Source organism: Paraburkholderia phymatum, from assembly GCF_038900715.1.
In the GTDB taxonomy this organism is placed as follows: Bacteria; Pseudomonadota; Gammaproteobacteria; order Burkholderiales; family Burkholderiaceae; genus Paraburkholderia; species Paraburkholderia phymatum_A.
Genome location: NZ_JAYMRZ010000011.1, coordinates 1 through 230,686, shown reverse-complemented (window position 1 = coordinate 230,686; position 230,686 = coordinate 1). Strand labels below are relative to the sequence as shown.

Genomic DNA, 230,686 nt, shown 5'->3' with positions numbered 1-230,686 from the left:
GCACCACGGCGTCGACATCACCGACCCGGCAATCGTCGCGGCGGCGGAACTGTCGCATCGCTACATCACGGATCGCTTCCTGCCGGACAAGGCCATCGATCTGATCGACGAAGCGGCGTCGAAGATCAAGATGGAAATCGACTCGAAGCCCGAGGAGATGGACAGGCTCGACCGCCGGCGCATCCAGCTGAAGATCGAGCGCGAAGCCGTCAAGAAGGAGAAGGACGAAGCGTCGCAGAAGCGCCTGCAACTGATCGAGGAAGAAATCGAGCGGCTCGACCGCGAATATTCGGATCTCGAAGAAATCTGGACGGCGGAAAAAGCGGCTGTGCAGGGCAGCGCGCAACTGAAAGAAGAGATCGAGAAGACGCGCGCGGAAATCACGCGTCTGCAACGCGAAGGCAAGCTGGAAAAGGTCGCTGAACTGCAGTACGGCAAGCTGCCGCAGCTCGAGGCGCAACTGAAGCAGGTCACGCAGGCCGAGGCGCAGGAGCAGAACAATCCGACGCGTCCGCGCCTCTTGCGCACGCAGGTCGGCGCCGAGGAAATCGCGGAAGTCGTGTCGCGCGCGACGGGCATTCCCGTGTCGCGCATGATGCAGGGCGAGCGCGAGAAGCTGCTGCAGATCGAATCGAAGCTGCATGAGCGCGTGGTCGGCCAGAACGAGGCGATCAGCGCGGTTGCGGATGCGATCCGCCGTTCGCGTGCCGGGCTTTCGGACCCGAACCGTCCGTATGGGTCGTTCCTGTTCCTCGGGCCGACGGGCGTCGGCAAGACCGAGTTGTGCAAGGCGCTCGCGGCCTTCCTGTTCGACGCGGAAGATCATCTGATCCGCATTGACATGAGCGAGTTCATGGAGAAGCACAGCGTCGCGCGTTTGATCGGCGCGCCGCCCGGTTATGTCGGCTACGAAGAAGGCGGCTATCTGACGGAAGCGGTGCGCCGCAAGCCGTACAGCGTGATCCTGCTCGACGAGATCGAGAAGGCGCACCCGGACGTCTTCAACGTGCTGCTGCAGGTGCTCGACGACGGCCGGATGACGGATGGCCAAGGCCGCACCGTGGACTTCAAGAACACGGTGATCGTGATGACGTCGAACCTCGGCTCGCAGGTGATCCAGGCGATGGTCGGCGAGTCACAGGAAGCCGTGAAGGATGCTGTCTGGGAAGAAGTGAAGCTGCACTTCCGGCCGGAGTTCCTGAACCGGATCGACGACGTCGTCGTGTTCCATGCGCTCGGCCGCGACAACATCCAGTCGATCGCGAAGATCCAGCTCGAACGCGTGCACGACCGGCTCGCGAAGCTCGACATGCAACTGGTCGTCTCGGATGCGGCGCTGGAGTTGATCGGCAAGGTCGGCTACGACCCGCTGTTCGGGGCGCGGCCTTTGAAGCGCGCGATCCAGCAGGAGATCGAGAACCCGGTCGCGAAGCTGATTCTGGCCGGCAAGTTCGGGCCGAAGGACGTGATCCCCGTCGAGGTGGAGAACGGCAAGCTCGTATTCGAGCGGGTAGTGCACTAAACCGCACGGGAACGGATGCGCTGACAACGGGCGCATCCGCTTCCGATCGAAAGCAAGAAAACAAAAAAGCAAAGAGGCAACGAAGCGATTCGTTGCCTTTTTGTTTTTTGCGCGCGGCGCTTCAGGCGCTACGCATGTCGAAGCAATGCAAAAGCGACGCAAAAGCGGCGCAGAACTGGTGCAAAAGTGATGCGTTCACGCGTTCTTGTTGCCGCCGAACAGGCCGGCCAGCGCGCCCAGCGAGCCGAGCGCACCCGCGAGGCCGCCCGTGTCGATCTTGCCGTCGGCGGGCACTTCGCCGTTCGGCGTCGCGGCGTTGACGACGTGCGGCAGAACTTGCGACAGCAGGCCCGTCACCGCCGACGGTTCGACGCCGGCCTTCGACGCGATGTTCGTCACGGCTTCCGAGCCGAGCACGTTATGCAGCGCGTCGGCGGCGATCGGCTGGTTCTCGCCGTTGCTGACCCACGAGTTGATGATGTCGCCCGCGCCGTTTTGCTGGAAGCGCTGGATCAGCCCGTTCAGGCCGCCCGGCTGGTTGTTGATGAATTCGAGTGCAGCGGCGATCAGCGCCTGCTGGCCGCCGCCTTCTGGCGAATTGCCGCCGCCGAGCATAGAACCGAGGGTGTCGAGTAGGCTCATGACAATCTCTCTGTAGAGGCCGGCGCGACGCTCGTGAAAGCGTGCGCCGACGGGTAATGAAACGCCGGAAACGCCACGCGAGCGCGGCACCGACAGTCTTGACAGACGCGGGACCTGAAGCAGTGAGGCCATCGGACGCGTAGCGAAGTGCGTCCCGATTCGAGTCCTTATACGCCCGACGCAGCGGACGCGGCCTTGCTTTTCTTCGATTTCTTCGACTTCGAGGCGGGCATATCCGACGCCATCGCAGGCGCGGATGCCGCCGTAGCAGCAGGCGCCGATGCCGCGGCGGCGTCCGCCTTGCTCTTCTTCTTCGACTTCGAGGCCTTCGTGCCCGATGCGGCTTCGGCCGGCGCGGAAGGCGGGGTTTGCGCAGTCGTTGCGGGCGCAGCCGTCGGCTTCGACGTCGTCGCGGCAGGCGTGGAGGTTGCGCCCGTCGGCGGCGTGGAAGAGCCGTTGATCGTCAGGCCCGCAGCTTCGAGATTCTTCACCGACTTCTCGCCGATGCCCTTGACGCGATTCGCGAGGTCGTCGGCATTCTTGAACGGGCCATTCTTCGTGCGTTCATCGATAATCGCTTTCGCATGGACGGGGCCGATGCCCTTGACCGATTCGAGCGCCGCCTGGTCGGCGGTATTGACTTCGACGGCGGACGCGAATCCCGCCGACAACGACAGCATCAGCACGGCGCAAAGCATCAACAGCTTTTTCAACATGGCAATCACTCCATTGAGGGCAAACAGGTAGCCGGAACGGACGACGCATTCACGTTAGCGAGCACTGCGTTCAAGCATAGAACATTTACTGTTCTCTTTCGCCGAACGGCGCGCGACGTTGCGCGAAACGGCCGATTTATACCGGTGCGTCCGTGACAACACAATCGGCCCGCACCAAATTTAAAGCTTTTGCCCACTCGCGGGGCTGACGTCGTGTACGGATGTCAGGGGAGTTTGACGGAGGATAGGGCGGGGCCGGGACTCGCTGTTCGTTGCGCCGTCGTGCTTGCTCCAGTCGTGTTTGCTCCAGTCGAGTTCGCTTCAGTCGTGCCCGTCTTGCTTGTGCCCGGTTTCGCAGGGCCACGCGCCGTCGCGCCGCGTACTTCGAAACGCACCGAATCTGCGCTCGATCCGTCCGCGCCGACGAGTTCCAGCACGTGACGGCCGGGCCAGGGCAGCCACAGCACGCGTTCGTCCCGCCCGAGCGACCGGCCGTCGAGACGCCAGGTGCTGCTCGCGGACGAACCGCTCGCGCGCTCGAACACGATGCGCTGACGCGCGGCGGGAATGTCGGGATCGAGCGCGAAGAGCGTGCCGTCTGTCGGCGAGCCGATGCGCGGCGCTCCGTTCGATGACGACCTGTCCGAACCGCTCGACGCCCGCACCAGCGCCGTTGAACGCGGCGTCCGCGAGACGGCTCGCGCGTCGTTCGTATTGCTGGCATTCGCGGCGAGTCCGATCACGGACGATTCCGTGCCGCTCACGAACCATTCGTTGCGCGCGGGCTCGATGTTCCGGTCGAAGGTCACGCGCGTCTGCACGACGCCGGCGGGCGCGCGCGGCGCGACGCTCGGCACGCGCCGATGCAGATAGCCGACGATGGCCGCCCAGACGGGCGCCGCGCCCGTTACGCCGGATACGTCCCACATCGGCTGTCCGTCGGCATTGCCGACCCACACGCCGACCGTATAGCGCGACGTGTAGCCGATCGTCCAGTTGTCGCGCATGTCCTTGCTGGTGCCCGTCTTGACGGCGGAAAAGAAGCGCGTCGCCAGTGGACTGTCGAAGCCGAACGTGCGCGTGCGCGCGTTGTTGTCCGACAGCACGGTCGTGATGACGTAGCTCGCATCGGCGGTGAAGACGCGTTGCTTCGCGGCAGGCTCACGTGGGTTCGATGCAGGCGGATGACGTGGCGCATCGAAAGTCGGCGTGGCGAAGCCGCCGTTGGCGAGCGCGCGATACGCATTGGTCAGCGACAGCAGTGTCACGTCCGCGCTGCCGAGCGCGAGCGAATAGCCGTAGTAGTCGCCGCTTTGCGAAAGCGGCAGGCCGAGCGCGGTGAGCGTTTTCGCGAAGCGATGCGGCGTGACCATCACGAGCGTGCGCACAGCGGGCACGTTCAGCGACGAGCCGAGCGCCGTGCGCACGCTCACCCAGCCCTTGAAGTCCTTGTCGTAGTTTTGCGGAATATAGAGGCCGCCGCCCGCCGCGAGATCGAGCGGCGCATCGTCGAGCAGCGAAGCGGTGGTAAGCCGCCGCTCGTCGATGGCCTGCGCGTAGAGAAACGGCTTGAGCGTCGAGCCGGCCTGGCGGCGCGCGAGCACGGCATCGACATCGCGCGCACCCGACAGTCCACCCGACGATCCGACCCACGCGAGCACGTCGCCCGTCGCGTTGTCGAGCACGACGACGGCGCCATCGTGCACGTTGCGCGGATGCGCAGGCGCGTTGAGTTCGATGAGCGTGCGCGTGAGCGTGTCACCGGCGAAGCGCTGCAATTTTGCGTCGAGTGTGCTCGTGACGCGCGCGCCCGCCGCCGGATGCGCTTCGCTCGCGATGCGCCGCGCGAAATGCGGCGCGAGCACGGGCGCGTCGGGCGACACCGACAGCAGCGCGGGAGCCGGGCGCGCGAACGCGAGCTGCACGAAGCTCGCGAGATTCGCGCAGCGCTCGGGCGCCTTCATGTCGCGCAGAATCCGGCACGCGCGATCGCTGACCTTCATGTACGACGCATTCGGCGAGCGAATCAGCGCGGCGGCAACGGCGGCTTCGCGTTCGTCGAGGCCGGACGGCGCTTTGCCGAACAACGTGATCGACAGCGCGGACAGCCCGATCGTCTCGCCGCGAAACGGCACGAGATTCAGATACGCCTCGAGAATCTGGTCCTTGCGCCACGTGCGTTCGAGCCATAGCGCGCTCACGGCCTGGCTCGCCTTCTGCGTGATCGAGCGTTGCCCCGAGCGTTGCGGATCGTCGTTGAGCAGCCCTGTGAGTTGCATCGTGACCGTCGATGCACCGCGCGTGCGCGTGTTCCATAGATTCGCCCATGCGGCCGCCGCCGCACCGCGCCAGTCGATGCCGCTGTGCTCGTAAAAGCGCTTGTCCTCCGACACGACGATCGCTTCGCGCAGTGCCGGCGACACATCCGGGAGCGCGACCCAGTCGCCGCGCCGCTCGGTGTTGTCGATGCGCGTGCGCTGCAACGGCACGCCGTCGCGGGACAGCAGCAGCCAGTCGGAGCTGCGCCATTGCGTGTGGACGTCGTCGAAGGTCGGCAGCGCATGCGCGGCGAGCGGCGTGGCGATCAGCAGCGCGCACAGCACGACGCGCGCGCACGCGCTGCGCCACCGCCCGTTCAGCGGGCGAGTGCGGCTCATCGCGTTCGTGCGGTCCATCGTCATGCGCTCCTCGTTACTTCGCCGCCGCCGCGGGCTTCACGATGACGGGCGCATTCGGCAGCACGCCGAGCGTCGACGGCGCATAGAGCGCTTCGACGCGCGTCGGCGGCAGGCCGAACGTGCCGACGTTGTTCAGCCGGATCGTGTACTCGACCGAAAATTTGCCCTTCGGCACATAGTCGTAGTACGCGCGATACCCATCGAAGCCGCGCTCGACGAACGACGGCCACGCATAGCCCTTCGACTTTTCGCCTTCCGTCGCCGCTTCCGAATCGCGGCCCAGACCCGAGCCGAGGATTGTCGCGCCGGCGGGCACGGGGTCGTTGATGACCACCCACGTCATGTCCGTCTGCGCGTCGATGTCGAGATGCACACGCACGATGTCGCCGCGTGTGTTCACGCCCTTGACGGCGGGGTCGATCGGCGTGACCGTCTTCGTGATCCTGTAGCCCGCGGCGAACGGCGCTTTCAGCGCGACGGCGGCGAGACTTTCGATCGTGGCCCACGGCTTGCCGGTGCCGTCGTGCGCGAGCGTCAGCGGGACGGGTGCGCTGCGTGCGCCTGCCGGCCACGGCAGCAACTGGCTGCGCACGTCGGCTGTTTTCGTGACGGGCGTCGCGGCCGCGTCGTTCGTTGCGGCGGACGCGGGCTGGCTCCACGAAATCGCGCTGTCCGTCGTGCCGAGTTGCAGCTTCGTCTGTCCCGTCACAGGCGCGCTCTCGAAGACCTGCGAGAAACGCTGCACGGCAATCGAGCCCCACAGGTTCGCCGTCGTCGTCTGCCATGCGCCGTTCTTCTGCAATGCGAGCAGACCCGCGACGAGACGCGGCATCTCGTCCTTCCAGCCGGGCGTCTCGACGAACATCAGCGCGGTGCGCGCGGCGTTCGTTTCGGTGCCTGTCATCAGCCACCAGAGGTCGTCGTTATCGGCTGTCGAGAAGGTGAGGCGCGTGCCCTGGTACGTGAGCCGCGAACGGATGATCTGCTCGGCTTGCGCGAGCTTTTCTGCGCGTTGGGGAATGTCCTTCACGCGCGACAGCACCGCGTAGTAGTCGAGGACCGCCGACGTCGGCCACTGGTTCGGCGCGATCTCGATCGAGCCGAGCATGCTGGCGCGCGCCGCGCCATGACGCGACAACGCTTCGAGCGCGGCGAGCTTGCGCAGGTCGAGATCCTTGCGCGGCGCCCAGACGTCGCGGGCCACCCGGCCTTCGACGAAATTCGCGAGGCCGCCTTCGAGCTTCGCGCGAAGCTCGTCGGGCAACGCGAAACGCGGATCGAGCTTCGCGGCTTCGTCGGTGACGGAGAGCAGATACGCGGTGAGCGCCGTGCTGCCCGTGTTGCCGCTGTCGTCGGCGGGCGGGAAGTAGTTCGCGAGGCCGTCCTTGTCGAGATAGACGGGCATGCGCGCGACGACGGCCTGCCAGCGCGCCGGATCGCGCAAGCCGAGCGCAACAGACGTCTGCTGTTCGAGGCAGCTATACGGATAGCGCTCGAACCAGCGGCGCACGCCGGGCATGCCGTCGGCGAGCTTCGATTGCAGCGACACCGCGATGCCGCCGCGCAGCGCGCCCGCTTGCGTCATGGTCGCGTCGGGCGGCGCGGCGACGGGCAGCGAGAACGAGCCGTCGATCTGCGTGAGCGTGGCCTGCTGAACGGTGACGGGAATCGCGGCCGTCACGCGCTGCGTGACTTTCAGCCCGTCTGCCGCGTGCGGCCCGCCTTGCTCCGTCGCGCCGACGCTCCACGCGAGCGCAGCGGGCGATGCTTCGGACAGGCCGTCGGGCGGCGTCACCGTCCATGCGACTTCGCGCGCCGAATCCGCTGGAATGTCGACCGTTTGCGGCTGCAACGACAACCCCGGCACGTTCGGCGTCACGACGACTTTCATTGCGCGCGTCGTCGTGTTGCGCACCGTGAATTGCGCGCGGAACTGATCGCCTTCGCGCACGAGCGGCGGCAGGCCGGAGATCAGTTGCAGATCCTGCGTGCTGCGAATCGACGTGCTGCCCGTGCCGAACGTCCCGTCGCCGACAGCCGCAATCGCGACGATGCAAAAGCTCGTCAGCGAATCGTTGAGCGGCACGTCGACGAAGGCTTCACCGTTGGCGTCGAGCGTCACGCGCGGCTTCCACAGCAGCAGCGTATCGAACAGCTCGCGCTGCGCGCTGTGTCCACCGCCGCCGCCCGCGGGCACCGCCTTGCGCCCGAAGTGACGGCGGCCCACGATCTCCATCTGCGCGGTCGCCGTTTCGACGCCATAAGCGCGCCGTTGCAGCATCGCATCGAGCACGTCCCAGCTGTTGTTCGGCATCAGTTCGAGCAGCGCTTCGTCGACGGCGGCGACCGCGATCTGCGTGCCGGCCGGCGCGGGCTTGCCGCCCGGCATCTGCACGCGCAGCTTCACATGCGCCTTGCCGCGTACCGTGTACGACTTCGCGTCGGGTGTCACCGTGACGGCCAGCCTGTGTGCCGCCGTGCCGACCTTGATTTCGGCGAGGCCATAACGGAACGCGGGCTTCGACAGATCGACGAGCGGCGTCGGCGCTTCGTAGTAGCGGCCTTCGTACCAGAACGCGCGCGCCCATTCGAGCGGCGCTTTCCAGCCCCACGTGAAGAACGAGTACCACGGCACTTCTCGAATGCGCCCGCGCAGCGCGAGCACTGACACATACACGTTGGGCCCCCACGTTTCGTTCACTTTCAGCTCGACGGTCGGGTCCTTGCCGTCCAGCTTCACGACATGCGTTTCGACGATGCCTTCGCGCTCGACAGCAACGAGCGCGGTCGCGAAGCGGAAGGGCATGCGCACCTGGAAGCGCGCCGTCTCGCCCGGCTCGTAAGCCGTCTTTTCGGGCAGTACGTCGATGCGATCGGTGTTTTCGCCGCCGAACCACAGGTCTTCTTCGCGCGTGACCCAGACGGAGGTCGCGGCCGTCGACAGATTGCCGTCGCCGTCCTTCGCCGTCACGACGAGATCGACGTTGCCCGCTTCCTTGAGCTTCGCGTCGCAGCTCATCAGGCCGTGGTCGTCGCTCTTGCCGCTGCACAGCGTGCCGAGGTCTTTTGTTTCGGTGTGGTTGTCGTATGCGTAGAAGCCGCCGACCATGCGCTTTCTCGACGTGATCGTGATGCGCGCGACGCCGCGCACGTCGAGCGGCACGCCCGCGCGCGGCTTGCCTTGCAGATCGACGGCGAGCGCCTTCACGGGCACCGTGCTGCCCACCGATACCCATCGCCCCGACTTCACGCCCGCGACGACGGCGGCGGGCCACAACGTCGCGTCGCCGCCGATCGTCTGCACTTCGCCGTTCGGATCGGCGAACGTGGCTTCGAGCGCGAGACGCTTCGGCGCATCGACGTGCGGCAGGTTCTTCAGCGTCAGGCTGCCCGCACCGTTGCGGTCGAGCGTGACGGGTTCCTTGTCGGCGATCAGCTTCGATGTGTCGTCGTCGGATTGCGGCTCGCTTTCTTCGTCATCCGAAGCGGACGATTCGCTGCTCTCGTTGTGCTTCCTGTACGGCGCGAAGCTGAATTCCGGATACGTGCCAGCGAAGGCGGGCGTCGTGTTCTTCATCAGCGCCGATACCTGCACGGGCAAGCCCGATGCGCCGCCGCCCGACATATAGTCGATCTGCAACGCGAGCGGCGCTTCCTTCGCGGCGACGAGCGGATGGGTCTTCGCGTCGCGCGCGGCGATCGTGCCTTTGAACACGGGCAGGCGGAATTCCTCGACGCGGAAGCTGCCGGATGCATAGCTGTGGTGCGGTGAACCGGTGTCGTTGGCGTCGCTGTCGTCGTTGTTTTCAGTCGTGCTTTCGGCGGAGGTCGCAGAGGCGTCGCCGTCGTCGAGCGACACGCTGTACTCGCCGAGCTTCGCCGATGTGGGAATCGCAAACGTCGAGTCGGCCGTGTGATCGGCGGCCCATTTGAGCGGCATGTGCCACGTCTGTCCGCTGCCGAGATGACGGATCGTCACGCGCATCGGATACGCGTTGGGGAACGCGAGGCCGTGCATCGTCTCGACGCGGATCATGTGTTTCATCGATACCGTTTCGCCCGCGCGCAGCAGCGTCCGGTCGAACACGGTATGCGCGCGCACGGTCTGTTCGACGCTCGTATCCGTCGGCACGTTGAAACGCCACGCTTCGATGCCCTGGTTCCAGTCGGAGCGCACGAACGCCATGTCGTGACCCGTCTTCGCGTCGTCGATGCGCGCGGACACGAAAAAGCCTTCGAAACTCTCTTCGTCGCACGCGCGGCGCGCAGCCAGCGACTGGTTGATCGTCAGCACGCCGTGCGCGTCGGTCTTGCCGGACGCGACTTCATCGCCGTTGCAATCGCTCACGTGCACGTCGGCGTTCGGCACGGGCTGGCCCTTGTCGAGCGTCGTCACCCACACGACGCTGTTCTCGCGGCCTTGCTTGAAGTGCACGCCGAGGTTCGTGACGAGCACAGCCGTGCGCACGTACATCGGCGCGTGCTTGCCGAGCAGCGATGCGCCGAGCGCGGGCGACGCGAGTTCGATCACATAGAAGCCGGGCTTCGTCACCGGCACGCCGACCACTTCGAACGGACGCAGCGTTTTCGGATCGGCCTTCGGCAGCGCGAGCGTCTCGACCTTCGGCTGGCCGGCGAGCAGCGACAGCGAGCGCACGTCGATCAGCGGATTCTTGCGGTCCTCGGCCGAGCTGGCGTCTTCGGCATTGCGCGGCACGATCACGGGATGTGGATTGTGCGCGAGCAGTCGCGGCATCTGCTCATTGATCGACTGACGATCCATCATGAAGCCGTCGAAGCGGTCGACGTTGCGCATCCAGCGGCGGATGTCGCCATCGGCATCGACGCGCAGCTTCGTGAACTGCGCGTTGCCCGCGTTGAGCCCGGCGATATGCAGATCGGCCTCGACGTTGCGCAGCGTGACGGGCACGAGCGCGGGCATGTCGGGTTCCGCGAAACGCTCGATGATGCCGAACGTGCCCGACGAAAACTTCGCGAGCGGCGGCAGCGGGCCGGTATTCGTCTTGAGCGGAAACAGATCCGCGTTGGTCAGCGCGCGGCCGCTTGCGTCCTTCAGATTCGACGGAATGTCGATGGTCAGCTCGGCGCGCTCGGGCAGCGGCGCGGCGAATTCGACAGCGGTGGTCTGCGGGTCTTTGTCGTCGGCGGAGAACGACGGCTTGATCTCGCCGTCTGGCCCCTTGATGCGGATCTTCTCGGCATCTGCGCGCAGGATCGGAGCATTGAACTGCACGCGCAGCGGACGCAACGGCGTGCAGGGCGCCTTCGCGTTTTCGCGCTCGCAGCTGAAGCTCGCGGCGAACGGCGCGCGCACGGTGAAGTCGAAGCGGCGCTCGACGTCGTTGACGATGCCGCTCGGACTCGCGACGCCCTTGCCATAGACGAGCTGCGCCTTCGTGCCCGACGGCAGCGCCTGCTGGCATTGCAGCGTGAGCACGCGCGTCGCTTCCTTTTGCAGCCTGAAGCGTTTGATCAACGCCGTGCGCGTGGCGGCATCGACGTTCCTGACGGGAATGCGGTTGCCGAGTCCGCTCGATTCGCACCACACGTTTCGACTGACGGAGGCCTCCGTTGCCGGTCCGTTCAGACGGACCACAAACGCCTGGTCCTCTTCGATTTCGCCGCCGTATGGCTCGATGCTCTGCACGAACGGGCCGCCCGTTTCGAACGCATAGTGACGCGGGCCCGTCAACGCATGGCCCGCCGACGATTTCAGCCCGTCGTTCAGATCGACGGAACACGCGACGCCTGGCGGCAGATCGGCGGTGAAATCCCAGGCCCAGGTCTTGTCGTCGATCCAGCGCGGCTGGCCGGCGCTCGCGGACGCATCGCTGCACTTGATGCGCGCGGGCGCGGGCAGATTCGGCGCGCCGAACGCGACCATCGATTCGTCGAACTTGACGACGACCTGGCGCACCTGCGTGACCTTGCCTTGCGGCGAGACCTGTGTGATGCGGGCTGCATCGGCGCGCCATGCAAGCGTGGCGAGAAGGCCGAGCGCCACAGCCGTCGCGGCTGCCCCTATCCATTGACGTTTGATGGTGCCGCTTTGCATCGACTGCGCTCCCGGTTTCATTTTTCTTTCGGATCGCCGCCGATTCTAGCCGATGCACCCGGCGTTTCAGCCCGGTTGCGCTGTAGGATTTCGTTGAATTTTGTCGATCAACAGATCGTGCTTGACTTAGAGTTCACTCGAAGTCCTAACCTGAGTTCCGTCATGTCGAAAGCTCTCACCATCGGTCAGGTCGCCGCGACGAGCGGCGTCTCCACACATACGCTGCGCTACTACGAGCAGGCGGGATTGCTGCGCCCGGTCGGCCGCACGGACGCGGGCCATCGTCTTTATTCGCCCGCCGATCTCGACTGGTTGCGCTTCGTGATGCGGCTGAAAGCGACGGGGATGCCGATTGCCGGCATGCAGGCGTTCGCCGCGCTGCGCGCGGAGGGCGATGCGACGATCGGCGCGCGGCGCGAGATGCTGATCGAGCATCGAGAGGCCGTGCTGGCGCGCATCGCGGAGCTGCAGACCAATCTCGACGCGATCACCGACAAGATCGCGGTCTATGAGGCGGCCGAGCGTGAGGCGGCATCGGCAGGACATATCGGAAACGCACGACTTGAATGAGGACTCGCAATGAATGACGCATATGCAAAGGCACAAGAACGGACGCGGGAAGAGGCACGCGGCGATCGCTACGCGCGCGGCTGGGACAAGCTGAAGGAAATCGACGGAACGGCGGGAGAGAAAGTGATCGCGTCGCTGGCGCCGATTGCGCCCGATTTCGCGCGGATGCTGATCGAGTTTCCGTTCGGCGATGTGTACAGCCGTCCGCAACTGGACCTGCGCGCACGAGAGATCGCGACGATCGCCGCATTGGCCGCGCTCGGCAATGCGCAGCCACAACTGAAGGTGCACGTCGAGGCGGCGCTCAATGTCGGATGCACGCGCGACGAGATCGTCGAGGTGTTCATGCAGATGGCCGTGTATGCAGGCTTTCCGGCGGCGTTGAATGCGTTGTTCGCGGCGCGTGAAGTGTTCGCGCAGCGCGATGAGGAAGAGGCGGCCGCGTAGACGGTATCCGCGGCGATTGCGGGTTTAGGGAAAAACTAAGGCGCAACTAACGGTCTGTTTTTCCCACTCACTGTCACGGGGCGTGAGCGGCACGCACCTGATGCTTCGTCTTTAGAGAGGATGTCGCTTTCGGGAAATGCGTTTACCGCTTTGCCGAAACGGAGGTGAGCGCGCGAGCAGGCGGATCGCGCCAGCACCCGATCGAACATCGAGGCACGTGCCGCCCGCATGAAAAGCGCCTATGCGTTCAGGCCGCGCTATCCGCCTGCATCTGCGCGCCGATCCGCACCGACCGCCTGCTGATCCAGCGCAGATAGAACGCGAGACCGACGCCTGCTATCGCCAGGCTTGCCGTGTTCGCGAGCCAGAAGCCGCGTGCGCCCGTGAACGATGCGGGCACCCATCCGCCGACGTCGAAGCCGAGCGCATAGCCGCCGCCGAGTCCGACGCCCCACAACGCGACCGCGTAGATCACGGTCGGCACGACGGCAACGCGATACGCGCGCAGCACGAATGCCGACGTGATCTGCAACGCGTCGCAGAGATGGTAGAAGACGACGATCAGCACCAGCGGCATCGCCGCTGCCGCGACCCGCGCATCCGGCGTATAGCCTGCGATGATCAGCGGCCGCAGCGCGAGCACGATCACGCCGTAGCAGCACGCGATCGCGACGGCCATCGCGATGCCGTGCCTGGCGAGCGTGCGCGCTGCTTCGTAGCGATGAGCGCCGAGCGCCTGGGCGACGAGCGTCGACGTCGCGATGCCGATCGACAGCGGCGTCATGTACAGCACGGCGCCGATGTTGCCCGCGATCTGATGCCCGGCCAGCGTCGTCGTGCCGAAACGGGCGATGAAGAGCGCCATGAACGTATACGACGTGACTTCGATCAGATACGAGAGTCCCATCGGAATGCCAAGCTTCAACTGCGCGGCCTGACGGCGCCAGACGGGCCAGCAGAAATGCGCGAAGATCGCGAACGGCCGGAACACGTCGAGCTTCGTCATCGCCAGCATGCCGACGACGGCGAGCGCCCAGTTGATCAGCGTGCTGGCGAGCGCGCAGCCCGGGCCGCCGAGCGCCGTCACGCCGAGTCCACCGAAGATCAGCCATGTGTTGAGCGGCAGCTTCAGCATCAGTGCGCCGATCTGCAGGATCATCACGAGCCGCGGCTGGCCGACGGCGTTCGTCAGCGAACTGTAGACGCGAAACGCAAGGCTCGCCGGCAAGCCGAACGCGACGATCTGCAGGTACGACACCGTGCGCTCGCGCAGTGCTTCGGGGGCGCGCGCAAGCTGGAGCAGCGGGTGAGGGAAGTAGAGAATCAGAAAGCCGATGACGGCGAGCGCGAACGCTAGCCACAGCGCCTGGCGCACTTCCTCGCCGATCTCGTTATAGCGGGCGGCGCCGTACAACTGGCCTGCGATCGGCTGCAACGCGGTCAGAATGCCCGTCAAACCGATATACACGGAGATGTAGATCGACGCGCCGAGGCCGAGTGCGGCCAGATCCGTCGCCGAGTAGCGGCCGACCATCGCCGTGTCGATCACGCCGAATGCGATGATCGCCAGCTGGCCGATCAGCACGGGCCATGCGAGCCCGGCGATTTTCCGCACATCGGCGAACATCGTCAGCCGTGTTTCTTCGGGCGCCACGGGTGGCGTTTGACGGGCGGCTGCGGGCGGTCGATGCGCACGTACAGCCGGAAGCGTTCGTCGCGGTCGGCGGCGCGGCGGCCTTCCCATACGAGCTTCCACACGAAGTTCGACATCGAGCTCGGCTCGCCGAAGTCCTGCGTGTCCTGGCGCAGGATCACGTCGCAGTCTTCGTTGAACGAAAAATGCATGTCGCCGAAATACGCGAACGTCGCGATCTGCGCGTCACCGAGACGCACGGGCGCAATGCAGTTGTAGTCGGGCGGCAGATGCGCGGAGATCTGTTCGGCCACGTCCTTGTACGTCCGGCTGTAGTTGACGACGGGCAGCCAGAGCGTCATCAGCAGCACCCACATCAGCGTCGTGCCGGCGCTCGACAGCACGACGCTGCGCCACAGCACCTTCGGATGGCGCGCGACGCGCCACTGCACGAGCGCGAACCAGCAGAGCGTCACGGCCACCGCGCACAGGAACGACAGGATCTTGAACTGCGGCGTGAAGCCCGGCGCGAGCCGCGCGAGATTGCGCGCAAGCTGATGCGGAAAGCCCGTCATGCCTGCGAGCCACACGAGCCAGACGAACGTGCCGAGCACCGTGAAGCTCAGCACCGCGAACCAGTCGATTGCGTTGATCGCGCCGCGCTTGAGGGTCGGCAGCGCGAACGCGGCGATCACCGAGAGCGCGGGCATCAGCAGCGTGAAAAGGCGGTTCGTTCCCTGGCTTTGCAGCACGACGAGAACCAGCAGCGGCGCGATCACCGACAGCGGAATCGCGATGTGCGGCGCGCGCCGCAGCCCCGCCCAGCTGAACCACGCCCAGATCGCGAGCGGCCACGCGGGCCATGCGAAGAGCGGCAGGTTCTTGACGGCATACCGCAGCGTCGAGCCGTACGGGCCGGCGAACGCGTGCAGGCTGGTGCGCATCCACTGGTGAAGGAACCAGACGGCGTCGTCGGGGAAGAGCGCGATCGCCGTGAGCGGCCAAACGACCGAGAGCGCCAGCGCGACGGGCAGACCCGCGAGCATCAGTGTGCGCCAGTGCGTTTCGTGCACGATGATCAGCATCGCGAACGTGCCGACGAGCAGCGCGCCGACGAGCACGGGATTGCTCGTCAGCGCGACGAGGCCGATCGCGCAGCCCCAGATCAGCGCGCCCTGGACGGGCTTGTCGATCATCCGCACGAGGCCGTAGACGAGCATCGCGATGCAGACGAATTGCGCGATCTGCGGCGTCGTTTCGTGGCCGCGCTCGGCGAGGCCGAAGATCGCGAGCAGGATCAGCAGCGCGCCGTCGCCGAGCGTGCGACCGTAGTCGCGCGGCTCGGGCTCGCCGCCGAATGCGTACTTGAACGGCTGCACCTCGGGCCGGCGGCCGAGCAGATAGGCCGCGTACCAGACGAACGCGCAAGCCGCGCAGAACAGCAGGCCCGTGAACACACGCGATGCGTTGCTTGCGTCGACGAGCGGGTCCAGCAAGCGGATCGCGCTCGCGCCGAGCCAGTAGCCAAGCGGCGCATCCGACGTGATGTACTTGCCGACGAGATTGGGCAGCATCCAGTCGTGCAGCGTGCCGTTGGCCATCGTCCACATGACGCCGAAGCCGGCTGCGTCCTCCGTCTTCCACGGGTCGCGGCCAAACAGGCCAAACGACGCGTACACGACGCAGATGGTGAGCAGCAGCCAGCGCGGCAGCGCGCTGGTGGCGGAAGCAGTGAGGCGAACGACAGATCTCATGCGGTGTTCGTGTGAGGCCGACCGAACGGCAGCCGGGAGTTATTGATGGAGCGCAGGAGGCGTCTCTGAATCAGCATGCGGCATTGTAGACGCGCGGCACGGTGCCCGTCACAAACGCGCGCCGCTGCGGCCGATGGAAGCAGGGCAGCGAAAGAACTGCGAAGCGGGCATTCGGGGCGGCGTTCGACGTGGACGAAGCGGGTCGTGCGGCGGGCGTCAGGCGGACTTTGCTTCGAAGCCGGCCGTCGCGCCGACGGCTGTTGTCGCGCAGGCATATCGCAATAGCAACAGCAGTGGAAATAGATGCAGCCCGCATGCAACGCGGCGCAATGCCGTATCGGGCGAAGCGAAGCAACGCAGCCAGCGAGCCCGACCCAGCCCGACAAACCTTTCGCCGACAAAAAAGGGCAGCTTGCGCTGCCCTTCTTGCATCGTGGCGGCCCGGACGGGAGTCGGGGCCTGCAACGTGTACTGCCGGTTACTTCGCGGCCTTGCCCGAAGCGCGGGCGCCGAACTTCTTGTTGAACTTCTCGACGCGGCCTGCCGTGTCCATGATCTTTTGCTGGCCCGTGTAGAACGGGTGCGATTCCGACGAGACTTCGATCTTCGCCAGCGGGTACGTCTTGCCGTTGAATTCGGCCGTTTCACGCGTCTGGATGGTCGAGCGCGTCACGAACCTGAAGTCGTTCGACATATCGACGAACAGGACTTCGCGGTAATTCGGGTGGATGCCTTCTTTCATGGTCTTTCCTTTAATCTGGCGGTAGCCAACCCGGGAGCCGGAGAATTCCGCAACCGCGAGCCACTTGCCTAAGGTCGAAAAACGGCGATTATGCCAGAAAATCAGTCGTTTGACGAGGTTCGTGGAGGTTTTTTCGCAAGCTTCGGCGGCTGCGCGCTTGCCCGCTTCTTGCCATGCGCTACGCGTCCGTTTGTTCGAGCGCGCCTGTATGCGCCGGGTCTTGCCGGTAGTAGCGCGCGAGCAGCCGGTAAAGCTCCGGATACTCCGCCTCGAACTCGCGCGGCTTCACGAACAGCGCCTCGCTGCACACGGCAAAAAATTCCGACGGATGGTCGGTGGCGTAAGGGTCGATCAGCGATTCGCGTTCGAAGCGCGCCCAGCGCCGCTCCGGTACGGCATCCACTTTTGCGCAGAACTGGTCGTATGCATGGTCGAACACATCCGCCCACTGCGCGGAATCGAGCGGCGCGTGCAGCTTGCGAAAAAGGGGCGGGTGGCCGTCGGCCTCTCCCGTCACCATGTCGATCTTGTGCGCGAACTCGTGAATCACGACGTTGTACGCATCCGAGCCGTCCGTCATCTGCGCGTCTTCCCATGACAGGATCACGGGCCCGCCTTCCCACGCTTCGCCGCTCGCATCGTGCTCGACTTCATGGACGACGCCGTCCTCGTCCTCGACGGTCTTGCGGATCACGAACTCGCCCGGATAGACGATCACGCCGACCCAGCCGCGATACAGTTCGAGCCCGAGATTCAGCACGGGCAAGCAAGCCTGCACGGCGATCGCGACGGTGATCTGATCCGTCAGCTCGAGATCGTGCGCGGTCGAAAACTCCTTTTGCGCGATGAAGAGACTCGTCATGTCGCGCAGGCGCGCGAGATCGGCGGCGCCGAGACGCGTGAGGAACGGCAGGCCGTCGAGCGTCGCCTGCCAGAGCGCGTCGTCGATCGCGTGGGTGCGCAGCGCGCGGTCGCGGCGGCGCGTGCCGAGCCATTGGGTGAATTTCGAAAGCATCGCGCGGTTGCCTCGCAGTTGCCCGTTTTCGTTAGCGTTACCGATACGAATCTAGTCGATCTGCTTTTGCCATGCCGCGAAAATGCCGCCGCATACGGCCACGCCGATCAGAAAGTAAAACCCGTCGAGCGACGCGAGGAAGCTCGCCTGTTGCGCGACTATCCGGCTCACCTCGACGACGGCCAGCGCATGCGCGTCGGCGGCGGAGCGGCCCGCCGCAGCGAAGCCGTGCATGAGCGCCGAAATCGTGTTTTCGAAAGCCGGATTGTACGGACTCGCGAACTCGGCGAGCCGCGACTGATGCAGCGCCTGACGATGCTGCTCGACGATGATCACCGACGCCGTCGCGAATGAAATCGTCAGTTGCCTGACGATGTTCTTCAGCCGGTAGCCGTGCGAGAACTCCTCGATAGCGAAGATTCTAAACGTCAGGTTCGCGACGGGCAGCACGATGAAGAGCAGCAGCAAGCCGCGCAGCAGAAGCGGCACGATCAACGCGGCTTCTCCGACGGCGGGCGACATGCGCGTCATCCACGCGGCCGCGAACGCCGCGACCGCGAAACCGGGCACGATGATCCATTTCTTGCGCGGCAGCAGTTTCGCGTAGCGCAGATACGCGAAGAGGGCTGTCGCCGAAATCAACGACGTGACGCCGACCAGCTGGCCCGTGTTCTCGACGGGATAGCCGAGGCCGGCTTCGAGAAAGCGCGAGATCAGATAGCTGAACGCCGTCGATTCGTAGTAGTAGAACATGTATAGCACGAGCCCGACCTGGAAGGTCTTTTCGCGCAGCGCATGCAGCCGCACGAGCGGTGACGGATGATGCCATTGATGCCAGACGAACCACGCAAGCGCCGCGATGCCCGCCGCCGTCAGAATGAGCAGATTCGGCGATGTGCTGAAGAGCTGAAAGCGCACCTGCTGCATCACGATCTGCAGCGCGCCTTGCGCGAACGCGAAGATGATGTATGGCCAGAAGTGGGCCGCGCCGCGCTCTTCAGGCGCGCGGCCGCCGGAGTCGGGCAGCGCGAGCATCGCGAGTACGGCGAACAGCACGCCGAGCGGCGCGGTGCAGGCAAAGAGCGCGCGCCACGTGAAATGCGCGACCAGCTGTCCGCCGACGAGCGGCGCGAGCGCGCTGCTCAGCACGATCAGGATCAGAAAGGCGCGCGTTGCAGCCGGCCGCCGCTGCGGCGTGAAGCTCAACTGGATGAGGATGCGGCACGTGCCCATCATCGGGCCGATGAAATAGCCCTGAAAGCCGCGCGCGAACAGCAGGCCGAACGACGTGTCGCACAGCGCGGCCGCGACGGCGCCCGCCGCATAGAGCAGCATGCAGCCCGCCACGTAGCGACGGTAGCCGACGCGGTCGACCCACCATTGCTGCTGCAGGATGCCGAGCACGGCCGCGACGGCATACGCGCTCGACGACCACACCAGTTCGTCCGGCGATGCATTGACGCCGCCTGCGATGTAGCTGGCGAAGAACGAAAAGATCGCGTTGTCGAAGTAGTCGAGGCCGGTGACGACGGCCAGCACCCACGGGAAAAAATCGCCGCGCAGTTTCTCCGCGCTGAATATCTGCGCGTGCGGCACACCTGCGTTCATGCTTTCGTGCCCTTGCTCCCGGCACGTTTGCTGGCGGCTGCGGCGCGACGCTGCTGGATCAGTTCATCGGCGCTTTCGCCGGCGAGACGCCGCTCGACGTAATTCAGATCGTCGGCGAGCTCGGACTTGAGCTTCTGCACTTCTTTCAGCTCGCGCCGCACGGATTCGATGCGCGCGTCGAGCGATTCGATCTGTTGCGCCAGGCCGTCGCGAATCTGCTGCAGCGAGTTCATCGAGTAGCGGTTGCGTCCGCCTTCCGCCGTTTCGAGCGGGCGTTTCAGCATTTCCGTGATGCCCGCCAGCGAGAAGCCCAGCGCGCGCAGACGCAGGATGCGCGAAAACCGTTCGAGGTCGTCCTCGTCGTACAGGCGATAGCGGCCTTCGCTGCGGCTGGGCGTGACGAGGCCGCGTTCCTCGTAGTACTTGAGCGTGCGCGGCGTGACGTTCAGACGATCGGCGGCGTCGCGCACGGTCAGCAGAGTGAGGGAGTCGTCATTCGGCATGGCGATGCTTCACATGTCGGTCGTGATGCGGGCATTATAGATCAACGTGTACGTTCACGTACATGATTGCGCGCGATCACGGGACATATGGACGAAAAAAAACGCCTGCGCGATGGCAGGCGTTTTCTTGTTCGAAAGTTCGAAGCGCTGGGCGGCGATCAGCCGCCGCGGCGCATCATGTCGAAGAACTCGGCGTTGTTCTTCGTCTGGCGGATCTTGTCGAGCAGGAATTCCATCGCTTCGACTTCGTCCATGTCGTGGATGAACTTGCGCAGCACCCAGATCTTTTGCAGGATCTCGGGCTTGATCAGCAGTTCTTCGCGACGCGTGCCGGACTTGTTCAGGTTGATCGACGGATAGACGCGCTTTTCCGCGAGACGGCGCTCGAGGTGCACTTCCATGTTGCCCGTGCCCTTGAACTCTTCGTAGATCACGTCGTCCATGCGGCTGCCCGTTTCGATCAGCGCGGTGCCGATGATGGTCAGCGAGCCGCCTTCCTCGATGTTGCGCGCCGCGCCGAAGAAGCGCTTCGGACGCTGCAACGCATTCGCATCGACACCGCCCGTCAGCACCTTGCCCGAAGCGGGGACGACCGTGTTGTACGCGCGCGCGAGACGCGTGATCGAGTCGAGCAGGATCACGACGTCGTTCTTCATTTCGACGAGGCGCTTCGCTTTTTCGATCACCATTTCGGCGACCTGCACGTGACGCGCGGCCGGTTCGTCGAACGTCGACGCGATCACTTCGCCCGCGACCGAGCGCTGCATTTCCGTCACTTCTTCCGGGCGCTCGTCGATGAGCAGCACGAACAGGATGACGTCGGGGTGGTTCTGCTTGATCGCGTGCGCGATGTGCTGAAGCATCACCGTCTTGCCCGACTTCGGCGACGCGACGAGCAGGCCGCGCTGGCCCTTGCCGATGGGCGCGATCATGTCGATGATGCGGCCCGTGACGTTTTCTTCGCCGCGCATCTCACGTTCGAGCAGCAACACCTTGTTCGGGTGCAGCGGCGTCAGGTTCTCGAACATGATCTTGTGCTTCGAGGCCTCGGGCGGCTGGCCGTTGACCTTGTCGACCTTCACCAGCGCGAAATACCGCTCGCCGTCCTTCGGCGTGCGGACTTCGCCTTCGATGGTGTCGCCCGTATGCAGGTTGAAGCGGCGGATCTGCGACGGGCTGATGTAGATGTCATCCGTGCTTGCGAGATACGAGGTTTCCGGCGAGCGCAGGAAGCCAAAGCCGTCAGGCAGCACTTCGAGCGTGCCGTCACCGAAGATCGTTTCGCCTGTTTTGGCGCGTTTTTTTAGAATGGCGAACATCAGTTCCTGCTTGCGCAGGCGGTTCGCACTTTCGATCTCGAGACCATTGGCCATCTCGATCAATTGGGACACGTGTAGCGTCTTAAGCTCGGATAAATGCATACGGAGAACCCGCAGAGAAGGTGCGACCTGAAATGAAATCTGGGAGGAGAAGTGAGCGGAACCGCTCAAGGACTTACTCGTCTTTTAGACGTTTTATGGATTCTAGCATAGCACACGCCAATTCCAGCCTGCGCGGCTGGTTAGACTTGACGCATGATTCTTGTTGTCGCTGGACAACAAGAATCATGCGGCTCGCTCGATGCATCAACTCACTGCAAGTTTTGCGAGCCGGGTGGCGCGCATGCAATGCATGCGTGCCGTGTCCGCGTGTAGCCGATTAAAGATTGCCGTCGAGGAACGCGGTAAGTTGCGACTTCGACAATGCGCCGACCTTCTGCGCGGCAACTGCGCCGTTCTTGAACAGGATCAGCGTGGGGATGCCGCGCACGCCGAACTTGACGGGCGTGGACTGATGCTCGTCGACGTTGATCTTGGCGATCTGCAGGCGATCAGCGTAGTCCTTCGCAACTTCGTCGAGGATCGGCGCGATCATCTTGCACGGACCGCACCATTCCGCCCAGAAGTCGAGCAGCACGGGTTTATCGGATTTGACGACGTCCTGTTCGAACGATGCGTCGCTGATATGCTTGATGTGTTCGCTCATTGTGTGAATACCTCTTTCGGTTCGAGGCCTGCTTTGATTGCCCGCCACGATACAACAAAACCAGAAAACTTTCCGTTCGCTTTGCCACAGGACAAACCATGAAAGCCGACGCGCGAAGCACTGTGGGGACAGTTTCGGGAAGGCGACCTGGCTTGGCTTTGCGGGTCACTTGAACGTCAGTTTAGCCTAAATTGCTATGCGTTGCCCGCCGTGATAGTGCGCGTTCCGACAATAGGGTTTCGTACCGCGCGCGTCAGCACCGGCGAGGCTTCGGCGTATATCCCGAATGCCTCGCGCGCGCGTCGTGCACGCTGCAACCCGTCGTGACAAACCCTGGCTGGAGATCGTGCGCGCGAACACAAGAGGCGTGGCGCGCCGAAGTCGCCGTCCCGTTGCGGCGGCTTTTGTCCCGATGCCTCTCGCGCAGCGCAGCAAGCGATGTTAGAATACGACGTGACGGGCCTCCTCGCATGGAGGGGCGGTCAACCTGGTCAGGTCGGGAACGAAGCAGCCACAGCCGTTTTCCGCCAGTGCCGAGGGTCGGGCTCGTCACCTTCCTTTCTTCCCTTCTGTTTCATTTTCCCCCGGTAATTCTCGTCATCTGCGTTGGTCGAAGCGCGGCATGTTCTGGCGCTTGCATCGTGAAATTCGATGAACCGTCAGAGCGTTGTCACGCCTTGCGTGAGCGCGCGATCGATTCGTCTTTTCGCGTCAGCGTTGCTGATACAATTTCCGGATGACCTATCAAGTTCTCGCACGCAAATGGCGGCCGAAGGATTTCGCTTCGCTCGTCGGACAGGAGCACGTGGTGCGCGCGCTCACGCACGCGCTCGACGGTGGCCGTCTGCACCACGCCTATCTGTTTACGGGCACGCGCGGCGTCGGCAAGACGACGCTCTCGCGTATCTTCGCGAAGGCGCTCAATTGTGAAACGGGCGTGACGGCCACGCCGTGCGGCGTCTGCCGTGCGTGCCGCGAGATCGACGAAGGGCGCTTCGTCGATTACGTCGAGATGGATGCGGCGAGCAACCGTGGCGTCGACGAAATGGCCGCGCTGCTGGAACGCGCCGTGTATGCGCCCGTCGATGCGCGCTTCAAGGTCTACATGATCGACGAAGTGCACATGCTCACGAACCACGCGTTCAACGCGATGTTGAAGACGCTGGAAGAGCCGCCGCCGCACGTCAAATTCATTCTCGCGACGACCGACCCGCAGAAGATTCCCGTCACGGTGCTCTCGCGCTGTCTTCAGTTCAACCTGAAGCAGATGCCGGCGGGACATATCGTGTCGCATCTCGAGCGCATCCTCGGCGAGGAGAACATTGCACACGAAGCGCAGGCGTTGCGGCTGCTCGCGAGAGCCGCAGATGGCTCGATGCGCGATGCGCTGTCGCTGACCGATCAGGCGATCGCGTACTCGGCCAACCAGGTCACTGAGGAAGCCGTGCGCGGCATGCTCGGCGCGCTCGATCAGAGCTATCTGATTCGTCTCCTCGATGCGCTCGTCGCGGGCGACGGCGCCGCGGTTCTGTCCGTCGCCGACGAGATGGCGTTGCGCAGCCTGTCGTTCTCGACCGCGCTGCAAGACCTCGCGGGCCTTTTGCACAAGATCGCGTGGGCGCAGTTCGCGCCGTCGTCGGTGCTGGAAGAGTGGCCGGAGGCCGCCGACCTGCGCCGTTTCGCCGATGCGCTGAGTCCCGAGCAGGTTCAACTGTTCTATCAGATCGCGACGATCGGCCGAAGCGAGCTGGGCCTCGCGCCCGATGAATACGCCGGCTTCACGATGACGCTGCTGCGAATGCTCGCGTTCGAGCCGGCGCCGAATGGCGGCGGCGGTGGCGTGACGCCGGCGGGACGCTCGACGGTTCCGGCTGCGGCCGGATCGAAGCGCGCGGGCGCGCCTGTCGCGGCGGCTCCGGTGCGCGCGGCACAGGCTCATCCAATCGAGACGCCGGCCGCTGCGCCGAAGCCCGAATCCGTGCCCGCTCAGCCGAAAGCAGTCAGCGAAGCACCTGAAATCGCGGCAACCGTAACAGTCGATGACGGCGCGACACCGAAGGTGTCCGACGCCGGTCCTAAGGCCGTTGACGAAGCATCTGCCGGATCGAACGCTCCGGAAGCTTTGCCAACTGACCCCGCCGCATCGGACGACAACCCGCCCGCACAAACCGCAGCCGCAGCCGCCCCGCAACGGCAGCCCGAAGCCGCGACGCGCCGCGCGGGCGGCGCGAGCGCCGCACTCGACGTGCTGCGCAACGCGGGCATGAAAGTACCGACCGATCGCGGCGCTTCGGCCCGTTCGGCGTCGGCTGCGCCCGCCGCGGCCGCGTCTCCCGCGCCGACCGCGAAGCCCGCCGCGCCGCGCGTCGCCGTTCGCGTGCCGACGCCCGATCCGGCCCGCCGCGCCGCCGCCGCAGCCGCCGCGCAGCAGGAGGCCCCCGCGCGCGCGCAGCCGTCGCGTGGCGCGCAGCAGCAGGGCGGCGCGTCCGTTCCGCCGTGGGAAGACATTCCCCCTGACGACTACATTCCCGCTTCGTCGGACGATGCGTTCTTCGCGCCCTCCGACGACAACTTCATTCCCGTGTTCGACAGCGGCCCCGACGACGTGGTCGTCGCGCGAGGCAGTGCGTCTGCCGCGGCGCCCGCAGCCGCGCTTGTCGTCGACATTCGCACGCTGCCGCCTGCCGTGCCGCTCGGCGCGATCGGTTTCGACGGCGACTGGCCGGCGCTCGCCGTCACGCTGCCGCTCAAGGGCATCTCGTATCAGCTCGCGTTCAACAGCGAGCTGATGGCCGTCGAGGGCAAGACGCTGAAGCTCAACGTCGCCGTCCAGCTCTACGCCGAGCCCGCGCAGATCGCAAAGCTGAAAGCGGCGCTCGCCGAACGGCTCGGCAGCGAGATCGACGTGCAGGTGGAAGTCGGTCCCGTGCAGCGCACGGCCGCGGTGCTCGATGCGATCGAACGCGCGCAGCGTCAACGGGACGCCGAGCGCGAAATCGGCGCCGATCCGTTCGTGCAATCTCTGATCCGCGAGTTCGGCGCGAGCATCGTGCCGGGCTCGGTGCGTCCCCTCACGCCGGGCGCCGACGGCGGCCACAACGCCGCCAGCCACTGATTCCCGCGCGCGCCGGATGAACGCGCGTCAACCGGAATTCACCATTACGAAGGAGCAAGTCCATGATGAAAGGTCAACTCGCCGGGCTGATGAAGCAAGCCCAGCAGATGCAAGAGAACATGAAGAAGATGCAGGAGCAACTCGCGCAAATCGAAGTCGAGGGGCAGTCGGGCGCGGGCCTCGTCAAGGTGACGATGACCTGCAAGAACGACGTGCGCCGCGTGTCGATCGATCCGAGCCTGCTCGCCGACGACAAGGACATGCTCGAAGATCTCGTGGCGGCTGCGTTCAACGACGCCGTGCGCAAGGCGGAAGCCACCGCGCAGGAGAAGATGGGCGGCATGACCTCGGGCCTGCCGTTGCCGCCGGGCTTCAAGCTGCCGTTCTGATCGCACGGGGAGTTCGCACGCGGGCATCGGGCGCTCCGCCCGCAGCCCGTGCGCGACTCGCCGAACCCACCATCGACGCCGCCGTTCCAGCATGAAACAACCTTCCGCCTTGTCGGCGCTCGTCGAAGCGCTGCGCGTTCTGCCCGGCGTCGGGCCGAAGTCTGCGCAACGCATGGCGTATCACCTGATGCAGCACGATCGCGACGGCGCCGAAAAGCTTGGCCGCTCGCTACTGTTCGCGACTGAGCATCTGCAGCACTGCGAGAAGTGCAACACGTTCACGGAAGCGCAGATCTGCGAAGTCTGCAGCGATACCGAACGCGACCCGACGCTGCTGTGCGTCGTCGAAACACCCGCCGATCAGATCATGCTCGAACAGACGATGACCTGGCGCGGGCTCTATTTCGTGCTGATGGGACGCCTGAGTCCGCTCGACGGCATCGGTCCGAAGGAAATCCATTTCGACCGGCTCGTCAAGCGCGCGACGGATGGCGTCGTCAAGGAAGTGGTGCTCGCAACCAACTTCACCAACGAAGGCGAGGCGACCGCGCATTACCTCGGGCAAACGCTGAAGGCGCGGGGCCTGTCGGTGACGCGTCTCGCGCGCGGTGTCCCCGTCGGCGGCGAGCTCGAGTATGTCGATGCGGGCACCATCGCGCGCGCGATGCTCGACAGGCGATCGATGTAGCAGCTAATCAGCCAACGCGCATCGAACGCGTCGTGCACGGATGCATCGGCCGCGTCTGGCAAGTACAAGAAGATCGGGAGACACATGAGCACATCGACTGCAACGCCAGAGCAACAACACAAAGGACCATCCCAGGGCCCGCTCGCGGGCGTCAAGGTGCTCGAACTCGGCACGCTGATCGCCGGGCCGTTCGCCGCGCGCTTTCTCGGCGAGTTCGGCGCGGACGTGATCAAGATCGAAGACCCGAAGGGCGGCGATCCGCTGCGCAAATGGCGCAAGCTCTATCCCGAAGTGGGCGGCACGTCGCTGTGGTGGGCCGTGCAGGCGCGCAACAAGAAGTCGGTGACGATCAATCTCAAGTCCGACGAAGGCAAGGAAATCGTCCGCAAGCTCGCGAAAGAAGCGGATATCGTCGTCGAGAATTTCCGGCCGGGGCTGCTCGAAAAACTCGGGCTCGGCTATGACGTGCTGTCGAAGGACAACCCCGGTCTCGTGATGGTGCGCCTGTCCGGCTACGGGCAGACGGGGCCGTATCGCGACCGTCCGGGCTTCGGCGCGATCGCGGAATCGATGGGTGGCCTGCGTCATATCACCGGGTATCCGGATCTGCCGCCGCCGCGCATCGGCATTTCGATCGGCGATTCGATCGCGGCGCTGCATGGCGTGATCGGCGCGCTGATGGCGCTGCATCACCGCCAGGTGAACGGTGGCAAAGGGCAGGTCGTCGATGTCGCGCTGTACGAAGCCGTCTTCAACATGATGGAAAGCGTCGTGCCCGAATACGGCGTCTATGGCATGGTGCGCGAGCGCACGGGCGCTTCGCTGCCGGGCATCGTGCCGTCGAACACCTATCCGTGCCGCGACGGCAGCATCGTGATCGGCGGCAACAGCGATCCGATTTTCAGGCGGCTGATGATCGCGATCGGCCGCGACGACCTCGCGAACGATCCCGCGCTCGCGCACAACGACGGCCGGGTGCCGCGCACGCAGGAGATCGACGGCGCGATCGCGGCGTGGCTCGCGAATCGCACGATCGACGAGGCGCTCGACGTGCTGAACGCGGCCGACGTGCCCGTGGGCCGCATCTACAGCGTCGCGGATATGTTCACCGATCCGCAATACGCAGCGCGCCAGATGATCCAGAGCTTCAAATGGCAGGACGGCCGCGACATCACGCTGCCAAACGTTACGCCCAAACTCTCCGAAACGCCCGGCGAAACGCGCTGGCTCGGGCCCGAACTGGGTGAACATACGGATGAAGTTCTGCAATCGCTGGGTTATGATGCGGACCACATCGCAAGGTTGCACGCGCAACAGATCGTGTGAGCGGGGAACAGGCCAGCGCGTGAAAGCGTGCGCGAAGTGCGCACAAGGCGCGCAGAAAACGCGCCGACCGACCGGCCAGCCGGCGACAGAACAACGACAGAAGAAACGGAGACAGGACCATGCAACGAAGAAGCTTTCTCGCAGGCACCGCAGCGCTCGCGGGCGCATCGCTCGTCGGCTCGCCGCTCGCATTCGGGCAAGGCAAGCTGGAGACGTCGAAAGTCGCGATCGCCGTCGGCGGCAAGAATCTTTTCTACTATCTGCCCCTGACGATTGCCGAGCGTCGTAATTTCTTCAAGGACGAAGGGCTCGAAGTCGAGATCTCCGACTTCGCGGGCGGCTCGCAAGCGTTGAAGGCGGCCGTCGGCGGCAGCGCCGATGTCGTCTCCGGCGCGTTCGAGCACACGCTGCTGCTGCAGGCGAAAAACCAGTACTTCCGCGAATTCGTGCTGCAAGGGCGCGCGCCGCAGATCGTGCTCGCCGTGTCGAAGAAGACGATGGCGAACTACAAGTCGATCGCGGACCTGAACGGCAAGAAGATCGGCGTGACGGCGCCGGGTTCGTCGACGTCGATCATGGCGGGCTTCGTGCTCGCGAAAGCCGGGCTGACCGCGAAAGACGTGTCGTTCATCGGCGTCGGCGCGGGCGCGGGTGCAATCGCCGCGCTGCAATCGGGGCAGATCGACGCGCTCGCCAATCTCGATCCGGTGATGACGAAGCTCGAACGCTCGGGCGAGATTCGCGTCGTGTCCGACACGCGCACGCTCAACGATACGCATACGGTGTTCGGCGGCAACATGCCCGCCGGTTGCCTCTACGCGTCGCAAGCGTTCATCAGCAAGAATCCGAACACGACACAGGCGCTCGCCAACGCGATGGTCCGCGCGCTGAAGTGGCTGCAGACGGCGACGGGCACCGAGCTGATCAACACAGTGCCCGAGTCGTACCTGCTCGGCGACCGCGCGCTGTATCTCGATTCGTGGCAGCACGTGAAAGAGGCGATATCGCCCGACGGCCTGATGCCCGCCGACGGCCCCGCGACGTCGCTCAAGACGTTGCAGGCTTTCGACGACACCGTGAAGGGCAAGCCGATCGATCTGTCGAAGGCCTGGACGAACGACTTCGTGAAGAAGGCCCTCACGACGGTCAAGGCGTAACGAACCAACGCAAGGACAAGGGCAAGGGCAACGCAAGGACAACGACGAGCGCTTGCGTCGCGCTCGCCTTCACGCCGTCACATCCTTGTCCAAAACCTCGAACCATCAAAGCATCGAAGAAGCGAGCCGAACGATGACCGTTGCCGCCTTGGCGCTCGAAAACATCACCTGCACGTTTGCGTCGCGCGAGAATCGCGCCCAGCGATATACCGCTGTCAGGGACACGACCTTGCGCATCGCGCCGGGCGAATTCGTATCGGTCGTCGGGCCGACGGGCTGCGGCAAGTCGACGTTGCTGAACGTCGGCGCGGGGCTGCTGGAGCCGTCGTCGGGCGCGGTGACGGTGTTCGGCGAGAAGCTATCGGGCATCAACCGGCGCGCGGGCTACATGTTCCAGGCCGATGCGCTGATGCCGTGGCGCTCGGCGCTCGACAACGTGACGGCAGGCCTGTCGTTCCATGACGTGCCGCGCGCGGAAGCCCGCGCGCGTGCCGACGAGTGGCTCAAGCGCGTCGGCCTCGGCGGCTTCGGGGACCGTTATCCGCATCAGTTGTCGGGCGGCATGCGAAAGCGGGTTGCGATGGCGCAGACGCTGATCCTCGATCCCGACATCATCCTGATGGACGAGCCGTTCTCCGCGCTCGACATCCAGACGCGCCAGCTGATGGAAAACGAGCTGCTCGATCTGTGGGCCGCGAAGCGCAAGGCCGTGCTGTTCATCACGCACGATCTCGACGAAGCGATCGCGATGTCGGATCGCGTCGTCGTGCTGTCGGCGGGACCGGGCACGCGTCCCATCGGCGAATTCACGATCGATCTGCCGCGTCCGCGCGACGTCGCCGAAGTGCGCTCGCACCCGCGATTCGTCGAACTGCACGCGCAGATCTGGAGCGTGCTGCGCGATGAAGTACTGAAGGGTTATCAGCAGCAGCTGACGGCTGTGCAGGAGAGCAACTGAGATGTGGAAAGTCTTGCGCCCGAACCGCGCGAACCTCGTGATCTGGCAGTGGCTGCTGCTCGTGCTGTCCTTCGTGCTCTGGTACGTGCTGACGAGCCCGACGCTGTTGCCCGCGTTCTATTTCGACGACCCGAACAAGGCCGCGTTCTTCTTTGGCGAGCCGCAGAAAGTGCTCGTGCGGATCTGGGAGTGGTTCGCGTCCGGCGAGATCTATCTGCATCTGTGGATCACGCTGATCGAGACAGTGCTCGCGTTTGCGCTCGGCACCGTGCTGGGGCTCGGCGTCGGCCTGTGGCTCGCGCTGTCGCCGCTCGCGAGCGCGCTGTTCGATCCGTACATCAAGGCAGCGAACTCGATGCCGCGCGTGATTCTCGCGCCGATCTTCGGCGTGTGGTTCGGCCTCGGCATCTGGTCGAAGGTCGCGCTCGGCGTGACGCTGGTGTTCTTCATCGTGTTCTTCAACGTGTATCAGGGCGTGAAGGAAGTGAGCCCCGTCGTGCTCGCGAACGCGCGCATGCTCGGCGCGAACCGCAAGCAGCTATTGCGCGCCGTCTATCTGCCGAGCGCGATGAGCTGGGTGTTTTCGAGCCTGCATACATCGGTCGGGCTCGCGTTCGTCGGCTCGGTGGTCGGCGAGTACCTGGGCTCGGCGCGCGGCGTCGGCTATCTGATTCTCCAAGCCGAGGGCACGTTCGATATCAACACCGTGTTCGCCGGCATTCTCGTGCTGACGGCCTTCGCGCTGATACTCGATGCGATCGTCGGCATGCTGGAGCGGCGCCTGATGAAATGGCAGCCGAAGAGCGGCGAGACGGAGAAGATCTGATCGCCGGTGTATCGAAAGAAGAACGGCGCGTGGCCTGCAAGGGTCACGCGCCGTTTGTCGTTTTGTCGCTCGGCAGCCCGTTCGTGCTTACGGCGTGATCACGATCTTGCCGAGCACGCGCCGCTGCGCCATGTCGTTGAGCGCGCGCGGCGTGTCTTCGAGCGGATAGCGCGCCGACACGAGCGGCTTGAGCTTTCCCTCGCGAATCCAGCCGATCATCTCCTGGAACGCGGCTGCGTTGCGCTGCGGTTCGCGGCGCGCGAAATCGCCCCAGAACACACCGACGATGCTCGCGCCTTTCAGCAAAGCGAGATTGAGCGGCAGCTTCGGAATCTCGCCGTTCGCAAAGCCGACGACGAGATAGCGCCCACGCCAGCCGATGCTGCGAAATGCCGGTTCCGCATAACTGCCGCCGACAGGGTCATAGATCACGTCGGGACCTTTGCCGTCCGTAAGCGCATTGATGCGCTCGCGCAGGTCTTCCGTCGCGTAGTTGATGGTCGCGTCCGCGCCGTGCGTGACACAGGTCGCGAGCTTCTCGTCGCTGGATGCTGCCGCGATCACGCGCGCGCCGAGCACCTTGCCGATCTCGACGGCCGCGAGTCCGACGCCGCCCGCTGCACCCAGCACGAGCATCGTTTCGCCCGCTTTCAACGCCGCGCGATCGACGACGGCATGATGCGACGTGCCGTATGCGAGCGTGAAGACGGCGGCCGTCTCCATGTCGGCGTCGTCGGGCAGCGGCACGCATGCGCTGGCATCGGCGAGCGCCTGCTCGGCGAAGCCGCCTTGCTGCGTATAAGCGACCACCCGCATGCCCGGCTTGAACTGCGCGACGCCTTCGCCGACTACGCGCACGATGCCCGCGACTTCCGCGCCGGGCGTGAAGGGCAGGGGCGGCTTGAACTGATACTTGTTCTGGATGATCAGCACGTCGGGAAAATTGACGCTCGCGGCTTTCACGTCGATCACGATCTGGCCGGCTTGCGGCTGAAGATCGGGCAATTCCTCGATGCTGAGTGTCTCGGGCGGACCATAGTGGTTGCAGCGGATTGCGCGCATCGTGTCTCCAGTCGATAAGTGTTCATTGCAAGCTTGACGGGTTCATGAGCGTGCTGTCGATCAGCATGCTCGCGGCGATCTTCACGCCTGTTCAGGCAGCAGGCGTCGACAGCAAAACGTCGGCAGCAAAAACGAACCCTCGCAGCGAAGCAGTGTAAATCAAGCGCGAACGACCGTGCGCTTCCATCGTGTCGCGAAGCCCATGAAGCCATGTGTTCAGACATAGGCATGCGGCGGGCCAGCGTGTCGTTCGCGTGCCTTGTTTCCTCGGTTACAATCGGCGCATGCGAATCCTACTCAGCAATGACGACGGTTATCTGGCGCCCGGCCTTGCCGCGCTTTACGAAGCGCTGAAGCCGCTCGCCGATGTCACCGTGATGGCACCCGAACAGAATTGCAGCGGCGCGTCGAACTCGCTGACGCTCTCGCGCCCGCTGTCGGTGCTGCGCTCGTCCAACGGCTTTTACTACGTGAACGGCACGCCGACGGATTCCGTCCACATCGCGCTGACGGGCATGCTCGACCATACGCCGGACCTCGTCGTATCGGGCATCAACAACGGCCAGAACATGGGCGAGGACACGCTGTATTCGGGCACGGTCGCGGCCGCGACGGAAGGCATCATGTTCGGCGTGCCCGCGATCGCGTTTTCGCTCGTCGACAAAGACTGGGTTCACCTCGAAGACGCGACGCGCGTCGCCGCTGAAATCGTCGCGCACTATCTCGAACGTCCGCTGCCGGGCCATCCGTTGCTGAACGTCAACATACCGAACCTGCCTTACGAGCAGTTGCGCGACTGGCGCATCACGCGTCTCGGCAAGCGACATCCGTCGCAGCCGGTGATCCGGCAGACCAATCCGCGCGGCGAGCCCATCTACTGGATCGGTCCGTCGGGCGGCGCGCGCGATGCCAGCGAAGGCACCGACTTCCATGCAGTCGCGAACGGCCTCGTGTCGATTACGCCGCTGCAACTCGATCTGACCGATACGGCCATGCTGCCCGCGGCGTGCGACTGGGTACGCGACGGGAGCGGCACTTCATGACCGGCGAGCGCGCAAAGCGCTTCCCGCTTGGACTCGAAGACCTGGTGCGCGAGCCGCGCCGGGCCGACGTGCGCGCGGGCGACGCACGCGGCGCGAAGACACCCGTCAAGCCGCCGGCATCGAACGCGAACTCGCAGGCGGGACGCGCGCGCAGCGGCGTGAGCGGCACGGCGGGCGTGAAGTCGCCGGCGGGGGCGAAGGGCGTTGCCGGCGTGCTCAATCCGGCCGCGAAGAACGCGAACGCCGGCGCATCCGCGCGCACGTCTTCGATTGCAAAAAACGCGGCGGGAATCGTCAATACAAAGAGCGCGAAGAGCATAACCGGCACGACCGGCACGACCGCGATCCGCAACGACGGCGCGCGCAACCAGTTGCCGCGTCCAGTGACGACATCGTCCGATCGCACGGGCGCGCCGAACGTCGCGCTCAGCAGCGCGCTGACGCTGACCTCCGAACGCGTGCGCGAGCGGATGGTCGAACGGCTGCGTGCAAACGGCGTGTCGGACTCGCGCGTGCTCAATGCAATGGCGATGGTGCCGCGCCACATGTTCGTGGACCCGGGCCTTGCCACGCAGGCGTATGAAGATGCGGCGCTGCCCATTGGCCATCACCAGACGATCTCGAAGCCATCCGTGGTCGCGCGGATGATCGAGCTGGCCGCGCAGGGCCGCACGCTCGCGAACGTGCTCGAAATAGGCACCGGCTGCGGCTACCAGGCAGCCGTGCTGAGCCAGGTCGCGCGCGACGTGTATTCGATTGAACGCATCAAACCGCTTTACGAGCGCGCGAAGACGAACCTGCGCCCGCTGCGCATCCCGAACATCCGTTTGCATTACGGCGACGGACGCGTCGGTTTGCCGTCGGCGGCGCCGTTCGATGCGATCGTGATCGCGGCGGCGGGACTCGATGTGCCGCAGGCGCTGCTCGAGCAGCTCGCCATCGGCGCGCGGCTCGTGGCGCCAGTCGGATCGCAGGACGGACAGTCGCAGGTGCTCACGCTCGTCGAGCGCACGGGGCCCGCGCAATGGCGCGAATCGCGGCTTGATCGCGTTTTCTTTGTCCCCTTAAAATCCGGAGTGATTTGAACCTGATGAGTATGTTTCGCGCGATGCAAAGAACCAGCCAGAATGTCCCGTTGACCATCGCTCAGCGCAGCGTTTGCGTGGCCATGCTTTCCGTGTTGGCGGCATGTGCCACGCGCCTCGATCAGGCGCCCGTCGTCGATCGCTCCGGCACCCTCGGCACCGTCACGCAAGCGGGCGGTGCGCCCGGCGCGCAGCCCGCCGCGCCGGTCGGTCCGCCGCCTCCGGGCTATTACCGAGTGAAGCCGGGCGACACGTTGTATAGGATCGCGCTCGAAAACGGTCAAAACTATCGCGATATCGCCACGTGGAACAACCTGACGAACCCGAACCAGATCGAGGTCGACCAGTTGCTGCGCGTGGCGCCGCCGGGCGCGAACGGTGCGCCTGTCGTGCCGGGTGTCGCGACGGCGCCGATCGGCGGTGGTGCAGTGCAGAGCGCGCCGCTGAACGGCGCGCCGCAGGCCGCGCAGCCGAACCAGCCGCCGCTCTTCGGTGCGACGCCGGGCGCATCGGGCACGCAGGCGACGACGATCCCGCCGCAGGCTGGCAGCGATACGACGGCGTCGAATGGAAACGTGGCGTTTGCGTGGCCGGTTCGCGGGCCGCTGCTCAACGGCTTTGATGATTCGAAGAACAAAGGCGTGAACATCGGGGGCTCGGCGGGCGAACCGGTAAAGGCTTCCGCTGATGGACGGGTGGTTTATGCAGGAAATGGGCTGCGCGGTTACGGCAATCTCATTATCATCAAACATGACGCAACGTATCTCACAGCGTATGCACATAATCGTGCTTTGATGGTAAAAGAGGGTGACGCGGTAACCAAAGGTCAGAAGATCGCCGAAATGGGCAATAGTGATTCGGACCGCGTGATGTTGCATTTCGAAGTTCGCCGCCAGGGTAAGCCTGTTGACCCATTGAAGTATTTGCCGCCGCAATAAGCCAAGCGAAGCGATACGACCATGCCGAAATCGAAGCGCCGCACACCGCAAGCAGAGACTGAGTCACTCAGCCGTGCCACGCATGTTTCGGTGGACGACGCTGGCGCTTCCGAAGTCGACGACGAAGCGGTCGACGATCTCGAAAGCGCCAATGATCCCGACGAGCGCGCATCGGGTTCCGACGAAGAATCCGAGTCGCGCGAAGGCGCAAACGATTCCCCTCCCGACGCCGACGATTTCCGCGCGCTGCTGCAAGCCGAGCTTACGGCCGACACGATCCAGCATTACCTGAACCGGATCAGCGTGAAGCCGCTGCTCACCGTCGAGGAAGAGCAGCGTTACTCGCGTCTTGCGAAAGCGGGGGAGTTCGAAGCGCGTCAGGTGATGATCGAGCGCAATCTCCGGCTGGTGGTCAGCATCGCGAAGGGTTATCTGAATCGCGGTGTGCCGCTGCTCGATCTGATCGAAGAGGGCAACCTCGGCCTGATGCATGCAATCGAAAAGTTCGATCCGACGCGCGGCTTTCGCTTCTCGACTTACGCGACGTGGTGGATCCGCCAGAGCATCGAGCGCGCGATCATGAATCAGGCGCGCACGGTGCGGCTGCCCGTGCACGTGATCCGCGAACTGAATCAGGTGCTGCGCGCGAAGCGCCACCTCGAAAAGAATTCGATGAACTCGGGCGAAGCGGCCGACCGCCGCGACGCGAGCATCGACGATATCGCGTACCTGACGGGCAAGACGACGGACGAAGTGACCGACATCCTCGCGCTGAACGAGCATACGGCGTCGCTCGACGCGCCGCTCGATCTCGATCCCGCGAGCAGCCTGCTCGATCTGCTGTCGGACGATCAGAGCCAGTCGCCGGACGCGGAAGTGCAGCATCGCGAGCTCGAAACGCTGACACGTGCGTGGCTCGCGCGACTGTCGGACAAGCATCGACATGTGATCGAGCGCCGCTTCGGCCTCAATCACATCGAGCCGGCCACACTCGAAGAACTCGCCGACGAGATGGGCCTCACGCGGGAGCGTGTGCGCCAGATCCAGCAAGAGGCGCTCGTGCGGCTGAAGCGCTTCTTCGCCTCCAATGGCGTGCGTAAGGACGCCGTTCTTTAGGGCGCGCTTGCAGATGAAACGTACATGCGTTGCCCCGTAAAGGGCCGCTCGCAAGGATGTATTCGCAAGGAGCGTGATGCTGCGAGCGGCCCTTTACGGGGCAACCCTAGCCTATAAATTCATTCCAGGGGAACACCCGAAACCGGCGGCATGGCGGCGTCGCGCGTCGGTTGTTTGGCCCGGCCAAACGGCGGTCCTTGCTTCTTGCACTGCGCCCCGAAGGAAGTCCCCTTGGGGGCCGCCGGTTTCGGGCGTCCGTATGCACGTCTCACCTGCAAACAATACCCTCAACAAATGACTCCAATTCTGGTTTTCGACATCGAGACGATTCCCGATGTCACCGGCATTCGCCGGCTTGAAAGTCTTCCCGCCACGATGTCCGACGAAGAAGTCGCCGAGCATGCTTTCGCGGCGCGGCGCGAGAAAACGGGCGGCGATTTCCTGCCGCATCATCTGCAGCGCGTCGCGGCGATTTCATGCGTGTTCCGCGACAACAACGGCTTTCGCGTGCGCTCGCTCGGCACGCCCGAAGACGGCGAAGCCGCGCTCGTGCAGTCGTTCTTCCGGACCATCGAGAAGTACACGCCGCAGCTCGTGTCGTGGAACGGCGGCGGCTTCGATCTGCCCGTGCTGCACTACCGCGCGCTCGTCAACGGCATTCGTGCGAACCGCTACTGGGATCTCGGCGAAGACGACCGCGACTTCAAGTGGAACAACTACATCAGCCGCTATCACTCGCGTCACACCGATCTGATGGATGTGCTCGCGATGTATCAGGCGCGCGCGAACGCGCCGCTCGATGCGCTCGCGAAGCTGTGCGGCTTTCCCGGCAAGCTGGGGATGGACGGCGGCCAGGTGTGGCACGCGTTCCGCGCGGGCCGCATCGATGAGATCCGCAACTACTGTGAGACGGACGTCGTCAACACGTATCTGCTGTACTGCCGTTTCCAGTTGATGCGCGGCGGCTTCTCGCCCGAAGAGTACGCGGATGAAATCGCGTTCGTAAAAAACGCGCTCGCGCAGGAGGCCGCGCCGCATTGGGCCGAGTATCTGGCTGCGTTCGAGAACTGATCGCTGCATGCGCTCGCGCACGCGCCGCGGATGAGGCGCGCGCGCCGCGTGCATGCAGGGCAGGTCAATCCATCTCTAGCACGATCGGCTGATGATCGGATGCGCGGGTCGCGCCGTCGATCTCGCAACTGCGCAGCCGCGTGCGCAGGTCTTCCGTGACGAACACGAAATCGCACGTGAGCGGCCCGTCCGACCACTGCGCCTTGTCGTAGACGCCCGCCGTCATCGGCGGAGTCTGGTTGGGGTGCAGCGCAGTCCATGCGTCGACGAACGACGGGCTGCCGTCGAGCGGCTCCAGCATGCGCCTGTACGCTTCGCTGTCGTAGGCGCTGTTGAAATCACCGCAGACGATCGCGCTGACAGGCCGCCCCGTATCGGCGAAAGGCCCGATCGCGTTTTCGGCGGGCGCGGGGTGCCTGGCATGCCCGGCCGCTTCCTGCTGCATCGCGCGCAGACGGTTCACCTGCGCGAGCCGTTGCTTGAGCGAATAGAACTCCAGATGCGTGACGATCACGCGCAGCGGCCCGTTGGGCGCGCGCAAGACGGCTTCGAGCGCGACGCGCTGCATCGACGGCGCTTCCGGGTCGGCGGGCCACGGCAGCGAATGACGGATCACGCGCTCGACGGGCAGACGCGTCGCGAGCGCGTTGCCGAACTGCCGGCGCGGCGCGGCGGGCGCGTCGAGCTTGAGCGGCGCCAGATCGGCGCCGATCGCGCCGAGCACCGTGTAGCCGGGCAGCAGGTCGGCCAGCTCGGCGAACTGGTCGTCGCCCGGATGGCCCGCCAGCACCGAAAAGCCGCGCGTGACTTCCTGCATGCACAGCACGTCGAAATCGGCGAGCCGCCGTGCTTCGTCGATCGTGCGCGACAGGTTCACGTCCCCGTGCGCACTGCGTCCCCACTGGACGTTCCAGCTGATCAGTCGCATCGTCAAATCTCCGTCGGTGTTTGTCGTTCGTCTACAATCTCATGTTTGGTCCCGCCGATTTTTCATTTCGGGTCCCACTTTTACACAGTCTGTCAGGAAGTCGCAGGTGTCTGAAACTGTCCCCCACATTGGTCGAACGCGCTCGCCTCGCAAGAGCAAGCAGGCGCGCGACGAGGCTGCCGCTGGCCCGTTCAAGGCCCCCGAACTCGATATCGACTCGCTCGACATGGAAGCGCGCGGCGTCGGCCGCACCGTCACCGAAGACGGCTCGCCCGGCAAGGTCATCTTCGTCGAGGGCGCGCTGCCCGGCGAACGTGTCACCTATTCGAGCTACCGGAAGAAGCCGAGTTTCGAACAGGCGCAAGTCGTCGATGTTCTTAAAGAGAGCGTGATCCGTACCCGCCCGCAGTGCAAGTTTTTTGGCACGTGCGGCGGTTGTTCGATGCAGCATCTCGACGTGCGCGCGCAGATCGCCGTCAAGCAGCGCGTGCTCGAAGACAATCTGATGCATCTGGCGAAGCTGCGCGCCGAAACCGTCTTCCGGCCGATACAAGGCCCGTCGTGGGGCTACCGCTATCGCGCCCGGCTGACGGTGCGCAACGTCGTGAAGAAGGGCGGCGTGCTGGTGGGCTTCCACGAGAAGAAGAGCAGCTACGTCGCCGACATGACGAGCTGCGAAGTGCTGCCGCCGCATGTGTCGGAGATGCTGGTGCCGCTGCGCCATCTGGTCGAGGGGCTGTCGATTCGCGAGCGCATGCCGCAAATCGAACTGGCCGTCGGCTCGTCGGTGACGGCGCTCGTGCTGCGCATCCTGGAGCCGATCAACGCCGCCGACGAACAGCTGCTGCGCGATTTCGCCGACCAGCACAACGTCCAGTTCTGGCTGCAGCCGAAGGGGCCGGATACCGTCTATCCGTTCTATCCGCTCGACCGGCAGCTCGACTACACATTGCCCGAGTACGGCATTCGCATGCCATTCCGTCCGACCGATTTCACGCAGGTCAATCACCAGATCAACCGCGTGCTGGTCGGCCGCGCGCTGCGGCTGCTCGCGCCCGCAAAGACCGATCGCGTACTCGATCTGTTCTGTGGCATCGGCAACTTTACGCTGCCGCTCGCACGGGTTTCGCGCGAAGTGGTGGGCATCGAAGGCAGCGACGTGCTGACCACGCGCGCACTCGAAAACGCGAAGGAAAACGGCGTCGACGGGCATACGTCGTTTGCGTGCCGCAATCTGTTCGAAGTCACCGCCGACGATATTCGCGCGCTCGGCCACTTCGACAAGTACCTGATCGATCCGCCGCGCGAAGGGGCGCTGGCCGTATCGAAGGCGCTCGCGGATATTGCGCAAAGCGGCGAAGGGCCGCTGCCGAAGCGCATCGTCTATGTGTCGTGCAACCCGGCGACGCTCGCCCGCGACGCCGGCCTGCTCGTGCATGAAGCCGGCTATCGGCTGAAGGGCGCGGGCGTCGTGAACATGTTCCCGCATACGTCGCATGTCGAGTCGATCGCGCTCTTCGAGCGTGACTGACCGGGCGTGACCGGCGCGAACGGAACGCGCGCGTCGTGAAGCGCGTCCGCGTAATGCGGGCGGCGCCACGATGCGCACCGAAGCGCGCACCGAAGCGCTCCGCCACAAACAAAAACGCCACGGTATCGAACCGTGGCGTTTTTATATCGGCTGACGATCAGCGGGTCAGAACTGCCACCACGCCTTTTCCTTGCCCGGACGCTGATGGCCCGTGATATATGGGCTGTCAGGGAACGTGCCGGCCAGCACGCGCTTCGTATCGTCGGCGAGCTGCGGCTGGTCCAGCTTCTGATACGACAGCATCATGATGTGCAGTGCGTCTTCGATGGCGGGCGCGTTCTTGTATTCCCTGATCGCGAGCTGCGCGCGATTGATCGCGGCCACGTACGCGCCTCGGCGATAGTAGTAGTCGGCCGCGTGCACTTCGTGCGAAGCCAGCGCGTTCACGATGTAGCGCATGCGCTGGGCCGCGTCGGGCGCGTACTTGCTTTGCGGATACTTGTCGACGACCACCTTGAACGCGTCATACGACTCGCGCAGCGACTTCGGATCGCGCTCGCTCATGTCCTGGCCCGAGAATCGGCCGAACAGACCGAGGTCGTCGTTGAAGTGGATCATGCCCTTCAGGTAATACGCGTATGCGATGTCCGGATGGTCCGGGTGTAGCTGGATGAAGCGGTTGACGGCCTGGTCGGCGGCATCCGTTTCGCTGTCCTTCCAGTTGCAGTACGCGACGTTGATCTGCGCCTGCTGCGCGAAGTGGCCGAACGGGTCACGGCCTTCGAGCGCTTCGAAGTATTTCGCGCACTTGCCGTAGTCGCTGCCGTTCAGGGCGTCTTGCGCCTCCGTATATAATTTATTGTTGGTCCACGTCGCCGTTTCGTCCGTCTTCTGAGGCAGGCCATGACAGGCCGCCACCAGCGTCACGGCTGCCGCGCAAGCGACATAGCTGGCCACCTTCCTGGCCATCTGTTGGGCCACCGTCTTTCGAACAGTTTGAGTAATGATGTTCAAGGCTCGCATTTTCCAGTCTAGCTTTACGTCCAGGTGACCCAGTCTCGATGACCCGTTCCAATACTCCGCGCCCCGCACAGGGCGCGCGGAAGAGCAACAAGGATTATAGCCCAAGCGCCAACCCCGCCGACGCATTGCCGGACGATAGCGCAAGCGCTGCGCTCGACGACGATTTCGGCGGCGACGCGCTCGCGTCCGAAGCCCCGAACACCGATGCCGAAAGCGCCGAGCCGCGCGCGGACGAAGCGCCGCGCGTCGTTACGGTGCCGTCCGAGCTTGCGGGCGACCGGCTCGACAAGGTGCTCGCGAAGGTCTTTCCCGAGTTTTCACGCAGCCGTCTGCAAAGCTGGATCGAGGCGCAGCGCGTGCGCGTCGACGGACAGCCGGCGAAGATTCGCCAGCCGGTGCCGCTCGGCGCGACGATCGAGCTCGTGCCCGATCTTTTGCCCGAGCAGCTCGCGTTCACGCCGGAACCCGTGCCGCTCGATATCGTCTATGAAGACGAGACGCTCGTCGTGATCAACAAGCCTGCCGGGCTCGTCGTGCATCCCGCAGCCGGCAACTGGAGCGGCACGGTGCTGAACGGCCTGCTGCACCGCTATGGCGACGCCGCCGCGGGCTTGCCGCGCGCGGGCATCGTGCATCGGCTGGACAAGGAGACGTCGGGGCTGATGGTGGTCGCGCGCACGCTCGAAGCGCAAACCGACCTCGTGCGCCAGTTGCAGGCGCGCACGGTGAAGCGCCGCTATCTCGCGCTCGTGTGGGGCAGCATGCCGGAAGAAGGCACGATCGACGCGCCCATCGGCCGCGATCCGCGCGAGCGCACGCGCATGGCCGTCGTGACGGGCGCGGCGGGCAAGCCCGCCCGCACCCACTTCAGGCGCATCGATTCGACGCTGTGGGAGCGGCAGCCCGTGTCGGCGATCCATTGCGATCTGGAGACGGGGCGCACGCATCAGATCCGCGTGCATTGCGCGCATGTCGGCCATCCGCTGCTCGGCGACCCGGTGTACGGCCGCGCGCGCGGCAAGCGCTCGGTGACGCCGCTGCCGGGCGGCTTCGCGCGACAGGCGCTGCATGCGTGGCGCCTCGCGCTGGTTCATCCGCGGACGGGCCGCACGATGCAATGGCGCGCCGACGTGCCCGACGATATTGCCGCCTTGTCCGAAGCGCTGGGGCTGGGCCGCGAGCACGAGGACGAGTACTACGACGAAGACGAAGCGTTCTACGATGACGAAACCGATGCATCGCCCGATGCGGAAGATGACGTCGGCGAAGACGAAGCGGACGAAGCAGACGGATCACACGACGAGGACGATCGCGCATGACGCTGCCTGACCTGACGATGAACGACGTGCTGCGGCCCGACTGGCGTGTATCGCCGCGCGTGCATGCGTTGGTCACGACGCGTAACGGCGGCGTGAGCCTGCCGCCGTTCGGCACGTGGCGCGATGGCGTCGACGGGCCGGGCGGACTGAATCTCGGCAAGAAGTCGGGCGACGATCTCGCACATGTCGAAGAGAACCGTGCGCGCGTGCTGCGGCTAACCGGGCTCACGGGGCTCGACGAAGCGGCATGGCTGTCGCAGGTCCACGGCGCGACCGTCGTGAACGCCGACGACGCGCTCGCCGCCGCGAAGCGCGGCGAGCCGCCCGTTCAGGCCGACGCGAGCGTGACCGGCAAAACGGGCACGCTGTGCGTCGTGATGATCGCGGACTGCATGCCCGTCCTGCTGTGCGATCCGCAAGGCCGCGCGGTCGGCGCAGCGCATGCGGGCTGGCGAGGTCTTGCGTCGGGTGTCGTCGAAAACACGGCGCAGCGTGTCGCGTCGCTCGCGGGCACTGACATGTCAGCGCTGCATGCTTACCTGGGTCCGTGCATCGGCCCGGAGGCTTTCGAGGTCGGACCAGACGTGCGTGACGCCTTCATGAAAGCTGTCGGTGGCGCACAACGCGACGAGGTCGCAAACGCCTTCGCCGATCACCCTGTGAACGCGGGCAAATACCTCGCCGATCTCCCGAGGCTCGCACGTCTGCGACTCGCGCAACTCGGCGTGACGCAAGTGACGGGTGGCGATCAATGCACGTTCACCCGGCGCGATCGCTTTTACTCATATCGACGCGATCGCGAGACGGGCCGAATGGCCGCGATGATCTGGCTCGCGGACGATAACGGGCCGCTCTAAGTCCCGCTGCGCAAAGGCCTTTTTGCTGCACCCGACACATCGCGAAGACGCTTCGCGAGCGTTCTTATGCTGCACTGCGCGAACGTAAGAAGACCTACGCGGTTGCGCAGCGCATAAGCGTTCCGCGCCCGCGCGCATCAGGACGAGAGCCCGTCATGGCAGGCTCTTTTTGCATTGCACAGCACGACCGTGCGCGAGATCGCGAAACGCCTTGCTGCACATCGGGAAAACGATAATGAAAAAAATCCCGCACTGCGGCAAAATCGGGAGCAAGCATTGACATGCCTTGCGATGGGGCGCAAGAATGTTCTTCACAGGGCAAGGGCGCCACGTGGTCGCGATCCGATCGCGGTCTGTGCGCCAGTGCCTGCCTCTCAACCCGTCCGCGAGGACTCTTCGGTCAAAAGCAGGCATGGTTGCATCTCAAACTTCCTCGAATTCTTCTCGCAAGGACACCTCGTCAGACCGCGCTCAGCAAGATGCGAATGCGGCAGGGGTTCAGCAATGGTTCGACGCATGGATGAACGCATGGCGTTCGCTAGGCGCGTCGGCCGCAGCAAATGGCAATCCGTTCAGCGTTCCTTCCATGCCGGATTTCGCGAAAGCGGCGACGGCCCAGGCGGGTTCGCTGCCATTTTCCAATCCGTTCGTCGAGCAGATCGCCCGGCAGTTTGCCCAGGCGCAGGGCCAACCGGACGGTCAGGCTTCGGGCCAGCCGTTCAACGCACTCTTCGGACAGGCGTTCAATCCGCAGCTTGCTCAACAGTTCGCGCCGCAGTTTGCGCAACAGCTCACGCAGCAGCTCGCGGGGCTGAAGGTGCCGAGCGCGTCGATCCCGCCCGCGCGGCTTCAGCAGTTGCAGTCCGACTATTCGCGTGACGCGATGCAGTTGCTGCAGCAGGCGACGCAGGCGGCGTCGGCTGGCATCGAGCTCAAGGACCGCCGCTTCAGTTCGGAAGCCTGGAAGACGACGCCCGTCTATACATACACGGCCGCGTGGTATCTGCTGAATGCGCGCTATCTGCAGGAACTCGTCGACGCGATCGAAACCGACCAGAAGACGCGCGAGCGCATCCGCTTCGCCGTGCAGCAATGGACGGCCGCGGCATCGCCGAGCAACTTCTTCGCGCTGAATCCCGAAGCGCAGAAGACACTGCTCGAAAGCAACGGCGAGAGCCTGCGCCAGGGCGTGATGAACCTGCTCGGCGACATGCAGCGCGGCAAGATTTCGCAGACGGACGAAACGCGTTTCGGCGTCGGCAAGAATCTCGCGATGACGGAAGGCTCCGTCGTGTTCGAGAACGAGCTGATGCAGCTGATCCAGTACAAGCCGCGCACGGCGACGGTCCACGAACGGCCGCTGCTGATCGTGCCGCCGTGCATCAACAAGTACTACATCCTCGACCTGCAACCCGACAACTCGCTCGTCGCGCATGCGATCGAGTCCGGTCATCAGGTCTTTCTGATTTCGTGGCGCAACGCGGACCAGTCGATCGCGCAAAAGACGTGGGACGACTACGTGTCCGACGGCGTGCTGAAGGCCCTCGATACCGCGCGCCACATCAGCGGCCGCGAGCAGATCAATACGCTCGGCTTCTGCATCGGCGGCACACTGCTGGCAGCGGCGCTGGCGGTCGCGGCGGCGCGCGGCGAACATCCCGCCGCGTCGATGACGCTGCTCACGTCGTTGCTCGACTTCAGCGACACGGGCGTGCTCGACATCTTCGTCGACGAAGCACACGTGCAGATGCGCGAGCAGACGATCGGCGGCAAGAACGGCATGCCTCCGGGCCTGATGCGCGGCATCGAGCTCGCGAACACGTTCTCGTTCCTGCGTCCGAACGACCTCGTGTGGAACTACGTCGTCGACAATTACCTGAAGGGCCGCACGCCGATGCCGTTCGACCTGCTGTACTGGAACAGCGATTCGACGAGCCTGCCGGGTCCGATGTATGTCTGGTATCTGCGCAATACGTATCTCGAGAACCGGCTGCGCGAGCCCGGCGCGTTGACGACGTGCGGCGAAAAGGTGGACCTGTCGCGCATCGACGTGCCGACGTTCGTCTACGGCTCGCGCGAAGACCACATCGTGCCGTGGAAATCGGCGTATGCGTCGGTGCCGCTGTTGACGGGGCCGCGCAAGTTCGTGCTCGGCGCATCGGGCCACATCGCCGGCGTGATCAACCCGCCGTCGAAGAAGAAGCGCAGCTACTGGTCCGTGGCCGGCGACGACAAGACGCTGCCCGCGAAGCCGGACGACTGGTTCGAAGGCGCGACGGAAACGCCGGGCAGCTGGTGGCCCGAATGGACGAACTGGCTCGACCAGTTCGGCGGCAAGAAGGTGAAGGCGCCGACGGAACCGGGCTCGGCCGACTTTCCCGTGATCGAACCCGCGCCCGGACGCTACGTGCAGGTGCGCGAGTAATCGTCCGGATGTCGAAGCAATTCAGGAGCGGTCGCCGTCGAAGTCAGTGAGCGATCGCCGCAAACGGATAACGAGTGACGACGGAGTGAGACAGACGCTGTATCGCAGTAACGCTGACTGACCGGATTAACAACTTGACGGGCTACTGTGGAGTGACACGCCGCAGCCCCAAAGGAAATCGAAATGACTGACGTAGTGATCGTATCGGCGGCCCGCACGGCTGTCGGCAAATTCGGTGGGTCGCTGGCGAAGATCGCGGCGCCGGAACTGGGCGCCACGGTGATCCGCGCCGTGCTGGAGCGCGCGGGCGTGAAGCCCGAGCAGGTGAGCGAAGTCATCATGGGTCAGGTCCTGGCGGCGGGTTCGGGCCAGAACCCGGCGCGCCAGTCGCTGATCAAGGCCGGCCTGCCGATGGCCGTGCCCGGCATGACTATCAACAAGGTGTGCGGTTCGGGCCTGAAGGCCGTGATGCTGGCCGCCAACGCGATCATCGCGGGCGACGCGGACATCGTCGTCGCGGGCGGCCAGGAAAACATGAGCGCCGCGCCGCACGTGCTGCCGGGCTCGCGCGACGGCTTCCGCATGGGCGACGCGAAGCTGATCGACAGCATGATCGTCGACGGCCTGTGGGACGTGTATAACCAGTACCACATGGGCGTGACGGCCGAGAACGTCGCGAAGGAATACGGCATCTCGCGCGAAGACCAGGACAAGTTCGCAGCACTTTCGCAAAATAAGGCGGAAGCCGCACAGAAGGCCGGCCGCTTCGATGATGAAATCGTGCCGATCCAGATTCCGCAGAGGAAGGGCGACCCGCTGTCGTTCACGACTGACGAATTCGTGCGCCACGGCGTCACGGCCGAATCGCTCGCGGGCCTGAAGCCGGCGTTCTCGAAGGAAGGCACGGTGACGGCCGCGAACGCGTCGGGCATCAACGACGGCGCAGCCGCTGTCGTCGTGATGTCGGCGAAGAAGGCCGAGGCGCTGGGCCTCACGCCGATCGCGCGCATCAAGGCATACGCGAACGCGGCTGTCGATCCGAAGGTGATGGGCATGGGCCCTGTGCCGGCGTCGCGACGCTGTCTGGAGCGCGCGGGCTGGAGCGTGAACGATCTCGACCTGATGGAAATCAACGAGGCGTTCGCCGCGCAGGCGCTGGCCGTGCACAAGCAGATGGGCTGGGATACGTCGAAGATCAACGTGAACGGCGGTGCAATCGCGATCGGCCATCCGATCGGCGCGTCCGGCTGCCGTATTCTCGTCACGCTGCTGCACGAAATGCAGAAGCGCGATGCGAAGAGGGGTCTTGCCTCGCTGTGTATCGGCGGCGGCATGGGCGTGGCGCTGGCTGTCGAGCGTCCGTAAGCAGGACCGTTTCACCAGGAGGCCGCCACGCAGGCCGGCGTTCGCCAGAGGGCGGCCGGTGCGTGGCGCGGTCCAATGGCCTTGCGGGCGGCGCAAACCGCCGATGGCCGTGGGATATCGCGAAGGGCGAAGCACGAGGCGGCTGGCGTCTCGTAAAACGATAATGGAGTGTGTTTTATGTCACAACGAATTGCGTACGTAACGGGCGGCATGGGTGGCATCGGCACGAGCATTTGCCAGCGTCTGCACAAGGATGGCTTCAGGGTGATCGCGGGCTGCGGCCCGAACTCGCCGCGCCGCGTGAAGTGGCTCGAAGATCAGAAAGCTTTGGGCTTCGACTTCGTTGCTTCGGAAGGCAACGTGGGTGACTGGGAATCCACCAAGGCCGCGTTCGACAAGGTGAAGGCTGAAATCGGCGAAATCGACGTGCTGGTCAACAATGCGGGCATCACGCGCGACGTCGTGTTCCGCAAGATGACGCACGAAGACTGGACGGCCGTGATCGACACCAACCTGACGAGTCTCTTCAACGTGACGAAGCAGGTGATCGACGGCATGGTCGAGCGAGGCTGGGGCCGCGTCATCAATATTTCGTCGGTGAACGGCCAGAAGGGGCAGTTCGGGCAGACGAACTACTCGACCGCGAAGGCGGGCATCCACGGTTTTACGATGGCCCTCGCGCAAGAAGTGGCCACCAAGGGCGTGACCGTCAACACCGTTTCGCCGGGCTACATCGGCACGGACATGGTGAAATCGATCCGCCCCGATGTGCTGGAAAAGATCGTCGCGACGATTCCGGTGCGCCGTCTCGGCACGCCGGATGAAATCGGGTCGATCGTTGCATGGCTGGCGTCGGAGGAATCGGGCTTCTCGACGGGGGCCGATTTCTCGCTGAACGGCGGCCTGCATATGGGCTGATCCGTGGGCGTTCCGCTTTGTCGTAGCAAGGACGAAGCAGGGCGTTGCATGGTTCAGATGTTTCTGGCGGCGTCTTGTACGCGCAGTGCGAAACTGCGCGTGCAACAGGACGCCGTTTCTGCGCTTCATTCGCGCTCAAAGGCTTTACATGACCACTACTACAAAGAAAACAGCCGAACGACTCATTAAGAAATATCCGAACCGTCGACTGTACGATACAGAGACCAGCACTTACATCACGTTGACTGATGTGAAGCAGCTCGTGCTGGATCAGGAGGATTTCAAGGTCATCGATGCCAAGAGCAACGAAGACCTGACGCGCAGCATCCTGCTGCAGATCATTCTCGAAGAGGAGAGCGGTGGTCTGCCGATGTTCTCTTCGCTGATGCTGTCGCAGATCATCCGTTTTTACGGGCATGCGATGCAGGGCATGATGGGAACGTACCTGGAAAAGAACATCCAGGCGTTCATCGATATTCAGAACAAGCTCGCGGATCAGTCGAAGGGTCTGTACGAAGGCAAGACGATGAATCCGGAGGTCTGGTCGCAGTTCATGAACATGCAGGCCCCGATGATGCAGGGGATGATGACGAGCTATATCGAGCAGTCGAAGAACATGTTCGTGCAGATGCAGGAGCAGATGCAGAACCAGGCGAAGACGATGTTCAGCTCGTTCCCGTTCACGCAGCCTGCGTCGCAAGGGAATCCGGAGCCGGAGAAGAAGTAGCCGGCGCAAGCGGTTCTTCAGGCGGGAAAGTTCTTCCTGGTTTTTTCCGGCCAGAACGCCTCGATGAGTCCGCCCGGCGGCGCGCCGGGCGGTGCGGCGTCGTGTAGCGGCGGGTCTCGTCGGCGTTCGCCCGCCCAATTCCCCATCCCCCGCCCACGGTATAATATGCGGTTGCTTGCGCGGGGCCATTTCGATCAAGCGTCGACGCGCATCGCGCTACAAATCCGATCCACATGGCCCCAATTCGCGGCGGCCCGCAGTCGCTCTTTCAGCCGCCGCACGGTGCGCCCACGTTTGCCGCGGTTTGGCGCTCCGGCTGCACGCCCAGGCCTTCATCTATCGCGCCACTCATCGCTTCTCGCCGGACCATTCTCTATGTCGCAGACTTCAACCCCCGCCGCGCCGACCGCTTCGACTCCGAAGGTCGGATTCGTTTCACTCGGATGCCCGAAAGCCCTCGTCGACTCCGAACAGATCATCACGCAGTTGCGCGCGGAGGGTTACGAGATCTCCGGCACGTATGACGGCGCGGACCTCGTCGTCGTGAACACGTGCGGCTTCATCGACGAAGCCGTCCAGGAAAGTCTCGACGCGATCGGCGAAGCGCTGAACGAGAACGGCAAGGTGATCGTCACCGGCTGTCTGGGCGCGAAGCAGAGCGCAAGCGGCTCGAATCTGATCGAAGAAGTGCATCCGAAGGTGCTCGCCGTGACGGGCCCGCATGCCGTCGGCGAAGTGATGCAGGCCGTGCACAGCCATCTGCCGAAGCCGCATGATCCGTTCGTCGACCTCGTGCCCGCCGCGGGCATCAAGCTCACGCCGCGTCACTACGCGTATCTGAAGATTTCCGAAGGCTGCAATCACCGCTGCACGTTCTGCATCATTCCGTCGATGCGCGGCGATCTCGTCTCGCGACCCGTCGCCGAAGTCATGCTCGAAGCCGAGAACCTGTTCAAGTCGGGCGTGAAAGAGCTGCTCGTCATTTCGCAGGACACGAGCGCATATGGCGTCGACGTCAAATACCGTACGGGCTTCTGGAACGGCAAGCCGATCAAGACGCGCATGACGGATCTCGTCGGCGCGCTCGGCGAACTGGCCGCGCAATACGGCGCGTGGGTGCGTCTGCACTACGTGTACCCGTATCCGAGCGTCGACGAAGTGATTCCGATGATGGCCGACGGTCCGCTGAAGGGCCACGTGCTGCCGTATCTCGACGTGCCGTTCCAGCACGCGCATCCGGAAGTGCTCAAGCGCATGAAGCGTCCCGCGAACGCCGAGAAGGTGCTCGAGCGCGTGCGCGCATGGCGCGAGATCTGCCCGGACCTGACGATCCGCAGCACGTTCATCGCTGGCTTCCCCGGCGAAACGGAAGAGCAGTTCGAAACGCTGCTGGACTTCATCCGCGAGGCTGAACTCGATCGCGTCGGCTGCTTCGCGTACTCGCCCGTCGAAGGGGCGACGGCCAACGAGCTCGACGGCGCGCTGCCCGACGAAGTCCGCGAGGAGCGCCGCGCGCGCTTCATGGAAGTCGCGGAAGAAGTGTCGGCGAAGCGCATTGCGCGCAAGGTCGGCAAGACGCTGAAAGTGCTCGTCGACGAAATCAACGCCGACGGCGGCATCGGCCGCACGGCGGCGGATGCGCCGGAGATCGACGGCGTCGTGTATATCGCGCCCGCGACGAAGGCGTCGAAGCGCTACAAGGTCGGCGATTTCGTGTCGGTGAAGATCACGGGCGCCGACGGCCACGACCTGTGGGGCGAGGTCTAGGCGATGGCGTCGAGCGCGCTCGCCGGCACGCCGTCCGTCCTCGCGCTCGGCGAGGCGATGGTCGAGTTCAACCAGTCGGAGAAAGACCAGCCGACGTATCTGCAAGGCTTCGGCGGCGACACGTCGAACTTCTGCATCGCGGCCGCGCGTCAGGGCGCGTCGACGGGTTTCGTGTCGGCTGTCGGCGGCGATCAGTTCGGGCGTCTGCTGCTCGATCTGTGGCAACGCGAGCACGTCGATACGTCGTTCGTGCGTATCGACGATCAGGCGTCGACGGGCGTGTATTTCGTGTCGCACGGCCCGTCTGGCCATCAGTTCGACTATCTGCGCGCCGGTTCGGCCGCGAGCCGCTACGCGCCGCGCGATCTGCCGCTCGACGCGATTGCTGCCGCGAAGGTCATCCATCTGTCGGGCATCAGCCTCGCGATCAGCGTGAGCGCCTGCGATGCCGCGCTCGCCGCCATCGAACATGCGCGCGCGAACCGGGTGCTCGTCAGCTTCGACACGAATCTGCGCCTCAAGCTCTGGCCGCTCGCGCGGGCGCGCGCGGTGATGCTCGATGCGATCCGCCAGACGGACATCTGCCTGCCGAGCTGGGATGACGTCACCGAGCTGACAGGACTCACGAAGCGCGACGACATCGTCGATTTCGTGCTGGCTCAAGGTCCGCGTATCGTCGCGTTGAAGCTCGGCAAGGAAGGGGCGTATGTCGCGACGCCCGACGAGCGCCGCGTCGTGCCTGGCCACGCCGTGAACGCCGTCGATGCGACGGGCGCGGGCGACTGTTTCGGCGGCGCATTCATTGCGCGCATCGTCGCGGGCGACGACCCGTTCGAGGCCGCGCGCTACGCGAATGTCGCGGCGGCGCTGTCGACGCAAGGCTTCGGCGCCGTCGCGCCGATTCCGGATCGCGCGACTGTCGAAAAACGCCTGGGCGCTTGAGCGCATCGCACGGCGGCCGCTGCACAATAGCGTCAGGGCGCGATGCGCCAATCCGGCAACTCGGACAGATTCAGCGGCACATCGTCGCGTGCTGTCTCCACGAAGCACGCGGCATTCATCTGAGACACAAGAGAGAGGAGCAAGCGATGCAACGTGAAGTGGTAGTGGTAAGCGGTGTACGGACCGCAATCGGCGATTTCGGCGGCAGCCTGAAGGACTTCGCGCCTACGGAGCTGGGCGCGCGTGTCGTGCGCGAAGCACTGTCGCGCGCGAACGTCGACGGCGACGAAGTCGGTCACGTCGTGTTCGGCAGCGTGATCCACACGGAGCCGAAGGACATGTATCTCGCGCGCGTCGCGGCGTTGAACGGCGGCGTCGCGCAGCACGCGCCCGCGCTGACCGTGAACCGGCTGTGCGGCTCGGGGCTGCAGGCGATCGTTTCCGCGGCGCAGAGCGTGCTGCTCGGCGATGCCGACGTCGCGATCGGCGGCGGCGCGGAAAGCATGAGCCGCGCGCCGTACATGATGCCGGCTGCGCGTTTCGGCCAGCGCATGGGCAACGCGAGCATGGTCGACATGATGCTCGGCGCGCTGCACGATCCGTTTCAGCCGATCCACATGGGCGTGACGGCCGAAAATATCGCGAAGAAATACGACATCACGCGCGAAGCGCAGGACGCGCTGGCGCTCGAGTCGCATCGCCGCGCCGCGAAAGCCATCGAAGGCGGCTATTTCAACGAACAGATTCTGCCGATCACGATTGCGTCGAAGAAGGGCGACACCGTCTTCGATACGGACGAGCACGTCCGCATGAACGCAACCGCCGACGACTTCGCGAAGCTCAAGCCCGTGTTCGCGAAGGAGAACGGCACGGTCACGGCGGGCAACGCGTCGGGCCTCAACGACGCGGCGGCGGCTGTCGTGCTGATGGAGCGCAGCGTCGCCGAAAAGCGCGGCGCGAAACCGCTCGCGCGGCTCGTCGCGTACGCGCATGCGGGCGTCGATCCGAACTACATGGGCATCGGCCCCGTGCCCGCGACGCAGAAAGTGCTGGAGCGCGCGGGCCTGAAGGTCGGCGATCTCGACGTGATCGAGGCGAACGAGGCATTTGCCGCGCAGGCGTGCGCCGTGACGCGGGAACTGGGCCTCGACCCCGCGAAGGTGAACCCGAACGGCTCGGGCATTTCGCTCGGTCATCCGATCGGCGCGACGGGCGCACTGATCACGGTGAAGGCGCTGTACGAGCTGCAGCGCATCGGCGGGCGTTACGCGCTCGTGACGATGTGCATCGGCGGCGGCCAGGGCATCGCCGCGATCTTCGAGCGCATCTGACGCGCAGATGCCGCGTGAAAAGGGGGCGGCGATAGTCGTTCTCGGCGCCCCCTCGCTGAACGAACTTGCGGTATAACCGGTCGAAGCCGAGGCCCGCGGCGCTTGACGTTAAAACATGATGTCAATGCGTGACGTCGAAGGCGGGACATCACAGGCCGGTTGAAAGGAAACAACGGATGCAGAAGATGAGGTCGAAACAGAGGGCGTCGTGGCACGCGACGATCGCAGCCGCGGCATTGGCCGTCACGATGGCGCTGCCCGCCGCGACGCACGCGCAAAGCGACGCTGTGAAGCAACTCGCGGCACCGCCGCCGATCCAGTTGCCGTTGAAGCCGAGCCCCGAATTCGCGAAGTTTCCGCAATATGCGGGGACGCTCGGCAAGCGGCAGATCGTGCTGCGTCTGGGCGCGAAGACTGACGACCCATCCGGCGTGCACGGCGAGTATCAGTTCGCCGATTCCGGCGAGGTGATCCTGATCGCAGGCGATCGCGACGGCGATACGCTCGAAGTCGAAGAGTCGAACGACGGCACGCACATCACGGGCAACTGGGTCGGCAAGTTCGCCGCCGACGGCTTGCTCGAAGGCGAGCGGATGAACGTCGACGATTCCGACCCGCAAGCGTTTTCGCTGCGGCCGCTCGCGGCGGGACAGGCAGCGACTGGCGCAGCCGGCAAGAACGCCGCGGCTCAGTCGCCCGCTCAGGCACCCGCTCAAACGCAGAAGCCGGCGCAACAGCCCCCGCAACCGCCCGCTCAGGCGAAGAAGGGCGGCCAGCCCGTCAACGGCGTGAGCAATCTGACGACGGGCGAATAGGCGCGCCCCGCGCATCACTGACGTACTACCTCACGTCCTTCGAATCCAACACAAACTGACCATGACTCAAAAGACTCCGAAGCACGGCTTGCAAACACGCATCGTCCAGCCCGCCGACCAGCTGACGCCCGGTTTCGAATCGTTCTCGGTGCCCGTTGCGCGCGCATCGACGGTTGTTTTTCCGGATCTCGCGGCGATGCGCACGCTCGACTGGCGCAACGACGCGCAGTGGCGCTACGGCCTGCACGCAACGCCGACGTCGATCACGCTCGCGCAGCGCCTCGCCGCGCTCGAAGGCGGCAATCACGCGCTGTTGCAGCCGTCCGGCCTGTCGTCGATTTCCAACGTGTACTTCGGCCTCGTGAAATCGGGCGACGACGTGCTGATTCCCGACAACGTCTATTCGCCGAACCGTGACCACGCCGAGTGGCTCGCGAAGGACTTCGGCATCACCGCGCGCTACTACGATCCGCTGATCGGCGCGGGCATCGCCGACCTGATCCAGCCGAACACGAAGCTGATCTGGCTCGAAGCGCCGGGTTCCGTGACGATGGAAGTGTCCGACATTCCCGCGATCACGGCCGTCGCCCGCGCGCGCGGCGTCATCACCGCGATCGACAACACGTGGTCGGCGGGCCTCTCGTTCCGTCCGTTCGATCACGGCGTCGATATTTCGATGCAGGCGCTCACGAAGTACCAGTCGGGTGGCAGCGACGTGCTGATGGGCGCGACGATCACCGTCGACCGTGACCTGCATCTGAGGCTGAAGCTCGCGCGCATGCGCATGGGCATCGGCGTGTCGTCGGACGACTGCTCGCTGATCCTGCGCAGCCTGCCGTCGATGAAAGTGCGCTTCGAGCAGCATGACAAGAGCGCGCTCGAACTCGCGAAGTGGCTGAAGACGCGGCGCGAAATCGCGGCCGTGCTGCATCCGGCGCTGCCCGACTGCCCGGGCCACGAGTTTTACAAGCGCGACTTCACGGGCGCGGGCGGGCTGTTCTCGGTCGTGTTCAACGAGCGCTATACGCCCGCGCAGATCGACACGTTCTGCGAATCGCTCGAACTGTTCTCGCTGGGCTGGAGCTGGGGCGGCGCACAGAGTCTCGCGATGCCGTACGACGTCGCGTCGATGCGCACCAAGTCGAAGTGGCCGCATCGCGGCACGCTGGTGCGCTTCTACGTCGGCCTCGAAGACGAATCGGATCTGCGCGCGGATATCGAGCGCTGCCTCGCGGCGTTGGGCGCTTGACGGCTGCATTCGCCGCCTGGTTTTAATCTAAACGGCGACGCAAACAGAAAGGCCCGCTCGGAAACGAGCGGGCCTTTCGCGTTTCACACCATCCGGCGATGCAAGCGCGCCGGCTCAGAACAGCCGCAACAGTCCATCGAGTCCGACGTGATTGAACGCGACGCTCGCGGCCTCGCGCACGACGGGCTTCGCGCGGAACGCGACCGACAGGCCCGCGGTCGCCATCATCTTCAGGTCGTTCGAGCCGTCGCCCATCGCGATCGCGCGTGACGGTTCGATGCCGAGCTTGTCGCACGCTTCGCGCAGCGTGCGCGCCTTCACATCGGCGTTGACGATTTCGCCGAGCACGCGGCCCGTCAGCTTGCCGTCGACGATCTCCAGCGTATTCGCGCGCGTGAAATCGAGGTTCAGACGCGCCTGCAGCTTCTCGGTGAAGAATGTGAAGCCGCCCGACACCAGCAGCGTTTTCAGACCCGCTGCTTTCGCGCCTGCCAGCATCTTTTCGGCGCCCGGCGACAGACGCAGGCGCTCTTCGTAGACCTTTTCGAGTGCGCTCGCGTCGAGGCCCTTGAGCAGCGCGACGCGGCGCGTGAGGCTCTCGTTGAAATCCTTGATCTCGCCGCGCATCGCCGCTTCCGTGATGGCCGCCACTTCCGCCTTCAGGCCGCAGAAATCCGCGATTTCGTCGACGCACTCGATCGTGATCAGCGTCGAGTCCATGTCCATCGCGACGAGGCCGAAGTCGGTCAGGCGGCGGTCCGCTTCGACGAACGCGTAGTCGAGCGAATGCGTCGCGCAGTACACGTCGAGGTCCGCGCGTTGCGCGACGTCGGCGTTGTCGATGCGCACCGCGTGCGGATCGATCACGGTGAGGTTCGAACCGCGCGACAACGCGGTGAGCGGCTTGTGGTGTTCGGCGGCAAGAGGCGCGAGGCTTTGGATGACGAGATTCATGTCGACGCGGAAAATAAGCGCGCAATGCATGGCATGCGCACGTGAAATATGTGGCGGGACAGCACGGGAAATCCGGCTATTGTAACGGTTCCGCGTGCGACGGCCGGTCGCGCGGATGGACGGCGATGCTCGTGAAGACGGCATGGTTCATACTGACGACTCGCAGCATTCAGCCGCTACGCGCGGCAAAAAGAACAAACATGGAGACACCGATGAACCCGCTTCACGGAACGGCAACGGATGCCGACATCGCCCGCGATTTCGACTTGCGGCATCTCGATGCGTCGTTTCACGCCGACCCGTATCCCGTTTATCGCGCGCTGCGCACGCATGAGCCCGTCAAGCGCATGCCCGATGGTTCGCTCCTTCTCACGCGCTATCGCGATGTGCAGGCCGTCTATCGCGATCCGAAGACCTTCAGCTCCGACAAGAAAATCGAGTTCGCGCCCAAGTACGGCGCGACGCCGCTTTTCGAGCATCACACGACGAGCCTCGTGTTCAACGATCCGCCGCTGCACACGCGCGTGCGCAAGCTGATCGCCGGCGCGTTGACGGCGCGCGCGATCGCCGCGATGGAAGACGGCCTGGTCCGTCTCGTCGATGGTCTGCTCGATCGCGCGACGGCTCGCGGCGAGATCGATCTGATCGGCGACTTCGCGGCCGCGATTCCCGTCGAAGTGATTGGCAATCTGCTCGACGTGCCGCACGACGAACGCGAGCCGTTGCGCGACTGGTCGCTGGCGATTCTCGGCGCGCTCGAGCCGACGCTCACGCCCGCGCAGCACGAACGCGGCAACCGCGCGGTGACGGAGTTCGTCGCGTATCTGAAGGATCTTGTCGCGCGACGCCGCGCGAAGCCCGGCGATCCGCAGCACGACGTGCTCACGCGCCTGATCCAGGGCGAGGAGGGCGGCGAGCAACTGTCCGAAGTCGAGCTGCTGCAAAACTGCATCTTCATTCTCAACGCCGGCCACGAAACGACGACGAATTTGATCGGCAACGGTCTCGTCACGTTGAGCGCATGGGCGAGCGAACGGGATGCGTTGCTGCGCGAGCCGGATCTGATCGAAAGTGCCGTCGAGGAATGCCTGCGCTTCGAGAGTTCGAACCAGCTCGGCAACCGGATGACGATGCTCGACACGGAGATCGGCGGCGTTCGCGTGACGGCGGGCACGCCCGTCACGTTGTGCATCGGCGCGGCGAATCGCGACCCCGAGCAGTTTTCCGAGCCCGACCGCTTCGACATCCGGCGCACGCCGAACCGCCATCTCGCGTTCGGCTTCGGCATTCATCAGTGTGCGGGACTGTCGCTTGCGCGCCTCGAAGCACGCATCGCGATCGGGCGATTCGTGCGGCGCTTTCCGTCGTACAGAATCAGCGGCGAGCCGACGCGCGGCGGACGCGTGCGCTTTCGCGGCTATGCAGCGGTGCCATGCGCCGTCGGTTGAAGCCGTCGCGTGAAGCGGCTGGAGCAGAAGCGAGCTGAAGACCCGAAGGCCCGCAAGCAAGCCGGCGTCAGGCGCGCGCCCGTAGCTTTTTCCGCGCGCACGCAAGACTTACAGCGCCGCGGGTCAGCGTCACGGCGATGCGTGGAAGCACGCGCGAGCGGGCTTGTGGAACGCCTGGGCACGCTTGCTGCTTGGCATGAAGTTCAACTTCGGGGAGCGCGCTATGCCTCATATGATCTGGAAAGGCGCGATCAGCTTCGGCCTCGTGCATGTGCCCGTGCAACTTTATCCCGCGACGAGGTCCGAGAAGGTCGGCTTCAATCTGCTCGACAAGCGCACGATCGATCCCATCGGCTATCGGCAGATCAACAAACGCACGGGGAAGGAAGTGACGCGCGACAACATCGTGCGCGGCTACGAGTACGAGAAGGACCGGTACGTCGTGCTGACCGATGAAGAGATTCGCGCGGCGAACCCCGAGTCGACGCAGACGGTCGACATACTCGCGTTCGTCGAGGCGCCCGACATCTCGTTCCTCTATCTCGACACGCCGTATTACCTCGCGCCCGATCGCAAGGGCGAAAAGGTCTACGCGCTGCTCCGCGACGCGATGAAGGCGTCGGGCAAAGTCGGTGTGGCGAGCGTCGTGCTGCACAACAGGCAGCACCTGGCCGCGCTGATACCCGTCGGGCCCGTGCTCGCGCTCAATACGCTGCGCTGGTCCGAAGAAGTGCGTTCCCTCGACGAATTCAAATTGCCCGACGAAAGCGCGAAGAAATCGGGCGTGACGACGCGCGAACTCGACATGGCGAAAAAGCTGATCGACGACATGAGCGATGCGTGGGACCCGTCCGAGTACAAGGACACGTTTCGCGACGACATCCTCGCGCTAGTCGACAAGAAAGTGCGCGCGGGCAAGATCGAAGAAGTCATGGACATCGAGACGCCGCGCGAATCGCGGCCGTCGGCGGATATCCTCGACCTGTCCGATCTGTTGAAGCGCAGCCTTGGACGCGGCAAAGGCAAGCCGGCGGCACGCGCCGCGCGCAATGCGGAGGACGCCGAACAGGCAGAAGCGGCGGACAGCGACGAAGCGGCGCAAGAAGCCGAACAAGCGCCCAGAAAATCGCGCGCGCCCGCGAAGAAATCCGCGCGCCGCGCGACGGGCTCGACCGCGCGCAAGAGCACGTCGTCCACGGCGCGCAAGCGTCGCGCGGCGTGACATCGCAGCGCGAGGCGAACGCAACGCAAACAACGCACAGCGCAACATACAGCGCAAACAGTCACCATGACGGACAAGCTCGAGACCTATCATCGCAAGCGCCGTTTCGACAGGACGCCTGAACCGTCGGGGATCGCCGCGCGCACGACGAGCGCAAAAAGCGCGAAGGGCACCAAGAGCGCGGAGAGCACGCCAAAAACGAAGCGCGCCGTGAATACGCCGGCAACAGCCGCCTCGAAGCACGCGCTGTCATTCGTGATCCAGGAGCATGACGCGCGTCGTTTGCATTACGACTTCCGTCTCGAACTCGACGGCACATTGAAGTCGTGGGCCGTGCCGAAAGGGCCGAGTCTCGATCCGTCGGTGAAGCGGCTCGCCGTGCACGTCGAGGATCATCCGTTGGAGTACGGATCATTCGAAGGCGACATTCCCGAAGGCAACTACGGCGCGGGCTCGGTGATCGTCTGGGACCGCGGCACGTGGGAGCCCGTCGGCGGCGAAGCGGGCGCGCGCGAAGCGTATGCGGCGGGCAAGCTCAAGTTCCATCTGGACGGCGACAAACTGCACGGCGGCTGGACGCTCGTGCGCAGCCACATGCAAGGCAGCGGCGGCAAGGAGCAATGGCTGCTCATCAAGGAGCGCGACGACGAAGCGCGCAGCGAAGCCGAGTTCGACGTGCTCGAAGCGATGCAGGGCAGCGTGATATCCGACGCGCCAGGCGCGCGCGGCGGTGCTGACGGTAGCGATCAGTCCGCCGCTGGCAAGTGGAAAACCAGAGCCCAACGCGCAAACGTATCGGACAGACCAGCGAAGGCCGCCACATCGCGCAGCGTCAAAGGTTCGCTCCACGGACATCCCGACATCGTCGCGACGCGCAGTGCGGAGTCGTTGCGCGAGCTGGCCGGTCATCCGTCGATAGAAGGCGCGGTCGAGGCGAAGATGCCCGCGACGCTCAAGCCGCAGCTCGCGACGCTCGTCGATACCGCGCCTGCGGGCGACGACTGGCTCTACGAGATCAAGTTCGACGGCTATCGGATGCTCGCCCGCATCGATCATCGCGCGAAGGAGCCGGTGAAAGTCTTCACGCGCGCGGGCAACGACTGGACCGCGAAGTTTCGCAAGCAGGCGCAGGCGCTCGCGCGCATCGGGCTCGACTGCGCGTGGCTCGACGGCGAGGCCGTGGTGCTCGACAGCAACGGCGTGCCGAGCTTCCAGCTATTGCAAAACGCCTTCGACGCAAACCGTCCGCAGGACATCACGCTCTATCTGTTCGATCTGCCGTATCTGAACGGCTACGATCTGCGCGGCGTGCCGCTCGTGCAGCGGCGCGCGATTCTGCACGCGCTGATGGAAACCGTCGACGACGACACGCTGCGTTTCTCCGACGACTTCGGCTATGACGCCGGCGAGCTGCTGAAGAGCGCGTGCGCGATGAACCTCGAAGGGATCATCGGCAAGCGGCGCGACAGTCACTACACGTCGGGCCGCACGCCGTCGTGGATCAAGCTCAAGTGCCGGCGGCGCCAGGAGTTCGTGATCGGCGGCTATACGGAGCCCGCGGGCAGCCGCGAAGCGTTCGGCGCGCTGCTGCTCGGCGTGTACGACAAGAAGGGCAAGCTGCAATACGCGGGGCGCGTCGGCACGGGCTTCAACGCGGCCTTGCTGCGCTCGATGAAGCAGCAACTCGATGCGCGCGAAACCGCGAAGATGCCGTTCGCGAGCGAGCCGCGCGAACGCAGCCGCACGCCTGTGCATTGGGTGAAGCCCGAACTCGTCGCCGAATGCAATTTCGCGGAATGGACGAGCGATGGCGTCGTGCGGCAGGCGTCGTTCGTCAGCTTGCGCAGCGACAAGCCTGCGAAGCAGATCGTTCACGAAACGCCGCAAAAGGGAGCCGACGTGGAGCAGATGAACGAAGAGCCGGACGCGGATAACGCGGAAACGCCGACGGCGAAAACGTCGACGGCAAGTAAATCGACTGCAACGAAATCGACGGCGAAGAAGCGGGACGCGCGAGCCGCGAGCGCAACGACCACGAAGCGCTCGGGCGCGACGACGACGGTCGCGGGTGTGCGCATCTCGCACCCCGAGCGCGTGATCGACAAGAGTACCGGTGTGCGCAAGATCGAGCTCGTCGAATACTACGAGTCGGTTGCGTCGTGGATGCTGCCGCATCTGAAGGACCGGCCCGTCGCGCTCGTGCGCGCGCCCGAGGATATCGGCGGCGAGCTGTTCTTCCAGAAGCACAGCCAGAAGCTGTCGATTCCGAACATCACGCAGCATCCAGGGCTGGACCCGGATCATCCGCCGCTGCTGACGATCGAGAGCGAGGCGGCGCTCGTCGGCGCGGCGCAGATGGGCACGATCGAGCTGCATACGTGGAACGCGGTCGCCGCGAACATCGAAAAGCCCGACCGCATGGTGCTCGATCTCGATCCGGACCCGGCGCTCGGCTGGAAGCGGATGATCGAGGCGGCACAGCTCACGCGCGAGCTGCTCGAAGAACTCGGCCTCGCATCGTTCTGCAAGACGAGCGGCGGCAAGGGACTGCATGTCGTCGTGCCGATCGCGAAGCAGCTCGGCTGGGACGACGTGAAGGCATTTTCGCAAGCCGTCGCGCAGCACATGGCGAACGCGCTGCCGAAGCACTTCGCCGCGAAGATGGGCGCGCAGAATCGCAAGGGCAAGATCTTCGTCGACTATCTGCGTAACAACCGTGGGTCGAGCACCGTGTGCGCGTATTCGTTGCGCGCGCGTCCGGGGCTGGGCGTATCGGTGCCGCTCGCGTGGGACGAAGTGCCCGATACGACGGCAGGCGATCAGTGGAATATCGCCAACGTGCATGAACGGCTCGACGCGTTGAAGAGCGATCCGTGGGCCGCCTACGCGAAGACGAAGCAGCGCATCACCACGGAGATGCGGCGCAGGCTCGATACGGCTGAGCATGAATGAGCGCTGTGTTTCTTCGAGCGATTTCATTGGAGCGAACGACTTCATTGGAGGCGGGACGACAGCGAGACGCGCAATGTGCTCATGCATGCCCGTGCACGCTCATGCACGAAGAGGCACCAGGAGGCACCGCGCCATGAATCATGGAGAGGATCATGAAGACATCGCAGCAACACGCGACAGGCGACGATCATCAACAGCAGACGGAGCGCCCGGAAGGCAACGACAACTCGAACGTGCCGAACCGTCCATTCGGGGAGAAGGCTGCGCCATTGCCGCATGAGAACGATCAGAGCGCCGGATCGCAGGAAGAGCACGAGCCGCGCAGCGTCGGCAAGCAGGCGCATAGCGATCTCGAGCACGGTCTCGAGGACACGGACCTGCGCGGCGGCGGCGACTATCAGGCGCGCACGCAGAACGACGCGCACGCGAACAGGAACTCCGCGACGCGAAGCAAGCAGGACAAGTCCGCGACGCCAGGCAAGCGCCGTTGATCGAGCGGCATGCGATGCGCGCGCCGCGAAGTAACGTGATGTGACGTCACGCGACATCGGCGCGTGCCGCATCGCGTTTCACTGAGGATCGACGTCCCAGTACGGCGGATCGCCGAAATGCGCGGCGAGAAAATCGATGAACGCGACCGTCTTCGGCGGCACGAATGCGCGCGACGGATACACCGCCCAGATCGCGACCGTCTCAGCCAGCGGATACGTGTCGAGCACCGTCACCAGTTCGCCGCTGCGCAGATACGGCGCGACGTCCCATGTCGATTTCAGCGCGATGCCGAAGCCCGCCAGCAGCGCGTCGCGGATCACTTCGCCGTTGTCGGTCGCGAGCCGGCCGCCGACGCGCACGGTCAGCGGGCCCGTCGGCGTGACGAACGACCAGTCGCGCTGATCGGAGAGGATCACGCATTCGTGCTGCGCGAGATCGGACGGATGGCGCGGCGTGCCGCGTTCGGCGAGATACGACGGCGCGCAGCAGATCACGCGCCGGTTCGCCGCGAGTCGCCGCGCGACCAGCGACGAATCCTTCAGCGCGCCCAGACGGATGCCGACGTCGACGCCGGCATCGACGAGATCGACGATCGTGTCCGTGAGCCGCAAGTCGACGCTCACGCCCGGATAGCGGCGCAAGAACCGCGCGATGACGGGCGACACGTGCTGCCGCCCGAACGACGACGGCATCGACACGCGCAGCCGTCCCTGCGGCTCGGCCTGCCCGCGGCCCACCGACGCGCGCGCGGCCGACGCCGCGTCGAGCAGCGCCTCGGCGCGCGCCATGAAGACTTCGCCATCCTGCGTGAGGCTGACGCGGCGCGTCGTCCGGTGCAGCAGACGCGCGCCCAGCAGCCGCTCGAGACTGGCGATGCGCGCGCTCGCGACGGCGGGCGACAGCCCGAACTCGCGCCCCGCCGCCGACACGTTCGCGAGCAGCGCGGCGCGCACGAAGAGCGCGACGTCGAGCAGATCGAGGCGGTCGCGCTCGTCGACGGAAGACGCAACGGGGAACGCGGCGGCTTCGGGCTTCATCGATTATTCGGAAAATCCAGAAAATGTTTCAGTCATTACGATGGTTTTCGTAGGGTAAAGAATTTTCTACGATTCAGTCAATGCGAGCGGCGCCCCGCGCCTGCCGCCGAAGCTCAATCCCGTCAAAGACTTCACACGAATCAAGGAGCCGTTATGAAAGCCGTAGGCCTCACCCGTTACTTGCCCATCGACAATCCCGAGTCGCTCGTCGATATCGAAATCGACGAGCCGCAACCGACGGGGCACGACATCCTCGTGAAGGTCGAAGCGATTTCCGTGAACCCGGTCGACTACAAGGTGCGCGCGCCGAAGGACACGGTCGAGAAGACGCCGCGCGTGCTCGGCTGGGACGCGGCGGGCATCGTCGAGGCCGTCGGTCCGGACGTCACGTTGTTCAAGGCGGGCGACCCCGTGTTCTACGCGGGCAGCATCACGCGGCCGGGCGCGAACAGCGAGTTCCATCTCGTCGATGAGCGCATCGTCGGCCGCAAGCCCGCGTCGCTCGATTTCACGCAGGCGGCCGCGCTGCCGCTCACGGCGATCACCGCATGGGAGGCGCTGTTCGATCGGCTCGGCGTGTCGCCGCAGGGCTCGGACGCGGGCAAGTCGGTGCTGATCATCGGCGGCGCGGGCGGCGTCGGCTCGATCGGCATTCAGCTCGCGAAGCAGCTGGCGAAGCTCACCGTGATCGCGACGGCGTCGCGCCCCGAGTCGGCGAAATGGGCAAGGGGGCTCGGCGCGGATCACATCGTCGATCACTTCGGCGACATGCCCGCGCAGTTGAAGCAACTCGGCTTCGAACAGGTCGATTACGTGCTGATGTTCAACGACACCGACCGCCACTTTCCGGCCGCGGCCGCCGTCATCAAGCCGCAGGGCGGCATCGCGACGATCGTCGAGAATGCGAAGCCCGTTCCCGTCGAACTGCTGAAGGCGAAGAGCGCCGCGTTTCACTGGGAGTTCATGTTCACGCGCTCGATGTTCGGCACGCCGGACATGATCGAGCAGCACAAGCTGCTGACGGAAGTCGCGCGCCTGATCGACGCGGGCACGCTGCGCACGACGGTCGGCGAGCACCTCGGCAAGATCGACGCGCAGAATCTGCGCCGCGCGCACAAGCTGCTCGAGGAAGGGCGCGCGATCGGCAAGCTGGTGCTGAGCGGCTTCTGATGCCGCGCGCCTGACGCTGTTGTCACGCTGCCGCTGCAAGTGAAGGGCGCATGAACCGTCATGCGCCCTTCATGCGCTGGACATGCCTCGGACATGTCTCGCGATTCAACCGTCATCCCGATGCCGCATCGAATCCCTGCGCGCCGCGACTGTCAAATGGACAGATCACGGACAGATCGCGGACGGATCGCGCATGCAAAAACGCGCGCTTGCGCAAGCGGGGGAAATACCCGAGTCCCGCAAAGCCCGCGCCCGTCCGCTTGGCGTTAGACTGCTTCTGCATCATGCAAACCTGCCGCGCGCCTTCGGCGCGTCCGCAACGCATGGCCGCGCGGCAGCACAACAACGAGGTGACAGTATGAGCATCAGCGTCAAACTTCCCGCCGTTTCTGTTGTGACTTCTCTCGCATGCGCCGCTTTCGTGCTCGCCGCGATGCCGGCGCCCGCGCGCGCGGCGACGCCGATCACCGTGACGTCGCAGGCGCCCACGGACGGTCCCATCCGCTACACGGTCAAGGTCACGTCGAAGCAGTTCGGCAACTCGCAGGAAACGCGCACGATCCGCTCCGGGGAATCCGACGACTTCACGTGGAAAACGGTGCCGCCCGGCGGCCCCGTCGCAGCCGATGGCGATTGTCCCAACATGTCGTCGCTGCCCGTCGATACGAATGGCGCGATGATCCGGCAGACGCAGATCCGCTTCGCGCCTGTCGTCGCGAAGGACGGCACCGCGACCGTGCAAATGAACTTCCAGGCGCAGACGCCTAAGGGCACGAAGACGGTGACGAACAACGGCAAGTCGCTCAAGTGTCCGAACTACACGAGCGTGAGCCAGGTGCTGCGCTTCACGATGCCGACCAACGGCAGCACGAAGACGCTGACGCTGAGCGACGGCTCGCAGGTGTCCGTCACGGCGAAGCGTTGACGTAGCGGCGGCAGCAGTGCCCCGACGGTTCGCGCGCCGCATGAATCGCTTGCGTTGAATGATTGCATGCGGCGTGGATGTATCGACGATCATTGCTCGCGACGGGTTGCGCGACCACGCGCGTAGATCCGCCTGACGCTAGCTTCGCCCCGAACCGCGCTCGACGAGCCGCGATGCGAGAAAGCGGTGCTCGGGAGAAAAGAGCCGCCGATAAGTGAGCAGCACCGCGCCCACCGTGCCGAGCGCCGACGCCGCCGCGATCAGGAACATGATGACGATCTGATAGCGCACGGCTTGCAACGGCGATTGTCCGGCGAGCACCTGGCCCGTCATCATCCCCGGCAGGCTTACGACGCCGACCACGGTCATCGCGTTGAGCGTCGGGATCATGCCCGCGCGCACAGCCTGGCGCGCCGGTCCCTGCGCCGCTTCCCAGCGCGTCGCGCCGAGCGCGAGCGCCATGTCCACGCGGTCTCTGCGCGCCGTCAGTTCTTCCGTCATCCGTTCGATGCCGAGCGACACGCCCGTCAGCGTGTTGCCGAGAATCATCCCGAGAATCGGTATCGCGTATTGCGGCTCGTACCACGGGCGAATGCGGATCACCGCGAACAGGCCGATCGCCGCGACGAGCCATGCGCTCGCCCAGATCGACATGATGCTGTCGGCGCGCTGTCCGGCGTAGGTGCGCGAGCCGCGTCCCGCGCCCGCGAAGCCCGCGATCAGCGTCATCACGATCATCAGCGGCAGCACGACGTACCAGCGGCCGTAGGCGAATACCCAGGCGAGCACATAGCCGATCGCGAGCAACTGGACGACGGTGCGCACGGCCGCCCACGCGAGCTTGCGTTCGAGATCGAGCTTCAGCGCCACCGACACCGCGCCGTTCACGACGATCAAAAGCGCCGCGAGCCCGACGTCCCACAGACTGAGGTTTTGCAGAGTCATCGCTTGATTCCGGGCTTGATTCCCGGCTTGATTCCCGTTGCGGTGTCGGCGGACGCGTTCGCGTGAATGGCCGCTTGCGCATCGGATTGTGCATCGGATTGCGCTTCGCCGAGCACGCCTGCGCGCATCGTCAGATGACGGTTGCTCACGCGCGCGGCCTGTGCGAGATCGTGCGATACCCACAGCCACGCGCGCGCATCCGGCGCGGCGTCGAACCATGCGCGCAACAGCGCTTCAATCGCGCGCGCCGATTCGGGATCGAGGGATGCCGTCGGCTCGTCGAGCAGCAGCACGTCGGGCGCGAGCTGCAACACGCGGATCAGTGCCGCGATCTGCGCTTCGCCGCCCGACAGCTCGCTTGCGCGACGGTCGAGAAAATCGTTCGCGCGCCCGGCCTGCGACGCGAGCTTCGCGGCCTGCTCGCGATCGAAGCGCACGTCGCGATAGACGTGCAGCGTGTACGGATAGCGCAGATTGTCCTCGACGGTGCCGTCGAGCAGCGCGGGCCGCTGCCGGATATACGCGACATGCCGCCGGTAGTGCGGAATCGACGCGCGCACGATGCGCTTGCCTTGCCACAGCACGTCGCCGCCGTCGAGCGGATCGAGCAGCGCCAGCGCGCGCATGAACACGCTCTTGCCCGAGCCCGATGGGCCCGTGATCGAGATGCGCGCGCCGGCATCGATCGCGATGTTCGTCGCATGCAGCAGCGTCTCGCCGCGCGTCGCATCGCGCCGCACGATGTCTTTCGCATGGACGAGCGGCGCGTGCGTGGGGTGGATGTTGTGGGGCATGGGCAAATGGAATCTGTCGCAGCGCATCATCATAGCGGGCGCGCGGGGCGGGCACACCTCGTGCTGCGCTCACTATCGATGGTCGTGTTCCCTACGGAGCCCTCATGGCTGTGCTGCACCCGACTGGATTATCCATCGGCAAAACGATAGTCAAGACCCTTGCGTGGCTCATCGCCGTGCTGATCATTCTGATCGCCGCGCTCGCGCTGTTCATCCTTACATTCGACTGGAATCGCGCGCGTCCCTATGTCAACGACAAGGTAAGCGAAGCCATCCGCCGGCCGTTCGCGATCGAGGGCGATCTGAAGGTCGGGTGGCGGCATCCCGTCGGCGAAAACGGCTGGCGCTCATGGGTGCCCTGGCCGCGCTTTTCCGCGCAGAACATCACGGTCGCCAATCCCGACTGGACGAAGCAACAGCACTTCGCGACGCTCGACGAAATCGACTTCCAGGTGAAAGTGCTGCCGCTGCTCACGCACGACATCGTGATCCCGGCCATCAATCTCGTGAATCCGTCCGTCGATCTCGAACGGCTCGTCGATGGACGCAACAACTGGACCTTCAAGCTGAAGTCGTCGGCGGGACCGTCGGAGTGGAAGCTCGATCTGCACGACATCCAGCTGAACAAAGGCACTATCGCGCTCAACGACCAGCAGAAGAAGATCGACATGCAGGCCGTCGTCGATACGCTCGGCCAGCCGATTCCGATCGGCGAAGCGCTCAAGCAGCAGGAACAGACGTCGCGCAACGCTTCCGCCGACGTGGTCGGCAAGCAGGGTGCGAAGCGGCTGAATACGCAGGTGCAGCAGGAGGCCGCTTCCGAGGCGGCGGCTGCGTCTGCTGCATCGGCCGCGCCTCGCGCCGCGCCTGCTCTGCCGGGGGCATCGGGTGCATCGGCTGCGCCGGGCGCTTCGACGCCTGCCGCGCCGGCTGGCGTCGGCGCATCGAGTCTCGCGGGCACGGGCGCCAGCGCTAGCGGGTCAACGGCAGTCGCCGCATCAGCCGTTGCCGCATCAGGCAGCAGGCCCGCCAGCGCAACGGGCACGGCCGTCGCGCAACATCCGGGTGCGCCGCAATATGGAATCGGCTGGACCGTGAAGGGCACGTACAACCGCTCGCCGGTATCGGGCAGCGGCAAGTTCGGCGGCGTGCTCGCGTTGCAGGACGCGTCACGCCCGTTCCCGGTGCAGGCCGATGTGAAAGCAGGCGACTTGCGCATCGCGATGGTCGGCACCCTCACCGATCCCGCGCATCTTGCGGCCGTCGATCTGCGTCTGTGGCTGCAAGGCACGAGCGCTGACCAGCTGTATCAGCTGACGGGTATCACGCTGCCCCAGACGCCGCCGTATGCGACGGAAGGCCATCTGATCGGTAACTTCAAGCAGGGCGCGAGCGTGTTCAGGTATGAAAATTTTACAGGCCGTGTCGGCGGCAGCGATGTGAACGGCACGGTCGTCTATACGCAGCGCGCGACGCGGCCGCTGCTCCAGGGCACGCTAGTGTCGAACCTGCTGCAGTTCAAGGATCTCGCGCCCGTCATCGGCGCGGACACCAACGCGAGCAAGAAGAAGCGCGGCGAGACGGCACGCCAGCCTTCAAACAAGGCGCTGCCGACCGAGGAGTTCAAGACCGACCGCTGGAAGGCCATCGATGCCGACGTCAGGTTCACGGGCCGGCGCATCGTCAAGGACCCGGCGCTGCCCATCACCGATCTCGACACGCATGTCGTGTTGACGGACGGCGTGCTGTCGCTCGAGCCGCTGAAGTTCGGCGTGGCGGGCGGCTCGCTTGCGTCGAACATTCATCTCGACGGCAGCGCGACGCCGCTCAAGGGCCGCTTCTCGACGGAAGCGCGTCACCTGAAGCTCAAGCAGCTGCTGCCAACGGTGAAGACGATGCAGAACGCGCTCGGCGAAATCAACGGCGACGCCGCATTGTCGGCGACGGGCAATTCGCCGGCGGCGCTCGCGGGCACGTCGAATGGCGAAGTGAAGCTGCTCGTCACCGACGGCACGATCAGCCGCCTGCTGATGGAAGCCGCGGGGCTCAACGTCGCGAACGTGGTCTACGAAAAACTGTTCGGTTCGCGCGACGTGCAGATCAATTGCGCAGCCGGCGATTTCGTCGTGACGAACGGTGTGCTCGATTCACGCGTGTTCGCGCTCGATACGCAGGACGCGGTGATCAATATCGACGGCACGGTGGACATGAAGGACGAGTCGATGGATCTCGGCGTGCATCCGCACACGAAGGGCTTTCGCGTGTTCACGCTGCGCTCGCCGCTGTACGTGAAGGGGTCGTTCAAGAACCCAAGCGTGGGCGTGAACGCGGCGGCGCTCGCGCTGCGCGGCGGCGCGATGGTCGGGCTCGGCCTGATCAATCCGTTTGCCGCGCTGATCCCGTTGATCGCGCCGAGCAACAACAAGCCGCTGCCGTGTCAGCAGCTGCTGACGGCGATGCAGGCGCAGCCTCCGACCGCGCCGCCGCCGGGACAGCGCGAAAAAGCGAAGGGCCCTGTATTGCCGCCGGGCACGCCGGGTGCATCGGCCGTCGAGCCGTCGGCACCCGCGACATCGGGATCGAAGAAGTCTTCTGGGTCATCGAAGAAGCCCGCCGCGCCCGCTAGCGGCGCGTCGCTGCCGGGACCCGGGCATGCCGCCGATTACAAGGGAAGCTGAGAGGGAAGCTGAGCGCCCGATTCAGTGCGTGATGTCGCGGCGAAAAACGGCCCGCATGTTTCGATGCGGCGAAAGCGATTGAGCGCTATGCGATAAAGCAATAGAGCTTCACAGCAACAGCCGAAAACACCACGGCCGCGAATTTCGCGGCCGTGTGTCGTGGATTATGCGGATCTAGCGCAGCGAGCGAGGTGTCGCGTCGCCGGCGGCATCCTGACGCCGCACGCCGCGCCGCGTGCCCGCAGCCGTGGCGCGCGTCGCGCCGAATTCCGGCAGGATGCGCGCTCGCGCGCGGCTCGCGAACACGAGAAAACCGAAACCGTCGGCCTCGTACCAGTAGCCGCCGTTCTCGAGTCCGTCCAGCGGCTGTTCGAGCGCATTCGCAATGGATTCGATGCAGCGTCGGCGCAACTCGGCGACAGCCGGATAGGGCGGCTGCGCGCCGCGCACGCTGCACAGCAGGACATCGAGTCCTGGCAGCACATGTGCGTAGAGCACCGGCTCGTCTTGCGCGCGAGCACGCGCAATCTTGGTATCGAGTTGACCGAAGGGCTTGAAGTGCCGCAGCACAGCGAGGAACGACTCGTCGCCGTCCACCTTCGCGCGCCTGCGCTTTTTCGGGAAGGACATAAAAACTCGCCTGAAAAAGAATTGCAAGAAACGCAGCGTCCTCATGCGACCACTCCCGGCTTCGCGCGCCGCACGTCGATCTTTTATAGCATACGAAAATGCCGGATACACGGTGATTCGTCTGTCTCACTCCATCGTCCCGTGCGAACCAGGCCGAATCGCGTCGCCGTGCGCTTTCGCATCCCCTGTGCATCTGGTCTCAATAATAGACTCACCCACGCGCGACGTGTTTCCGGCACCTTAAAAAAAGACATTTTTGTGTGCGCCAGCCCCTTCTGTGCGCACGTTGAAATATCTTTTGTGCCCGTCGATAATGGCCCGGTCCCAGTCGCGGCGCGGCTTCGGACGCAGCGCACGGCACTGTGTCGAATCGATGAGCGGCGCGCATGAGTGAAATCATCAATGGCGCATGGTGCGTGTCGACGTTCCACGCTTCACATGCTGTGATGATGCATGCGAACGTTTCATGATTCGGGCCGGTTCTGCATGCGGGACGCGTGTCCGTCGACGTGCGTGCCTGCACGCGCAGTCGCTGCGAGGCAACAGCCGCGCCGACAGTTCGATGCGCGAAACGTATCGCTGCTGCTTGTGCGCCACGCTCGCTGCTATCCGCCGTTCTCGCTGTTTCCGCCGCCATCGCACGATGCGTAGATGAAACTGTTCACAAAGGGCCTGTTGCTGATCGCATTGCCGAGCGCCGTCGAGCTGGCGCTGCTAGGCATCGTGTCCGATATGCAGGCACGAACCGCTCAGGCCGTCGAACGCTCGTCGGACAGCAGGCAGATCCTGTATCAGGCTGCATCCCTCGAAAACCCGATGCTGCGGCAAGTGGCTCGCGTGCGCGCGGGCATCGTCGCGGACGATCCGTCGTTCGTGGATCGTCATGCAGCGTGGGTCGATCTCACCGATCGCCTGACGCGGCTCGAAGAGGCCGTTGCGGACACACCCGAGCAGGCCGCGCGTGTGCGGCAGATGCGCGAAGCCGTCGACAGCTATCGCGAGCAGGCGATGTCGGTTGCGCAATCGCTGCGCACGGGCGCGACAATGAAGCCCTTCGCGACGCTCGAAGGCGGTGCATTGCCCGCGCAAGCCGTGCGCTTTCGCGACACGCTGCACGCGTTCATCGACGAAGCGACGCGACTCGAAGCCGAACGCAATGCGACGCTCGCGCAAACGCGCACTCGCCAGCAAATCGCGCTGGTGGGCGCCGTGCTCGGCTCGATGCTGATCTGGGCCGCGACGGCGTTCGCGTTCGCGCGCGGCATCGGCCGGCGGCTGGATGTGCTCGCGTCGAATGCGCGACGGCTCGGCAGCGGACAGCCGTTGCCCGCGCCGCTCGCGGGCAACGACGAAATCGCCGCGCTCGATGTCGCGCTGCACCGCACGAGCGCGCTGCTGCGTGCCGCCGATCTGAATCAGGCGGCGCTCCAGGCGTCGCTGCAGACGCGCGCGGCGGAACTCGCGAGCGTCAACGAAACATTGCGCCAGGAGACGCAGGACAACGAGATGTTCATCTACAGCGTGTCGCACGATCTGCGTTCGCCGCTCGTGAACATGCAGGGTTTCTCGAAGGAACTGCAGGTTTCGTGCGACGAACTGCGCGCTACCATTGTCGATGCCCGCCTGCCCGCCGACGAACACAAGCGGCTCGCCGATGTGCTCGACGGCGATGTGCAGGAATCGCTGCGCTTCGTGCGCTTATCGGTGACACGTGCGGCCGCTATCATCGATGCGCTGCTGCGCATCTCGCGCGCCGGGCGGCTCGAATATCACTGGCAGCGCGTGAGCGTGGGGCGTGCGGTCGAGCGCGCGCTCGACGCGCTGCAAAAGCGTATCGACGAGCGCGAGGCCGTGGTCGTCGTGCGCGAACTGCCGGCGGCATGGGGCGATCCTGCTGCGATCGAACAGGTGTTCGGCCAGTTGATCGGCAACGCGATCAGTTTTCTCGATCCCGCGCGGCCGGGACATATCGAAGTGGGCGCACTCGATGTGGCCGATGCCGCGCATGAAAACAGTGCGACGGCGCCGCCGGAAAGAACGCGCACCTACTTTGTGCGCGACAATGGCATGGGGATTCCAGCCGCGTACATGTCGAAAGTGTTTCGCGCGTTCCAGCGGCTGCATGGCGATGTCGCGCAGGGCGAGGGCGTGGGACTCGCGTTGGTGCGCCGCATGGTCGAGCGGCATGGCGGACGCGTGTGGGTCGAATCGGCGGAGGGCGCGGGCTCGACGTTCTTCGTCACGCTGCCCGATCAGCCGTTGCGGACCTGATGGAGATGCATGTGCGCTACCTGGCATCGCTGCATGGCGCAGTGCAAGAAGTCGTAAGGTGAGCAACGCATAATGGCGTGCATCGAGTCGTATTGCATCGACTCGTACTGGTTGACGCGGAATCGGCGAAGGTCGTGACAAACGCGCGATGCGCAACGCAAGCGCGCCGGAGGGAACAATGTCACACGGGGAAGCAGTCGATAACTCGGTTGGCATCGTGCTGATCGAAGACGATGACGGGCACGCGACGCTCGTCGAGCGCAATCTTCGGCGTGCCGGCATATCGAACGGATTCATCCGCTTCGCGGACGGGCAGGAGGCGCTCGACTATTTCTTCGGCAAGCCGACGCCTGGCGAGCACGCGAGCGGCCGTCCCTCGCGCGACGATCTCGCCAGCTACGTCGTGCTGCTGGACCTTAAGATGCCTCGCGTGGATGGCTTTGAAGTGCTGCGGCGCCTGAAGGAAACGCCGTCGACGGCGTCGATGCCCGTCATCGTGCTCACGACCACCGACGATCCGCGCGAAATCGAACGTTGCTACGAATTGGGGTGCAACGTCTACATCACGAAGCCGGTCGAATACGATGCTTTCATCGAAGCCGTGCGGCGGCTCGGCTTCTTCCTGCAGGTCGTGAAGCTGCCGCCGGGGCAACGCTACGCGTCTGCATGAATGCACGAAGGGGCACGCAGTGCTCGCTCATCACGGGCAGTCCGTGCCGCAAGCAGTTCAATTGACGATTGACCATCTGGGATGACTGAAGACGGATCCACGCCGCTCGCCGCGCATGTGCTCGTCGTCGACGACGACGAGGGCATCTTGCGGCTTGCGCGTAAATCTCTGGAGCGCGCCGGCTGCCGCGTCGAGCTCTGCAATAGCGTCGAAAGCGCGCATCGCGCGATCGCCGCGAACGCGCCCGATCTGATCGTGCTCGACTATCAGCTCGACGGCGCGGAGACGGGGCTCGATTTTTTCAGGCGTCTGCGCAACGAGGGCGTGCGCATTCCCGCGATACTCGTCACCGGTTTCACCGATGAATCACGCGTGATCGAAGCGTTGCGTTCCGGCGTGTCCGACGTCGTGCCCAAGGCGGGCGATTACCTCGACTATCTGCCCGAAGCCGTCGAACGCGTGTTGTCGCAAGTGCGGCTGCAACGGGCGTCCGCGGATGCGCTGCTGCTGCGCGAGCGCGAGGCGCACTACCGCACGCTGTCGGAAGCGCTGCCGCATCTCGTGCTCACCTGCAACGCGAATGGCGACTGCGATTTTCTGTCGAAGCAGTGGATCGACTACACGGGCCTCGACGGCGCGAGTGCGCTCGGGCTGGCGTGGCTCGACGCCGTGCATCCCGACGACCGCGAAGACGTGCGCCGCACCTGGCTCAAGACAGTGCGCAGCGAAGCCACCTTTTACCGCCACGAATTGCGCATTCGCCGCCACGACGGCGCGTATCGCTGGTTCGACGCGCGCATTGCCGCCGTGCGCGACGCGAGCGGCACGGTCAGCAAGTGGTTCGGCAGTTGCACGGACATCCATTCGCAGCGCGAAGCCATCGAGGAGCGCGAGCGGCTGCTCGCGTCCGAGCAGGCCGCGCGCCAGGCGGCGGAAGAAGCGAACCGCTCGAAGGACCGTTTTCTTGCGATGCTGTCGCATGAATTGCGCACGCCGTTGACGCCCGTGCTCGCGGGCGCGCGCATGCTCGAGATGATGCCGGACCTGCCCGAAGCGGTGCGCTCGGGCGTCGTGATGATTCGCCGCAATGTCGAACTGGAAGCGCGCCTGATCGACGATCTGCTCGATCTCACGCGCGTGGCGAACGGCAAGCTGCGGCTGTCGCTGGAAACGGTCGATGTGCACGAGGTGATCGACAGCGTGCTCGATCTGTTTCGCAGCGAAATCCAGACCAAGCAGCAGGACGTGCACGTCAGCAAGACGGCGCAAAATCACTATGTGCTGGCTGATCGCGCGCGCTTGCAGCAGATGCTGTGGAACCTGATCCGCAATGCCGCGAAGTTCACACCGGACGGCGGGCATATTTTCGTGCGCACGCGCGACGAAAGAATGCATGTGCAGATATCGGTCGAGGATACGGGCGTCGGCATCGAGCCCGAGCAGATCGGCAAGCTCTTCAACGCGTTCGAGCAGGGCAGCCAGAACATGTCGCGGCAGTTCGGCGGGCTGGGACTCGGGCTCGCGATCACGAAGGCGCTCACCGATGCGCACGATGGCACCGTCACCGCGCAAAGTCCGGGCGCGCATTGCGGCGCGACGTTCACGATCACGCTGCCGACAGCCGAAGAGCGGCTCGCCGAGCCCGCCGCGCCCGTCGCCGCGAGCGTGCAGCCGGCAGGCGGGCTCACGATTCTGCTGATCGAAGATCACGCGGACACGGCGGAAGTGATGGCGCAACTGATGCGCACGCTGGGCCATGAAGTGACCGTCGTCGGGCGTGTCGCCGATGCGCTCGCCGCGACGCAGAGCGCGCCGTTCGATCTGATCGTCAGCGACGTCGGCTTGCCGGATGGCACGGGCCTCGATTTCATCAAGGCGTTCCGCGAGCGCGACGATGCGCCTGCCGTCGCGCTGACGGGCTTCGGCAGCGACGAGGACATCCGCCGATGCCTCGAAGCGGGCTTCACGTCGCATCTGACGAAGCCCGTCAACTTCTCGCAGCTCGAACAGGTGATCGAAGGCGCGGCGGCAGCGAAAGCGCAGAGGAATGTAGGGCAGGCGAGAACGGACTAGGGGCGTGTGTCGAACACGCAGTCGATATAAAGCCTTCGACAGAAGGCGTTCGATAAAAAGCGAAGGGCCTGTTGCGCACTAACGTACGCAACAGGCCCTTCGCGTGAATGTGCCGTTTGCACGCGGCACCGAAGCGGCGCCGCGTTGCTCGCACGCGCTCAGGTACGCGGCGAATTCTTCAGCGAGTCGCGGATCTCGCGGAGCAGCAGCACGTCTTCCGGCGTGGGCGGCGGTGCTTCGGGCGCGGCGGGCGCCGGGGCGCGTAGCTTGTTGATGAACTTGACCATCATGAAGATGATGAAGGCGAGAATCACGAAGTTGATCGCGACCGTGATGAACGAGCCATAGCCGAATGCAGCGACGCCCGCCGTTTGCAGATCCTTGTACGAATCGGGATTGCCCTTGAAATTGGGCGGTATGTGGCCGAGCAGAACGAATTTGTTCGAGAAGTCCAAGCCGCCCGTCGCAACGCCGACGACAGGCATGATCAGGTCTTTCACGACGGAATTGACGATCGTCGAGAACGCTCCGCCGATGATCACACCGACCGCGAGGTCCATTACGTTGCCCTTGAGGGCAAATTCCTTGAATTCCGTGACTAGGCTCATCGGGCGGTTCTCCTTGAAGTCGATGGCGACATGATAGCCAACGTTCGGCGCAGCGTGAAATCATTTGGGATTAATCGCAATGCGCCACGGCACGACGCAGGAAGCGATTGTCGTGCCCGTGCAGAATGAATCACGCTGATGGCCGATGTCCTTGCATTCGATGGCCTATGGCAAGCCGCGTGACATTTCGATTCGACAAGAGCACGGGCAACGGGACGCGAAGAATCGGGCTCAGAAATCAGGCCCAAGGAATGCGCATTGAAGCGCTAACGAAAGAAAGCGCGCAGCAGGAACGCGCGATCGCAGCGCGCGCAACGAGGCGGCTATTTCGGCAGGCTCGTCAAACTTCCGCGGCTCGCGCCTGTTCGATATGCGCGGCGAACGTCACGGGATCGGTATTCGTCCCACATAGCAGCACGCCCACGCGCTTGCCTTGCAGTTGCTCGCGCAACGGGCCGAGCAGGGCGGCTGTCGCGGCCGCGCATGCGGGCTCGACGGCCAGCTTCAGTTGCATGAAGAGGGTGAGCATCGCGGCACGCAGCGCGTCGTCGGTGACGGTGACGAGACGGTCGACATGCCGGCGGCACAACTCGTAGCTGTACTGTTCGGTATGCGGCGCCATCAGCGAATCGGCGATCGAATGCATGTGGCTCATGTGTACCGTGTGATTCGCTGCGAAGCTGCGGTTCATCACGTCGGCGCCTTCCGGTTCGACGCCGTACACGTGCACGCGCGGATTGGCGAGCCGCAGCGCCGTCGAGATGCCCGCCGCGAGCCCGCCGCCGCCGATGGGCACGATCACCGCGTCGAGGTCCGGCGTTTGCGTCGCCCATTCGTAGCCGAGCGTCGCAGTGCCGAGCACCGTGCGATAGCCGTTGAACGGATGCACGAAGTAGCGGCCTTCCTCGGCCTCGATGCGCCGCACGATCTCGAACGCTTCCGTCACGTTCTCTGCGACGACGACTTCCGCGCGATATTTGCGGCACAGCGCGATGCGCGCAGGGTTGGCCGCGTGCATCACGACGACCTTCGCGCTGATGCCCATGCGCATCGCCGCATACGCGACGGCCACGGCATGATTGCCGCCCGACACGCAGGTGACGCCCGCGCTGCGCTGCGCCGGGTCGAGCGCGAGCAGATTCGTGAACGCGCCGCGCGCCTTGAAGCTGCCGCCCGCTTGCAGCAGTTCGAACTTGAAGTTCAGCAGCGTGCCTTCGAGCGTCGGAAAATCCATCCGGTCGAACACGGGCGTTCGCACGACCCACGGTGTCAACGCGAAATGCTGCGAGGCGATGTCGTCGAGCGTCGGTATCGGCTCGCCGTCGATCGTGCGGTCGGAGTGCTGCGTGGCAGTGGACATGGCGTGCGTTACTCGTCTGTGGGGGAGGTCCGCGTTCGATGTCTTGTCGTCGGTTGTCGTCGCTTGTTGTTATGTGCTGCTTGCGTCAATGCGCGTGCGCGTGCGCGTCGACCGACATGCTATGGATGAACTTGCCCAGAAAGCGTTCGCACTGCGCGAGCTGGTCGAGCGTGACGAACTCGTTGGCCTTGTGCGCCTGCTGGATGTCGCCCGGTCCGCACACGATGCTCGGAATGCCCGCCCGCGAAAACAGGCCTGCTTCCGTGCCGTAGGCGACCTTGCGCTTGTCCTGATCGGCCGTGAGCGCGCGCACGAGTTGCGTGATGGCTGCCTGCTCCGTGGCGTCGAGACCGGGCGCCGCGGCGATCTTCGTGAACTCGATCGCGGCCGCTTCGTGCTCGCGCTTCATTTTCGGCAGCAGCGTCTCGCGCGCGTACTGGTCGATGCGCGCGAAGATCGGGTCGGGGTCGAGCGTCGGCAGATTGCGGAACTCGAATTCGAAGCTGCATTCGGCGGGCACCGTGTTGATCGCATTGCCGCCTTTGATCGTGCTGGTCTGCGCCGTCGTGAACGGCACGTCGTAGAGTTCGTCGAACGGGCCTTGCTCGCGGAACTGATCGGCCATGTCGCGGATGAAGCAGATGAGCCGCGCCGCGTATTCGATCGCGTTCAAGCCCTTCGGCGTGAGCGACGAGTGCGCCGCCTGGCCGCGCACGCAGCACTGATACGCGTTGATGCCCTTGTGCGCGATGATGGGCCGCATGCTGGTCGGCTCACCGACGATGCAGCCGTCCGGCTTGACGCCGCGCTTCATCAGGTCGGCGATCATCAACGGCGCGCCCACGCAGCCCACTTCTTCGTCGAACGAGAAGGCGAGATGGATCGGCTTCGCGAGCTTTGTCTGCTGCATTTGCGGGACCAGCGTCAGCACCGCGCCAATAAAACCCTTCATATCGCAGGTGCCGCGCCCGTAGAGCTTGTCGCCGCGCACCTCGGGCCGGAACGGATCGCTGTCCCATTGCTGGCCGTCGACGGGCACCACGTCCGTATGACCCGACAGCACGATTCCGCCATTCGTCTCGCCGTCGTGCGCCGGAATCGTCGCGAAGAGATTCGCCCATTTGCCGCTTTCGTCGTGCGTGAGCGTCGCGTCGATGCCGCGCTCGCGAAGCGAGTCGCGCACGGTTTCGATCAGGCCGAGATTCGGATTGCGGCTGACCGTGTCCATCGACACGAGGCGTTCAACCCAGGGAAGCGAAGCAGGAGACGAAGCGTTGGAGGCAACAGCGGAAGAGGAAGACGTTTGTGCGGACAGCGCTTTATCAGCGACCTGTGACATGACCTTGGCTCCAGCTTGTGTGTCATTCGATGATACCCAAAAAGCACTTAATAATCCAAAGCTCGATGCGCCAGGTGCTTGCGGGGCTTGGCTTTGCGCGATGCAGCAATCGTTCGACGGGTGATGGAAGCGCTTCCGCCGGCGCCTTGGGCTTCGATCGGTTTCGACGTCTTTCGGTGCGTCGACGGTCAGGCCAGCAGTGCGAGCAACGCGCGTTCGTAGACGCGATAGACGGGTGCGATGCTCGAAAGTTCGATGCGTTCGTCGGCCGCGTGAATGCCCTCGCAGCGCACGCCGAACCCGCACAACGCGGGCACGCGCAGCGACGCCAGATAGTTGCCGATGTTCGACGGCCCCGCGACAACGCACGGCAATTCCGTGCCGAACTCGTCTCGTGCCACGCGATATAGCGCCATGACGATCGGATGCGATGCGTCCACGCGATACGCGGGCCAGCCCGCGATCCATTCGATCGTCGTCGCAAGCGATGGGTCGTAGCCCGCATCGTGAGCGCGGACGATCCCCGCAATACAGCATTGCGCTTCGCGTTGATCGAAGCGCGGCGTGAGCCGGCAATCGATGGTCAGCTCGCAGCGGTCCGGCACGCTCGTGAACGTGCCGTCGCCTGCGCGGATGCCTGTCACGGTGAGTTGCGCGGGTCGCTCGAAAGCGTGATCGTTGGGCAGCTTCGCGTCGTTGAACGCGGCGGCGAGACGGGCGCCGCGTATCGCCGCGTTGAGGCCGCGCGCGCTGCTGCCGCCCGAATGCGCAGCGATGCCGCGCACGACGAGCCGTGCCCGGATGAAGCCGCGCGCGCCCACGACGATGCGATCGATGCCCGGATAGCCGATGAATACGCCGTCGGGGCGGGGCGCGTCGGCGGCATCGAAGAAGGCGCGCGCGCCGCCGAAACGGCCCGTGTGCTCGTCGAGGTCGAAGAGCACGCCGAGCGTGCCGGCGAATTCATCGGTGCGCCGCGCGAGCGCGGCGGCCAGATGCGCGTAGATCGCGACCGCGGCCTTGCTGTCCGCGCTGCCGCGGCCGTGCAGCCAGCCGTTCGCGATCCGCGCGCTGAGGGGCGGGTACGTCCACGCGGATTCGTCGCCGAAGCTCGCGGTGTCGAGCGTCGCGTTCAGCAGATAGTACGGACGTCGCTCTGCGTTCGCCGTGCCTCGTATCTCCGCGTAAAGACCGAGCGGTTCGCCGTCATCGCCTGTGAGCCGGCGCGTGGCGACCTGATGCGTGCTGCACCACGCTTCGATGCAGCCGAGCACAGCCGCGCACGCATCGATACCGCCGCGGCTCGGAATGCGCACGAGCGCCGTCAGCAGATCGACGATCGATGCCGTGTCGCTCGCGACTGTCATGCGATGCGTCCGCTCAGGACACGACGCGCTGATCCGCCGCGCCCTTCGCCGGCGCGCCGAGTGCGCGCAGCGTTTCCTTGACCGTCGAGACGCGCACCGAGAAGTCCGGGCTGCGCGTCTCGATGCGCAGCTTGTCCTGGCCCGCGAGCTTGATGTGCTTGTGCTTCTGAACCATCTCGATGATCCGCATCGCGTCGATGGGCGGATTCGGAACGAACTGCAAGCCGATCACCGCTTCGCCCGCATCGATCTTCGAAATGCCGAGCGGCTTCGCGGCGAGACGCAGACGGTGCGTTTCGACGAGCGCATGCGCTTGCGGCGGCATCTTGCCGAAGCGGTCGATCAGCTCTTCCTGAATGCCGTCGATCGAATCGCTGTGTTCGCAGTTCGCGAGGCGCTTGTATAGCGACAGGCGCTCCTGCACGTCGCCGCAATAGTCGGCGGGCAGGATCGCGGGCGTGTGCAGATTGATTTCCGTCGTCGCGGCCAAAGGCGACGTGAGGTCCGGCTCCTTGCCGTTCTTCAGCGCCTTGACGGCGTCGTTCAGCATGTCGGTGTAGAGCTGGAAGCCGATCTCGTGAATCTCGCCCGACTGCTTGTCGCCGAGCACTTCGCCCGTGCCGCGAATCTCGAGATCGTGCATCGCGAGGTAGAAGCCCGCGCCCAGTTCTTCCATTTGCTGGATCGCTTCGAGCCGCCGTTGCGCCTGCTTCGTCAAACCCTGCGGATCATGCACGAGCAAATACGAATACGCCTGGTGATGCGAACGGCCGACGCGTCCGCGCAACTGGTGCAGCTGCGCGAGACCGAACTTGTCCGAACGATGGATCAGGATCGTGTTCGCAGTCGGCACGTCGATGCCCGTTTCGATGATCGTCGTGCACAGCAGCACGTTCGCGCGCTGCGCAACGAAATCGCGCATCACGCGTTCGAGCTCGCGCTCGTGCATCTGGCCGTGAGCGACGGCAATGCGCGCTTCGGGCACGAGCGCTTCGAGCATCTGGCGGCGGTTCTCGATGGTTTCGACTTCGTTGTGAAGGAAGTACACCTGGCCGCCGCGCTTCAGTTCGCGCAGCATCGCTTCGCGGATCACGCCGTCTTCTTCGCGGCGCACGAAGGTCTTGATCGCGAGGCGCTTCTGCGGCGCCGTCGCGATCACCGAGAAGTCGCGCAGTCCTTCGAGCGCCATGCCGAGCGTGCGCGGGATCGGCGTCGCGGTGAGCGTCAGCACGTCGACTTCGGCGCGCAGCGCCTTCAGCGCTTCCTTCTGGCGCACGCCGAAGCGGTGCTCTTCGTCGATGATCACGAGCCCGAGCCGCTTGAACTGCACATCCGACGACAACAGCTTGTGCGTGCCGATCACGATGTCGACGCTGCCTTCGTTGATCTGCTGAATAGCGGTGCTGACTTCCTTGCCCGTCTTGAAGCGCGACAGCTCGGCGATGCGCACGGGCCAGTCGGAGAAGCGGTCGGTGAACGTCTGCGTGTGCTGCTCGGCGAGCAGCGTGGTGGGCGAGAGCAGCGCGACCTGCTTGCCGCCCATCACCGCGATGAAGGCCGCGCGCAACGCGACTTCCGTCTTGCCGAAGCCGACGTCGCCGCACACGAGGCGGTCCATCGGCTTGCCGCTCGTCATGTCGCCGATCACGGCGGCGATCGCGGCCGCCTGGTCGGGCGTTTCCTCGAAGCCGAAGCTCTCCGCGAACTTCACATAGTCGCGCGGATCGAGCTTGAACGCGTGGCCTTCGCGCGCCGCGCGGCGGGCGTACAGGTTCAGCAGCTCGGCGGCCGTGTCGCGGATCTGCTGCGCGGCCTTGCGCTTCGCCTTCTCCCACTGGCCCGAGCCGAGCGCGTGCAGCGGAGCGCTTTCCGGGTCGGCGCCGCTGTAGCGCGAGATCACGTGCAGCTGCGCGACGGGCACGTAGAGCTTGCTGTCGCCCTGGTATTCGAGGTGCAGGAACTCGGTTTCGCCTTCGCCGAGATCCATCGTCACGAGGCCCATGTAGCGGCCGATGCCGTGCTGCGAGTGCACGACCGGGTCGCCGACCTTCAGCTCGGACAGGTCGCGCACCATCGAATCGACGTTGCTCGCCTGCTCCTGGCGGCGGCGTCCCGCGCGGCGCGCGAGCGGCCCGTAGAGCTCCGTTTCGGTGATGATCGCCGCGCCTTCGCCGGGAATCGCGAAGCCGTTCGCGAGCGGCGCGACGCCGAGCGTGAAGCGCGCGTCGGCGGTCAGCCAGTCTTCGAAGCTGTCGGCGGAAGCGGGGCGCAGTTCGTTTTCCGCGAGCAGTTGCGCGATCGTCTCGCGGCGGCCCGCCGATTCGGCCGCGAACAGCACGCGGTTCGGCGTCGTGTCGAGATACGCGCGCAGCGCCGACACGGGGTCTTCGGCGTGACGGTCGATGGCCAGATTGGGCAGCGGCACGGCCCAGCCGCCGCCCGCGTTGCCGGGCAGCGCGAGGCGCGCGAAAGGCTTCGCGAACGCGAAGAAATCTTCATCCGACAGGAATAGCCGCTGCGGTTCGAGAATCGGCCGGTCGCGGTCATGCGACAGGAAGCTGTAGCGTTGCTTCGTATCGGCGGTGAAGCGCCGTATCGCGGCGTCGAGGTCGCCGACGAACGCGAGCTGCGCGCCTTCGGGCAAGTAGTGAAAGAGCGTCGCCGTCTCTTCGAAGAACAGTGGCAGGTAGTATTCGATGCCCGCCGACGGCACGCCGTTGCCGATGTCCTTGTAGATCGACGCGCGGCTCGGATCGCCTTCGAACACTTCGCGCCAGCGGCTGCGAAATGCGGTGCGCGCGGCTTCGTCGAACGGAAACTCGCGGCCGGGCAACAGGCGCACGTCCTTCACGGGATAGAGGCTGCGCTGGGAGTCGGGATCGAACGCGCGGATCGAGTCGACCTGATCGTCGAACAGGTCGATCCGGTACGGCAGCGGCGAGCCCATCGGGAACAGGTCGATCAGCGAGCCGCGCACGCAGTATTCGCCTGGCCGCACGACCTGGCTCACGTGCTCGTAGCCGGCGAGCGTCAGTTGCGCCTTGAGCTTCGCCTCGTCGAGCCGCTCGCCCTGCGAGAACGAAAACGTGTACGCGGCCATGAACGACGCGGGCGGCATCCGGTAGAGCGCGGTCGTCGCGGGGACGAGCAGGATGTCGCAACGGCCTTCGCCGAGATCGTGCAGCGTCGCGAGGCGCTCAGACACCAGATCCTGGTGCGGCGAGAACGAGTCGTAAGGCAGCGTTTCCCAGTCGGGCAGCAGACGGACGCGCGCATTCGGCGCAAAGAACGCGAGTTCCTGCGACAGCCGTTGTGCATCCACGGCGCTCGCGCAGACGACGGCGAGCAGCGGCATCTGCTGCCGATAGGCGAGGTGATAGCGGGCGATCAGCAGCGCATCGGACGAGCCGTGCGTGCCGTCGAAAACGAAACGCTGGCCGGCCTTGACCAGCGCGACGGGCGGTTCAGCGGAGGACTGCGTGGATGCGGCGATGTCGGGCATAAAAGGAAAACGGCCTTTGGGGTGACGCGAAGGGTGACGCGAATGAGCAACCTGTCGATTACCAGCGTGAGACCATCGGCTCGCGACGCGCCCGGCCAATGGATTGCGCCAGCGGACGCCTCGAAGGCGTGTCGCCGGCGGAACACGAGCGGCAAGTTTACGCGTGTCAGGGCATGCGTGCCGAGGACCTATTATAAAATCCGTCCTTCACTTTGACCTGCACCGCGTCCTTTCCGTGACTTCCCGCCTGTTTGCCCTGATTCCGTGCGCCGGCACCGGCAGCCGCTCCGGCGCGCCGATGCCCAAGCAATATCGAACCGTCGCGGGCCGCGACATGCTGTATTACTCGCTTGCCGCGTTCGACGCATGCAGCGAGTTCGCGCAGACGCTCGTCGTCCTCGCGCCCGACGACCAGCATTTCGACGCGCGCCGCTTCGGCGGGCTGCGCTTTGCCGTGCAGCGCTGCGGCGGGGCTTCGCGGCAGGCGTCCGTGCTCAACGGGCTGCATGCGCTCGCACAGTTCGGCGCGCGCGACGACGACTGGGTGCTGGTGCACGACGCCGCGCGTCCCGGCATCACGCCCGCGCTGATCCGTGCGCTCGTGAGCGTGCTGAAGGACGACGCCGTGGGCGGCATCATGGCGCTGCCCGTCGCGGATACGCTCAAGCGCGTCGCGCGCGGCACCGACAATCGCATCGATCGCACGGAGCCGCGCGACGGCCTGTGGCAGGCGCAGACGCCGCAGATGTTCCGCATCGGCATGCTGCGCGAGGCGATCCTCCGCGCGCAAAGCGACGGCCACGATCTCACCGACGAAGCGAGCGCAATCGAATGGTCCGGCCATGCGCCGAAACTGGTGCAGGGCAGCTTGCGCAATTTCAAGGTCACATATCCGGAAGACTTCGATCTGGCCGAGGCGATTCTTGGTCGCGGCACCGCGGGCTGAGCGGCGCGTACCGTCGCACAATTGGAGCTTCATCGCAGTAACGCTTTCACGACATCACGGAACCCCACGCATATGGATTTGAGAATCGGACAAGGCTATGACGTTCACGCACTGGTGCCGGGGCGGCCGCTCATCATCGGCGGAGTGACGATTCCGTACGAGCGCGGGCTGCTCGGCCACTCGGACGCGGACGTGCTGCTGCATGCGATCACCGATGCGCTCTTCGGCGCTGCCGCGCTCGGCGATATCGGCCGTCACTTTCCCGATACCGCGACCGAGTTCAAAGGCGCGAACAGCCGCGTGCTGCTGCGCGAGTGTGCGGCGCGCATCGCGAAGGCGGGCTTCGCGATCCAGAACGTCGACAGCACGGTGATCGCGCAGGCGCCGAAGCTCGCGCCGCATATCGACGGGATGCGCGCGAATATCGCGGAAGACCTGAGCCTGCCCATCGAGCGTGTCAACGTGAAGGCGAAGACGAACGAGAAGCTCGGCTATCTCGGGCGAGGCGAGGGGATCGAAGCGCAAGCCGCTGTGCTGCTGCTGCGCGGCTGAGCCTGGGCTCGTCGCGCGCACGTCGAAGAGCCGTGCGCATCCGCATGTAGAAGCCACACGTCGAAACGCAAAACGCCATGCATCGCGTGGCGTTTTTTTCTTGCGCAAGCGCCTACGGCTCGTTCGCCCTTACCTGCCTTCGGCGACGATCACTTGCGCAGCCGCGTTGATCACCGACGCAATACGGCCGACGTCGCGCAGTTGCGTCGAGCTCATGCCTTCGTTGATCAGCGTATCGAAGTGCGACTTCACGCAGAAATGGCACTTGCCGATGATCGACGCGGCGAGCGCGTACATCTCGAAGCGCCGCTTGTCGACGCCGCCGTGCGACGCGTAAGCGTTCATTCGCAAGCCGGCCGGCTGCGATTTCAGATCGGCGTTGCCCGTCATCTCGACATACGGATACCAGGCGTTGTTCATGCCCATCAACGCGGCAGCCGTCAGTGCGCCGTTGACTTCTTCCGGCGACAGCACGCCTGCTTCGCGGATCGCGGCGATGATCTTCGGGCTCTTCGCAGCGAACGCGGCGGCCAGCGCGACGCCGACAGCGTCGTTGCCTTCCAGCGACGAGCGCGCAATCGTGCCATCGAGATTCAGGCGAATGTCTTTAGCGTAGTCGGGAATGTGTTCCTTAATCGCTGCGATGAATTCCATTGATATCTCCTATCATTTTGCCGATAAAAAAGCCCGCTGGCCTTTTCAAGCGTAGCGGGCTTTCGACTGCTCGTCCTTACAGCGTTGCGCCGCCGACGACGCGGTTGCACGGGCACAGCTCGTCCGTTTGCAGACCGTCCAGAATACGCAGGACTTCTTCCGGATTACGGCCGACGTTCAGGTTGTTCACCGAAACGTGCTGGATCGTGTTGTCCGGATCGACGATGAACGTCGCGCGCAGTGCAACGCCTGCTTCCTTGTCGCGCACGCCGAGCTGATCGATCAGTTCGCCCTTCACGTCGCCGAACGCGTAGTGGTTCAGCTTGTTCAGGTCCTTGTGCTCGCGGCGCCATGCGAGCTTGACGAATTCGTTGTCCACGCTGCCGCCCAGCAGAACGGCGTCGCGCTCTGCGAAGTCCTTCTGCAGCTTGCCGAACTCGACGATTTCCGTCGGGCAAACGAACGTGAAGTCCTTCGGGTAGAAATAGATGATCTTCCACTTGCCCGGGAACGACGATTCGGTGATTTCTTCGAACGCCGACACGCCGTTTTCTTCGTGGTTATTGAAACCCGGCTTTGCAGCGGTGACGGTGAAAGCTTCGAGTTTATCGCCGACAGTTTTCATGCGCTTGCTCCTTGTGAATTGGCAAATGAGATTCGAAGACAACCTGCTCAAACTACCTGCTGGCTGTAACGAACGCGTTACACAGTCTAAACTATAACTCTATTGAGCAATGGAATCAATAGTTTTTATCTAACGATTCGGATAGATTTTCTCGAAGACGCTGATAGCCCATATTGGAACGAGCGTTTTGCACCGGTTTCGGGAAGAGGTTTTGCCCGAAAAAGCGGCAGCGGGAAACGGCGTTCAAGCCCCGTCCGACTGCCGCCTTCCGGAGACGGGCTGGAAGTGCGTCAGACGCTCTTGGCGAGCGGAAACTCGATCGTCACTTCGAGGCCGGGCAGCGGGGTGCGGTTGCGCAGCCGCAATGCGCCGCGATACCGGCCCACGAGGCGCTGCACGATCGCCATGCCGAGACCCGTGCCGTTGGCCTGCGTTCGCGCCGAATTGACGCGGTAGAAGGGCCGTGTGACGAGCGCGAGCTGGTCCTCGGGAATGCCCGGACCTTCGTCGACAACCGACAGTTCGACCCGCGAATGCGAGACCCGCGTCTCGAGAATCACCCGCGGAATGCCGTCATCCTCGGAAAGGCCGTATTTGCGCGCGTTCTCGATCAGATTGCCCACGACTCGCCGGATGTCCGTCTCGTCCGCCTCGATCACAGCAGAAGGAGCAAGACGAGTGACCAGTCGCATGCCGTCTTCGCTCGACATGCGCGCGGCCAGTTCTCCCGCGATCACGGAAAGATCGACGGGTTCCGGATTTCTCTGCACCGGGCGCGCGTAATCGAGGAAGCGTCCGATGATCATGTCCATCTGCTCGATGTCGTCGATCATCGCGTCCTTGGTCGCCTGGTCCGAAGGACTCATTTCGGTTTCCAGACGCAGACGCGCAAGCGGCGTGCGCAGGTCGTGCGAAATGCCGGCGAGCATCAGCGCGCGGTCGGCTTCGAGCTGCTCAAGGTCCTGCACCATCTGGTTGAAGCTTCGGTTCGTTTCCGCAGCGACGCCCATGCCGCGCTCAGGCAGCTTCTCGGGCGCCTGGCCCGAGCCGACTTTGCGCGCAGCTAGCGCCAGCCGCGCGAACGGCCTGTTCACCAGACTCGTGATGAACGCCGCGCCGAACAGCGATAGCGCGAGCGCAAAGATACCCCAGCCGGCCCATTGCAGGCCCGTCACGTTATCCAGCTGATCGCGGTCGAGCGCGACCCAGTAATCGTCGTCGTCGATCTTGAAGCTGATCCACACGCCGGGAATGTCGTTGACGGACTGCGCGATGATCGTGTCGTCGCCGAGCCGCCCGCGTATGTCATGCTCGATCAGCCGATTGAGCGATTCGTCGGGCTGCAGCTTGTACTTGTCCGTGGTTTCGCGCGGATACACGCGCACGCCCTCATTGCTTTCCAGGTCTTGCAGCAGCGCGCGCCGCAGATCGGGATCGGAATAGAGGAGCGCGGTGCGCGTGAGCTTCACGATCGCGACGAGCTGCAGCGCGACGCGCTGTGCGCGCGGCTCGCGCTCGATCACGCGAAAGCTCTGGAACCATGCGGCGAGACTGACCGCGATCAGCAGCGCGATCAGCAGGAACGTACGCCAGAAAAGGCCGCCGAACGCGAGCGTCAGGAGGCGCCGGTCGATCCGCATGCGACCTTCTTGTCGACGAGGAGGAGGAACTGCAACGGCAGGCTTAGGCTGCGCCGTCGGGGATGAAGACATAGCCCAGACCCCAGACTGTCTGGATGAAACGCGGGCTGCCCGGATCGGGCTCGATCAGCTTGCGCAGACGCGAAATCTGCACGTCGAGGCTGCGGTCGAACACTTCGTACTCGCGGCCGCGCGCAAGCTCCATCAGCTTTTCGCGCGACAGCGGCTGACGCGGATGGCGCGCGAACACCTTGAGCACCGAGAATTCGCCCGTGGTGAGCGGGATTTCCTGGCCGGCCTTGGTGAGCGTGCGTGTCGCGAGGTTCAGCGCGAACTCGCCGAACTCGAACACTTCGGACGTTTCGGACGGCGCGCCCGGCAACTCGGACGGCGACTGGCGGCGCAACACCGCGTGAATGCGCGCGACGAGTTCACGCGGATTGAACGGCTTCGGCAGATAGTCGTCGGCGCCCATTTCGAGGCCGACGATGCGATCGACATCTTCACCCTTGGCGGTGAGCATGATGATCGGCGTGCGATCGTTGCTGCCGCGCAGGCGGCGGCAGATCGACAGACCGTCTTCGCCCGGCAGCATCAGGTCCAGCACCAGCAGATCGAAACGTTCGCGCACCCACAGCTTGTTCATCGAGGGTGCGTTCTCAGCAACATAAACGTTAAAGCCCTGCTCACCGAGATAACGGCGCAGCAGGTCACGCAGACGCGGATCGTCGTCGACGACGAGGATTTTCGAAGGGTTTTTGGTTTCCATGGTCGGCATCTTAGCGCGATTAGAATAGGGAGCGAGTTTGCACCAATTATCACGTAACAGTCAGTTACAAAATTTACCGGGCCCGTGGCACGACGTAAAGCCTTGGCGCTTACACTCCTTTACTGTTTGCGCCAGTTCGGTAGATACTTCACTCGAATAAGGCTCTTGCGCCCGGTTTTCAAGCCGGAGTCATTACACGTATCTGAGGTTGCCGGTTGCCGCGCCACGAAGGGAACAAGATGAAGGGAGGGGTCTGGCCGAACATGCGCCTGAGCGTGATCGCAGTGGCAGTTGCGATCGTGTTCGTGAGCGCGGCGAGTCCCGTCTCCGCCCATGCCGAATCTTCGACGGAACGTACAACCGAGTCGCGCCCAGTCCAGCGTCCGCACATGCGCACCGTGCGTCAATCGCGTAATCCCAACGCCGATCGTCCCGCATCCGACGCCATCGTCCGCGCCACCGCCGTGCCGCCCGATCTCGATCAACGGCGGCGCGACGGGCATATGACGCCGGAAGAAAGGCGTCTGCTGCGGCAGCACATCGAAGACGCCGTCCGCGAACTGTACAAGCGCTGACAGGTTTTTGCCTTGCACGGGCTGCGCGGCGGTTGCCCCATTGGCGAAGCACACGCGATACCTCTCGTGAGGTGTGGATGAAACGACGCGAGTTTCTTTCGATGGCGGCTGCAACGGGCGCCGCGCTGTCGATGCCCCGCGCGTTCAGTGCGCCAGTCCCCACGAGCGGCGTAGTGCCGCAACCGCATGCATGCGCAACGGCCGCGGGCCGTCGCGGCAAGCTGCTCATCCTGATCGAACTGAAGGGCGGAAACGACGGATTGAATACCGTCGTGCCGTTTGCCGATTCCGCTTACTACACGCTGCGCCGACACATCGCCATCCCGCGCGATCGGGTGATCGCGCTCGACGAGCGCATGGCGCTGCATCCGTCGCTGCGTTCGCTGTTGCCGTTGTGGCGCAGCGGGCAACTGGCCGTCGTGCAAGGCGTCGGCTGCGCGCAGGCGAGTCCGTCGCATTTCCGGTCGACGGAAATCTGGGACACGGGCTCGCGTGCCGATGTGTATCGGCGCGAAGGCTGGCTGACTCGCGCATTCGCGCAGTGGCGGGTGCCGCAGGTTCGCGCTTCGGTTGCTACATTCGGCAGCGTCGAGGCGGGACCGTTTGCAGGTTTATCGTTTGCGCACGCGTCGCGCGGCGCATGGACGCACGTCTTGGACCCGGACGACGCGCCTTGTGCCAATCGAAGCAAGGTGAACCAGGCCGAAGATGATCGCGTGACGGGCGGTGCCTTCTATGCCCCGATCGCACAGCTATCGCGCCCAACGACATTTCTCGATTCGATTGATGCCGCGTTGCGCACATTGCGCACTGCGCTGGTCAGTACGAAGCCGGGTTCATACGGCGCGATCCGCGTGACGCTCGACGGTTTCGACACGCACGCCAACCAGCCCGAGCGCCACGCGGCTCTGCTCGAACAACTCGCGCAGGGCTGCGCGATGCTTCATGCGGAACTCGCGCGACGTGGCGATTGGAACGATACGCTGATCATCACGTACTCGGAGTTCGGCCGGTCCGCGCGCGAGAACATGGTTCGCGGCACCGAACACGGCGGCGCGGCCGCGCACTTCGTGATGGGCGGACGGGTAAGGGGAGGCCTGTACGGACAGCCCCCCGATCTCGCGCGACTCGACACGACAGGCCAACTGCCCGTCGAGATCGATTTCAGGCGGCTGTACGCAACCGTGCTCGGCCCGTTCTGGGCGCTGGACGCAAGAGAAGTCTTGCAGGACGACGTGAAACAGCTGCCGTTGCTGCGTGCCTGACACGCGTCGATGTCAATGCCTGCGTGCCGCTCGCCACGCGACCCACAGTTTGCGGATCGGCGTGAGCGCAATGCGTTGATGCAGGACGTGATAACCGTCGCGCTCGATTTCTTCGAGCAGCGCCAGCGCCAACGCCGCCAACGCGCGCAGCGTGCTCTGCGAATGGCGCTCGCCCACAGGCAGACCGTCGAGCGCCTTGCGAATCGCATCGCGGGCGCGCGTCGTCTGAAAGCGCATCAGTTCCGTGAACGCGTCCGTGTATTTGCGGTTGATCAGATCGGCAGCCGTCACGTTGTAGCGCTGCATTTCGTCGATGGGAATGTAGATGCGTCCGTGGCGCGCGTCGTTGCCGAGTTCCACGACGATCTGCGCGAGCATCAGCGCCTCGCCGAGCGGTGCGGCCCACGATGACGCCTGCGACGGATCGCGTGCCGTCGCGCGCGCAACCACCGACGCGAACGTGCCGCCGACGCCAGCCATATAGCGGCGCAGATTCGGGTAATCGAGGTAGCGGGCCTGGTCGAGATCCATCTCGAAGCCGGCGATCATCGCTTGCAGCGCCGGGTACTCGGCCTGCACGTCTGGCAGATGCGCGGCGAGCGCTTGCGACACAGGATGCGTCGGCTCACCGGCGGCGAGCGCGGCCGCTTCCTTTTGCCACCAGGCGAGTTTCGTGCGGCCTATGGTCGGGTCGGTGGTTTCCTTCACCGTTTCTTCGAACTCGCGACGCAGCGCAAACAGCGCCGTCAGCAGCGGTTGCCGCGCGACGGGCGCCTGACGTAGCGCGTAGTAAGTGCTCGAACCGGGAGGCGCTGCTTTTTGCAGGCAATATTCGTCGAAATTCACTGGATTCGCTTGGGGAATGCGGGCGCACACGGCTGTGCGCAAAAGACCGAAAATTGTAGCATCGACGGTATTCGACAGATGCAGACAAGCGCAGACCAATCGGTTAGAATCTCGCGCTTACGCTTTCGGGCGCGCGTTTTGAACGCAGACGTTCGCGGCTCGGCGAGTCGGTTTCGGCACGTTCAGAGTCCTCTGCGCGAATGACATTGCGGTGAAAAACGCAGCGTTCGGCCGCTGGCGAAATATCGGGCGCCGCAGGTTTGCGGCGGCACCCGGCTGCGAGGATGGCGAAATTGGTAGACGCACCAGGTTTAGGTCCTGACGCCCGCAAGGGTGTAGGGGTTCGAGTCCCCTTCCTCGCACCACTTGTTTTTAACGCAGCACCAGATAGAAAACCCCGCTCGTCGCTGACCAGCGGGGTTTTTTGTTTTTTGCATCGCGCGCTCTGCCATGCGCATTTCGCCGCAAGATTGCGCGCGAAGCTCATCGAGCACAACCACACTTCGCACTGAAAATCGACGCGCACAAAAAACCCCGCACGAGGGCGGGGCATCGGTCATCACACTGACGGTTCGCGGCTGCTTAGTGGCAGCGCTTCTCCCAGTGATGATGCACGTGCACCTTGTGGCACACGGGATGATGATGGTCATACGCGAATGCCGACGACATGCCGGCAAAACCAGCGGCTGCGGCGATCAGCGCCAGAACAACCTTCTTCATTTTTCGATCCTCGAAGTCAGAGAAAAAGCGAGCCGTCATCGTAGCAAGCCAGCATTACGATTTCCTTCAACGTCTGTGCTACGCAACGCGTTTCGCGCTGCATTTACAGGGCAATTCGTCGCAAGTGTTGGCATCCCGTTGCGGGTGCAACGAGATCCTCGTGTGCTGTGTTGATGCGATGTGCGTGATCCGCGATGAGGCCGATGCGCAGGAAAAGGCGATGGAAGTAGGCGGCAATATGCTCGATACGACACTGAGTATCTTGTGGTGCCGGCCAGATCATCATGCGCTCCGCAATATTTCACGCACGGCCCGATGCACATCGGTTGATGCACGCATATACGACTGCGACTGCGCGCCTCGCCGCTGCCCGTTTGCAAGCGCGCCTCGACAACAACAACTTCGATTCGGGCGCGGTCGCACGAGATGGCCGCGCGTCGACTTCGGATGCACTACGTACGGTTCGCGCCTGGTCGCGAATCCTGGCTGTGCCGGATCGACAACATCGATCCGCCCTGGCGTTTCAGAGTCGACCCAAGTTTCGCGCGTGCGCGAACGCAACGCCATCGGACACACATGCTGTCACGATGACTTGTGAATGAGTGTTTAAGGAATTACGAAACGGCGACGTCAACGGCGAAGCGAATGCGCCGTCGATCGACAGGCTCGAACCTTCGCAGTCTGACGGGAGTGCTTCGTCAGGCTGCTATTCGGCGTTTCGTGCGATTGCGCTTTCGATCACCTTGTCCAGCGCGTCGCTGAGCGCGATCTTTTGGCGATCGTCGAGGCAGTCGAACAGATCGCTGTTCCACTTGCGAGCGATGGGCATGATCTTGCGGTACAGGGCGCGGCCTTCCGTCGTCAACGAGACGAGCACGACACGGCCATCCTGCGCGCTCGCTTCGCGTTGTACGAGTCCTTGTCTGATCAACGCTTCGGCTGCGCGGCTTGCCTGACTTTTGTCGAGGTTCGCGTGGCGCGCGAGGTCCATGATCGAGAACGGCCCGAATGATCCGACCGAGGCAATCACGCGCGCTTCGGGCAGCGTCACTTCGAGCTTGGCCATATACCGTTCGCTGATGCCCCGCTCGGAAAGTTTATTCAGCACGTGCAGACGATACGTCAGAAACTGTTCGAGTCCGGCTTTATCGGAGGCCTTCATGGTCTTCCTGTTGTGAGTGGATGCAGTCCCGCGATGTGATTGTTGCTGCATCCGCTCGCGCGGTCAACGCGGGCCATACCTTAGTCGCGTCATCTGCTCGGCTTCGTTCGCGAGAAGGATGGCCGCGTCGCGGATCGCCGCGTCGAGCGTGATGGGACCGGGCGCCGGCGAGAAGCATCCGCTGAAGTGCTCGGCGAGTTTCGGCAACGCGGCGGGATCGACGGCACCCGATAGCAACGTGGCCGGCACGCCTGCCGCACGCGCATGGCGACAGGCGATGAAAGGCGCCTTGCCATGCAGCGTCTGCACGTCGGAGCGGCCTTCGCCCGTGATGAGCCAGTTGGCGCCTTCGAGCGCCGCATCGAGACCAATCTCGCGCGCAACCACTTCCGCGCCCGGCTCGAAGTCGGCGCCGAGCATATGCAGCGCGAAGCCGAGGCCGCCTGCCGCGCCCGCGCCAGGCTCGTTGCGCGCGACACGATTCATCGCAGGTTCGACGAGGTCGGCGAAGCGGGCGAGAGCGGCGTCGATGATCGCAACCTGCTCGGGCGTCACGCCCTTCTGCGGACCAAAGATTGCCGTAGCGCCATGGTCGCCCGTCAGCGGATTGTCGACGTCCGACATGCCGATGAAAATCGCTTCTCGCAGACGCGCATCGAGCCCCGATGCGTCGACGCGCGCCAGTTGCGCAAGCTGCTCGGGCGTCGGCTCCAGCTCATGTCCTTGCGCGTCGAACAGCTTGAGTCCAAGGCCGACGAGCAGGCCAGCGCCACCGTCGTTCGTGCTGCTGCCGCCTAGCGCGACGAAGAAGCGTCTCACACCCGCGTCGAGCAGCGAGCGGATCGCTTCGCCCATGCCGCGCGTGCTGCGCTTTTCGACGGCGACGTCCATGCCGACAGGGTCCGTAATGCCGACGATCTCCGCCGTTTCGATGATCGCGCTGCCATCGGCGAGGAGCCCCGTTGCGGCTTCACGCGACGGGCCTGCCGCGCCACGCACCGTGAGCATGCGGCGCTCGCCGCCGCGCGTGAGCATCGCGTCTAGCGTGCCTTCGCCGCCGTCCGCCATCGCGCAGACGCGGATGGTCGCATCGGCTCGCGCGCGCAGGATGCCCGTCGCGATGGACTGCGCGACCTGCTCGGCGGACAACGAACCTTTGAATGAGTCGGGTGCAATGACGACGATGGGCGCGGGCGGCGTATTCGGCATGGTGTCTCTGTTGAATTGGAATGGGAGCCATCGACGCGATCACGCGATGCGATGTGAAACGGCCGGAACGCCTCTGCGCGCGCAGCAGCGTGTCAGGTTGTGGTGAAGCTTATCAGCATGCGCTGCGCGACTGAATATACCGTAAGGTATAGGCAGAATTGACTTTGCCTCACAGATGCTGCGTGCGTCGGGAAGACACTACGGAAACGCCAAACCACACGCGGGGACCTGCGCGACAGGTCAGATGAGAGTACGGGAGCCGCTCGAAATCCGTGAAACAGCGAATCGCGGCTAGGCGCGCAAATAGTTTGCTAGAATATTTGGCTCTCTGACCCAAACTGTGCTGCCGGCGGCCTCGCAGCCCGCGGCGAGAGGCACGCGATCGATGTCACACGTGAGTGAGCGAAGCGACGCGGCGACCCTGCGCTAAAGCGAATGCAAAACGCAGTGTCGGGCGCAAGACGCAAAGCGGACATCGACAGGCGGCGCAGACAAGATAACTGATTCGCTCGAATAATTTTAGGACGATTGAAGCCATGGCTAACGTTGTTGAAAACCTCGGCAAGCTCGAACGCCGCGTGACGATTTCCCTGCCGAAGGACACCGTGCAGAAGGAAGTGGACGCGCGTATCCGTCAACTCGCGAAGAACGTGCGCATGCCGGGTTTCCGCCCGGGCAAGGTGCCGCTCAAGATGGTTACGCAGCAGTATGCGGGTCAGGTGGAAGCCGAAGTGCTGAGCGACAAGGTTGGCAAGGAGTTCTTCGACATCAGCCGCGCGGAAAACCTGCGCGTCGCTGGCCAGCCGAGCTTCAGCCCGAAGACGGATGCGGCCGAAGGCGCCTACGCATTCGACGCCACGTTCGAGGTTTACCCTGAAGTGAAGCTGGGTGACGTGGCGACGGCTGAAATCGAGCGCACGACGACCACGATCAGCGACGCGGAAATCGACCGCACGCTGGACATCTTGCGCAAGCAGCGCGTGCACTTCCACGCTCGCGGCGAAGCCGGCGAGCACGGCGACGGCGGCGCCGATACGGCAGCGAAGGACGGCGACCGTGTGACGGTCGACTTCGTCGGCAAGATCGACGGCGAAGCATTCCAGGGCGGCAGCGCGGACGACTTCGCGTTTGTCCTGGGTGAAGGCCGCATGCTGCCGGAATTCGAAAAGGCGGCGCTCGGCCTGAAGGTCGGCGAGTCGAAGGAGTTCGACCTGAGCTTCCCCGAGGACTATCACGGCAAGGAAGTCGCCGGCAAGACCGCGCAATTCACGATCACGATGAAGAAGATCGAATGGCCGCACCTGCCGGAAATCGACGGCGAGTTCGCCAAGTCGCTCGGCATCGAAGACGGCGATCTGACGAAGATGCGCAATGAAATCAAGGACAACCTGGAGCGTGAAGCGAAGCGCCGCACGCAGGCCGTCGTGAAGAACCAGGTGATGGACGCACTGCTGAAGATCTCCGAACTCGACGTGCCGAAGGCGCTGATCGAGCAGGACCAGCAGCGCCTCGTCGAAATGGCGCGCCAGGACCTGGCGCAGCGCGGCGTGCCGAACGCGAAGGACGCACCGATTCCCGCCGAGATGTTCGCCGAGCAGGCCGAGCGCCGCGTGAAGCTGGGCCTCGTGCTGGCCGAGCTGGTGAAGGCCAACGAGCTGCAGGCGAAGCCGGAGCAGATCCGCGCGGAAGTCGACGAATTCGCGAAAAGCTACGAAGACCCGAAGGAAGTCGTCCGCTGGTATTATTCGAACCAGCAACGCCTCGCCGAAATGGAAGCGTATGTCGTTGAATCCAACGTCGTCGATTTCGTGCTGAGCAAGGCGAAGGTGACGGACAAGGAAGTGAGCTTCGAGGAGCTGGCAAGCGCGACCGCGCAAGCTTAAGCATCGCCGAAACGGCGTGCCGGCTGTCCGAGCGACGGCCCGCACGCCGTTTTTACGTGGTGAGAAACCGTACCGATGGCAGATTCATGCTAAAAGAATGCCTGTCGGCGGTTTCTGCACTTGAAGAAGTGCGCGGACGCACCCAACTGTTCAGAACCGGCTACCAGAACATTTCCTGACAAGGATCCATTGCATGACCTTTCGCGCTCAAATGCTGGACACGTTGACCTCCCAATCGTCACGGGATCGGGATCTCGAAGCGCAAGCGCTCGGCCTCGTGCCGATCGTCGTCGAAACGAGCGGTCGCGGCGAACGTTCTTACGACATCTACTCGCGCCTGCTGAAGGAGCGCGTGGTTTTCCTGGTCGGCGAAGTGAACGATCAGACTGCGAACCTCGTGATCGCACAGTTGCTGTTCCTCGAAAGTGAAAATCCGGACAAGGACATCAGCTTCTACATCAACAGCCCGGGTGGCTCGGTGTCGGCGGGCATGGCGATCTACGACACGATGCAGTTCATCAAGCCGGACGTGTCGACGCTGTGCATGGGTCTCGCCGCCAGCATGGGCGCGTTCCTGCTCGCAGCGGGCGCGAAGGGCAAGCGTTTTGCGCTGCCGAATGCGCGCGTGATGATCCACCAGCCGTTGGGCGGCGCGCGCGGCCAGGCATCGGATATCGAAATTCAGGCACGCGAAATCCTGTACCTGAAGGAGCGTCTGAACCTGTTGCTGTCGCATCACACGGGGCAGCCTGTCGAGCGGATCCAGCGCGACACGGACCGCGACAACTTCATGTCTGGCGACGACGCGCAGGCGTACGGTCTCGTCGATCAGGTCCTGCATAAGCGTCCGTAACAATTCGCTGAAACATGACTGATCCGGAGCGCTTTTCCTTCAATTGGGGGAAGAGCGCCGGCGCAAAACCTTGTGAAATAATAAGACCCGTCTGAACGCCTGCGGCAAACGCCGTCACAGCTTTTGCGCATCCGTCCTACCCCGGACTGAACGGGGTGGGCAAACGGCGTATCATGTCATTCGAGTGTCCGGAGGCTCACACATCTATGGCGGACAAAAAAGGTTCTAACAGCGAAAAGCTGTTGTATTGCTCGTTCTGCGGTAAGAGTCAGCACGAAGTCAAAAAGCTGATTGCTGGCCCGTCGGTATTCATTTGCGATGAATGTATCGACCTTTGCAACGAGATCATTCGCGACGAAGCAGCGGGCGCGGGTCTGGAAACAGGTCTGTCCAAGTCCGATCTGCCGAGTCCCCAGGAAATCCGCGAAATCCTCGATCAATATGTGATCGGGCAGGAACGCGCGAAGAAAATTCTCGCGGTCGCGGTGTACAACCACTACAAGCGTCTCAAGCATCTCGACAAGAAGGACGATGTCGAGTTGTCGAAGAGCAACATCCTGCTGATCGGCCCCACGGGCTCCGGCAAGACGCTGCTCGCGCAGACGCTTGCGCGCCTTCTGAACGTCCCGTTCGTGATCGCCGATGCGACCACGCTGACGGAAGCCGGCTACGTCGGCGAAGACGTCGAAAACATCATTCAGAAGCTGCTGCAAAACTGCAACTACGAAGTCGACAAGGCGCAGCGCGGCATCGTGTATATCGACGAAATCGACAAGATCAGCCGCAAATCGGACAACCCGTCGATCACTCGCGACGTGTCGGGCGAAGGCGTTCAGCAGGCGCTGCTGAAGCTGGTCGAGGGCACGATGGCGTCGGTGCCGCCGCAAGGTGGCCGTAAGCATCCGAACCAGGATTTCATCCAGGTCGATACGACCAACATCCTGTTCATCTGCGGCGGCGCATTCGATGGTCTCGAAAAAGTCATCGTCGATCGCACGGAAAAAACGGGGATCGGTTTCGGCGCGAGCGTGAAGAGCAAGCAGGATCGCGACGCTGGCGAAGTGCTTCGCGAAGTCGAACCGGAAGATCTCATCAAATTCGGCCTGATTCCAGAACTGATCGGCCGTCTGCCCGTCGTGGCGACGCTTGGCAAGCTCGACGAAGCAGCACTGATGAAGATTCTGGTCGAACCGAAGAACGCGCTCGTGAAGCAGTATCACAAGCTGTTCAACATGGAGCGCGTCGAGCTGGAGATCCGTCCGGCCGCGTTGCAGGCGGTTGCGCGCAAGGCGATCCGCCGTAAGACGGGGGCACGTGGCTTGCGGTCGATTCTGGAACAGGCGTTGCTCGACGTCATGTACGAACTGCCGGCAATGAAGGGCGTCAGCAAAGTCATTATTGACGACAATGTCATTGATGGTGACGGAAAGCCGCTATTGATCTACGAAGACGCTCCGAAGGTGGCGGGCTCGAATTGATCGGCTTCCCGATTGTTGAAAAAAAGCCGTTCATGGCGCGTGAACGGCTTTTTTCGTTTATCGTGTCGTCAGGACGGAATGTTTTTCTGGAGTCACTGAACTTTTCCCACACGCGAAGGCTTGCAATCGTTTTATGCGGCCTCAACTACCGAACAAACTGATTCCACTCATGGGGAAATGAAATGTCAGGAACCCAACTCCTCCCGCCGGAACGCATCACACTTCCGCTGCTCCCGCTGCGCGATGTAGTCGTCTTCCCGCACATGGTGATTCCGCTCTTCGTGGGTCGCCCGAAGTCGATCAAGGCGCTGGAAGCCGCGATGGAAGGTGGCAAGCACATCATGCTTGTCGCCCAGAAAACGGCGGCCAAAGACGAGCCGACCGAAAAGGACATGTATGAAGTAGGATGTGTCGCCAACATCCTGCAAATGCTGAAGCTGCCCGACGGCACCGTGAAGGTGCTGGTCGAAGGCCTGCAGCGCGCGAAAACGCTGACTGTCGAAGAGCAGGAAACGCAATTCTCGTGCGAAGTCATGCCGCTCGAGCCCGACCACGCCGACAGCGCCGAAACGGAAGCGCTGCGCCGCGCGATCGTGTCGCAGTTCGACCAGTACGTGAAGCTGAACAAGAAGATCCCGCCGGAAATTCTCACGTCGCTGTCGGGCATCGACGAAGCCGGGCGTCTCGCCGATACCATCGCCGCGCACCTGCCGCTCAAACTCGACCAGAAGCAGCAGATCCTCGAAATGTTCCCGGTCATCGAGCGCCTCGAACATCTGCTCGCGCAACTCGAAGCCGAGATCGACATCCTGCAGGTCGAAAAGCGCATCCGTGGGCGCGTCAAGCGTCAGATGGAGAAGAGCCAGCGCGAGTACTACCTGAACGAACAGGTCAAGGCGATCCAGAAGGAACTGGGCGAGGGCGAAGAGGGTGCCGATCTCGAAGAACTCGAGAAGCGCATCACGGCCGCTCGCATGCCGAAGGAAGCGAAGAAGAAGGCCGACGCCGAGCTGAAGAAGCTCAAGCTGATGTCGCCGATGTCGGCGGAAGCGACGGTCGTGCGCAACTACATCGATACGCTGATCGGCCTGCCGTGGCGCAAGAAGAGCAAGGTCAACAACGACCTCTCGAATGCGGAACGCGTGCTGGACGAAGACCACTTCGGACTCGAAAAGGTCAAGGAACGCATTCTCGAGTACCTCGCGGTCCAACAGCGCGTGGAGAAGGTGAAGGCGCCGATCCTGTGCCTCGTCGGGCCTCCGGGCGTCGGCAAGACGTCGCTGGGCCAGTCGATTGCGCGTGCAACGAACCGCAAGTTCGTGCGCATGGCGCTGGGCGGCGTGCGTGACGAAGCCGAGATTCGCGGCCACCGTCGTACGTACATCGGTTCGATGCCGGGCAAGATCCTGCAGAGCCTGACCAAGGTCGGCGTGCGCAATCCGCTCTTCCTGCTCGACGAAGTCGACAAGATGGGCATGGATTTCCGCGGCGATCCGTCGTCGGCGCTGCTCGAAGTGCTCGACCCGGAACAGAACCACACGTTCGCCGACCACTACGTCGAAGTCGACTTCGACCTGTCGGACGTGATGTTCGTCGCGACGTCGAACTCGCTGAACATCCCGCCGCCGCTGCTCGACCGGATGGAAGTGATCCGCCTGTCGGGTTACACGGAAGACGAGAAGGTCAGCATCGCGCAACGTTATCTGCTGCCGAAGCAGAAGAAGAACAACGGCCTCAAGGCTGGTGAGATCGAAGTCACGGAGGCGGCTATCCGCGACATCATTCGCTATTACACGCGTGAAGCGGGCGTGCGCTCGCTCGAGCGTGAAATATCGAAGATCTGCCGCAAGGTCGTGAAGATGCTTCTGTTGAAGAAGGCGGACAACGTGGTCACGGTCGACGGCCAAAACCTCGACACGTTCCTTGGCGTACGCAAGTACGACTTCGGTCTGGCCGCGAAGGAAAACCAGATCGGTCAGGTCACGGGCCTCGCGTGGACGGAAGTCGGCGGCGATCTGCTGACGATCGAAGCAGCCGTGATGCCGGGCAAGGGTAACGTGATCCGCACGGGTTCGCTCGGCGACGTGATGAAGGAATCCGTCGAAGCCGCGCGTTCGGTGGTGCGCTCGCGTTCGCGCCGTCTGGGCATCAAGGACGAAGCGTTCGAGAAGCAGGACATCCACATCCACGTGCCGGAAGGCGCGACGCCGAAGGACGGCCCGTCCGCCGGCATCGCGATGACGACGGCGCTGGTGTCGGTGCTCACGGGCATCCCCGTGCGCGCGGATGTCGCGATGACGGGCGAAATCACGCTGCGCGGCGAAGTGCTGCCGATCGGCGGGCTGAAGGAAAAGCTGCTGGCAGCGCATCGCGGCGGCATCAAGCTCGTGCTGATTCCGGAAGAAAACGTCAAGGATCTGACGGAGATTCCGGACAACGTGAAGAACGCAATCGAGATCGTCCCTGTCCGCTGGATCGACAAGGTCCTCGAACTGGCGCTCGAACGCGTGCCGTCGCCGTTGCCTGAAGAAGAGCCGAAGGCGGCTGCGCCCGTCGGTGAATCGAAGGATGCCGGCGCCAGCGATGTCGTAAAGCACTAAGCATCTGATCAGCCGGTGACAGCCGGGCTTGTCAGCAAGAGAAAACCCGCGGCTTGGTCCGCGGGTTTTTTATTTGCGTATGCCGAAGAAACCGCGCAAACGTTTTTTCGTATGCGCTCTCCCGAATATCGTTTTTAATCAGCCGGATTTGTTGCATCTGCATCGGTCTCTTTGCAAGATTTTGTCATCGACAAGCCTTTGACACACCCTTCGAATCAGGCCCAACCCCGCTTGACACAAGGGTTTCGGCCCATTCTAATGAGTGGCCGGCAAATTATGCCGTGCCGCAGATAACCGGGCGCTTAAGCGCTTTCATGATTGCCCAACTACACACTCGGGGGCTTTAAATGAATAAAACGGAATTAATCGATCACATCGCACAGCAAGCCGACATTTCGAAAGCGGCGGCGGGCCGTGCGCTGGATGCCGTGATCGGTGGCGTCAAAGGCACGTTGAAAAAAGGTGGTTCGGTCACGCTGGTCGGTTTCGGCACGTTCGCCGTCGGCAAGCGCACGGCTCGCACGGGCCGCAATCCGCGCACGGGCGCAGCGATCAAGATCAAGGCAGCCAAGGTCCCGAAATTTAGGCCTGGCAAAGCGCTGAAGGATGCGTTAAACTAATGGGCTCGCTGCTTGATGAGATTGCCGGTGTAAATCGGCATGAGCAATCAGGCGGCGGCAATCTCGGAGCGGGTGCTTAGCTCAGTTGGTAGAGCGGCGCCCTTACAAGGCGTAGGTCGGGAGTTCGAGCCTCTCAGCACCCACCAGTTCCGGATTGAAGTGACACGCTTGCAGCATATGCAGCAAAAGGAGTGGTAGTTCAGTCGGTTAGAATACCGGCCTGTCACGCCGGGGGTCGCGGGTTCGAGTCCCGTCCACTCCGCCAGTATCCTAGAAAGGCGAACTCCGGTTCGCCTTTTTTATTGCCCGCTGTTGTACTATCGGGCGTTCCGTTTTTGGCATCTGACTATTGCCTCTTCAAGCATGCTCGATTTCTTCCGCAATCACCAACGTCTGATGATGTTCATGCTCATCCTGGTCATTCTGCCGGGCTTGGGCTTTGTGGGTATCCAGGGCTTCCGCGGGTTCTTTGACGAGAGCTCGAACGTCGCGAGCGTCAACGGCCACAAGATCACGCGCGGCGAATTTGACAACGCGTGGCGCCAGCAGATGGACCGCGCGCGTCAGATGCTCGGTGCCCAGTTCGACTCGAAGGTGTTCGACACGCCGGAGCGCCGCAAGGACATGCTCGACGGCCTGATTCAACAGCGCGTGCTCGCCGACGAAACGCAACGCCTGCATCTGACGGTCTCCGACGATGCACTGCGCCGCGCGCTGCTGGCCGACCCCGTGATCGGTTCGTTGAAGAATCCCGACGGGTCGATCGACCTCAACAAATACAAAGAACTCCTTGCGATGCAGGGCCTCACGCCCGATCAATACCAGGAGCAGATCCGCTACAGCATGGCGATGCAGCAGTTGCCGGCCGTGATCACGCAGACGGCGTTCACGCCGAAGACGCTCGCCCAGCATCTGACCGAACTCGCCGAGCAGCAGCGCGAAGTGCAGGGTCTAGCGTTCCACGCGAAGGAGTACGAGTCGAAGGTGCATCCGACCGACGCGCAAATCCAGGCGTACTACGACGCGCACAGCAACGACTTCGCGACGCCCGCGACGGCGACGCTCCAGTACCTCGTGATGTCGCCGGCCACGCTCGCTGCGTCGGCGAATCCGGGCGACGCCGACCTCAAGAAGTACTACGACGACAACATCGCGCATTTCCGCACGACGGCCGAAGTGCGCGCGAGCCACATCCTGATCGCGGCGCCGAAGGACGCGAGCGCCGCCGACAAGGACAAGGCGAAGCAGAAAGCGCAAGAGATCCTCGCGCAGGTCAAGGCGCATCCCGATCAGTTCGCGCAGCTTGCGCAGCAGGATTCGCAAGACCCCGGCTCGGCATCGAAGGGCGGCGACCTGGGCTATTTCGGCCCGGGCATGATCGCGGGCGGCAAGGCGTTCGACGACGCGGTCTTCAAGATGAAGAAGGACGAGATCAGCGACCTGATCCAGTCGGACTTCGGTTATCACATCGTCAAGGTGACGGACGTGAAGCCGTCGGTGACGAAGCCCTTCGACGAAGTGAAGGACTCCATTGCGAAGGACCTGAAGACGCAGCTTGCGGCCAAGGCATTCAGCGACGATTCGGAAGGCTTCACGTCGACCGTCTACGAACAGGCGAAGAGCCTGCAGCCGGCCGCGGACAAGTACAAGCTGCAGATCCAGACCGCGACGGTCACGCCGAAGGCCAACACCGCGCTGCCGCCTGATAGCCCGCTGAACAGCGCGAAGTTCCTCGCTGCCGTCTTTGCGAACGATTCGGTAAAGGAGCGCAACAACACGCAGGCCATCGACGTCGGCAGCAACACGCTGATCGCCGCGCACGTAACCGACTACAAGCCGGCTGCCGTGCCCGCGCTCGCCGCGATCAAGGATGCCGTGCGTCAAAAGCTCGTCGTACAGCAGGCCGCCGACCTGGCCCGCAAGGAAGCCGAAGCGAAGCTGGCCGATCTGCAGAAGTCGAAGTCGACGGACGGTTTCTCGTCTTCGCTGAAGGTGTCGCGCAACGACGCGCAGGGCGTGCCGGCTGCCGCATTGGGTGCAATTTACAAGGCCGATGCCCAAAAGTTGCCGGCTTACGTCGGTGTCGATCTCGGTGCGGACGGCTACGTGATCTATCGCGTGAACGCTGTGGTTCCGCCGGCTCCGACCGATTCGAAGCGTCTCGCGGCTGCGCAGCAGCAGATTGCATCGGTGAACGCGCAGGCCGAAGCGGAAGCCTATCTGGACGCGTTGCGCGAGCGCTCCAAGGTGAAGATGTACGGCTCGCTCGAAAGCGGCCAGTCGGGCGAGTAGAGTAAGCCCGCTTCAACGACGCATGAGGCCGTTCCAGGCGGCTTCATGCAGACATCAAAAAGCCCCGCACATGCGGGGCGTTTCGCGACGAGTGGCGCGTGGGCGTTAGAGGCAGGCGCTGATATCGCTCGTTGCGTCGCTGCCTGCGCCGGCCGCGGCGCGGAACCCGACCCACGTGCCCGTGCCCCGATAGTTCGGACGCACGATCGCGGCCGCGCCGTTCGGCGGCTGCTGCCCGGGGACGTAGACATCCAGCGCCTGATCGTTGGCCAAGGTATCTTGTGCCACGACCTGCTGCTGCGACTTGTCCGCCCACTTCTTCGCGATGCATTGGCCGACAGCCCTCGGTGGCTGCTGGCTGGTGCCGACGGACTGCACGCCGGCGGGCTGCGCGGCGCAAGCGGAAATGGCGACAGCCATGGCGACAAGCGGTAAGTATTTCACGTTATCTCCTTCCAGAAATCGCTCGAGTCGAGCCGGTAGTCGAAATCAGGCGTGCTCTTCCGATGACCGCGCCTGATCACGTTTCCCATTATTCGAGACGAGTTGTCGGCGCGCCGTCACGGACCGGCATGAGCGGACGCGCGTTCATTGGGACGTGGTGTGGAGTAGCGGCTTCAGCGCCGGCCACACGTTGTCGAGGAGCAGGGGCTGTGCCTGTTGCGTCGGATGGATCTGATCGGACTGAAACATGTCCGGCTTGTTTTCGATTCCGGCGAGAAGAAATGGGACGAGCGGCACCCGCAACTGCTTCGCCAGTTCGCCGTACAGCCCGTGGAACTTTTGCGTGTAGTCGAGGCCGTAATTGGGCGGCACGTACATGCCGATCAGCAGAACTTTCGCGTGACCCTGCTGGGCTTCCTTGATGATCGTGCGAAGATTGTCCTCTGTCGTGCCGAGCGGGACACCGCGCAGCGCGTCGTTGGCGCCGAGTTCCACGATCACGATGGCGGGCTTCAGACGCTGCATCAACGCGGGCAGGCGCGCGCGCCCGCCGCTCGTGGTGTCGCCGCTGATGCTCGCATTCGCAACGTTATAATCGATCCGCTCACTCGACAGACGCTGACGCATCAGCGAAACCCAGCCGGTGTCGCGAGGCAGCCCGTATTCGGCCGAGATGCTGTCGCCGAGCACGACGATCGTCGGCTTCGACCGCTGCGTATTGGTGCCTGCAGCGGTCGAAGCCGTAGTCGCCGTTGCGGCGGAGTTGGCGCTGGCGTCTGCGCTATTGGCGGCCTGGGCGTACGCGCAAAACGTCGCGGCGAAGGCGAGGGCAACACCTGCCGCGGTCAGCGCCGCGATCGACGCAGCGGCGCGCACTTTCAACCTACGCTTCACCATGCCAAAGAAAACCGATCCAGTCATCGAAGTGCGGGGTCTGTGCAAGAGGGTTAAGGACGCGACAGGCGAGTTGACGATCCTCGATAACATCGATCTGTCGATTCGAGCCAGCAGCCGCGTCGCGATCGTCGGCGCATCGGGCTCGGGCAAGTCTACGCTGCTTGGACTGCTCGCCGGATTGGACAGCGCGACGTCGGGGTCGGTTCGTCTGCTCGGCCGCGAACTGACGGAACTCGACGAAGACGGCCGCGCCGCGCTGCGCAACGGTTCGGTCGGCTTCGTATTCCAGTCGTTCCAGTTGATGCCGCATCTGACGGCGCTCGAAAACGTCACGCTTCCGCTCGAACTGCAAGGCGGGCTGTCGCCACGCGACGTCAACACGCGCGCGCGAACGCTGCTCACGCAAGTCGGGCTGAGCGAGCGGATGCGGCATTATCCGAAGCTGCTGTCGGGCGGCGAACAGCAGCGCGTGGCGCTGGCGCGCGCGTTCGCGACGCACCCCGCCATTCTTTTCGCCGACGAACCGACTGGCAGTCTCGATGCCGCGACGGGGCACGCCGTCATCGATCTGATGTTCGAGATGAACCGCGCAAACGGCGCGACGCTCGTGCTGGTCACACACGACGTCGAACTGGCGCGCCGCTGCGATACGACGATAACGATCGAAGCGGGGCGCCTGATCTGAGCGCGAGCCGCAACGGCTTCAAATCGTGCGTCGACTCGGGCGCAAAAACAAAACAGGCCTTTGAGATCAAAGGCCTGTTTGCGTTTGTGTGACGGGCGATGCCCGATCAGCGCTTCAACGCGGAACGTGCGCGCGCGATCAACGCCGATGTCGACGAATCGTGCTTCTTCTCATCGATGCTCGCGGTGTTGAGATCGGCTTCGACGACCTTGCCGAGAATCTTGCCCAGCTCGACACCCCACTGGTCGAACGAGTTGATGTTCCACACCGTGCCCTGCACCAGCACCTTATGTTCGTACAGCGCGATCAGCGCGCCGAGCGATCGGGCGGTGAGGGCGTCGACGAGCAACGTCGTTGTCGGGCGATTGCCGGGGAACATGATGTGCGGCACGAGCTCGGGCTTGTCCGGGCCCGCGACCTTCTCGGCTTCTTCGCGCGTGCGGCCGAGCATCAACGCTTCGCTCTGCGCGAAACAGTTTGCGAGCAGCTTCGGATGATGCGAAGCGAGCGGATGCTCGGGTGTCAGCACCGCGACGAAGTCGATCGGGACGATGGTCGGCCCCTGGTGCAGCATCTGGAAGAAGGCGTGCTGGCCGTTCGTGCCGGGCTCGCCCCACGTGACGGCCGACGTGTCGTAGCTGACGAACGAGCCGTCCAGACACGCCTGCTTGCCGTTGCTTTCCATTTCGAGCTGCTGCAGGTAGGACGGCAGAAAGTGCAGCGCTTCCGAATACGGCGCGACCAGATAGCTCTGCGAGCCGAAGAAGTTGCGATACCAGATGCCGATCATGCCCATCAGCACGGGCAGATTGCGCTCGAGCGGCGCGCTGCGGAAATGCTCGTCCATGTCGTTGGCGCCCGCGAGCAGTTCATCGAACTGCTTCGGGCCGATGGCAATCATGATCGACAGACCGACGGCCGACCACAGCGAATAGCGCCCGCCTACCCAGTCCCACATCTCGAACACGTTGTCCTGCGCGATGCCGAACTTGACGACCTCGGCTGGATTCGCCGACACGCCGACGAAGTGCTTCGCCAGCTCGTTTTGCGGACAGCCCTTCTCGATGAACCAGTCGCGCAGCGAGTTGGCGTTGGTCATCGTTTCGAGCGTCGTGAAGGTCTTCGAGACGATGATGGCGAGCGTCTCTTCGGGATCGATCTGCGTGAGCACGCGATACAGGTCCGCGCCGTCGACGTTCGAGACGAAGTGGGTCGAGATGTCCGGCGTCGCGAGATGATGCAGCGCGTGCACGACCATCTTCGGCCCGAGGTCCGAGCCGCCGATGCCGATGTTCACGATATGGCGAATGCGCTTGCCCGTGTAGCCCTTCCAGTCGCCGTTGCGGACCTTGTCGGCGAAAGCGGCCATCTTCGCGCGCTCGGCCTGCACCTTTCCGTAGAAGGGCGCAGTCGGGCTGCTCGCGCGCAGCGCCGTATGTAGCACCGCGCGGCCTTCCGTCGGATTGACGATGTCGCCCGCGAACATTGCGTCGCGGCGCTTTTCGACGTTCGCCTCGCGCGCGAGTTGCACGAGCAGTCGCAGCGTTTCATCGGTGATGCGGTTCTTCGAAAAGTCGGCTGCAAGACCGCCGCCGGCAAGCGTGAATCGTTCGGCGCGCGTCGGCGCGGGATCGTTCTCGGCTGCAAACCAGTCGCGCAGGCGCGCATCGCGAATCTGTCCGTAGTGTGTTTGCAGCGAGTTCCAGGCGGGGAGCGAGTTGAGAGTCATAACCGTCCGTCTAACGAAGGAAAACGAATGGCCGGCCGCGCATCGTGCGTGCCGGGAGGAACCTGCAGACGCGCAGTCGGCTGAGCGGTACGGTCGCCGGATGCGCGGCGGCGCGCCTCGTGCCCCGTCAGCGGGCGTCTGCAGTTCGCGTCGTGGCCTAAGCCCGGCCGTCCGACGCAGTCAATCAGTATAGCGGTCCCGGATGACAGCCGGCATGCCTGGGGCCGGTACACCAGATAAAGGGAAGCATGAGCGGGACGTTTCGCGGGCGCATGCGCGGAACGCCCGAGCCACGCCAGCAAACGGTCAGTCCCGTCGCGGATACACGAGCCTGTTCAGCAGCTTGCGCACCATCGGCGCGAGTTCGCCCGCTGTCAGTCCCGCCGGGCCTTCGCCGCGGGCGGTGAGCGCGTCGGCGGCGAGTCCGTGCAGATAGACCCCCGCGAGCGCCGCTTCATAGCGAGGCAGACGCTGGCCGAGCAGCGCGCCGATCAGCCCGCCGAGCACGTCGCCCGTGCCGCCCGTCGCCAGCGCCGCATTGCCCGTCGGGTTGACGGCGACGCGGCCATCGGGCGCGGCGACCACCGTACCCGTGCCTTTCAGCACGACGACGCTCGCGTAGCTTGCGGCGAGCGCGCGCGCGGCCCCGAGGCGGTCGCTCTGCACGGTTTTCGCGTCCGTGCCGAGCAGGCGCGCGGCTTCGAGCGGATGGGGCGTCAGCACGCACGGATCGGCCGCCGATCCCGTCGTCGATCCACTCCTGGATGTGCCGCGCTGCTTCACGGCATCCGCGAGATCGGCGTGCGCAGCGATGAGGTTAAGCGCATCGGCGTCGAACAGCTTGGGCACATCGAGCGGCAGCACGTTGCGCAGCACCTCGACAGCCCGATCGCGTTTGCCCATCCCGCAGCCGATCGACAACGCGTCCATCTGATCCAGCGGCAGATCGTCGAGGGGATGGAGCATCAGTTCTGGGTGCGGCGGATCGTACGGCGGGCTGCCGGTGCCGAGAAACGCGACGTGCACCTTGCCCGCGCCCGCGTACAGCGCCGCGCGCGCGGCAAGGATCGGCGCGCCGCACATGCCCGTGTCGCCGCCGACCACGGCAATGTTGCCGAACGTGCCCTTGTGCGTCGAGTAATCGCGCGGCGGAAAATGAGGAACGAACAGGACGGGCGCATTCAGCCGGGCGCCGGACTCACGAGGCGCTTCGATGCCGATGGGCGCGACCGTCACCTCGCCCCCGAGATCGCGCCCGAACGCCATGAAAAGGCCCGGCTTCGCGCCGATGAACGTGACGGTATGCGTGGCGCGCACGGCGATGCCGCCTTCGACGACATTGCCCGTGTCGCTGTCGAGCCCGCTCGGCACATCGAGCGCGAGGACGCGCCCATGCGTCTTCGCGCGCGCCGACAGCTGTTGCGCAATCGACGCGTAAACGCCTTCCAGCGGCCGCGCGAGCCCGATGCCGAACATCCCGTCGACGACCCAGCCGTAGCCGTCCAGCGAAGCCGGCACGGCGCCCGAAACCGGTACGCCCGCCGCGCGCGCTTCGGCCAATGCCCAGCGGGCGTCGTCGGGCTTGACGTCGACGGGCATGCAGACTTCCACCGCGACGCCCGCCCGCTGCAGTTCCACCGCGACGACGAGCGCGTCGCCGCCGTTGTTGCCGGGGCCCGCGACGAGCCACACGGGATGGCGTGCGTCGACGGAACCGTCATGCGCAAACTGTTCGAGCAGGAAGCGCGCGGCCGCGTGCCCCGCGCGGCCCATCAGCGTGTGCGCGGGCAACGCGGCTTCGGCGCTCTTTTCGAGCGCGCGCAGCTCGGCCACGCTCAGGAGCGCGAGCGGCCGGTCGTGTGGGTTGACGAGGATCGAATGCGAGACGGGCAGAGTGGCATCGGTCATGGCAGCCTGGCGGAACGTAGAAGAGTGTCGATAGCGACGAGTACGTTCATGGTAGTGGCATTGCGCGTGCCGATGCCAGCACGCGCAATGGCATAGGACGAATGACCGTCCCCGATTATTTGTTGAAGCGTTCGGGGCGAAGCGCCGCGATCGTATCGGGCGGCAATTCGGACGGCGCGCCCGACACGAGGTTGGCGATCAGCTTGCCCGTCCCGAACGCGAGGCCCCAGCCGACGGGGCCATGCCCGGCGTTCACGAAGAGGCGCGGATGCAGCGCGTTGCCCGTCACGGGCAAGCCGTCCGGCGACAACAGCTTCGCGCCTTCCCAGGGCAGCGCCGCCGAAATGCGCGCGGAGCCCGGCACCCAGTCGTGCGTCGCCTGGCCGAGCAGGGCGAGCGCTTCTTTGGTCAACGGTTCGGGCAGCGGCTGCTTCGTCTGGCTCGCGCCTTGCAGCACCGCGCCGCCCGCGATGCGCAGCCGGTGATTGTTGCGCGTGATCGTGATGCGCTTGACGGCATCGATCACGGTCGTATGCGGCGCGAACTCCTCGCGTGCGATCGGCGCGACGAGGTTGTGCAGCCGCAGCGGATGCAGCGGCAGATCGAGCCTGAGCTTCTCCAGCAGCGCGAGGCTGCCGACACCCGCGGCCACGACGACGGCATCCGCGCTGATCACGTCGACTTCGCGCGAGGAACGCGTCGATTCGCCGTTCGTGGGCGCCAGTTCGACGGCCGCGCGCTGGTTGTCGAGCCGGATGCCCGTCACTTCGCGGCCGCACTGGAACTGCACGCCGCCTTGCGCGTCGAGCGTCTGCTTGATCAGCTTCGCGAAGAGCGGGCAGTTCGCCGTGCCTTCGTCCTCGATCAGCACGCCGCCCGCGAAGTGCGGCTCGAGCGGAATCGAATGCTCGATGTTCTGGCATTCCTGCGGGCTCAGCACGTGGTGCGGCACTTCGAATTGCCGCAGCAGTTCGAGCGCCGGCTCCGTCTGCTCCCAGTCCTGCGCGCTGCGCACGAGGTACAACTGTCCCTTCGACTGCTCGAATTCGAGGTTGAAGTGATGTTCGATGTCGGCGAGCGACTCCCGCGCCGATTCGACAAGCGGACGCAGCAGCGCGAACTGCTTCTTGAACGCGTCGGGCTCGGCGAGCGCGGAGAGCTTGCGGATGAATTCGCGCACCGGACCGTTGAAGCCCGTTTTTCGGATCACGCCGCTCTTCGCCGCCTGGCGATGCTGCATGAAGGTCGGGCCGAACCACACGTCGAGGGGAGTGGGCAGCAGCGTGCCGCCGTGGCCATACGTGGCGCCCTGCGCGACGGTGGCGTGCCGCTCGACGACGCACACGCGATGACCCGCCGCGCGAAGCTGGTAGGCGGTGGCGACGCCGACGATCCCGCCGCCGATGACAATGACATCCATGGTTAATTCGAGTTGCCCGCGGCGCGCGTGAGGCCAGGCGTATTCCGTAATGCGTGACATGCGGCGCAGCGTGAATGGCTGACGATGCTGCGCCGATCTGATGAAAGGCCGAATGATAGCAGTCAAACGAGTCGTCCGGCATCGCGCCGGTGGGATAGGAACAACGTCCGCCCTCGTTTGGCGTAGTGCTTCCGGCGAAACCCCGCGACGCTTACCACAATCTGACGGGAACGCATCCTGAAATGGCCGTGCATCGACCGGGCGCAGCGCGTCGGTGGCGCAAACACGCGCAGAGCGTGTCGGGCGCGCCACCCAGGCCAGGTCTGCCGGGCCTTCCCGGGTTATAATCTCGGACTTCCTTACGCCTCACGTCGCCTCCACGCGCGACTGTCCGAGCAATTGCCCAAGCAATCGCACGCGGCATCCGGCGACGCAACCGATCGACGCAACGTCAAGTCCATGGCCCACTTCTCGTGTTTCCCCGGCGCTTCGGCCCTTTCCGATTTCCGTCAAACCCGCCTGCTCGATACGTTGTCGCGCATCGACGCCAACATCGTCGGCGTGCGCGGCCAGTACCTGCACTTCGTGAATTCGCAAACGCCGCTTTCCACGGAAGACAGCGCGAAGATCGAAGCGCTGATGCACTACGGCGACCCGTTCGACGCGGGCAAGGACAAAGGCGCTGTCGAAAGCTTTCTCGTGGTGCCGCGCTTCGGCACGGTGTCGCCGTGGGCGAGCAAGGCCACGGATATCGCCCATCACTGCGGCCTCACGCACGTGCGCCGCATCGAGCGCGGCATCGAATACACGGTCGTGCTGAAAGGCGGCCTGCTGGGCGGCAAGAAGGCGTTGTCGGACGAGGCGCGCGCCGCCGTCGCCGCCGCGCTGCATGACCGGATGACCGAGAGCGTCGCGCCGTCGCGCGATCACGCGATGCACCTGTTCGACGAACTGCCCGCCAAACCGCTGCAAACGGTCGCCGTGCTGACGAACGGCCGCCAGGCGCTGGAAAAGGCGAACACGGAACTCGGCCTCGCGCTCGCCGACGATGAAATCGACTATCTCGTCGATGCGTTCACGAAGCTCGGCCGCAATCCGACCGACGTCGAGCTGATGATGTTCGCGCAGGCCAACAGCGAGCACTGCCGCCACAAGATCTTCAACGCGAGCTGGACGATCGACGGCGAGACGCAGGACATGTCGCTGTTCAACATGATCCGCAACACCGAGAAGCTCAATCCGCAAGGCACGATCGTCGCGTACTCGGACAACTCGTCGATCATGCAGGGCGGCATGGCCGAGCGCTGGTTCCCGCGCAAGGCGACAAACGACGGCGAGCCCGGCGAACGCTATGGCCGTCACGTCGAGATGACGCACACGCTGATGAAGGTGGAGACGCACAACCACCCGACGGCCATCTCGCCGTTCCCGGGCGCCGCAACCGGCGCGGGCGGCGAAATCCGCGACGAAGGCGCGACGGGCCGCGGCGCGCGTCCGAAGGCGGGCCTGACGGGCTTCACAGTGTCGAATCTCGATCTGCCCGATGCCCGCGAGCCGTGGGAAAACGCCCGCGACGCCACGCAACCGGTCGGCCACCGCAACAGCGCTGACCAGCTCGACACGTATGGCCGTCCGGACCGCATCGCATCGCCGCTGCAGATCATGATCGACGGGCCGCTCGGCGGCGCCGCGTTCAACAACGAATTCGGCCGTCCGAACCTGGGCGGCTATTTCCGCACCTACGAACAGAACGTCGCGGGCCGCGTGCGCGGCTATCACAAGCCGATCATGATCGCGGGCGGCCTCGGCAACATCTCGGATCAGCACACGCACAAGCACGATTTGCCCGCAGGCTCGCTGCTGATCCAGATCGGCGGTCCGGGCATGCGCATCGGCATGGGCGGCGGCGCGGCCAGCTCGATGGCGACGGGTACCAACACGGCCGAGCTCGACTTCGATTCGGTCCAGCGCGGCAATCCGGAAATCGAGCGGCGTGCACAGGAAGTGATCAACTCGTGCTGGCAGATGGGCGAGGGCAATCCGATCCTGAGCATCCACGACGTCGGCGCGGGCGGCCTGTCGAATGCGTTTCCGGAACTGGTCGACGGCGCCGACAAGGGCGCGCTTTTCGAACTGCGCAAGGTTCAGCTCGAAGAAAGCGGCCTGTCGCCGCGCGAAATCTGGTCGAACGAAGCGCAAGAGCGCTACGTGCTGGCGATTCCGCCGTCGCGCCTCGAAGAATTCGCCGCGCTCTGCGACCGCGAGCGCTGCCCGTTCGCGGTGGTCGGCACGGCCACGGCCGAGCGCCAGCTGAAGCTGATCGACACGGACAACGCAAACGACAACGCGCACCAGCCCGTCGACATGCCGATGGAAGTGCTGCTCGGCAAGCCGCCGCGCATGCAGCGCGACGTGAAGCGCGCATCGACGCCGCTGCAACCCGTCGACGTCACGCATCTCGCGCTGCATGAGGCGGCGATCAACGTGCTGCGTCATCCGACGGTGGCGAGCAAGTCGTTCCTGATCACGATCGGCGACCGCTCGGTGGGCGGCACGACGGCGCGCGACCAGATGGTCGGCCCGTGGCAGGTGCCCGTCGCCGATTGCGCGATCACGACGGTCGATTACGCGGGCTTCCGCGGCGAGGCGATGACGATGGCCGAGCGCACGCCGCTCGCCGTGATCGACGCGCCCGCGTCGGGCCGCATGGCCGTCGGCGAAGTGGTGACGAACATCGCGTCGGCACCGATTGCTTTGCTGGACAAGCTGAAGCTGTCGGCGAACTGGATGGCCGCGTGCGGCAGCCCCGGCGAAGACGCGGCGCTGTACGACACGGTGAAGGCGATCGGCATGGAGCTGTGCCCGGCGCTTGGCATCGGCATTCCCGTCGGCAAGGATTCGCTGTCGATGCGCACGAAGTGGGCCGACGGCGGCGTCGAGAAGGAAGTGATCGCGCCTGTGTCGCTGATCATCTCGGCGTTCGCGCCCGTCGAAGACGTGCGCCGCCATCTGACGCCGCAGCTGCTGAGCCACAAGGAAGCCGGCGACACCGTGCTGATCGCGATCGATCTCGGCCGCGGCAAGCAGCGCCTGGGCGGCAGCATCCTCGCGCAGGTCACGCAGCAGGTCGGCGACACGGTGCCCGACGTCGACGATCCCGAAGACCTGAAGCGCTTCTTCGCCGCGATCCAGACGCTGAACGCGGATGGCAAGCTGCTCGCGTACCACGACCGCTCGGACGGCGGCCTGTGGGCGACCGTCTGCGAGATGGCGTTCGCGGGTCACGTGGGCGTGTCGGTGAACGTCGACATGCTGACGCTCGATCCCGACCACGAATTCGACTACGGCGACGCGAAGGACTGGGCGAAGCAGACGAGCGGCCGTCGCGAAGACCGCACGATCCGCGCGCTCTTCAACGAAGAACTCGGCGCAGTGATCCAGGTGCGTGCCGCCGATCGCGACGCCGTGCTCGGCGCGCTGCGCGAGCATGGTTTGTCGGCGTGCTCGCATGTGATCGGCAAGCCGAACGAGCGCGACACGATCGAAATCTGGCGTGACGCGAAGAAGATCTACGAAGCGCCGCGTACCGAGCTGCATCGCACGTGGAGCGAAGTGAGCTGGCGCATCGCGCGTCTGCGCGACAACCCCGCGTGCGCCGATGCTGAGTTCGATGCGCTGCTCGATGCGTCCGACCCCGGCATCCAGCCGCAGCTGTCGTTCGATCCCGTTGAAGACGTCGCTGCGCCGTTTATCGGCAAGGGCGCGCGTCCGCGCGTCGCGATTCTGCGCGAGCAGGGCGTGAACTCGCACCTCGAAACCGCGTATGCATTCGACCGCGCGGGCTTCGATGCGCACGACGTGCACATGAGCGATCTGCTGTCGGGCCGCGCGACGCTCGCCGACTTCGCGGGCGCCGTCGCGTGCGGCGGCTTCTCGTATGGCGACGTGCTGGGCGCGGGCGAAGGCTGGGCGAAGACGATCCGCTTCAACGCGCAACTCGCCGATATGTTCGCGGCGTTCTTCGGCCGCAGCGACACGTTCGCGCTCGGTATCTGCAACGGCTGCCAGATGATGAGCAGCCTCGCGTCGATGATCCCCGGCGCGGACGCATGGCCGAAGTTCACGCGCAACAAGTCTGAGAAATTCGAAGCGCGCTTCTCGCTGGTCGAAGTGCAGTCGTCGCCATCGATCTTCTTCGCCGGCATGGAAGGCTCGCGCATTCCCGTCGCCGTTGCGCACGGCGAGGGCTTCGCAGACTTTTCACAGCAGGGCGATGCGTCGCGTGTCGCGGTCGCGATGCGCTATGTCGATCACCGTGGCCAGCCGACCGAGCAGTATCCGTTCAACCCGAACGGCTCGCCTGCCGGCATCACGTCGGTCACGACGCCGGACGGCCGCTTCACGGTGCTGATGCCGCACACGGAGCGCGTGCATCGCAACGTGCAGATGAGCTGGCATCCGCAGGCATGGAAGGACAGCGCGACGGACGGCAGCCCGTGGATGCGTGTGTTCCAGAACGCGCGCAAGTGGCTGGGCTGATATAGCGGGGCGCGGTTCGACCTGTGAGACGGTCGATCTGCGCGCCTTTGGTTTTGCCGCTACGTTCACGACGATGCAAGCCTGCTGATCGCGCGTTGTCCACAAAAAAAGAAAAGCCGCCCGAGGGCGGCTTTTCCACATCCGGCTGACAGTCAGCACTGCCAGCAAGCAGGACGGCGAGCGCTTACTGAATCTTCGCCTTCGAGCGCAGGTCCTCTTCGAACGCTTGCAGCTTTTCCTGCTGCATCTGCTGCAGGATCTGCTTCTTCACCTGCTCGAACGGCGGCGGCGGCGTCTCGCGCACGTCGTCGACGCGGATGATGTGCCAGCCGAACTGCGTATGCACCGGCGTGTCCGTCATCTGGCCTTTTTGCAGCTTTTGCGCGGCGTCGGCGAACTCCGGCACATAAGCCTTCGGGTCCGACCAGTCGAGGTCGCCACCATTCTTGCCCGATCCCGGGTCCTTCGAGTATTGCTTCGCGAGGTCTTCGAAGCTCGCGCCGCCCTTGATCTTCGCGATCAGATCCTTCGCCTGCTGCTCGTTGTCGACGAGGATGTGGTGCAGGTGATATTCCTTGCCGCCGATCTGCTTGACCAGTTCGTCGTATTTCGCCTTGACTTCGGCGTCAGACGGCTGGTTCTGCTTCAGGTAGTTTTCGATCAGCGCGCGCAGCACGACCGTCTGTTGCGCGACGGCGACCTGCGCCTTGACGTCGGGCTTCGACGGAATGCCTTCGCGGACCGCTTCCTGCATCAGGATTTCGCGGTTCACCAGTTCTTCGCGCACGGCCTGTTGCAGCTTCGGCGAATCCTGTTGACCCTGCTGCACGAGTTGCTGGATCAGCGCATCGGCACGCGACTTGGGAATCGGCGTGCCGTTGACGACGGCGATGTTCTGTGCGAATGCAGGCGCGGCCGCGCAAGCAGCCAGCAAGACCCAATAACGGGTTTTTTTCAAGGTCATCGGAAGTTTCCTAACGGGACAGCAAATTGAATTCTTCTGGCGTGTAAGCCGTGATGGCGAGAGCGTGAATGCCGCGTTGCATGGCATCGGCCAGCGCATCATACACCATGCGATGCCGCGCCACGCGCGCCTTGCCGGCGAACGCGGCCGCCACGATCGTCACCGCGTAATGGCCGCCCGCCGACGCGCCGGCGTGGCCCGCATGCTGCGCGCTATCGTCGCGCACGGTGATCGAATCGACGGGCGCGAGCGCGGCCGCGATGCGCGACTCGATCAGCGCGATGCGCTCGGCGGGGCTTGCTCGAAGAAAAACATCAGGTGAAACGTCGTCGCTCATGTCACTCTTCCTTCATATACTTCGACAGCCACAGACTCTGCCCGACAATGAACACGACAAGGCAGCCGGTCGCGCCGAACAGTTTGAAGTTGACCCACGCATCGGTAGAAAAGTTGTACGCGACGAACAGATTGAGGATGCCGAGCAGCACGAAAAATACGGCCCATACGATATTCAGCTGACCCCACACGCGATGCGGCAACTGGATCTGCTTGCCCATCATCGCTTCGATCAGATTCTTGTTGAACGCGATCGCCGATACGACCAGCACGACCGAGAACGCCCAGTAGAGCACGGTCGGCTTCCACTTGATGAAGGTATCGTTGTGCAGCACGAGCGTCGCGCCGCCGAAAACGGTGACGACCCCGAGGCTCACCCACAGCATCGGGTCGACCTTGCGGTGACGGAACGCGACCCATGCGATCTGCACCAGCGTGGCGGCGATCGCGACGGCCGTCGCCGTGAAAATGCCCCACACCTTGTACGCAACGAAGAACAGGATGATCGGGAACAGATCGAACAGGAATTTCATTGTGGGGTCGGGAGTCCGGGGAAAGTGGCGCGCGTCATGCGCGCAGTCAGTGATCGTTTCGGGTGACGTGACATGAATGGCGGCAAAGGCCAGTCCGGGCGGTCCGAAAAACGCTTGCCGTCGATCTGTCCGCGACTGCGCGCATGGGCCCGCGCTTGCGCGCCCGCGAAAAAAGCGGAGCGCGAGCGACGCTATCTGGGCTCGAATTGTAACGCAGGCCGGTTGATGCAGTCGCGCAAGCCGGCCGTCACGACGAGCAGCTCACTTCGAGCGACGAAGCCCAATCGGGCGGCAGCCCCGCATACGCTTCATATTCCGGCTGCTCGTCGAACGGATGGCGCAGCACGCGCGCAAGGCGCTCGACTTCGGAGAAGTCCTTTTCCTTCGCCTTCTGGATCGCTGTTTCGGCCAGATGATTGCGCAGCACGTATTTCGGGTTCACGCGGTTCATCGCTTCGGCGCGCGCGGCATCGTCGCGCGTCTCGTGCGACAGGCGCGCGCGATAGTCGTTCGCCCATGCATCGAAAGCGGCGCGATCGAGAAACAGGTCGCGCACGGGCGCATCGCCGCTCGCATCGTGCTTTGACAGCTTCGACAGATTGCGGAACGTCAGCGTGAAGTCCGCACGGTTCGCGTGCATGATCTCGAACAGCTTGTTGACCAGCGCATCGTCGCCTTCGCGTTCGGTTTCGAGGCCGACTTTCGCGCGCATCCGCGTTTCGAGCGCGGGCGCGAAACGCGTCTTGAAGCCTTCGAGCACGCGCTGCGCGTCCTGCACCGCGCGCTCGCTGCGCTGCGCTTCGTCGTAACGCTCGCCGAAGAGCGGCAGCAGGCCCTGCGCAAGACAGAAGAGGTTCCAGTACGCGATCTGCGGCTGCATCCGGTACGCGTAGCGGCCCTGCGAATCCGAGTGATTGCAGATGTGGTTCGCGTCGAAGCCGTCCATGAAGCCGAACGGACCATAGTCGATCGTCAGGCCGAGGATCGACATGTTGTCGGTGTTCATCACACCGTGGCAGAAGCCGACGGCCTGCCATTGCGGAATCAGATCGGCCGTCGACAGCACGGCTTCGTTCAGCAGCGCGAGATACGGGTCTTCGGCTTGCCTGCACGACGGATAAAAGCGGTCGATCACGTGATCGGTGAGCGAGCGCAACGCATCGACGCGGTCGTTCGCATAGAAGTGCTCGAAATGCCCGAAGCGCACGAAGCTCGGCGACACGCGCGTGACCACGGCCGCCGTCTCCATTTCTTCGCGGCGCACGGGCTGATCGGAGCCGGTCACGCAGAGCGCGCGCGTCGTGGGGATGCCCAAGTGATGCATCGCCTCGGAGCACAGATATTCGCGGATCGACGAGCGCAGCACCGCGCGGCCGTCGCCCATGCGCGAATAGGGCGTGCGTCCGCCGCCTTTCAGCTGAAGTTCGAACCGTTGGCCCGCGTGCTCGACTTCACCGAGCGTGAGCGCGCGGCCGTCGCCGAGTTGACCGGCCCATACGCCGAACTGATGCCCCGAATACACCGATGCATACGGCAGCGAGCCGGACGGCCAGTCGCGCGTGGTGTTGCCCGAGAAGAACTCCGCGAAACCCGGCGTGCCCGCGAGAGCGGGATCGAAGCCGAGCATGTCCGCGACATCGGGTGCGAAGCCGACGACATACGGCGCAGGCAACGGCGCCGCGGGCAAACGCGTCAGAAAGACGGTGCCGAGTGCCGCGAAGCTGCCTTCACGCTGGTTGTCGATGGTGCTTGCCGCCGTCGACATGGGGCCGGACAAGCCGACGGATAGCCCTTCATTGCATGGGGAAAACGACATGTTGAGCGCCTCTTTATTAACCGATATTGTAATTGCGCGCCCGCCGCGCTGCAGGGCGCGCGTCTGCGGCGCATATCGAATGGCTGATCGTTCGGCGGCGCGGCCGCGCTCACACATTCGAACGAATACATAAACTGGGAGACATCTGCGTATGACGAAGCCGCTCTATGGACAGATGATGGACGTGCCGCTGACGGTTTCTTCGTTGCTCGCGCATGCGTCACGCCACTTCGGCACGACGGAGATCGTGTCGAAGCGCATCGAGGGCGACGTGCATCGCTACACGTACCGCGACTGCGAGAAGCGCGCGAAGCAGCTTGCGCAGGCGCTGATCGCGCTGGGCGTCGAAATGGGCGACCGGATCGGCACGCTCGCATGGAACGGCTACCGGCATCTGGAAACGTACTTTGGCACGACGGGCTTCGGCGCCGTGTGCCACACGATCAATCCGCGCCTCTTTCCCGATCAGATCGCGTGGATCATCAATCACGCGGACGACCGCTACGTGCTGTTCGACATCACGTTCGCGCCGCTCGTCGATGTGCTCGCGCCGCAATGTCCGAACGTGCGCGGCTGGATCGCGATGACGGACGAGGCGCACATGCCGCGCATGTCGACGCCTGCATCGAGCTACGAAGCGCTGCTCGCGCAGCACGACGGCGACTTCGACTGGCCGCTCATCGACGAACGTTGCGCGTCCAACCTTTGCTATACGTCGGGCACGACGGGCAATCCGAAGGGCGCGCTGTACTCGCATCGCTCGTCGGTGCTGCACGCGTTCGGCGCGTCGCTGCCGGATGCGATGGGCTTGTCCGCGCGCGATTGCGTGCTGCCCGTCGTGCCGATGTTCCATGTGAACGCATGGGGCATTCCGCACGCCGCGCCGCTGACGGGCACGAAGCTCGTGTTTCCGGGCAAGGATCTCGACGGCAAGTCGCTGTATGAGCTGATGGAAGCCGAGCGTGTCACGTATTCGGCGGGCGTGCCCACCGTTTGGCTCGGGCTGCTGAACCACGTGCGCGAAGCGGGCGTGCGGTTCTCGTCGCTGGAGCGCACGGTGATCGGCGGTTCCGCGTGCCCGCCCGCGATGATCAGGATGTTCCAGGACACGTATGGCGTCGAGGTGATCCACGCGTGGGGCATGACGGAGATGTCGCCGCTCGGCACGTTGTCGAAGCTCACGTGGGAGCAGACGCAGCGCTCGCCGGACGAGCAGCGCAAGCTGCGCGAGAAGCAGGGGCATGCGATGTACGGCGTCGACATGAAGATCGTCGGCGACGACGGCCGCGAACTGCCGTGGGACGGCGTCGCGTTCGGCGATCTGCATGTGCGCGGACCGTGGGTGATCGACCGGTATTTCCGCAGCGACGCATCGCCGCTCGTCGACGGCTGGTTCCCGACCGGCGACGTCGCGACGATCGACAAGGACAGCTTCCTCAACATCACCGATCGCAGCAAGGACGTGATCAAGTCGGGCGGCGAGTGGATCAGCTCGATCGACGTCGAGAACATCGCGATCGCGCATCCCGCCGTTGCGGAAGCGGCGTGTATCGCGTGCGCGCATCCGAAGTGGACGGAGCGCCCGCTGCTCGTCATCGTAAAGCGCCCCGATGCCGACGTGACGCGCGAAGAACTGCTCGCGTTCTACGAAGGCAAGATCGCGAAGTGGTGGATTCCCGATGACGTCGTGTTCGTCGACGAACTGCCGCACACGGCGACGGGCAAGCTGCAAAAGCTCAAGCTGCGCGAACGGTTTCGCGATCACGTGCTGCCGTCCGCGCTCGAAATCGAAAACTGCCCGTTCGACGACGAAGCGCACGCGAAAAGCGATCCGTCGTAGAGCGGGTTTACCCCCCCACGAAAAAGGCACGTCACGTGAATTGAACGAGCGTGCTTTTTTGTGTATCCTGCCTGCTATCGTTAAGGAACGTTAAAACGGCGGACAATGGTCCGCATGTTCCGATCATGGCCGCGTATCCGAATCGCGGTCGCATGGCATGGAGGCAGGCAGATGGCAGTGGACTACACGACATACGACGGCGTCGCCGTCATCACGCTGAACAATCCCCCCGTCAACGGCCTCGGCCTGTCGACGCGCACGGGCATCATCGAGGGCATCGACCGCGCGCAGAGCGATCCCGCCATCAAGGCGATCGTGTTGACGGGCGCGGGCAAGGCGTTCTCGGGCGGCGCCGACATCACCGAATTCAACACGCCTAAAGCGCTGCAGGAGCCGACGCTGATGACGGTCATCAAGGCCGTCGAAGGCAGCGCGAAGCCGGTTGTCGCCGCGATTCACAGCGTCGCGATGGGCGGCGGGCTGGAACTCGCGCTCGGCGCGCACTATCGCGTTGCGGCGCCTGGCGCGCAGATCGCATTGCCTGAGGTGAAGCTCGGCATTCTGCCGGGCGCGGGCGGCACGCAGCGTCTGCCGCGCGCACTAGGGCTGGAAGCGGCGCTCAACATGATCGTGTCGGGTGCGCCCGTCATGTCGGAGAAGCTCGCGGGCACGGGCCTGTTCGATGAGCTGGTCGACGGCGATCTGCTTGAAAACGCGCTCGCGTTTGCGCGCAAGGTCGGTGCGCAAAGCGGTCCGCATCCGAAGATCCGCGACCGCAAGATCGAGCATCCGAATGCGGCGGGCTTCATCCAGTTCGCGCGCAACAGCGTGGCGGCCGTCGCAAAGCAGTTCCCGGCGCCGCACAAGTGTATCGATGCGATCGAAGCGGGCGCGCTCAAGGGCTTCGAGCAAGGCATGAAAGTCGAGCGCGAATGCTTTCTCGCGCTCGTGCAGACGCCCGAGAGCAAGGCGCTGCGTCATGCGTTCTTCGGCGAGCGCGCGGCGAGCAAGATTCCCGACGTGCCGTCCGATACGCCCGTGCGCGACATTAGGAAAGTGGCCGTGATCGGCGCGGGCACGATGGGCGGCGGCATCGCGATGAACTTCGTCAACGCCGGCCTGCCCGTGATGATGCTCGAAACGAAGCAGGAAGCGCTCGATCGCGGCGTCGCGACGATCCGCAAGAACTACGAGGCGACCGTCAAGAAGGGCAAGCTGACGATGGAGGCGCTCGACGAGCGCATGGCGCTGATCACGCCGACGCTCTCGTATGACGATCTCAAGGACGCCGATCTGATCATCGAAGCCGTGTTCGAAGAGCTCGGCGTGAAGGAACAGGTGTTCGGCCGTCTCGATGAAGTCGCGAAGCCAGGTGCGATCCTCGCGTCGAATACGTCGACGCTCGATCTGAACAAGATCGCCGCGTTCACGAAGCGTCCACAGGACGTGGTCGGCATGCACTTCTTCAGCCCGGCGAACGTGATGAAGCTGCTCGAAGTGGTGCGCGGCAAGGAGACTGCAAAGGACGTGCTCGCCACCGTCATGAAGGTCGCGAAGAAAATCAAAAAGACGGCGGTGGTGTCGGGCGTGTGCGATGGCTTCATCGGCAACCGGATGATCGAGCAGTACATCCGTCAGGCGCTCTTCATGCTGGAAGAAGGCGCGCTGCCCGCGCAGGTCGACAAGGCGATCGAGAAATTCGGTTTCGCGATGGGCCCGTTCCGCATGAGCGATCTGGCGGGCAACGATATCGGCTGGGCGATTCGCAAGCGGCGTTATCAGGAGCACCCGGAGATGCACTATTCGAAGGTCGCCGATCGTCTGTGCGAGACGGGCCGCTTCGGTCAGAAGACGGGCGGCGGCTGGTACGACTACAAGGCGGGCGACCGCAACGCGTATCCGTCGAAGCAGATCGACGAGATGATCGTCGCGTATTCGAAGGAGCTCGGCGTCGAGCGCCGCAAGATTTCCGACGATGAGATCGTCGAGCGTCTCGTGTTTGCGCTCGTCAACGAAGGCGCGAAGATTCTCGACGAAGGCATCGCGTCGAAGGCGTCGGACATCGACATGGTGTATCTGACGGGCTACGGCTTCCCGCTGTGGCGCGGCGGTCCGATGCTCTACGCGGATACCGTCGGGCTCTACAACGTCGAGCGCGCGATCCGCCGTTATGCGGCGCAAGCGAACGGCGACGCGTGGCAGATTGCTCCCGGCATCGCCGGGCGCGCGGCGCAAGGGCGCGGCTTCAACGGCTGAACGCAAACGGGCCGCTGACTGGATCGAAGCACGGCGTCGAAGCAATGACGCCGAAGCAACAGCGCGGAAGGAACAGCGATGAAAAGTGCCAACGAAGTTCTGCTCGTCGTCGACGTGCAGAACGACTTCATGCCGGGTGGCGCGCTCGCGGTCGAGCGCGGCGATGAAATCGTGCCGCTCGTGAACCGGCTCGCGCGGCGTTTCAGCCACGTCGTGCTGACGCAGGACTGGCATCCGCCGTCGCATGTGTCGTTCGCGGCGAACCACGCGGGGCGCCAGCCGTTCGAGACGATCACGCTGCCGTACGGCGAGCAGGTGCTGTGGCCGACGCATTGCGTGCAGGACACGCCTGGCGCCGCGCTGCATGCGGATCTCGACATTCCGCATGCGCGCGCGGTGATCCGCAAGGGTCATCACGCGAACGTCGACAGCTATTCGGCGTTTGTCGAAGCAGACCGCAAGACGCCGACGGGCCTTGCCGGCTACCTGCGCGACACGGGCGTGACGCGCGTGTGGTGCTGTGGACTGGCGACCGACTATTGCGTCGCGTGGTCCGCGCTCGACGCGCGCGCGGCGGGCTTCGAGGCCACCGTCATCGAAGACGCGACCCGCGCGATCGATCTGAACGGTTCGCTGGACAACGCGTGGCGCGACATGCGCGCCGCGGGTGTCGAGCGCGTGCAATCGATGGACGTGCTGGCATGAATCGCCCAGCGCCGTCCAGTGCACAACGCGAACCTCACACACTCTTTGGAAAGTTGGAGACGTAGATGACTGATGCCGTAATCGTATCGACTGCCCGCACGGGCCTTGCCAAATCGTGGCGCGGCGCGTTCAACATGACGCATGGCGCGACGCTCGGCGGACACGCGACCAAGGCCGCCGTCGAGCGCGCGAAGATCGACCCGGCGCGCGTCGAGGACGTGATCATGGGCTGCGCGAACCCCGAAGGCGCGACGGGCTCGAACATCGCGCGGCCGATCGCGCTGCGCGCCGGCCTGCCCGTGACGGTGCCGGGCATGACCGTGAACCGTTTCTGCTCGTCGGGGCTGCAGACGATCGCATTGGCCGCGCAACGCGTGATGGTCGGCGAGGGCGATGTGTTCGTCGCGGGCGGCGTCGAGTCGATCTCGTGCGTGCAGAACGAAATGAATCTGCACATGTTGCGCGACAGCTGGCTGATGGAGCACAAGCCGGAGGTTTACTGGCCGATGCTGCAGACGGCCGAAAACGTCGCGAAACGCTATTCGATTTCGAAGGAGCGTCAGGACGAATACGGCGTGCAATCGCAGCAGCGCGCGGCGGCGGCGCAGGAAGCCGGGCGCTTCAACGACGAGATCGTGCCGATGACTGTGCTCGCGGGCGTCGCCGACAAGGCGAGCGGGCGCATGTTCACGAAGGAAGTGACGATCGCCGCCGACGAAGGCATCCGCGCGGACACGACGCTCGAAGGCGTGTCGAAGATCCGCACGGCGGTGCCGGGCGGCGTGATCACGGCGGGCAACGCGAGCCAGTTTTCGGACGGCGCGTCGGCGTGCGTGGTGATGAACGCGAAGGTCGCGGAGCGCGAAGGCCTGCAGCCGTTGGGCATTTTCCGTGGCTTCGCGGTCGCGGGCTGCGAGCCGGACGAAATGGGCATCGGCCCTGTATTCGCCGTGCCGAAACTGCTGAAGCAGGCGGGACTCAAGGTCGACGATATCGGTCTGTGGGAACTGAACGAAGCGTTCGCCGTGCAGGTGCTGTATTGCCGAGACAAGCTCGGTATTCCGAACGAACGCCTGAACGTCAACGGCGGCGCGATTGCCGTCGGGCATCCGTACGGCGTGTCGGGCGCACGGCTGACGGGCCATGCGCTGATCGAAGGCAAGCGGCGCGGCGCGAAGTTCGTCGTGGTGACGATGTGCATCGGCGGCGGCCAGGGCGCGGCGGGATTGTTCGAGATCGCCTGATCGCGTTTGTATCGGTTGGTGGAAAGCCCGCGTGTGGAAGCACGTGGGCTTTTTTTGTTGCCAGCGTTTTTTGCGTGTTTCGATGGCGCGGCGATCGGTCCGATGGTCGTGCGGCGCGTGCCGGTGACAACGGCGATAAGAGGCAGGCACAGGATTCGCTCGCGATGGTCGATACGCTGCCGGCTTAAACGGGTCCACGTTACATGCATCGCGATCACTTTGGCCGGCATTATCGAAGACAGCGGCGAAGTTCACCGCAAATGACGTTGCAGGGGGAACAGAGCAAGGCGCTACGGCTCCAACTGTCATCGGCAGGTTTGTATCGGATCGGGGTAAGGCGCTGAAGTGTCAACTCGGGTCGGCAGCGTTGCATGGGACCTGAGTAGGCGCTGAAGCGCCAACTCGGGTCGACAGCTTTGCATGGGACCCGAGTAGGCGCTGAAGCGCCAACTCGGGTCGACACAGGAGGGAATCATGCGAATGCGGGTTGCTTGCGTCGCCGTTGTGGAGGCGGTGGCGCTGTCGGTCGCGTCGGGTGCTGCGTCGGCGCAATCAGAGGCTTACACGAACGAGCCCGTCTATCTGTACGCGGGACCGGCACAGGACTATCCCGTCGTCGCGCAATTGCCATCGGGGCAACCCGTGACCGTCTACGGCTGCGTGAGCGGCTATACGTGGTGCGATGTCGAGATCGCGGGCGCGCGCGGCTGGGTCTACGGCGGCTATCTGACGTATCCGTATCAGGGCAGCAGCGTCCCCATCATGAACTACGGCGCAGTGATCGGTCTGCCCCTCGTCACGTTCTCGCTGGGGACGTACTGGGGCCATTACTATCGCGAGCGTCCGTGGTATCCGGACCGTTCGCGCTGGGAGCATCATCCGCCGCCGCCACACCGGCCGCCGCCCCCGCCGCAGGGCGCGAACCGGCCTCCGCCACAATCGCCGAATCAGCCGCCACCGTTTGAACAAGGTCCACAGCCGCTCGGCGCCGAACATGGACATCGGGCCGGACCGCCGCAAGGTGGCCCGCCACCGCAGATGCAGGGCGGTGGGCCGCAACCGGGGCAACCTCAGATGCAGGGCGGCGGACCACGGCCTCAGCAGCCGCCTATGCAGGGCGGTGGGCCGCGGCCTCAGCAGCCGCCGATGCAAGGCGGAAGTCCGGCGGGACCGCCGCCCGCTCAGGGCGGTATGCGTCCACAGGGACCGCCGCCTGCCCAAGGCGGTGGGCATCCGTCGGGGCCGCCGCCCGGCCAGGCGGTGGCGCGCCCAACCGGGCCGCCCCCAGGGCAAGGGGAACACAATGCGCAAAGGCCGCCAGGCGCGACGCCGGGACAAGGCCCGTCCATGTCGAATCACTGAGCGTCTCGCGGAGCACAACTGCGCTCATCGGCCGCAAATCGCCGCGCGTTCACGCCGCTTCACCAACGGCGAACGCGCGGCAGATCATGTCAGGCGCGGCGGGCGAACCAGAACCCAAACCCAAACCCAAACCCAAACCCAAACCCAAACCCAAACCCGCCGTAACCGCTACAGCCCGCTCATATTGCCCATCGGCAGCGACAGCGTGCCCTGATCGATGAAGCGCGTGCCTCCCGTGATGCCGCCCGCGAGGCGTCCGCGCAGTACGTAAGGCAGGTTGCCCGACTGTGCGCTGTCGGCGAAGGCGAACGCCTGACGCACGGCGGCGAACGCGGGCACCGTCAACGGCACGCTGATCACTGTTTCGCCGAAACGCGGCACGGTGCCCGCCTGATCGCTGACGCCGCTCGCGAACGGCTTGCCGTTGAGATCGAGTTCGACGGAAACGCCGTTGAAGTCGATGGGCGCGTCGTTCGGGTTCTGCACGCGCAGTTTCAGATTGAAGCGCATTTCCATGCCCTGGCCCGCGAGCGGCTCGATGCCGGCGACGGTCACGCGCAACGGATCGTGGCCGAACATGCTCGCACAGCCGGCCACCGACAGCATCGCGACGGCGAAGAACAACACGCGAATGAAGCGCCAGACGCGCTGAATGGCCATGGTCATGCACCTCATCAAAGGGAAGCACGCGAAACGGCGTGCATCGGATGAATTCTAGCGGGGCGCACGACGGCCGGCGCACCCGTGCAGGCACAACGGCGAGTGAAGCGGCGAGCGGTACAACGCGCGCCAACGCTCCCGCTTTTCGTATTGCCACGGCGATGAGACAATCGCGCCGCCCGTCGCGCACCGTGCTTTGGGTCCACCTGGTTCGCGCTGACCCGTTTCGCGTCGACCTGTCTCGCGCAGACCTGTTTCGCGAAGGCGGCGCCCGTGAACGGCGCCCACGAACGACACCATCGCCGCGCGTTTTCGCCATGCTGCCCAGCTCATCCCGATTGCAACGATCCGCATGAAACCAAAAATGGAAACCATCGTCCTCGCCGCCGATCTACTCGGCACGTTCATCTTCGCGATCGAGGGCGCGGTGGCGGCGATGCACAGCGGCCTCGATCTGCTCGGCGTGATGGTGATCGCGTTCGTCGCGTCGCTGGGCGGCGGCGTGACGCGCGATCTGCTGATTGGCGCGACGCCACCCAATGCGATTCGCGACTGGCGCTATCCGGCACTGACCTTCGTCGCGGGCCTGCTCACTTTCCTCTTTCATTCCGACGCCGAGGGCTTTCCCGCGTTCTGGCTCATGGTGCTCGACGCAGCGGGGCTGGCGCTGTTCGCCGTCGCGGGCGTCGAGAAGGCGATTCTGTTCGGAATCCGTCCGTTCGTGGCGGCGCTGATGGGCGCGGTGACGGGCGTCGGCGGCGGCGTCATCCGGGATGTGCTGCTCGCGCGCATTCCATCGGTGCTCGTCGCCGATATCTATGCGACGGCGGCGTTCGTCGGCGCGGTTCTCGTGCTGATCGCGCGTCGCCTCGGGCTGTCCCCTGCGATGGCGGGCGTGGCGGGTGGCGTTGCGTGCTTCGTGCTGCGCGTCGTCGCGGCCACGCATGGATGGCATCTGCCGCGCGCGAGGATGTAAGCGCAGTCTGCGCGACCGGGGCGAATAGCAGGCGTCAAAAGCAGACGTCGAAAGTAGCCGTCGAAAGCAGGCATTAAAAGCGGGCATTAAAAGCAGGTATCAAAAGTAGCCGTCAAAAGCAGACGTTAATCGTCAGCAAGATTGGAGGCGCAGCGCCCGCGTATCGGTCGATACCCTCGAGCGCCGCGCCTTCGGAATGTCGCGTCGCACGCCTACTTCAATCCGCCGACGATTCGCTCCATCTCGTCTTCGCCGAACGCGCGCAGCGTCGCCGTGCGGACGTTGCCTAGCGCAGCGAGCGCGAGGCCGAGGCGGGTCGTGGTTTCGTCGTCGGGCGAGTCGAACGAGATCACCAGGTCGTACGCGCCCAGCGTCCAGTTCACGGTGCCGATCGTTACGCCCATCGCCTTGCTGGTTTCGCGGAATGCGCGCGCCCGGTTGACCGTGTCTTTCGCGGTGCGCACGCCCTGGTCTGTCCAGTTTGCGAGCATGATGTAAGTGGCCATGTTGTCCTCGTGATGGGAATGTGGAACTGCCGCGCGTGTGCCGTGACGTCGTTCGCGACGAATCGACGAACGAATGCGACCCGGCGCGCGGGCCGTTTTCTATGCGTGCATAAAGACGCAAAGAGAAAAGAAGACAAGGCGGCCGCAGCGCGAGACGATGGGCGCCCGGAAGAGGGAAGGCCGCGGATCGTTGATGCCCGGCTTCGCGTTGCGCGCTGTTTTCGACTGCTGTGCGACGGGTGCGACTGCGTTGCGAATGTGTTGTGACTGCGTTGCGGATGCCGCGCACGGCCGGGCTGACTGCCTGAAAAGTATAGGCGACGCGGCGCGTCCGAAAGGGCCAATTGCAAGGGTCGATGTGCTTTTGTCCTATGCCGTGCAGCCCGCTCCATGCATGGGCACAGTGCGGGTATCATCTGACGACGCGACTTTCATGCAACGCATGCCGGGCATGCGCCGCCGCACAGTCAACAGCAAAGGTGAATCCCTTGATTCGTCATATCGTGATGTGGAAGCTCAAAGCGGCAGAAGGCGCGACGCGCGAACAGAACGCGCTGCTGCTGAAGGAAAAACTCGAGGCATGCCGCGATGCCGTACCGGGCATCGTGCGTCTCGATGTAGGCATCGCGACGCCTGGCCTCGACTCGACCTGCGACGTCGTGCTCGTCTGCGACTTCACCGACAAGGCGGCCCTCGACGCGTATCAGGTTCATCCCGCGCACCAGATCGTGAAGGCATTTCTTGCGCCCATCCGCGAATCGCGCGAGGCCGTCGATTATGAAATCTGAATACCGATGACCCATCAACCGAATCACATGATGATCGAGAGCCCGTTCATCGATCATCTCGGCGCGCAGCTCGTGTCGGCAACGGACGGCGCGAGCGAAGTCCTGCTGACGTTGCGCCCCGAGCATCTGAACACATGGGCCGTCGCGCACGGCGGCATCACGATGACGCTCGCCGACTGCGCGCTGGCGATGGCCGCGCGCAGTCTCGCCGCGGACGGCATCGGCGTCGTGACCGTCGAAATGAAAGTGAACTTCATGCAGCCCGGCAGCGGCGAGTTGCGCGCGACGGCCCGCGTGCTGCACCGCTCGACCACGATGGCCTATTGCGAAGGCGAGATTCGCGACAGCGAAGGCCACTTCGTCGCGAAGGCGCTCGGCACGTTCAAGTACATGCGGCGGCTCGCCGTCGGCCGCGAGGTCAGGCAGCAGCGGCTGCGCAGCGATCCGTCCGCGAGACCCGGGCCCAGCGACGGCTGAACGCGTGGCCCTGCGCTTTCATCGATGACCGAACAATTTACGGAGACAACCGTCATGGACGAAGTCAATCGTCAGATCCTCCTCGTGTCGCGTCCGCAAGGCGCGGCATCCACGGACAATTTCAGGCTCGTCGAAACGCCGCTTGCGCCGCTCGCAGACGGCGAGGTGCGCGTGCGCAATCACTACCTGTCGCTCGATCCGTACATGCGCGGCCGCATGAACGACGCGAAGTCGTACGCAGCGCCCCAGCCGTTGAACGAAGTGATGATCGGTGGCACGGTGGGTGAAGTGATCGAGTCGAAGAACGCGGCATTCAAGCCCGGCGACAGGGTGGTCGGCATGTTCGGCTGGCAGGAGTTCGGCACATCGGACGGCAAGGGCTTGCAAAAGGTCGATGACACGCACGTGCCGCTCTCCGCGTATCTCGGGCCTGTCGGCATGCCGGGCGCGACGGGCTGGTACGGCCTCAACAGGATCATCGCGCCGAAGGCGGGCGAGACGGTCGTTGTCAGCGCGGCGAGCGGGGCCGTCGGCAGCGTCGTCGGGCAACTGGCGAAGCTCGCGGGCGCGCGTGCCGTGGGCATTGCGGGCGGCGCCGAGAAATGCCGCTATGTCGTCGAGACACTCGGCTTCGATGCATGCGTCGACTACAAGGCGGGCAACCTGTACCAGGACCTGAAGGCGGCGACGCCCAACGGCGTGGACGGCTGCTTCGAGAACGTCGGCGGCGACGGGCTCGACGCGACGCTCGCGCGGATGAACGCGTTCGGCCGCATCGCGGTGTGTGGCTATATCGCCGGTTACGACGGCGCGCCCGTGCCGCTCAAGCATCCGTCGTTGATCCTCACGCAGCGTCTGCTCGTGCAGGGCTTCATCATCACCGAACACCTCGATGTGTGGCCCGTTGCGCTGAAGGAGCTCGGCACGCTCGTCGCGCAAAAGAAGCTGCACTATCGCGAGTCCATCGCGCACGGTCTGGAGAACGCGCCGGAAGCGTTTCTCGGCATGCTGAAGGGGCGCAACTTCGGCAAGCAGCTCGTCAAGCTGATCTGAGCGCGCGGGCCGTCTTCAGGCACTCACCACGCGCAATGGTCCACTAAGGGAGTTTGCATGTTCCAGTTCGACGGCAAGGTTGCCGTTATCACGGGCGCGGCGAGCGGTTTTGGCCGCGCGTTCGCGGAAAAGGGCGCATCGCTCGGCATGAAGCTCGTGCTCGCGGATGTCGATGCGAGCGCGCTCGCGCAAACGGTCGACACCCTGCGCGCGTCGGGCGCGGAAGTCGTCGGCGTGCCTACGGACGTCTCCGATGCCGCGCAGGTTCAGGCGCTGGCCGATGCCGCGCTCGCGGCCTTCGGCAAGGTCCATCTGCTCTTCAACAACGCGGGCGTCGGCGCGGGCGGCTTCCTGTGGGAAAGCTCGGCGAACGACTGGGCCTGGGTATTCGGCGTCAACGTGATGGGCGTCGCGCATGGCGTGCGCGTCTTCACGCCGATCATGCTCGCGCAGAACGAGCCCGCACATATCGTCAATACCGCGTCGGTGGCGGGCTTGCTGTCGCCGCCGTCGATGGGCATCTACAACGCGTCGAAACACGCGGTCGTGTCGCTGACGGAGACGCTCTATCACGATCTACAAAACGCGGGTGGCGAAGTCGGTTGCTCGCTGCTGTGTCCCGCGTTCGTGCCGACGGGCATCGCGGACGCCGAGCGCTCGCGTCCCGAATCGCTGCGCAACGGCGCGCAACCGACTCGCTCGCAACTCGCCGCCGACAAGCAGCTGCAGCGCGCCGTGCGTTCCGGCAAGCTCAGCGCGGCGGATGTCGCGAGCCTGACGTTCGACGCGATCGCCGAGCGGCGCTTTTATATCCTCACGCATCCCGCCATTCTTGCGACGGTGCGGCTGCGCCACGAGGATATCGAGCAGCAGCGCAATCCGACTGATCCGCTGTCGCTGAAGCCCGAGGTCAAGGAAGTCCGTTAGCGCGCGCATGACCGGCATGGGTAACGTAAGCGCTTCGTGGCGTCACGTGGCATCATACGGCGCTCACTCAACCGACGGGCGCTCATGCGCCGCCGACCGAACATGCCGTTGAACCCGAAGATCGAGCAGGTGCTCGACATGATCGCGCGCGCGAAGCGCCCCGCGTATCACGATCTGACCGCGCAGGAAGCGCGCGCGTCATACGAAAAGAGCGCGCCGATACTCGAAGTGCCCGCCGCGCCGATGTTTTCTGTCGAAGACATCGACGTGCCGATGCGCGACGGCGTGCCGATCCGCGTGCGTCTCTATCATCCCGCCGAGCCGCAGTGGGCAAACCCCGCGCCCGCGCTCGTCTACTATCACGGCGGCGGCTTCACGGTCGGCAGCGTGAACACGCACGATGCGATCTGCCGGATGTTCGCGCGCGACGCGCAGTGCGTCGTGATGTCGGTCGATTACCGGCTCGCGCCCGAGCACAAGTTCCCGACGGCCGTCGACGATTCGTTCGACGCGCTCAAGTGGCTTCATGAGAACGCGGCGCTCTATGGCATCGACGCGCGCCGCATCGCCGTCGGCGGCGATAGCGCGGGCGGCACGCTCGCCACCGTCTGCGCCGTGCTTGCGCGAGACGCGGATATCGAGCTCGCGCTGCAACTGCTGATCTATCCCGGCACGACGGGCCACCAGCAGACCGATTCGCACGAACGCCTCGCGGACGGCTACCTGCTGTCCGGCGACACGATTCAATGGTTCTTCGAGCAATACCTGCGCAACGACGACGATCGCCATGACTGGCGTTTCGCGCCGCTCGACGGCACGCGCGGCGCGCCGGATTTCCGTCGCGTGGCGCGCGCGTGGATTGCGACGGCCGAATACGATCCGCTCAGCGACGAAGGCGAGGCCTATGCGTACAAGCTGCGCGAGGCGGGCAATGCCGTCGCGTTCAAGTGCTACGCCGGCATGATCCACGAGTTCTTCAAGATGGGCGGCTACGTGCCCGAAGTCAGCCGCGCGCATGAGGATGCAGCGGCGGCGTTGCGCGCCGCGTTCGGCGTCGAATAGGGCGCGTGCTGTCTGGCGCGGCTTTGCGTTACGCGATGTCGAATGTGAAGCAGCGCTCGTAGTCGCCGGGACGTACGACGCGGTGCGAACCGTTGTCGTCGCTGCGTTCGAGCGCCGACACGCTGAGGCGAGAGTGCTGCGCAAGCACCCGCAGCGCCGTCGTGCCCCGCGTGCCGTACTCGGGCGTATCGATGAAGGCCGCCGACAGCGCGCGTTCGCGCTCGAGCGAAATGCCCGTCGCCGGCAGTTCGTCGTCGCGCGCGACGTGCGGATCGCGCATCAGGCCGACCAGCGTCGCGAGCGGTGCGCGCGCGTCGCCGGCGAGCACCTGCGCGAGTTCCGCGCGCTTGTGAACGAGCTTGGGCCACGGCGTGTCGAGCACCGCGTTCGAGATGCCGTGCGTGCCCGGCGCGAGCAGCGTCGGCGCGGCGGGCGAGCGGTTGCAGTACCAGGCCAGTTCGCGCTGCTTCCAGTCGCCCACCAGCAGATTGAAGCCGTTATACATGTCGCCGTCTTGCGCGACTTGCAGCAGATAGTCGAGCGGCGGCGTGCCGCGCTCGATGCCGTGGCCGTTCGACAGCCAGTTGCTGACCAGCGTGCCGCGCGTCGGGGCGTCGGCGCGCATTTCGCTCGGCGCGCGATAGTTGGTGAGCGCGGCGAAGCGTCCGTCGCGCGTCATCCCGAGCCACGTGCCGCCGCCGACGAGATCGCGCCCCGCGAGCAGATCGGGCGCTTCGTCCCACCAGTGCATCGGCTCGGCTGTGCGCTTCAGGAATTCGTCGCGGTTCGCGGCGAGCGTGAACAGCGGACCGTCGGACGCATCGGGGCGCCAGTCGAACACGATCAGACACATCGGAAAAGGTTTACGTAACGAGAGTGCGTGAACACGGCGGGACCACGCCGCGCCCGAACAAAAAGGCGCGGCGCGTTGAGCATGCAGGTATCGCTTTGGCTCAGATTTCCGCCGGCAGCGCGTACGGCAACGGCAGGAAAGCGAGCGCCGGACCGTCCGCCGAGCCCAGATGCACGGTGCCGTTTTCGAGCGCGGCGAGCTTGATCTCGACGAGCGCATCGACGCCGCCGTCGGGCGCAGCCGCCGTATTGACGAGCATCCCGCACGGCTGGCCCGGATCGTCCGAATGGAACAGCTCGGCGCCCGGCACGACGCTTTCCATTTCGCCCGCGACGTTCGCGAGCGCCATGCGCCGCTTGATCGTGCCGCGATACTGGCTGCGCGCGACCACTTCCTGGCCCGGATAGCAGCCCTTGCGGAAATTGACGCCGCCGAGCACGTCGAAGTTGACCATCTGCGGGACGAACTGCTCGGCGACGCGCTGCGTGATGCGCGGCTCGCCCGCACGGATGTCGAGCCAGTCCCACACGGCCGCCGACACGCGCGTGAGCTTCGTTTCGAGCGCGGGCAGGCGCGCCTGGACTTCGGCAGTCGGGCCGACCCACACATACCGCAGGCGTCCCGCCGCATCCGGCACGCGCACGAGCGAGCCCGCCGGGCCGTCGACCTTCACGTGCACGCCGTCGGGAATCGCGTCGAACACGCCGGAGAGCGCGGCGCGCACGTCACCGGCGAGGCCGATCGCGAGCGTGTCGTCCGTCGCGTCGGACAGCTTCGCTTTCGCGCGCAGCACGAACATCGACAGACGCTTTTGCACGCCGGTCTGCACGTCCTTCGATACCAGCATCCGGATCGACTCGCCGCTGCACCACATGAGGAACGACGCGAGCAGGCGGCCTTTCGCCGAGCAGTAGCCGGCAAGGCGCGCGGTGGCCGCGTCGAGATGCTGTGTGTCGTTGGTGAGCTGCGAATGCAGGAAGGAGGCGGCGTCGTCGCCCTTCGTATCGATCACGCCGAACTGCGGAAGCGGCATGAAAGCGCCGCGCGACAGCACGGCATCGAATTCGTCGCGCGTGGGTCGCGGGAACGCGGGAAGCGAAACGGAAGCGGAGGCAGCGGTGCCGGGTGCAGCGAGCGGTGCGTTCATGGATTCGGTGAACAGTCAAATCTGACTTTGGCGGAGGCAAGCAAGTATTATATTGGCTTCACTCCTGCCATGTTTCGCATGACCTTTTTGAAGAAATGTCTCATCGCTTGCGTCGTGCTCGCGATGCTGACCGTCGCCGCGGCCTTCGGCGCCTACCACTGGGCCACCACACCCGTCCAACTCGCCAGCCCGCAACTCGACGTCACGATCAAGCCGCACAGCAGCCTGCGCAGCGTCACCGCGCAGCTCAACAGAGGCGGCGTGCCAGTCGAGCCTGAGCTGTTCGTCATCATGACGCGCGTGCTCCGCCTGCAGACGGCGCTCAAATCGGGCAACTACGAGTTCAAGCAGGGCATCACGCCGTACGAAGTGCTGCAGAAGATCGCGCGCGGCGACGTCAACGAGTACGTCGCGACGATCATCGAAGGCTGGACGTTCAGGCACATGCGCTCGGAACTGGATTCGAACCCTGCGCTGAAGCACGACACGGCGACCATGTCCGACGCCGACATCCTGAAAGCAATCGGCGCGCCGGAAACGCCGACGGGCACGGGCGAAGGGCTGTTCTTCCCGGATACCTACCTGTTCGACAAGGACGCGAGCGATCTCGACGTCTATCGCCGCGCGTACCGGCTGATGAAGCTGCGCATCGACGAAGCATGGGCCGGGCGCGCGCCGGGCCTGCCGTACAAGACGCCGTATGAGGCGCTGACGATGGCGTCGATCGTCGAAAAGGAAACGGGCAAGGCCTCCGACCGGGCAATGGTCGCGGGCGTGTTCGCGAACCGTCTGCGCGCGGGCATGCCGCTGCAGACCGACCCGACCGTCATCTACGGAATGGGCGACAGCTACACGGGGCATCTGCGCAAAAAGGATTTGCAGACGGACACTCCCTACAATACCTACACGCGGATGGGTCTGCCGCCTTCGCCGATCGCGCTGCCGGGCGTCGCGTCGCTGCAGGCCGCGCTCAACCCCGCGCCGACCACCGCGCTGTATTTCGTCTCGCGCGGCGACGGCAGCAGCATTTTTTCTGACACGCTCGGCGATCACAACAAGGCCGTCGACAAATACATTCGAGGGCAATGATGGCGCGGGGCAAATTCATCACGTTCGAGGGCATCGACGGCGCGGGCAAGACCACACATCTCGGCTGGTTCCGCGACCGGCTGGAGCAGAAGGTCGCGGCGGCGGGCCGCTCCGTCGTCATGACGCGCGAGCCGGGCGGCACGAAGCTCGGCGAAACGCTGCGCGACATCCTGCTGCATCAGCCGATGGATCTCGAAACCGAGGCGCTGCTGATGTTCGCGGCGCGCCGCGAGCATCTCGCGCAGGTCATCGAGCCGGCGCTGGCGCGCGGCGACTGGGTGCTGTCCGACCGCTTCACCGATGCGACGTTCGCCTATCAGGGCGGCGGGCGCGGCCTGCCGCGCGACAAGCTGGAAACGCTCGAGCGCTGGGTGCAGGGCGGTTTCCAGCCGGACCTGACGGTGCTGTTCGACGTGCCGCCCGATACGGCCAGCGAACGCCGCAGCGCCGCGCGCGCGCCGGATCGCTTCGAGAGCGAATCGGACGCGTTCTTTACCCGCACGCGCGCCGAATACCTGCGCCGCGCCGAGGAAGCGCCTTATCGATTCGCTATCATCGACTCGACGCGCAGCGTCGCGGACATCCAGAAACAGCTCGAGGAATTGATTGCATCGCTTTGATTTTCAAGCGATATAAGCTTTCCATATGACCGGTAGAGATGTTCGGCCAATACTTGAGAAAGTCTCGTCAACCTAGTGAATCAAAAGACAAACGATGATTTATCCGTGGCAAACCGATGACTGGAGCCGCCTGCAGCAGCTGCGCGCCCACTGGCCGCATGCGTTGCTGCTTCATGGGCAGGCCGGGATCGGCAAGCTGCGCTTCGCCCAGCATCTTGCGCAGGGGCTGTTGTGCGAATCGGCGTTGCCCAACGGCGAGCCGTGCGGCAAGTGCGCGGCGTGCAACTGGTTCAGCCAGGGCAATCACCCGGACTACCGGATCGTGCTGCCCGAGGCCCTTGCCGCCGAAGCGGGCTTCGTCAACGCCGCAGGCGATGACAAAGCGGACAAAGCCGACAAGGGCGACGCCGACGACGGCGGCAAGAAGACGCGCGCGCCGAGCAAGGAAATCAAGATCGAGCAGGTGCGGGCGCTGCTGGACTTTTGCGGCGTCGGCTCGCATCGCGGCGGGATGCGCGTCGTCGTGCTGTATCCCGCCGAGGCGCTGAATGTCGCCGCCGCCAATGCGCTGCTCAAGACGCTCGAAGAACCGCCTGCGGGCGTCGTGTTCCTGATGGTGTCGGCGCGCATCGACCGCCTGCTGCCGACCATCATCAGCCGCTGCCGTCAATGGCCGATGACGACGCCCTCGCCGGAGGCCGCCACGGCCTGGCTCGCGGCGCAGGGCATCGACGATGCGCCGGGCCTGCTCGCGGAAGTGGGCGGCGCGCCGCTGACGGCGCTCGCGCTGGCGAGCGACGAAAACCGGCCGCTGCGCGACTGGACGCTGAAGCAACTGGCGGCTGGTCCGGACTGCGATGCGTTCGCCTGCGGCGAGACGCTGCAGAAGCTGCCTGTTCCGCTCGTACTCGGCTGGCTGCAGCGCTGGATGTACGACCTGCTCGCGCAGTCCACGGCGGGCACGCCGCGCTATTTCCCGGCGGCTGCGTCGGCGCTTGCGCGCTGCGCGTCGCTGGCCGATGCGCACGCATTCGCGCGTTTCATGCGGACGGTCACGCGGCAGCGCGCCGTCGAGAACCATCCGCTCAACGCGCGGCTCGTGTTCGAGGAACTGTTTCTCGGCTATCGCGACCTGTTCGCGTAGCCCGCGCGGAGCGGCGTGCGGCCGTTTCGCCGTGCTTCCTGTCCCATTACATTGAACGATATCGACATGACTTTTCAGTACCGCGACGCCACGCTCGACGATCTGCCCGAAATCGTCGCCATTTACAACTCGACCGTGCCGTCGCGGCAGGTCACGGCCGATCTGGAGCCCGTCAGCATCGACAGCCGCCGCGCGTGGTTCGACGCGCATGGCCCCGAGAAGCGTCCGCTGTGGGTGGTCGAAGACGAGGGGCGCATTATCGGATGGCTGAGTTTTTCTGATTTCTACGGCCGTCCGGCCTATCAGCGTACGTCCGAAGTCAGCATCTATCTGGACGAAGCGGCGCGTGGCAAGGGCTTGGGAAAGAAACTGCTTGCGGCTTCGCTGGAAGCGGCGCCGAAGCTCGGCATCGATACGGTGCTCGGTTTCGTGTTCGGCCACAATGAGCCGAGCGTGCGGCTTTTCCAATCGTTCGGCTTTACCGCCTGGGGCACGCTGCCGCGCGTTGCGGTGCTGGATGGCGTCGAACGCGATCTCGTCATCCTCGGTAAGCGTCTGGACGGTTCACACTAAGGGCGCACTGACTCGCCATCGGATTTTTCGCAGGACTTCATCATGTTTGTCGATTCGCACTGTCACATCAACTTCGAGGGACTCGGCGACCGCCTGCCGCAAGTGCTGGAGAATATGCGCTCGCATGCCGTCACGCATGCGTTGTGCGTATCCGTCGATTTCGAAACACTGCCGTCCGTGCTGGACATCGCGAGCGCGTATGACAACGTGTACGCGTCGGTTGGCGTGCATCCCGATCACGAAGACGCGCGCGAGCCGTCCGTCGCCGAGCTGGTCGAGCTGGCGCAGCATCCGAAGGTGGTTGCGATCGGCGAGACGGGGCTCGACTACTACCGGCTCGAAGGCCGCTCGATCGATGATATGGAGTGGCAGCGCGAGCGCTTTCGCGTGCATATCCGCGCCGCGCATCGGACGGGCAAGCCGCTGATCATCCATACGCGCGCGTCGTCGGCGGACACGCTGCGGATCATGGCCGAGGAGCGCGCGAGCGAGCCGGGCGGCGTGATGCACTGCTTCACCGAGCCGTGGACCGTCGCCGAACAGGCGCTCGCGCAGAATTTCCACATTTCGCTGTCGGGCATCGTCACGTTCAAGAACGCGACCGACGTGCAGGATGTCGCGCGCCGCGTGCCGCTCGACCGGTTGCTGATCGAAACCGACTCGCCGTACCTCGCTCCCGTGCCATATCGCGGCAAGCCGAATGAACCTGCGTACGTGAGCTATGTCGGACGCTTCATCGCGCAGCAACGCGAGATGCCGGACGAAGCGCTCGCCGCTGCGACGACCGAGAACTTCTTCCGCCTGTTCAAGATTCCGGCGCCGGCAGGTGCTTGAGTTGCGAAGTCAGCAATATCAATAGGATAGGAAATTTTCCTAAAGTAAAGCATGAAAAAATACATGATCGAGGGCCGTAACGGCATGCCTTTGCGTCCGTCCATCGCGCGCGCCGTGGGCCTGCGCCGACGTTTCGCGGCTGTGTCGCTGGCGGCGGGTGTCGCGTTCGCGACGCTCGGCGCGCTGCCTGCGCATGCGGCGCCCGCCGACACGATGATCAAGGCCGTCAAGTTCGACGACGTGAAGGAAGTGAAGAAGCAACTGGCGAACGGCATGGACCCGAACATGGCCGACAACCAGGGCATCCCGCTTCTGGTGATCGCCGCGCGCGAGAAGTCGGACAAGGTGGTCGCCGCGCTGATCGACAACCCGAAAACGGACGTCGAGATTCTCGACAAGGCGGGCGAAAACGCGATGATGATGGCCGCGCTGAACGGCGACATCAATATCGTGAAGCTGCTGATCGCGAAGGACGCCGAGGTCAACAAGAAGGGCTGGGCGCCGCTGCACTACGCAGCCGCGAACGGTCACGACGACATCGTCAAGCTGTTGCTCGATCACGACGCATACATCGACGCGGGTTCGCCGAACGGCACGACGCCGCTGATGATGGCGGCGCGCGGCGGCCACGTGTCGACCGTCAAGCTGCTGCTCGACAGCGGCGCGGACCTGAACGTGAAGAACCAGATCGGCCTGACGGCGCTCGATTTCGCGAAGCAGTACAAGGAGCCGGACGTCGTCGAGGGCCTGACGGCGCGCATGCAGCAGACGCAAAAGCAGGCACCCGCCGGCGCGCCTGCAACGCCGCAAAACAGTGCAAAATAGCGGCTTCGGCGCGAGTCACCACGCGCCCGAATTGCAGCCGTGACTGTTTGGCGGCAAAGACAGCCGGGCGCCGTCCACGTTGCCCGGCTCATACGAGGAAGGAAAAAAACATGCTGCGGGTTTTGATTTGCGCCGGCGCGCTCGCTGTGCCGTTGACGGCTGCCGCGTTCACGGGGGGCGACCTCAACAAGCTGTGCACGAAGACGGACGTTGCATCCCGTAGCGCGTGCGCGGCGTACATCGAAGGGGCCGCGGACGGCGTCTTCAACACGATCGATGCCATCGGCGGGACGACGGGCCCGCGCGTCGGCCAGTACTTCTGCCTGCCGCCGGACGCGCGCTCGCAGCAACTGACGGACGCCGTGCGCAAGTACATCGCCGACAATCCGAACGTCGCCGGCTACAACGCGAGCACGGCCGTCTCGCTCGGGCTCGGCAAGGCGTTTCCCTGCAAGTCGGGTAGCTGACCGGCGGCGGGCATCGCGCCCGCTTCGTCCGTCCGCGCCGCACTCCGACGCGCGCCGTGCTGCATGCACGGCGCGCGTTTTTGCGCTTGCGGCGCGTGTGCTTCGTTCGCTTTCCGTTGGGTGCGTGCGCTTCATTTGCGAGTGCTTTGCCGCGCCGTTTTCGTTGCTGGCGCGCGCGTCGTACTCCCTTTATCGCTATTGGCTCGCGCATCTGCGGGCGCGCCCATGCGGCCGGTCTTTTTGCCTATGCCTTCCGGATGTGCACAAATGTGCAACTGATCCGTTGCAACCACGGTCGAACCAACACTGAACAACGCGCGCCGGCCACGACGACCGGCCGCCTCAACGAAAGTGGAGGGACAGCAACATGGGCCGACTGATCGTCGTGTCGAATCGCGTGGCAACGCCGACGGAAACCAAAGGCTCCGCGGGCGGGCTGGCCGTGGGCGTGTTCGGCGCGCTGAAGGACACGGGCGGGGTGTGGTTCGGATGGAGCGGCGACGTCGTCAGCGAAACGGTCGCCAATGCCGGGCCGACACTCGAAGTGGACGGCCCCGTGACGTTCGCCACCACAGGACTCACGCGCAAGGACTACGACCAGTACTATCGCGGCTTCTCGAACGCAACCCTGTGGCCCGTCTTCCACTACCGCAACGATCTCGCGCGCTACGAGCGCGACGAATACGCGGGCTACCGGCGCGTCAACGCGTGGCTCGCGCACAAGCTGATCAGGCTGCTCCAGCCCGACGACATCATCTGGGTCCACGACTATCACCTGATTCCATTCGCCGAAGCGCTGCGATCCGAAGGCGTGTCGAATCGCATCGGATTCTTCCTGCATATTCCGTTTCCGTCGCCGCAGATCCTGCTCAACATCCCGCCGCACGAAGAACTGGTCAAGTCGTTGTGCTGCTATGACCTGTTGGGCTTCCAGACCCAAAACGACGAGCTTGCGTTTCACGACTATCTGTCCAGGCACGCGCGCGGCACCGTATCGGACGATGGGCACGTCGAAGCGTTCGGGCGCAAGCTGCGCACGGGTGTGTACCGGATCGGCGTGTTTCCCGATGAGATCGCGGAGCAGGCGAAGCGGTACGAGAGCCGTCAGCATGTGCTCGACCTGAAGCAGAGCCTCGAAGGGCGCAAGCTGATCATGAGCGTGGACCGGCTCGACTATTCGAAAGGGCTCGTCGAGCGATTCCGCGCGTTCGAAGCGTTGCTGGAGCGTTCGCCCGAGTGGCGCGGCAATGTCTCGCTCGTCCAGATCGCGCCTCCGACGCGCTCCGACGTGACGACATACCAGGACATCCGTCAGCAACTCGAATATGAAGCAGGGCGTATCAACGGAAAATACTCAGGCCTTGACTACACACCCATCCGCTATCTGAACCAGCAATACGACCGCTGGAAACTGATGTCGCTGTTCCGCGAATCGCAGGTCGGCTTCGTCACGCCGCTGCACGACGGGATGAATCTCGTCGCGAAAGAGTACGTAGCCGCGCAGAATCCCGACGATCCGGGCGTGCTGGTGCTCTCGATGTTCGCGGGCGCGGCGGCGGAACTGAAGGGCGCGCTGATCGTGAATCCGCACGATTCGATCGGCATGTGCGAAGCATTGCAGCAGGCGCTCGCGATGCCGCTCGCAGAGCGCCAGCAGCGCCACGAAACGGACATGGAGGCATTGCGCAAGAACGATCTCGGCGTGTGGCGCGATTCGTTCCTGCGCGATCTGCGCAACGTGCCGGCGCCCGCTGCGTTTCCCGAGAGCTGGTCGTCGGCGAGACAGGAGAGGGATACGTGATGCGTCACCAGCATTCATTCGCTATCCGGATCAATCTCAATGGTTCTGCACGAAACGCCCGCTGTTCGGAATGCGGATGCTGAGCACGCTTCCGATCGCCAATTATCGGTCGCTTCGCGATCTGATCACGCCGACGCGGATTCGCGCGATCTGCCCGCATGGAAGTGGCCCTCGCGATAACACTACGCAGCGCGAAGGGCCGCGCAAGGCGCATGATGCTTGAAGAACCTGGCGCCGTAATCGAGTGTTTCCCGACTGTAACAGCGACATGCAATTGAAATACCCCAGGGGCTTTCGCGAAACGGTAGGCAATAATCCGTACATGGAAACGAGAGGTGCCTGGTGAGAGGCGAAGCGCGCCCCGAAGCGCCCGTTTGCTGCCGAAGCAATGGCGCCGCTTAGGGGTTGTCCGGGTTGACCGGCGTTCGACCCGAGCCGGGCGGCGCATCGACGCGTGAGCGTGCATCGGGCCGTTGCACCGCGTTTGAAAGGCCGTCTGCCTGCTGGCATACTCGTTCGCCACCGACTCGCCGCAGCGGGCCCCGCATCGTTGGCCGCTTGGAGACACACATGAGAATTGCGCAGATCGCCCCTTTGACGGAATCCGTGCCGCCGAAACTGTATGGCGGCACCGAACGGGTCGTGTCGTACATCACCGAGGCGCTCGTCGACCTCGGGCACGACGTGACGCTCTTTGCAAGCGGCGACTCCGTCACGAGCGCGAAGCTCGAAGCGGTGTGGCCGCGCGCGCTGCGCCTCGATCCGGGTATTCGCGACCGCATCGCGCCGCACATGCTGCTGATGGAACTCGTGCGCCGTCAGGCCGAAGATTTCGACGTACTCCATTTCCACATGGACTACTACTCGTTTTCGGTGTTCAAGCGCCAGGACACGCCGTTCGTGACGACGCTGCACGGTCGTCTCGATCTGCCCGAGCAGCAGCCGGTGTTCGATACGTTCAACACGGCACCTGTCATCTCGATCTCGAACGCGCAGCGTCATCCGCTGCCGCAGGCCAGATGGCTTTCCACCGTCTATCACGGGCTGCCCGAAAAGCTCTACGTGCCGCAGCCCGTCGAGCAGAAGTACCTCGCGTTTCTCGGGCGCATTTCGCCTGAAAAACGCGTCGATACGGCCATCCGCATCGCGGGCCGCTGCGGGCTGCCGATCCGTATCGCCGCGAAGGTGGACGCCGCCGACCGTGAGTACTTCGAACGCGACATCAAGCCGCTGCTCGATCTGCCGTATGTCGAATACATCGGTGAAATCGCGGATGATCAAAAGGCCGAATTCCTGTCGGGCGCGCATGCGCTGCTGTTTCCGATCGACTGGCCCGAGCCGTTCGGGCTCGTCATGATCGAGGCGATGGCGTGCGGCACGCCCGTCATCGCGTTCAATCGCGGCGCGGTGCCCGAAGTCGTCGACGACGGCGTATCGGGCTTCATCGTCGAAGACGAAATCGGCGCCGTGGCCGCGATCAATCGTCTGCACAAGCTGCCGCGCGCGCTCGTGCGCAAGCGCTTCGAAGAACGCTTCACGTCGCACCGGATGGCGCGGCAGTACATCGAGGCGTATCAATCCGTGATCCGCGCGCAGAAGCGCTCGCGCTTCAAGGTGATCGACGCGTCGTCGAGCACCACCTGACGCGTCCCCCAAAGTCGTGGTTAGCAGACGCAAGGATTGCGCATAAAGAAAGGGCGATGCAGTGAGTAGCTGCATCGCCCTTTGTCACATTCGCCGCCGACGCTCTGCGACGCAGCACGGTCGATCGACAGCCTGCCGGAACACCGGCTGCCTTGCGGACTTGCGTCCGCGTCCCGTCGTCGTGCGCAACAGCAGCCCGGCCCCGTCGCACGGAGGAAAACGGGCCGCGCCGGCGTCACATCGTCAGATCTTCAGCCGCGATACCTTCGTGCCGTTCAGCGACACGTCCGCCATCAGGCCGGCATTCGTCAGCACGAAGGCCTGGACGGGAGCGGTGGCCGTCGTCGTGTCGACGGCGCCGTTCGCACCGACCTTGACGAGCGCAACCGACGCATCCGCGCCTGCCGACCAGCCGTCCGAATTGCGGAATTTGTCGAGCGCGTCCTGCGTCATGAAGAGGAAGATGATCGCCTTCGACTGCGCGCCCGCTGTCAGGCCGAACGAGCCGGAAACCGTGCTGTAGTACCCGACGGAGTGGCCGCCGACACGCAGCGCGCCTTCACCATACTGTCCGCCGACCACGAAGCCGACCTGCAGCACGGACGGGAACACGAGGACGCCACGCGCCTTCGAGACCAGCTCGCGCGATCCGCTGACCGAGGTGTACAGACGCGACATCGTGCCGTCGACGCTGGCGTCGATCGACTGGCGTTTGGACATGTCGGTAGCGGCCGATTCCCCGCTGCTCTTGGTGGTGGTGCAGCCGGCCAGTGCAAGGCTTCCGAAAGCGAGCGCGGCGGTACTCTTCAGAATGAAGTTTCGTCTTTGCATCGTTTTTCTCCATCGTGGTTCCGGGGTGCAGCCTCAGTTCACGCGGGTTGCCTGTTTAGTTATATCACACGCACAAGAAAGCAAGGGTCTTGCGAGCACCGCGCAAACCCTTGTGCGACGGGCACTCCGGGGATGGTCAGCGAATCGTTGGGTAATTCTGGCCGGTCGCTGGCCGTATGCCGCAACGGCGTCCCGGCGGCGTCGAACGATCGCGCGACGTCATACGAATGGCTCGCTTCGCGGCGAGCTCCGTGTCATTCGGCGGTGGCGGATACAGGTCGTATTTACCGGCTTCTGCGCTGCGAAAAAATCGGTCGAAAGGCAATGGAAAGTGTTGCGGGAATGCCGCAACGGCTTCCGTCGGGCCGCCGAGCCACATACACGCCGCATCGCCATGATGCCGGTTTCGTCATTGGTGGCGCGCGAGCGCCTGAAGCGCGCGAGCGCTAGTGATTCGCCGTGCTCTTGTTCACGGGCGGCCTTCGCAGCGCGCGCCGCACGATCCCGATGACAAAGCCGATCGCGAAGATCGTTGCGGCCGGCACGATCCAATAGCCGACGAACGCATGCCACAGATAGCTCGCGAGCGTGCTCTTGCGGACCTCATATTCGTTGAGCGCGTCCTGCTGACGCGGCGCATTGGCCGCGAGCACGTCGGCGGGACAGCCGGCCGCGCGCGCATCGTCGGGCTTGCCTCGGCAGCGCGCGGCGGCGCCGGCGGCGCGTTGCGCGTCGGTGAGCTGCCAGGTCGTGAGCGCGTTGTTCAGGTCGACCCGGTTATAGGCCATCTCCTCCTGAATCTCGCGCACGGCGACGATCGTCACGGGCACCGCCCAGAATACGATCACCACCAGCCAGCGACGCAGCCAGCGATTCTTGTGTCTCCCAACCATCCTTGCCTCCGTGCGATGCGCGAGGGGCATCAACGACAAGCTGGCGGCCCGTGGGACTTGTTTTAGGTGGGGTGGGCCGTCTGTGTGCAGCCATCATAGAAGAAAATGGCCCGCAAAGTGCAGGGCGCGATGCGCCGGGCGGTGCCGATATGTGCGCGACATCGCAAGGCGCGCAAACCGCGAGCGCGTGACTTGCCGCGCGACACCGGTAACGGGCACGGCCCGAGCGCAAAAAGAAAACGGCGCCCACACCAACGGGCGCCGCTTTCCGCGCTTTGCTGTTCGCTTCCGCTTCGTCCCGTTCAAGCGACGAAGCTACGATATAGCGAACCGAACCTCGGTTAGCCCTTGTTGCTCAGGCAGGTCTTCATGAACGCCTTGCGCTCGTCGCCTTTCTTGTCGCCGGCTTGCGTGTTGCACGCCTTCATCTTGTCCTGTTGCGACATCGGCGTCGAAGCAGCCGCCGGCGCGGCCGACAGGCAGCTCTTCATGAACGCCTTGCGCTCGTCGCCTTTCTTGTCACCGGCCTGCTTGTTGCAATCGGCCATCTTCGTTTGCTGGCTGTTCGCGGCGAAAGCCGGCGACGCGAGCAAGCCCGTCAGGGCGAGGGCGGTGATAATGGCTTGCATCTTCATGGGACACTCCATCACGGTTGTGGATGTTGTTGGTTCTCGTGAGACGGGCTTCGAGCCGGGCGGGTCGCCTTCGCTGTGATTGGCCGTCACCATTGCTTCGCATGGTGCCTGTCAGAACGAACGGACAGGGCAATCGGTTGACCGGGACACCTTTCGGAATGCACAGGTATTTCCCCAGGATCGCTGGGTCAAGCAGTCGATACCGCTATGCTTGAGTCGTAACCATCCAGGAGTTTTCACTATGCACTATCTGTTGATCTACGATGTGTCATCCGATTATCTCGAACGCCGCGCCGAGTTTCGTGGCGCGCATCTGAAGCTCGCGTGGGCGGCCGCCGAGCGCGGCGAGCTGCTGTTGGCGGGTGCGCTGGCCGATCCTGTCGATACCGCCGTTCTGCTGTTCGAAGCCGGTTCGCCCGAAGTGCCTGAAGCGTTCGCCAAAGCGGACCCGTACGTGCTCAATGGACTCGTCACGCAATGGCGCGTGCGGCCCTGGACGACAGTCGTCGGCGAGCACGCGTCGACGCCTGTTCGTTGAACGCGCATCCTTCGCTTGCACATTGCGATTGCATCGCAGAAGACCAAAACCACGGCTTGTCGAAAGCGGTCAAGAGCGCCTCGCGCAGCGGAAATATGCAGCTCAAACAGAGAATCCGTCTGCGCGATGGCGTTTTATGCTGGCTCATTAAGTTGAATTCACACGCGCCTGTTTTGTCGCGCATCTTCCATGCTCACACGCATGCGTCATCGCGTCGGCGCGAGCATTGCCGCGGTGTCGCGCGCTATTCGCGCGTTGCGTGGGACGTCGTAACCGACGTCGTTTCTGTGTCGATCAAACCCGATTGCCTATCGTCGGAGACCGCGCGTGCAAAAAATCGATAAAAAATCATTCAATAATTTAGCGATTGTTTTCCGTGTGGAGAGAATGGCGCAATTCGGTTAGTCGATGAAGTTATTTGACGCTTCTTTCATGGTAGGTTAATGCCGGCAACCTTTTGACAGGTAGGGTCATGAACCTGCATTTGCTCGCCGGCGTTGCCGTGCCGTTGCTGCAATAAGCGTTTCCGCATATCGCGAAGCGCTGCGCAACGAGCCGATCAGCCGTATCCGGATGACTCCGGAAAATATGCCGCAATTCGAGGACAACGAGTGAGTGCCGCGTGCCCGGACCTGCGCATGCCACAAGCAAGATTTACGTCGCACATGTGAATTGATTAATCAAATCGCGTCATTATTTCCGAATTCATTTCATATAATGGTTTGGCCCGCGAAATGAATCAATAATTAATTGTGGCGTCGTATTTGTGGCTCGTTTCGACTGATTTTGCGCTAGTCTCTTCCGGGCACGATATCGCGCCGCCTGTCCTGGCGATTGCATACATTCAATCAACCGAGTGGAAATGCACACCATGCTGAAAGTCACCAAAGCCGTCTTCCCTGTCGCGGGTCTTGGAACACGTTTTTTGCCCGCCACGAAGGCGAGCCCGAAGGAGATGCTGCCCATCGTCGACAAGCCGCTAATCCAGTACGCGGTCGAAGAAGCGATTGCCGCGGGCATCACCGAGATGATCTTCGTCACGGGCCGCAGCAAGCGCGCAATCGAAGACCACTTCGACAAGTCCTATGAGATCGAAGCGGAACTCGAAGCGCGCGGCAAGGAGCAACTGCTCGAACTCGTGCGCAGCATCAAGCCTTCGAACGTCGACTGCTTCTACGTGCGTCAGGCGGAAGCGCTCGGCCTGGGTCATGCCGTGCTGTGCGCGGAAAAACTGGTCGGCGAAAGCCCGTTCGCCGTCATTCTCGCGGACGACCTGCTGCACAGCGAACAGCCTGTGATGAAGCAGCTCGTCGACGTGTTCAACCACTATCACAGCTCGGTGGTCGGCGTCGAAACCATCGCGCGCGAGGCGAGCCGTTCGTATGGCGTCGTCGACGGCAAGGAATGGGAAGAAGATGTGATCAAGCTGTCGGGTATCGTCGAGAAGCCCGCGCCCGAGAAGGCGCCGTCGAATCTCGGCGTGGTCGGCCGCTATGTGCTGATGCCGACGATCTTCCGGCACATTCGCGCGCTGAAGCCGGGTGCAGGCGGTGAGCTGCAACTGACGGACGCACTGGAATCGCTGCTGACGGAACAACAGGTGCTGGCCTACCGCTACTTCGGCACGCGTTTCGATTGCGGCAGCAAGCTCGGCTATCTGAAGGCCACCGTCGAATTCGCGCTGCGTCACCCGGAAGTGCGCGCGGAGTTCGAGGACTATCTGCAAAGCTATCTGCCGATGCATCTGACGGCAGCCGCCGCCTGAAAGCAGCGTCTATGGCAGCGCCATCGTCTCTACCCGCTGTCGCCTTGTACATCGGTGCGCGCGAGCGCACGCGTGATCCGCTTCACGCGTGCCCGCTCGCCGGCGATGTACGCGCGAGTATTGCGCGTACGTCGTCGTCGGTGGTTTCGCTGAAATCCGCATAGAACTGGCTCACGCTGAAGAAGAGTTCGGGCGACGCCACGCAGACGAATTCGTCGACGTCGCTGACGATGCGTTCAGCCGCGTCATACGGCGCGACGGGCAACCCGGCGACGAGCTTCGCCGGGCCGCGCGCACGCAACGCGCGCGCGGCCGCCTTCATCGATGCGCCCGTGGCGAGTCCATCGTCGACGATGATGGCGACGCGGCCCGCAACGTCGACGCTCGCGCGCCGCGGATCGCGAAAGAGCGCCTCACGCCGCGCGAGCTGCGCTTTCTCGTCTGCCAGCACGCGGTCGAACTCCTCCTGCGAAACACCCGACTCGCGCATCAATTCTTCATCGAGGTAGAGCGCGTCGCCCGACGCGATCGCCCCCATTGCCAGTTCCGGTTGCCACGGCATGCCCAGCTTCCTGACGACGAGCACGTCGAGCGGCGCGCCGAGCGCGCGCGCTACTTCATACGCGACGGGCACGCCGCCGCGCGGCAGCCCGAGCACGACCACGTCGTCGCGTTGCGCGTATTGCTTCAACTGATCGGCGAGCGCGCGGCCCGCGTCGGCACGATCGGCAAATCGACAGAACATGATTCGCTCCCACGTCCGCTACAAATCCGTTCATTCACTATAGGACGTTGAGCATCGAGAGTGCCGACTCCTGCAACGGACGCAACACGCGATTCAACGCGGCTTCCGTCGTTTCCTTGCCCATCGGCATGTTCGTGCTGAGCGCCGCGACCACTTCGCCGTGGCGGTTCTTCATCGGCACGGCGACGCCGCGCACGCCGATATCGAGTTGCTGCTCGATCACAGCGAAGCCATCGGCCTGCGCGCGGCGGATCTTTTCCAGCAGCCCCGTCTTGTTCGTCACCGTGTGCGGCGTGAAGGGCGCAAGCTCGGTTTCGTTGAGCCACGCCTGCATCGCTTCCTGATCGCGGTGATACGCGAGCAGCACGACGCCCGGTGACGTGAGCGGGGCAGGCACGCGCGCGCCGAGCACGAAGCCCGTCGTCATCACGCGCGACGTGCCGTTGCGCGCGATGAACACCAGCTCCCAGCCGTCGAGCACGCTCACGTAAACCGACTCGTTGATCGTCGCGCTCAGTTGCTGCAAATAGGGCTGCACGGTCTTCGGCAGACGCGCGGAGTCGAAATACGACCAGCCGACGCGCAGCACGCGCGGCGTCAGTCCGTACAGCTTGCCGTCGCCCTGCACGTAGCCGAGATGTTCGAGCGTCAGCAGATAGCGGCGCGCGGCCGTGCGCGTCATGCCCGTCAGTTGCGCGGCCTGGCTCGGCGTGAGGCGCGCGTGTTCGCTGTCGAACGACTCGAGAATGGCGAGCCCTTTTTCGAGGCCGGCGATCCAGTCCCGTTTGTCCAGTGGCGGTCGGTTCATAGCAATTACCCTTATTTTGCGCGTTTAACGCATCTGTACGCGCGATTATCGCGCGAACGATGCGTTTTGTTCTTGGGTCAGCGCGTGTTTCCCTCATAGCATCCAATCACGCGCCGACCCACAGCCGACACGCGGCCGACGCCTCGAACACCCGACAAAACCCTGGAGACACGCGATGACCGCCCCGATGCCCCGCCTGGTGCTAACCCGAAAAGCGCGCGCTGAGCGCACAAGCGCGTGCGATTATCGAACGCTTTCGTCGTCGGGAGCATTGCTCGCGCACTGACGCCTGCCTATTCTTGAGCCACTTTCAGCGCCCGGCTCAGCAACCCGCGCTGCAAACACGATATCCGAGACATCCGTCATGACTTCCGCCATTCGTTCCACCGAATCCCCGACATACGTGAGCGCCGAAAAAAGCCGCGCGCGCAAGGCCGCTCTCGGCAGCTTCGTCGGCGCCGTCGTCGACTGGTACGACTTTCTGCTGTACGGCATCGTCGCCGCGTTGATCTTCAACGCCGAGTTCTTCCCCAACATCAGTCCCGCGATGGGCACGCTCGCGGCGTTCGGCACGTTCGGCGTCGGCTTTCTGTTTCGTCCGCTCGGCGGCTTCGTGTTCGGCCACTATGGCGACCGCCTGGGCCGCAAGCGCATGCTCGTGCTGACTGTGATGATGATGGGCCTCTCCACTGCATTGATCGGCCTGCTGCCGACGTTCGCTTCGATCGGCTGGTGGGCGCCCGTGCTGCTGGTGCTGCTGCGCGCGATCCAGGGCTTCGCGGTCGGCGGAGAGTGGGGCGGGGCAGCGCTGATGGCCGTCGAGAGCGCACCCGAAAAGAAGAAGGCGTTCTATAGCAGCGGCGTGCAGGTCGGCTACGGTGTCGGGCTGATTCTCGCGACAGGCATCGTGTCGATCCTCACGTCGACGCTCGACAACGATGCATTCAAGGCGTGGGGCTGGCGCATCCCGTTCGTGTTCAGCGTGGTGCTCGTGCTGATCGGCCTGTGGGTGCGATCGAGCATGGAGGAGTCGAAGGAGTTCGTCGAGAAGGTCGAGAAGACGCATCACCGCGCGCGCCTGCCTCTCTTCGACGCGTTGCGCGAGAACCCGAAGGCGTTCCTGCTGATCATCGCGCTGCGTCTCGCGGAGCTGTTCACGATGTACATCGTGACGGCCTTCGCGCTCAGCTATTCGACGAGCAACCTCGGCATGCCGCGTCAGTTCTTCCTGAACGTCGGCCTGCTGGTCGGCGCGGTCAGCATCGTGACGATCCCGCTCTTCGCGCTCGCAGCAGACCGCTTCGGCCGCCGCCGCGTCTATATCACGGGCGCCGTGATCGGCATGCTGTCGGCCGTGCCGTTCTTTCTCGCGCTCGATGCGCGCTCGACACTGTGGATCGTGGTCTTCGCCGTGATGCTCGCGAACGTCGCGCACGACATGGTGGTGAGCGTCCAGCAACCGATGTTCACCGAGCTCTTCGGCACCGAGTTCCGCTACAGCGGCGCGGGCGTCGGCTATCAGGTGGCGAGCGTGGTCGGCGGCGGCTTCACGCCGTTCATCGCGGTCGCGCTGGTCAGCATGGCGGGCGGCTCGTGGCACCCCGTCGCCGCGTATCTGGCGATCGGCTGTCTGCTGTCGGTGCTGGTTGCGTGGAAGATGAAGACGCGCTGAAGCGCGGACTTCGCAACGCCTGCGAGAGCATCAGAGATACCGCACGCGAACATCGCACGCGAGCACAGCGCCGCGGCTTGCGAACGATAAGTAGAACGCGGCGCGCAGCATCACGCGTTTCATCGAAGAAGGTCTTGCCATGAATCACGATCCGAATCAGCCTTGCATCATCTCCGTTGCGATCACGGGCTCCGTGCCGCGCAAGAAGGACAACCCGGCCGTGCCGATCTCGGTGCCCGAGCAGATCGAGAGCACGCACGAGGCGTATGAAGCGGGCGCGACGCTCGTTCATCTTCACGTGCGCGACGAAGACGAGCGCTCGAGTTCCGACCGCAACCTTTTCGCAGAGCTTCAGGAAGGCATCCGCAAGCACTGCCCCGACATCATCATCCAGTTCTCGACGGGCGGCCGCGGCCGTTCGTTCGAGCAGCGCGGCGCAATGCTGGACCTGCGCCCCGACATGGCCTCGCTCGCGACGGGCTCGGTGAACTTTCCGACGACCGTCTACGAGAACCCGCCCGATTTCGTTCGCGCGCTCGCGCAGTCGATGCTCGACTACGACGTGAAGCCCGAAATCGAAATCTTCGATCTCGCGATGTTGTACAGCACCGTCGATCTGGTTCAGCAAGGGCTGTTGAAAGAGCCCGTTCACGTGCAGTTCGTGATGGGCGTGAAGAACGCGTTGCCCGCGCGGCGCGAAATTCTCGAATTCGAAGTCGCGCAACTGCACAAGCTGCTGCCGACGGCAACGTGGACGGCAGCGGGCATCGGCCGTCACCAGCTCGAAGTGAACTACTGGACGCTCGAAATGGGCGGCCATTGCCGCACGGGTCTCGAAGACAACGTGCGCTGGGACAAGGACACGCTTGCGAAGAGCAACGCGCAACTGGTCGAGCGCGTCGCGAAGCTGTGCGATGAATTCGGCCGTCCCGTCGCGACCGCGAAACAGGCTCGCGAGCTGCTGTCGCTCAAGCCCGCTGCATAGAAACGAATCTTCACTGACGTCATACCCATGCTTCGCTCCATTGCCACCGTGTCGGTCAGCGGCACGCTCGTCGAGAAGCTCGCCGCGATTCGCGCAGCGGGCTTCGACGGCGTCGAGATCTTCGAGAACGACCTGTTGTATTTCGACGGCTCGCCCGCCGACATCCGCAAGCGTTGTGCCGATCTCGGCCTGCAAATCATGCTGTTCCAGCCGTTTCGCGATTTTGAGGGTGTATCGAAGGAACGGCTGGCGCAGAACCTGAACCGCGCGCAGCGCAAGTTCGAGCTGATGCACGAGCTCGGCACCGATCTCGTGCTCGTGTGCAGCAACGTCAATGCAAACGTGATCGCGGACGATGCGCTGATCGTCGATCAGCTCGGCCAGCTTGCATCGCTCGCCGAGCGCGAAGGCGTGCGCGTCGGCTTCGAAGCACTCGCGTGGGGCAAGCACGTGAATTCGTATCGTCACGCATGGCGGCTCGTCGATGCCGTCGATCATCCAAGCCTCGGCGTGATACTCGACAGCTTCCATACGCTGTCGATCGGCGACCCTATTGATCCCATCGCCGACATTCCGGGCGAACGCATCGCGTTCGTGCAGATCGCGGACGCGCCGCTGCAGAAGATGGACGTGCTCGAATGGAGCCGCCACTATCGATGCTTTCCCGGGCAGGGCGACTTCGACGTGGCGGGCTTCGCGGATCGCGTGCTCGCAACGGGTTATCGAGGGCCGTTTTCGCTGGAGATTTTCAACGACGGCTTTCGTGCCGCGCCGACAGCCGCGACGGCCGCGGACGGCTATCGCTCGCTGCTGTATCTCGAAGAGCAGGCCGCGCAGCGACGCGTCACGCCCGCGCTACAGCAGCCTCTGTTCACGCCGCCCGCGCCGCCGTCGATTTCGGGTTTTCAGTTCATCGAGTTCGCCGTCGATTCGACAAGCGCGCCACGTCTTGCGCAACGCTTTGCCGAAGCGGGATTTCATGCCGCGGGCCGGCATCGGTCGAAAGACGTGACGCTCTATCAGCAAGGCGATGCGTCGATCGTGCTCAACGCCGAGACCGATTCGTTCGCCAGCGCGTTCTTTCATACGCATGGCTTGTCGTTGTGCGCGTCGGCGTTTCAGGTCGACGACGCGGCGCGCGTGTTCGAGCGCGCGACGTCGTTCGGCTATGCACCGTTTTCGGGCCGCGTCGGGCCAAACGAGCGCGTCGTGCCCAGCGTGCGTGCGCCCGATGGCAGCCTGCATTACTTCGTCGATGCGCGGCCTGACGAGCCCACGCTCTACGAAGCCGACTTCGTTCTGAACCCGCCCACGCCCGATGCCGCGCATTCGCCCGCAGAGCGGGGCGCACTCGAACGCATCGATCACGTGTGCCTGAACCTGCCCGCCGATGCGCTCGACACCTGGGTCCTGTACTTCAAGGCCGTGTTCGGTTTCGAGGCCGAACCCGCGTGGCTGCTGCCCGATCCTTATGGACTCGTGCGCAGCCGCGCGGTGCGCAGCGCCGACGGCTCCGTGCGCATCGTGCTGAACGCATCGCAAGACGGGCATACGTCCGTTGCGGAGTCGTTGCATACGTATCGCGGCTCGGGCCTGAGTCACGTGGCCTTCGTCACCGACGACATCTTCGCCGCCGTCGAACAGTTGCGCGCACGCGACGTTCGGCTATTGAGGATCCCGACAAACTATTACGATGACCTTGAAGCACGTTACGATTTCCCTGATGGCACGGTGACGAAGATGCGCGATGCCCACGTCCTCTACGACAGGGATGCGCAAGGCGGCGAGTTTTTCCATGTCTACACCGAGCAGATGGACGGCCGCTTCTTTCTCGAGGTCGTCCAGCGCGCGGGCGGATACGACGGCTACGGCGCAGTCAACGCACCCGTGCGGCTCGCTGCACAAGCTCAACGCAAGAACGGCTCGACGACGTGAAAGGTGCGCCTTGGCAGTAACCCTTAGCGGTCCTCGCATTACCCCTGTTTTCCCGCATTAATTCAGTTTTTCCTGCAACACCACGCAGCACTGGCGGCGACGGTCTTCGTGTGTCCGTTCGTTTGTTCGCCGCCGACACGCAATGCAAAGCATCGTCATAACAGTCAAACATAAGAGGACTTGGAGATGAAAAGACGTTACCCCGGACGTTACCCCGAACTCAAAGCGGCACTGGCCGGCGCAGCGATGGTGGCGTCGATACCCGCGTTCGCGCAGAGCAGCGTGACGCTGTACGGCATCGTCGATAACGGCATCGGCTATCAGTCGAGCTCGACGACGCTCGGTTCGACGTCGGGCGGCCACTCGGCGTTCAAGATGATCACGGGCGTGTGGGCGGGCAGCCGCTTCGGCCTGAAGGGCGCGGAAGATCTGGGCGGCGGCACGAAGGCGATCTTCACACTGGAAGAAGGCTTCAGCGGCAACAACGGCGCGATGTCGACGACCAACCTGATGTTCAGCCGCCAGGCCTTCGTCGGCGTGACGAACGCCACGTATGGTTCGCTGACGGCAGGCCGTCAATACGCGTCGTACTACCAGCTGCTGTCGCCGTATAGCCCGACGACCTGGCTCACCGGCTTCTACGGCGCGCACCCCGGCGATCTCGATGGCCTCGACACGATCTATCGCGCGAACAACACGCTGCTGTACATGTCGCCGACGCTCTACGGCTTCAAGTTCAGCGGCTCGTATTCGTTTGCCGGCGTACCGGGCAGCGTTAACCAGGGCTCGACGTGGAGCACGGCGATCCAGTATGCGCAGGGGCCTGTCGGCGTTGCAGTCGGCTTCTCGCGGATCAACAACTCGACGGTCGGCGGCGGCGCATTCGGCGCCGATTCGACGACGTCGAATGCGGGCGCGCAGACGGGCGTCTCGGCCGTGACCAACGGCTACCGCACGGCGCAGGCGCAGCAACGCTTTGCAGTCGGTCTGGGCTACACGTTCAACAGCCAGTTCGACATCACGGCGACGTACACGAACGTGCAGTACATTCCCGGCACCGGCTCGGCGTTCCACAGCGAGGCGATCTGGAACACGGGCGGCATTGTGCTGCACTGGAAGCCGACAGCCTCATGGGACTTCGCGACGGGCTACAGCTACACGCGCGCGACGAAGGCCAACGGCATCACGAGCAGCGCGCAGTATCAGCAGTTCAACCTGTCCGAGTACTACTCGCTGTCGAAGCGCACGGGACTGTACGCGTTGGAGGCGTATCAGCGCGCGAACGGACAGACGCTCGGCAACAACGGCGCAGGCAACATCATCAACGCGACCGCGACGCTCGGCGATGGCTTCAACTCGTCGCCTTCGTCATCGCGCAGCATGGTCGGCGTGGGCGTGGGTATCGTGCATCGGTTCTGATGCCGATCGTTGTTCATGCATCGGAAGCAGCAAAAAGCGCCGCGCTTGCGGCGCTTTTGTTTTTTATGCGTGAATCTCGCGCAGAATCGCATGCGGTGATAACTTCACTGCGTTTCGCGCGTATCAGGACCGCTGTTTGCTTAGGGCGTCGGCTACTGCCGCGCGTCGCGCGCTCCACGGCGAAAGCACGCATATCGCGGGGAGCATCAAGAAAGGGCCATCAAGAAAGTGCATGATAAGTGCACGGCAGTGGGTGGCCAGCCGGGATGAAGATGCTCATCGGCTGCTACAATCCTGCGTCATTGCAATACAGGTGAACACATGGGCTTTGAACAACTGGCGAAGCTGAGGGACGAACTCGCCAAACAGGCAAACGCGCAGCGCAAGCAAAAGCAGGCGGCGAAAGAGCAGGCGGCCCCGGCGGGCGCCAAGGATGCCAAAGCGAAGGACGCAAAACCCCGGGACGCCAGGCCGGCGGCAAAGCCTGCCGCGAAGCCGGCAGGCAAGCCAGCGGGTAAGCAGGCGCCGGCGGGCAAGCAGGCGCAGGCGCGGCCGGCCGCGCGGCAAAATCCCGTCGATCCCGTCGTGCATACCATCGGCAAACTGCAAAAGCGCTTTCCGCTGGCGTTTCCGAAGAATCCTGCGCCGAAGGTGGCGCTGAAGATCGGCATTCTCGAAGATCTGCTTGCGCAAGCGGGCGAACTGAAGCTGACCGAGCAGGAAATCCGCGACGCCGTGAGCACCTGGTGCCGCGGCAGCCGCTATTGGGCAAGCCTGACGGAAGGCGCGCCGCGCGTCGATTTGACCGGTACGGAAACCGGCAAGGTCACGGCATCGGATTCGGCGTTTGCGCGCCGTCGCTCGGGCGGACGGACGAAGCCCGCCAAGCCGGAGGCCGAGGCGAATGCCGTCGCGAAGGCTGCGGAGGAAGGTGGCAAGCCGGAGCCGGAAAGCACTGCCGCCGATGAAGGCAAGGCGTCTTCTGACGCTGATCAGGCTCGCGACTGATAGCCGGTTCGCGGAGCGGGGCAGCGAAAGGGCCGCGAAAGGGCAGCGAAACGGCGGGGAAGTAAGTCACCCGAGCAATGACGAATCGGGCGACACATCCTCGCCGCCCATTTCTCCGTCATGCAGCGCGCGCCGCACGCCTCACGTGCGCTCGATATCCTTGATTTTTCGTGCCGGCACGCCGCCGACGAGCGTATAGGCCGGCACATCCTTCGTCACGACGGCCCCGGCGGCAACCACCGCCGCCTCGTGAATCGTCACGCCGGGCAAAATAGTGGCGCCCGCACCGATCCATACCTTGTTTTCGATCCGGATCTCCTGATGATCCAGTCCGCGTCCGAGCACGGGCTCGAACACGAGACCATGCGTTGCCGTCTCGAACGACACACGCGGTCCGATCTGCACATCGACGCCGATCGAGATCCGGCTGTTGCGACAGGCGAGGCGCGTATCGGCGTTCAGATACGCGCGGTCTCCGATCGAAATGCCGCCGATCGTTTCCTCGTTGAGGCTCATCTCGACATTCAGCGGTCCGATGATCGTCACGTCCTTGCCGATCACCATGCCCGCCGTGCGATACATCGAAGCGCGCGTGCGATTGAAAGGGCCGTACATCGGCATCATGTTGCCGAGGCTCATGAAGATGTGTCGTTTCAGTGCCGTCAGTAGCTTCATCGTTCCGCCTTGATTACCGCGCATCGTGCGTCGTCGCGCGGTCGAACGTCGACGTGCTGGTGGGACGCACGCGCGGTCGGGTTGTTCTGACCTCAGCCGTTCTTTGAAGGACATGTCGATAATCCCGGCTCGCTCGATGGGCCGTCGCCATCGAACCGCCTGGTTCGACTAAAAGTGTGATCTTACCGATCGCTTGCACCGGCGAGACCGCTCGATCCTCCAAGTGGCCTATTCAGAGGGGGTTTTGGCGCGAATTCAGGCGTCGTGCGCCGCAACGTCGACGTGATCGCGATGCGTGTCGGAATGTTCCCCTTTTCGCCTTGATCTGCGCTGGATCGACGCCTGCCATCGGATGCGGGTGATCCGGCTATTCGCCATGCATGACGCAACGCCGTTCGCTACAGGGAACGCGTAGCCTCGACACACCATGTGCTCTTTCCTTGACCACCTTCGCGCGTGCAACTGCGCGCATGTCTTCCATCGCCCGAATCACTCGCGCATCGCTGTTCTGTGACGCTTTGCCGGGCGGTCCGACACGCCCTGAAAGCGGCGACTAGCGGTGGACTGCATGCGCCGCTACCCCCTCAAAGGACAGGGTGCGCACGAAACGTATTGGCATAGCATTGCGCCACGAACTGCCCTTAATAACGTCAGCAATCCCCGAACCCGGTCGAGTCGAACAGGAGACGAGCAGCATGTATATCGGCATCAACATGGGGTATATCGCCACCCTCTTTACACCAGGCCAGGAAATCGAATTCGCACAGGAGGCGGAGCGACTCGGCTACCGTTCGCTGTGGGTTGGCGAGCCGTATGGCAACGACGCGGCAACGGTCCTCGCTGCGCTTGCGGCCTGCACGAAGCGCATTCAGATCGGGGCGGGCATCTTTGCGATTCCTGGCCGAACGGCTGCCATGACGGCACAGACGGCCGCGACGCTGGACTGGCTGTCCAACGGACGCCTGCTGATGGGCCTGGGCCCAAGTGGCACGCAAGTCTCGGAGGGCTGGCATGGCGTGCCGTTCGCAAAGCCGCTGCTGCGCACCCGCGAGTATGTCGAAGTGATCCGCATGATTCTGCGCCGCGACAAGCCGCTCGAGTATCACGGCGAGACGATACGTCTGCCGCTGCCAGGGACCGAGGGCAAGCCGCTCAGGCTGATCATGCACCCAGTGCGTCCCGCTGTGCCCATTCTGCTCGCCGCGCTCGGTCCGAAGAACATCGAATTGTGCGGCGAGATCGCCGACGGCTGGCTCCCATTCTGGTTCGCTCCCGAGCACGCAGCGACGCTGCGCGCGCCGCTGGAGGCGGGCGCGCGCGCGGCCGGCCGCGACCCGTCCGCGATCGACGTCATGGTCAACGTGATCGTTCATATCGACGACGACCTTGAACGGGCACGCAACACGATGCGGCCGAGGCTTGCGTTGTACGTCGGTGGCATGGGCTCGAAGGAAAACAACTTCTACAAGACGCTCGTGAGCTCGTATGGCTATGCCGACGTCGCCGAACAGGTCCAGGAGCTTTATCTGTCTGGCCGCAAGGCCGAGGCAGCAGCGCTTCTGCCCGATGAACTCGTCGACATGGTGACGCTTTGCGGCCCCGCTGACCGGATCGCGGAACGGTTGCACGCGTATCAGGCCGCCGGTGCCCATACGGTCATTCCGATGTTCGAGACGAGCAATTTCGAGGAGCGGATGTCGCAGCTGCGAGCGTTCGTCGATATCGCGAAGCGCTCCGGCTGCGTGACATTGAACCTCGATTGACGGGATCGACCATCGCTTGAGCGGGCACGAGCGGGACTGGCGACACGTCGCCGGAGCGTGACATGTCCGGACTCGAGTTGCGCACCGAAACGTGCGCGGCGCCGAAGTGCGCATAGCCAACACGACGCGGCGATTCAGGTCGCGGGAATCGAACAGACACGCGAAGGGCAACATGGAGCAACAGCAAAAACCGACGATCGCCGTGCTGGGCGGAACGGGTAATGAAGGTAGCGGCCTCGCATTGCGCTGGGCGCAGGCCGGCTACAGGGTCATCATCGGCTCGCGCAATGCAGAGAAGGGTGCGCGCATATGTGCCGAACTGAACGACGTACTCGGGCGCGCGGCGCTGACGTGGCAGGACAATCCGACTGCCGCACAGGCAGCTGACATCGTCGTGCTGACGGTGCCGTATGCGGCTGCACGCGCCACGGCCGATGAAGTGCGCAGCAGTCTCGGCGGCAAGATTCTGATCGACGCGACCGTGCCGCTCGTTCCGCCCAAGGTCGCGCGCGTGCAACTGCCCGAGGGCGGTTCGGCCGTCGCGCAGATGCAGGCGCATCTCGGCGCGGACGTGCGCGTTGTCGCGGCATTCCAGAACGTCTCGGCGCATCATCTGCGCGATCTTGCGCATGAGGTCGAATGCGACGTGCTCGTGTGCGGCGACGACATCGACGCACGTGACACCGTGATCGGTCTCGCGCGCGCGATCGGCCTGCGTGCGTACCATGCGGGGCCCATCTGCAACGCCGCGGCCGCCGAGGCATTGACATCGGTGCTCATCGCCATCAATTCGCGCTACAAGATTCCGGGTGCGGGCATTCGTATCACCGGTTTCGAAGCCGATCCTCACGCGCGCGAGCAATGAAGCTGCGGCAACCGAAGCAGATCATCTCGACGGCACTGGCAGCCGTCCCGCTTGCATCGGCAGGCGACGATCTCGCGGCACGCGTGCTCGACGCACTCGATCGGTCCAGCCTGAGAGCGTACGCATGAAACCCTGGCTCGTCGTACCCGTTCGATCGATACGCGACGGCAAGCAACGCCTCGCCGACGTATTGAGCGAGCACGAACGCGTTCGTCTCAACACGATGCTGCTTGAGCATGTGCTAGCCGAGGCCACGCGGTTTCCCGGACGCGGACGCACGCTCGTGGTCACGCGCTGTGCCGAGGTGGCGGCTGCGGCGCGGAGAGCGGGCGTCGAGTGGCTCATCGAGCGCAATCGCACAGGGATGAACGGCGCCCTCGACGAAGCACGCGCCTGTCTGGCCACGAATCGCGGATCACGCCTGATGACGGTGTCGTGCGATCTGCCGTTGCTGTGCGCCGACGATCTGATCGCGCTGGCGACAGCCGCTCCCGAGGCCACCGGCGTCGCGCTTGCACGTGACCACACGGGTTGCGGCACCAACGCGCTATGTCTGCCACTCGACGTTCCGTTCGCGTTCAGCTTCGGCAAGGACAGTGCAGGGCGACACTGCAGCGCAGCGGCGCGAAACGGCCTGCCGGTCGTCGAGATTCAGCGACCGGGGCTTGCCGTCGATCTCGACACGCCGGCCGACCTGCAAGCGCTGCGTTTCGTCGTGCCGTGGCTGTGGCCGCACGCGCGGGCAGCGTAGCGGCGTACGCGAACCGCAAGCCGAGCGCGGCGCACCGCGCGCCCGATGTTCCGTCTGAACATGAACACGCCCCGATGCAAACCAATAAGGAGATCAACTTTGGAAACCCGTATCACACGACTGTTCGGTATCGAGCATCCGATCATTTGTTCGGGCATGAGCCACATTGCCGTACCGGAACTCGTCGCCGCGGTCTCCGAAGCGGGAGGGCTGGGCATTCTTGCGACAGCTCCCTTGACCCCCGAATCGACGCGCGAGTCCATTCGCCGTGTGCGCGCGATCACCTCGCGTCCGTTCGGCATCAACATCACGATGTTGACGGCGTTCGCGGCGGGGAACGTGCGCGTCGCGCTGGAAGAGCGCGTGCCCGTCGTGAATCTGTCGCTTGGACGAAGCAAGGAAATCACCGATGCCGTTCACGCCTATGGCGGCAAGATCGTCAGCACGGTGACGACCGAAAAGCATGCGCGTGCCGCGCAAGCGGCTGGCGCCGACGCGTTGATCGTGACGGGTCACGAAGCGGCCGGACATGGCGGCGCCGCGACGTCGCTGACACTCGTGCCCGCCGTGCGCGATGCCGTGGAGCTGCCCATCATCGCGGCGGGAGGGTTCGCTGACGGGCGAGGGCTGATTGCGGCGCTGGCGCTCGGCGCCGACGCCATCGCGATGGGTACGCGCTTCGCGTTGTCGCTCGAAAGCCCGCTGCACGCGCACGCAAAGGACACGGCGATCAGCAAGAGCGTCGCCGACACGCTGTACAGCCCGAACTTCGACGGGATTCCATGCCGTGTGATGGACACGCGAGCCGCGCGCAAGCGTGCTCGCCGCGCGATCAGTTTCATCGAGGCCGTGCCGAGTGCGCTGGCGAGCGCCGCCCAGCTCGGCATGTCGTTGCCTCAGATTCTCAGAATGGCGCTCGCCCGGCCTGCGAACCTGGTGCAGCAAGTGCAGATCGGCGCATTGACGAAATCCACGCTGCTGTCCATCAGGAAAGGCGACATGGAGCGCGGGATCTTGCCGATCGGACAGGTTCAGGGACTGATCGACGAGGTGCTGTCCGCCTCGGCGATCATTCAACAAGCGCTCCACGAAGCAGAAGAGATACAGAACCGGATGGTGTCGGCTTGATCGCCGCGTGTTCGATATCGACGCGGCGCGCCGTCGGATGCTGTAACCGGGATTGAATCGCGACAGGTCGACGACGGCGATGCATCGATATTAGTAAGGAATGGAAAACAACAAGGCGATCGACATTCTTTTGACGACAGAAGGAACGCGCAAGGGCGGCGGCGATGCGACAGCGCAATCCTGTCTGGAATCGGCGGCATTCGCAATCCCATATTGAAACGAAACCAACGGGTGGAAAGACTATGAAAGACAATTCAGCGGCGTTTCTCAGCGAGCAGGAGCTGATGATCCGCGAAACGGCCAGAAAGGTCGCGGCGGAAGTCGTGGCGCCGACTGCCGCCGAACGCGACAGGACGTGCGCGTGGCCACGCGCCGAATTGAATCAGGTAGCGGAGCTCGGATTTCTCGGTATGCTGGTTCCTCCCGAGTACGGCGGATCGGGCGCGAGCTTCGTCGAGTACTGTCTCGCGATCGAAGCCTTCGCGGCAGCCGATGCGGGATTCGCAACGATCCTGCACGTTCACAACACGATGGGCGGCATGCTCGCCTCCGAGGGCAACGCCGCGCAGAAGGCGCGCTATCTTCCCGATCTGGTATCCGGCAAGACCATCGGCGCGGGGCTTCTGACCGAACCGCAGGCGGGTTCCGATACGGCGGCGTTCCGCACGTCGGCCCGGCGCGAAGGCGATCACTACGTGCTGAACGGCACGAAGCAGTTCATCTCGAACGGCAGCGAAGCCGGCTTCGCCTTTGCGTTCGCCATTACCGACAAGAACGCGGGGAAGGGTGGCGGAAGCATGTTCATCGTCGACCCCAGCGAGCCGGGCTACGTCGTTGCGCGCGTCGAAAACAAACTGGGACAGCGTTCGGCACATGTCGCGCAAATCCAACTGGATAATTGCCGCGTTCCCGTCGAGAATCTTCTTGGCGAAGAGGGCACTGCCTACAAGCGGCTGATGGGCGGATTCTCCGAAGGGCGCATCGGGATTGCTGCCGTCGCGGTTGGGGTCGCGCGCGCGGCACTGGAAGCCGCCGTGCAGTACGCGAGGGAACGCGAAGCTTATGGCTCGCCCATTATCAATTTGCAGGGCGTAGGGTTCGATCTCGCCGACATGGCGACCCAGGTCGCAGTGGCGCATCAGTTTGTCCTTCACGCAGCGAGACTGCATACGGCGGGTATCCCGTGCGCGTCCGAAGCGTCGATGGCGAAGCTCTACGCCAGCGAGATCGCCGAAAAAGTGTGCTCGGATGCGTTGCAGATTCACGGCGGCTACGGCTATCTCGCCGATTTCCCCGTCGAGCGCTATTACCGCGATGCGCGCGTGACCAAGATTTACGAAGGAACGAGTCACATCCAGAAGCTCATCATCGCTCGCAACCTGGTCTAAGCCCCGTTCGGTCGGATCATCGGGTGAGCCGATCCGATCGTTCTCGGGCAAAGGTCCGGCATCGATGACCGGGCGGCGCAATCAGGCGTACGAACTGGATCGATAGGGCTGTCGAATCTTCCAGAAACCGGATGCACAAACAAAAGGAGACAACGCGTGAAACTCAATTTTGCGAACCTCATGGAGAAGCTCGCCGTCCGGTTCGCCGACCGCGAGGCACTCGTCAATATCGAGCGGCAGCGGCGCTATACCTATCGGGAACTGCATCGCCTCACCAACCAGATCGTCAACATGATGCGCGAGCGTCTGATGTTGCGCCGCGGCGACGTGTTCATGTGCCTGCTGGAAAACGACAATCTGTCGCTGATGCACGCGTGGACCACGCTCAAGGGGGAGGCGACCGCGGCGTGGACCAATTTCCGCGATTCCGTGGACGAACATCGACGGCAGTTCGAATTCATCCGTCCGAAAGTCGTGTTCATGGAGAACGCGCTGATCGATCGTTACTACGACACGTTGCATGAGTCGGGCGTGACCGTGGTCTGCATGGATCCCGTGGACGTCGCGCGCGACGGTCTGTACTACTTCTGGAATCTTCTCGATGGCGTATCGGATGCGAATCCGGGCGTCGTCAGCGACGCATTCAACGATCTCATGGTGTACCGCTTTACGGGCGGCACGACAGGGAACAGCAAATGTGCGCAGTACACGATGGACAACTGGCTCGCCTCGCGTGATTCGTTTTACGCGGAATTCGAGCAGCACTACGAGCCTGATACCCGCTATCTGCACATGGCGCCCATCAGTCACGGCTCCGGTCTCGGTTTGCTGCCGACGTTGTTTCGCGGCGGCTGCTCGGTCACACAGAACACGCCGGATCTCAAGTTGTGGTGCAGCAATGTCGAGCGCGAGCGGATCACCTTCAGCCTGCTGCTCCCAACCCTGATTTACCGGCTGCTGGAATTGCAGGAGGCCGCGCAGCACGATCTTTCGTCGCTACGCACGCTGACCTACGGCGGCGCGCCGATGAGTCCCGCCAAGCTCAGACAGGCACAGCAGCGCTTCGGCAATATCTTCGTGCAGCAGTACGGTTCGACGGAATGCCTCCAGGCCGTGACGTGCTTGACGAAGGCCGATCATCTTGCGGCAAGCGATGCTCAACTCGCCTCGGCCGGGCGTGTGGCGCCGGGCGTGGACCTCAGGGTGGTGGGAAATGACGGCGTGGACGTGGCGCAAGGCCAGACTGGCGAGTTCTGGCTTCGCTCGCGCGCCACGGTGTCCGGCTACTTGCACAATCCGGAGGGCACTGCCGCCGAGTTCGAAGACGGTTACTGGAAATCCGGCGACATGGGTTATATCGACGAGCAGGGCTTCCTGTATATCGTCGATCGCAAGAAGGACGTGATCATCACCGGCGGGTTCAACGTGTATGCGATCGAAGTGGAGGCTGCGCTGAATTCGCATCCGGCCGTGCAGATGTCGGCTGTGGTCGGCGTGCCGCACGAGGAATGGGGCGAAGCCGTGCATGCGGAGGTCGTGCTGCGGAGCGACGCCCGGGTGACTCCGGAGGAACTGATCGAGCATGTCAAAGGCCGTCTTGGCCGCTTCAAGGCGCCGAAATCGGTTGAGTTTGTGCAATCGCTTCCGGTGAGCGTGGTCGGGAAGGTGCTGCGTCGACAGGTTCGGGAGCGGTACTGGAAGGATCGTGCGCGGATGGTGTCGTAGGGCTCAAGGATTAGAGGCGACGGTCGGATGCGCGTCGGAGTTTGCGTGAGTTGCATCCGACGCGTGTTCTGGATCGCGTTGGCGATGGCTTCGGCTGTTCGAGTGAATGGCCGAGGCCTTTCAAGCGCCTGGTTTATGGACGTGTCGGATCGGGTTGATGGGATAGTTCTGTTGTTGTGTGTTTGTGAGTTTACATAACATAAATTATCACCCGAACGTTTGTAGGTCCCAAATAGAAATGTCGGGTTTCCGCTAAATACAAATGTCGCGTTTCGCCGTTGCTGGCAAGCTGGCGGCTCTCTGCTTGCTACGGCTCTTTGCCAATCTCCACCAACAGCCCTCAACCGGTTCCCGCTAAAAAGATCACCCCGTCTCAATCCCCAACGCCGTAATCAACCGTTCGCGCCGCGACAACGCCTGCAACGATCGTTTCCCAAGATGCGTCGCGACCAGGTTCAGCAAGCCTTCGCAAAAGATCAGATACGCGCCCATGCTGTTGCTGAAAAAGCTGCTGTCGTGGGGAATCAGAAACGCGTGGCGCGCGGGCGGCACCAATGGAGACGCAAGCGTGTCCGTAATCGCGATCACCGTCATGCCGGCCTCGGCGGCAGCCACGGCGGCCTCGGCGACGCTGCGCGTATAAGGCGCGACGCTCGACACGACCACCACGTCGCCCGGTTGCAGTTGCGCGAGTCCTTCGGCCACGCCGAGTCCTTGCGCGTCGAGCAACGCGACATCCGTACGGATCATCCCGAGCCCGTAGCAAAGAAAGCTCGCGAGCGCGCTGAACTGCCGCAAGCCATGCACGCGAACCCGCGGCGCGCTCGCGAGCAAAGCCGCCGCGCTGCGCAAATCGTCGGACGACAGTCGCGCAAGAAATGTCTCGACGTTACCGATCGATTCGCGCGCGAGTTGCGCGACGACCTCGACTTCGGGCGACGATCCGCCATTCACAGGCGTCTGCGTGCGCGCCTTTTTCCCCGCGACGAGCCGCTCTGCCTGATGCGTATAGAAATGCCGATGGCGCTGCGCCAGCGAATCGCGAAACACGCTCTGAAAATCGGCGAACCCTGTATAGCCGAGCTTCGTGCTGAGCCGCGTGAGCGTCGACGCATTCACGTCCAGCGCCGTCGCCAGATCGGTGATGGTGCGCACTGCCACTTCCTCCGGCCGTTCGAGCAGTCGCGCCAGCACCGTATGCGCCTTGCCGCCGAGCGACAGACCCGCCTCGTCGCGCCCGATCCGCACCACCAGTTCGCGCAGTCCGTCCACGCTGCGCGGCGCGGTTCCCGTCGTCTCCGGCGCCCTCGCCTCGTCGTCATTCAGAGTCGTGCGGCGCGTCTTGCGTTTGTCTGTGTCCATCGATCAGTCGATACCGTGGCGGCCTGCCTGGCTGTTCATAAACGTCCCATTCTATGTGAGATGCCCTGATCACGATATCGGCGGTGGCGAGCGTGTTTTCGTCGTCCGGGTCGGCGGGATCGGCGCGATAGATCGGCAGCGACGCGCCGTCCGTGTCGGCGAGAATCGCAAGCGGATCGGGCGCGCGTCCCGCTTTGCCCCCTTCCTCGCGCGCTTCGTTCAGCAACGCGTCGCCGCGTGCCTGCCGGTCGCGCGACGAATCTGTCACGACCTGCGGGAAGCCGCGCATCGACGGATGGATCGCGTGATTCGCATGCAACGACGGCTGCGTGATCTCTCGCGCCGAAAAGCCATGCGCGCTGTACTCGACGCTCAGCAGCGCAGGACTCGCGCAAGCCCCGAGCGTCAGATGGAAGCCGCCCGCGCGCGGGTTGTCGCGCAGCACGGAAAGCGCCGCATCGACACTCGACGCATCCAGCACCGCGCGCGTGAGCACCATGCGCGGCACGCCCGCCTCGACCCCGCGCTGCCGCAGATTGTTGACGGTGACAGCGAGACCCGCGTCCGTCACGGCGAACGTATGCCCCGGCAACGAGCCCGGATACACGAACGCCGCAAACCCCGGACTGCCGTCGATGCGGCACGCCGCAAGCGCGCAATGTCCGGCGAAACCGGGATCGCCGTCTTCGTTGTGGCTGATGCGCTTTTCCGCAGCGGACGGCAACTGCACCGTCGTGCATCCGTCGGGCGACGCGGCCCAGACGTCACCGCGGCAGTTCCAGAGAAAGACTTCGTCGAAGGGCACGCGCAGGCCGTCGGCGAGCCCTTGCAACTCCAACCAGATGCGCGGAAACCGCTGCTGCACGTGCGCGGCCATCGCAGCGGCCATCGGCGTGCCGCGCCATTGCATCACGTTGCGCCATGCGGACGTATGAACCAGATGACGATGCACGGCGTCCGCGCCGAAGCGCCCTAACGCCTGGCCCGCCTCATAAGGCGAGCCGGAAATTTCGATGAAACCGAGTGCTGGCATGTGTGCGAATTTATTCGACGTGTTGAAGGAAATCACGCAGACGCTGATTCGGCGGATTGTCGAGCAGTTCGGCGGGCGGTCCGTCGACGGTGATATGTCCATGCTCCATGAAGATGAGCCGCGTGCCGACCTTGCGCGCGAACGCCATCTCGTGCGTGACCACGACCATCGTCATCCCCTCTTCCGCCAACGACTGCATCACGCGCAGCACCTCCTGACGCAGCTCGGGATCGAGCGCAGAAGTCGGCTCGTCGAACAGCATCAGCTTCGGCTTCACGGCGAGCGCGCGCGCAATCGCCACGCGTTGCTGCTGTCCGCCCGACAGTTCGCTCGCGTAGTGATCGACGCGTGCCGCGAGGCCCACCTTCGCGAGCAGTTCGCGCGCAAGCGCCTGCGCTTCGTTTTTGCCCGTGCCGCGCACCTGGCGCGGACCGAACGCGACGTTCTCGAGCGCCGTCATTTGCGGAAACAGATTGAACTGCTGGAACACCATGCCCGCTTCCCTGCGGATCTCGCGGACTTTTTTCGCCCCGCCCCGCACGCTGATGCCGTCGACGATAAGATCGCCGCCGTCGATATGCTCCAGCGCATTGATACAGCGCAGGAGCGTCGACTTGCCCGAGCCCGACGGACCGATCAACACCACGACCTCGCCCGCGCGGATGTCCAGATCGACGCCGTCGAGCACTGTCGTCTGCCCGAAGCGCTTCGTCACCTGCTTGAATTCCACCATGTTGGCGAGCGCGTTCATAGCATCCGCATCCTCTTTTCCATCGTGCGCAGACAGAACGTCAGCACACCGATCATGCACAGATAGATGACGGCCACGGCCGTCCAGATTTCGACCGCGCGAAAGTTCGAGGCCATGATCTCCTGACCCTGGCGTGTCAGTTCGCCGACGCCGATCACGATGAAGAGCGACGTATCCTTCAGGCTCACGATGAACTGGTTGCCGAGCGACGGCGTCATGCGCCGCACGGCGACGGGCCCGACGACGAACGCCAGCACGCGCCACATCGGCATGCCGAGCGCGAGGCCCGCTTCCTTCAGGCCGCGCGGCACGGACAGAAACGCGCCGCGCACGATCTCGGCGATATACGCGCCCGAGTTGACGATGATCGACACGACGGCGGCCGTCATCGCATCGACGCGCACGTTCAGCAGCACGGGCAGCGCGAAGTAGATGAACATCACCTGCACGACGATGGGCGTGCCGCGCACGAATTCGACATACGCGAATGCGATCTTCTGCACGAGCGCGTTGCCGTAAGCGCGCATCAGGCCGAACAGGAAGCCGACGAGCATGCCGCCCGCGAGGCCCACGATGGTAATCAGCACCGTGAGCCGCGCGCCCTGCAAGAGCGCGGGCAGCGCATCGACGACGACGGACAGATCGAACTGCATGACTTCTCTCCCGAGGGCCGCTTATCAGGACTTCGCCGGCTCGACGCCGAACCACTTCTTGTAGATCGCCGCATAGCGGCCGTCGGCCTTGATCTTCGCGAGCGCGGCGTTGACCTTCGGCACGAGCGCACTGCCCTTCGGAAACGCGATGCCGTATTGCTGCGCCATCATCTGCGGACCGACTGCCTTCACATGGCCCTTGCCTGCCGTGTTGATGTAGTAGAGAACGTTCGGCGTGTCATGCATGGCCGCGTCGACGCGCCCTGTCTGCAGCTCCAGATACGCGTTGTCGATGTTCGGGAACTGGCGCAGGTCCGTGCCCGCGAAGTGCGCTTTCGCGTAATCCGCCGACGACGTGCCCGTCTTGATCGCAAGCGACTTGCCCTTCAGATCGTCCGGGCCCTTGATCGCACTCGCGACGGGCACCATCAGCGTGAAGCCGCTGTCGTAGTAGCCGTCCGAAAAGTCGATGACCTTCTTGCGTTCGTCCTTGATCGTGATGCCTGCGAGGGCGACGTCGACGTTATGCGTCTGCAATGCGGGCAGGATGCCGCTGAAGTCCATCGGCTGCAGCTTGTAGTCGATCTTCAGGTCTTTCGCGATGGCCGCCCACAGATCGATATCGAAGCCGACGTACTTGTCGCCCTGCTTGAATTCGAACGGCACGAACGCCGTATCGCAGGCGACCAGCAGGGTCTCGGCCTGCGCCGCATGACCCAGGACGGAAACGGCGACGAGTGCGGTCGCGGCGAGCTTTGCTATGAGTTTCATGACGACACCTTCTGCGTTGGTTGATGGAACGACGGCAAACCGGAACGACAGCAAACCGATTTGCGTTGAGTATCTTCTCGCAAATTTATTTGCGCAATAGGGGCGCGCGCAAATTCGCTTGCGAATTGGGTATACCCTGGCGTGGGAGCGGTGACGGAGGCGTGTGTCGGCTCGGGACGCGGCGATGTGTGCTGCCGACCGTAGTGCGAGTTGCGGAGACGTCCTGAACTCAGGCTGAAAGCAAACGAAAGGAAGCGTTACGTCGAGAGGCGGGACGCGTGTTCGAAATCTGCTGGATCGCTAACGGGGCGCGTCGTATGACGCCTGCCATCAATCCACAATCGCCGGCTCCTCGATTGCTCGCGTCAGCAGATCGACAAACGCCTGCATCGCCTGCGGCAGCGTGCGTCCCGCCATCGTCTGGACCTGCAGCGTTCGCTGATGCAGTTCCGGGTTCGTGATCGGCACGGCCGCGAGCCCATCCGATTCCAGACGGCTTCTGACCGTCAGATAACCCGTCAGCGTCACCGCGTCGGTCAGACGCACGAAGCTCTGCAACGCCGCGTGATAGTTGCTCACGAACACCGGCTCGAAGATCAGCCCTTCGAGGCTGCACGAGATATCGAACAGTTGCCGGATCGTCACGCCCTGGTTGTCCATCGCGAGCGGCCACGGTGTGAGATCGCGCAGCGACACCGATTCGCGCGCCGCGAGCGGATGGCCGCGCCGCACGAGCGCGAAGATCGGCGCGCGCTGCGAATAGTGCACGTTGATCTCCTTCTCCGGCGCGATGCTGAAGCACACGGCGATATCGGCCGTGCCTTCCCTCACCCGCTGCGTCGCCACCGATGGCGCCGACACGTCCAGCTGAAAATGCGTCGACGGATGCGTCTTCAGAAAATGCGCGAACACCTGTGGCAGAAAATGTGGCGCGACGCCTTCGGAACTGGCGACGCGTATCGTCGCGCGGCCGCCCTCGTTCAGCCCGCGAATCTCGTCGATCACACGCTCGCTTTCGAGCAGGCTGCGCCGCGCATGCTCGGCGAGCAGCCGCCCTGCGTCGCTCAGCACCATGCCGCGCGGACGCCGTTCGAAAAGCGGCGTCCCGAGTTCCTCTTCGAGCTTGCCGATCTGCCGGCTCAACGCCGACACGGCCACATACAGCCGCTCGGATGCCTTGCTCAGCGACCCGCTGCGGGCCACCTCCAGAAAGTAACGCAGTGCCGTGCTGTCCATGTCGATGGGTCGTTTGCTTTGCCGTTTCGGCAACGATTCGTGGCAAATATTGTAATTGTGCAGAAATATCGGCGACCGCACGATCGGCTCAACTGCTTTTCATCAACCCGCGCCTGCAGAGGAGACACGCTGTTGACCCGTGACATCGCCATTCAAAACGCGGCTGGCCAGTACGATTCCGGCCGGTTTCTCGATGACCTCCGGCGCCGCGTCGCGTATCGCACCGAGAGCCAGGAGGCCGACAGCGGCGAGCGCCTGCGCGGCTATCTCGACGACGAACTGACGCCGCTTCTCACGCAATGGGGCTTCGCCTGCCGCGTCGTCGACAATCCCGCCAAAGGCGTGGGCCCATTCCTGATCGCGCATCGCCACGAAGACGATGCGCTGCCGACCGTGCTCAGCTACGGCCACGGCGACGTGGTGCGCGGCTACGACGCGCAATGGCGCGACGGCCTGACGCCGTGGGACGTGACCATCGACGGCGAGCGCTGGTATGGCCGCGGCACCGCCGACAACAAAGGCCAGCACAGCATCAACCTCGCCGCGCTGAAGTCCGTGCTCGATGCGCGCGGCGGCAAGCTCGGCTTCAACCTGAAGCTGCTGTTCGAGACGGGAGAGGAAGTCGGCTCGCCGGGCCTGCACGAACTGTGCACGCAGTTGCGCGACGAACTCGCCGCCGACGTGCTGATCGCCTCCGACGGTCCGCGTCTTTCCGCACACCGCCCTACCGTTTTCCTCGGCTCGCGCGGCCTCGTCAATTTCAAGCTCGAACTGAAGCTGCGCGACGGCGGTCATCACTCGGGCAACTGGGGCGGTCTGCTGCGCAATCCGGGCATCGTGCTCGCGAACGCGATTGCGTCGATGGTCGATGCGAACGGCAAGATCCTCGTCGAAGGACTGCGCCCGCCGCCGATTCCCGATGCGGTGCGCCGCGCGCTCGCCGACATCGGCGTGGGCGGCAATCCGGGCGAGCCGGCCGTCGATGCCGACTACGGCGAGCCCGGCCTCACGCCGACCGAGCGCGTGTTCGGCTGGAACAATCTCGAAGTGCTCGCGTTCCGCACGGGCAATCCCGACAAGCCCGTCAACGCGATTCCGCCGCACGCGATCGCGTACATGCAGATCCGCTTCGTCGTCGGCACGGACTGGCGCAACCTCGAATCGATCGTGCGGCGGCATCTGGATGAGCACGGTTTCGGCATGGTCGAGCTCGACGTGGAGCGCGGCGCGCCCGCGACGCGCGTCGATCCCGACAATGCGTGGGTCCAGTGGGCGCTGCGCTCGCTGCGTCAGACGACGGGCGAAGAGCCCGTGCTGCTGCCGAACCTCGGCGGCACGCTGCCCAACGACGTCTTCGCCGACGTGCTCGGCATGCCGACGCTATGGGTCCCGCATTCGTATCCCGGCTGCTCGCAGCACGCGCCGAACGAACATCTGCTCGGCCCCGTCGTGCGCGACGGGCTGCGCATCATGGCCGGTCTGTTCTGGGACCTCGGCGCGACGGGTATCGACTCATCCAATCCCGCACCGCATGTTTCGACAACCCTTGCATGAGGACGTCGCAATGAGCATTGACTCCGTATCCGCGCATCACGCCTCCCCGGGCGCGCAGGCCACCTCGAATGCAGCCGCAAGCGCGCCGTCGCGCACGAGCGTCTCGCGTCTGATCATCGCCACGTCGATCGGCAACGCGCTCGAGTTCTACGACCTGATCGCGTACGGCTACTTCGCGACCACGCTGTCGAAGCTGTTCTTCCCCGTGCACAACGCGACGATGTCGCTGCTGCTCACGCTCGGCACGTTCGCGCTGTCGTATCTCGCGCGGCCCGTCGGCGCGCTCGTGCTCGGGTCGTACAGCGACCGCAAGGGACGCAAGGCGTCGCTGACGCTGTCCATCGCGATGATGACGCTCGGCACGGGCATGGTCGCGCTGATGCCCACTTACGCGGCGATCGGCATTCTCGCGCCCATCGGCATTTTCCTGTCGCGGCTGCTGCAAGGCTTCTCGGCGGGCGGCGAGTTCGGCAGCTCGACCGCGTTCCTGATCGAACATGCGCCTCAGCGCAGCGGCTTCATGTCGAGCTGGCAGTTCTCCAGCCAGGGCGCGAGCACGCTGCTAGCATCGGCGTTCGGCGCGGTGCTCACGGGCATGCTCACGCAGCCGCAGCTCGAAGGCTGGGGCTGGCGCGTTCCGTTCCTGTTCGGCATGCTGATCGGACCCGTCGGCCTGTATATCCGCCGGCGGATCGACGAGACGCCCGAATTCGCTCGGATGGAAAAAGCCGAATCGCCCGTGCGCGAACTGCTCGCGACGCAGAAGTCGCGCGTGCTCGTGTCGATCGGCGCGCTGGTGCTGACGACGACGGCCAACTACATGATCCTTTACATGCCCACTTACGCGTCGCGGCAACTCGGCCTCGCGCCATCGTCGGGCTTCATCGCGACGCTGATCGCCGGACTCATCGTGACGGTGCTGACGCCGTGCGTCGGCCACTGGTCGGACAAGGTGGGCCGCACGCGAATCATGCTCGGCGCGGGCGTGCTGTTCTTCCTGACGGTGTATCCGGCGTTCATGTTCATCAACGCGCATCCGTCGCTGCCGACGCTGCTCGCCGCCGTCACGTGGGTCGCGATCCTGAAGGCCACCTACTTCGCGCCGATTCCCGCGCTGATGGCCGAACTCTTCCCGACCCGCACGCGCACGACGGGCATGGCGATCGGCTACAACATCGGCACGACGGTGTTCGGCGGCTTCACGCCGCTCGCGGTCGCGTCGCTAATCGCATTGACGGGCAACAATCTCGCGCCCGGACTGTATCTGATGCTCGCCGCCATCGTGAGCCTTTTGACGCTCGTCTGGGCGCGGGCACGGCTCAACGCGCATTGAACGAATCGACGCGCGGGCACGATCGGTCGGCACGATTGACTCGACATCACGAACATTCACGAACACGCAAGGAAGCAGGCACGCATGCAACACGATTTGCCACAGGAAGTCCGGGACGCCATCCAGTTTTCCGTCGATCACGAATCCGCGTGGGATCGCAACGCCGATGGCAAGTTCGGCGTACACGTGAACGATCCGCCGCCCTGGAACCGGCTGCTCGGGCCGATTCACGATCGCGGGCCGGTGTCGGGCGCAATGGCCGTCGACGGCCGGATGCTCGCGACGTGGGGCGAGCCGGATCGCGCCGATCTCACGTTCAGCATCGCGAAGACGTATCTCGCGCTGCTCGCCGGCGTCGCGCACGATCGCGGCCTGTTGCCCGACCCCGACGAACCCGTGCGCATGCGTGTGCCGGGCATCGGTTTCGACGATGCGCACAACGCGCCCATCACATGGACGCACCTGCTGCAACAGACTAGCGAATGGCAAGGCACGTGTTTCGGATTCTCCGATCAGGCCGATCACTTTCGCGCGGTCACGTTCGGCGATCCGCCCGACGGCAAGAAAGGCGACTTGCGCGAGTTGCAGCGTCCCGGCACGTACTGGGAATACAACGACGTGCGCATCAACCAGTTGTCGCTTGCGCTGCTGCATCTGTTCGGACGGCCTTTGCCCGAGGTGTTTCGCGAGTCGATCATGCGGCCCGTGGGCGCGAGCGAGAACTGGCGGTGGGCCGGTTACGACGATGCGTGGGTCGAGATCGGCGGCGCTCGCGTGCAGTCGGTGCCGGGCGGCTCGCACTGGGGCGGCGGAATGTCGGTCAGCGCGAACGATCAGTTGAAGATCGCGCAGATGCTGCTCGACGATGGCCTCGCCAATGGGCGCCGCGTGCTGTCGAGCGAATGGATCGCGCGGATGCGCACGCCTTGCGCACTCGCGCCCTTCTATGGCGCCCTGGTGTGGCTCAACACAGGACGGCGCGTGTTCCCGAGCGTGCCGGAGTCGAGCTATTTCGGCGTCGGCGCGGGGAGTTCGTTCATGTGGATCGAGCCGGGGCGACGGATCGCGCTGATCGTGCGCTGGCTCGATTCGCAGTTCGCGGATGCGTTCTTCGGCAAGATGCTTCAAGCCGTCGATGCCGTGTGCTCACGATAACGCGTGATGATCGTTGTATGCGATGCGATGCGATGCGCGCCGCCGACGTAGTGATCGCGGCGCGCGCATCACGAGGTGCCTCAAGCGATGCCGGATGGGCAACTACATCGCCCGTCCGACGATCAGCGGGTCCACGGGGCCGATCACGTCGACGTCGCGATTCGCATACGGCAGCTTGTGCAGCACGAAGCGCATTGCATTGAGCCGCGCGCGCTTCTTGCAATCGGAACGCACGACCGTCCACGGCGTGTCCGCGGTATCCGTATGAGTGAACATCGCCTCCTTCGCCTGCGTGTACTCGTCCCATTTGTCGAGTGACGCCAGATCGACGGGACTGAGCTTCCATTGCTTGAGCGGATGCACCCGACGCTCCTTGAAGCGCCGCGCCTGTTCCTCGCGGCTCACCGAAAACCAGAACTTCACGATGTGGATGCCGCTTTGCGCGAGATGCCGCTCGAACGCGGGCACCTGCTGCATGAACTCGGTGTACTCGGTCTGCGAGCAGAAGCCCATCACCCGTTCGACGCCCGCGCGGTTGTACCATGAGCGGTCGAACAGCACGATCTCACCCGACGTCGGCAGATGCTGGACATAGCGCTGGAAATACCACTGCCCACGCTCCTGTTCCGTCGGCTTTTCGAGCGCGACCACGCGCGCGCCACGCGGATTCAGATGCTCCATGAAGCGCTTGATCGTGCCACCCTTGCCCGCCGCGTCGCGCCCTTCGAAGAGAATCATCACGCGCTGGCCCGTTTCGCGCACCCACGCCTGCAGCTTCAATAGCTCGACCTGCAAGCGGTACTTCTGCTTCTCGTACGCCCTGCGCGACATCAGATTCAGATACGGATAGCCGCCTTCGCGCAATGCGGGCGATAGTTCGTCGTCGGGGTGGCGGCTCTTCTTTGCGGACCACGCCGCCGGATTGCCTTCCAGCAGCAGACCGCGCAACGCACTCACTTCGTCGGCGGACATGCCGTCCATCAGCGTCTTGACGGTATGGATCAGCGTGTCACCGCTCTGATTCTCGCGTTGCCCCGCATGAGCTTCGAGTACGGCTTGCACGCTGTTCGCAAGCAGGTCGTTGGCGGCCGCGATGGCATGGCTCGTCTGCGCAAGCTCAGCCGATTTCGCCGTATGCCCCGGCATCACGTCGCCGCGCGATGCGCGGCGCGCACCGGGTTCGTGTGCTGCGTGTTCCGTCGAAGGTACTTGCTGGATCTGTACGTTTGGGTTGTCGTGCTGCGCTGTCAACTTCATTGCCTCCCATTGGCGTTGAACTCCGAACCGCCTGCATGTTGCGGCGCGCCGTTTGCGCGCGCATGCCGGCGCTCACATCGCTTCTTGCGGTCGCGCGCCGTCAAGCGGCGGCGCTGGCCTTTCTGAGGATGGCGTACAGACTGTCCTTGATTCGCAGCTTTTCTTTCTTGAGGGCTTCGATGCGGATGCTATCGGTGGGCGCGACACCCGTCTCCATGTTGCGAACCTGATGGTCGAGTTCGTTGTGCCGGTCGAACAGCCGGGCAAAATGCGCGTCTTCGTTTTTCAGGCGCGAGATCAGATTGCGATACTCGGGAAACATGGCCACTCCTCGTACGGTGTCGTTTAATCGCTGACGATCATTGTCGCACCGTGAATGCCCTTCTCAAATAATACGGATGGCTAATTACTGTGTCATGTCGTCGCATTCAACGCGTGGCGAGGGCAAAGCCGGTGATCTGCGTCAACGGACATCGTCAGCGTTCGGCGTTGTCGAGCGCGGTAAGAATCTTGTATGCCGCAGCCACTCTGTCTTCGATCGGGAAATTTCTGTTCGCGAGAATCACGATGCCGATGCGCTTTGCCGGAACGAAAGCCACGTATGAACCGAAGCCGTTGGTCGAGCCCGTCTTGTTGATCCAGACGTTGTCCTGCGGCGCGAGAGGCGGCTTGATTTCCGTCACCGGCGTCGCGTTCATGGCCATCGTCGGGCCGTTGCCTTCCAGCAGCGATGTCAGCGCGACGGGATAGGGGTACTGTTCCCAGATCAGATCCTGAGTCATCGGCCCGGCCGTGAAGTAGCCGGTGTGCGTGTCGGTGATCGCGCGTTGCAGCCGCGCGTCGAGCCTGAGCAGCCCCATGTTGGCGGCGATGAAACGGAGCATGTCGGCGGCCGTCGACTTGACGCCGTACGCTTGCGGCGCAAGCACGCCGCCCGCCATCCGGATCGGCTTGCCGTCCTTCGTGTAGCCCTGCGCGTAATCGGCCGCGCGATCGACGGGGACGTCGATGAAGCTGTTCTTCATTCCCACGGCAGGAAAGAGCCGCCGCTCGATCAGCGCCGTGAAATCCTGTCCCATGCTCTTTGCCGCGATCAGGCCCAGCGTGCCGATGCCGGGGTTCGCATACGTGCGATACGTGCCCGGCGCATACGTGGGACGCCACGCGTTGAAGTAGCGCATCAGCTGGCTTTCGTCGTGGATGTCGTCGGGGACCTGAAGCGGCAGGCCGCCCGGCGTATGCGTGCCGAGGTTGAGCAGGCTCACGCGGCCGAACTGGCTGCCGCGCAGCGACGGCAGATACGTCCCGACGCTATCCGACAGCGCGAGCCGATGGTCGACCTGCGCCCACGCCGTCAACGTCGCCGTGAACGTCTTGCTCACCGAGCCCAGCTCGAACAGCGTGTCGTTCGTGACGGGCGCGCGGGTTTGCGTCGACGCGACGCCATAGTTGATCACCCACGGCTTGCCCGCGTCGATGATGCCGACGGCAACGCCCGGAATCCCGTCCTTCGCCATCAGCGGCCGGATGGCTTCGTCCACTGCGCGCTGGACGCGGACGGGCGGCGCATCGGCCGCATGGCTCGCGCCCGGCATCGCGCACAGCGCGCCGAGCGCCGCGACCGCGACGGGTAGCGCCGCTCCACCCGCGCCCAACGTCCGAGATGCAAATTCAGCTATTGCACTGCGCCATACCGTCGTCGTGAACCGTCGCCGCGTCATCATTGCGTCTCCTTGAAGAGCCGCCACTATCGCGTTTCCGCGCCCCGCTGACAAACGATGATAAATTGGCCGACACCCCAGAAAATCTTATGCCTCGATCATGCGACCGTATCTGCCATTGAATGCGTTGCGCGCCTTCGAATCGTCGGCACGGCACCTGAGCTTCACGCGCGCCGCGCTCGAGCTGAACGTTACGCAGGCGGCCGTCAGCCAGCAGGTGAGGATGCTCGAAGAAAGGCTCGGCGCGACGCTCTTCAAGCGCCTGCCGCGCGGACTCGCGATCACGGATGAAGGGCTCGCGCTGCGCCCCGTGCTCAGCGATGCGTTCGACCGCATCGAGGCCGTGCTGCGCCAGTTCGAAGGCGGCCACTTTCACGAGGTGCTGACGATCGGCGCAGTCGGGACGTTCGCGGTGGGATGGCTGATGCCGCGCCTGAAGGCGTTTCATGACGCGCATCCGTTCGTCGAGCTGCGGATGATGACGAACAACAATCTCGTCGATCTCGCCGCGGAAGGTCTCGACTTCGCGATCCGTTTCGGCGATGGCACCTGGCCCGGCTCGCGCGCGCTTAAGCTGTTCGACGCGCCGCTATCGGTGCTGTGCGCGCCCGAGATCGCGCAGAGGCTGCGCGCGCCCGTCGATCTCGCCGGCGAAAAGCTCTTGCGCTCGTATCGCGCCGACGACTGGTCGAACTGGTTCGCCGCCGCGGGTCTCGCGCCGCGTCCCGTGCGTGGGCCGGTATTCGATTCGTCGCGGCTGATGGTCGAGGCGGCGATGCAAGGCGCGGGCGTCGCGCTCGCACCTGCGTCGATGTTCGAGCGCGATCTGTCGATGGGCCGTCTCGTGCGGCCATTCGACATCGACGTGCACGCGGGCAGCTACTGGCTCACGTGGCAAAAAGGCAAGCCGGCGACGCCCGCGATGCGCGCGTTCAATCAATGGATCGTGCAGGCGGCGGGCGAAACGAACCAGCCGCCTGAAGATGGCTTCGCGCAGATGGAAGCAGCGCTCGACGCCGCCGGGCAAAAGCCCCGCTCCGACGACGCGTCGTGACAACGCGTGACGTAAACGCCAGGCCACGAAGCGCCCCGCCAAAGAGAATCACATCTCCGTCAGATGCGCAGCCGCCGATGTTTCGCGCGGCTGTCCGCCGAGCTTGATGGGCGGCACCACCATCACCGACAGCACCGCGCCCAGGCAGATCACGAAGATCGACAGGAAAGTCAGATGCAGCGAGTGATGCAGCGCCGAGCGCACCATCTCGTTGCCCGCGAGCGCCGCTTGCGCCGCGCCGGGCGTCGCGTCGAGCAGCGAGCGCAACTGGTCGGACGTGATCGACATGCCTTTGAAATGGCTCAGCCCGAAGTTCAGCACCGCGCCGAAAATGGCCGCGCCGAGCGTGCTGCCCAGATTGCGCGCGAACAGGTTCGACGCCGTCGCCGAGCCGCGCTGCAGCGGCTGCACGATCTCCTGGATCAGCATCAGCGAGCTGACGCTGACCATCCCCATCCCGAGGCCCATCACGAGCGAGCCGACGCCGGCCAGCACCGGTGAGCTTTGCGGATTGAGCACGGCGAACGCGATCGCGCCGAGCGGCAGGAAGAAGCTCCCGCCGACCAGCGTGCGCCGCAGTCCGAGCCGATGAAACGCCTTCGCGGCGAAGGTCGCGCCCGACGGCCAGCCGACCATCATCATCGTCAGCGCGAGGCCCGCGACGACGGGCGACTGGTTCAGCACGCCCTGCACGTACATCGGCAGGAACGTGGTGAGCCCCATCAGCGCCATGCCCGACAACACGGTCGCGGCATTGCACGCGGCGATGGGACGATGGCTCCAGAGCGCGAAGGAAATCATCGGTTCGGACACGCGCCGCTCGTGCCACACGAAGAGCGCGCTGCTCACGACGAAGAGCGCCACTTCGAACAGCGCGCGGTCGTCGTTCTCCGAGCCGGCATCCGTGAGCGCCATCATCAGCGCGCCGATCGCGACGGTGAAGAGCAACGCGCCCAGCATGTCGATCGACGGACGCTGATGGCGCTTCTCTTCATGCAGGTACGAGAAGAAGCCGTACGCGGCGAGGATGCCGATCGGCACGTTGATCCAGAAGATCCACGACCACGACAGATCGCGGATCAGCAGACCGCCTGCCATCGGCCCGATCACGGCGGAGATCGCCCATACGCTCGCGAGATAGCCCTGGATCTTGCCGCGTTCGCGTGCCGGATACAGATCACCGACGATGGTCAGCGTCACTGGCTGGATCGCGCCCGCGCCCAGGCCCTGGATCAGGCGGAACACGATCATCGCGGGCATCGACCACGCGAAGCCCGCGCCGAGCGAGCCGATCAGAAAGATCACGATGCCCACGAGCACGGTCGGCTTGCGGCCGTACAGATCGGCGAGCTTGCCGAACACGACGGTCATCGCCGTCTGTGCGAGCAGGAACGACGAGAAGACCCAGCTATAGAGGCGCAGGCCGCCGAGTTGCGTGACGATCTGCGGCATGGCCGTCGATACGATGGTGGCTTCGATGGCCACCATCGCCATCGACGCCATCACGGACGCGATGACGAGGGGACGCCTCGTCTGAGGATGATTCGACATGGGGAGCGATGATGTAGAGTGCGCCGCGCACACAAAAACCGAAAGCTGGCCGAAACCCCGCTGAAACATGGGTTCTACGCGAGCCATACGGTGCGGGCAAAGAAAAGTATGCTACCGCTTAATTGAAATTCTTGCACTTGGTTGTGCGTGCATCCAAGCGTTCTTCTGGCTTTCGTACTTGCGTTTTTCCTTGCGTTCCCAAGTCTCGCAAGCCGTGAGGCTCATGAACACCCCGCCGCGAGCCGACGCGCCAACGCCTGCGCGCCCGGCATGTCGAGACGCAGCGATGCATACGCGCTGCGCTTCACATCGTCGGGAAGGGTCCAGTCCCACTTCTCGTTGTCGATGTTGCCGATTGCGCGTAACGCGTCGCGGGTTTGCGCGGGCGTCAGCGCCGCGATGCGTTGCAGCGCGTCCTTCACCGAATCCGCGCCCGATGTGCGCACGCTGACCGTCGGCCCCTGGTTCCATGCATCGAGCCCTTCGGCGCGCAACAGCACGACGAGCGCATCGTTGATCCAGTCGCCGGACCATGTCGCGAGGATCGTGCTGCCGCCATGTGTGAAGACGACTCGCGAGGCCAGTTCGTTCGACGCGAAAAAGCGCCGCGCTTCTTCGAGCAACCCGCGGCCCGTCGCATCGACGAACACGACGGGCTCCGCATCGTTGAGCACGTTGAACATCTCGCGCCGAACTTCGTCGTGCACGAGCGAGCCGCCGCCGTCGAACACGGGCGGCACGCCGCCCTGATCCGGCTTCACGTAGACGGTCTTTTTACCGGCGTCGACTTCCTGTATGCGCCAACGCTGCCCGCCGAACACGATGCCCTGCCCCGCCGTCAACGGCCTCGACACCGGCAGCGAGCCCAGCACCTTCGCGCCGGCGATGATGCGGAACTCGTCGTCGGTCGTGAACGACGCATAGAACTCGTAGTGATTGACGAGCCGCTCGCCCGCCACGCCGTGCAGCAGCAAGCCACCCGCTTCCTGCACGAGCAGATCCTTCGTGCCGAGGCTGCGCAGAATGGCGGCGAAAATCGTCTTGTCGATCGCACCGAACGGGCCGCGCGCGACCAGCGTGTCCCACAGCTCGCTCGCCGTCGCGCCGCCGCGTTCGGCGATGATCGACAGCACCTGCTGCACGAGCGTCGACGGATGCATGCCGCCCGCGCGCGGCGGCTCGAACCAGCCGCGCAGCAGCAGATTCACCATCGCCACCGACTGCACGAGGCTTTCGCGCAGCCGGTCCGACAGATCGGCGTCGCTGTGCAGTTCCGCCTCGACGCAATAGCAGCGCAGAATCGCCGCTTCGCCTTTGCGGCGGCCCGCGCGCCCGAGCCGTTGCCGCAAGCTCGCCACCGACGGCGGCGCGCCCACCTGCACGACGCTCTTCACCGCGCCGATGTCGATGCCCAGTTCGAGCGTCGTCGTGCAGACGGCGCTCGCGGGCCGGTCGCCCGCCTTCAGCGCCTGTTCCGTCAGCTCGCGCAATTCCTTCGACAGGCTGCCGTGATGCGGCCAGAACTCGTTCGGATAGCCGTCGCGTTCGCACGCGCGGCGCAACAGGTCGGCGTAAAGCTCGACCTGCCGGCGGCTGTTCGGAAAGATCAGATTGTTCGAGCCGCGCAGCGCCTTGTAGATGTGATTCGCGACGTCGACGGTGCTGCCGGGCACGACGTCTTCGAGACCGGGGTTCTCGATATCGGGTTCGAAGTGAATGCGCGGCGGCTTCTCGACATAGCCCTTGATCAGAATCTTCAATTCCTGGCCCGCGCTGCCCGATTCAATGATCTGCACGTTCTGCGCCGCGCGTGGCCGCAAAAAATCGGCGGCGAGGCGCATGTCGCCAAGCGTCGCCGACAGGCCGACGCGCGGCACGCCGCGCGCGCACACGCGCTCGACACGCTGCATCAGCGACTGCAACTGCATGCCGCGCTCGGAGCCGATGAACGCGTGCAACTCGTCGACGACGACATAGCGCAGCGCGCCGAACGTCGCCGCCAGCGACGCGCCGCGCGTGACGAACATCGCTTCGAGCGATTCGGGCGTGATCAGCAGCACGCCTGCGGGCTTCTTCAAAAAGCGCTGCTTGCGGCCCGACGACACATCGCCATGCCAGCCGGTGACGGGAATCTCAAGCGCTTCGCACAGATCGTCGAGCCGCGACCACTGATCGTTGATCAGCGCCTTCAGCGGACTGATGTAGAGCACCGAGCCGCTGCACGGCTCGTCGCGCAGCAGGTTCGAAAGAATGGGAAGAAACGCGGCTTCCGTCTTGCCCGCCGCCGTCGCCGCCGCGATGATCACGTCGCGGTCGGCGTCGATCAGCGCGGGCACCGCGCGTTCCTGCGCATCGCGCAGCTCGGTCCAGCCTTCGCGCCAGATCCAGCGGCGAATGCGCTCGTCGAGCAGATCGAAGCTGCGCGAATCAGCTGAGCCGGAAGCTGGCGAGCTCATCGTCGCTGTCGGGGGCGGCGTCGTTGACGATGTCGGCCGCGCCGCCCGTGTCGCGCTCGATCTCCATGCTGCCAATCAGCTCGCGCCAATCCGCCGACGGATTCTGCTCCAGCACGGCGAGAAAATTGATGAACGCGGTGATCGTCGTGCGCGGCGTGCGGAAGTACGCTTCGCCCAGACGCGTCGCGCAGTGCGCCATGAACGCGGGAATCGCTTCCTCGGGCACGAGCGCCTTGCTTGCGTCGCCGAATGCGTAAACGACGCGCAGCTTGTCGAGCAGCACGTAGAAATCTTCCGGCGTGAGCGCTGCGAGGCGGATCACGGGGCCGCTGTAGTCGACGAGTCCGTTCGTCGCGAACGCGTTCTCCGCGAGACGCGATTGCAGCGCCGCATAGCTGTACAGGCCGCGGCGCGTATCGAGCAGAAACTCCGGCGTGCCGCCCAGCACGAAGCCGAGACCTTCCGCCGTGCCTTGCAGCGAATCGTTCAGGATGCGCAGCAGCTGTTCGTAGTTCGCGTTGCGCGCCTGGAGGTTCGCGAGCTTGTACAGGTTCACCATTTCGTCGAGGCACACCATCAGGCCGCTATAGCCCGCGAGCCGCACGAAGCGGCCGAGCAGCTTCAGCTGGTCGTACATGTTCGCGTCGTCGACGATCGTGCGCACGCCGAGCGCCTGTCGCGCGTCGGTGCGGGTCGTGAACTCGCCGCGCAGCCAGCGCACGGCATCGCTCTTCAGCTTCTCGTTGCCTTCGTCGAAGCCGCGGCAGTATGCGGCGATCACGTCGGCGAAATCGTAGCCGTTGACCATCTCCGTCAACTGCGAGAGCTGCGCGCGGATCACTTCGTCACTGGTGCGGCCCGTCGCCTTCGCTTCCGTCTTCGCCTGGCCGATGAACTTCTCGACCACGCCCGCGAGCGCGCCGCCTTCGGGCTTCGTGCGCGTCGCCATGTTCTTCACCAGTTCCGCGTACAGCGAGCGCGCCTGGCCGCCCGACGCATGCAGACGCCGGTCCGGATTCAGGTCCCCATGAACGGTGACGAGCTTTTTCTCGAGCGCGATCGCGCGCACGAGGTTCAGGAAAAACGTCTTGCCCGCGCCATATTCGCCGACGACGATGCGAAACGCCGAGCCGCCGTCCGCGACGCGCTCGACGTCCTTCAGAAGCGCTTCGAGTTCGCGCGCGCGGCCGACCTGGATCAGATGCTGCCCGATGCGCGGCACGACGCCGGCGCGCAGGGATTGCAGGACCGCGTCGCGGTCTCTGGGGCGAATAGTTGTCATGCAGCCAACCTTTGTGCGACTTCCTGATTGATTTCGACGGGATCGTCCCCGTCCGTGAGCGGCTCGTCCCAATGATCGAGCGACGCCTCGTTTACCTGTTCGATCGCGCCATCCAGCATCAGTTCGAGATGCGATGCGGCGGCGGCGAGTTCGGTGCGCGTCCACGATGCCCGCGTCACGAGCAGGCGCAGGAAGGACGAGTGCGCGTCGTCGAGGCCGAGGAGCCGGGCTTGTGTTTCATCGTCGGTCTGCGCGGCTTCGGACGTCGTTGCTTCGGACGCCGTTGCTTCAGACGATTGCGGCGCATCAGCCGAGGACGTTGCCGGTTCGGCCAGCATTTCGCGTTCCTCGTCGCGGACGGTTTGCTCCGCGGTCACTTCGACGGGTGCTGCCGGCTTCGCTTCCATGGGCTCGATGGGCTCGCTGTGCGCCGCATCGGCCGTTCCATGCGCCTCTTCGACGAAGACGTCCGCCAGCATCGACGATACGCGCGCCGTTTCCTCCTTCAGCGCGGCGATACGCGACGCGTCGAGCGCGAACGCCGGCTTTGGCGCGGCGTGCTTCTGCGTATCGGCGTGCTTGTGCGCCCTCGCGTTCGCGGTCCCCGCCGATGCCACCGATGCCGGCGCGCCGCTCGCGTGCTGATGCAGATCCGTGTAAAGACGCTGCGGGTCGATGCCGAGCATCCGGTACACCTTTTCCAGCAGCCTCACTTCGTCGCGCGACACGACGCCGTCCGCGTTCGCCGTATGCACCAGAAACGATGCGATCGTCGCCTTCACGTCCAGCGACAGCGGCTCCAGCTTTTTCTTCAGCCCGGCAGCGGCCGTCGGTTGCGCAAGCTGCACGAGGTTACGCGCTTTCAGCCGCGCGCGCTGCTGCGCTGACAGATGCGGCCACTGCTCGATCTGCCACTCGATCACGGCCGTCTCGCGCTGCGTCGCATCGCCGTCCGCGCGCGCCACTGTCGCGGCCAGATCGACGATGATCGTCGCGACGTCGTACGCGTCGTCGGTATGCAAAGGGGCTGCGTCGGGCTCGATCGCGAACAGCGCGACGGCGTCCGTCGGCTTGGGCGTGCGCGCACCGAGCCGCACGTCGGGTTCGACGGCGATGCCCGCCTCCGCCAGCGCCGTCGTGAACACGACGGCCTTGTCGCGCGTCATCTTGCCACCCGATCTGAAACGCGCGAGCACCGCGCCGAACGTGCTGACGGCCGTCTCATGCCCGATTTCGTCGGCGAGTGCGTCGATCGCATCGTGCGTCGCTTGCGGCCACATGCTCGCGGGCAGCATCAGCGTCGCTTCGAGCGTGCCCTGCGCTTCGGGATAGCGGCCGAGATAGCGGCTGTACGCATCAAGCGTCGCAGCGCTCTCGTGCATCAGCAATTGCAGCTTGTTGCGCGTGCTGTTGACGGCCGCGATATCGGGCAAGCCAACCAGAAAGCCCGGCACGGGCACGCTTTTCAGCGCGCGGAACGACGGCTGCGGCGACGCGTCCAGCTTCGTCCGGTTGGCGGGCAGGATCATGCCGTCGCCGAAACGCTCGCGATACTGGCGCATGAACACGCGATCGAATTCCTCGGGACAACGCGCGACGGCCGTGCGCCGCACCATCATCGGATCGAGCTTGACCCACGCGAGCGCCCAGTCCGCCGGCAGCGGATGCTGGTCGAGCGCCGCCTGGCCGAACGCAACGCGCACGTTCAGCGGCACCTGATAACCCGTCGCCAGTCCGTCCGGCGCAGACTGGTGGTACATCCGCGTATGACGCGACGCCATCAGCGACAGCGCATCGAGCAGACCGCGCACGTGCTTTTGCCACGCATAGTTTGCGTCGAGATTCAGCAGACGCCGCAGTTCTTTCGCGATCGCGTTGAATTCGTCGCCGCTCACCTTGCCCGCCGCGCCGTCGACGAGCACGCGCCGCTCGAGCCCGTACAGGTAGAAGAACAGATAGCCCGTGTGGATATCCGATTTCCTGCGATCGGACGCGAGCCACTCGACGTAGGTGCGGCGCTGCGCCGGCGTAAGCCCGCCGTAGCTGAGCGCGGTGCCGCCGAGGCTCTCCGTCGGGTCGGCGCCCTCGCGCGCGAGATCGAAGCGCGCGTCGATCACGCATGCTTCGATCGAATCGGCGTGCGAGCGCTGCACGTCGCCTGTGTAGAAAAAGCCTCCCTCGACCGCGATGCCGTCGATCTCCACGCGCTCGCCGGGCGCGATCCAGCGCGCGGACGAGCGCACGGATGCATGCACGGACGGCCGCGCGCCGCCGGGCGCGGGCCGGATGCGGTAAGCGTCGGCGGGCATGCCGGCTTCGGTCATCGATGCAAACGGCTCGTCGTCACATGAGCCGGGAGAACTTGTCATGAAATAGCCTGGCTCAGCGTGAGCCGTGTGAGATCCGGATGAAAACTGCGACGCAAAACGTGATGCCAGTGACGCCAGAGACGGCTGCGGCACGGCGGAAGACTCGATCGGTTCGCGGGCACGCCTTGCAGGGACACGCGGCGCGGCGCGCGACGTGTTCTTCGATGCAAGCCTGATTGGGAACCAACGATAGCCGGCCAAAAGGGCCAGCGCCAGAACGATCAGATGGACGCGATCCGCACGTGGCCAACCGACGCAAGAACGGCAAGCCCGAACAGCACGCCAATGACGACGGCTGCGCCCATCCCGATACTGCTTCGCCCGCGGCTCATTGTTCTCCCGTCCGCCGCCGGCAGCCGTCGCCGCCACGGTCGCGACCTGTTTTAACAGTTGATTATATTATCTTTTCCAGGATCGCTCAGACGCCGCGAAACGCCCGTTTGCGACGCGCAGTGCGCGGAACGCATCATGAATTCGCGCCTTCGGCAACGCGCATCTGATTCGCGTGATTTGAGTGCGGGAGCGCACGCGAATCTCATACCCAATTCGCATATTTTCGAGGTTTGTTTCGCGAACTGGAGTAGACTGGCGCTGTATTGACCACGCGGTCGATGCGGACAGATCCGATACCGTTGAGTCCGTTTTGCGCCGCATCTGGCGCCCCGCTCGCGCGGTCATGCGTCAGACTTTTCACACCGTCTCTCAGGTTCTGGACGGCCCTCGGAATGCCAGAACCTATTCACGCCAGCGGAAGCTGGCGTCTTTTTGTGCGCGGCGAGAAAAGACACGTTCCGTGGCGCTGTGCCTGGCCCTGTCCCTCGGTCGCCCGCCGTCGAGGACCCGCCGGGACGACGCCGCACCGTCGCATAGGTCGCCATCGCGAGCCCGCACCAGATCAGCCCGTAGCCCGTCAGGTCGACTGTCGTCAGCCGTTCGTGGAAAACCGTGAGCGCAAGGATGAAGGTCACGGTCGGCGTCACATATTGCATCACGGCCGACTCCGTTAGCGAGACGAGCGGCATTGCATACGCGTAAAGCGCGAGCGGGACGACCGTCAACGGGCCAGCGAGCATCATCAGCACCGCCGCGCCCGCGCCGAACGACGTGAACGCGAGCGCATGACTCGACGACAGGAACGCAAAATAGCCGAGCGCGAACGGCATCATCACGACGGTCTCGCGCCAGGTGCTGACGATCGCGTTCTTCGTCGGCCACATCTTGCGGACCAGGCCGAGCAGCGAGAACGTCACGGTGAGCATCACGGCGAATACGGGCACGCCGCCGTGCGCGTAGCACTGCACGACCGTGCCGGCCAGTCCGAGCGCAAGCGCGGCGGCTTTCAGACCGTTAAGTCGCTCGTTCAGAAATACGATGCCCAGCGCCGCCGACAGCAGAGGATTCAGGAAATAGCCGAGACTCGCCTGCAACGCATTGCCCGTCACCGACGCGAGGATATACACGACCCAGTTCGCCGACAGCAGCACGGCCGGCAGCAGCGCGAGCGCGAACGAACGCCAGCCGCCCATCTGCCGCCTCAACGCGGGCCTGAGCCCGATCACCACCGACAGCACCGCGAACGACCAGAACACGCGATGCGCGAGCATCTCCGGCGCGCTCACTTCCTTCAGATGCCAGTAGTACAGCGGCATCAGGCCCCACCAGCACAGCGCCACGAGCAGCGCGGGGTAGCCGGCGCCTTCCTTGTGCTTACGATTGTGTGCGTTCATTCCTGTAGCGCCTCGTCGAGTCGGTCCATCAGACATTCCACTTCGTCCACGCCGAAGATCAGCGGCGGCGACAGGCGCAGCGAAGCCAACGAGCGCGGCGACGCGGAATTCGGCATCGCCAGCACGCCGGCGTCAAACAGCGCCAGCCACACATCGGCGATGTCGATGTCGCACTGCGCGTCAGCCGTGAGACTCAGCGCGAGTCCCTTGCCGTGCAGCGTCAAACGCCCGCCGAAGCGATCGGCGATGCGTCGTTCGATCAGCGCGCCCATCGCCGCCGCGTTATCGACGAGCCGCCCGCTCTCGACGAGATCGAGCACGATCAGCCCGCACTGCATCGCGAGCCGGTTGCCGCCGAACGTCGAGCCCTGCACTTTCGCCTTGCCGGGCGCGCCGAACACGGCGCCGAAGTCGCCGTCGTTCATCAGCACGGCCGACAGCGGCACGAGCCCGCCCGTCAGTCCCTTCGATACGACGATCATGTCGGGCGCCGCTTTCGCCACATCGCTCATGCCGATCGCGTCGATGCCGAACCACGCGCCCGCACGTCCGAGCCCGCAGTACACCTCGTCGGCGATCAGCTTCGTGCCCGTCGAACGGCACAGCGCGGCGAGCCGCGCCGATGTTTTCGCCGTCCAGTGCTGCGCCGCCGACGAGCCCGCCACCGGCTCGAACACGACGGCCGCGATCTTTCGGCTCGCCAGCATGTCTTCGAGCGCGGCGAAGTCGCCGGCGTCGACCTGATGCACGTTGTCCGGCTTCCAGGGCAACGCCTCCGTCCAGAACGGATTGCCCGTCATGAAAGACGCGAACATCGACAGCCCATGAAACGAATCGCGAAACGCGACGACGTCGCTGCGGCCCGTGCTCGTCATCGCGAACTTGACGGCGCTTTCCACGGCTTCGGCGCCCGTGGTTGCGAAGAACACTTTCTGAAACCGTCGGCCGCTTAGCGCAAGCAGCCTGTCGGCGAGCGCAAGTTGAGATTCGGCGCATTCGAACGGAAACACGTTCATCGACGTGCGCTGCAACGCTTCGGTGAAACGCGCGCTCAGCGTCGCATGCGCGTGCCCCAGATTCGCGGTGCCGAAGCCCGCGAGACAATCGAGCAGCACGCGTCCGTCGGACGCTTCGATGTAGCAGCCGTCTCCGCGCGCGTCCGTCATGTCGAGGCCCATCTCGTCGAGAAACGCCTCCCAGTACGGATTGACGGAAGCGAAGCGCGACTGCGCGACGCCCGGCTCGCGATCAGACTTCAAGCGCCCTCCTGCCTTCGTGGAGACCATGAAACCGGAGTTGCGTCTGGCCACCATAGAAGTACGCGACCGATTCGAGTTGCCGCATGTTCACTTCGAGCATGAATAGCGCCGCTTCGAGGCTGTAGCGCTGCTCGGCGGCCGTCACGTGCGGGACGTCGGCGAGAAAGAGCCGCGACAGGCTCGGATGATTCAGCTCGTCGTTCGTTTCGCCGTGCTTCGCGACGATGTCGCCCGCATGCAGCGCGTTTTCGACGAGCGCGGCGATGTGCGCGTGAACGGGGCTGTGCTGGTCGCGCAAGCCCTCCGTGACCATGATCGACGCGAAGAACGCTGTGGGCATCCGATGCGCGAGCACCGTGTACGCATCGATATAGAGCGCCGTCAGCGGCAGCGGCACCGATGCGCGCACATCCGCTTCGTTCATGCCGAGCGCGACGCAAGTGGCAAGCTCGAACGCTTCGTGGCCGTACTCCTCCTGAAAGTACTCGAAAAGCCGCGCGCGCAGATTGCGTTGCACACGCCGCGACAGCAACGGCCCGAGTATCTCGACGAAGCGGTCCGTCACGTGATACTGCTCGATGTACAGCCCTTTCACGAGCGGCGTGATCTCGTTGCACGCGAGCGCTGCCGACGCATACGCGTTGCTGCCCAGTTGATCGAGCGCATTGATCAGCAGCCGCTCCGCGCGCGCCGCGAGCGTGAGGCCGCTGCATGCGTCGTCAAAGCGCGCGGTATCAAAGGACGCGAAGCACGTCATGCGCCGGCCGACGCGCAACGGCGCAAGCTCGACGAAATGCGCGAACGACAGCAGATACGTTTCGAGGTCGACGGGATCGAGCGAAGCGACGCTATGGAAACTCTCCGGCGCCGCATCTTTCTGGCAGCGCGATCGCGCCGTCGCGTGAGCGGGAAACCAGCAGACATGCCGGAACACTTCTCCAAGCACGCGCTGCCACGCGATCAGGAGTTCGGGCGCGTTCCGGCGTGCGTACGCGAGCTGAAAATGAAGGGCTTGCAGCGCGAAGTTATCCGCGAACGGGCCCGCCGGTTTGCCCGTGAACGGAAACGCGCCGGGCGTCGCGTCGCGTTCGTCGTCATTGTCAGCGAGCATCGCGTGAACGATCGCGAGCGTGTTCTTGTACATCGCGAGCCGCCGCTCGACGACAGCGGCGAGACGCTGCCCGACTTCGGCGCACATCGCGATCGCGCGTTCGGCGCCCGACGTCACGCTGTCGATGCCCGAGTCGGTTTCTTCGATCAGCGACAGCGCGTCGAGCTGCACCGTCAGCGCGCGGACCCACGCGGGGCACGCACCGCGATTGAGCTTCGTCCAGACGTCGGAGGAAGGCCGCATCAATTGCGCGACGACATCGGCCACCTCGTCGCGCGCGACGCCTTCGAACGAAAGATCAACGGCATCGTCGCCGACGCCGATCGTCAATACGTCGTCGCCGCTCGCCGCCACTTCGCACGGCACCAGCGCCGGCCGCCTGTATCGATCGATATCCCAGCGTTCCATGACTGTGCTCAGGCGAAGGTGCGCGGCTTCACGACGGGCCGCCTGCCGTAGTAATCGAGAATCTGGTTCTCTTGCAGCACCATCGTTTCGATCGCGAGCATCACGTGCTTTTTCACGGTCAGCTGCTCTTCGGGCGACACAGCGTCGATCCCGGAGAGCAGCGTGAGCGAGATGTCGTCGTGATCGAACTCGTCGTTGATTGACGCGTGACGGGCGATCGGGCGCCAGAAGCCCTCCGGGATGCCCGTCTCGCGGCAATAGTCGGCCAGTTCGACATGAAAGCTCACGCCTGGCTGCTCGAACAGGAACAGCAGCGCCTTGAAGCTCAATGAGTGTTGACGCGCGTACACGCCGAGCGACGCACACAGCGCGAATGTGGCGGGCAGCGGCACCAGGTAGTCCAGGTTGTCGGTGCGAATGGACACGGCATGCAGCGACTGGCGCAGCATCTCATCGTGATTCAGCTCCGACGCGAGAAAGCCTTGCAGCAGCTTCTGCACCTTCACGGGTTCGGCGTGGCCGAGCGCGGGCGCGATCAGGCCCGGCGCTTCGCGGACGATGTAGAAGTATTCGAGCGCATAGCCGATCAGCGCGCTGCGCGGCAGCGTTCTATCGCGCAGGCCCTGATAGAAGCGCGACTTCGATTTGCCCTCGATCGTTTCGGCGGCGAACTTCCGGAGCCGGTGATAGAACTCCTCGCCCGACAGGCACCCTCGCGGCGTCGGAAAAGCGCTCTCCGTGAGCAAGCCGAGCCGGTCGAATTCCTCGATGAGCCCGTCGATTTCGGGTGCGAGATCGGCATGCCGGTGCTTCAGTTCGGCGATCGTCGCGTCGCCCTGCTTCAGCGAATCGGCGAACGCCTGCAATGAGCCCTGCATGTCGGCGACGACGGAGCACGACTGCTCGCGATAGTCGATCGTCAGGCCGTTGTGTTCCTGAATCAGCTGAACGCCGGGACGCAAGCGCGGCGCGGAAAAGAGATCCGATGCGGTCGTGGCCTGCATTACGCCTCCTCGTCGACGTCGAGCTTGCGCAACAGCGTCGGCGACGTCGAATAGTGTTGCCAGATGCCCGTATAGAACTGGTCGTACAGCTCGATGAACAGATGCGTCTGCGCGCGCATGCGCCGCACGTCCGTTTCCGCGATGGCGGGAATGCGCGAGAAAATGTTGCGCGTGAGGCTGCCGTGGCCGCCGTGCAGATTGATATCGGAATGCGCCTTGACGGGCCTGAGCAACGCTGGATCGACGCCGATCCGGTACGCGGCATCGAGAAACGAATCCTGCTTGATGTCCTTCCCTTCGAGAATGCCGAGCGTCGAAAAGAAGAAGAGCGGATCGCTGTGCGCCCAATACGCGAGCGCATTGCACAGCGCCATGGTTTGCGGCAGCGGCACCGTGCGCGCGAGATCTTCGCGCGTGACGCCGAGCGTGGTCAGCGCCTTGAGCAGCAGCTCGTCGTGGCCGTACTCTTCCGCGTAAAACTCGTTCATCGCGAGCCGCACACCCGTATTCGCGACGTACGAAAGAACGGGCGCGTCGAAGTAGCTTTCGCGGAACAGGAAATGGTAGTTCTCGACAATCATCCCGTGGATCACGTTGAGCGGTATGTCGTCGCGCGTGCTCGCCGATGCGCACTTCTCCCAGAACACGTTTGTGTAGAGCGTGCGGTACAGCAGTTCGTTGGCGAGATCTTCGAGTTCGAGCAGCACGTCAAGGCCGCTGCGGGCGAGCGCAGGCTTCACCGCGCGCACCAGTTGCAGTTCCTTCAGCCGGTCGAACACCCTCTGTTCATAAGCCGAATAGCGCGCCAGCACCTCGTCGGTCTTGACGCCCGAGCGCAGCGCGCTGATGAGGGGCGCCGCGTCTTCACCGTCGGCGGACGCGGGAAATTCGTATTGATGCTCGTCGTCTTCGATGACGAGCGAAGGCGACGTGCTGAGACACTTTCCCGCCAGCACGAACGCGTGTGGTTCAAAGATGTCGTCGATCACGACAGCCTCCGTTCGCGGCCGGCACGCGAAGTGCCGGCCCGCTCGTTACAGATGGACGGGAATCAGCACGGGGCGGGCTTTGCGCGGCTTGACCACGACCGTCACTTTTCTGTCGTCCTGTCGGTCCGTTTGCGGCTGTGCCTGGGACGGCTGTTGCGGCTGAACCTGTTGAACCTGCGTTTGCGTCATTTCAATCTCCTTCGGTTGGCTATTTACATTTGCACTACTTAACAAGCTGCCCACTCGAAGTGGACAGTTCTTCGCACCCGGAGCCAGCAATCCAGAGCCATCTCGCGGACAGCATCGCCCGGCTGCGGCGGCAAGACGATGAGCGCAACAGGCTTATAGATGTAGCCCCGTTCGCCGTCGTGGATCCCGACACCAGCGGATTCTTCGTGTCCGTTCCGGTTCAGTCAGACGTGTGCTTATCGGCCCGATGCCGCAGGTCGCGGCAAAGGAATGGCGGCGCAACGCTTGTGGCAATTCGCGCCGCGATCGAATGCGTGCCGGAGTGTCGCACCGAGGCCGCAGACTGAACGCTCGACACACAAAAGGGGCGCTCCCGCAGTGGGGAGCGCGCTCAAAGGTCGATTTCAGACTGGTCGGTCCGGTCGGAGTCTCGTTAGCGGCCGCCGTTCGATGGTTTCTCTCAGGTTCGGGTTCTCTCAGGTTCTGCTGGGCCATGTCGTTTCGCACGGCCTCGGAAGTTTTCTCAATACAGTTCTGCTTTCGTGCGATCACTCAAAGTGTTCGGCCGCATTCACCGGCGGTTTCCGGATTCGGCAAAGGCTAAGCAAGCTATTGATTTAAAGCGCTTTTCAGCTAACAATCTGCGCGAAGAATTTCGTTCGTCGGGCCTATTGTTCCGGTAAACTTCGACGACTGGAATGAACACTTTCGATCAATTTGCGCGAAGTGTTCGGGGAACTCACACGAACACTTGAAACGGGAGGCGAATGAAAATTACCCTCGACGTCGCAACTTCCACCCCGCTCACGGAGCAGATCGTCGGGCAGGTCGAGGCATTGATCCTGTCGCGCGAGTTGCGCGTCGGCATGCGTTTGCCGTCCATCCGCAAGTTCGCGGCCGAGCACAACATCAGCCGCTTTCCCGTCATCGAGGCGTACGACCGGCTCGCCACGCGCGGCCTGCTCCAGCCGAAGCACGGCTCCGGCTATTACGTCGCCGAGCAGTTCGAAAAAGCGCCGCGCGCCACGCGCGGGCTCGACGCGATCCGCGCGACACCCGAATCCGATCAGATCCTGCGCCAGTTCGAGCGGCCCGACGAAGTGCTGAATCTGTCGATCGGCTTCATTCCCGAGGCCTGGCGCGATGTCGAAGGAATCGCTCAGGCGATCCGGCAGGCGTCGCGCACGGACGCGCGCAGCCTGATCGATTACGCGATTCCGCAAGGCGACCCGCAATTGCGTCTGCAGATCGAACAGCGGCTGGCGTTTGTCGGCGTGGCGGCGGAACCGCAGAACATCATGGTGACGAACAGCGCGAGCGAGGCGCTCGATCTCGTCGTGCGAATGCTGCTCAAACCCGGTGACACCGTGTTCGTCGAAGATCCCGGCTACTTCAACCTGTTCGGCCTGCTCAAGCTGCAAGGCATCGAGCTGGTCGGCGTGCCGCGCCTGTCGACCGGGCCGGATGTCGAAGCCGTCGAAGCGCTGTTAAAAGCGCACCGGCCCAAGCTCTTTTTCCTCAACACCGTCTTTCATAATCCGACGGGCACGAACGTCGCGCCGCATGTCGGCTTCAGGCTGCTGCAACTCGCGCAGGAGCACGACTTCATGATCGTCGAAGACGATGTCTACGCGGATTTCCAGACCATTCCGACGCAACGTCTCGCGTCGCTCGACCGGCTGACGCGCGTCGTGTACATCGGTGGATTTTCGAAGAGCCTGTCGTCGTCGCTGAGGCTCGGCTACATCGCGGCCGAAGCGGCGCTCGTCAAGCATTTCGTCGAAGTGAAAGCGCTGACGAGCCTCGGCGGCACGCGTTTCAGCGAGCGCGTGGTGGCCGCGCTGCTCGAGCGCGGCACGTATCGCAAGCATCTGGAGCGGCTGCGCCGGCGCGTGAACGGCGCGATTTCGACGGCGGTGGAACTGCTCGCGAGCGTCGGCTGGCAGGTATTCGACGAGCCTTGCGGCGGCACGCTCGTGTGGGCGCGCGTGCCGGGCGTGCCGAATTCGGATGTGTTCGTCGCCGAGGCAGCCCGCTCTGGCATCACCGTGCAGCCCGGCAGCTACTACCGGCCGCACGGCGAGCCGACACCGTGGGTCCGCTTCAACACCGCGTATCTCGACAACGAACGCGCGATGGGATTTCTGCGCCGCGCGGCGGCGCTGGGCGGATGAACGGACAGGCGAACGTCGGCAGCGGAGAATCGAAGGTGCCAGACCGGCTCAGCCGCCCTGTCGCAGTGCAAGCCGCTGGAGCCGCTCACGCGCTTCGCGCACGGTCTCGAACGTGTCGTCCTCGTCGTTGAAGACGGTGATACGTCCGTGCCCGATGTCGTACACCCAGCCCTGCACGTCGAGGCGCCGTTGCGCGAGCCGTCCCGCGACGGACGGATGCGTTCGCAAATGCATCAGTTGCAGCCGGATGTTCTCCTCGACGAGCGCCTGCACGAGCTGATCGCGGCCCACGTTGCGCGCCTGCACGACGCTGCGCGCGGTCTCCGCATTGCGCAGCCACGCGTTCACGGTCGGCATGTCTTCCGCCGTCATCGGGGCCGTGCCCGCGAGGCCGCGCATCGCGCCGCAATCGCTGTGTCCGCACACGACGATCTGCCGCACGTTCAGCGCGAGCACCGCATATTCGACGACGGCCGACACGCCGCCCAGCATCTCGCCGTAAGCGGGGACGATATTACCGATGTTGCGACACACGAACAGCTCGCCGGGATGCGTCTGCGTAATCATTTCCGGCGACACGCGCGAATCGGCGCACGTGATGAACAGCGTATGCGGCGCCTGCCCTAGCGCAAGGCTCTCAAAGAGCGCCTGGGTGGCGGGAAACACCTGGTCGCTGAACTGCTCGACACCATCGAGCAGATGCAGCAGATCAGAGTTCGCCGGATCGCGAAGGCGCCTCGTGTTGAGCGGATCGTCCGGCATGAAAATGTTCCTCCTTCGCGGTGCGGCTCGGTGATGATTGAACGAGAGTGTACGACGCGTTGGCGTCAGCCGGCGGACAGGTCCGTATCGAGGCAGGCCGGACAACACGGCCGATCGCGATGGGCGATGCCGCAGGGCAAAAATGCAGGCAATGATGCATGCAGAAGCGCACGCGGAGATGCAGGCAGAAGTACAGGCGGAAGCACAGGCAAAAGCGCAAGGCAGAAAAAAAGCCCCGGCCGGACGTGATCGGAGCGGCGCGGGGCTCGACAAAAGCTCGCCTGTTCTCAAGAGGCGATCTCACGTTACCCGCTTCAAAAAACCGGAGCAATCGAAAAAAACCCCGGTCTCCGGGTGCCGGAGACCGGGGGAAGCTCTCTCGCGCGCGAAGGGACCACCGCGCACACGAATCACTTTAGCCGTTCCCGCGCCGCGGATTAATCCGTCACATGGAAACAGTCCTTTCCTGAGCACGCAAACGCGTGCCAGCGCCGCAGGGACGCATGGCCTGCCCTGCTGCTACGTCCATTGCGCCCACTACGTCCGCGTGCGAGGCGGATGCGTGCGCGCCACGCACTCGGCGCAGATGCCCTGCAACGCCAGCGTCCTGCCGACGAAGCGCATCCCGAACTTCTTCGCGATCGCGTTGCGCCGGCGATCGAACGCCGGATCGGAGAATTCCTCGACGCGTCCGCACACGACGCACACGAGATGATCGTGCGCGTTGCCCGTATTCAGCTCGTAGAGGCTGTGGTGCTTGCCGAGCGGCACGCTCGCGACGAGTCCGGCATCGACGAGCTGATTGAGCACGCGGTAGATGGTCGACAGATTCATCCGCTCGCCGCTCGCCGAAATGCGCCGATGAATCTCTTCTGCGCGGTAGTGACCGTGCTTCACATGCTGCAGATAATCGAGCACGGCGGCCTGCGCGGCCGTGCCTGCAAGGCCGGCGCGCTTGAGCGCGTCGAGGAGATGTATCGGGGATGGTGAACGAGGCGGCATGCGCAGCCGTTCTGTATCGATTCGAAGGCGTCGGCTTTCAGCCTATGACATCGACTCGCACATTTCCGGGAATTTAGTTGATTGCGATTCGCATTCGGGAAAGCGCGCGCAGCGCATGCGCGCGGTCCGCTTGATCCGCTGCGCAAACATGCGCAACTCACATCGCGCGAATTGCACAGATTGCACGCCGCCGATCCACAGAGTCAATCAGCGCGAAGAACGCTTGCGCTCGACGCCCTCGCGAGACGGCACGCGATGCTCGGCCGGTCTGAGCGACGGATTCTTGTGCCACGCGTCCCGGCGATTGCGGACGCGGTTGCGAACGAGCTCGGCGGACTGCCACGAAGCGAGCGCGACGCAGCCGAACACGACCTCGCGCATGCGCTTGATGAGCGCAAGCGAAAACGCCGTCTGCTCGTCGACGCCGAACATCCGCGCGAGCAGCACGACGACGGCCTCCTGCACGCCGAGCCCCGACGGCACGAAAAACGCCGCATGGCGCGCGGCTTGCGTGAACGCCTCGACGGCGATCGCACCGCCGATCGAAACGGGATGCCCGAGCATCCACAGCGCGAGATACACCTCGGACGCGCCCAGCACATACCCCGCGAACTGCCACAGAAATGCGCGCAGCAGCAGGCCGGGTTCGCGCAGCAACGCATCGATGGCGGCATCGAGCCGCGCGCCGCCTATGCGCTCGACGCCCCAATGCTCGCTCATCGGCAGACGCGCGGACCATCGCTCGATCGCGTGAAAGAGCCCGCCGCGCCGCAACAGCACGAACACGACGACGGGCAGCGGCAGCGACAGCACGAGTGCCGCGCCGACCGTCACGAGCATCGCGTCGCGCCCCGTCTGCGCGACGATCATCACGAGACCGATTGCCGCGAACACGTATTGGACGGCCATCGTGACCAGCACCTCGACGATCACCGATGCGCCGACGACACTCGCGTCATCCGTGCGCCAGCGCGCGAGCCGCACGCCGACGAACTCGCCGCCGATGCTCGCCACGGGCAACAGCCGGCTGACCGCCTCGCGCACCGTCGCGACCCACCACAGATACGCGAGCGGCGCGCGCTTGCCGAGCAGCAGACGCCACGCCTGCGCATCGAGCAGCAGCGGCAGCGCGTGCAGCGGCACGAGCCACAGCAGCGCAAAGCCTGCCGCACCGATCGCCCGCAGCACGTCGTTCATGCCGCCGTGCAACGCCAGCGCGATCAGCACCGCGATGCCAGCGGGCAAACCCAACCATTTAAGCCACTTCATCACTTCGTCATACATAAGTCCGCTGCGAGAACACGTCGGCGAAACCGCCCGTGATCGCCCCGCTCGCGGCAATTGCGGATGCGACGCGCCCGGACACCAGCGCGTCGAATTCGTCGCTGTGCCGGTACGTCTGCATCGTGGGCGTGATCGCCCCGTCTCCGGCCACAGCCGGATGACCGTAAATCTCTCCGACCCCTTCTGGCAGCCGCGAGAGCGCGGCGAGCAGCGCCGCTTCGTCGAGCCGCCCCGTCTGCGACATGCCGATCACGTAATCATTGTGCGCGATCCCTGCATTATCCAACTGCTTGCGCATGCGAGCCATCCACGGCCTGATCCACGCCGGCGCGCCGGGTTCATACGGCAGACGCATCGCGTTCAACCCGAAGTCGCTGCCGACCTCGATGATCAGCGCGAGCACCGTCGGATGCAGATGAAAGTGCTTGTGCGTGTTCACGTGATCGAGCTTCAGCCCCGTGTGCGCGAACGCCTGGAACTGCGCGCGGATTTCCGCCTTCAACTGACGGCGCACTTCCGGCAGGAGGAAAAAGCGAAAGCCGTCGCGCACCATGCGGTCGCCGAATCGCCCATGCCTGTCGACGAGCGCCGGGATCAGATGCGTCGCGAGCATCGGCACGCCGTCGGCCAGCACGATATGCAGGCCGACGCGCAAGGTCGGATTGCGCTGCGCGCGCCGCACGGCATCGGCGGCGGCGGGCGCCGACACCATCAGGCTCGCCGCCGTGAGCACGCCGGTTTGATGCGCGCGCTCGACGGCTTCGTTGATGCGCGTGTGCAGGCCGAAGTCGTCGGCGGTAACGATCAGTGCGCGTCGGGGCCGGCCCGGCTGCGTCATGCCTCGCGAGCCCGCAGGAAGCGGAAGAACTCGACGCCTTCGCGCAGGCGCCGCTTCATCATGTCCCAGCTCATCAGCATCTCGCGCACGATTTCCCAGATCTTCGACGGCCGGAAATAGAACTGGCGATAGAACTGTTCGAGGTGGTGATAGATATCTTCGCGCGACAGATGCGGATACCCAATCGCAGCAAGCTGCACGCCTTCCTTGCTTACGAGGTTGATGACCTTGTTCTCTTCGAGCCAGCCGTTTTCGACGGCCTGCTGGTACAGCGTCGTGCCGGGATAGGGCGCCGCGAGCGACACCTGGATCGTGTGCGGATTGATCTCCTTCGCGTACTCGATCGTCTTCCTGATCGTCTCTTGCGTCTCGCCCGGCAGGCCGAGAATGAAGGTGCCGTGAATCTTGATGCCGAGCTTGCGGCAATCATCGGAGAAGCGGCGCGCGATGTCGGTGCGCAAGCCCTTCTTGATGTTCAGCAGGATCTGGTCGTCGCCGGACTCATAGCCGACGAGCAGCAGACGCAGACCGTTTTCCTTCATGATCTTCAGCGTCGAATACGGCACGTTCGCCTTCGCGTTGCACGACCACGTGACGCCCAGCTTGCCGAGACCGCGCGCGATCTCTTCGACGCGCGGCTTGAAGTCGGTGAACGTGTCGTCGTCGAACATGATCTCCTTCACTTCGGGCATGTTGTCGCGAATCCACTTCACCTCTTCGAGCACGTTCTCGACGGAGCGCGTGCGATAGCGATGGCCGCCCACCGTCTGCGGCCACAGGCAGAACGTGCAGCGCGAGCGGCAGCCGCGTCCCGTGTAGATCGACACATACGGATGCTTCAGATAGCCGATGAAGTAGTTGTCGATCTTCAGGTCGCGTTGATAGACGGGCGCGACGAACGGCAGCTCGTCCATGTTTTCGAGGATCGGGCGCGCTTCGTTGTGCTCGATCGAACCGTCGGCGGCGCGATAGCTCAGGCCCTTGATCTGCGCGAGCGGCATCCCTTCGGCGAGTTCCTTGCAGGTGAAATCGAATTCTTCGCGGCAGACGAAGTCGATCGCGTCGCTCGCCGTCAGCGAGTTGTGCGGATCGACGGCCACCTTCGCGCCGACCATGCCGACCATCACCTTCGGCGCGCGCGCCTTCAACTGCTCGGCGAAGAGCGCATCCGTCGGGAACGACGGCGTGCTCGTATGAATGACGACGACTTCGTATTCCGCCGCGATCGCCAGCGTCGCTTCCACCGACAGCCCATCGGCGGGCGCATCGAGCACGCGGCTGCCCGGCACGAGCGCGGCCGGCTGGGCGAGCCACGTCGGATACCAGAACGAGCGGATCTCGCGCTTTGCCTGATAACGCGACCCCGCGCCGCCATCGAAACCGTCATACGACGGCGCCTGCAAAAATAACGTCTTCTTCATGTTCGTTTTCCACGAGTTTCAATTGAGCCGAACGCGCCACTGCTGCGGATACAGCGCGTTCAGCGGCCGTCGGATACTTCGAGTGCCTTGACGGGCTCAGGCCGGAACACGGCCGCCCCATTGTCCGTTTCCTCGACGGGCATGCGCACGCCGCGCCACACCACGGTCGAGCCGAACGATCCCGCGAGCCACTGTGCGAACATCAGCGCATCGCGCACGGGCGTCAGCGCGAGATCGCGCCAGAACATGTTTCGCTCGGCGCTCATCATCGCATGCAGGATGACGCGCGCCGAAATTCCCGTTACTGTCGCGACGATCAACGCGATCGACACAGCGGGATGCGCAAGCGCGTCATGCGCGAGGCCCGTCGAATGCACGCCGCCGTGCAGCGCGAATGCGAGCCACGCGCTGCACAACATCCACGGCAGCGTGATCGTCACGAACAGGAACGTGAAGCCCGCGCGGTTCACCGAGCGGATCGTGCGCAGCCAGCGCGTCTCGCGATCCCATAGCGCGGGCAGCGTGCATTCCGTCACATCCGTTTCGACGACGACGGGCGACAGCGCCGTTTGCAAGCCGAGTTCGCGCACGTGTCCGGCGAGCCAGTAGTCGTCGGCGAGCGTGTTTCTCAGACGCTCGAAGCCGCCGATGCGCGCGAGCGTCGCGCGCTTCAACGCGAGCGTCGCGCCGAAGCCGAAGCGCGTCGAACCGAACATATGCGCGACGCGCACGGAAGGCACGAACCATTCGTTGATGAACTGCGCGCCCACGCGCGACCAGAACCCGGCGATGCCCTTCGCGCGATACAGGCACGTGACGATGCCGACTTGCGGATCGTCGAGCGGCGCGCACACGCGCTCCAGATAATCGGCTTCGACGGCGATGTCGCTGTCGGCGATCACGAACACGTCGTGCCGCGCCCATTGGGCCATGTTGATCAGGTTGCTCACTTTCAGATTCGTGCCGTGGATGCGCGGATCGATCACGAGCGAAATCTGGCGTTCGGGATATACGGTCTGCAAGCGATGCACGATCGCGACGGCGGCATCGTCCGCGCGCGATACGCCGCAGATCAGCTCGAAGCACGGATGCGTCTGCTCGCAAAACGTGGCGAGATTCTCGAAGAGCCTGGGCTCGGCACCGCATAGCGGCTTCAGCACGCTCACGGGCGTCGGCGCGACGCGCCTTTCGGCCGCCGCGACTCGCGACATCGAAACGATCGAGGCCACCACCGCGATGACGGCATACACGGCTGCCCCGAGCGCAAGCGCCGTCGGCAGCCAGTAGATGTGCAGCAGGGCGTCCTGCATGATTTCAGTTGCTCCGGCAAACAGAGTTCAGAAGCCGGCTGTCTCGTCGACAGCCGCGCATAAACGGATGACACGCGTCACAGACGCGGTCACCATCCCGTCCGGTTGACGGGAACGTAAGGCATGCCGGTGAAATGCAGATGAAGAATAACCAGTCTGCGCGCCGGACACATGGAGGACACACAAACCGCGTCCTCCTGCGGCCCGACGAAGCGCGCATGACGCCGCCGGACGGCCGCGCGGAACGCGATATGCGCCGCGTGGCGCGTCGCAAGAACGACAGCGAGCAACAAGGTGAACGTAAGCACACGGAACGAAGCCGTCTCGAACATCGACTCCGGAAATTTGCAGAAGAAAAGCAGGCTGACGACTGCCACATCAATGGCCGTCGCAGCAACGGAAGCCGTGACGACATGTGCCCGGATCATCTCTACAGTGGTTTGCTTCATCACACAGCCAGCCCTACATGACGCGCACCGGCCCGCTGTGCCGACTCCCTTGTGTGAAGTTCGCGTGTCGGTGCGCCGAATTCAAACGTGCCCGTAACCCGCCGGACATGGCACCCCCGATGGTAGCGACCCGAGTCTGAAGGGAATATTAAGCCCCTTCGGCGCGGTGGCCGTTTCAGATGGCTTGCGGGATCTTGCTCATGGCTTACGGTTAGCCGCAGCTTAACTGCGCTTAACTGCGGCTTAACTTGCGGGTTTAACTGCTGCAACGATGGGATTTAAGGCAGCATGCGTTGCATCACGTCGTCCTTCAGGACGATCCGATGAAAAAGCGCCCCGCCGACGTGCAGCACAATCAGCGCGAGCAGCACCCAGGCGAGCCATCCGTGCACGTCGCCGAGCGCGTGGCCCGTCTGCGAGCCATTCTGCGTCAGGTCGGGATAGCGGACGGTGCCGAACAGCTTGACCGCCCAGCCGCGCGACGACGCGTTCGCCCAGCCCGCCAGCGGCACCACGACGAGCGTGACGTACAGCAGCGCATGCGTCGCGCGCGAGATGACGCTGAGCGCGGGCGTCAGCTCGGCGGGCGGCGGCTGATGCGTGATGCGCCAGAGAATCCGGCACGCGACGGCCGCGACGATCGCCGCGCCCACGCCGAGATGCCACGCGATCAGCCCGTCGGGCACGGTATCGCGATGCACGTCCGGCATCGTCCAGCCGAGCACGAACTGCGCGGCGATCAACAGCGCCACCAGCCAGTGCAGCAGGCGCGCGACACCATCGTAGGCGCGGCGTTGCGTGAGTGCGTTCAGGTTCATTGTTTACCTCGTCGTGATGGGGCGGCGCCGTTGCCGCAAGCGGTACGGCGCGATGCTAGCGGCTGAATCTGAAGAAATGCTTAAGTCCCGTCGATGCCGCGCTGCCCACGTATACATAAGCCATACGCGATAGACTGTCATCAAACAGACCCAAAACAGATTTGACATCTATGCGCATCCTTCTCGTCGAAGACGACGACCTGATTGGCAGCGGACTCGAAGTCGCGTTGCGTAACGCGGGCTTTACGGTCGATTGGGCGCGCGATGGCCAGCATGCGGAAGTCGCGCTCGCGACCACGCCCTATGTGCTGCTGATCCTCGACCTGGGATTGCCGAAGCTGTCCGGCATGGATCTGCTCAAAGGGCTGCGCCTGCGCGGCAACGACATTCCCGTGCTCGTGCTGACCGCGAGAGACACGGCCGCCGACAAGGTGCGCGGCCTCGACGCCGGCGCCGACGACTACATCGGCAAGCCCTTCGATCTCGCCGAGCTGGTGTCGCGCTGCCGCGCGCTGATCCGCCGCTCGCAGGGCCGCAGCACCGATGTGATCGCGTGGCGCGGCCTGACGGTGGACCCGGTCGCGCAAACGGTCTCGAAGGACGGCGCGCGCGTGCCGCTCACCGCGCGCGAGTGGGCCGTGCTGATCCACCTGCTCACGCACGCGGGCGTGCCGCAGCCGCGCTCGCGGATCGAGGAAAGCTTGTACGGCTGGCACGAGGAAGTCGAGAGCAACGCGATCGAAGTGCATGTGTCGAACCTGCGCAAGAAGCTCGGCGGCGACGTGATCCGCACCGTGCGCGGCTTCGGCTACGTCGTGGACAAAGCATGACGGGAACGCGCTCGACGTCGATCCGCCGCCGGCTGATGTGGCTGATTCTCGTCAGCGTCGGCGCCGTATGGGCGGTGATGTTCGCGTGGAGTTTCACCAACGCGACGCGCGAAGTCGACGAATGGGACGACGCGCGCCTGATCCAGCTCGCGCACCTGCTGATCCAGCTCGATGCGGCCAATCTCGCGAAAGTGGCTGTGACGGGCATCGACGTGCGCAACGAATACACGCGCGCGTCGCCCGCCGTCTACGACGACAGCGATGCGCAGCCGCGCTATGCGCTCTTCGAGATGCGCGATGCGACGGGCCAGCTGATCGTCGAAAGCCCCGGCCTCTTGGCGCTGAAAACGTCCGTCGAGCCGGGCGAGACGGCAGAAGGCGTGCACCGGCTGACGATCGGCGGCCACAGGTGGCTCGCCTACGCGCTGCGCGACAGCGCGACGGGCCGCACGGTGCGCGTGCTCGAGCCGGCCAATATGCGCAGCGATCTGACGACGGGCGTCGCGAGCCGCATCGCGCGTCCGATGGCCATCGCGCTGCCCGTGCTCGCGCTCTTCGTCTGGTTCAGCATCGGGCATAGCTTCAGGCCGCTGTCGACGATCTCGAAGGCGGTGCGCACGCGCGACGCGCGCAACCTCGATCCGATCCACGTCAATCCGTCGCCCGCCGAAGTGAAGCCGCTCGTCGACGCGATCAATCAGCTGCTCGCGCGGCTGCAACACTCGATCATGCGCGAGCGCGCGTTCACGGCCGACGCGGCACACGAACTGAAGACGCCGCTCGCTGCGATCAAGGTCCAGGCGCAAGTGGCGCTCGCCGCGCAGGACGGCGCGCAGCGTCAACAGGCGATGCACCGGGTGGTCCAGGGTGTCGACCGCAGCGCGCGTCTCGCCGAGCAACTGCTGCTGCTCGCGCGGCTCGACGAACGCGAGACGGTCACGACGCTGCCCGTCAAACTGCATGAAGTCGCGGGCGAAGCGATCGCGTTTCGCGCGCCTCATGCCGAGGAAAAGTCGATGGCCATCGTGCTGGCCGGGGACCGCGACGCCGAAGTGTATGCGGACCGCGTGCTCGCGCGCACGCTGATCGACAATCTGCTCGACAACGCGATCAAGTACGGCGATGTCGGCGGGCGCGTGCATATCAGCGTGCTGGCCGATGCGCAAAGCGTCGCGTTGACGGTCTCCGACAACGGACCGGGCGTTTCCGACGAAGAGCGCCTGCGCCTGACCGACCGCTTCTTCCGCGGCTCGGCGGCAACGGCGAGCGGCAATGGCAGCGGACTCGGGCTATCGATCGTCGCGCGCATCGCCACGCATTTCGATGCGCAGATTCATATCGGCTCGGGGATCGGGCGGCGCGGGCTCGCGGTGCAGATTGCGTTTCCGCGCGTACAGCACGCGCGTGCCGGCCAGGTTGTCGAACCGCTCAGGCCATAAACGACGCGAGTCGTGCGGCGCCTGTGCAAGGACACGCGGTGTGGGTGCGTGTGTCGAGCGGAACGCTGAAAAGCCCGGGGATTCAGGCTTCAGGCTTCAGGGAAAAAGCGGCAGCGATATCGGCATGTCGGCGCGCGGCGCTTTTTTTCGCGCGGGCCGGTCGGCTCGCGGCGCGCGCGGCCGGATCGGCGCGCCCGCGCGATCGAGGCAGCGGTACACGCGAGCCAGCGCTGACGAGAAAGCGGCAGGCTGCGCCATCAGGCACGGCAGCGACGCTTCCAGTTCGATGAGCAACGCCGGCAAGGTCGGAGCCGGGGACTGCGTGGTCTTCCGTGGTCGTTTTGTCATGGACGCCTCTCTGGAACGCTGCGGGCACTGTATCACAGCCCGACATGACAGCCCGGCATTGCAGCCCGGCATTGCAGCCCGGCGTTGCAGCGGGCGACACGGCCCGCCAACGCATGCGACCTCGCAGCGCACGCGCGACACGCATGGTCGGCGATCGTCAGCCAGCCTCATCGACAGGCGAATGCAGGAAAGCGCGGCTGCGTCATGCGCGCGCGTCGTCCGTGACGGCGAGCATCGTGCCCCGGCATGCGGACGATCCGCACCGGCATATGTACTGGCGGCGCGTTTCTTCGTCTTGCGGATCGTCGACCGACAAACCATACGAGATCAGCAGTTCTTCGCCGCACTGGATATCGACGGCCGCTTCGATAAAAACGCGTCCGTCGATCTCGACCGCCTCGCAATTGGCCTTGCACGCATGGTTGAGCCAGCGCGCGCTGTTGCCGCCGACGCTGCCGTCGATCACGCGCCCATCCGACAGGCCGAACACGAACGTATGCCCATAATCCCCGCTGCGCTCGATGCGCCGCGCGGCGCGCCGCCATGACGTGACTTCGCCTTTGTATTCGATGATGCGCTCGCCGGCCGTGAGCGCGCACAGCGCGAACACGCCCTTGCCATGAATGGGCGACCGCCTGACTGATAAACGACGCATGGCCTGCTTTCGAAGAGGATTCATCGGCTAAGTATAGGGCGCGAAAAAATCGCGCTGTTATCGATGTGTGTATGTTCGTCCTCTTGCATGCATCGCGAGCGTGCATCGAAACGTGATAACGAAAGCAGCGTTCGGTCAGCCCTGCGAGCGTTCGCGTCTCACCATCGCGAAGCTCACGGGCACCGAGCCGCGCGCGCTGGCCGTGCGCGGCTCGAATGCGCGTGCGTCGAGTGGCATCTCGCGCGCGCGTCCCGTTGCGAGCCGCGCATACAGATCGGGGCGCCTCGCATCGAGCCAGCGATGCCCGGGGCTCGTGCCGATCAACGCCGGGTCGAGGTCCGCGACGATCATATCGTCGCCGCGCGGGTCCTGCCCGTCTTGCGCGATCACCTGGCCGCACGGATCGACGATCGCGGCCGCCCCGCCCTCGCCTGCGTTTTCGTCCGCATCTTCGCCCGCATCTTCGCCTGCTTGAATCCCGTCGCAAGCGCCGTCGCTGTAGACGACGAACATGCCGTTGTCGATCGCGCGCGCCGGCAACGCGCGGCGCATCCATTCGCTGCTCGCGGCGTCGATGGCACCTGTTCGCGCATGCGGCGCGACGAGCAGCCGCGCACCGAGCAGCGCAGCCATCCGCGCGTTTTCCACCAGATAGTTGTCGCCGCCGATCAGGATCGCGAGCCGCCATCCCCAGTGCGTGTCGAACACCGTGAAGCGGTCGCCGCGCGCGAGATGGCGTTCGCCATCCGGCTGCAACTTGCGATGCACGTGCCGCTCGCCGCCCGGCAGGCACACGACATAGCTGCTGAACAGATCCCCGTTCGGCGCGGCTTCGATCAGGCCGACGCCCGCGGCGACGCCCGTGCGCTCGACGGCATCGGCGACGGCGAGCACGGGCGCGCTGTCGATGCCCTGCGCAAGCTCGCGGAGTGCCGTGCGGCGCGTCCTGCGCGCATCCGACGAAGCAGTGTCGCCGATGCCGCCCGTCAGACACGCTTCCGGAAACACCGCGAGTTCGACGCCGTTGCGCGCGGCCCGCTCGATCGCGGCGACGACGCCTGCAACGTTATCGGCCGTCGCGCCACGGCGCGGCTTGAACAGCATCGACGCGACGCGCAGCGTCGTCGTGGGCAGAGAGGACATGATGGACCCGATATGAATCGATAGGAATCGACGAAACGCCTCCATTGGACCCCCGGCGATTCGATACGTAAAATGAATAATTCGATCGAAACGATAACGGTGAAGAATGGAAATCCGGTTGCTGCGCGCGTTCCTGACGGTCGCCAACCTGCGCCATTTCGGCCGCGCCGCGCAGGCGCTGCATCTGAGCCAGCCCGCACTTAGCAAGCAGATCGTCGCGCTCGAGGAAAGCCTCGGCGCGCGGCTCTTCGAGCGTGGCCGTCACGGCGCGGAACTGACGGCCTTCGGCACCGCGTTTCTGCCCGATGCCGAAACGCTCGTGCGCGACGTCGACGACGTGCTCGCCCGCGCGCGCGAAGCGGGCAGCGGCCGGCGCGGCCATCTGCGCATCGGCCTGTGCCTGTCGGCGCTCACGCTTGCGCCGGCCCTGATCGCCGCGTATCGCAGGCTCAATCCCAACATCGGTGTCACGCTGAACGATCTGTCGTCGGCGGAGCAGGCGCGGCGCATGTTCGCCGGCAAGCTCGACGTGGGCTTTGTCCGCCTGCCCGCAAGCGCGGGACTGTCGGCGTTTCCCGTCGTCGACGAATCCCTTGCGCTGGCCGTGCCGCCGCACGCAACGTGGAAGCGCGTGCCCGCGAACCTGGAAGAACTCAATGAACTCGGCTTCATTGCGCTCGCGCGCAGCCGAGGCCCGGGGCTGTCGGGCATGATCGACGCATGGTGCGCGGAGCGCGGCTTCGTGCCGCGCGTGATCCAGCACGCGGACGATATCCAGTCGGTGCTGGCCGCCGTTGCAGCGGGTGTCGGCACGGCGTTCGTGCCTTCGCGCGCGGAGCATCTGCTGCGCGACGCGCGCGTGTTGCGGCTGAAGGATGCGTCCGCGCAATGGCGCGTCGGACTTGCATGGCAGACGGAGCGCGACGATCCCGTCGTGACGCGCTTCGTCGATTATGTGCGCGCGTCGATCAAGCGCGCCGGGTAAGGTCGCCAAAGCGTCAACGAAGTGCCCCACGAAGCGCACACGAAGTCCCTACGACGTGCCCACCAAGCGCCCCCGAAGCACCTTCGACCGTTCGAAGCGCGCCTTAGAAAGAAGTGGCACTTCAGAGCGTGAGCCGCGCTTCGAGGCCGCCGCTTTCGCGATTGCGCAGCGTCAGCGTCGCGCCCATCGACTGCGCGAGTTGCTTCGCAATCGCGAGCCCGAGACCCGTGCCGCCCGTCTCGCGATTGCGCGACGTCTCGACGCGATAGAACGGCTGGAACACCGCGTCGAGCTGCGACTGCGGAATGCCGGGGCCGCGATCGAGCACGGCGATTGACATGTGCCGCGCGCGCGTCGTGCCGGCGCTCACTGCGGCGCTCATTTCGACGGTCACTTCGTCGCCGCCCGAGTACTTCAGCGCGTTGTCGATCAGATTGCCGAGAATGCGGCGCAGCGCCTGCGGCCGCGTCGTCACCGGCTCGCCAACGCGCCCCGTCAGCGACACGCGGTCGCCCGCATCCGCATAGTCGCTGACGATGCTCTCGATCAGCGCATCGGGGTCGATGCGGCAGGGCTTTTCGTCGGCGCCATGCAGCGTTCGCGCATACGCGACGCCTTCGCGCACGAGCAGCTCCATCTCCTTCAGATCCTTTTGCAGACGCGCGCGCTCCGCTTCGTCGTCGAGCAGATCGGCGCGCAGGCGCATGCGCGTGATGGGCGTTTGCAGATCGTGTGAAACGGCCGCGAGAATCTGCAGACGCTCGCGCATATAGATGCCGATGCGCGCCTGCATCGCGTTGAATGCCTTCGATGCGCGCGCGACTTCTTCCGGCCCGTTCTCCGGCAGCGCGGCGGGCGCGAGATCGGGGCCGAGCGTGTCGGCCGCCTGCGCGAGACGTTCGAGCGGCCGCGTCGCGAGACGCACCGCGAGCCACGCGCAGCCGCCGAGCAGCGCCAGTTGCGCGACGAGCACGAGCGGCAGCCACGGCGACAGCGGCGTGCCATGCACGGGATGCATGTCGATCGTGAGCGGCGAGCCGTCGCTCAGGGTCATATGCACTTCGAGATGCTCGCGCTCGCCCGGCACCGCATTGGCCGTCACGTTGTAGCGCGCGCCAATGTCCTTCGCGATCGATGCGCCGATCTGCTGGGACAGCGCCGCATCCGGCGGCATGCCGCTCGTGCCCGGACCGAGCACGAAGCGATAGCTGCGCCGCGCGAGCTTAGGCAGCCATTCGACGCGCTCGGCGGGCGTCAGCCGGTCGAGCAGCGCGACGGAGCTGGTCACTTCCTGGCCGATGTAGCCGACCATCACATGCGTCATCGACTCGTTGCGCTCGGTCATCGTCAGCCAGAACGACAGCGTCTGCGCGGCGATCAGGCCCGCGAAGAAGATCAGCGACAGGCGCACGAACAGCGTGCGCGGCGGCCACAGACCGCGCAGGCGGCCCACTGCATGGTTCATCAGACGCTGTCCTCCGGCGTGACGAGCGACGAGAACACATAGCCCTCGTTGCGCAGCGTCTTGATGTAGCGCGGCTCGCGCGCGTCGTCGCGCAGACGCTGGCGCACGCGGCTCACGAGCAGATCGATCGAGCGGTCGAACGGTTCCGTCTGCCGCCCTTGCGTGAGCGTCAATAGCTGGTCGCGCGTCAGCACGCGTTGCGGATGATCGAGGAACACGCGCAGCAGCCGGTACTCGGCGCCGCTCAGCGCGACCATCGTCCCTTCGCTGTCGATCAGATTGCGGCCGATCGTATCGAGCCGCCAGTCGCCGAAGCACAGAAAGTGCGAGGTGCCCGGCTGTTCGTTGCCGGGCGGCATCATGCGCGCGCGGCGCAGGATCGCGCGGATGCGGGCGAGCAGTTCGCGCACGGCGAAGGGTTTCGCGAGGTAATCGTCGGCGCCCATTTCGAGGCCGACGACGCGGTCGGTCTCTTCGCTCAGCGCCGTCAGCATCAGAATGGGCACTGTCTGGAACTCGCCCGCGCGCAACTCGCGGCACAGGTCGAGACCGCTTTCGCCCTGCAGCATCAGGTCGAGCACGATCAGGTCCGGCCGCTCGCCGGCGAGCGCGGCGCGCATCTGCCGGCCGCCCGAAGCGAGCGTCGCGCGCACGCCGTTCTTGTTGAGATAGGTGCCGACCAGTTCGCGGATGTCGCGGTCGTCGTCGACGATCAGAACATGATCCGTTTTTTCCACACAAGGCTCCTTAGCCCGCCGTATTCCCCGTTATTATGCGTCGTCGACCACCGACAGGCTCGCGCCGTCCGATACGGACGCTTCGAGCGCATATGGGTCGACGCCGTCCAGACAGCCCAGGTTCACGCGCCACAGGTTCGGGTCCTTGCGCGTCTGATGAAAAGGATAGATGCCGCAGTGCTTGCAGAAGTAGTGCTTCGCGACGTGCGTGTTGAACTGGTAAAGCGTGAGGCTGTCCTCGCCCGACAGGATGCGCAGCGCGCTTGTGGAAAAGAACGGCGACATCAGCGCGCCCTTGCGCCGGCACAGACTGCAGTTGCAGCGCGTGGCGGGCGTGACGGGCGTTTCGACTTCGAAGGTGACGGCGCCGCAGTGACACGAGCCGTGATGAAGGTTGGACGTCATGGCATTGCTCCTGATTGCGATGCCGACTTTATACCGTAACGTCTTCCCTGCTTTGTGTCCCAATGTATCTGGCGGGTACGGCGATACAAAATGGGCGGGTGGCGGGTTTGGCGGCAATGCCTCGACTCATCTTGCCGAAACGGCGAACCGTTCCGCCCGAGACACATTGCATGCCATCGCGGAATGGCTCCAACGGTTCAACGCGCCCGGTTCAACGTACCCGGTTCAACGCACGCTTACCCCCGGCACTGATCCTTGTCACCGGGCGCAGTCGCGGCATTCAGATCGAAGTCCGCCTCCTGTAGCCCTTTGGGGCTCGTCGCGACCCAATGCAAAGCCGACGGCGAGCGCACGAGCCCGATGCTGCCCGTATAGGTCCATTTGATCGGCGACGGCTGCGTGCCCGCGAGTTCGATCGACGAAGGCGTGAGCTTCAGATGCAGCAGCCGTCCGTCCTGCGACGGCGTGAACGCGCGCGCGCCGATCACGGCGATGCCCGCCTCGCGCACCGATGCCGGCATGCAGCCGAGCGTCGCCGTCGTCTGGCCGTTCGCATCGATGAGCTGCGCGAAACCTCTATCCTTGTCGTCGGTGGCGACGACGACGAAGCGGTCGATGGACGGCACCCAGGCCGCCGCGTACGTGTAGTATTGCAAGCGCTCCGCGATCACATGCGGCTCGCTGAGCGCGCCCGTCGCGGGATCGAGCGTCGCCACCTTGAGCCGCGCGTAGGTCTCGCCGCTCACGTATTGCTGCCACACGAGCAGCGCGCGCGTCGGCGAGCCGGCGATCATCGGCCACCATTCGCGCACGCGCGGCGCGACGTCGATAGCCTGCAACAGCGCGCCGTCGGCATCGTAGGTCTTCACATAGACGCCGTCGCCCGTGCCGAGATTGTCGACGCCGCCGCCGTCGATCCAGTTGTTCGAATAGAACACGACGAACCGCGAGCCGACGCCCGCGACATGCCCCGAGTGCCCGCCCGACAGCACATCGTTCGGATACGGCTTCACCCCCTTAAGGTCCGACGTGTAGACGCCATAGCGCTGGCTCACCTGATTCGGCGTGTTCCAGCCGTCCTCGAACGACACCATCACGCGGCCCGTGTCGTTCTGCGCAACCGACACGGGTTCCTGCGCTTCAGCCCGGCTGATGAAGATGCGCGGCCGCTCGAGCGTGGCCTGCTGCGGCGTCCAGCGCGCGACGTAGACATCGTGTGTCCAGTTGCGGTCGCGGCCCGCGCCGCGCGGCGGCAGGCCCGAGCTGCTGAAGAACACCGTCGTCACGCCGCGCTCGTCCGTCGTCGCGCCGATGCCGTGCATGTAAGCGCGCAAGTCGCCCGTCGGCACGCGGGCGCTCGACGCGCTCGCGGCCTTCGTTCCCGCCTTCGCACTCGCATGTGGTCCGGCCTTGGCACCCGCCGCGTGCGCGGCAGGAACGACGCTGCATGCGGACACCACGGCGAGCATTGCAAACGTCGTCCGCATGCTCGTCGCTCACTCGACCGTCACTGACTTCGCGAGGTTGCGCGGCTTGTCGACATCGGTGCCGCGCACGCAGGCCGTGTGATACGCGAGCAATTGCAGCGGCACGACATGCAGGATCGGCGACAGCGGCCCGTAATGCTCGGGCAGGTGGATCACGCGCACGCCGTCGCTGCTTTCGATCTTCGTGCCCGCATCGGCGAGCACATATAGCTGGCCGCCGCGCGCGCGCACTTCCTGCATGTTCGACTTGAGCTTTTCGAGCAGCGTGTCGTTCGGCGCGATCGTGATGACGGGCATCTCGTTCGTGACGATGGCAAGCGGTCCGTGCTTCAGCTCACCGGCGGGATACGCTTCCGCGTGCACGTATGAGATTTCCTTGAGCTTCAGCGCGCCTTCGAGTGCGATCGGATAATGCAGGCCGCGTCCGAGGAAAAGCGCGTGATCCTTGCGCGCGAGCGCTTGCGCCCAAGCGACGAGCTGCGGCTCCAGCGCAAGCACGCTGTTCAGCGCAGCGGGCAGATGATGCAGTTGACGCAATGCGTGCGCCTCGTCGTCGCTGCTGACGCGGCCGCGCTCCTTGCCGAGCGTGAGCGCGAGCACGAACAGCGCGACGAGCTGCGTCGTGAACGCCTTCGTCGACGCCACGCCGATTTCCGGCCCCGCGCCCGTCGAATATTGCAGTTCGGTGAGCCGCATCATCGAGCTATGCGGCACGTTGCAGATCGCGAGCGTATGGTGATGGCCAATCTCCTGCGCGTGCTTCAATGCCGCGAGCGTATCGGCCGTCTCGCCCGATTGCGACACGACGACGACCATCGCGCACGGATTCACGACGCTCTCGCGATAGCGGTACTCGCTCGCGATCTCCACTTGCGTCGGAATGCCCGCGATCGATTCGAACCAGTATTTCGCCGTCAGCGCCGAGTAGTAGCTGGTGCCGCACGCGAGCAGCAGCAGCGAATCGATTTCGCCGAACGCGCGCTGCGCCTTCGCGCCGAACAGCGCGGGCGTGATCGAACGCACGCGCTCCGTCGCATCCGCGACCACGTCGGGCTGCTCGAAAATTTCCTTCTGCATGTAATGGCGATACGGACCGAGCTCGGTCGCGTAGTGGCTCGCGTGCTGCGCCTGCACTTCGCGGCGCGCGGCTGCGCCGTCGCGATCGACGATATGCACGCCATCGCACGACAGCACCGCGATGTCGCCTTCTTCGAGAAAGATGAAATGCTCGGCCGTGCCCGACAGCGCCATTGCATCCGAGGCCAGATAGTTGCCGCGCTCGCCGACGCCCACGACAAGCGGCGAGCCCGCGCGCGCGCCGATCACGCGGTCCGGTTCGTTCTTCGCGAACACGGCGATCGCATACGCGCCGCGCAGCCGCTGCAACGCGCGCTGCACCGCCGTCAGCAGATCGCGCGACGCATCCTGCTCGCGCGTGTGATGAATCAGATGTGCGATCACTTCCGTGTCGGTATCCGATTCGAACGCATAGCCGAGCGCCTTCAGTTCGTCGCGCAGCGGCTCGTGGTTTTCGATGATGCCGTTGTGCACGAGCGCGATCTCGTCACACGAGAAGATCGGGTGCGCGTTGTCGGTGATGGGCGCGCCATGCGTCGCCCAGCGCGTGTGCGCGACACCGATCGTGCCCGACAGCCGCGCGTCTTCGACCTGCTCCGCGAGGTTCGCGACGCGCTCGATGCTGCGCACGCGGCGCGGCGCGCCGTGTTGCAGGACGGCGACGCCGCACGAGTCATAACCGCGATATTCGAGCCGGCGCAAGCCCTCCGTGAGAACGCCGACGATGTCGCGTTGTGCCACTGCTCCTACGATTCCGCACATGGTGGTCTCCGTGGTGCGTATGTTGTGTGTCTGTCGTTTCGATGCGAACGCAGGCGCTCACGCGGCCTGGCGTTCGAACTCGGGCATCGTCACGACGTGCGAGATCATGCCGTCGTCGTCGTGATACGCGACGAGGCAGCGGCCCGCATCGCCTTCGGGAATTTCATGCGTCGTCGCCGGTTGCGGCGTGTCGCTCGCCTCGGGCATGCGGCGCACGCGATTCGTGTTCATCGCGTCCATCTGGCGGCCGAAGGTCCACAGGATCATCGACAGCGCGACGATGCCGATGCCCATGATGCCCGGCATGAACGCATCGAGGGACAGCTCCTCTTCGCTCGCATTCGCGAGACACCAGCGGATATAGACGGCGGCCAGCACCCACGTGCAGAGCACGAGCACGGGCCGCACGAAGCGATACCACGCGACGAAACGCACGGCCTTCGCCCTGCTGCACTCCGTTGCGAACTGCGAGACGGACTGCTTCGACACATCGATGATCGGAAATTCCATGTTGTTTTCCCCTGTCGAGAATGTTGACTCTGCGATGTCAATTCGAATGCTTCATGCCGACGGCGTTTTGTCGACTTGCGTTATGTCGACTGCGTTGTGCCGACGGCGTTACTCCGTCTGTGGCGCTTCGAGCGACGCGTTGAACCGAGGCTCGATGTGCGCGTCGTTCGCCAATGCGCGGCCGCTCGCACGGATGCCGCGATCCGGGCTCACCCAGCGCGCGCGCTTTCTGCGGCGCTGGGCGACCACGCCGGGCAACGCCACCACGGAAGCGATCATGCTGATCGCCCAGAACGCAGCGGGATACCAGACGGTGTCGATGAAATAGCGCATCAGGTCCTTGTCGTAGCGCCGGTCGATCAGGCAGCCGAGCAGGATCTGCGCGCAGCAGGTCGCGAACAGCAGGATGCCCGTGCCACGCGGCACGAACCCGAAGCGCCAGCTTTCGGGCAGCGTGAACATCGCGGTGGCCGCCATCATCACGAGCGTGAAGAGCATGCAATACGCCCACACGATGCTGACCGCGTACTCGATGAAGATCGGCCACATCATCATGTTGCGGCGTGACAGCACCGCGCCCGCGTATTTGAACAGCACCTGGATGCCGCCCTTCGCCCAGCGCAGACGCTGCTTGTAGAGGCCGCGGAACGTCTCCGGCATCAGAATCCAGCTGAGCGCGCGCGATTCGAAATGCACGGCCCAGCCCTGCACCTGGAGCTTCCAGCTGATGTCGATGTCTTCCGTCAGCATGTCGGAGCTCCAGTAGCCGACTTCCTGCAGCGCGCGCTTCCTGAACATCGACACGACGCCCGACACCGTCAGCAGACGTCCATACATATGCTGCGTGCGCTTGATGAGCCCGACGATCGACGAAAACTCGCCGACCTGCATGCGTCCGAGCAGCGACGAGCGCGTGCGGATGCGCGGATTGCCCGTCACTGCGCCGACGGATGCGTCGTCGACGAAGTGGCGCAGCATCCAGCCGATTGCTTCCTCGTCGAGCAGCGAATCGCCGTCGATACACATCAGGTACTCCGCATCCGACAGCATCGCGGCCGTCGTGAGACCGATCGCCTTGCCCTCGTTCTGATGCTGATGCACGACGACGAGCTTCGGATAGACGCTCACCAGTTCGTTCAGGATCGCGCCCGTCTGGTCGCGGCTGCCGTCGTTGATCGCGATGATGTTGTAGTTCGGATAGTTCAGCTCGTCGAGGCACGCGATCACTTCGCGCACGTTGTCCGCTTCGTTGTAGCAAGGCACGACGACCGACACCTTCGGATACGACATCAGCGGCGGCGCCGCCTTGCGCCCCGCGTCCCGGCGCTCGACGAGCAGGTAATGAAGCAGTCCGCCCACCATCCACAGATAGGCCATCAACAGCGGGTAGTAAAAGACGAAGTTCGAGATGACGTTCATGACGTTTTTCATTGTGGTCCCCTGGTCTGGGCCGGCATCGCGCGGGTTTCATTGTTCGTGTTCGAAACCCTCGCGCGACGCTCAGCCCAACATCCCCTGATTCATTCGCAGCGTGCTTTGCACCGACATCACATCGCGCAGCACTGTCGTGTCCGGCCGGTTCTTCAGGAAGTCGTCCGGCCCATAGCCCAGATGCACGACGCCCGCCGCGTTGAGCCGCTTCATCTGCGCGCGCAGGACGGCGGCCTCGACAGGCTGCTGCGTCTGCGCATCGACGGCGGGCAACTCGAATACCGTCTTCGCCGCCGCGCCCGGCTGCTTCATCACGGTCTGCTGAAGGCGATCGAGCCATGCGTCGCTCACGCGCCCGTTGGCGGCGCGTGGCGCTGCCGTCAGCGCGACGAAGTCGTAATTCGCGAGCGCTGCCGCGACCGAGAGCGAGAAGTTGCGTTCGGCGTTCGGATCGAGCGCGGCCTCGGCGGACACCGTGCGCGCCGTCAGCACATTGCCGCCGCCCTGATAGGCGCGCACGCGCTCGGCAAGCTGGTTCGTGAAGGCGGTCAGATACGCTGTCTTGTTCTTCGCCCAGCGCTGCATCAGTTCATCGGACGCGTGAATCTGTGCGATGTCACCGGGCAAGCCCCACGAGCGATAGACGGACATCGCGGGCGCGCTCGTGTCCTCGTACGCGTTCAATGTCGCGTCCGCGCCGAACACGACGCCGTTGAAGCTCGAATAGCGCGTGAGGTCGTCGTACAGCTCCTGGATGGTCTGACGCGCGAGCGGATCGAAAGGGCTCAGGCGTTGTGCGCGACCACGCTGACCATCGTCCGGGCTGTTCGCCGCGACTTCGACGAGACGCCCCACTGCCGCATGGCCCGTCGGCAGATCGAAGGCGAGCAGCGGCATGTGCGCATACACCTGCACGCCCGCGCGCGTGATCAGCTGCCACGCGACGCGGTTGAACAGATCCGCGCGCATCGGCATATGACGGTTCGGGTAGTACATCGCGCGCGCGACGCCCGTGTTGTCCGGGTCCCAGTAAGCCTTCAGGTACACCGACTTCGGTTCGAGATCCTTGATGCGGTCGAGCAGACGGCCGAGCTTCTCTTCGCTTTTGTTCGGATCGATGTCGTACATCTCGTCGAGCGACACGTTGACGACGCGCTCCACCGGGTTGTGCTCGCCGCGATACGCGCGCGACGAACGCATCTGCGCGATTAGCGTGCCGACGTCCCAATCGTATGAAACGAGCAGACGGCGAATCTGCGTGAGCGGGACATCGGGCGTGTTCGGGCCGTCGTCGAGCGTGAAATGCACGGACATGCCGAGCGCTTGCGACGCCTTGATGAGCGCCGCGTTGTACATGCCATACGGCCACACGGCCGAGCGCACCGTCACGCCCGTGCGGGCCTGGATCAGATCGACGCTCTGCTTCAGATCGTCGTGCACGCGCGCCTGATACTCTTCGTCGGTTTCATAGCGTTGCAGTTGCGGCAGATACAGATGCGCGCTCGCGGCGGGCAGCTCGTTGCCTTGCGGATTCGCCAGCGCGCCGTGATGCAGGTCGTGCGTGTGCGACGCCACTTCGACGAGACCCGATTGCGACATCTCGCGCAGATCGTCCCAGCTCATGAAGTAGCCCGCCGGCATCACCGACTTGTGGCTGATGCGCACGGGGTCGCCCGCGGGCGTGTCGGTCCAGCGCGTGACGACACCGATCAGCGCCGGATAGCCGTATTGCTGCAGCAGCGGGAATGCGCGCGTGAACTGGCTCCTGTACGCGTCGTCGAAGGTCAGCAGCACGGCGCGCGGCGGCAGGCGCGGCCCACCGTTGCGCGATGCGACGATCTGATCGACGCTCACCGGGCGAAAGTCCTTCGCCTTCAGCCACGCGAAGATCGTGTTGAGCGTGGCCGTGCTGATCGCGCACGTATCGGCGACCGTCGCGACATCCGCATGCAGGTCGTCGCGGATGTCGTGAATCGCGAGCACGCGAAACGTGAGGCCATCGTCGGCATCCTGCGGCGGCAGCCGGTCGAGCGCGAGGCGTGCCTGTGCGGCTGGAACCGCGGCAAGGCCCGCGGCGAATGCGAGAAAACGTCTGCGATTGAGCTTGTCCATGATCGTCTACAGAGGAATGTTCAGGTTCAGGTAGATGAGCTTGCTGGTCTCGCGCGTACGGTCCATGCGCTGGCTCGCGACGCCGATGCCATACGCGAGCGACGCATGCGCGCTGAACTGCCACTGCTGTTCGAGACGCACTTCCCACAGCATGCTGTTGCCGATATCCGTTTGCCGATAGCCGCCGACCGTTGCATACGCACGATTCGCGAGCGACTGGTCGGCGTTGCGCCACGACGTCCACTGGTACATCGCGGTCAGTTGCGCCGTCATGTCGCGATGAGGCGCGAAATACGCAGTGTTCGCGAGCGTGTTGCTGCTCGTGTTCAACTCGACCCACGTCGCGACGAGATGGCTCGGCGTGTTGATGAGGCGCTCGTACCACGTGCCGACCCACGACTGGTTCAGGTTCGTGTCGCTATAGCGCGCCGCGCCGTAAGTGAGATCGAAGTACCGGTAATCGTCGATGCTGTAGCGCACGCTGCCCGTCGCCGCGCGGCCCGTCACGCCTGCCTGGTAGGCCTTCCACGGCAACGAGTTGACGTTGCTGTCGACGCCCGCCGAAAAGCGCCAGCGATCGTCGGGCGCATAGCTCACGCTGCCGGCGCCGCCTGTTTTCGCCTGCGGTCCCGTCGAATGATCGATTTCCGCCGCCGCGTCGATGCCGCGAAACCGGAAGTCGCCGCCGATGCCGTTGCGCACGCGGCTCACGCTGTTGCCGTCGCCGGTATCCGCGCGGCCGCTGAACTGATGCGCGAACACGCGCCAGTAGTCGGCGAGCGGCATCGAGTAGAGCTGCGTATCGATGCCCCAGTTGTTGTCGGCGAGAACCGAGTTGCCCTTCTGCCCGTTCGCCGCGATGATCAGTTGCGGGCTCTTGTAGGCCGCGTAATCGCGCTGAAACGTCCTCACCGTGTTGTTGTCGGGAAAGCGGTCGCCGAAGGTCGCGTTCACTTCCGCTGCGCGGTCGTACTGGTTCAATTCGAGCGCGGTGCGGCCGAGCCCCGCAAGCGTTTCGATATCGCCGGGGTGATCGACGAGCGTGCCTTCATAGACCTTTTGCGCTTCGCGCGGACGCTGCTGCACGAGCGATGCATCCGAGCGCGCGCTGATCAGTGCGGGATCGAACGGCGCTTCGTGGCGCAGCTCGTCGAGCGCGGCGACGCCTTCGCGCGTGCGGTCCGTGTACAGCAGGTACTGCGCCTGCAGCTTCTTCACGCGGCCATAGTCTTCGTTGACGTCCTCGGGATGCTCGGCGAGATCCGCGCGTATGGGCGTGCTCGCAGAAATCTGCTTCAAGAGTTGCTGCGCGTTGTCGTAGCGGCCCGAATCGAGGTACGCGAAAAAGAGCCCTTCCTGCACGTCGATGCGCTTCAACGCATGCGGTTCGACGGAAGGCACGAGCGGCTCCACAGGCGTCTGCAATGCATGCTCGTAGGCGGGCACGGCCTTGCGCGGCTCGTCGAGATACGTGTAGGCATCGCCCGCCGCTGCATAGGTGCGCGCGGGCATCGGCTCGTTCGAGCGCGACAGGTTTTCGTAGAGCGCGGTCGCTTCCTTCATGCGGCCAAGCCCCTGCAATGCTGCGACTTTTTCGACGAGCACCGCGCGGCGCACGTCGGCGTATTCGTCCGTCGATGGCATGCGTGCAAGCACGTCGTCGATGTGCGCGAGCGCGGATCGGGTCTGCGCGAGGCGGTCGGATTCATCGGAAGCGAGCGATTGCTGCCGGCCCCAGTGCACTTCCGTTTCGACGACGAGTGCCTCGATCTGCAACAGGTCGTGCTCGGAGAACGCATCGCGGCTCGCGCGTGCCTCTTGCAACGCAAGCTGCGGAGCGCCGGCGCCCGCTTCCGCGAAAATGCGTTTGCGGAGCTGGTCGCGCTCCGTGTCAACCTTGCCTTCTGCGACTTGTCCTTCTGCGACTCTCCCCGTGGTTCCGGATGCAGTGGTCGGCTGCGCGGCGCAGTAGTCGCGCGCAAGCAGAACCATCAGCAAGGCGGTCGCCTTGACTGCGGCGTGCTTGTGTCGGCTAGAGCGTTTGGTTTTCATGGTTCCTCGCTTGTCGGTGCCGATCTCCAGACAAAGCGAGCCCCTGCGCCATGCGAATGGCGCATGGAGAACAACAACGGTCGCGAGCCTGGCGAGCAGCCTGGAGTTCAGCGTCTCATTTCGAGGGCCGGTTATTTGCGTCGCGCACCAGCCTCGGTCCTTTGCGCGGGCAGGCTTATAGCGAAGTCCGTACCAGCACCCCGTTGAACCTTCTGCTGAAAAGGCTCGACGCGAAAAGCGAGTCGCAAGCGCACCGTAAATGGTCAAATACGTTTCAACGCTGAACTCGGCAAGCAATACGAATCAATCTCACGCCTGCCTATGACACTGCGAAACAATCGCGCGTAGTCGATGAGAAGCCATGCGCAGCAAGCACTGGGCTTGTGCGTCGCAACAGTTTCGCGCTTTGATTCAAAGCTGAAACGGCATGCACGTGACTGAACCGGCACGTCGTGTCGACGGCCTTATCCGCGAACGCAGCGCTTGCGAATAGGCAATGAAACGCACGCGCGATTTCGCGAGAGTGTGCGCCAGCGCACATCAGCACGTATTCGTCCGATGTGCGCCAGCGCACGGAGCGCGGCTCCATGACTCGGGTATTGTCACGCTGCACAATGAAGACGATGACCAGCGCGGACCGTGTAAGGCGCCGCGAGAATTGCATCGCGATCTGATTAGCGATGCCAATGAAATGCTTTACGGGGTATCGATGAATTCTTCCGACAGAAGAAAGCGGACGCTGCGCGTGTGCGCAACGCCCTCTTCTCTCACGCCGCGACGCATGCGATCGGCGAGGTTCGAGTCATAGCGTCAGTTCGAAAGAACGCACGAGCAGGCCCGGTAGCATCATGCCGCCCGTCGCGCGCTCGCCCTATGTCCAGTCGTTCAGCAGCAACTCGGGCGCGTTGCCGATCCGCTCGAGCTCGCTGCCGAGCAACCGATACAGGCTATCGTCGAAGCGCATCGCATCGACGGGCGCTACGATGCGGCCGTCTTCGACCCAGAACGTCGCGAAGCGCGTCATGCCCGTCAGGCGGCAGTTCATGCGGTCGGAGAAGTTCACGTACCAGAGGTTGCCGACGTAGAGCCCCGTGTCGAGCGCGGAGAGTACATCGGCTTGCGCAAGATCGCCGGGTTGCATCGATAGCGCGGACGGCACTTCTTCCGACGTCGCGCCATTCGGTGCGAGGCCGTATTCGCGCGCCGTGCGCGCGCTGGTCAATTGATGCGCGCCTCGCCCGGCATTGATCAGTTGCACGGTTTCGCGACGATAGCCGTCGCTGTTGAAGCGAGGCGTGATGTCGAGCGCGAGATCTTCCGTCAACGTGACGCGCGGATCGAGCGACACTTCGCCGATGTTGAGACGATAGAACTCGCTGCGCGCCGTCGCTTGCATGCGCGCGGAAAACGCGCTGAATGACGCTGCCTCCATGAGTTCCCGCAGCGCGGCGGGCGCGAACCACGCGCGATAGTGGCCAGGCTTGAGCGTGCGCGCGTCGCGGGCAAGAACGGGCAGACGTGTGGCGGCCTCTTCGACCTTCGAAGCGAATATCGCATCGCTCCACGTATCGCCTGCATAGTGGCTTCTGATCGCGCGTCCGTTCACATCGTATAGCGACCAGCTGAAAATGAAGTTCGACACTTCATACCAGCCGCGACTGCCGAGCGACGACGCGAAGCCGCGCGCGATCGTGCCGCCTGCGTAGAAGCCCACGAAGTCCAAGCCCTTTGCACAATGGCCGACCGTCAGCGGCAACGTGTCGGGCGATGGAAGCGTGCCCGCGCGCCGTGTCGATTCCGTCCAGGCGGTCGTATCGAACAGTAGATGCGGATCGTCGGGTGCGTCGTGCAAGCCGTCGCGCAGCGTCTCGACCGTCGCGCCGATTGCGTGAGTATCGGCGGCGATGTCGCCGCAGATCGTGTGCGTCGAATAGGCCTGCCGTTGTCCGTCGATCAGCCTCAGCGTGAGCCGGCCTTGCGACACGCGGCCCGTTTGCCGAACCTTTCCCGCGTTGAAGCGGATGAAGTCGGACTGTTCGGCCGCGAACGTTGTGAGCGCAATTTCGTTGCCCGCGAGGCGCTGCTCGACTGCCTGCGCGAGCGACATGAAATACGCGTGACTGGCGAATGAAGGGGTGTCGTTCATCACACGCCTCCGAACACGTCGACGTTGGCGAATACGCAGGCAGGCGATGCATGCCCCACGCGGATGATCTGCATAGGCTCGCCCTTTCCGCACGTCGACGTGCCATACACGACGCGTGTCGCTTCGTTGCCGACTGCAACGAGACTGCGCCAGAAACTCGCGGAAATGCCCCGGTAATTCGGCTGACGCACGACACACGTGAGCTTGCCGTTCTCGATCAACTGGCCGAACTCACAGCCGAACTGGAATTTGTTGCGCTGATCATCGATCGACCATGACGTGTTGGTGCGCATCAGAATGCCGTGTTCGATGTTCGCGATCATGTCGTCCAGCGAACTCGCGCCGGGTTCGACATTCAGGTTCGCCATGCGGTCGATGGGCGGACGGTTCCAGCTCGACGCACGCGAATTCGCCACGCCCGCGAGGCCCGCGCGCTGCTGCGACAGCGCACCGCCAAGCGGCCGCACGAGCACACTGTCGCGAATCAGGTACTGACGCGTCGCGCGCGTGCCATCGTCATCGAATGCATAGCTTGCGGCTTCTTCGCGCGACTCGGGATCGAATGTGACGTTGAGCAGTTCGGAGCCGTAGCGATAAGTGCCGAAGTACTCCGGCTTCACGAAGCTCCAGCCCGCAAAGTTGCGCTCGTCGCCGAGAATGCGATCGAGCTCGAGCGGATGCCCGATCGATTCGTGTATCTGCATCATCATCTGATCGGGCATCAGCAGCAGATCGCGCCGACCGGAAGGACAGTTCGGCGCGGCGACCAGTTGCAGCGCTTCATCGGCCACGCGCGCGCCCGCGCCGTCGAAGCCGAACTGCGCGAGCACGCCGAGGCCGCCTTGCGCGAGCGTGCCGTAATCGCCGCCGAGCGTGCGCACCTGCGTCACGCCTTGCGCGTGCGCCGTAACGGAAATCTGCGGCAGCATGAAGCGAAAGCGCTGTTCGAGGCGAACGCCATCGCTTGTCACGCAGCGTTGATCGGTTTGCGTGATCTGCACCGCAGCCGTTCTCTCGACGATACGGCTATCGATGTTCGCCGCCGCACATTCGTGTCGCAAACGTTCGACCCATTCGCGCCGAGTGAGCAACGGCTGCTCGATAGCAGGCGATTCATAAGTCCCGCTCTCGTCGGGCCGGCCGATCTGCCGATGATCGATCAACGACACCGCTGCGCTCGCCTTCGCGCGCTGCGCGGCGATATCGAGCGCGGCTTGCAGACCGCTCTCCGACAGATCGGCCGTTGCGGCGTAGCCCGCGCCTGCGCCGCACCACGCCACCGGCATTGCGCCGCGATCGCTCGATATGCGCAGCGGCAGCGCGACATCGTTGCGTACCGCGTGATCGTCGATGCGCTCATCGACGATGCGCAGCGACCAGAAATCCGCGTCGCAGCGCAACGTGCGCGGCAAGCGGTTCATCAGGGGTTCGGCCATCGGCGTGCCTCACGAATGTCACGCGCCGGTGCGAGCATGAACGCGCCCGGCGGGCGCCGCAAACACCGCGCAATTGCCCTATCGTACGCGATACGCAAAGCGACGTTCTCTTATGTGCCGCATGCGTTGCTTGTGAGGCTGCGCCGCCGTGTCTCAAGTTGACTTCACAGGCTGTGTCCTGCCGCACATTCGCGGCTCGGAACTGCCGGCGACTGCACGTACAGTCCTGCATCTGCTTGTACGCGCAAGCATTTTCCCTCGTAAAACAAGTGGTTTTCTCACGCCTGCCACGCGTGATCCCGCGCGCAAATTGATACATTTTTGAACGACGCCAGCAGTGAGTCGCGCGTGAAGAACGCGTAATCGCATGGCGTGATGGATGAATCGACCCGGCGCGAATCCCGCATCAAGCAGCGCATCGTTCCTGGACGGGGACACTCGCATAGTCGAAAGTCGGGCGCGCGTAGAAGAAGCCTTGCGCGAGTACCTTCGGCCATTGAGTAAGCCATTGCGCGAGCGCCTCTGTTTCAACGCCCTCTGCGACCACCGTCACGTCGAGACGTTCGAGCATCGATAGCACACCGAACGCGACCGCCGACGCGCGCGGGCATTCCGGCACGCCTTTGAGCACTTCGCGCGCGACCTTAACGGTATCGACGTCGATCGTACTCAGCAGCGCAAGCGACGAATAGCCGGTGCCGAAGTCGTCGATGGCGAGCCGCATGCCGGCTTCACGCAAAGGTCTCGTCAAAGGCCGCGCGGCCAGCAGCCGGGCCGCGTCTTCCGTCTCGACGAGTTCGAGTTCGAGCAGATCCGTTTCGATGCCATGCAACTGCGCGATCTGCACGACTGTCGCCGCAAAGGCCTCGTCGGCCACGACGCTGGGCGGCACGTTTACTGAGACGGGACATACCGGCTGCCCCAGACGCCGCGCGTTCGCAAGCGCCCTGCAAGCGCCGTCGATCACGTAACAGGTCAGTTGCAGCGCGATCAGCGGATGATCCAGGGCGACGAGAAAAGCATCGGGCAAGAGCATTCCGTAGTTCGGATGCATCCAGCGAATCAATGCTTCGACGCGCACGAGCCGGCCCGTCTTCACATCGTAAATACCCTGAAACGCGAGCGGAAATTCACTCGCCAGGAGGCCTTCGCTCACGCGGCGTTCGAGATTGTTCAGCTCGCGTGACGCTAGCGGATGCACATCGCGAGTCATGTTCGTGGTCAAGCGGGAGATCGTTTCGTTGCCTGAGTTGGAGGCAGTAGAGTGGCGGGCATCCATCTTGAGAGAAGGCCTTGTTATCGATGCGTGGATTGGAATGGCTTTCCACTGCCAATGCACGTTTCGTACCACGAGCCCCGAAATTCATCCGATGTCCTTGAGAACCGCATCGCGCTTCGTTCTCCCAGCGATGGTTCGCGAGACACGCATCAATCGAAAATGCAGCAACGTTTCGTGTGCGAAACATCCGCAGTGCGCTGCATTACCTCAGAGGTAATCGATTCGCCGTGCCGATGCCGATAGGCTGGTGTCATTGGTCAACGGCCTGGAGATCGGCATGTCAACGTTTGCGGTAGCACACTTGCAGGAAGTGAAAATGGGCGTCGAAATTGTCGAGTACCTGAAACGTATCGACGCGACACTTGCGCCCTATTGCGGCCATTTCGTGCTGCACGGCGGCCGCTATGAACGGCTCGAAGGAGACTGGCGCGGCGATCTGATCGCCATCGAGTTTCCGAATCGCGATCTCGCACGTGCATGGTATCGATCCGATGCGTATCAGGCGATCTTGCCGTTGCGCACCGGGAATTCAATCGGCGATGTGATTCTGATCGACGCGGTGCCGGCATCGCATCTCGCGACCGACGTATTGTGCGGATGAAGCATAAGTGGCGTTTCGCCGGCAAGGAAGCGCCACCCGCGCCCTCTCATCGTGCTCAGCTGCCGAAGTAGACGCTGCAATAGCTGACGGGCCCGACACACGAATTCATGTCCGTGCCTGTGCCTGTCATCGGCACGCGCGATCCCGCCGAATGCGTGCCCGCCATGCCCGCGCCGACACCTTCGGCATCCTGAGCAGCCTTTTGGTGTGCGACCTGTTGCTGATAGATCGGCGCGACGTCGGGATAGGAAGCGTCAGTCACAAACTGCGAACCGTTCTGCTCGGCCTGAATCAGTTCCTGACGGACTTCTGCTCGCGTTTTTTCCTGAGCGAATGCGGTGGAGGCGAAACCCGTCGAAACCAGCGCGGCGATCGAAACGGTCAACAGTGCAAGCTTTTTCATTTCCAGCTCCTTCAGATGAGGTGACGACGATGCGTCACGGTGTGTGCTGCGCTTTCACCGTGATGAACAAACGGACCGTCGAATCTATTCCCGTTTTCTGATCCGTCTCCGCGACAAAATAATTTCATACTCACTGGAATAAACACTCCCTGCTCCTGTTGACCCTTCATGCGATGTCATAGACAGGAAAAGGAGCATCTGTGATGAACCCCAAATCCCCAGCGGGAGCGCCTCGTTGCATTCCGTGCAGGTTCGGTGCGATAGGCGTGGCCGTCCTGGCGCTCGCCGGCGGTTTCGCCTACACGGCCGGCTGGCTGACACCTGCGCGACTCACCACTTATCGCATCATCGATCAGTTCCAGGCCAACGCGGGTCCGCATCCGGGCTATCGCCGCAATCACGCGAAAGGCCTTTGCGTCGAAGGCTATTTCGACACCAACGGCAACGCAGCCTCGATTTCACGTGCACAAGTATTCGAATCGGGACGCACGCCTGTCATCGGCCGCTTCGCCATTCCGGGCAGCAATCCGTCGGCACCCGATGCAAGCGTGCCGATCCGCAGCATGGCGCTGCTGTTCATGCAGCGCGATGGCCAGCAATGGCGGACAGGAATGAATTCGACGCCTCTGTTCGCCGTGCATACGCCGGATCAGTTCTATCAGCAGCTTCTCGCAGCAAAGCCTGATCCGAAAACGGGCAAGCCCGATCCCGCGAAGATGAAGGCGTTCTATGCAGCGCATCCGGAAACGCGTCCGTTTCAGGAATGGGTAAAGACACATCCCGCGTCGTCGGGTCTCGCGAATGCCGCGTACTACAGCATCAACGCGTTTCGCTTCATCGACACAAGCGGACACGAGCGCGCAGTGCGCTGGTCGGTCGAACCAGAAACACCGTACTCTCCTGTGGATCCAAGAGAAAAGAGCGATCCCGACTTTCTTTCGAAGCAACTCGACGAGCAGTTCAAGCACGGCGACGTGCGCTGGCATCTGATCGTGACGGTCGCCAATGCGGGTGATCCAACTAACGATGCAACGCTGCAATGGCCTGCCGACCGGCAACGTATCGATGCAGGCACCGTCGTACTGGAACGCAGCACGCCTCAAGCCGATGGTGTATGCCGCGATGTGAACTTCGATCCGACCGTGTTGCCGGACGGCATCAAGCCATCGGACGATCCACTGCTCGCTGCGCGCTCCGCCGCCTATTCCGTGTCCTACCAGCGACGCACGCGTGAAGAAGCGTTGCATGCCGCGCCCGCCACTCCGAAACTCGAACGGAACCCGTCATGACGAACTCGACTCGCCATTTCTCTGCGCTTGCGCGTCTGCTGCACTGGACGATGGCCGTGCTGATACTCGCGATGCTGTTCATCGGCATCGGCATGGTCGCCACTGTTTCGCACGCGCATGACACGCTGATTGCATTGCATCGGCCGCTTGGCGTTGCGTTGCTCGTGCTAGCGCTGATTCGTGTCGGCGTACGTATGAAGAACGGCAGTCCGGCGCTGCCTTCGGACATGCCCGCATGGCAGCAATTCGCGGCCAAGGCTTCGCATTTTGTTCTCTACGCGCTATTCATCGCGATGCCGTTGATCGGCTGGGCGATGCTCTCTGCGGGCGGATATCCGATCACACTGCTCGATGGATATCACTTGCCCGCAATCGTGCCGCAAAATGTCGATCTGTTCGCGCTATTGCGTGCGCTGCATACGTGGTTCGCGCTCGCATTGTTTGCGACAGTACTCGTGCATATCGCCGCGGCTCTGTTTCATGGACTGATTCGCCGCGACGGCGTATTCTCCAGCATGGCTCGCGGAGAACGCTAGGCATCATGTGCGCCACGCCAGCAGCATCACGCGATACAACGAAGCCCCCCGCAAGGAGACACCGCGTGTTCGAACAATGCGAGTGGTTCAATGAACCGTCGGCGTGGTCGCTCGAGGGTGACACGCTTCGAGTAACGACCGATCCAAAGACTGACTTCTGGCGCAAGACGCACTACGGATTTACGCGCGATTCGGGCCACTGCTTCGGCGTGCGCACACAAGGGGACTTCACTGCGCAGGTTCGCGTACGCGGGCAGTTTCATGCGCTATACGATCAGGCCGGCCTGATGGTGCGCGTCGACGAATCGACGTGGTTGAAAGCAGGCGTCGAATTCACGGACGATGTGTTGATGATGAGCAGCGTGTTGACGGTTGGTCAGTCGGACTGGGCAATCGGCTCGCCGATTGTCGGCGTCGACTGCTTCTGGATGCGGGCGACCATCGTTCGAGGCGTATTGCGCGTGCAGTACTCGATCGATGGGAAAACGTGGCCGCTATTGCGGCTTGCGCCATTTCCGGTAGCGGCCGGTTATTTCGTCGGACCTGTGTGCTGCACGCCGGAACGCGGCGGACTCCATGTCGAGTTTTCGAGCTTCGCTGTGGGTGCGCCGCTGCAAAGAGATCTGCACGATCTGAGTTGAGAAGATCTTGTGCGGCACGCGTTGCTGTGCGCCGCGCGGTACTGCAGTCATGCCGCGGCTGCAAACCCCGCCTTGAGCGCCTGATAGATGCTGCGATAACGCGCGAGCCTCTCTGTCAGCAGCGGTGCGAGCGTACGATCAGGCTCGCACGATTCGAGCGTCGGCGGCGCCAGGCATACGTCCTTTATGGCTTCGCCCGTCACGGCAAGCCGCGCGAGACGCGCCGCGCCCAACGCAGCGCCGACGTCGCTGCCTTCATGCCGATGCATCGTGATACCCGTCGCCGACGCGCACAGATTTGCCCAGAACGGACTGCGCGAACCGCCGCCGATAAACGATGCACTCTTCAATGTCGTACCGGCACTTTGCAGCGCGGCGTAGCCGTCGGCCATCGCGAATGCGACACCCTCCATTACGCTGTACGCGAGATCGCCGGTCGTATGCGCGCCCGTCAGCCCCCAGAACACGCCGCGCGCATTCGCGTCGTTGTGCGGCGTGCGCTCGCCGCTCAGATACGGCAGGAAGATGGGCGCCGTAGCGGGATTGGCCGCACTCGCCAGTTCAGGCAAGCTACCGACTTCACGGCCCACGACCTTCGACAGCCACCCGAGACTCGATGCCGCTGACAGAATCACGCTCATCTGATGCCAACGATCGGGCAGACAATGACAGAACGCGTGCACGCCTTGCTCGGGATTCGGCGCGAAGCGGTCGGTTCCTGCGAACAGCACGCCCGATGTGCCGAGAGAAAGAAAAGCACTGCCCGCTTCGGCAACGCCCATGCCGATCGCGCTTGCCGCGTTGTCGCCCGCTCCACCGCATAGCGTGACGGGACCCGTAATGCCCCAATCGCGCCGCAACGCGTCACTCAGTTGCGCAGCAGGCGCGCTGCCTTCGACGAGGCGAGGCATGTGCGCGCGCGTCAAACCCGTCGCGGCGAGCATGCGATCGGACCAGTCGCGCTTTGCGACATCGAGCCACAGTGTGCCCGAAGCATCTGACATGTCAGATACGAACTCGCCGGACAGCCGCCACGCAATATAGTCTTTCGGTAGCAGTACCTTGGACGCGGCACGAAACACATCGGGCTCGTGTCTGGCCAGCCAAAGCAGTTTTGGTGCCGTAAAACCGGGCATCGCGAGATTACCGGTAATGCCGCGGGATTCCGGCACAAGTGCTTCGAGCTCTGCGCACTCTGCGAATGCACGTGTGTCGTTCCACAGTATCGCGGGCCTCAGTACCTCGCCGCTCTGATCGAGCAACGTCGCACCGTGCATCTGTCCCGAGAGCCCGATTCCGCGTAGCGCTGCAAATGCAGTTGGATTCGCGCCGCGCAGGGCGGCGACGGCGTCGAGGGTCGCCTGCCACCATGCGTGCGGGTTCTGCTCGGACCAATGCGGATGAGGTTGCGAAACTTCCAGACGGACGCCGCTGGTGGCGAGCGTCGTCGACGCGTCATCGGTCAGAATTGCTTTTACCTCGGATGTGCCGAGGTCGATTCCAAGGAAAGTCACAGCACGTCTCCACTATTTGGCACGAAGTAACCGGCTGTTCAGGGCCGGCGTCTGTTCGACTCGGTGAAACGTGACGTTACCATGGTACGCGGTGAGCACATGGACTTGCAGCTGTTGCTAGTGCTCTGCTACTGCCGACGTATGTGCCCATCGGCTATCGGGTCCACCCTCAGACTCGTGTTGCGAGTGCTGCAAGGGAATGCAGTCTGCGGCCGAGGCGGTGAAGTATGAAGGCGCCGCAGGGGAATGAGATAAAGGGCGCCGTAAACGCCAAAGCCCCGCCTGTTGAGGGGCGGGGCTGTGGTCTGGGTAAGGAGCCTGACGATTACCTACTTTCACACGGGCAATCCGCACTATCATCGGCGTGGAGTCGTTTCACGGTCCTGTTCGGGATGGGAAGGGGTGGGACCGACTCGCTATGGTCATCAGGCATGACGGG

General features: G+C 64.3%; 190 protein-coding genes, 3 tRNA genes, 1 rRNA gene, 1 other RNA gene and 1 pseudogene (1 of these 196 cut by a window edge). 100 read left to right on the top strand and 96 right to left on the bottom strand.

The features are described from left to right. On the top strand, positions 1-1,522 hold the 3' portion of the coding sequence (gene clpB / locus VSR68_RS21355) for an ATP-dependent chaperone ClpB (RefSeq protein ID WP_342941731.1). The gene continues 1,076 nt to the left of window position 1, outside the view; only the last 1,522 of its 2,598 coding nucleotides appear in the window; its start codon lies beyond the left edge, outside the window; it ends in the stop codon at positions 1,520-1,522. A gap of 195 nt (positions 1,523-1,717) precedes the next feature. Here clpB and VSR68_RS21350 read toward each other — a convergent pair whose 3' ends face one another. The 4 genes from VSR68_RS21350 to VSR68_RS21335 all read right to left on the bottom strand — a co-directional run bounded on the left by VSR68_RS21350 (position 1,718) and on the right by VSR68_RS21335 (position 11,655). Then, positions 1,718-2,164 carry a YidB family protein gene (locus VSR68_RS21350; RefSeq protein WP_342941730.1) on the bottom strand — a complete coding sequence of 149 codons (447 nt, stop codon included), beginning with the start codon at positions 2,162-2,164 and terminating at the stop codon, positions 1,718-1,720. 167 nt (positions 2,165-2,331) lie between these two features. Continuing rightward, entirely contained in the window at positions 2,332-2,880 is a 549-nt protein-coding gene (locus tag VSR68_RS21345) for a ComEA family DNA-binding protein (protein WP_342941729.1), read from the bottom strand. A gap of 224 nt (positions 2,881-3,104) precedes the next feature. Then, positions 3,105-5,537, bottom strand: a complete 2,433-nt coding sequence (gene pbpC, locus VSR68_RS21340) for a penicillin-binding protein 1C (RefSeq protein WP_342941793.1) — start codon at positions 5,535-5,537, stop codon at positions 3,105-3,107. Between the two features lie 34 nt (positions 5,538-5,571). Further along, positions 5,572-11,655: an alpha-2-macroglobulin family protein gene (locus VSR68_RS21335; RefSeq protein WP_428983547.1), complete on the bottom strand. Its 6,084-nt coding sequence runs from the start codon at positions 11,653-11,655 to the stop codon at positions 5,572-5,574. 141 nt (positions 11,656-11,796) lie between these two features. Between VSR68_RS21335 and VSR68_RS21330 the strand changes: the two genes are divergently transcribed. Continuing rightward, complete coding sequence (locus tag VSR68_RS21330) at positions 11,797-12,204, top strand: MerR family transcriptional regulator (RefSeq protein WP_342941728.1); 408 nt, start codon at positions 11,797-11,799, stop codon at positions 12,202-12,204. A gap of 9 nt (positions 12,205-12,213) precedes the next feature. Beyond that, complete coding sequence (locus VSR68_RS21325; RefSeq protein WP_342941727.1) at positions 12,214-12,651, top strand: carboxymuconolactone decarboxylase family protein; 438 nt, start codon at positions 12,214-12,216, stop codon at positions 12,649-12,651. A 247-nt stretch (positions 12,652-12,898) separates the two neighbouring features. Here the strand turns inward: VSR68_RS21325 and VSR68_RS21320 are convergent, their stop codons facing one another. The 8 genes from VSR68_RS21320 to trxA form a co-directional block, all read right to left on the bottom strand. Beyond that, a complete protein-coding gene (locus tag VSR68_RS21320) occupies positions 12,899-14,278 on the bottom strand; it encodes an MATE family efflux transporter (protein WP_342941791.1) in 1,380 nt (459 codons plus the stop codon). Positions 14,279-14,280: 2 nt separating this feature from the next. After that, entirely contained in the window at positions 14,281-16,038 is a 1,758-nt protein-coding gene (locus VSR68_RS21315) for a glycosyltransferase family 39 protein (protein ID WP_342941726.1), read from the bottom strand. 478 nt (positions 16,039-16,516) lie between these two features. Further along, a complete protein-coding gene (locus tag VSR68_RS21310; protein WP_090862141.1) occupies positions 16,517-16,780 on the bottom strand; it encodes a type B 50S ribosomal protein L31 in 264 nt (87 codons plus the stop codon). A gap of 178 nt (positions 16,781-16,958) precedes the next feature. Continuing rightward, complete coding sequence (locus VSR68_RS21305) at positions 16,959-17,795, bottom strand: M90 family metallopeptidase (RefSeq protein WP_342941725.1); 837 nt, start codon at positions 17,793-17,795, stop codon at positions 16,959-16,961. 51 nt (positions 17,796-17,846) lie between these two features. Beyond that, entirely contained in the window at positions 17,847-19,403 is a 1,557-nt protein-coding gene (locus VSR68_RS21300) for an MFS transporter (RefSeq protein ID WP_342941724.1), read from the bottom strand. Beyond that, positions 19,400-19,906, bottom strand: a complete 507-nt coding sequence (locus VSR68_RS21295; RefSeq protein WP_342941723.1) for a MerR family transcriptional regulator — start codon at positions 19,904-19,906, stop codon at positions 19,400-19,402. Before VSR68_RS21295 ends, VSR68_RS21300 begins: the two co-directional genes overlap by 4 nt. A 158-nt stretch (positions 19,907-20,064) precedes the next feature. Further along, complete coding sequence (gene rho / locus VSR68_RS21290) at positions 20,065-21,327, bottom strand: transcription termination factor Rho (protein ID WP_012400357.1); 1,263 nt, start codon at positions 21,325-21,327, stop codon at positions 20,065-20,067. A 277-nt stretch (positions 21,328-21,604) separates the two neighbouring features. Next, on the bottom strand, positions 21,605-21,931 hold the full coding sequence (gene trxA, locus VSR68_RS21285) for a thioredoxin TrxA (RefSeq protein ID WP_007586494.1): 327 nt from the start codon (positions 21,929-21,931) through the stop codon (positions 21,605-21,607). A 455-nt stretch (positions 21,932-22,386) separates the two neighbouring features. On the opposite strand from trxA, the gene ffs reads away from it, so the two are divergent. The 8 genes from ffs to VSR68_RS21245 all read left to right on the top strand — a co-directional run bounded on the left by ffs (position 22,387) and on the right by VSR68_RS21245 (position 30,390). Next, an RNA gene (ffs, locus tag VSR68_RS21280) (signal recognition particle sRNA small type) lies at positions 22,387-22,485 on the top strand. A gap of 182 nt (positions 22,486-22,667) precedes the next feature. Beyond that, positions 22,668-25,046: a DNA polymerase III subunit gamma/tau gene (gene dnaX / locus VSR68_RS21275; RefSeq protein ID WP_342941722.1), complete on the top strand. Its 2,379-nt coding sequence runs from the start codon at positions 22,668-22,670 to the stop codon at positions 25,044-25,046. 62 nt (positions 25,047-25,108) lie between these two features. Next, the gene (locus tag VSR68_RS21270) at positions 25,109-25,435 is read left to right on the top strand and encodes a YbaB/EbfC family nucleoid-associated protein (protein ID WP_006048866.1); all 327 of its coding nucleotides are present in this window, start codon (positions 25,109-25,111) and stop codon (positions 25,433-25,435) included. A 91-nt stretch (positions 25,436-25,526) separates the two neighbouring features. Then, positions 25,527-26,123 carry a recombination mediator RecR gene (recR, locus tag VSR68_RS21265; RefSeq protein ID WP_342934621.1) on the top strand — a complete coding sequence of 199 codons (597 nt, stop codon included), beginning with the start codon at positions 25,527-25,529 and terminating at the stop codon, positions 26,121-26,123. 84 nt (positions 26,124-26,207) lie between these two features. Next, a complete protein-coding gene (locus VSR68_RS21260) occupies positions 26,208-27,449 on the top strand; it encodes a CaiB/BaiF CoA-transferase family protein (RefSeq protein WP_342941721.1) in 1,242 nt (413 codons plus the stop codon). A 119-nt stretch (positions 27,450-27,568) separates the two neighbouring features. Beyond that, positions 27,569-28,606, top strand: a complete 1,038-nt coding sequence (locus VSR68_RS21255) for an ABC transporter substrate-binding protein (RefSeq protein WP_342941720.1) — start codon at positions 27,569-27,571, stop codon at positions 28,604-28,606. Positions 28,607-28,739: 133 nt separating this feature from the next. Further along, positions 28,740-29,564: an ABC transporter ATP-binding protein gene (locus tag VSR68_RS21250; RefSeq protein WP_342941719.1), complete on the top strand. Its 825-nt coding sequence runs from the start codon at positions 28,740-28,742 to the stop codon at positions 29,562-29,564. A gap of 1 nt (position 29,565) precedes the next feature. Continuing rightward, entirely contained in the window at positions 29,566-30,390 is an 825-nt protein-coding gene (locus VSR68_RS21245; RefSeq protein ID WP_152759829.1) for an ABC transporter permease, read from the top strand. An 87-nt stretch (positions 30,391-30,477) separates the two neighbouring features. On the opposite strand, the gene VSR68_RS21240 is transcribed toward VSR68_RS21245, so the two are convergent. Beyond that, entirely contained in the window at positions 30,478-31,452 is a 975-nt protein-coding gene (locus VSR68_RS21240) for an NADPH:quinone oxidoreductase family protein (RefSeq protein WP_342941718.1), read from the bottom strand. A gap of 284 nt (positions 31,453-31,736) precedes the next feature. On the opposite strand from VSR68_RS21240, the gene surE reads away from it, so the two are divergent. The 5 genes from surE (at position 31,737) to VSR68_RS21215 (ending at position 36,705) form a co-directional block, all read left to right on the top strand. After that, complete coding sequence (gene surE / locus VSR68_RS21235) at positions 31,737-32,495, top strand: 5'/3'-nucleotidase SurE (protein ID WP_342941717.1); 759 nt, start codon at positions 31,737-31,739, stop codon at positions 32,493-32,495. Beyond that, positions 32,492-33,580, top strand: coding sequence for a protein-L-isoaspartate(D-aspartate) O-methyltransferase (locus VSR68_RS21230; RefSeq protein WP_342941716.1), 1,089 nt, complete (start codon positions 32,492-32,494; stop codon positions 33,578-33,580). The genes surE and VSR68_RS21230 overlap by 4 nt, the downstream gene beginning before the upstream one ends. Before the next feature lie 5 nt (positions 33,581-33,585). Then, positions 33,586-34,518, top strand: a complete 933-nt coding sequence (locus tag VSR68_RS21225) for a peptidoglycan DD-metalloendopeptidase family protein (protein WP_342941715.1) — start codon at positions 33,586-33,588, stop codon at positions 34,516-34,518. A gap of 21 nt (positions 34,519-34,539) precedes the next feature. Then, on the top strand, positions 34,540-35,634 hold the full coding sequence (gene rpoS, locus VSR68_RS21220) for an RNA polymerase sigma factor RpoS (protein ID WP_342941714.1): 1,095 nt from the start codon (positions 34,540-34,542) through the stop codon (positions 35,632-35,634). Positions 35,635-35,928: 294 nt separating this feature from the next. Further along, positions 35,929-36,705 carry a 3'-5' exonuclease gene (locus tag VSR68_RS21215; protein WP_342941713.1) on the top strand — a complete coding sequence of 259 codons (777 nt, stop codon included), beginning with the start codon at positions 35,929-35,931 and terminating at the stop codon, positions 36,703-36,705. A 64-nt stretch (positions 36,706-36,769) separates the two neighbouring features. Here VSR68_RS21215 and VSR68_RS21210 read toward each other — a convergent pair whose 3' ends face one another. Next, positions 36,770-37,633 carry an endonuclease/exonuclease/phosphatase family protein gene (locus VSR68_RS21210; protein ID WP_342941712.1) on the bottom strand — a complete coding sequence of 288 codons (864 nt, stop codon included), beginning with the start codon at positions 37,631-37,633 and terminating at the stop codon, positions 36,770-36,772. Positions 37,634-37,739: 106 nt separating this feature from the next. Between VSR68_RS21210 and rlmD the strand changes: the two genes are divergently transcribed. Then, positions 37,740-39,164, top strand: coding sequence for a 23S rRNA (uracil(1939)-C(5))-methyltransferase RlmD (rlmD, locus tag VSR68_RS21205; RefSeq protein ID WP_428983546.1), 1,425 nt, complete (start codon positions 37,740-37,742; stop codon positions 39,162-39,164). A 165-nt stretch (positions 39,165-39,329) separates the two neighbouring features. On the opposite strand, the gene VSR68_RS21200 is transcribed toward rlmD, so the two are convergent. After that, positions 39,330-40,133: an outer membrane protein assembly factor BamD gene (locus VSR68_RS21200; protein WP_428983545.1), complete on the bottom strand. Its 804-nt coding sequence runs from the start codon at positions 40,131-40,133 to the stop codon at positions 39,330-39,332. Between the two features lie 92 nt (positions 40,134-40,225). On the opposite strand from VSR68_RS21200, the gene VSR68_RS21195 reads away from it, so the two are divergent. The 11 genes from VSR68_RS21195 to VSR68_RS21145 all read left to right on the top strand — a co-directional run bounded on the left by VSR68_RS21195 (position 40,226) and on the right by VSR68_RS21145 (position 53,902). Beyond that, entirely contained in the window at positions 40,226-41,506 is a 1,281-nt protein-coding gene (locus VSR68_RS21195; RefSeq protein ID WP_342941710.1) for an RluA family pseudouridine synthase, read from the top strand. Further along, positions 41,503-42,363, top strand: a complete 861-nt coding sequence (gene pgeF / locus VSR68_RS21190) for a peptidoglycan editing factor PgeF (RefSeq protein WP_342941709.1) — start codon at positions 41,503-41,505, stop codon at positions 42,361-42,363. Before VSR68_RS21195 ends, pgeF begins: the two co-directional genes overlap by 4 nt. Before the next feature lie 412 nt (positions 42,364-42,775). After that, on the top strand, positions 42,776-44,788 hold the full coding sequence (gene phaC / locus VSR68_RS21185) for a class I poly(R)-hydroxyalkanoic acid synthase (protein WP_342941708.1): 2,013 nt from the start codon (positions 42,776-42,778) through the stop codon (positions 44,786-44,788). 183 nt (positions 44,789-44,971) lie between these two features. Then, positions 44,972-46,153, top strand: a complete 1,182-nt coding sequence (locus tag VSR68_RS21180; protein WP_342941707.1) for an acetyl-CoA C-acetyltransferase — start codon at positions 44,972-44,974, stop codon at positions 46,151-46,153. A 177-nt stretch (positions 46,154-46,330) separates the two neighbouring features. After that, the gene (locus VSR68_RS21175; protein WP_342941706.1) at positions 46,331-47,071 is read left to right on the top strand and encodes a 3-ketoacyl-ACP reductase; all 741 of its coding nucleotides are present in this window, start codon (positions 46,331-46,333) and stop codon (positions 47,069-47,071) included. A gap of 148 nt (positions 47,072-47,219) precedes the next feature. After that, positions 47,220-47,798: a polyhydroxyalkanoate synthesis repressor PhaR gene (gene phaR, locus VSR68_RS21170; RefSeq protein ID WP_342941705.1), complete on the top strand. Its 579-nt coding sequence runs from the start codon at positions 47,220-47,222 to the stop codon at positions 47,796-47,798. 375 nt (positions 47,799-48,173) lie between these two features. Further along, positions 48,174-49,565 (top strand): 30S ribosomal protein S12 methylthiotransferase RimO, encoded by a 1,392-nt coding sequence (rimO, locus tag VSR68_RS21165; protein WP_087735783.1) that lies wholly within the window; start codon positions 48,174-48,176, stop codon positions 49,563-49,565. A 3-nt stretch (positions 49,566-49,568) separates the two neighbouring features. Further along, complete coding sequence (locus VSR68_RS21160) at positions 49,569-50,507, top strand: sugar kinase (RefSeq protein ID WP_342941704.1); 939 nt, start codon at positions 49,569-49,571, stop codon at positions 50,505-50,507. A 146-nt stretch (positions 50,508-50,653) separates the two neighbouring features. After that, the gene (bktB, locus tag VSR68_RS21155) at positions 50,654-51,838 is read left to right on the top strand and encodes a beta-ketothiolase BktB (protein ID WP_342941703.1); all 1,185 of its coding nucleotides are present in this window, start codon (positions 50,654-50,656) and stop codon (positions 51,836-51,838) included. A gap of 176 nt (positions 51,839-52,014) precedes the next feature. Continuing rightward, positions 52,015-52,653, top strand: coding sequence for a hypothetical protein (locus tag VSR68_RS21150; RefSeq protein ID WP_342941702.1), 639 nt, complete (start codon positions 52,015-52,017; stop codon positions 52,651-52,653). A 61-nt stretch (positions 52,654-52,714) separates the two neighbouring features. Then, on the top strand, positions 52,715-53,902 hold the full coding sequence (locus VSR68_RS21145) for a cystathionine beta-lyase (RefSeq protein ID WP_342941701.1): 1,188 nt from the start codon (positions 52,715-52,717) through the stop codon (positions 53,900-53,902). A gap of 114 nt (positions 53,903-54,016) precedes the next feature. On the opposite strand, the gene serB is transcribed toward VSR68_RS21145, so the two are convergent. Then, the gene (gene serB, locus VSR68_RS21140) at positions 54,017-54,856 is read right to left on the bottom strand and encodes a phosphoserine phosphatase SerB (RefSeq protein ID WP_342941700.1); all 840 of its coding nucleotides are present in this window, start codon (positions 54,854-54,856) and stop codon (positions 54,017-54,019) included. 212 nt (positions 54,857-55,068) lie between these two features. Between serB and VSR68_RS21135 the strand changes: the two genes are divergently transcribed. From VSR68_RS21135 to VSR68_RS21120, 4 genes are all read left to right on the top strand, one after another. Continuing rightward, complete coding sequence (locus VSR68_RS21135) at positions 55,069-56,304, top strand: cytochrome P450 (RefSeq protein ID WP_342941699.1); 1,236 nt, start codon at positions 55,069-55,071, stop codon at positions 56,302-56,304. 223 nt (positions 56,305-56,527) lie between these two features. Further along, positions 56,528-57,526, top strand: coding sequence for a Ku protein (locus tag VSR68_RS21130; protein WP_342941698.1), 999 nt, complete (start codon positions 56,528-56,530; stop codon positions 57,524-57,526). A 66-nt stretch (positions 57,527-57,592) separates the two neighbouring features. Next, positions 57,593-60,478 carry a DNA ligase D gene (gene ligD / locus VSR68_RS21125; RefSeq protein ID WP_342941697.1) on the top strand — a complete coding sequence of 962 codons (2,886 nt, stop codon included), beginning with the start codon at positions 57,593-57,595 and terminating at the stop codon, positions 60,476-60,478. A gap of 152 nt (positions 60,479-60,630) precedes the next feature. Beyond that, entirely contained in the window at positions 60,631-60,969 is a 339-nt protein-coding gene (locus VSR68_RS21120) for a hypothetical protein (RefSeq protein WP_342941696.1), read from the top strand. Between the two features lie 78 nt (positions 60,970-61,047). Here VSR68_RS21120 and VSR68_RS21115 read toward each other — a convergent pair whose 3' ends face one another. After that, positions 61,048-62,007, bottom strand: a complete 960-nt coding sequence (locus VSR68_RS21115) for a LysR family transcriptional regulator (RefSeq protein WP_342941695.1) — start codon at positions 62,005-62,007, stop codon at positions 61,048-61,050. Between the two features lie 153 nt (positions 62,008-62,160). Here VSR68_RS21115 and VSR68_RS21110 point away from each other — a divergent pair, with 153 nt between their 5' ends. Then, a complete protein-coding gene (locus VSR68_RS21110; protein WP_342941694.1) occupies positions 62,161-63,177 on the top strand; it encodes a zinc-binding alcohol dehydrogenase family protein in 1,017 nt (338 codons plus the stop codon). 358 nt (positions 63,178-63,535) lie between these two features. Continuing rightward, a complete protein-coding gene (locus VSR68_RS21105) occupies positions 63,536-64,102 on the top strand; it encodes a DUF6013 family protein (RefSeq protein WP_090862208.1) in 567 nt (188 codons plus the stop codon). A gap of 138 nt (positions 64,103-64,240) precedes the next feature. Here the strand turns inward: VSR68_RS21105 and VSR68_RS21100 are convergent, their stop codons facing one another. Beyond that, positions 64,241-65,047, bottom strand: a complete 807-nt coding sequence (locus VSR68_RS21100) for an ABC transporter permease (RefSeq protein WP_342941693.1) — start codon at positions 65,045-65,047, stop codon at positions 64,241-64,243. Beyond that, the gene (locus VSR68_RS21095; RefSeq protein ID WP_342941692.1) at positions 65,044-65,841 is read right to left on the bottom strand and encodes an ABC transporter ATP-binding protein; all 798 of its coding nucleotides are present in this window, start codon (positions 65,839-65,841) and stop codon (positions 65,044-65,046) included. Before VSR68_RS21095 ends, VSR68_RS21100 begins: the two co-directional genes overlap by 4 nt. Positions 65,842-65,945: 104 nt before the next feature. Here VSR68_RS21095 and VSR68_RS21090 point away from each other — a divergent pair, with 104 nt between their 5' ends. Beyond that, positions 65,946-68,519 carry an AsmA family protein gene (locus VSR68_RS21090; protein ID WP_342941691.1) on the top strand — a complete coding sequence of 858 codons (2,574 nt, stop codon included), beginning with the start codon at positions 65,946-65,948 and terminating at the stop codon, positions 68,517-68,519. 174 nt (positions 68,520-68,693) lie between these two features. On the opposite strand, the gene VSR68_RS21085 is transcribed toward VSR68_RS21090, so the two are convergent. Then, complete coding sequence (locus tag VSR68_RS21085; protein ID WP_087735769.1) at positions 68,694-69,194, bottom strand: hypothetical protein; 501 nt, start codon at positions 69,192-69,194, stop codon at positions 68,694-68,696. A gap of 606 nt (positions 69,195-69,800) precedes the next feature. On the opposite strand from VSR68_RS21085, the gene VSR68_RS21080 reads away from it, so the two are divergent. The 3 genes from VSR68_RS21080 to VSR68_RS21070 all read left to right on the top strand — a co-directional run bounded on the left by VSR68_RS21080 (position 69,801) and on the right by VSR68_RS21070 (position 74,163). Next, positions 69,801-71,420 (top strand): sensor histidine kinase, encoded by a 1,620-nt coding sequence (locus tag VSR68_RS21080; RefSeq protein WP_342941690.1) that lies wholly within the window; start codon positions 69,801-69,803, stop codon positions 71,418-71,420. Positions 71,421-71,598: 178 nt separating this feature from the next. Beyond that, complete coding sequence (locus tag VSR68_RS21075) at positions 71,599-72,090, top strand: response regulator (protein ID WP_342941689.1); 492 nt, start codon at positions 71,599-71,601, stop codon at positions 72,088-72,090. An 81-nt stretch (positions 72,091-72,171) separates the two neighbouring features. Beyond that, a complete protein-coding gene (locus tag VSR68_RS21070) occupies positions 72,172-74,163 on the top strand; it encodes a response regulator (protein WP_342941688.1) in 1,992 nt (663 codons plus the stop codon). Positions 74,164-74,321: 158 nt separating this feature from the next. On the opposite strand, the gene mscL is transcribed toward VSR68_RS21070, so the two are convergent. From mscL to mfd, 5 genes are all read right to left on the bottom strand, one after another. Further along, the gene (gene mscL / locus VSR68_RS21065; RefSeq protein WP_342941687.1) at positions 74,322-74,771 is read right to left on the bottom strand and encodes a large conductance mechanosensitive channel protein MscL; all 450 of its coding nucleotides are present in this window, start codon (positions 74,769-74,771) and stop codon (positions 74,322-74,324) included. Positions 74,772-75,111: 340 nt separating this feature from the next. Then, entirely contained in the window at positions 75,112-76,131 is a 1,020-nt protein-coding gene (locus tag VSR68_RS21060) for a threonine/serine dehydratase (RefSeq protein WP_342941686.1), read from the bottom strand. Positions 76,132-76,216: 85 nt separating this feature from the next. After that, positions 76,217-77,470, bottom strand: coding sequence for an acetylornithine deacetylase (argE, locus tag VSR68_RS21055; RefSeq protein WP_342941685.1), 1,254 nt, complete (start codon positions 77,468-77,470; stop codon positions 76,217-76,219). 188 nt (positions 77,471-77,658) lie between these two features. Next, positions 77,659-78,837 (bottom strand): M20 family metallopeptidase, encoded by a 1,179-nt coding sequence (locus VSR68_RS21050; RefSeq protein WP_342941684.1) that lies wholly within the window; start codon positions 78,835-78,837, stop codon positions 77,659-77,661. Positions 78,838-78,850: 13 nt separating this feature from the next. Further along, the gene (gene mfd, locus VSR68_RS21045) at positions 78,851-82,339 is read right to left on the bottom strand and encodes a transcription-repair coupling factor (protein WP_342941683.1); all 3,489 of its coding nucleotides are present in this window, start codon (positions 82,337-82,339) and stop codon (positions 78,851-78,853) included. Positions 82,340-82,574: 235 nt separating this feature from the next. Between mfd and ispD the strand changes: the two genes are divergently transcribed. After that, entirely contained in the window at positions 82,575-83,285 is a 711-nt protein-coding gene (gene ispD, locus VSR68_RS21040; RefSeq protein WP_342941682.1) for a 2-C-methyl-D-erythritol 4-phosphate cytidylyltransferase, read from the top strand. 72 nt (positions 83,286-83,357) lie between these two features. Then, positions 83,358-83,837 carry a 2-C-methyl-D-erythritol 2,4-cyclodiphosphate synthase gene (gene ispF, locus VSR68_RS21035; protein ID WP_152759905.1) on the top strand — a complete coding sequence of 160 codons (480 nt, stop codon included), beginning with the start codon at positions 83,358-83,360 and terminating at the stop codon, positions 83,835-83,837. A gap of 129 nt (positions 83,838-83,966) precedes the next feature. Here ispF and VSR68_RS21030 read toward each other — a convergent pair whose 3' ends face one another. The 4 genes from VSR68_RS21030 to ompR form a co-directional block, all read right to left on the bottom strand. Continuing rightward, positions 83,967-84,491 carry a carboxymuconolactone decarboxylase family protein gene (locus tag VSR68_RS21030; RefSeq protein ID WP_342941681.1) on the bottom strand — a complete coding sequence of 175 codons (525 nt, stop codon included), beginning with the start codon at positions 84,489-84,491 and terminating at the stop codon, positions 83,967-83,969. Between the two features lie 76 nt (positions 84,492-84,567). Beyond that, positions 84,568-85,116 carry a peroxiredoxin gene (locus tag VSR68_RS21025; protein WP_090862234.1) on the bottom strand — a complete coding sequence of 183 codons (549 nt, stop codon included), beginning with the start codon at positions 85,114-85,116 and terminating at the stop codon, positions 84,568-84,570. Between the two features lie 290 nt (positions 85,117-85,406). After that, positions 85,407-86,756, bottom strand: a complete 1,350-nt coding sequence (locus tag VSR68_RS21020) for an ATP-binding protein (RefSeq protein ID WP_087735756.1) — start codon at positions 86,754-86,756, stop codon at positions 85,407-85,409. 43 nt (positions 86,757-86,799) lie between these two features. Beyond that, positions 86,800-87,534 carry a two-component system response regulator OmpR gene (gene ompR / locus VSR68_RS21015; protein ID WP_007585880.1) on the bottom strand — a complete coding sequence of 245 codons (735 nt, stop codon included), beginning with the start codon at positions 87,532-87,534 and terminating at the stop codon, positions 86,800-86,802. A gap of 230 nt (positions 87,535-87,764) precedes the next feature. Between ompR and VSR68_RS21010 the strand changes: the two genes are divergently transcribed. Further along, on the top strand, positions 87,765-88,100 hold the full coding sequence (locus tag VSR68_RS21010; protein WP_342941680.1) for a hypothetical protein: 336 nt from the start codon (positions 87,765-87,767) through the stop codon (positions 88,098-88,100). Between the two features lie 77 nt (positions 88,101-88,177). Then, positions 88,178-89,365, top strand: a complete 1,188-nt coding sequence (locus tag VSR68_RS21005) for a DUF1501 domain-containing protein (protein WP_342941679.1) — start codon at positions 88,178-88,180, stop codon at positions 89,363-89,365. A 12-nt stretch (positions 89,366-89,377) separates the two neighbouring features. Here VSR68_RS21005 and VSR68_RS21000 read toward each other — a convergent pair whose 3' ends face one another. Next, positions 89,378-90,211, bottom strand: coding sequence for a squalene/phytoene synthase family protein (locus VSR68_RS21000; protein WP_342941678.1), 834 nt, complete (start codon positions 90,209-90,211; stop codon positions 89,378-89,380). A gap of 278 nt (positions 90,212-90,489) precedes the next feature. Here VSR68_RS21000 and VSR68_RS20995 point away from each other — a divergent pair. Then, a tRNA-Leu gene (locus VSR68_RS20995) sits at positions 90,490-90,576 on the top strand. A gap of 217 nt (positions 90,577-90,793) precedes the next feature. Here the strand turns inward: VSR68_RS20995 and VSR68_RS20990 are convergent. The 3 genes from VSR68_RS20990 to VSR68_RS20980 form a co-directional block, all read right to left on the bottom strand. After that, a complete protein-coding gene (locus VSR68_RS20990) occupies positions 90,794-90,931 on the bottom strand; it encodes a hypothetical protein (RefSeq protein WP_342941677.1) in 138 nt (45 codons plus the stop codon). A 706-nt stretch (positions 90,932-91,637) separates the two neighbouring features. Then, positions 91,638-92,093, bottom strand: coding sequence for a MarR family transcriptional regulator (locus VSR68_RS20985; protein WP_342941676.1), 456 nt, complete (start codon positions 92,091-92,093; stop codon positions 91,638-91,640). 63 nt (positions 92,094-92,156) lie between these two features. Next, positions 92,157-93,302, bottom strand: a complete 1,146-nt coding sequence (locus tag VSR68_RS20980; protein ID WP_342941675.1) for a glycerate kinase — start codon at positions 93,300-93,302, stop codon at positions 92,157-92,159. Positions 93,303-93,838: 536 nt separating this feature from the next. Between VSR68_RS20980 and tig the strand changes: the two genes are divergently transcribed. The 8 genes from tig to VSR68_RS20940 all read left to right on the top strand — a co-directional run bounded on the left by tig (position 93,839) and on the right by VSR68_RS20940 (position 103,028). Next, positions 93,839-95,185, top strand: a complete 1,347-nt coding sequence (gene tig, locus VSR68_RS20975; RefSeq protein ID WP_342941674.1) for a trigger factor — start codon at positions 93,839-93,841, stop codon at positions 95,183-95,185. Positions 95,186-95,378: 193 nt separating this feature from the next. Then, positions 95,379-96,038 (top strand): ATP-dependent Clp endopeptidase proteolytic subunit ClpP, encoded by a 660-nt coding sequence (gene clpP / locus VSR68_RS20970; RefSeq protein ID WP_342941673.1) that lies wholly within the window; start codon positions 95,379-95,381, stop codon positions 96,036-96,038. 206 nt (positions 96,039-96,244) lie between these two features. Next, a complete protein-coding gene (clpX, locus tag VSR68_RS20965) occupies positions 96,245-97,516 on the top strand; it encodes an ATP-dependent Clp protease ATP-binding subunit ClpX (protein WP_342934561.1) in 1,272 nt (423 codons plus the stop codon). A gap of 182 nt (positions 97,517-97,698) precedes the next feature. Then, positions 97,699-100,116, top strand: coding sequence for an endopeptidase La (gene lon, locus VSR68_RS20960; protein ID WP_342941672.1), 2,418 nt, complete (start codon positions 97,699-97,701; stop codon positions 100,114-100,116). A gap of 347 nt (positions 100,117-100,463) precedes the next feature. Further along, positions 100,464-100,736, top strand: a complete 273-nt coding sequence (locus tag VSR68_RS20955; RefSeq protein WP_007585907.1) for an HU family DNA-binding protein — start codon at positions 100,464-100,466, stop codon at positions 100,734-100,736. Between the two features lie 70 nt (positions 100,737-100,806). Further along, positions 100,807-100,882: transfer RNA gene (locus VSR68_RS20950), tRNA-Val, on the top strand. A gap of 42 nt (positions 100,883-100,924) precedes the next feature. Further along, positions 100,925-101,001: transfer RNA gene (locus VSR68_RS20945), tRNA-Asp, on the top strand. A gap of 98 nt (positions 101,002-101,099) precedes the next feature. Beyond that, complete coding sequence (locus tag VSR68_RS20940; protein WP_342941671.1) at positions 101,100-103,028, top strand: SurA N-terminal domain-containing protein; 1,929 nt, start codon at positions 101,100-101,102, stop codon at positions 103,026-103,028. A 105-nt stretch (positions 103,029-103,133) separates the two neighbouring features. Here VSR68_RS20940 and VSR68_RS20935 read toward each other — a convergent pair whose 3' ends face one another. Further along, positions 103,134-103,472: a hypothetical protein gene (locus tag VSR68_RS20935; RefSeq protein WP_342941670.1), complete on the bottom strand. Its 339-nt coding sequence runs from the start codon at positions 103,470-103,472 to the stop codon at positions 103,134-103,136. Between the two features lie 144 nt (positions 103,473-103,616). Further along, entirely contained in the window at positions 103,617-104,369 is a 753-nt protein-coding gene (locus tag VSR68_RS20930; protein WP_342941669.1) for an arylesterase, read from the bottom strand. Between VSR68_RS20930 and VSR68_RS20925 the strand changes: the two genes are divergently transcribed. Continuing rightward, positions 104,368-105,054, top strand: a complete 687-nt coding sequence (locus tag VSR68_RS20925; protein ID WP_342941668.1) for an ABC transporter ATP-binding protein — start codon at positions 104,368-104,370, stop codon at positions 105,052-105,054. The genes VSR68_RS20930 and VSR68_RS20925 overlap by 2 nt on opposite strands. A gap of 106 nt (positions 105,055-105,160) precedes the next feature. On the opposite strand, the gene pgi is transcribed toward VSR68_RS20925, so the two are convergent. The 3 genes from pgi to VSR68_RS20910 all read right to left on the bottom strand — a co-directional run bounded on the left by pgi (position 105,161) and on the right by VSR68_RS20910 (position 110,111). Then, positions 105,161-106,783 carry a glucose-6-phosphate isomerase gene (pgi, locus tag VSR68_RS20920; RefSeq protein WP_342941667.1) on the bottom strand — a complete coding sequence of 541 codons (1,623 nt, stop codon included), beginning with the start codon at positions 106,781-106,783 and terminating at the stop codon, positions 105,161-105,163. A gap of 306 nt (positions 106,784-107,089) precedes the next feature. Further along, on the bottom strand, positions 107,090-108,691 hold the full coding sequence (locus VSR68_RS20915; protein ID WP_342941666.1) for an NAD(P)H-hydrate dehydratase: 1,602 nt from the start codon (positions 108,689-108,691) through the stop codon (positions 107,090-107,092). 115 nt (positions 108,692-108,806) lie between these two features. After that, on the bottom strand, positions 108,807-110,111 hold the full coding sequence (locus tag VSR68_RS20910) for an FAD-dependent oxidoreductase (protein WP_342941665.1): 1,305 nt from the start codon (positions 110,109-110,111) through the stop codon (positions 108,807-108,809). 459 nt (positions 110,112-110,570) lie between these two features. On the opposite strand from VSR68_RS20910, the gene purL reads away from it, so the two are divergent. Further along, positions 110,571-114,650, top strand: coding sequence for a phosphoribosylformylglycinamidine synthase (purL, locus tag VSR68_RS20905; protein ID WP_342941664.1), 4,080 nt, complete (start codon positions 110,571-110,573; stop codon positions 114,648-114,650). 184 nt (positions 114,651-114,834) lie between these two features. On the opposite strand, the gene VSR68_RS20900 is transcribed toward purL, so the two are convergent. From VSR68_RS20900 to VSR68_RS20885, 4 genes are all read right to left on the bottom strand, one after another. Further along, positions 114,835-115,614: a peptidylprolyl isomerase gene (locus VSR68_RS20900; RefSeq protein ID WP_342941663.1), complete on the bottom strand. Its 780-nt coding sequence runs from the start codon at positions 115,612-115,614 to the stop codon at positions 114,835-114,837. A 10-nt stretch (positions 115,615-115,624) separates the two neighbouring features. Beyond that, positions 115,625-115,951: a BolA family protein gene (locus VSR68_RS20895; RefSeq protein ID WP_087735739.1), complete on the bottom strand. Its 327-nt coding sequence runs from the start codon at positions 115,949-115,951 to the stop codon at positions 115,625-115,627. Position 115,952: 1 nt separating this feature from the next. After that, entirely contained in the window at positions 115,953-116,483 is a 531-nt protein-coding gene (locus VSR68_RS20890; protein WP_090862268.1) for a septation protein A, read from the bottom strand. Between the two features lie 247 nt (positions 116,484-116,730). Then, complete coding sequence (locus VSR68_RS20885) at positions 116,731-118,299, bottom strand: protein adenylyltransferase SelO (protein ID WP_342941662.1); 1,569 nt, start codon at positions 118,297-118,299, stop codon at positions 116,731-116,733. Positions 118,300-118,450: 151 nt separating this feature from the next. Between VSR68_RS20885 and VSR68_RS20880 the strand changes: the two genes are divergently transcribed. The 5 genes from VSR68_RS20880 to VSR68_RS20860 all read left to right on the top strand — a co-directional run bounded on the left by VSR68_RS20880 (position 118,451) and on the right by VSR68_RS20860 (position 125,706). Next, entirely contained in the window at positions 118,451-120,139 is a 1,689-nt protein-coding gene (locus VSR68_RS20880; protein WP_342941661.1) for a 3-(methylthio)propionyl-CoA ligase, read from the top strand. 171 nt (positions 120,140-120,310) lie between these two features. After that, a complete protein-coding gene (locus tag VSR68_RS20875; protein ID WP_342941660.1) occupies positions 120,311-122,395 on the top strand; it encodes a 3-hydroxyacyl-CoA dehydrogenase NAD-binding domain-containing protein in 2,085 nt (694 codons plus the stop codon). A gap of 78 nt (positions 122,396-122,473) precedes the next feature. Continuing rightward, positions 122,474-123,100, top strand: coding sequence for a bifunctional nicotinamidase/pyrazinamidase (pncA, locus tag VSR68_RS20870; RefSeq protein ID WP_342941659.1), 627 nt, complete (start codon positions 122,474-122,476; stop codon positions 123,098-123,100). Positions 123,101-123,165: 65 nt separating this feature from the next. Then, complete coding sequence (locus tag VSR68_RS20865; RefSeq protein ID WP_342941658.1) at positions 123,166-124,344, top strand: acetyl-CoA C-acyltransferase; 1,179 nt, start codon at positions 123,166-123,168, stop codon at positions 124,342-124,344. A gap of 474 nt (positions 124,345-124,818) precedes the next feature. Then, entirely contained in the window at positions 124,819-125,706 is an 888-nt protein-coding gene (locus VSR68_RS20860; protein WP_342941657.1) for an SH3 domain-containing protein, read from the top strand. A gap of 168 nt (positions 125,707-125,874) precedes the next feature. Here the strand turns inward: VSR68_RS20860 and VSR68_RS20855 are convergent, their stop codons facing one another. Continuing rightward, positions 125,875-126,312, bottom strand: a complete 438-nt coding sequence (locus tag VSR68_RS20855; protein ID WP_428983549.1) for an LEA type 2 family protein — start codon at positions 126,310-126,312, stop codon at positions 125,875-125,877. 406 nt (positions 126,313-126,718) lie between these two features. On the opposite strand from VSR68_RS20855, the gene VSR68_RS20850 reads away from it, so the two are divergent. Next, complete coding sequence (locus VSR68_RS20850; RefSeq protein ID WP_342941655.1) at positions 126,719-127,342, top strand: trimeric intracellular cation channel family protein; 624 nt, start codon at positions 126,719-126,721, stop codon at positions 127,340-127,342. Positions 127,343-127,554: 212 nt separating this feature from the next. Here the strand turns inward: VSR68_RS20850 and VSR68_RS20845 are convergent, their stop codons facing one another. Then, positions 127,555-127,848, bottom strand: coding sequence for a GYD domain-containing protein (locus VSR68_RS20845; RefSeq protein WP_152764762.1), 294 nt, complete (start codon positions 127,846-127,848; stop codon positions 127,555-127,557). Positions 127,849-128,336: 488 nt separating this feature from the next. Between VSR68_RS20845 and VSR68_RS20840 the strand changes: the two genes are divergently transcribed. The 5 genes from VSR68_RS20840 (at position 128,337) to VSR68_RS20820 (ending at position 132,155) form a co-directional block, all read left to right on the top strand. Then, positions 128,337-128,636, top strand: coding sequence for a Dabb family protein (locus VSR68_RS20840; RefSeq protein ID WP_342941654.1), 300 nt, complete (start codon positions 128,337-128,339; stop codon positions 128,634-128,636). 30 nt (positions 128,637-128,666) lie between these two features. Then, positions 128,667-129,113 carry a PaaI family thioesterase gene (locus VSR68_RS20835; RefSeq protein ID WP_342941789.1) on the top strand — a complete coding sequence of 149 codons (447 nt, stop codon included), beginning with the start codon at positions 128,667-128,669 and terminating at the stop codon, positions 129,111-129,113. Between the two features lie 54 nt (positions 129,114-129,167). After that, positions 129,168-130,166, top strand: a complete 999-nt coding sequence (locus tag VSR68_RS20830) for an NADP-dependent oxidoreductase (protein WP_342941653.1) — start codon at positions 129,168-129,170, stop codon at positions 130,164-130,166. 57 nt (positions 130,167-130,223) lie between these two features. After that, a complete protein-coding gene (locus tag VSR68_RS20825; protein WP_342941652.1) occupies positions 130,224-131,093 on the top strand; it encodes an SDR family oxidoreductase in 870 nt (289 codons plus the stop codon). Between the two features lie 102 nt (positions 131,094-131,195). Beyond that, complete coding sequence (locus tag VSR68_RS20820; protein ID WP_342941788.1) at positions 131,196-132,155, top strand: alpha/beta hydrolase; 960 nt, start codon at positions 131,196-131,198, stop codon at positions 132,153-132,155. A 28-nt stretch (positions 132,156-132,183) separates the two neighbouring features. Here the strand turns inward: VSR68_RS20820 and VSR68_RS20815 are convergent, their stop codons facing one another. Both VSR68_RS20815 and VSR68_RS20810 read right to left on the bottom strand, forming a co-directional pair. Beyond that, the gene (locus VSR68_RS20815) at positions 132,184-133,008 is read right to left on the bottom strand and encodes an NRDE family protein (protein ID WP_342941651.1); all 825 of its coding nucleotides are present in this window, start codon (positions 133,006-133,008) and stop codon (positions 132,184-132,186) included. 100 nt (positions 133,009-133,108) lie between these two features. Beyond that, the gene (locus VSR68_RS20810) at positions 133,109-134,155 is read right to left on the bottom strand and encodes a folate-binding protein (protein WP_342941650.1); all 1,047 of its coding nucleotides are present in this window, start codon (positions 134,153-134,155) and stop codon (positions 133,109-133,111) included. A gap of 78 nt (positions 134,156-134,233) precedes the next feature. Between VSR68_RS20810 and mltG the strand changes: the two genes are divergently transcribed. The 9 genes from mltG (at position 134,234) to VSR68_RS20765 (ending at position 143,152) form a co-directional block, all read left to right on the top strand. Continuing rightward, complete coding sequence (gene mltG, locus VSR68_RS20805; protein WP_342941649.1) at positions 134,234-135,244, top strand: endolytic transglycosylase MltG; 1,011 nt, start codon at positions 134,234-134,236, stop codon at positions 135,242-135,244. Beyond that, the gene (gene tmk, locus VSR68_RS20800) at positions 135,244-135,864 is read left to right on the top strand and encodes a dTMP kinase (protein WP_342941787.1); all 621 of its coding nucleotides are present in this window, start codon (positions 135,244-135,246) and stop codon (positions 135,862-135,864) included. Before mltG ends, tmk begins: the two co-directional genes overlap by 1 nt. A 94-nt stretch (positions 135,865-135,958) precedes the next feature. Further along, complete coding sequence (locus VSR68_RS20795; RefSeq protein ID WP_342941648.1) at positions 135,959-137,008, top strand: DNA polymerase III subunit delta'; 1,050 nt, start codon at positions 135,959-135,961, stop codon at positions 137,006-137,008. Positions 137,009-137,074: 66 nt separating this feature from the next. Continuing rightward, on the top strand, positions 137,075-137,581 hold the full coding sequence (locus tag VSR68_RS20790) for an N-acetyltransferase family protein (protein WP_342941647.1): 507 nt from the start codon (positions 137,075-137,077) through the stop codon (positions 137,579-137,581). 42 nt (positions 137,582-137,623) lie between these two features. Beyond that, complete coding sequence (locus VSR68_RS20785; protein ID WP_342941646.1) at positions 137,624-138,415, top strand: TatD family hydrolase; 792 nt, start codon at positions 137,624-137,626, stop codon at positions 138,413-138,415. 51 nt (positions 138,416-138,466) lie between these two features. After that, a complete protein-coding gene (locus VSR68_RS20780) occupies positions 138,467-139,240 on the top strand; it encodes an ankyrin repeat domain-containing protein (RefSeq protein WP_342941645.1) in 774 nt (257 codons plus the stop codon). A 110-nt stretch (positions 139,241-139,350) separates the two neighbouring features. Beyond that, positions 139,351-139,707 (top strand): Rap1a/Tai family immunity protein, encoded by a 357-nt coding sequence (locus tag VSR68_RS20775; protein ID WP_090862326.1) that lies wholly within the window; start codon positions 139,351-139,353, stop codon positions 139,705-139,707. Between the two features lie 367 nt (positions 139,708-140,074). After that, entirely contained in the window at positions 140,075-141,508 is a 1,434-nt protein-coding gene (gene otsA, locus VSR68_RS20770) for an alpha,alpha-trehalose-phosphate synthase (UDP-forming) (protein ID WP_342941644.1), read from the top strand. 570 nt (positions 141,509-142,078) lie between these two features. Beyond that, the gene (locus VSR68_RS20765; RefSeq protein WP_342941643.1) at positions 142,079-143,152 is read left to right on the top strand and encodes a glycosyltransferase family 4 protein; all 1,074 of its coding nucleotides are present in this window, start codon (positions 142,079-142,081) and stop codon (positions 143,150-143,152) included. A 243-nt stretch (positions 143,153-143,395) separates the two neighbouring features. On the opposite strand, the gene VSR68_RS20760 is transcribed toward VSR68_RS20765, so the two are convergent. From VSR68_RS20760 to VSR68_RS20750, 3 genes are all read right to left on the bottom strand, one after another. After that, positions 143,396-143,983 (bottom strand): BPSL1445 family SYLF domain-containing lipoprotein, encoded by a 588-nt coding sequence (locus VSR68_RS20760; RefSeq protein WP_152764790.1) that lies wholly within the window; start codon positions 143,981-143,983, stop codon positions 143,396-143,398. A 446-nt stretch (positions 143,984-144,429) separates the two neighbouring features. After that, positions 144,430-144,876: a hypothetical protein gene (locus tag VSR68_RS20755; protein ID WP_342941642.1), complete on the bottom strand. Its 447-nt coding sequence runs from the start codon at positions 144,874-144,876 to the stop codon at positions 144,430-144,432. Positions 144,877-145,217: 341 nt separating this feature from the next. Next, complete coding sequence (locus VSR68_RS20750) at positions 145,218-145,511, bottom strand: PsiF family protein (protein WP_342941641.1); 294 nt, start codon at positions 145,509-145,511, stop codon at positions 145,218-145,220. 241 nt (positions 145,512-145,752) lie between these two features. On the opposite strand from VSR68_RS20750, the gene VSR68_RS20745 reads away from it, so the two are divergent. After that, positions 145,753-146,049: a YciI-like protein gene (locus tag VSR68_RS20745; protein WP_342941640.1), complete on the top strand. Its 297-nt coding sequence runs from the start codon at positions 145,753-145,755 to the stop codon at positions 146,047-146,049. Positions 146,050-146,920: 871 nt separating this feature from the next. After that, entirely contained in the window at positions 146,921-147,814 is an 894-nt protein-coding gene (gene galU / locus VSR68_RS20740; protein WP_342941639.1) for a UTP--glucose-1-phosphate uridylyltransferase GalU, read from the top strand. 82 nt (positions 147,815-147,896) lie between these two features. Here galU and VSR68_RS20735 read toward each other — a convergent pair whose 3' ends face one another. Both VSR68_RS20735 and VSR68_RS20730 read right to left on the bottom strand, forming a co-directional pair. After that, positions 147,897-148,559 (bottom strand): phosphoribosyltransferase, encoded by a 663-nt coding sequence (locus VSR68_RS20735; protein WP_342941638.1) that lies wholly within the window; start codon positions 148,557-148,559, stop codon positions 147,897-147,899. A 37-nt stretch (positions 148,560-148,596) separates the two neighbouring features. Next, positions 148,597-149,367 carry an IclR family transcriptional regulator domain-containing protein gene (locus VSR68_RS20730; RefSeq protein WP_342941637.1) on the bottom strand — a complete coding sequence of 257 codons (771 nt, stop codon included), beginning with the start codon at positions 149,365-149,367 and terminating at the stop codon, positions 148,597-148,599. A 364-nt stretch (positions 149,368-149,731) separates the two neighbouring features. Between VSR68_RS20730 and shiA the strand changes: the two genes are divergently transcribed. From shiA to VSR68_RS20705, 5 genes are all read left to right on the top strand, one after another. After that, on the top strand, positions 149,732-151,039 hold the full coding sequence (shiA, locus tag VSR68_RS20725) for a shikimate transporter (protein WP_342941636.1): 1,308 nt from the start codon (positions 149,732-149,734) through the stop codon (positions 151,037-151,039). A gap of 139 nt (positions 151,040-151,178) precedes the next feature. Continuing rightward, on the top strand, positions 151,179-152,024 hold the full coding sequence (locus tag VSR68_RS20720) for a 3-keto-5-aminohexanoate cleavage protein (protein WP_342941635.1): 846 nt from the start codon (positions 151,179-151,181) through the stop codon (positions 152,022-152,024). Between the two features lie 27 nt (positions 152,025-152,051). Beyond that, positions 152,052-153,959, top strand: a complete 1,908-nt coding sequence (locus tag VSR68_RS20715) for a bifunctional sugar phosphate isomerase/epimerase/4-hydroxyphenylpyruvate dioxygenase family protein (protein ID WP_342941634.1) — start codon at positions 152,052-152,054, stop codon at positions 153,957-153,959. Positions 153,960-154,145: 186 nt separating this feature from the next. Beyond that, positions 154,146-155,378 (top strand): porin, encoded by a 1,233-nt coding sequence (locus VSR68_RS20710; RefSeq protein ID WP_342941633.1) that lies wholly within the window; start codon positions 154,146-154,148, stop codon positions 155,376-155,378. Positions 155,379-155,699: 321 nt separating this feature from the next. Further along, a complete protein-coding gene (locus tag VSR68_RS20705; protein ID WP_342941632.1) occupies positions 155,700-156,386 on the top strand; it encodes a ProQ/FinO family protein in 687 nt (228 codons plus the stop codon). 141 nt (positions 156,387-156,527) lie between these two features. On the opposite strand, the gene VSR68_RS20700 is transcribed toward VSR68_RS20705, so the two are convergent. Continuing rightward, positions 156,528-157,061, bottom strand: coding sequence for an acyltransferase (locus VSR68_RS20700; RefSeq protein ID WP_342941631.1), 534 nt, complete (start codon positions 157,059-157,061; stop codon positions 156,528-156,530). Positions 157,062-157,756: 695 nt separating this feature from the next. Here VSR68_RS20700 and VSR68_RS20695 point away from each other — a divergent pair. The 7 genes from VSR68_RS20695 to VSR68_RS20665 all read left to right on the top strand — a co-directional run bounded on the left by VSR68_RS20695 (position 157,757) and on the right by VSR68_RS20665 (position 164,681). Continuing rightward, positions 157,757-158,824, top strand: coding sequence for an LLM class F420-dependent oxidoreductase (locus VSR68_RS20695; RefSeq protein WP_342941630.1), 1,068 nt, complete (start codon positions 157,757-157,759; stop codon positions 158,822-158,824). A 172-nt stretch (positions 158,825-158,996) separates the two neighbouring features. Further along, positions 158,997-159,689 (top strand): NADPH-dependent F420 reductase, encoded by a 693-nt coding sequence (gene npdG, locus VSR68_RS20690; RefSeq protein ID WP_342941629.1) that lies wholly within the window; start codon positions 158,997-158,999, stop codon positions 159,687-159,689. Continuing rightward, entirely contained in the window at positions 159,686-159,817 is a 132-nt protein-coding gene (locus tag VSR68_RS20685) for a hypothetical protein (RefSeq protein ID WP_342941628.1), read from the top strand. The genes npdG and VSR68_RS20685 overlap by 4 nt, the downstream gene beginning before the upstream one ends. Beyond that, on the top strand, positions 159,814-160,440 hold the full coding sequence (cofC, locus tag VSR68_RS20680) for a 2-phospho-L-lactate guanylyltransferase (RefSeq protein WP_342941627.1): 627 nt from the start codon (positions 159,814-159,816) through the stop codon (positions 160,438-160,440). The genes VSR68_RS20685 and cofC overlap by 4 nt, the downstream gene beginning before the upstream one ends. A gap of 99 nt (positions 160,441-160,539) precedes the next feature. Beyond that, positions 160,540-161,568, top strand: a complete 1,029-nt coding sequence (locus VSR68_RS20675; RefSeq protein WP_342941626.1) for a nitronate monooxygenase — start codon at positions 160,540-160,542, stop codon at positions 161,566-161,568. A 242-nt stretch (positions 161,569-161,810) separates the two neighbouring features. Continuing rightward, a complete protein-coding gene (locus VSR68_RS20670; RefSeq protein WP_342941625.1) occupies positions 161,811-162,956 on the top strand; it encodes an acyl-CoA dehydrogenase family protein in 1,146 nt (381 codons plus the stop codon). Positions 162,957-163,112: 156 nt separating this feature from the next. After that, complete coding sequence (locus VSR68_RS20665; RefSeq protein WP_342941624.1) at positions 163,113-164,681, top strand: AMP-binding protein; 1,569 nt, start codon at positions 163,113-163,115, stop codon at positions 164,679-164,681. Between the two features lie 363 nt (positions 164,682-165,044). Here VSR68_RS20665 and VSR68_RS20660 read toward each other — a convergent pair whose 3' ends face one another. The 6 genes from VSR68_RS20660 to VSR68_RS20635 all read right to left on the bottom strand — a co-directional run bounded on the left by VSR68_RS20660 (position 165,045) and on the right by VSR68_RS20635 (position 170,487). Next, positions 165,045-166,043 (bottom strand): MurR/RpiR family transcriptional regulator, encoded by a 999-nt coding sequence (locus VSR68_RS20660; RefSeq protein WP_342941623.1) that lies wholly within the window; start codon positions 166,041-166,043, stop codon positions 165,045-165,047. Then, on the bottom strand, positions 166,000-167,076 hold the full coding sequence (locus tag VSR68_RS20655) for a C45 family peptidase (protein ID WP_342941622.1): 1,077 nt from the start codon (positions 167,074-167,076) through the stop codon (positions 166,000-166,002). The genes VSR68_RS20660 and VSR68_RS20655 overlap by 44 nt, the downstream gene beginning before the upstream one ends. A gap of 10 nt (positions 167,077-167,086) precedes the next feature. Beyond that, positions 167,087-167,827, bottom strand: coding sequence for a glutamine ABC transporter ATP-binding protein GlnQ (gene glnQ / locus VSR68_RS20650; RefSeq protein WP_342941621.1), 741 nt, complete (start codon positions 167,825-167,827; stop codon positions 167,087-167,089). Continuing rightward, positions 167,824-168,480: a glutamine ABC transporter permease GlnP gene (gene glnP / locus VSR68_RS20645; protein ID WP_342941620.1), complete on the bottom strand. Its 657-nt coding sequence runs from the start codon at positions 168,478-168,480 to the stop codon at positions 167,824-167,826. Before glnP ends, glnQ begins: the two co-directional genes overlap by 4 nt. Positions 168,481-168,504: 24 nt before the next feature. After that, complete coding sequence (glnH, locus tag VSR68_RS20640; RefSeq protein WP_342941619.1) at positions 168,505-169,251, bottom strand: glutamine ABC transporter substrate-binding protein GlnH; 747 nt, start codon at positions 169,249-169,251, stop codon at positions 168,505-168,507. A gap of 330 nt (positions 169,252-169,581) precedes the next feature. Beyond that, positions 169,582-170,487: a LysR family transcriptional regulator gene (locus VSR68_RS20635; RefSeq protein ID WP_342941618.1), complete on the bottom strand. Its 906-nt coding sequence runs from the start codon at positions 170,485-170,487 to the stop codon at positions 169,582-169,584. Between the two features lie 132 nt (positions 170,488-170,619). Here VSR68_RS20635 and VSR68_RS20630 point away from each other — a divergent pair, with 132 nt between their 5' ends. The 3 genes from VSR68_RS20630 to VSR68_RS20620 all read left to right on the top strand — a co-directional run bounded on the left by VSR68_RS20630 (position 170,620) and on the right by VSR68_RS20620 (position 174,529). After that, complete coding sequence (locus tag VSR68_RS20630) at positions 170,620-172,041, top strand: M20 family metallopeptidase (protein ID WP_342941617.1); 1,422 nt, start codon at positions 170,620-170,622, stop codon at positions 172,039-172,041. A 10-nt stretch (positions 172,042-172,051) separates the two neighbouring features. After that, on the top strand, positions 172,052-173,374 hold the full coding sequence (locus VSR68_RS20625; RefSeq protein WP_342941616.1) for an MFS transporter: 1,323 nt from the start codon (positions 172,052-172,054) through the stop codon (positions 173,372-173,374). Positions 173,375-173,458: 84 nt separating this feature from the next. Then, positions 173,459-174,529, top strand: a complete 1,071-nt coding sequence (locus VSR68_RS20620; protein WP_342941615.1) for a serine hydrolase domain-containing protein — start codon at positions 173,459-173,461, stop codon at positions 174,527-174,529. A gap of 102 nt (positions 174,530-174,631) precedes the next feature. Here the strand turns inward: VSR68_RS20620 and ppk2 are convergent, their stop codons facing one another. The 3 genes from ppk2 to ampC all read right to left on the bottom strand — a co-directional run bounded on the left by ppk2 (position 174,632) and on the right by ampC (position 177,381). After that, entirely contained in the window at positions 174,632-175,786 is a 1,155-nt protein-coding gene (gene ppk2, locus VSR68_RS20615; RefSeq protein WP_428983543.1) for a polyphosphate kinase 2, read from the bottom strand. A 100-nt stretch (positions 175,787-175,886) separates the two neighbouring features. Continuing rightward, on the bottom strand, positions 175,887-176,108 hold the full coding sequence (locus tag VSR68_RS20610; protein WP_342941614.1) for a YdcH family protein: 222 nt from the start codon (positions 176,106-176,108) through the stop codon (positions 175,887-175,889). A 154-nt stretch (positions 176,109-176,262) separates the two neighbouring features. Beyond that, positions 176,263-177,381 (bottom strand): class C beta-lactamase, encoded by a 1,119-nt coding sequence (ampC, locus tag VSR68_RS20605; RefSeq protein ID WP_342941785.1) that lies wholly within the window; start codon positions 177,379-177,381, stop codon positions 176,263-176,265. Positions 177,382-177,607: 226 nt separating this feature from the next. On the opposite strand from ampC, the gene VSR68_RS20600 reads away from it, so the two are divergent. Next, positions 177,608-178,561: a LysR family transcriptional regulator gene (locus tag VSR68_RS20600; RefSeq protein ID WP_342941613.1), complete on the top strand. Its 954-nt coding sequence runs from the start codon at positions 177,608-177,610 to the stop codon at positions 178,559-178,561. A 48-nt stretch (positions 178,562-178,609) separates the two neighbouring features. Here VSR68_RS20600 and VSR68_RS20595 read toward each other — a convergent pair whose 3' ends face one another. From VSR68_RS20595 to VSR68_RS20550, 10 genes are all read right to left on the bottom strand, one after another. Continuing rightward, the gene (locus VSR68_RS20595; RefSeq protein WP_342941612.1) at positions 178,610-180,112 is read right to left on the bottom strand and encodes an MDR family MFS transporter; all 1,503 of its coding nucleotides are present in this window, start codon (positions 180,110-180,112) and stop codon (positions 178,610-178,612) included. 221 nt (positions 180,113-180,333) lie between these two features. Beyond that, positions 180,334-182,568, bottom strand: coding sequence for a DEAD/DEAH box helicase (locus VSR68_RS20590; protein WP_342941611.1), 2,235 nt, complete (start codon positions 182,566-182,568; stop codon positions 180,334-180,336). Next, positions 182,540-183,850, bottom strand: coding sequence for an ATP-binding protein (locus VSR68_RS20585; protein WP_342941610.1), 1,311 nt, complete (start codon positions 183,848-183,850; stop codon positions 182,540-182,542). Before VSR68_RS20585 ends, VSR68_RS20590 begins: the two co-directional genes overlap by 29 nt. Further along, positions 183,847-186,219: a TerB N-terminal domain-containing protein gene (locus VSR68_RS20580; protein WP_342941609.1), complete on the bottom strand. Its 2,373-nt coding sequence runs from the start codon at positions 186,217-186,219 to the stop codon at positions 183,847-183,849. The genes VSR68_RS20585 and VSR68_RS20580 overlap by 4 nt, the downstream gene beginning before the upstream one ends. A gap of 674 nt (positions 186,220-186,893) precedes the next feature. Continuing rightward, complete coding sequence (gene rarD / locus VSR68_RS20575; RefSeq protein WP_342941608.1) at positions 186,894-187,946, bottom strand: EamA family transporter RarD; 1,053 nt, start codon at positions 187,944-187,946, stop codon at positions 186,894-186,896. Then, complete coding sequence (locus tag VSR68_RS20570) at positions 187,943-189,205, bottom strand: aminotransferase class III-fold pyridoxal phosphate-dependent enzyme (protein ID WP_342941607.1); 1,263 nt, start codon at positions 189,203-189,205, stop codon at positions 187,943-187,945. Before VSR68_RS20570 ends, rarD begins: the two co-directional genes overlap by 4 nt. After that, the gene (locus VSR68_RS20565) at positions 189,195-190,724 is read right to left on the bottom strand and encodes an iron-containing redox enzyme family protein (protein ID WP_342941606.1); all 1,530 of its coding nucleotides are present in this window, start codon (positions 190,722-190,724) and stop codon (positions 189,195-189,197) included. Before VSR68_RS20565 ends, VSR68_RS20570 begins: the two co-directional genes overlap by 11 nt. An 8-nt stretch (positions 190,725-190,732) precedes the next feature. Further along, on the bottom strand, positions 190,733-191,728 hold the full coding sequence (locus VSR68_RS20560; RefSeq protein WP_342941605.1) for an iron-containing redox enzyme family protein: 996 nt from the start codon (positions 191,726-191,728) through the stop codon (positions 190,733-190,735). Continuing rightward, the gene (locus VSR68_RS20555) at positions 191,728-192,717 is read right to left on the bottom strand and encodes an iron-containing redox enzyme family protein (protein ID WP_342941604.1); all 990 of its coding nucleotides are present in this window, start codon (positions 192,715-192,717) and stop codon (positions 191,728-191,730) included. The genes VSR68_RS20560 and VSR68_RS20555 overlap by 1 nt, the downstream gene beginning before the upstream one ends. Before the next feature lie 45 nt (positions 192,718-192,762). After that, a complete protein-coding gene (locus tag VSR68_RS20550) occupies positions 192,763-192,906 on the bottom strand; it encodes a hypothetical protein (protein ID WP_342941603.1) in 144 nt (47 codons plus the stop codon). A gap of 767 nt (positions 192,907-193,673) precedes the next feature. On the opposite strand from VSR68_RS20550, the gene VSR68_RS20545 reads away from it, so the two are divergent. Continuing rightward, complete coding sequence (locus VSR68_RS20545; protein WP_342941602.1) at positions 193,674-195,080, top strand: PLP-dependent aminotransferase family protein; 1,407 nt, start codon at positions 193,674-193,676, stop codon at positions 195,078-195,080. Positions 195,081-195,128: 48 nt separating this feature from the next. On the opposite strand, the gene VSR68_RS20540 is transcribed toward VSR68_RS20545, so the two are convergent. The 6 genes from VSR68_RS20540 to hpnI all read right to left on the bottom strand — a co-directional run bounded on the left by VSR68_RS20540 (position 195,129) and on the right by hpnI (position 201,697). After that, positions 195,129-195,842 carry a carbonic anhydrase gene (locus VSR68_RS20540; RefSeq protein WP_342941601.1) on the bottom strand — a complete coding sequence of 238 codons (714 nt, stop codon included), beginning with the start codon at positions 195,840-195,842 and terminating at the stop codon, positions 195,129-195,131. A gap of 537 nt (positions 195,843-196,379) precedes the next feature. Then, on the bottom strand, positions 196,380-196,844 hold the full coding sequence (locus VSR68_RS20535; RefSeq protein ID WP_342941600.1) for a Fur family transcriptional regulator: 465 nt from the start codon (positions 196,842-196,844) through the stop codon (positions 196,380-196,382). Positions 196,845-197,051: 207 nt separating this feature from the next. Further along, positions 197,052-198,116 carry a lysylphosphatidylglycerol synthase domain-containing protein gene (locus tag VSR68_RS20530; protein ID WP_342941784.1) on the bottom strand — a complete coding sequence of 355 codons (1,065 nt, stop codon included), beginning with the start codon at positions 198,114-198,116 and terminating at the stop codon, positions 197,052-197,054. 4 nt (positions 198,117-198,120) lie between these two features. Beyond that, a complete protein-coding gene (gene hpnK / locus VSR68_RS20525) occupies positions 198,121-198,966 on the bottom strand; it encodes a hopanoid biosynthesis-associated protein HpnK (protein WP_342941599.1) in 846 nt (281 codons plus the stop codon). After that, the gene (hpnJ, locus tag VSR68_RS20520; protein WP_342941598.1) at positions 198,963-200,387 is read right to left on the bottom strand and encodes a hopanoid biosynthesis associated radical SAM protein HpnJ; all 1,425 of its coding nucleotides are present in this window, start codon (positions 200,385-200,387) and stop codon (positions 198,963-198,965) included. The genes hpnK and hpnJ overlap by 4 nt, the downstream gene beginning before the upstream one ends. 59 nt (positions 200,388-200,446) lie before the next feature. After that, a complete protein-coding gene (gene hpnI, locus VSR68_RS20515) occupies positions 200,447-201,697 on the bottom strand; it encodes a bacteriohopanetetrol glucosamine biosynthesis glycosyltransferase HpnI (protein WP_342941597.1) in 1,251 nt (416 codons plus the stop codon). Between the two features lie 140 nt (positions 201,698-201,837). Between hpnI and VSR68_RS20510 the strand changes: the two genes are divergently transcribed. After that, positions 201,838-202,167, top strand: coding sequence for a hypothetical protein (locus VSR68_RS20510; protein WP_342941596.1), 330 nt, complete (start codon positions 201,838-201,840; stop codon positions 202,165-202,167). 257 nt (positions 202,168-202,424) lie between these two features. On the opposite strand, the gene VSR68_RS20505 is transcribed toward VSR68_RS20510, so the two are convergent. After that, positions 202,425-202,964 carry a cytochrome b gene (locus VSR68_RS20505; RefSeq protein ID WP_342941595.1) on the bottom strand — a complete coding sequence of 180 codons (540 nt, stop codon included), beginning with the start codon at positions 202,962-202,964 and terminating at the stop codon, positions 202,425-202,427. Between the two features lie 170 nt (positions 202,965-203,134). Here VSR68_RS20505 and VSR68_RS20500 point away from each other — a divergent pair, with 170 nt between their 5' ends. Both VSR68_RS20500 and VSR68_RS20495 read left to right on the top strand, forming a co-directional pair. Then, a complete protein-coding gene (locus tag VSR68_RS20500) occupies positions 203,135-203,794 on the top strand; it encodes a response regulator transcription factor (RefSeq protein ID WP_342934466.1) in 660 nt (219 codons plus the stop codon). Continuing rightward, positions 203,791-205,233 (top strand): ATP-binding protein, encoded by a 1,443-nt coding sequence (locus VSR68_RS20495; protein WP_342941594.1) that lies wholly within the window; start codon positions 203,791-203,793, stop codon positions 205,231-205,233. The genes VSR68_RS20500 and VSR68_RS20495 overlap by 4 nt, the downstream gene beginning before the upstream one ends. A gap of 96 nt (positions 205,234-205,329) precedes the next feature. Here the strand turns inward: VSR68_RS20495 and VSR68_RS20490 are convergent, their stop codons facing one another. The 3 genes from VSR68_RS20490 to VSR68_RS20480 all read right to left on the bottom strand — a co-directional run bounded on the left by VSR68_RS20490 (position 205,330) and on the right by VSR68_RS20480 (position 207,379). Further along, positions 205,330-205,581, bottom strand: a complete 252-nt coding sequence (locus VSR68_RS20490) for a hypothetical protein (RefSeq protein ID WP_342941593.1) — start codon at positions 205,579-205,581, stop codon at positions 205,330-205,332. A 202-nt stretch (positions 205,582-205,783) separates the two neighbouring features. After that, positions 205,784-206,236 carry an SET domain-containing protein gene (locus tag VSR68_RS20485; RefSeq protein ID WP_342941592.1) on the bottom strand — a complete coding sequence of 151 codons (453 nt, stop codon included), beginning with the start codon at positions 206,234-206,236 and terminating at the stop codon, positions 205,784-205,786. 135 nt (positions 206,237-206,371) lie between these two features. Further along, on the bottom strand, positions 206,372-207,379 hold the full coding sequence (locus VSR68_RS20480) for a nitrilase-related carbon-nitrogen hydrolase (RefSeq protein WP_342941591.1): 1,008 nt from the start codon (positions 207,377-207,379) through the stop codon (positions 206,372-206,374). Between the two features lie 106 nt (positions 207,380-207,485). Between VSR68_RS20480 and VSR68_RS20475 the strand changes: the two genes are divergently transcribed. Continuing rightward, a complete protein-coding gene (locus VSR68_RS20475) occupies positions 207,486-208,364 on the top strand; it encodes a LysR family transcriptional regulator (protein ID WP_342941590.1) in 879 nt (292 codons plus the stop codon). Positions 208,365-208,485: 121 nt separating this feature from the next. Here the strand turns inward: VSR68_RS20475 and VSR68_RS20470 are convergent, their stop codons facing one another. From VSR68_RS20470 to VSR68_RS20415, 12 genes and pseudogenes are all read right to left on the bottom strand, one after another. Further along, on the bottom strand, positions 208,486-209,829 hold the full coding sequence (locus VSR68_RS20470) for an ATP-binding protein (protein ID WP_342941589.1): 1,344 nt from the start codon (positions 209,827-209,829) through the stop codon (positions 208,486-208,488). Next, the gene (locus VSR68_RS20465) at positions 209,829-210,566 is read right to left on the bottom strand and encodes a response regulator (RefSeq protein WP_342941588.1); all 738 of its coding nucleotides are present in this window, start codon (positions 210,564-210,566) and stop codon (positions 209,829-209,831) included. Before VSR68_RS20465 ends, VSR68_RS20470 begins: the two co-directional genes overlap by 1 nt. A gap of 33 nt (positions 210,567-210,599) precedes the next feature. Continuing rightward, the gene (locus VSR68_RS20460) at positions 210,600-210,971 is read right to left on the bottom strand and encodes a GFA family protein (protein WP_342941587.1); all 372 of its coding nucleotides are present in this window, start codon (positions 210,969-210,971) and stop codon (positions 210,600-210,602) included. Positions 210,972-211,207: 236 nt separating this feature from the next. Next, complete coding sequence (locus tag VSR68_RS20455) at positions 211,208-212,458, bottom strand: hypothetical protein (RefSeq protein ID WP_342941586.1); 1,251 nt, start codon at positions 212,456-212,458, stop codon at positions 211,208-211,210. Positions 212,459-212,467: 9 nt separating this feature from the next. Further along, complete coding sequence (gene glmS, locus VSR68_RS20450) at positions 212,468-214,297, bottom strand: glutamine--fructose-6-phosphate transaminase (isomerizing) (protein WP_342941585.1); 1,830 nt, start codon at positions 214,295-214,297, stop codon at positions 212,468-212,470. A 57-nt stretch (positions 214,298-214,354) separates the two neighbouring features. Further along, positions 214,355-214,807, bottom strand: coding sequence for a hypothetical protein (locus VSR68_RS20445; protein ID WP_342941584.1), 453 nt, complete (start codon positions 214,805-214,807; stop codon positions 214,355-214,357). Between the two features lie 108 nt (positions 214,808-214,915). Next, a complete protein-coding gene (gene pgaC, locus VSR68_RS20440) occupies positions 214,916-216,238 on the bottom strand; it encodes a poly-beta-1,6-N-acetyl-D-glucosamine synthase (RefSeq protein ID WP_342941583.1) in 1,323 nt (440 codons plus the stop codon). Positions 216,239-216,307: 69 nt separating this feature from the next. Further along, a complete protein-coding gene (pgaB, locus tag VSR68_RS20435) occupies positions 216,308-218,350 on the bottom strand; it encodes a poly-beta-1,6-N-acetyl-D-glucosamine N-deacetylase PgaB (RefSeq protein WP_342941582.1) in 2,043 nt (680 codons plus the stop codon). Between the two features lie 6 nt (positions 218,351-218,356). Next, a complete protein-coding gene (pgaA, locus tag VSR68_RS20430) occupies positions 218,357-220,402 on the bottom strand; it encodes a poly-beta-1,6 N-acetyl-D-glucosamine export porin PgaA (RefSeq protein ID WP_342941581.1) in 2,046 nt (681 codons plus the stop codon). 802 nt (positions 220,403-221,204) lie between these two features. Continuing rightward, positions 221,205-222,548: pseudogene (locus VSR68_RS20425) on the bottom strand (TldD/PmbA family protein). After that, positions 222,548-223,984 (bottom strand): TldD/PmbA family protein, encoded by a 1,437-nt coding sequence (locus VSR68_RS20420; protein ID WP_342941580.1) that lies wholly within the window; start codon positions 223,982-223,984, stop codon positions 222,548-222,550. Before VSR68_RS20420 ends, VSR68_RS20425 begins: the two are co-directional and overlap by 1 nt. Positions 223,985-224,390: 406 nt before the next feature. Beyond that, positions 224,391-225,197 (bottom strand): EAL domain-containing protein, encoded by an 807-nt coding sequence (locus tag VSR68_RS20415; protein WP_342941579.1) that lies wholly within the window; start codon positions 225,195-225,197, stop codon positions 224,391-224,393. A 343-nt stretch (positions 225,198-225,540) separates the two neighbouring features. On the opposite strand from VSR68_RS20415, the gene VSR68_RS20410 reads away from it, so the two are divergent. Further along, on the top strand, positions 225,541-225,864 hold the full coding sequence (locus tag VSR68_RS20410) for a DUF1330 domain-containing protein (RefSeq protein ID WP_342941578.1): 324 nt from the start codon (positions 225,541-225,543) through the stop codon (positions 225,862-225,864). Between the two features lie 55 nt (positions 225,865-225,919). On the opposite strand, the gene VSR68_RS20405 is transcribed toward VSR68_RS20410, so the two are convergent. Beyond that, positions 225,920-226,267 (bottom strand): DUF4148 domain-containing protein, encoded by a 348-nt coding sequence (locus VSR68_RS20405; RefSeq protein WP_342941577.1) that lies wholly within the window; start codon positions 226,265-226,267, stop codon positions 225,920-225,922. Between the two features lie 203 nt (positions 226,268-226,470). On the opposite strand from VSR68_RS20405, the gene VSR68_RS20400 reads away from it, so the two are divergent. The 3 genes from VSR68_RS20400 to VSR68_RS20390 all read left to right on the top strand — a co-directional run bounded on the left by VSR68_RS20400 (position 226,471) and on the right by VSR68_RS20390 (position 228,733). Next, complete coding sequence (locus tag VSR68_RS20400) at positions 226,471-227,556, top strand: catalase family peroxidase (protein ID WP_342941576.1); 1,086 nt, start codon at positions 226,471-226,473, stop codon at positions 227,554-227,556. Beyond that, entirely contained in the window at positions 227,553-228,092 is a 540-nt protein-coding gene (locus VSR68_RS20395) for a cytochrome b (protein WP_342941575.1), read from the top strand. The genes VSR68_RS20400 and VSR68_RS20395 overlap by 4 nt, the downstream gene beginning before the upstream one ends. 65 nt (positions 228,093-228,157) lie before the next feature. Beyond that, on the top strand, positions 228,158-228,733 hold the full coding sequence (locus VSR68_RS20390) for a DUF1349 domain-containing protein (RefSeq protein WP_342941574.1): 576 nt from the start codon (positions 228,158-228,160) through the stop codon (positions 228,731-228,733). Positions 228,734-228,780: 47 nt separating this feature from the next. Here VSR68_RS20390 and xylB read toward each other — a convergent pair whose 3' ends face one another. Both xylB and rrf read right to left on the bottom strand, forming a co-directional pair. Further along, on the bottom strand, positions 228,781-230,247 hold the full coding sequence (gene xylB / locus VSR68_RS20385) for a xylulokinase (protein ID WP_342941573.1): 1,467 nt from the start codon (positions 230,245-230,247) through the stop codon (positions 228,781-228,783). 316 nt (positions 230,248-230,563) lie between these two features. Then, positions 230,564-230,677: ribosomal RNA gene (gene rrf / locus VSR68_RS20380) — 5S ribosomal RNA — on the bottom strand. Between the last annotated feature and the right edge of the window lie 9 nt (positions 230,678-230,686).

What these genes read in the sequence shown, in the direction of transcription:
- VSR68_RS20695 (WP_342941630.1), top strand. Translation starts at nt 157,757, where the DNA reads ATGTATATCGGCATCAACATGGGGTATATCGCCACCCTCTTTACACCA.
- VSR68_RS21005 (WP_342941679.1), top strand. Translation starts at nt 88,178, where the DNA reads ATGAAACGACGCGAGTTTCTTTCGATGGCGGCTGCAACGGGCGCCGCG.
- dnaX (WP_342941722.1), top strand. Translation starts at nt 22,668, where the DNA reads ATGACCTATCAAGTTCTCGCACGCAAATGGCGGCCGAAGGATTTCGCT.
- VSR68_RS21180 (WP_342941707.1), top strand. Translation starts at nt 44,972, where the DNA reads ATGACTGACGTAGTGATCGTATCGGCGGCCCGCACGGCTGTCGGCAAA.
- trxA (WP_007586494.1), bottom strand. Translation starts at nt 21,931, where the DNA reads ATGAGCGAACACATCAAGCATATCAGCGACGCATCGTTCGAACAGGAC.
- VSR68_RS20785 (WP_342941646.1), top strand. Translation starts at nt 137,624, where the DNA reads ATGTTTGTCGATTCGCACTGTCACATCAACTTCGAGGGACTCGGCGAC.
- VSR68_RS20760 (WP_152764790.1), bottom strand. Translation starts at nt 143,983, where the DNA reads ATGCAAAGACGAAACTTCATTCTGAAGAGTACCGCCGCGCTCGCTTTC.
- VSR68_RS21315 (WP_342941726.1), bottom strand. Translation starts at nt 16,038, where the DNA reads ATGAGATCTGTCGTTCGCCTCACTGCTTCCGCCACCAGCGCGCTGCCG.
- VSR68_RS20670 (WP_342941625.1), top strand. Translation starts at nt 161,811, where the DNA reads ATGAAAGACAATTCAGCGGCGTTTCTCAGCGAGCAGGAGCTGATGATC.
- glmS (WP_342941585.1), bottom strand. Translation starts at nt 214,297, where the DNA reads ATGTGCGGAATCGTAGGAGCAGTGGCACAACGCGACATCGTCGGCGTT.
- VSR68_RS20400 (WP_342941576.1), top strand. Translation starts at nt 226,471, where the DNA reads ATGAACCCCAAATCCCCAGCGGGAGCGCCTCGTTGCATTCCGTGCAGG.
- VSR68_RS20910 (WP_342941665.1), bottom strand. Translation starts at nt 110,111, where the DNA reads ATGGATGTCATTGTCATCGGCGGCGGGATCGTCGGCGTCGCCACCGCC.
- VSR68_RS21305 (WP_342941725.1), bottom strand. Translation starts at nt 17,795, where the DNA reads ATGCTTTCGAAATTCACCCAATGGCTCGGCACGCGCCGCCGCGACCGC.
- VSR68_RS20710 (WP_342941633.1), top strand. Translation starts at nt 154,146, where the DNA reads ATGAAAAGACGTTACCCCGGACGTTACCCCGAACTCAAAGCGGCACTG.
- pgaB (WP_342941582.1), bottom strand. Translation starts at nt 218,350, where the DNA reads ATGGACAAGCTCAATCGCAGACGTTTTCTCGCATTCGCCGCGGGCCTT.
- pgi (WP_342941667.1), bottom strand. Translation starts at nt 106,783, where the DNA reads ATGACTCTCAACTCGCTCCCCGCCTGGAACTCGCTGCAAACACACTAC.
- VSR68_RS21105 (WP_090862208.1), top strand. Translation starts at nt 63,536, where the DNA reads ATGAGCATCAGCGTCAAACTTCCCGCCGTTTCTGTTGTGACTTCTCTC.
- VSR68_RS20990 (WP_342941677.1), bottom strand. Translation starts at nt 90,931, where the DNA reads ATGAAGAAGGTTGTTCTGGCGCTGATCGCCGCAGCCGCTGGTTTTGCC.
- VSR68_RS20880 (WP_342941661.1), top strand. Translation starts at nt 118,451, where the DNA reads ATGACGAAGCCGCTCTATGGACAGATGATGGACGTGCCGCTGACGGTT.
- VSR68_RS21250 (WP_342941719.1), top strand. Translation starts at nt 28,740, where the DNA reads ATGACCGTTGCCGCCTTGGCGCTCGAAAACATCACCTGCACGTTTGCG.
- VSR68_RS21150 (WP_342941702.1), top strand. Translation starts at nt 52,015, where the DNA reads ATGCAGAAGATGAGGTCGAAACAGAGGGCGTCGTGGCACGCGACGATC.
- VSR68_RS20500 (WP_342934466.1), top strand. Translation starts at nt 203,135, where the DNA reads ATGCGCATCCTTCTCGTCGAAGACGACGACCTGATTGGCAGCGGACTC.
- VSR68_RS20720 (WP_342941635.1), top strand. Translation starts at nt 151,179, where the DNA reads ATGAATCACGATCCGAATCAGCCTTGCATCATCTCCGTTGCGATCACG.
- VSR68_RS20750 (WP_342941641.1), bottom strand. Translation starts at nt 145,511, where the DNA reads ATGAAGATGCAAGCCATTATCACCGCCCTCGCCCTGACGGGCTTGCTC.
- VSR68_RS20560 (WP_342941605.1), bottom strand. Translation starts at nt 191,728, where the DNA reads ATGCAGGCCACGACCGCATCGGATCTCTTTTCCGCGCCGCGCTTGCGT.
- VSR68_RS20455 (WP_342941586.1), bottom strand. Translation starts at nt 212,458, where the DNA reads ATGCGGACGACGTTTGCAATGCTCGCCGTGGTGTCCGCATGCAGCGTC.
- VSR68_RS20580 (WP_342941609.1), bottom strand. Translation starts at nt 186,219, where the DNA reads ATGACAAGTTCTCCCGGCTCATGTGACGACGAGCCGTTTGCATCGATG.
- VSR68_RS20925 (WP_342941668.1), top strand. Translation starts at nt 104,368, where the DNA reads ATGCCAAAGAAAACCGATCCAGTCATCGAAGTGCGGGGTCTGTGCAAG.
- VSR68_RS20685 (WP_342941628.1), top strand. Translation starts at nt 159,686, where the DNA reads ATGAAGCTGCGGCAACCGAAGCAGATCATCTCGACGGCACTGGCAGCC.
- argE (WP_342941685.1), bottom strand. Translation starts at nt 77,470, where the DNA reads ATGTCACAGGTCGCTGATAAAGCGCTGTCCGCACAAACGTCTTCCTCT.
- VSR68_RS20550 (WP_342941603.1), bottom strand. Translation starts at nt 192,906, where the DNA reads ATGACGCAAACGCAGGTTCAACAGGTTCAGCCGCAACAGCCGTCCCAG.
- VSR68_RS20865 (WP_342941658.1), top strand. Translation starts at nt 123,166, where the DNA reads ATGACTGATGCCGTAATCGTATCGACTGCCCGCACGGGCCTTGCCAAA.
- VSR68_RS20730 (WP_342941637.1), bottom strand. Translation starts at nt 149,367, where the DNA reads ATGAACCGACCGCCACTGGACAAACGGGACTGGATCGCCGGCCTCGAA.
- VSR68_RS20590 (WP_342941611.1), bottom strand. Translation starts at nt 182,568, where the DNA reads ATGAGCTCGCCAGCTTCCGGCTCAGCTGATTCGCGCAGCTTCGATCTG.
- VSR68_RS20445 (WP_342941584.1), bottom strand. Translation starts at nt 214,807, where the DNA reads ATGGAATTTCCGATCATCGATGTGTCGAAGCAGTCCGTCTCGCAGTTC.
- VSR68_RS20655 (WP_342941622.1), bottom strand. Translation starts at nt 167,076, where the DNA reads ATGCCAGCACTCGGTTTCATCGAAATTTCCGGCTCGCCTTATGAGGCG.
- rho (WP_012400357.1), bottom strand. Translation starts at nt 21,327, where the DNA reads ATGCATTTATCCGAGCTTAAGACGCTACACGTGTCCCAATTGATCGAG.
- cofC (WP_342941627.1), top strand. Translation starts at nt 159,814, where the DNA reads ATGAAACCCTGGCTCGTCGTACCCGTTCGATCGATACGCGACGGCAAG.
- VSR68_RS21130 (WP_342941698.1), top strand. Translation starts at nt 56,528, where the DNA reads ATGCCTCATATGATCTGGAAAGGCGCGATCAGCTTCGGCCTCGTGCAT.
- VSR68_RS20795 (WP_342941648.1), top strand. Translation starts at nt 135,959, where the DNA reads ATGATTTATCCGTGGCAAACCGATGACTGGAGCCGCCTGCAGCAGCTG.
- VSR68_RS20790 (WP_342941647.1), top strand. Translation starts at nt 137,075, where the DNA reads ATGACTTTTCAGTACCGCGACGCCACGCTCGACGATCTGCCCGAAATC.
- VSR68_RS21075 (WP_342941689.1), top strand. Translation starts at nt 71,599, where the DNA reads ATGTCACACGGGGAAGCAGTCGATAACTCGGTTGGCATCGTGCTGATC.
- VSR68_RS20875 (WP_342941660.1), top strand. Translation starts at nt 120,311, where the DNA reads ATGGCAGTGGACTACACGACATACGACGGCGTCGCCGTCATCACGCTG.
- phaC (WP_342941708.1), top strand. Translation starts at nt 42,776, where the DNA reads ATGGTTGCATCTCAAACTTCCTCGAATTCTTCTCGCAAGGACACCTCG.
- galU (WP_342941639.1), top strand. Translation starts at nt 146,921, where the DNA reads ATGCTGAAAGTCACCAAAGCCGTCTTCCCTGTCGCGGGTCTTGGAACA.
- VSR68_RS20835 (WP_342941789.1), top strand. Translation starts at nt 128,667, where the DNA reads ATGATCGAGAGCCCGTTCATCGATCATCTCGGCGCGCAGCTCGTGTCG.
- ispF (WP_152759905.1), top strand. Translation starts at nt 83,358, where the DNA reads ATGGATTTGAGAATCGGACAAGGCTATGACGTTCACGCACTGGTGCCG.
- recR (WP_342934621.1), top strand. Translation starts at nt 25,527, where the DNA reads ATGAAACAACCTTCCGCCTTGTCGGCGCTCGTCGAAGCGCTGCGCGTT.
- VSR68_RS20415 (WP_342941579.1), bottom strand. Translation starts at nt 225,197, where the DNA reads ATGACTCGCGATGTGCATCCGCTAGCGTCACGCGAGCTGAACAATCTC.
- VSR68_RS20955 (WP_007585907.1), top strand. Translation starts at nt 100,464, where the DNA reads ATGAATAAAACGGAATTAATCGATCACATCGCACAGCAAGCCGACATT.
- VSR68_RS20825 (WP_342941652.1), top strand. Translation starts at nt 130,224, where the DNA reads ATGTTCCAGTTCGACGGCAAGGTTGCCGTTATCACGGGCGCGGCGAGC.
- VSR68_RS20715 (WP_342941634.1), top strand. Translation starts at nt 152,052, where the DNA reads ATGCTTCGCTCCATTGCCACCGTGTCGGTCAGCGGCACGCTCGTCGAG.
- VSR68_RS21115 (WP_342941695.1), bottom strand. Translation starts at nt 62,007, where the DNA reads ATGAAGCCCGAAGCCGCCGCGTTCCCCGTTGCGTCTTCCGTCGACGAG.
- pgaC (WP_342941583.1), bottom strand. Translation starts at nt 216,238, where the DNA reads ATGAAAAACGTCATGAACGTCATCTCGAACTTCGTCTTTTACTACCCG.
- VSR68_RS20405 (WP_342941577.1), bottom strand. Translation starts at nt 226,267, where the DNA reads ATGAAAAAGCTTGCACTGTTGACCGTTTCGATCGCCGCGCTGGTTTCG.
- tig (WP_342941674.1), top strand. Translation starts at nt 93,839, where the DNA reads ATGGCTAACGTTGTTGAAAACCTCGGCAAGCTCGAACGCCGCGTGACG.
- VSR68_RS20745 (WP_342941640.1), top strand. Translation starts at nt 145,753, where the DNA reads ATGCACTATCTGTTGATCTACGATGTGTCATCCGATTATCTCGAACGC.
- VSR68_RS20900 (WP_342941663.1), bottom strand. Translation starts at nt 115,614, where the DNA reads ATGACCTTGAAAAAAACCCGTTATTGGGTCTTGCTGGCTGCTTGCGCG.
- VSR68_RS21020 (WP_087735756.1), bottom strand. Translation starts at nt 86,756, where the DNA reads ATGCGGATCGACCGGCGCCTCCTGACGCTCGCGTTCGGCGGCCTTTTC.
- bktB (WP_342941703.1), top strand. Translation starts at nt 50,654, where the DNA reads ATGCAACGTGAAGTGGTAGTGGTAAGCGGTGTACGGACCGCAATCGGC.
- VSR68_RS21145 (WP_342941701.1), top strand. Translation starts at nt 52,715, where the DNA reads ATGACTCAAAAGACTCCGAAGCACGGCTTGCAAACACGCATCGTCCAG.
- VSR68_RS20480 (WP_342941591.1), bottom strand. Translation starts at nt 207,379, where the DNA reads ATGTCCTCTCTGCCCACGACGACGCTGCGCGTCGCGTCGATGCTGTTC.
- VSR68_RS21070 (WP_342941688.1), top strand. Translation starts at nt 72,172, where the DNA reads ATGACTGAAGACGGATCCACGCCGCTCGCCGCGCATGTGCTCGTCGTC.
- VSR68_RS20895 (WP_087735739.1), bottom strand. Translation starts at nt 115,951, where the DNA reads ATGAGCGACGACGTTTCACCTGATGTTTTTCTTCGAGCAAGCCCCGCC.
- VSR68_RS20595 (WP_342941612.1), bottom strand. Translation starts at nt 180,112, where the DNA reads ATGTCGAATCATCCTCAGACGAGGCGTCCCCTCGTCATCGCGTCCGTG.
- lon (WP_342941672.1), top strand. Translation starts at nt 97,699, where the DNA reads ATGTCAGGAACCCAACTCCTCCCGCCGGAACGCATCACACTTCCGCTG.
- mscL (WP_342941687.1), bottom strand. Translation starts at nt 74,771, where the DNA reads ATGAGCCTAGTCACGGAATTCAAGGAATTTGCCCTCAAGGGCAACGTA.
- VSR68_RS20545 (WP_342941602.1), top strand. Translation starts at nt 193,674, where the DNA reads ATGAAAATTACCCTCGACGTCGCAACTTCCACCCCGCTCACGGAGCAG.
- VSR68_RS21085 (WP_087735769.1), bottom strand. Translation starts at nt 69,194, where the DNA reads ATGAGGACGCTGCGTTTCTTGCAATTCTTTTTCAGGCGAGTTTTTATG.
- VSR68_RS20735 (WP_342941638.1), bottom strand. Translation starts at nt 148,559, where the DNA reads ATGTTCTGTCGATTTGCCGATCGTGCCGACGCGGGCCGCGCGCTCGCC.
- VSR68_RS20855 (WP_428983549.1), bottom strand. Translation starts at nt 126,312, where the DNA reads ATGCTGTCGGTGGCCGGCTGTGCGAGCATGTTCGGCCACGATCCGTTG.
- VSR68_RS20830 (WP_342941653.1), top strand. Translation starts at nt 129,168, where the DNA reads ATGGACGAAGTCAATCGTCAGATCCTCCTCGTGTCGCGTCCGCAAGGC.
- VSR68_RS21200 (WP_428983545.1), bottom strand. Translation starts at nt 40,133, where the DNA reads ATGGCCAGGAAGGTGGCCAGCTATGTCGCTTGCGCGGCAGCCGTGACG.
- serB (WP_342941700.1), bottom strand. Translation starts at nt 54,856, where the DNA reads ATGAATCTCGTCATCCAAAGCCTCGCGCCTCTTGCCGCCGAACACCAC.
- rimO (WP_087735783.1), top strand. Translation starts at nt 48,174, where the DNA reads ATGTCGCAGACTTCAACCCCCGCCGCGCCGACCGCTTCGACTCCGAAG.
- VSR68_RS21210 (WP_342941712.1), bottom strand. Translation starts at nt 37,633, where the DNA reads ATGCGACTGATCAGCTGGAACGTCCAGTGGGGACGCAGTGCGCACGGG.
- glnP (WP_342941620.1), bottom strand. Translation starts at nt 168,480, where the DNA reads ATGCAGTTCGATCTGTCCGTCGTCGTCGATGCGCTGCCCGCGCTCTTG.
- clpP (WP_342941673.1), top strand. Translation starts at nt 95,379, where the DNA reads ATGACCTTTCGCGCTCAAATGCTGGACACGTTGACCTCCCAATCGTCA.
- npdG (WP_342941629.1), top strand. Translation starts at nt 158,997, where the DNA reads ATGGAGCAACAGCAAAAACCGACGATCGCCGTGCTGGGCGGAACGGGT.
- pncA (WP_342941659.1), top strand. Translation starts at nt 122,474, where the DNA reads ATGAAAAGTGCCAACGAAGTTCTGCTCGTCGTCGACGTGCAGAACGAC.
- VSR68_RS21025 (WP_090862234.1), bottom strand. Translation starts at nt 85,116, where the DNA reads ATGAAAACTGTCGGCGATAAACTCGAAGCTTTCACCGTCACCGCTGCA.
- VSR68_RS20705 (WP_342941632.1), top strand. Translation starts at nt 155,700, where the DNA reads ATGGGCTTTGAACAACTGGCGAAGCTGAGGGACGAACTCGCCAAACAG.
- VSR68_RS20930 (WP_342941669.1), bottom strand. Translation starts at nt 104,369, where the DNA reads ATGGTGAAGCGTAGGTTGAAAGTGCGCGCCGCTGCGTCGATCGCGGCG.
- VSR68_RS20700 (WP_342941631.1), bottom strand. Translation starts at nt 157,061, where the DNA reads ATGAAGCTACTGACGGCACTGAAACGACACATCTTCATGAGCCTCGGC.
- VSR68_RS20620 (WP_342941615.1), top strand. Translation starts at nt 173,459, where the DNA reads ATGCAACACGATTTGCCACAGGAAGTCCGGGACGCCATCCAGTTTTCC.
- hpnK (WP_342941599.1), bottom strand. Translation starts at nt 198,966, where the DNA reads ATGACGCAGCCGGGCCGGCCCCGACGCGCACTGATCGTTACCGCCGAC.
- VSR68_RS21160 (WP_342941704.1), top strand. Translation starts at nt 49,569, where the DNA reads ATGGCGTCGAGCGCGCTCGCCGGCACGCCGTCCGTCCTCGCGCTCGGC.
- glnH (WP_342941619.1), bottom strand. Translation starts at nt 169,251, where the DNA reads ATGAAACTCATAGCAAAGCTCGCCGCGACCGCACTCGTCGCCGTTTCC.
- VSR68_RS21295 (WP_342941723.1), bottom strand. Translation starts at nt 19,906, where the DNA reads ATGCCGAATGACGACTCCCTCACTCTGCTGACCGTGCGCGACGCCGCC.
- VSR68_RS20780 (WP_342941645.1), top strand. Translation starts at nt 138,467, where the DNA reads ATGAAAAAATACATGATCGAGGGCCGTAACGGCATGCCTTTGCGTCCG.
- VSR68_RS20985 (WP_342941676.1), bottom strand. Translation starts at nt 92,093, where the DNA reads ATGAAGGCCTCCGATAAAGCCGGACTCGAACAGTTTCTGACGTATCGT.
- VSR68_RS20510 (WP_342941596.1), top strand. Translation starts at nt 201,838, where the DNA reads ATGAAGAATAACCAGTCTGCGCGCCGGACACATGGAGGACACACAAAC.
- VSR68_RS20420 (WP_342941580.1), bottom strand. Translation starts at nt 223,984, where the DNA reads ATGGCCGAACCCCTGATGAACCGCTTGCCGCGCACGTTGCGCTGCGAC.
- VSR68_RS21100 (WP_342941693.1), bottom strand. Translation starts at nt 65,047, where the DNA reads ATGACTCTGCAAAACCTCAGTCTGTGGGACGTCGGGCTCGCGGCGCTT.
- VSR68_RS21310 (WP_090862141.1), bottom strand. Translation starts at nt 16,780, where the DNA reads ATGAAAGAAGGCATCCACCCGAATTACCGCGAAGTCCTGTTCGTCGAT.
- VSR68_RS21215 (WP_342941713.1), top strand. Translation starts at nt 35,929, where the DNA reads ATGACTCCAATTCTGGTTTTCGACATCGAGACGATTCCCGATGTCACC.
- VSR68_RS20610 (WP_342941614.1), bottom strand. Translation starts at nt 176,108, where the DNA reads ATGTTTCCCGAGTATCGCAATCTGATCTCGCGCCTGAAAAACGAAGAC.
- VSR68_RS21245 (WP_152759829.1), top strand. Translation starts at nt 29,566, where the DNA reads ATGTGGAAAGTCTTGCGCCCGAACCGCGCGAACCTCGTGATCTGGCAG.
- surE (WP_342941717.1), top strand. Translation starts at nt 31,737, where the DNA reads ATGCGAATCCTACTCAGCAATGACGACGGTTATCTGGCGCCCGGCCTT.
- ompR (WP_007585880.1), bottom strand. Translation starts at nt 87,534, where the DNA reads ATGCCGACCATGGAAACCAAAAACCCTTCGAAAATCCTCGTCGTCGAC.
- VSR68_RS20540 (WP_342941601.1), bottom strand. Translation starts at nt 195,842, where the DNA reads ATGCCGGACGATCCGCTCAACACGAGGCGCCTTCGCGATCCGGCGAAC.
- VSR68_RS20890 (WP_090862268.1), bottom strand. Translation starts at nt 116,483, where the DNA reads ATGAAATTCCTGTTCGATCTGTTCCCGATCATCCTGTTCTTCGTTGCG.
- VSR68_RS21350 (WP_342941730.1), bottom strand. Translation starts at nt 2,164, where the DNA reads ATGAGCCTACTCGACACCCTCGGTTCTATGCTCGGCGGCGGCAATTCG.
- VSR68_RS20410 (WP_342941578.1), top strand. Translation starts at nt 225,541, where the DNA reads ATGTCAACGTTTGCGGTAGCACACTTGCAGGAAGTGAAAATGGGCGTC.
- VSR68_RS21255 (WP_342941720.1), top strand. Translation starts at nt 27,569, where the DNA reads ATGCAACGAAGAAGCTTTCTCGCAGGCACCGCAGCGCTCGCGGGCGCA.
- VSR68_RS21260 (WP_342941721.1), top strand. Translation starts at nt 26,208, where the DNA reads ATGAGCACATCGACTGCAACGCCAGAGCAACAACACAAAGGACCATCC.
- VSR68_RS21325 (WP_342941727.1), top strand. Translation starts at nt 12,214, where the DNA reads ATGAATGACGCATATGCAAAGGCACAAGAACGGACGCGGGAAGAGGCA.
- VSR68_RS21195 (WP_342941710.1), top strand. Translation starts at nt 40,226, where the DNA reads ATGACCCGTTCCAATACTCCGCGCCCCGCACAGGGCGCGCGGAAGAGC.
- VSR68_RS20565 (WP_342941606.1), bottom strand. Translation starts at nt 190,724, where the DNA reads ATGGAACGCTGGGATATCGATCGATACAGGCGGCCGGCGCTGGTGCCG.
- VSR68_RS20585 (WP_342941610.1), bottom strand. Translation starts at nt 183,850, where the DNA reads ATGACAACTATTCGCCCCAGAGACCGCGACGCGGTCCTGCAATCCCTG.
- pbpC (WP_342941793.1), bottom strand. Translation starts at nt 5,537, where the DNA reads ATGAGCCGCACTCGCCCGCTGAACGGGCGGTGGCGCAGCGCGTGCGCG.
- VSR68_RS20490 (WP_342941593.1), bottom strand. Translation starts at nt 205,581, where the DNA reads ATGACAAAACGACCACGGAAGACCACGCAGTCCCCGGCTCCGACCTTG.
- VSR68_RS21095 (WP_342941692.1), bottom strand. Translation starts at nt 65,841, where the DNA reads ATGCCCCACAACATCCACCCCACGCACGCGCCGCTCGTCCATGCGAAA.
- VSR68_RS20660 (WP_342941623.1), bottom strand. Translation starts at nt 166,043, where the DNA reads ATGGACACAGACAAACGCAAGACGCGCCGCACGACTCTGAATGACGAC.
- hpnJ (WP_342941598.1), bottom strand. Translation starts at nt 200,387, where the DNA reads ATGAAGAAGACGTTATTTTTGCAGGCGCCGTCGTATGACGGTTTCGAT.
- VSR68_RS21345 (WP_342941729.1), bottom strand. Translation starts at nt 2,880, where the DNA reads ATGTTGAAAAAGCTGTTGATGCTTTGCGCCGTGCTGATGCTGTCGTTG.
- VSR68_RS21050 (WP_342941684.1), bottom strand. Translation starts at nt 78,837, where the DNA reads ATGACAGTCGCGAGCGACACGGCATCGATCGTCGATCTGCTGACGGCG.
- VSR68_RS21335 (WP_428983547.1), bottom strand. Translation starts at nt 11,655, where the DNA reads ATGAAACCGGGAGCGCAGTCGATGCAAAGCGGCACCATCAAACGTCAA.
- tmk (WP_342941787.1), top strand. Translation starts at nt 135,244, where the DNA reads ATGGCGCGGGGCAAATTCATCACGTTCGAGGGCATCGACGGCGCGGGC.
- VSR68_RS21175 (WP_342941706.1), top strand. Translation starts at nt 46,331, where the DNA reads ATGTCACAACGAATTGCGTACGTAACGGGCGGCATGGGTGGCATCGGC.
- VSR68_RS20470 (WP_342941589.1), bottom strand. Translation starts at nt 209,829, where the DNA reads ATGAACCATGCAGTGGGCCGCCTGCGCGGTCTGTGGCCGCCGCGCACG.
- VSR68_RS21225 (WP_342941715.1), top strand. Translation starts at nt 33,586, where the DNA reads ATGAGTATGTTTCGCGCGATGCAAAGAACCAGCCAGAATGTCCCGTTG.
- VSR68_RS20885 (WP_342941662.1), bottom strand. Translation starts at nt 118,299, where the DNA reads ATGTCGTTTTCCCCATGCAATGAAGGGCTATCCGTCGGCTTGTCCGGC.
- glnQ (WP_342941621.1), bottom strand. Translation starts at nt 167,827, where the DNA reads ATGAACGCGCTCGCCAACATGGTGGAATTCAAGCAGGTGACGAAGCGC.
- pgaA (WP_342941581.1), bottom strand. Translation starts at nt 220,402, where the DNA reads ATGAAAACCAAACGCTCTAGCCGACACAAGCACGCCGCAGTCAAGGCG.
- VSR68_RS20820 (WP_342941788.1), top strand. Translation starts at nt 131,196, where the DNA reads ATGCCGTTGAACCCGAAGATCGAGCAGGTGCTCGACATGATCGCGCGC.
- ppk2 (WP_428983543.1), bottom strand. Translation starts at nt 175,786, where the DNA reads ATGAAGTTGACAGCGCAGCACGACAACCCAAACGTACAGATCCAGCAA.
- VSR68_RS21320 (WP_342941791.1), bottom strand. Translation starts at nt 14,278, where the DNA reads ATGTTCGCCGATGTGCGGAAAATCGCCGGGCTCGCATGGCCCGTGCTG.
- rarD (WP_342941608.1), bottom strand. Translation starts at nt 187,946, where the DNA reads ATGAACGCACACAATCGTAAGCACAAGGAAGGCGCCGGCTACCCCGCG.
- VSR68_RS20980 (WP_342941675.1), bottom strand. Translation starts at nt 93,302, where the DNA reads ATGCCGAATACGCCGCCCGCGCCCATCGTCGTCATTGCACCCGACTCA.
- VSR68_RS21060 (WP_342941686.1), bottom strand. Translation starts at nt 76,131, where the DNA reads ATGTCCACTGCCACGCAGCACTCCGACCGCACGATCGACGGCGAGCCG.
- VSR68_RS21030 (WP_342941681.1), bottom strand. Translation starts at nt 84,491, where the DNA reads ATGGAATTCATCGCAGCGATTAAGGAACACATTCCCGACTACGCTAAA.
- VSR68_RS21135 (WP_342941699.1), top strand. Translation starts at nt 55,069, where the DNA reads ATGAACCCGCTTCACGGAACGGCAACGGATGCCGACATCGCCCGCGAT.
- phaR (WP_342941705.1), top strand. Translation starts at nt 47,220, where the DNA reads ATGACCACTACTACAAAGAAAACAGCCGAACGACTCATTAAGAAATAT.
- VSR68_RS20775 (WP_090862326.1), top strand. Translation starts at nt 139,351, where the DNA reads ATGCTGCGGGTTTTGATTTGCGCCGGCGCGCTCGCTGTGCCGTTGACG.
- VSR68_RS21300 (WP_342941724.1), bottom strand. Translation starts at nt 19,403, where the DNA reads ATGAACGCAGGTGTGCCGCACGCGCAGATATTCAGCGCGGAGAAACTG.
- mltG (WP_342941649.1), top strand. Translation starts at nt 134,234, where the DNA reads ATGACCTTTTTGAAGAAATGTCTCATCGCTTGCGTCGTGCTCGCGATG.
- VSR68_RS21330 (WP_342941728.1), top strand. Translation starts at nt 11,797, where the DNA reads ATGTCGAAAGCTCTCACCATCGGTCAGGTCGCCGCGACGAGCGGCGTC.
- rpoS (WP_342941714.1), top strand. Translation starts at nt 34,540, where the DNA reads ATGCCGAAATCGAAGCGCCGCACACCGCAAGCAGAGACTGAGTCACTC.
- VSR68_RS20850 (WP_342941655.1), top strand. Translation starts at nt 126,719, where the DNA reads ATGAAACCAAAAATGGAAACCATCGTCCTCGCCGCCGATCTACTCGGC.
- VSR68_RS21110 (WP_342941694.1), top strand. Translation starts at nt 62,161, where the DNA reads ATGAAAGCCGTAGGCCTCACCCGTTACTTGCCCATCGACAATCCCGAG.
- VSR68_RS21230 (WP_342941716.1), top strand. Translation starts at nt 32,492, where the DNA reads ATGACCGGCGAGCGCGCAAAGCGCTTCCCGCTTGGACTCGAAGACCTG.
- purL (WP_342941664.1), top strand. Translation starts at nt 110,571, where the DNA reads ATGGCCCACTTCTCGTGTTTCCCCGGCGCTTCGGCCCTTTCCGATTTC.
- hpnI (WP_342941597.1), bottom strand. Translation starts at nt 201,697, where the DNA reads ATGCAGGACGCCCTGCTGCACATCTACTGGCTGCCGACGGCGCTTGCG.
- VSR68_RS21010 (WP_342941680.1), top strand. Translation starts at nt 87,765, where the DNA reads ATGAAGGGAGGGGTCTGGCCGAACATGCGCCTGAGCGTGATCGCAGTG.
- VSR68_RS20860 (WP_342941657.1), top strand. Translation starts at nt 124,819, where the DNA reads ATGCGAATGCGGGTTGCTTGCGTCGCCGTTGTGGAGGCGGTGGCGCTG.
- VSR68_RS20635 (WP_342941618.1), bottom strand. Translation starts at nt 170,487, where the DNA reads ATGGACAGCACGGCACTGCGTTACTTTCTGGAGGTGGCCCGCAGCGGG.
- VSR68_RS20485 (WP_342941592.1), bottom strand. Translation starts at nt 206,236, where the DNA reads ATGCGTCGTTTATCAGTCAGGCGGTCGCCCATTCATGGCAAGGGCGTG.
- VSR68_RS20460 (WP_342941587.1), bottom strand. Translation starts at nt 210,971, where the DNA reads ATGACGTCCAACCTTCATCACGGCTCGTGTCACTGCGGCGCCGTCACC.
- VSR68_RS20940 (WP_342941671.1), top strand. Translation starts at nt 101,100, where the DNA reads ATGCTCGATTTCTTCCGCAATCACCAACGTCTGATGATGTTCATGCTC.
- VSR68_RS20845 (WP_152764762.1), bottom strand. Translation starts at nt 127,848, where the DNA reads ATGGCCACTTACATCATGCTCGCAAACTGGACAGACCAGGGCGTGCGC.
- VSR68_RS20475 (WP_342941590.1), top strand. Translation starts at nt 207,486, where the DNA reads ATGGAAATCCGGTTGCTGCGCGCGTTCCTGACGGTCGCCAACCTGCGC.
- pgeF (WP_342941709.1), top strand. Translation starts at nt 41,503, where the DNA reads ATGACGCTGCCTGACCTGACGATGAACGACGTGCTGCGGCCCGACTGG.
- VSR68_RS21270 (WP_006048866.1), top strand. Translation starts at nt 25,109, where the DNA reads ATGATGAAAGGTCAACTCGCCGGGCTGATGAAGCAAGCCCAGCAGATG.
- ligD (WP_342941697.1), top strand. Translation starts at nt 57,593, where the DNA reads ATGACGGACAAGCTCGAGACCTATCATCGCAAGCGCCGTTTCGACAGG.
- VSR68_RS20600 (WP_342941613.1), top strand. Translation starts at nt 177,608, where the DNA reads ATGCGACCGTATCTGCCATTGAATGCGTTGCGCGCCTTCGAATCGTCG.
- VSR68_RS21080 (WP_342941690.1), top strand. Translation starts at nt 69,801, where the DNA reads ATGAAACTGTTCACAAAGGGCCTGTTGCTGATCGCATTGCCGAGCGCC.
- VSR68_RS20915 (WP_342941666.1), bottom strand. Translation starts at nt 108,691, where the DNA reads ATGACCGATGCCACTCTGCCCGTCTCGCATTCGATCCTCGTCAACCCA.
- VSR68_RS20495 (WP_342941594.1), top strand. Translation starts at nt 203,791, where the DNA reads ATGACGGGAACGCGCTCGACGTCGATCCGCCGCCGGCTGATGTGGCTG.
- VSR68_RS21240 (WP_342941718.1), bottom strand. Translation starts at nt 31,452, where the DNA reads ATGCGCGCAATCCGCTGCAACCACTATGGTCCGCCCGAGACACTCAGC.
- ampC (WP_342941785.1), bottom strand. Translation starts at nt 177,381, where the DNA reads ATGCCGGGCGCGAGCCATGCGGCCGATGCGCCGCCCGTCCGCGTCCAG.
- VSR68_RS20395 (WP_342941575.1), top strand. Translation starts at nt 227,553, where the DNA reads ATGACGAACTCGACTCGCCATTTCTCTGCGCTTGCGCGTCTGCTGCAC.
- VSR68_RS21090 (WP_342941691.1), top strand. Translation starts at nt 65,946, where the DNA reads ATGGCTGTGCTGCACCCGACTGGATTATCCATCGGCAAAACGATAGTC.
- clpX (WP_342934561.1), top strand. Translation starts at nt 96,245, where the DNA reads ATGGCGGACAAAAAAGGTTCTAACAGCGAAAAGCTGTTGTATTGCTCG.
- VSR68_RS21120 (WP_342941696.1), top strand. Translation starts at nt 60,631, where the DNA reads ATGAAGACATCGCAGCAACACGCGACAGGCGACGATCATCAACAGCAG.
- VSR68_RS20505 (WP_342941595.1), bottom strand. Translation starts at nt 202,964, where the DNA reads ATGAACCTGAACGCACTCACGCAACGCCGCGCCTACGATGGTGTCGCG.
- VSR68_RS20815 (WP_342941651.1), bottom strand. Translation starts at nt 133,008, where the DNA reads ATGTGTCTGATCGTGTTCGACTGGCGCCCCGATGCGTCCGACGGTCCG.
- VSR68_RS20765 (WP_342941643.1), top strand. Translation starts at nt 142,079, where the DNA reads ATGAGAATTGCGCAGATCGCCCCTTTGACGGAATCCGTGCCGCCGAAA.
- mfd (WP_342941683.1), bottom strand. Translation starts at nt 82,339, where the DNA reads ATGCCCGACATCGCCGCATCCACGCAGTCCTCCGCTGAACCGCCCGTC.
- VSR68_RS20535 (WP_342941600.1), bottom strand. Translation starts at nt 196,844, where the DNA reads ATGCCGCCTCGTTCACCATCCCCGATACATCTCCTCGACGCGCTCAAG.
- shiA (WP_342941636.1), top strand. Translation starts at nt 149,732, where the DNA reads ATGACTTCCGCCATTCGTTCCACCGAATCCCCGACATACGTGAGCGCC.
- VSR68_RS20810 (WP_342941650.1), bottom strand. Translation starts at nt 134,155, where the DNA reads ATGAACGCACCGCTCGCTGCACCCGGCACCGCTGCCTCCGCTTCCGTT.
- VSR68_RS20625 (WP_342941616.1), top strand. Translation starts at nt 172,052, where the DNA reads ATGAGCATTGACTCCGTATCCGCGCATCACGCCTCCCCGGGCGCGCAG.
- otsA (WP_342941644.1), top strand. Translation starts at nt 140,075, where the DNA reads ATGGGCCGACTGATCGTCGTGTCGAATCGCGTGGCAACGCCGACGGAA.
- VSR68_RS20755 (WP_342941642.1), bottom strand. Translation starts at nt 144,876, where the DNA reads ATGGTTGGGAGACACAAGAATCGCTGGCTGCGTCGCTGGCTGGTGGTG.